This window comes from Acinetobacter sp. ANC 4636, from assembly GCF_054454555.1.
Genome location: NZ_JBTKVD010000008.1, coordinates 1 through 168593, shown reverse-complemented (window position 1 = coordinate 168593; position 168593 = coordinate 1). Strand labels below are relative to the sequence as shown.

138 protein-coding genes, 1 tRNA gene, 5 pseudogenes and 1 riboswitch are annotated in these 168593 nt (G+C 41.4%); of the genes and pseudogenes, 97 read left to right on the top strand and 47 right to left on the bottom strand.

The features are described 5' to 3' along the window. The first annotated feature begins 168 nt into the window (after positions 1-168). From kdpA to ACX1N5_RS10515, 13 genes and pseudogenes are all read left to right on the top strand, one after another. The gene (gene kdpA, locus ACX1N5_RS10575; protein WP_458801811.1) at positions 169-1866 is read left to right on the top strand and encodes a potassium-transporting ATPase subunit KdpA; all 1698 of its coding nucleotides are present in this window, start codon (positions 169-171) and stop codon (positions 1864-1866) included. A 16-nt stretch (positions 1867-1882) separates the two neighbouring features. Beyond that, a complete protein-coding gene (gene kdpB, locus ACX1N5_RS10570) occupies positions 1883-3895 on the top strand; it encodes a potassium-transporting ATPase subunit KdpB (RefSeq protein WP_458801813.1) in 2013 nt (670 codons plus the stop codon). A 9-nt stretch (positions 3896-3904) separates the two neighbouring features. Next, positions 3905-4540, top strand: coding sequence for a potassium-transporting ATPase subunit KdpC (gene kdpC / locus ACX1N5_RS10565; RefSeq protein WP_458801815.1), 636 nt, complete (start codon positions 3905-3907; stop codon positions 4538-4540). Between the two features lie 13 nt (positions 4541-4553). Continuing rightward, complete coding sequence (locus ACX1N5_RS10560; RefSeq protein WP_458801817.1) at positions 4554-7202, top strand: ATP-binding protein; 2649 nt, start codon at positions 4554-4556, stop codon at positions 7200-7202. A 10-nt stretch (positions 7203-7212) separates the two neighbouring features. Next, entirely contained in the window at positions 7213-7911 is a 699-nt protein-coding gene (locus tag ACX1N5_RS10555) for a response regulator (protein WP_458801819.1), read from the top strand. 481 nt (positions 7912-8392) lie between these two features. Beyond that, positions 8393-8659, top strand: a complete 267-nt coding sequence (locus ACX1N5_RS10550; protein WP_458801821.1) for a hypothetical protein — start codon at positions 8393-8395, stop codon at positions 8657-8659. A 240-nt stretch (positions 8660-8899) separates the two neighbouring features. Then, complete coding sequence (locus ACX1N5_RS10545; protein WP_458801823.1) at positions 8900-10657, top strand: ShlB/FhaC/HecB family hemolysin secretion/activation protein; 1758 nt, start codon at positions 8900-8902, stop codon at positions 10655-10657. Between the two features lie 12 nt (positions 10658-10669). After that, positions 10670-11191, top strand: a complete 522-nt coding sequence (locus ACX1N5_RS10540; protein WP_458801825.1) for a toxin-activating lysine-acyltransferase — start codon at positions 10670-10672, stop codon at positions 11189-11191. 56 nt (positions 11192-11247) lie between these two features. After that, positions 11248-15570: pseudogene (locus tag ACX1N5_RS10535) on the top strand (two-partner secretion domain-containing protein); the annotation flags it as partial. Positions 15571-15723: 153 nt separating this feature from the next. After that, positions 15724-17370 (top strand): annotated as a pseudogene (locus ACX1N5_RS10530) (hemagglutinin repeat-containing protein); the annotation flags it as partial. A 923-nt stretch (positions 17371-18293) separates the two neighbouring features. Then, positions 18294-18662, top strand: a complete 369-nt coding sequence (locus tag ACX1N5_RS10525) for a hypothetical protein (RefSeq protein WP_458801827.1) — start codon at positions 18294-18296, stop codon at positions 18660-18662. 20 nt (positions 18663-18682) lie between these two features. Further along, positions 18683-19048 (top strand): hypothetical protein, encoded by a 366-nt coding sequence (locus tag ACX1N5_RS10520; protein ID WP_458801829.1) that lies wholly within the window; start codon positions 18683-18685, stop codon positions 19046-19048. A 212-nt stretch (positions 19049-19260) separates the two neighbouring features. Beyond that, complete coding sequence (locus ACX1N5_RS10515; RefSeq protein ID WP_458801831.1) at positions 19261-19821, top strand: hypothetical protein; 561 nt, start codon at positions 19261-19263, stop codon at positions 19819-19821. A gap of 380 nt (positions 19822-20201) precedes the next feature. Here the strand turns inward: ACX1N5_RS10515 and ACX1N5_RS10510 are convergent. Together ACX1N5_RS10510 and ACX1N5_RS10505 are read right to left on the bottom strand one after the other, a co-directional pair. After that, positions 20202-20601 (bottom strand): annotated as a pseudogene (locus ACX1N5_RS10510) (Fic family protein); the annotation flags it as partial. A 91-nt stretch (positions 20602-20692) separates the two neighbouring features. Beyond that, positions 20693-20967: pseudogene (locus ACX1N5_RS10505) on the bottom strand (transposase); the annotation flags it as partial. 375 nt (positions 20968-21342) lie between these two features. Here ACX1N5_RS10505 and ACX1N5_RS10500 point away from each other — a divergent pair. After that, the gene (locus ACX1N5_RS10500) at positions 21343-22332 is read left to right on the top strand and encodes a Fic family protein (RefSeq protein ID WP_458801833.1); all 990 of its coding nucleotides are present in this window, start codon (positions 21343-21345) and stop codon (positions 22330-22332) included. On the opposite strand, the pseudogene ACX1N5_RS10495 reads toward ACX1N5_RS10500, so the two are convergent. Beyond that, a pseudogene (locus ACX1N5_RS10495) lies at positions 22324-22692 on the bottom strand (site-specific integrase); the annotation flags it as partial. The gene ACX1N5_RS10500 and the pseudogene ACX1N5_RS10495 overlap by 9 nt on opposite strands. Before the next feature lie 169 nt (positions 22693-22861). On the opposite strand from ACX1N5_RS10495, the gene ACX1N5_RS10490 reads away from it, so the two are divergent. Beyond that, on the top strand, positions 22862-23632 hold the full coding sequence (locus tag ACX1N5_RS10490; protein WP_458801835.1) for a methyltransferase domain-containing protein: 771 nt from the start codon (positions 22862-22864) through the stop codon (positions 23630-23632). Between the two features lie 1301 nt (positions 23633-24933). Here the strand turns inward: ACX1N5_RS10490 and ACX1N5_RS10485 are convergent. Then, a complete protein-coding gene (locus ACX1N5_RS10485) occupies positions 24934-26490 on the bottom strand; it encodes a mechanosensitive ion channel (protein ID WP_458801837.1) in 1557 nt (518 codons plus the stop codon). Positions 26491-26931: 441 nt separating this feature from the next. Then, a riboswitch (glycine riboswitch) is annotated at positions 26932-27020 on the top strand. Positions 27021-27394: 374 nt separating this feature from the next. On the opposite strand from ACX1N5_RS10485, the gene gcvH reads away from it, so the two are divergent. From gcvH to ACX1N5_RS10465, 4 genes are all read left to right on the top strand, one after another. Then, positions 27395-27769 (top strand): glycine cleavage system protein GcvH, encoded by a 375-nt coding sequence (gene gcvH, locus ACX1N5_RS10480; RefSeq protein ID WP_004753749.1) that lies wholly within the window; start codon positions 27395-27397, stop codon positions 27767-27769. A 9-nt stretch (positions 27770-27778) separates the two neighbouring features. Beyond that, on the top strand, positions 27779-30631 hold the full coding sequence (gcvP, locus tag ACX1N5_RS10475; protein ID WP_458801839.1) for an aminomethyl-transferring glycine dehydrogenase: 2853 nt from the start codon (positions 27779-27781) through the stop codon (positions 30629-30631). Positions 30632-30633: 2 nt separating this feature from the next. After that, positions 30634-31752, top strand: a complete 1119-nt coding sequence (gene gcvT / locus ACX1N5_RS10470) for a glycine cleavage system aminomethyltransferase GcvT (RefSeq protein WP_458801841.1) — start codon at positions 30634-30636, stop codon at positions 31750-31752. A gap of 198 nt (positions 31753-31950) precedes the next feature. Continuing rightward, entirely contained in the window at positions 31951-32601 is a 651-nt protein-coding gene (locus ACX1N5_RS10465; protein WP_458801842.1) for a hypothetical protein, read from the top strand. Here the strand turns inward: ACX1N5_RS10465 and ACX1N5_RS10460 are convergent. Next, positions 32598-33791 (bottom strand): MFS transporter, encoded by a 1194-nt coding sequence (locus tag ACX1N5_RS10460; RefSeq protein ID WP_458801844.1) that lies wholly within the window; start codon positions 33789-33791, stop codon positions 32598-32600. The genes ACX1N5_RS10465 and ACX1N5_RS10460 overlap by 4 nt on opposite strands. Before the next feature lie 16 nt (positions 33792-33807). Continuing rightward, positions 33808-34236 carry a RidA family protein gene (locus ACX1N5_RS10455; protein WP_458801846.1) on the bottom strand — a complete coding sequence of 143 codons (429 nt, stop codon included), beginning with the start codon at positions 34234-34236 and terminating at the stop codon, positions 33808-33810. A gap of 69 nt (positions 34237-34305) precedes the next feature. Here ACX1N5_RS10455 and soxR point away from each other — a divergent pair, with 69 nt between their 5' ends. Next, positions 34306-34800 carry a redox-sensitive transcriptional activator SoxR gene (soxR, locus tag ACX1N5_RS10450; RefSeq protein WP_458801848.1) on the top strand — a complete coding sequence of 165 codons (495 nt, stop codon included), beginning with the start codon at positions 34306-34308 and terminating at the stop codon, positions 34798-34800. Here the strand turns inward: soxR and ACX1N5_RS10445 are convergent. Next, positions 34769-35695 carry a DMT family transporter gene (locus ACX1N5_RS10445; protein WP_004753735.1) on the bottom strand — a complete coding sequence of 309 codons (927 nt, stop codon included), beginning with the start codon at positions 35693-35695 and terminating at the stop codon, positions 34769-34771. The genes soxR and ACX1N5_RS10445 overlap by 32 nt on opposite strands. 231 nt (positions 35696-35926) lie before the next feature. Here ACX1N5_RS10445 and ACX1N5_RS10440 point away from each other — a divergent pair, with 231 nt between their 5' ends. From ACX1N5_RS10440 to ACX1N5_RS10405, 8 genes are all read left to right on the top strand, one after another. Beyond that, positions 35927-37054 carry a Re/Si-specific NAD(P)(+) transhydrogenase subunit alpha gene (locus ACX1N5_RS10440; RefSeq protein WP_116727498.1) on the top strand — a complete coding sequence of 376 codons (1128 nt, stop codon included), beginning with the start codon at positions 35927-35929 and terminating at the stop codon, positions 37052-37054. Positions 37055-37065: 11 nt separating this feature from the next. Next, positions 37066-37392 (top strand): proton-translocating transhydrogenase family protein, encoded by a 327-nt coding sequence (locus ACX1N5_RS10435; RefSeq protein WP_004753732.1) that lies wholly within the window; start codon positions 37066-37068, stop codon positions 37390-37392. Further along, complete coding sequence (locus ACX1N5_RS10430) at positions 37393-38850, top strand: NAD(P)(+) transhydrogenase (Re/Si-specific) subunit beta (protein WP_458801850.1); 1458 nt, start codon at positions 37393-37395, stop codon at positions 38848-38850. A gap of 324 nt (positions 38851-39174) precedes the next feature. Beyond that, entirely contained in the window at positions 39175-40101 is a 927-nt protein-coding gene (locus tag ACX1N5_RS10425; RefSeq protein WP_458801852.1) for a LysR family transcriptional regulator, read from the top strand. Positions 40102-40415: 314 nt separating this feature from the next. Next, on the top strand, positions 40416-41828 hold the full coding sequence (gene tcuA, locus ACX1N5_RS10420; RefSeq protein ID WP_458801853.1) for an FAD-dependent tricarballylate dehydrogenase TcuA: 1413 nt from the start codon (positions 40416-40418) through the stop codon (positions 41826-41828). After that, positions 41828-42964, top strand: coding sequence for a tricarballylate utilization 4Fe-4S protein TcuB (gene tcuB / locus ACX1N5_RS10415; protein WP_458801855.1), 1137 nt, complete (start codon positions 41828-41830; stop codon positions 42962-42964). Before tcuA ends, tcuB begins: the two co-directional genes overlap by 1 nt. 271 nt (positions 42965-43235) lie before the next feature. Further along, positions 43236-43388, top strand: a complete 153-nt coding sequence (locus ACX1N5_RS10410) for a hypothetical protein (RefSeq protein WP_458803637.1) — start codon at positions 43236-43238, stop codon at positions 43386-43388. A 282-nt stretch (positions 43389-43670) separates the two neighbouring features. Further along, complete coding sequence (locus ACX1N5_RS10405; RefSeq protein ID WP_458801859.1) at positions 43671-45767, top strand: TonB-dependent siderophore receptor; 2097 nt, start codon at positions 43671-43673, stop codon at positions 45765-45767. Between the two features lie 44 nt (positions 45768-45811). Here the strand turns inward: ACX1N5_RS10405 and rsfS are convergent, their stop codons facing one another. The 5 genes from rsfS to ACX1N5_RS10380 all read right to left on the bottom strand — a co-directional run bounded on the left by rsfS (position 45812) and on the right by ACX1N5_RS10380 (position 51658). Further along, complete coding sequence (gene rsfS, locus ACX1N5_RS10400) at positions 45812-46216, bottom strand: ribosome silencing factor (protein WP_116727504.1); 405 nt, start codon at positions 46214-46216, stop codon at positions 45812-45814. An 82-nt stretch (positions 46217-46298) separates the two neighbouring features. After that, the gene (locus ACX1N5_RS10395; RefSeq protein WP_458801861.1) at positions 46299-47087 is read right to left on the bottom strand and encodes a hydroxypyruvate isomerase family protein; all 789 of its coding nucleotides are present in this window, start codon (positions 47085-47087) and stop codon (positions 46299-46301) included. Between the two features lie 3 nt (positions 47088-47090). After that, positions 47091-47972, bottom strand: coding sequence for an NAD(P)-dependent oxidoreductase (locus ACX1N5_RS10390; protein WP_458801863.1), 882 nt, complete (start codon positions 47970-47972; stop codon positions 47091-47093). A gap of 16 nt (positions 47973-47988) precedes the next feature. Beyond that, complete coding sequence (locus tag ACX1N5_RS10385; RefSeq protein ID WP_458801865.1) at positions 47989-48783, bottom strand: crotonase/enoyl-CoA hydratase family protein; 795 nt, start codon at positions 48781-48783, stop codon at positions 47989-47991. A 76-nt stretch (positions 48784-48859) separates the two neighbouring features. Next, a complete protein-coding gene (locus tag ACX1N5_RS10380; protein ID WP_458801867.1) occupies positions 48860-51658 on the bottom strand; it encodes a GacS-like sensor histidine kinase in 2799 nt (932 codons plus the stop codon). Positions 51659-51808: 150 nt separating this feature from the next. Between ACX1N5_RS10380 and cysM the strand changes: the two genes are divergently transcribed. From cysM to yjgA, 13 genes are all read left to right on the top strand, one after another. Then, complete coding sequence (gene cysM / locus ACX1N5_RS10375) at positions 51809-52738, top strand: cysteine synthase CysM (protein ID WP_131379102.1); 930 nt, start codon at positions 51809-51811, stop codon at positions 52736-52738. A gap of 9 nt (positions 52739-52747) precedes the next feature. Then, complete coding sequence (locus ACX1N5_RS10370; RefSeq protein WP_004753704.1) at positions 52748-53566, top strand: 3'-5' exonuclease; 819 nt, start codon at positions 52748-52750, stop codon at positions 53564-53566. A 10-nt stretch (positions 53567-53576) separates the two neighbouring features. Next, positions 53577-54974: a 23S rRNA (uracil(1939)-C(5))-methyltransferase RlmD gene (rlmD, locus tag ACX1N5_RS10365; protein WP_458801869.1), complete on the top strand. Its 1398-nt coding sequence runs from the start codon at positions 53577-53579 to the stop codon at positions 54972-54974. A gap of 20 nt (positions 54975-54994) precedes the next feature. Then, the gene (locus ACX1N5_RS10360) at positions 54995-57295 is read left to right on the top strand and encodes a RelA/SpoT family protein (RefSeq protein WP_458801871.1); all 2301 of its coding nucleotides are present in this window, start codon (positions 54995-54997) and stop codon (positions 57293-57295) included. 82 nt (positions 57296-57377) lie between these two features. Continuing rightward, positions 57378-58142, top strand: a complete 765-nt coding sequence (gene mazG, locus ACX1N5_RS10355) for a nucleoside triphosphate pyrophosphohydrolase (RefSeq protein WP_171458742.1) — start codon at positions 57378-57380, stop codon at positions 58140-58142. Positions 58143-58150: 8 nt separating this feature from the next. Next, positions 58151-58504 carry a ComEA family DNA-binding protein gene (locus ACX1N5_RS10350; RefSeq protein WP_458801873.1) on the top strand — a complete coding sequence of 118 codons (354 nt, stop codon included), beginning with the start codon at positions 58151-58153 and terminating at the stop codon, positions 58502-58504. Between the two features lie 136 nt (positions 58505-58640). Continuing rightward, positions 58641-60101 carry a polynucleotide adenylyltransferase PcnB gene (pcnB, locus tag ACX1N5_RS10345; protein ID WP_458801875.1) on the top strand — a complete coding sequence of 487 codons (1461 nt, stop codon included), beginning with the start codon at positions 58641-58643 and terminating at the stop codon, positions 60099-60101. Next, complete coding sequence (gene folK, locus ACX1N5_RS10340) at positions 60098-60628, top strand: 2-amino-4-hydroxy-6-hydroxymethyldihydropteridine diphosphokinase (RefSeq protein ID WP_131379095.1); 531 nt, start codon at positions 60098-60100, stop codon at positions 60626-60628. Before pcnB ends, folK begins: the two co-directional genes overlap by 4 nt. Then, on the top strand, positions 60625-61434 hold the full coding sequence (panB, locus tag ACX1N5_RS10335; protein WP_116727516.1) for a 3-methyl-2-oxobutanoate hydroxymethyltransferase: 810 nt from the start codon (positions 60625-60627) through the stop codon (positions 61432-61434). The genes folK and panB overlap by 4 nt, the downstream gene beginning before the upstream one ends. A 2-nt stretch (positions 61435-61436) precedes the next feature. Next, a complete protein-coding gene (gene panC, locus ACX1N5_RS10330) occupies positions 61437-62282 on the top strand; it encodes a pantoate--beta-alanine ligase (protein ID WP_458801878.1) in 846 nt (281 codons plus the stop codon). Between the two features lie 32 nt (positions 62283-62314). Next, complete coding sequence (rapZ, locus tag ACX1N5_RS10325; RefSeq protein ID WP_004753687.1) at positions 62315-63166, top strand: RNase adapter RapZ; 852 nt, start codon at positions 62315-62317, stop codon at positions 63164-63166. Continuing rightward, a complete protein-coding gene (locus ACX1N5_RS10320; protein WP_004753685.1) occupies positions 63163-63432 on the top strand; it encodes an HPr family phosphocarrier protein in 270 nt (89 codons plus the stop codon). The genes rapZ and ACX1N5_RS10320 overlap by 4 nt, the downstream gene beginning before the upstream one ends. A 2-nt stretch (positions 63433-63434) precedes the next feature. Further along, positions 63435-63989, top strand: coding sequence for a ribosome biogenesis factor YjgA (gene yjgA, locus ACX1N5_RS10315; RefSeq protein ID WP_004753683.1), 555 nt, complete (start codon positions 63435-63437; stop codon positions 63987-63989). 40 nt (positions 63990-64029) lie between these two features. On the opposite strand, the gene ACX1N5_RS10310 is transcribed toward yjgA, so the two are convergent. After that, entirely contained in the window at positions 64030-65673 is a 1644-nt protein-coding gene (locus ACX1N5_RS10310) for an acyl-CoA synthetase (protein ID WP_458801880.1), read from the bottom strand. Between the two features lie 312 nt (positions 65674-65985). On the opposite strand from ACX1N5_RS10310, the gene thrS reads away from it, so the two are divergent. The 4 genes from thrS (at position 65986) to ACX1N5_RS10290 (ending at position 69847) form a co-directional block, all read left to right on the top strand. Continuing rightward, the gene (gene thrS, locus ACX1N5_RS10305) at positions 65986-67908 is read left to right on the top strand and encodes a threonine--tRNA ligase (protein WP_004753681.1); all 1923 of its coding nucleotides are present in this window, start codon (positions 65986-65988) and stop codon (positions 67906-67908) included. Between the two features lie 5 nt (positions 67909-67913). Next, on the top strand, positions 67914-68465 hold the full coding sequence (gene infC, locus ACX1N5_RS10300; protein WP_081399815.1) for a translation initiation factor IF-3: 552 nt from the start codon (positions 67914-67916) through the stop codon (positions 68463-68465). Positions 68466-68774: 309 nt separating this feature from the next. Further along, on the top strand, positions 68775-69392 hold the full coding sequence (locus tag ACX1N5_RS10295) for a glutathione binding-like protein (RefSeq protein ID WP_045794199.1): 618 nt from the start codon (positions 68775-68777) through the stop codon (positions 69390-69392). 26 nt (positions 69393-69418) lie between these two features. Further along, a complete protein-coding gene (locus ACX1N5_RS10290) occupies positions 69419-69847 on the top strand; it encodes a YqaA family protein (RefSeq protein ID WP_131379090.1) in 429 nt (142 codons plus the stop codon). A 34-nt stretch (positions 69848-69881) separates the two neighbouring features. On the opposite strand, the gene ACX1N5_RS10285 is transcribed toward ACX1N5_RS10290, so the two are convergent. Then, complete coding sequence (locus tag ACX1N5_RS10285; RefSeq protein ID WP_458801882.1) at positions 69882-71135, bottom strand: MFS transporter; 1254 nt, start codon at positions 71133-71135, stop codon at positions 69882-69884. Between the two features lie 482 nt (positions 71136-71617). Here ACX1N5_RS10285 and rpmI point away from each other — a divergent pair, with 482 nt between their 5' ends. Both rpmI and rplT read left to right on the top strand, forming a co-directional pair. Then, a complete protein-coding gene (gene rpmI, locus ACX1N5_RS10280) occupies positions 71618-71812 on the top strand; it encodes a 50S ribosomal protein L35 (RefSeq protein WP_001096359.1) in 195 nt (64 codons plus the stop codon). Between the two features lie 12 nt (positions 71813-71824). Further along, positions 71825-72184: a 50S ribosomal protein L20 gene (rplT, locus tag ACX1N5_RS10275; protein WP_004753667.1), complete on the top strand. Its 360-nt coding sequence runs from the start codon at positions 71825-71827 to the stop codon at positions 72182-72184. 42 nt (positions 72185-72226) lie between these two features. On the opposite strand, the gene ACX1N5_RS10270 is transcribed toward rplT, so the two are convergent. The 4 genes from ACX1N5_RS10270 to ACX1N5_RS10255 all read right to left on the bottom strand — a co-directional run bounded on the left by ACX1N5_RS10270 (position 72227) and on the right by ACX1N5_RS10255 (position 75780). Next, on the bottom strand, positions 72227-73318 hold the full coding sequence (locus ACX1N5_RS10270) for an ImmA/IrrE family metallo-endopeptidase (RefSeq protein WP_458801889.1): 1092 nt from the start codon (positions 73316-73318) through the stop codon (positions 72227-72229). A 20-nt stretch (positions 73319-73338) separates the two neighbouring features. Further along, positions 73339-73953 (bottom strand): hypothetical protein, encoded by a 615-nt coding sequence (locus ACX1N5_RS10265; protein ID WP_458801891.1) that lies wholly within the window; start codon positions 73951-73953, stop codon positions 73339-73341. Positions 73954-74118: 165 nt separating this feature from the next. Continuing rightward, entirely contained in the window at positions 74119-74595 is a 477-nt protein-coding gene (locus ACX1N5_RS10260) for a hypothetical protein (RefSeq protein WP_458801893.1), read from the bottom strand. 132 nt (positions 74596-74727) lie between these two features. Continuing rightward, positions 74728-75780 (bottom strand): hypothetical protein, encoded by a 1053-nt coding sequence (locus ACX1N5_RS10255; RefSeq protein WP_458801894.1) that lies wholly within the window; start codon positions 75778-75780, stop codon positions 74728-74730. A 156-nt stretch (positions 75781-75936) separates the two neighbouring features. Between ACX1N5_RS10255 and pheS the strand changes: the two genes are divergently transcribed. The 3 genes from pheS to ACX1N5_RS10240 all read left to right on the top strand — a co-directional run bounded on the left by pheS (position 75937) and on the right by ACX1N5_RS10240 (position 79735). Beyond that, a complete protein-coding gene (gene pheS, locus ACX1N5_RS10250) occupies positions 75937-76917 on the top strand; it encodes a phenylalanine--tRNA ligase subunit alpha (RefSeq protein ID WP_004753659.1) in 981 nt (326 codons plus the stop codon). Between the two features lie 140 nt (positions 76918-77057). Continuing rightward, complete coding sequence (gene pheT / locus ACX1N5_RS10245) at positions 77058-79439, top strand: phenylalanine--tRNA ligase subunit beta (protein WP_458801896.1); 2382 nt, start codon at positions 77058-77060, stop codon at positions 79437-79439. Next, the gene (locus ACX1N5_RS10240; protein ID WP_004753656.1) at positions 79436-79735 is read left to right on the top strand and encodes an integration host factor subunit alpha; all 300 of its coding nucleotides are present in this window, start codon (positions 79436-79438) and stop codon (positions 79733-79735) included. The genes pheT and ACX1N5_RS10240 overlap by 4 nt, the downstream gene beginning before the upstream one ends. 46 nt (positions 79736-79781) lie before the next feature. On the opposite strand, the gene ACX1N5_RS10235 is transcribed toward ACX1N5_RS10240, so the two are convergent. After that, the gene (locus ACX1N5_RS10235) at positions 79782-80837 is read right to left on the bottom strand and encodes an SDR family oxidoreductase (RefSeq protein WP_458801898.1); all 1056 of its coding nucleotides are present in this window, start codon (positions 80835-80837) and stop codon (positions 79782-79784) included. Between the two features lie 73 nt (positions 80838-80910). On the opposite strand from ACX1N5_RS10235, the gene ACX1N5_RS10230 reads away from it, so the two are divergent. After that, positions 80911-81306 (top strand): MerR family transcriptional regulator, encoded by a 396-nt coding sequence (locus tag ACX1N5_RS10230; protein ID WP_458801900.1) that lies wholly within the window; start codon positions 80911-80913, stop codon positions 81304-81306. A gap of 31 nt (positions 81307-81337) precedes the next feature. Here the strand turns inward: ACX1N5_RS10230 and ACX1N5_RS10225 are convergent, their stop codons facing one another. From ACX1N5_RS10225 to trxA, 3 genes are all read right to left on the bottom strand, one after another. Beyond that, the gene (locus ACX1N5_RS10225) at positions 81338-81574 is read right to left on the bottom strand and encodes a hypothetical protein (protein ID WP_131376573.1); all 237 of its coding nucleotides are present in this window, start codon (positions 81572-81574) and stop codon (positions 81338-81340) included. Positions 81575-81980: 406 nt separating this feature from the next. Beyond that, complete coding sequence (gene rho / locus ACX1N5_RS10220) at positions 81981-83243, bottom strand: transcription termination factor Rho (RefSeq protein ID WP_004753649.1); 1263 nt, start codon at positions 83241-83243, stop codon at positions 81981-81983. Positions 83244-83543: 300 nt separating this feature from the next. Beyond that, positions 83544-83867 carry a thioredoxin gene (gene trxA / locus ACX1N5_RS10215; protein ID WP_004753647.1) on the bottom strand — a complete coding sequence of 108 codons (324 nt, stop codon included), beginning with the start codon at positions 83865-83867 and terminating at the stop codon, positions 83544-83546. A 276-nt stretch (positions 83868-84143) separates the two neighbouring features. Between trxA and ppx the strand changes: the two genes are divergently transcribed. The 5 genes from ppx to ACX1N5_RS10190 are packed head-to-tail and all read left to right on the top strand — an operon-like array spanning position 84144 to position 89258. Beyond that, positions 84144-85664 (top strand): exopolyphosphatase, encoded by a 1521-nt coding sequence (gene ppx, locus ACX1N5_RS10210; protein ID WP_004753645.1) that lies wholly within the window; start codon positions 84144-84146, stop codon positions 85662-85664. 35 nt (positions 85665-85699) lie between these two features. Next, positions 85700-86524, top strand: a complete 825-nt coding sequence (locus ACX1N5_RS10205; RefSeq protein WP_004753643.1) for an acetyl-CoA carboxylase carboxyltransferase subunit alpha — start codon at positions 85700-85702, stop codon at positions 86522-86524. Further along, positions 86461-87813, top strand: coding sequence for a tRNA lysidine(34) synthetase TilS (tilS, locus tag ACX1N5_RS10200; protein WP_458801904.1), 1353 nt, complete (start codon positions 86461-86463; stop codon positions 87811-87813). The genes ACX1N5_RS10205 and tilS overlap by 64 nt, the downstream gene beginning before the upstream one ends. 17 nt (positions 87814-87830) lie before the next feature. Then, a complete protein-coding gene (gene proC, locus ACX1N5_RS10195) occupies positions 87831-88667 on the top strand; it encodes a pyrroline-5-carboxylate reductase (protein ID WP_171458129.1) in 837 nt (278 codons plus the stop codon). Positions 88668-88691: 24 nt separating this feature from the next. Then, the gene (locus ACX1N5_RS10190; RefSeq protein ID WP_004903481.1) at positions 88692-89258 is read left to right on the top strand and encodes a YggT family protein; all 567 of its coding nucleotides are present in this window, start codon (positions 88692-88694) and stop codon (positions 89256-89258) included. A 59-nt stretch (positions 89259-89317) separates the two neighbouring features. Here ACX1N5_RS10190 and ACX1N5_RS10185 read toward each other — a convergent pair whose 3' ends face one another. Together ACX1N5_RS10185 and trhA are read right to left on the bottom strand one after the other, a co-directional pair. Continuing rightward, positions 89318-90634: an MFS transporter gene (locus ACX1N5_RS10185; protein ID WP_458801907.1), complete on the bottom strand. Its 1317-nt coding sequence runs from the start codon at positions 90632-90634 to the stop codon at positions 89318-89320. Positions 90635-90762: 128 nt separating this feature from the next. Then, complete coding sequence (trhA, locus tag ACX1N5_RS10180) at positions 90763-91401, bottom strand: PAQR family membrane homeostasis protein TrhA (RefSeq protein WP_458801909.1); 639 nt, start codon at positions 91399-91401, stop codon at positions 90763-90765. Positions 91402-91507: 106 nt separating this feature from the next. On the opposite strand from trhA, the gene ACX1N5_RS10175 reads away from it, so the two are divergent. Then, complete coding sequence (locus ACX1N5_RS10175) at positions 91508-92722, top strand: class I SAM-dependent methyltransferase (protein WP_458801911.1); 1215 nt, start codon at positions 91508-91510, stop codon at positions 92720-92722. Here ACX1N5_RS10175 and ACX1N5_RS10170 read toward each other — a convergent pair. Beyond that, positions 92719-93579 (bottom strand): patatin-like phospholipase family protein, encoded by an 861-nt coding sequence (locus ACX1N5_RS10170; RefSeq protein WP_458801912.1) that lies wholly within the window; start codon positions 93577-93579, stop codon positions 92719-92721. The two genes, ACX1N5_RS10175 and ACX1N5_RS10170, sit on opposite strands and share 4 nt — an antisense overlap. A gap of 141 nt (positions 93580-93720) precedes the next feature. Continuing rightward, positions 93721-94737, bottom strand: coding sequence for an AraC family transcriptional regulator (locus tag ACX1N5_RS10165; RefSeq protein WP_416201885.1), 1017 nt, complete (start codon positions 94735-94737; stop codon positions 93721-93723). A 483-nt stretch (positions 94738-95220) separates the two neighbouring features. Here ACX1N5_RS10165 and ACX1N5_RS10160 point away from each other — a divergent pair, with 483 nt between their 5' ends. The 5 genes from ACX1N5_RS10160 (at position 95221) to ACX1N5_RS10140 (ending at position 103005) form a co-directional block, all read left to right on the top strand. Next, entirely contained in the window at positions 95221-96468 is a 1248-nt protein-coding gene (locus tag ACX1N5_RS10160) for a carbohydrate porin (RefSeq protein ID WP_458801914.1), read from the top strand. 186 nt (positions 96469-96654) lie between these two features. Next, positions 96655-99063, top strand: coding sequence for a glucose/quinate/shikimate family membrane-bound PQQ-dependent dehydrogenase (locus ACX1N5_RS10155; protein ID WP_458801916.1), 2409 nt, complete (start codon positions 96655-96657; stop codon positions 99061-99063). Between the two features lie 257 nt (positions 99064-99320). Beyond that, positions 99321-100709 (top strand): NAD-dependent succinate-semialdehyde dehydrogenase, encoded by a 1389-nt coding sequence (locus ACX1N5_RS10150; RefSeq protein WP_045794219.1) that lies wholly within the window; start codon positions 99321-99323, stop codon positions 100707-100709. 174 nt (positions 100710-100883) lie between these two features. Continuing rightward, complete coding sequence (locus ACX1N5_RS10145) at positions 100884-102527, top strand: nitrite/sulfite reductase (protein ID WP_458801918.1); 1644 nt, start codon at positions 100884-100886, stop codon at positions 102525-102527. After that, a complete protein-coding gene (locus ACX1N5_RS10140; protein ID WP_131379072.1) occupies positions 102520-103005 on the top strand; it encodes a DUF934 domain-containing protein in 486 nt (161 codons plus the stop codon). The genes ACX1N5_RS10145 and ACX1N5_RS10140 overlap by 8 nt, the downstream gene beginning before the upstream one ends. A 114-nt stretch (positions 103006-103119) precedes the next feature. On the opposite strand, the gene ACX1N5_RS10135 is transcribed toward ACX1N5_RS10140, so the two are convergent. Beyond that, entirely contained in the window at positions 103120-103638 is a 519-nt protein-coding gene (locus ACX1N5_RS10135; RefSeq protein WP_131379071.1) for a GspH/FimT family protein, read from the bottom strand. A 311-nt stretch (positions 103639-103949) separates the two neighbouring features. On the opposite strand from ACX1N5_RS10135, the gene omp38 (ACX1N5_RS10130) reads away from it, so the two are divergent. Both omp38 (ACX1N5_RS10130) and omp38 (ACX1N5_RS10125) read left to right on the top strand, forming a co-directional pair. Further along, a complete protein-coding gene (omp38, locus tag ACX1N5_RS10130; protein ID WP_131379070.1) occupies positions 103950-105029 on the top strand; it encodes an outer membrane protein Omp38 in 1080 nt (359 codons plus the stop codon). A gap of 527 nt (positions 105030-105556) precedes the next feature. Continuing rightward, a complete protein-coding gene (omp38, locus tag ACX1N5_RS10125) occupies positions 105557-106636 on the top strand; it encodes an outer membrane protein Omp38 (RefSeq protein ID WP_131379070.1) in 1080 nt (359 codons plus the stop codon). A 45-nt stretch (positions 106637-106681) separates the two neighbouring features. Here omp38 (ACX1N5_RS10125) and ACX1N5_RS10120 read toward each other — a convergent pair whose 3' ends face one another. The 5 genes from ACX1N5_RS10120 to ACX1N5_RS10100 all read right to left on the bottom strand — a co-directional run bounded on the left by ACX1N5_RS10120 (position 106682) and on the right by ACX1N5_RS10100 (position 112248). Beyond that, the gene (locus ACX1N5_RS10120; RefSeq protein ID WP_458801920.1) at positions 106682-106843 is read right to left on the bottom strand and encodes a hypothetical protein; all 162 of its coding nucleotides are present in this window, start codon (positions 106841-106843) and stop codon (positions 106682-106684) included. A 4-nt stretch (positions 106844-106847) separates the two neighbouring features. Further along, positions 106848-108053, bottom strand: coding sequence for an RtcB family protein (locus tag ACX1N5_RS10115; protein ID WP_458801922.1), 1206 nt, complete (start codon positions 108051-108053; stop codon positions 106848-106850). Positions 108054-108304: 251 nt separating this feature from the next. Next, a complete protein-coding gene (locus ACX1N5_RS10110; protein WP_004753606.1) occupies positions 108305-109774 on the bottom strand; it encodes an amino acid permease in 1470 nt (489 codons plus the stop codon). A gap of 9 nt (positions 109775-109783) precedes the next feature. Continuing rightward, positions 109784-110806, bottom strand: a complete 1023-nt coding sequence (locus tag ACX1N5_RS10105; protein WP_458801923.1) for a methyltransferase — start codon at positions 110804-110806, stop codon at positions 109784-109786. A 68-nt stretch (positions 110807-110874) separates the two neighbouring features. Further along, positions 110875-112248 carry a uracil-xanthine permease family protein gene (locus tag ACX1N5_RS10100; RefSeq protein ID WP_116727547.1) on the bottom strand — a complete coding sequence of 458 codons (1374 nt, stop codon included), beginning with the start codon at positions 112246-112248 and terminating at the stop codon, positions 110875-110877. Positions 112249-112423: 175 nt separating this feature from the next. On the opposite strand from ACX1N5_RS10100, the gene typA reads away from it, so the two are divergent. The 3 genes from typA to ACX1N5_RS10085 all read left to right on the top strand — a co-directional run bounded on the left by typA (position 112424) and on the right by ACX1N5_RS10085 (position 115333). Beyond that, complete coding sequence (gene typA, locus ACX1N5_RS10095; protein WP_004903512.1) at positions 112424-114259, top strand: translational GTPase TypA; 1836 nt, start codon at positions 112424-112426, stop codon at positions 114257-114259. A gap of 169 nt (positions 114260-114428) precedes the next feature. Then, the gene (gene mscL, locus ACX1N5_RS10090; RefSeq protein ID WP_004753598.1) at positions 114429-114866 is read left to right on the top strand and encodes a large conductance mechanosensitive channel protein MscL; all 438 of its coding nucleotides are present in this window, start codon (positions 114429-114431) and stop codon (positions 114864-114866) included. Positions 114867-114985: 119 nt separating this feature from the next. After that, on the top strand, positions 114986-115333 hold the full coding sequence (locus ACX1N5_RS10085; protein ID WP_458801927.1) for a gamma-glutamylcyclotransferase family protein: 348 nt from the start codon (positions 114986-114988) through the stop codon (positions 115331-115333). 50 nt (positions 115334-115383) lie between these two features. Here the strand turns inward: ACX1N5_RS10085 and ACX1N5_RS10080 are convergent, their stop codons facing one another. Continuing rightward, positions 115384-115668 carry a peptidylprolyl isomerase gene (locus ACX1N5_RS10080; RefSeq protein WP_458801929.1) on the bottom strand — a complete coding sequence of 95 codons (285 nt, stop codon included), beginning with the start codon at positions 115666-115668 and terminating at the stop codon, positions 115384-115386. A gap of 20 nt (positions 115669-115688) precedes the next feature. Further along, positions 115689-116513, bottom strand: coding sequence for a bifunctional DNA-formamidopyrimidine glycosylase/DNA-(apurinic or apyrimidinic site) lyase (gene mutM, locus ACX1N5_RS10075; RefSeq protein ID WP_458801931.1), 825 nt, complete (start codon positions 116511-116513; stop codon positions 115689-115691). A 265-nt stretch (positions 116514-116778) separates the two neighbouring features. Between mutM and ACX1N5_RS10070 the strand changes: the two genes are divergently transcribed. The 4 genes from ACX1N5_RS10070 (at position 116779) to ACX1N5_RS10055 (ending at position 122124) form a co-directional block, all read left to right on the top strand. Beyond that, entirely contained in the window at positions 116779-118851 is a 2073-nt protein-coding gene (locus tag ACX1N5_RS10070; protein WP_458801988.1) for a TonB-dependent receptor domain-containing protein, read from the top strand. A 22-nt stretch (positions 118852-118873) separates the two neighbouring features. Next, positions 118874-120004, top strand: a complete 1131-nt coding sequence (locus tag ACX1N5_RS10065; protein WP_131382312.1) for an NADH:flavin oxidoreductase/NADH oxidase — start codon at positions 118874-118876, stop codon at positions 120002-120004. Between the two features lie 17 nt (positions 120005-120021). Continuing rightward, positions 120022-120945, top strand: a complete 924-nt coding sequence (locus ACX1N5_RS10060) for an AEC family transporter (protein ID WP_458801933.1) — start codon at positions 120022-120024, stop codon at positions 120943-120945. Between the two features lie 192 nt (positions 120946-121137). Continuing rightward, positions 121138-122124: a bile acid:sodium symporter family protein gene (locus ACX1N5_RS10055; protein ID WP_458801935.1), complete on the top strand. Its 987-nt coding sequence runs from the start codon at positions 121138-121140 to the stop codon at positions 122122-122124. A 36-nt stretch (positions 122125-122160) separates the two neighbouring features. Here ACX1N5_RS10055 and ACX1N5_RS10050 read toward each other — a convergent pair whose 3' ends face one another. Both ACX1N5_RS10050 and ygfZ read right to left on the bottom strand, forming a co-directional pair. Next, on the bottom strand, positions 122161-122868 hold the full coding sequence (locus tag ACX1N5_RS10050; RefSeq protein ID WP_458801937.1) for a DsbC family protein: 708 nt from the start codon (positions 122866-122868) through the stop codon (positions 122161-122163). 122 nt (positions 122869-122990) lie between these two features. After that, positions 122991-123713 carry a CAF17-like 4Fe-4S cluster assembly/insertion protein YgfZ gene (ygfZ, locus tag ACX1N5_RS10045; protein WP_131382308.1) on the bottom strand — a complete coding sequence of 241 codons (723 nt, stop codon included), beginning with the start codon at positions 123711-123713 and terminating at the stop codon, positions 122991-122993. 258 nt (positions 123714-123971) lie between these two features. Here ygfZ and ACX1N5_RS10040 point away from each other — a divergent pair, with 258 nt between their 5' ends. After that, the gene (locus ACX1N5_RS10040; protein WP_131382307.1) at positions 123972-124571 is read left to right on the top strand and encodes a DUF2939 domain-containing protein; all 600 of its coding nucleotides are present in this window, start codon (positions 123972-123974) and stop codon (positions 124569-124571) included. After that, complete coding sequence (locus ACX1N5_RS10035; protein WP_458801940.1) at positions 124571-124960, top strand: NUDIX hydrolase; 390 nt, start codon at positions 124571-124573, stop codon at positions 124958-124960. The genes ACX1N5_RS10040 and ACX1N5_RS10035 overlap by 1 nt, the downstream gene beginning before the upstream one ends. Positions 124961-125020: 60 nt before the next feature. Here ACX1N5_RS10035 and ACX1N5_RS10030 read toward each other — a convergent pair whose 3' ends face one another. Then, positions 125021-125728 carry a nitroreductase gene (locus tag ACX1N5_RS10030; protein ID WP_131382305.1) on the bottom strand — a complete coding sequence of 236 codons (708 nt, stop codon included), beginning with the start codon at positions 125726-125728 and terminating at the stop codon, positions 125021-125023. A gap of 704 nt (positions 125729-126432) precedes the next feature. On the opposite strand from ACX1N5_RS10030, the gene ACX1N5_RS10025 reads away from it, so the two are divergent. After that, positions 126433-127908 carry an alanine/glycine:cation symporter family protein gene (locus ACX1N5_RS10025; RefSeq protein WP_458801942.1) on the top strand — a complete coding sequence of 492 codons (1476 nt, stop codon included), beginning with the start codon at positions 126433-126435 and terminating at the stop codon, positions 127906-127908. A gap of 42 nt (positions 127909-127950) precedes the next feature. On the opposite strand, the gene ACX1N5_RS10020 is transcribed toward ACX1N5_RS10025, so the two are convergent. Further along, the gene (locus ACX1N5_RS10020; RefSeq protein ID WP_458801944.1) at positions 127951-128760 is read right to left on the bottom strand and encodes an IclR family transcriptional regulator domain-containing protein; all 810 of its coding nucleotides are present in this window, start codon (positions 128758-128760) and stop codon (positions 127951-127953) included. A 141-nt stretch (positions 128761-128901) separates the two neighbouring features. On the opposite strand from ACX1N5_RS10020, the gene pobA reads away from it, so the two are divergent. Together pobA and ACX1N5_RS10010 are read left to right on the top strand one after the other, a co-directional pair. Continuing rightward, positions 128902-130134 (top strand): 4-hydroxybenzoate 3-monooxygenase, encoded by a 1233-nt coding sequence (gene pobA, locus ACX1N5_RS10015; protein ID WP_458801946.1) that lies wholly within the window; start codon positions 128902-128904, stop codon positions 130132-130134. Positions 130135-130493: 359 nt separating this feature from the next. Continuing rightward, positions 130494-130570, top strand: a tRNA-Met gene (locus tag ACX1N5_RS10010). Between the two features lie 105 nt (positions 130571-130675). Here ACX1N5_RS10010 and ACX1N5_RS10005 read toward each other — a convergent pair. After that, positions 130676-132301 carry an NAD+ synthase gene (locus ACX1N5_RS10005; protein WP_458801948.1) on the bottom strand — a complete coding sequence of 542 codons (1626 nt, stop codon included), beginning with the start codon at positions 132299-132301 and terminating at the stop codon, positions 130676-130678. A 414-nt stretch (positions 132302-132715) separates the two neighbouring features. On the opposite strand from ACX1N5_RS10005, the gene ACX1N5_RS10000 reads away from it, so the two are divergent. From ACX1N5_RS10000 to ACX1N5_RS09985, 4 genes are all read left to right on the top strand, one after another. Next, entirely contained in the window at positions 132716-133114 is a 399-nt protein-coding gene (locus tag ACX1N5_RS10000; protein WP_458801950.1) for a DUF2946 family protein, read from the top strand. A gap of 77 nt (positions 133115-133191) precedes the next feature. Then, positions 133192-135231, top strand: coding sequence for a TonB-dependent copper receptor (locus ACX1N5_RS09995; RefSeq protein ID WP_458801952.1), 2040 nt, complete (start codon positions 133192-133194; stop codon positions 135229-135231). A gap of 36 nt (positions 135232-135267) precedes the next feature. Continuing rightward, positions 135268-135552, top strand: coding sequence for a hypothetical protein (locus ACX1N5_RS09990; protein WP_458801954.1), 285 nt, complete (start codon positions 135268-135270; stop codon positions 135550-135552). Positions 135553-135778: 226 nt separating this feature from the next. Beyond that, positions 135779-136018 carry a helix-turn-helix domain-containing protein gene (locus ACX1N5_RS09985; protein WP_131382297.1) on the top strand — a complete coding sequence of 80 codons (240 nt, stop codon included), beginning with the start codon at positions 135779-135781 and terminating at the stop codon, positions 136016-136018. 73 nt (positions 136019-136091) lie between these two features. On the opposite strand, the gene gltA is transcribed toward ACX1N5_RS09985, so the two are convergent. Continuing rightward, positions 136092-137366, bottom strand: a complete 1275-nt coding sequence (gltA, locus tag ACX1N5_RS09980) for a citrate synthase (RefSeq protein ID WP_131314073.1) — start codon at positions 137364-137366, stop codon at positions 136092-136094. Between the two features lie 955 nt (positions 137367-138321). On the opposite strand from gltA, the gene sdhC reads away from it, so the two are divergent. The 9 genes from sdhC to sucD all read left to right on the top strand — a co-directional run bounded on the left by sdhC (position 138322) and on the right by sucD (position 150200). Then, on the top strand, positions 138322-138723 hold the full coding sequence (gene sdhC / locus ACX1N5_RS09975) for a succinate dehydrogenase, cytochrome b556 subunit (RefSeq protein WP_131382296.1): 402 nt from the start codon (positions 138322-138324) through the stop codon (positions 138721-138723). Continuing rightward, the gene (sdhD, locus tag ACX1N5_RS09970) at positions 138723-139088 is read left to right on the top strand and encodes a succinate dehydrogenase, hydrophobic membrane anchor protein (protein ID WP_004753557.1); all 366 of its coding nucleotides are present in this window, start codon (positions 138723-138725) and stop codon (positions 139086-139088) included. The genes sdhC and sdhD overlap by 1 nt, the downstream gene beginning before the upstream one ends. Positions 139089-139100: 12 nt before the next feature. Beyond that, entirely contained in the window at positions 139101-140996 is a 1896-nt protein-coding gene (gene sdhA / locus ACX1N5_RS09965; protein WP_458801957.1) for a succinate dehydrogenase flavoprotein subunit, read from the top strand. Positions 140997-141010: 14 nt separating this feature from the next. Next, the gene (locus ACX1N5_RS09960) at positions 141011-141721 is read left to right on the top strand and encodes a succinate dehydrogenase iron-sulfur subunit (protein ID WP_004753553.1); all 711 of its coding nucleotides are present in this window, start codon (positions 141011-141013) and stop codon (positions 141719-141721) included. Positions 141722-142294: 573 nt separating this feature from the next. Continuing rightward, the gene (locus ACX1N5_RS09955; RefSeq protein ID WP_458801959.1) at positions 142295-145114 is read left to right on the top strand and encodes a 2-oxoglutarate dehydrogenase E1 component; all 2820 of its coding nucleotides are present in this window, start codon (positions 142295-142297) and stop codon (positions 145112-145114) included. A 20-nt stretch (positions 145115-145134) separates the two neighbouring features. Continuing rightward, the gene (gene odhB, locus ACX1N5_RS09950) at positions 145135-146328 is read left to right on the top strand and encodes a 2-oxoglutarate dehydrogenase complex dihydrolipoyllysine-residue succinyltransferase (RefSeq protein ID WP_131382293.1); all 1194 of its coding nucleotides are present in this window, start codon (positions 145135-145137) and stop codon (positions 146326-146328) included. A gap of 62 nt (positions 146329-146390) precedes the next feature. Further along, positions 146391-147824, top strand: coding sequence for a dihydrolipoyl dehydrogenase (gene lpdA / locus ACX1N5_RS09945; RefSeq protein ID WP_458801961.1), 1434 nt, complete (start codon positions 146391-146393; stop codon positions 147822-147824). A 294-nt stretch (positions 147825-148118) separates the two neighbouring features. Further along, positions 148119-149297: an ADP-forming succinate--CoA ligase subunit beta gene (sucC, locus tag ACX1N5_RS09940; RefSeq protein ID WP_458801963.1), complete on the top strand. Its 1179-nt coding sequence runs from the start codon at positions 148119-148121 to the stop codon at positions 149295-149297. Between the two features lie 12 nt (positions 149298-149309). Further along, positions 149310-150200: a succinate--CoA ligase subunit alpha gene (gene sucD, locus ACX1N5_RS09935; protein WP_004903563.1), complete on the top strand. Its 891-nt coding sequence runs from the start codon at positions 149310-149312 to the stop codon at positions 150198-150200. 333 nt (positions 150201-150533) lie between these two features. Here the strand turns inward: sucD and trpS are convergent, their stop codons facing one another. Continuing rightward, positions 150534-151547 carry a tryptophan--tRNA ligase gene (gene trpS / locus ACX1N5_RS09930; protein ID WP_458801965.1) on the bottom strand — a complete coding sequence of 338 codons (1014 nt, stop codon included), beginning with the start codon at positions 151545-151547 and terminating at the stop codon, positions 150534-150536. A 183-nt stretch (positions 151548-151730) separates the two neighbouring features. On the opposite strand from trpS, the gene ACX1N5_RS09925 reads away from it, so the two are divergent. From ACX1N5_RS09925 to ACX1N5_RS09910, 4 genes are all read left to right on the top strand, one after another. After that, positions 151731-152639 carry a DUF808 domain-containing protein gene (locus tag ACX1N5_RS09925; protein WP_458801967.1) on the top strand — a complete coding sequence of 303 codons (909 nt, stop codon included), beginning with the start codon at positions 151731-151733 and terminating at the stop codon, positions 152637-152639. Between the two features lie 100 nt (positions 152640-152739). Beyond that, on the top strand, positions 152740-153585 hold the full coding sequence (locus ACX1N5_RS09920) for a CE1 family esterase (RefSeq protein ID WP_458801969.1): 846 nt from the start codon (positions 152740-152742) through the stop codon (positions 153583-153585). A 244-nt stretch (positions 153586-153829) separates the two neighbouring features. Beyond that, a complete protein-coding gene (locus ACX1N5_RS09915) occupies positions 153830-155329 on the top strand; it encodes a cation:proton antiporter (protein ID WP_131382523.1) in 1500 nt (499 codons plus the stop codon). Positions 155330-155376: 47 nt separating this feature from the next. Then, on the top strand, positions 155377-155688 hold the full coding sequence (locus ACX1N5_RS09910; protein WP_458801972.1) for an MGMT family protein: 312 nt from the start codon (positions 155377-155379) through the stop codon (positions 155686-155688). Between the two features lie 349 nt (positions 155689-156037). Here ACX1N5_RS09910 and greA read toward each other — a convergent pair whose 3' ends face one another. From greA to carA, 3 genes are all read right to left on the bottom strand, one after another. Then, positions 156038-156514, bottom strand: a complete 477-nt coding sequence (gene greA, locus ACX1N5_RS09905; protein WP_004903576.1) for a transcription elongation factor GreA — start codon at positions 156512-156514, stop codon at positions 156038-156040. Between the two features lie 92 nt (positions 156515-156606). Continuing rightward, on the bottom strand, positions 156607-159840 hold the full coding sequence (carB, locus tag ACX1N5_RS09900) for a carbamoyl-phosphate synthase large subunit (protein WP_458801975.1): 3234 nt from the start codon (positions 159838-159840) through the stop codon (positions 156607-156609). A gap of 14 nt (positions 159841-159854) precedes the next feature. Then, entirely contained in the window at positions 159855-160994 is a 1140-nt protein-coding gene (carA, locus tag ACX1N5_RS09895) for a glutamine-hydrolyzing carbamoyl-phosphate synthase small subunit (protein WP_004753524.1), read from the bottom strand. A gap of 320 nt (positions 160995-161314) precedes the next feature. Between carA and ACX1N5_RS09890 the strand changes: the two genes are divergently transcribed. Beyond that, a complete protein-coding gene (locus ACX1N5_RS09890) occupies positions 161315-161932 on the top strand; it encodes a hypothetical protein (protein ID WP_458801978.1) in 618 nt (205 codons plus the stop codon). 41 nt (positions 161933-161973) lie between these two features. On the opposite strand, the gene ACX1N5_RS09885 is transcribed toward ACX1N5_RS09890, so the two are convergent. Both ACX1N5_RS09885 and yhbY read right to left on the bottom strand, forming a co-directional pair. Next, positions 161974-162510 (bottom strand): DOMON-like domain-containing protein, encoded by a 537-nt coding sequence (locus tag ACX1N5_RS09885; protein ID WP_458801980.1) that lies wholly within the window; start codon positions 162508-162510, stop codon positions 161974-161976. A gap of 13 nt (positions 162511-162523) precedes the next feature. Next, positions 162524-162847 (bottom strand): ribosome assembly RNA-binding protein YhbY, encoded by a 324-nt coding sequence (yhbY, locus tag ACX1N5_RS09880; protein ID WP_004903585.1) that lies wholly within the window; start codon positions 162845-162847, stop codon positions 162524-162526. Between the two features lie 334 nt (positions 162848-163181). Here yhbY and rlmE point away from each other — a divergent pair, with 334 nt between their 5' ends. From rlmE to folP, 3 genes are all read left to right on the top strand, one after another. Then, positions 163182-163832: a 23S rRNA (uridine(2552)-2'-O)-methyltransferase RlmE gene (rlmE, locus tag ACX1N5_RS09875; protein ID WP_035365260.1), complete on the top strand. Its 651-nt coding sequence runs from the start codon at positions 163182-163184 to the stop codon at positions 163830-163832. Between the two features lie 142 nt (positions 163833-163974). Continuing rightward, positions 163975-165870 (top strand): ATP-dependent zinc metalloprotease FtsH, encoded by a 1896-nt coding sequence (gene ftsH / locus ACX1N5_RS09870; RefSeq protein WP_034426006.1) that lies wholly within the window; start codon positions 163975-163977, stop codon positions 165868-165870. A gap of 72 nt (positions 165871-165942) precedes the next feature. Next, on the top strand, positions 165943-166806 hold the full coding sequence (gene folP, locus ACX1N5_RS09865) for a dihydropteroate synthase (RefSeq protein WP_458801983.1): 864 nt from the start codon (positions 165943-165945) through the stop codon (positions 166804-166806). A gap of 244 nt (positions 166807-167050) precedes the next feature. Here the strand turns inward: folP and ACX1N5_RS09860 are convergent, their stop codons facing one another. Next, positions 167051-168406, bottom strand: a complete 1356-nt coding sequence (locus tag ACX1N5_RS09860) for an amidohydrolase (RefSeq protein WP_458801985.1) — start codon at positions 168404-168406, stop codon at positions 167051-167053. Positions 168407-168593 lie beyond the last annotated feature (187 nt).

The window sequence follows — 168593 nt, the reverse complement described above, 5'->3', positions numbered from 1 at the left end:
GCTTTTTTGCCTCTTAATTTTTAATTCATGATGGCACAACTCTCTTCTCCTTTTGTAAAGAGGGGAATTTTTTTACGAAAAATTTACGCTTACTGGTTTTTTCAATATAGAAAATTTACGGTCTCACTTCCCATACTAAAGTTGACCTATTTTTAAATGGCATTTGCTATGTGGGAATTTATCTCTGTATTTGTCCTTTCCTTGCTGCTGGCTTATCCGCTAGGTGCTTATCTTGCTGATGTCATGCAAGCAAGGCCAATGAAAAGTGATCGATTATTTAAATGGATTGAGCAGCCGATTTACACTGTGCTTGGCGTGAAACAAGTAGGCATGAACTGGCGGCAATATTTTAGTGCTTTTGTACTAAGTAATGCTTTGTTGTTAGTGGCTAGTGTTGCAGTTTTTATGACTCAAGCATGGTTGCCATTCAATCCTGATCATATTCCAAATATGAAATGGGACTTGGCTATACATACAACGATTTCCTTCTTGACCAATACCGATCAGCAACATTATTCAGGACAAGCACAACTATCTTATTTTGCACAAATGACTGCAATTGTTGGTTTGCAATATTTGTCACCGATTATTGGCTTAGGATTGCTTGCAGCGATGTTGAGAGCTTTATTCCTACAATCAGGGAGAGCAGAAGGTGCGGATAAGAAAGACTGGAGTACGATTAACTTAGGTAATTACTGGATGGATATCATCCGCCCCTTATTTCGGTTTTTCATTCCACTCGGCTTGATTTTTTCTTTGCTTTTGACCTTTCAAGGCGTTCCATCAACCCTGTCTGCGGGTCCAACAGCACAAGTATTGGATCAAACTGTGGAAGTTAAAACTCAACATATTCCACTTGGTCCAGTCGCACCAATGGTTGCGATCAAGCAACTGGGCAGTAACGGTGGGGGGTGGTATGGGCCAAACAGTAGTGTGCCTTTAGAGAATCCAACGCCATTGTCTAATGTGCTTGAAATGATTGCAATATTACTTATTCCACTTTCTGTCGTATTTATGATTGGTCGCTTTATCCAACGTAAAAAATTGATGTGGATGATTTTTAGTAGCATGTTGTTGATGTCACTTTCTTCAACGCTATTGACCTTGTGGGCTGAAAAATCTTCACTAATGCCAAATATGGCATTGATGGAAGGTAAGGAAACTCGCTTTGGTACGGATGCTTCTGCACTGTGGGGAAGTTTAACCACACAAGTCAATAACGGCTCGGTCAATATGATGCATGATTCAGCTTCACCGCTCACAGGCTTGGTTGAACTGTGCAATATGTTGATCAATGCGATCTGGGGCGGGATTGGTTGTGGTCTATTGCAGTTCTTTATTTATCTATTTCTGGCGGTATTTATCGCAGGCTTGATGACAGGACGTACCCCTGAACTGTTTGGACGGAAAATTGAAGTCACAGAAATTAAGTTATTGGCCTTCGTGATTTTATTACAACCTGTGGTGATTCTTGGACTGACTGCGATTGCGATTGCATTTCCATCGATTACAGGTAATTCAAATCCAGCTTTTCATGGCATTAGCCAAGTGTTTTATGAGTATGTCTCTGCTTTTGCTAACAATGGTTCTGGTTTCGAAGGCTTGGCTGATAACACAATATGGTGGAATCTCAGTACCAGCGTAGCTTTGTTGGCAGGTCGTTATAGCGTATTGATGATTCCTGTATTGATTGCAGTCAGTTTGGCAACCAAACCTCAAGCAGCAGAAAGTAAGGGATCTTTACAGATCGAGTCACCAACCTTTGCACTAACCTTAATCGGAATCGTGTTGATTCTCACCTTATTGCAATTTATGCCAGTGTTAGTGATTGGACCAATTGCTGACTATTTATCGATAAAAGTTTAAGCGTGGAGCAAGCACAATGAAACATTCAAATGCGACACAACACATGGATATTTTGAATAAAGAAATTATTCAGCAAACTTTTTATAAATTGCTGCCTCAACATGCTTTTAAAAATCCAGTCATGGCATGCGTATGGATTGGAGCAGTGTTAACCATCATTGCAACGTTGATGGGAAATACCAGCTTAGTTTTTGGCTTAGTCCTAAGCTTGATTTTATTGGTCACGGTATTATTCGCCAATTATGCTGAAGCGGTCGCAGAAGCCAAAGGACGTGGACAAGCTGCATCTTTACGTCAGGCTCGTGAAAACTTAACCGCAAATCATATTCTAGATTTAAATGCTGTGCCGAATACGATTTCTGCAAACCTGCTCAAAAAAGATGATCTAGTCGTCGTCAAAGCAGGTGAAATTGTTCCTGCGGATGGTGAGATTATTCAAGGCTTTGCCACGATCAATGAATCGGCTGTCACAGGTGAGTCTGCACCCGTACTGCGAGAAGCGAATACGGATCGTTCAGGCGTGATTGGGGGCACTAAAGTCTTGTCCGATGAAATTATTATTCGAGTCAGTAATGAAGTGGGGCATAGCTTCTTAGACCGTATGATTGCCTTGGTTGAAGGTGCCAATCGCCAGAAAACACCGAATGAGATTGCACTAAGTATCTTACTGAATATCATGACCATCACATTTATTGTGGTGGTGGCAACCTTACCTTTTATTGGTTCAATGGTAGGGATTAAAATCAGTATGGTTTTGCTGATTGCACTGTTGGTGTGTTTAATTCCAACCACGATTGGCGGTTTGTTGCCTGCGATTGGGATTGCAGGGATGAACCGTGCTTTAAAAGCCAACGTATTAGCTAAATCAGGTAAAGCGGTTGAAGTTGCGGGTGATATTGATGTGCTACTGTTGGATAAAACAGGCACGATCACTTATGGAGACCGCCAAGCCACTGCTTTTTATCCATTGGCAGGTGTGACACCAAGTGAGTTACGTCAAGCAGCAATGCTCACTTCCTTTGCTGATCCAACCCCTGAAGGTAAGTCGGTAATCAGCCTTGGGAAAGAATTAGGTGAAAGCATCCAAGAGCCAAAAGATGCCGAATTCATTCAGTTTAGTGCTTCAACACGGTTATCGGGTGTGGATTTAGTCACAGGACAAAAGATTCGTAAAGGTGCTGTCGATGCCATCCTTAACTTTACCAATCAAGAAATCAAAGACAATGTTGAGCTTAAAACCCGTGTAGAGCAAGTTGCTTCTAAAGGTGCAACGCCATTGGTGGTTTCTTCAAATCACAATATTTTAGGTGTGATTGAACTTTCTGATGTAATCAAGCAAGGGATTAAAGATCGCTTTGCGCTGCTACGTGAAATGGGCATCAAAACCATTATGGTCACAGGAGACAATCCTTTGACTGCGGCTGCGATTGCTGCTGAAGCAGGGGTGGATGATTATATTGCGGAGGCGAGACCTGAGGACAAATTAGCTTGCATTCGTAACGAGCAAGCAGCAGGGAAATTGGTCGCTATGGTGGGTGATGGTACCAACGATGCACCTGCTTTGGCGCAGGCAGATATTGGTTTAGCCATGAATTCAGGTACTCAGGCTGCGAAGGAGGCAGGCAATATGGTGGACTTGGACTCAGATCCAACCAAATTACTGGATGTGGTCGAGATTGGTAAGCAGCAACTCATCACTCGTGGCGCCTTAACCACCTTTTCGTTGGCAAATGACGTATCCAAGTATTTTGTCATCTTACCAGCCTTGTTTGCGGTGGCGATTCCTCAACTTGGGGTATTGAATATTCTACAACTCGGTAGCCCAAGCAGTGCTGTGATTTCAGCATTGATTTTTAATGCCTTAATCATTCCAATGCTGATCCCATTGGCATTAAGAGGGGTACAGTTTAAACCAGCCAGTGCTTTGCAATTGCTACGCCGTAATATGTTGATTTATGGGGTGGGTGGAGTGATCTTTCCGTTTATTGCGATCAAGTTAATTGACCTTGTTGTGTCATTGTGGATTTAGGAGTTAAAGATGAATAATTTATTGAAGCATGAGCAATTCAATCAACAAAATCTTCAATTATCGAATCTCGTTCATTCGGTTTTACGCCCAAGTCTCGGTTTGGTTGCGGTTGGTTTCTTTATTGCAGGCGTGTTGTACGCTACAGCAAGTGTCTCCATTGCACAGTTGATCTTTCCAAAACAAGCCAATGGCAGCTTAATTGAACTGAACGGACAAGTTGTGGGCTCAAGTTTGGTGGGGCAAAATTTTGTCAGTGAACCATATTTCCATGGGCGACCGAGTGCGGTAAGTTACAGTGTAGATGGCATGGCAGGCAGTAATTTGGCAATCTCCAATCCTGATTTGCAAAAACAGATCAAGGAACGAACCGCACAGTTTGCACAGAACAATCAGATTACTGAGCAACAAGTGCCGAACGAGATGGTGACTGCATCGGGAAGCGGAATCGACCCAGATATTTCACCTGAAAGTGCTTTTTTACAGGTGAAACGAATAGCTCAGCAACGCCATTTACCTGAGCAACAAGTTCGTGATTTGGTACAACAACAGATTCAGCCTACACAGTTTGGTTTATATGGGCAAGCGCGAGTGAATGTGTTGCAGTTGAATTTAGCCTTAGATCAATTGTCATCGACCACACTTTGATAGAACAGACCTTATGCAGATTGACCGCAATAACAAAGCAGATGCGTGGTTGGCACATAGTCAACGTGAACAATCTGGACGTTTGACTATTTTTTTGGGTGCAGCCCCCGGGGTTGGGAAAACCTATGCCATGCTAACCCGAGCGCATGAGCTGATGCAACAAGGGCAGCATATGGTAGTCGGGGTCGTAGAAACCCATGGTCGATCTGATACCGAACGTTTGATTCAAGGGCTGAATGTTATTCCAAGAAAGTCCGTGGAATATCAGGGGCGAATGTTGGAAGAGATGGATCTCGACCACATTCTTAAATTAAAGCCTCAAATTGTGCTTGTTGATGAGTTGGCCCATCGTAATGTACCCAATAGTCGGCATGAATATCGTTGGCAAGATGTCAATGAGTTGTTGGATGCAGGCATTGATGTCTATAGCACCTTAAATATTCAGCATTTGGAAAGCCTCAATGATGTGGTTTACCAAATTACGGGGATTCGGGTAACTGAAACTGTACCTGATGCATTACTTAAACGTTTGAAAGATATTCGGCTGGTTGATTTACCTGTTCCTGAATTATTAGAACGAATGAATCATGGCAAGATTTATTTCGCCGATGTTGCACCCCATGCATTGCAAGGTTTTTTTAAAGCTGCAAATTTGACAGCGTTACGCGATCTGGCGATTCAAACTGTTGCAGGGCAGGTCGATATTGATTATCGAGAAAAATTTGTTGCGCAAGGGCAGATTATTCCGATTCAAAATCATGTCCTGTTGGCGATAGATGGCTCTGAATTCTCTGAAGATTTGGTACGCCGTGCCCATCGGATTGCGGAAAGATGCAATGCAACGTGGAGCGTCATTTCGATTCAAAAAAGTAAAGCCGAAACGATACAAATTTTTACGGTGACGAAGGCTTTTAACCTAGCACGTAAGCTTGGTGCAGACACCTATTTACTCTATAGCAATCATATTGCATCAACCATTTTACAAGCGGCTTATGATTATGGTGCATCCAATATTTTACTTGGCAAGAGCCTTCAAAAATCGCTATGGCAACGCTTATTTTCAGATCATATTGCTGACCAACTTTTAGAAAAACAGCACCCTTTTGAAATCACCTTTGTTCAGCCTTTAAAAGCTCAAAATAATCAGACCAGCCCGCAGAACGATACAGCTCATTCATCTTGGCTAGAACAAGGCTTGGCTTTTAATCGATGCGAAGTATTTGAAAGTATCATTATTGTATTGCTAGGACTGATTGTGGCGGCAATCAGTGATCATTTTATTGGGTATAGCGACTTAGCTTTGATTTTTATTGTGACTGTATTATTGGTTGCGATACGTGCCCGCATGTTGATTACAATTATCAGCGTATTCATCTGTTTTTTACTCTATAACTACTTTTTTATTGAACCTCGCTTTACCTTTATGATTAGTGCTGAACGTGGCGTGATTACCATTATCACGTTCATTATTTCAGCCTTACTGGTCGGGCGTTTAGCCAATCAATTACGTGCTCAGGTGTTGAGTTTACGCGCTGCAAATTCAGTGTCGTTACAATTACAAGAATTGGAGCGCAAGCTATCGACATGTGTGGATATTGAACAGGTATTAACCGTCGCCAAACAACATTTGGAAACTTCATTAAATGCGACGATCTGGTTAAAAGTTGAAAATCAGTCTTTAGGCGATGTCTCTGCTTTAAATGAAAAAGATCAAATAGCCGCAGATTGGACACAAAAGAATGCGAAACCCTGTGGACGCTTTACCAATACGCTGACCAATTCTGATTGGTGGTTTATTCCGTTAAATTTGGTGAAAGAATATGGCGTGATTGCAATTCGGTTTAATCAAAACGCTCAAACCATCAGTTTTGAATTGCAACGTTTAACTGAGTTGATGATTGAAGATATTGCGCAAACTGTTTCTCGGGTTCAGCTTTCTTTACAGTTGGAAAATTCTAGAGTGGTGGCTGAAACGGAAAAGCTCCGCTCCGCCTTACTTTCTTCGGTATCACATGATTTACGTTCACCCTTAGCCGCGATGATTGGCTCGGCAGATACGCTTAAATATTATGGCGAACAAATGCCTGAAAGCGATCGGCATGAATTATTAGACACCATTCACATTGAAGGCGAACGACTCGATCGTTATATTCAAAACCTATTGGATATGACTCGATTAGGTCATCAAGGTTTGACTTTGAGTCGTGCTTGGATCGGTGTAGATGAACTGATTGGCTCGGCAATGCAACGGCTTAAACGCTATCAGCCTGAGGTGAAAATCGAAGTTGCTTTGGCGGAAGAACTTCCTCAATTGTATGTGCATCCTGCTTTGATTGAACAAGCCATTTTTAATGTCTTGGAAAATGCCGCAAAGTTCTCACCAGAGAATGTTCCAATTGAAATAAAGATTCAGCAAGAGGAACAATTTCTGCAAATTGACATTATCGATCAGGGGATCGGCATTCCTGAAGATGAACGTGAACAAATTTTTGATATGTTCTATACCATGCAGCGTGGCGATCGAGGGAAAATGGGGACAGGTTTAGGGCTAGCGATTGTCAAAGCAATTATTGGCGCTCATATGGGCAGTATCGAAGCTTTTGGCGGAACAGATGGTCAAGGTACCTTAATTCGCATACGATTACCGTTACATCAGGACTAAAAACATTTTTATGCCGCAAACAATCCATCCCAATTCATCAATTCTGATTATTGATGATGAGCCTCAAATCCGAAAATTTTTGGACATTGCCTTACGAGCGCAAGGCTATCAGGTGCATGTCGCTGAAAATGGCATGAATGGGTTAGAGATTTTGGCTACGCAAGGGGCTGATCTTTTGATTCTGGATCTGGGTTTACCAGATGTGGATGGGCAAGATGTTTTGATTGAGTTAAGACAGTGGTCAGATATCCCTGTCATTGTACTTTCAGCCCGTCCTGATGAAAATCAAAAAATTAAATTATTGGATGCAGGTGCGAATGACTACGTTACTAAACCTTTTAGCATTCAGGAATTATGTGCACGTATTCGGGTAATGTTTCGCAATAAACCACAGCAATCTGAATATAAAATTATATTTGATGATGGTCAATTATCTGTGGATGTAGCTGAACATATGGTGAAGCTCGCTAACGAAGAAATTATTCTCACCAAAAAGGAATTTCAACTGTTAGCACTGCTGATTCGCCATCAGGGTAAGGTTGTCACGCAAAAACAAATTATGACCGACTTATGGGGTATTACTCATGAAGAAGATACCCATTATCTCCGCATTTTGGTGAAAAAACTTAGGACTAAAATTGGGGATTCAGCTTTAAGTCCACGCTATATTTATACTATACCAGGGGTTGGATTACGCTTTTTTGCCTAGTATTTTAAAAAAGAAGCCACCTTACACTAGAACAAAGCTGTATGGTTTTATCAGGAGGTTCTGGACTATAAATGGCGGATAAAAATGAGCTACTTCACGCCAATATTTATTTAAAATGCTGATTAAAACTGAGCCACTGTAACGGCTACACTCTCCTTATTTCGGAAAGGAAGCTTATAGATTTAACATGGTGGCATAATTTTATCGTTATACCTTTGGTGATATTGGTGCACTACGGATTCAGTTAAAAAATTATATTGATTATTTTCGCCCAAATTTCTATCTGTGGGATCATGATAATCGAAAGTGCCTTGAACAGATCAATCAATTATAAAGTGATTATCTATCCAAAACTTTTTTAACTACACCAATTTTACACCATAATTTTTATTTATTGTTGTAAATAATTGATATTTAATGTATAATATTATTTTTATGTCCAATCCATCATGTGGATCTGACTTTAAGGGAGGGAGTCAGTTTGCAACATGCCATCATCGAAGCCAATCAACTACAACAAGAAGCCCAAGCTTGCGGCTTTCAGCAAGAGTTACTTGATCAGGTGGCACGGCAAGGTTATGCCAATGCAGTATTTGATCGGGATGAGGGAGAGGATGGGATAGAGGTTGTAGAGGAGTTTTATCCAGAGCAGTTGAATGAAGCTGCCTCAATCGATCAGAAGCAGAATATCCCTGAAATTCAGCAGATTCAACAGGGTTTGCAGCAGAGTGTTCGAGTGGTGAATTGAGATGGAAGTGAGTGCTTAAAATTAATAGAGCATTTAATTTATCTAGAAAATCATGAATTTTATGAGAGCCTTCAGCTCTCTTTTTTTGATTTTATTTATCATTAAGTAAATAATAAGTTATTATTAATTAGGTGTTTAATTTATGTTGGTGTAATTTTTTTTTAAATAAAAAATTGAATATTTTGTTATATTTTGTTATATTTTGTTATATTTCCCGCAAAATTTATATAGATACTAAAAATGTTAAATAAGAATAAATTGTTAGCGAGCCTATCACTATGTGTTAGTGGTTTGGCAATTGCTCCTATGGGATTTGCAGAGGTATTTGATCCTGCTATTGATGGATTGATACAGAACCAGCAGCGCCAAGCAGAATTAAATAAAATTATTCAACCAGCAAGAGATGTTAATTTAAATACGGCCATAAAAAAACAAATCATAAAACTCACTGATATTGAAGATTCTCCATGTTTTAAGATTCAAAATATTCAAATCAGTGGGCAATACAGTAAAAAATTCAGAGTTTATCTACAACAAGCTGTCGAAGAACTTGGATTTAGGCAAGGTATGTGTATGGGGGAACAGCGGATTAATTTGCTGATGACACGTACCCAAAATATTCTGATTGCGAAAGGCTATACAACGACTCGTATTCTTGCTGCTCCTCAAGACTTAAGTAAAGGTATCTTAAACTTGACGGTGGTTCCGGGTTTGGTGCATATGATCAAGCTTGATTTAAATGATGAAAGCAGCACCCATGCAGATCGTATTCAATATGCAAAAAATATCTTTCCGATCAAAGCGGGAGATATTTTAAATTTAAGAGCGCTAGAGCAAGGACTAGAAAACTTAAAACGTGTACCGACAGTGGAAGCGGATATTCAAATTGTTCCAGCAGATGCACCGAATCAAAGTGATGTCATTGTAAAATGGAAACAACGTACAATTCCTGTACGCCTGACTATGAGTGTAGATGATGCTGGAAGTCGCCAAACAGGAAAGTATCAAGGCAATGTCACTGTTTCCGTAGATAATCCTCTATTCAGAAGTGATCTTTTTTATGTGACATTGGGTCGAAACTTAGCGGATCAAACTGAAATTACTGACCAAAACGATCATCGCGTCAAAGGTCGTACTACGAACTACGCCATTCATTATTCTGTTCCGTATCAAAATTGGCTTATTAGTACCAATGTGAGTCAGTACCAGTATCATCAAGCGGTTGCAGGCACCAATAACGTTTATGACTATAATGGAAAAAGCCAATCTCAAGACATTAGCTTAACCCGCTTACTGTATCGTGACGCAAAGCGTAAAACGTCTGTTACGATCAAAGGTTGGCATACGAAATCCAATAGCTATATTGATGATGCAGAATTGACGGTACAAAGACGTGACGTCGCAGGTTGGCAATTAAATCTTGATCATCGTGAATATATTCAAAATGCCATTCTAGATTTAAGTTTGGGTTATAAACGAGGCACAGGCGCTTTAGATGCTCGTCCTGTTCCTGAAGAGTCGACAGGTGAAGGAACGTCACGGATGAAGATTTGGACTTTAGATGCCAATCTTCAAGTTCCATTTCAATTGGGAACACAAAACTTAAATTATTCCAGTGCATTGCATGGTCAATACAATGATACACCATTAAGCGCACAAGATCGTTTGCCGATTGGCGGGCGTTATACCGTGCGTGGTTTTGATGGTGATTTAACCTTATCTGCTGAGCGTGGACTGTATTGGCGCAATGATTTAGCACTTGCCATTAATCCATCACATCAATTCTATATGGCACTTGATGCAGGACATGTCAGTGGCCCATCGGCACAGTGGCTATTGGGGCAGACGCTCGTTGGTGCTGCAATGGGCGTTCGAGGACAAATAAAAGCAGGTGGTAACCTGTACTATGATGTCTTTGCAGGGAAGCCGTTGAAAAAGCCTGAGTATTTTCAAAACTATGACATGAACTTTGGATTTAGTACCAGCTACTCATTTTAATGTGAATGCAAAATGAAAATAAATAAATTTGGGGTGATTGCACCAACACATTATCCAACTGAGCATTGGAGTGAGGCCGAGGTTTTGGGCTCACTCGTATGGTTGTGGCAATATGTTCCATCGTTAAAAAATGCACCCTTAAGCTACTTCATGGGGCGCATTGTTCCATATTTACAGCATCGACAGTTTGCACTGTTTATTGAAAATGACCGTGTGGTGGGGTATGTCAGTTGGGCATATCTAGATGAGACCACTGAACACAAATATATCCAAAGCCAAGGTCATCCCTTAACACTGGCAGAGAGTAAAAGTGGTGATCGGATGTGGATCATAGATTGGTTTGCACCTTTTGGACATACTCTAGATATCAAAGAGATTCTGAGTAAGGAATTATTTCCATTGTCATTTTTTAGATCGCTTTACCACCGAGGAAAAGAAAAGGGGCTAAAAGTGATGTGCTTCAAGGGTAATCAATTAAGCCGAGAAGATTTTAAGTACTGGCAACACGCTTCACCAATTTCAAAAATAAATTAAGATGAAAACTGCAATTCATGCATTAGATGAATTGTGACATTGTATAGGTCAGTCATATGAACAAGAACTTTTATAAAACCATTTTTAGTAAAACCCGTGGTGAGATGATTGCCGTTGCCGAAAATGTCTCTGTTGCAGGGCAGCACAGCAATCGTTTTAATGGAGATACAAAAATTGAAACCGTCGAGCAGACATGCACAGGTTTAGCTTTAAAAGTTCTTTCGTTCTCGATGTTGTTGATGGCAGGGGCAGCAGTTTTTAGTGGTTCAATGCGTGTACATGCAGGAATTGTTGCCGATTCAAATGCAGCGGCGAATCAGCGTCCGACGATTGTGAATGCGGCCAATGGCACCACACAGGTCAATATTCAGACCCCAACGCAAGCTGGGGTTTCGATGAACCAATACCAACAGTTTGATGTGAATCAAAAAGGTGTGATTTTAAACAACAGTCGCCAAAACACCCAAACCCAATTGGCAGGCTATATTCAAGGCAACCCTTGGCTAGCTGGTGGTGAAGCCAAAGTCATCGTCAATCAGGTTAATAGCAGTAATCCAAGTTATTTGAATGGTTATGTTGAGGTGGGTGGTCGTCGTGCCGATGTGATCATTGCCAATCAAGCTGGGATAAGTGTGGATGGTGGCGGTTTTATCAATGCCAGTCGAGTCACACTTACGACAGGCAACCCATTACTGAATAATGGACAAGTGACAGGTTTTCAAATTCGTGATGGCGTGATTAACATTACAGGAAAAGGCTTAGACACGAGTCAAGCTGATTATACCCAGTTACTCAGTCGTGTTGCCCAAATTAATGCAGGAGTGTGGGCCAAAGATCTACAAGTTGTAACGGGACAAAATGATGTTGATGTCAATCAAAATGTAACCGAAAAATCAAGTACAAGCAGCTCAAACACACCTCAGTTTGCCATTGATACAGGTAGCTTAGGTGGTATGTATTCAGGCAAGATTAGCCTTGTCAGTACAGAAAAGGGCATTGGGATTAACAACGCTGGTCAGGTCTTTGCTTCAGCAGGCAATGTTCATATTAGCGCTGATGGTCAGCTAAGTAATACAGGTGCTATCGTTGCACAGGACAAAACCAATCCGAGCCAAGCGACACTGGATATCCAAGCTCAAGACCTCAAAAACAGTGGTAGTCTTTCGAGTCTTGGTCAACAAAACATACAAAGTAACAGCTTAAGTAATACAGGTTTAATTGCAACTTCAGCAGAACTCAATATTCGTAACCAAGAGACTTTACAAAACCAAGGTGATATCAATGCTGGGCGTTTGGATATTGAAACCCAACAATTACAGAATAAAGGTAGTATCGTTCAAACGGGTTTACAAGGCCTAAGTATTCAAGTAAAAACGTTAAATAATACGGATAAAGGCTTGATCGGTTATACCGAGCTTGACAGTACAGCAGGTTCAGGCGGAACAAGTACAGGCACAGGACAAGCAGGAACGACAGGAAATACATCTGCATCGAGTACGGCTACAGGTGGGGGAAGTACCAGTGAGGCCACTACAGCGATTGCGACCAACTTAGCACAAGGGCGGATTCAAGCGGATAGCATTCAAAATGATGCTGGGAAAATGACAGCTAATGGTGAGGTGGATTTAAATGTAACCCAGAGTTTAGATAATCGCCAAGCCACATTAAACCTCAATATTCTGAGCATGAAGGGCTCTCAGTTTAAAAATATTGAGGGTGATATTCGTGTTCAGGAAGCAGATATCCAAGCCAATACAGTTGAGAATACTCGAGGGAATTTACAAGTTGATCGTTCTTTAAATATCAAAAGTGATCAACTTTTAAATCAAGAAGGGCAAATGGTTGCAGGAAAAACTCTGACCATTGAAACAGGCGATATTCAAAACTTCAAAGGTAAACTTTTATCTTCTGAAGACAACAGCATTAAGGCACAAAATATAAATAATCAAGAAGGACAGATTCTTGCGAACCAAGATGTAATCCTTCAGGCAAAATCAATCACAGCCGATGGTGATCTGGCATCAGGGCGTAATTTAAGTTTGAGCTTACAAGACTCATTCACAACGCAAAATAAAATTGTTGCAGGCAATTTACTTTCGATCAGCACGCTTGGAGATCTGACCAATACGACCGAACTACAAGCTGAAAATGCGATTCAGCTCAATGCCAAGAATATCGATAATCAGGAGAATGGTCGCATTGTTGCTGAAAATGCAATTCATTTACAGAGCGAGAATTTGACCAACCGTGGTGAAATGAATAGTAATGGCCAAACCTTGCTTGAAGTGACTGGAAAAATTAATAACATTGGTACGGGAAAAATTTATGGTAATTATGTTGCGCTTGCAGCCAATGAATTAATTAATCAAGAAGAAACACTTGCGAATGAAAATAAGGCTGCGGTAATTGCGGCACGGCAGCAATTGGATATTGGTGCACAATTGGTAACAAATAAAGAAGGCGCTTTAATTTCAAGTGAGGGTAATCTTGCTATTGCGGGTCAATTGAGCAGTAGTAAAACGGCTGAAGGTCAGGCGACGAACATTAATAATAATAGTGCCAAAATTGAAGCGGGTAATGATTTAACCCTAAATAGTCAAAATATTCGCAACACCAATGAGCATTTTAAAACTGAGCTTAAACAAGTTGATCAGCAACATCTGATTGAATATGAAGCACAGGGACAAAACCAACGCTATGCCGAAGGGAGTCAGGATACACTGGGTTGGTCAATCCAAAATAATGAAAGTGACCATATGGTGACTCCTGATGGGGTGTGGCATGAAAATTGGCATAAATATGATTATGATCGAACCACGCAGCAAACTCAGGTCACCGATTCAGCACCTGGGCAAATTCTTGCAGGTGGTAATCTTAAGATTACGGGTACATCTTTATTAAACTCAGATAGCCAAATTATTGCTGGAAAATCCTTATTCGTTGATGTGAAAGACTTAGTCAATCATGAAACATTAGGGCAAACGATTGTAAGTGATGAAGGTATTATCCATAGTTACTACCGTCACCATAAAAAAGGACGCGATGATACAGGGGAGTCTATTTCATCGTATCAACCTGCACCTATTTTAACAGATTTACATCTAGGTGTCTTTGCTTATCAGGAGCATGCACAACTTACCAATACTCCGAATACAACCGATTCGCTGACGATCAAGTCTGATCAGCAAGATGATATTCGTATTCGAACAATGAATGTGACTACCACTTTACCGAACAGCAGCTTATTTAGTATTAACCCGAATAATACACAGTATTTGATTGAAACAGATCCAAGTTTTACCAATTACAGAAAATGGTTGGGCAGTGATTACATGTTGAATATGTTAAATACAGACCCAGCCAATTTGCATAAACGTTTAGGTGATGGCTACTATGAACAAAAGTTGATTAATCAACAAATTAATCAATTGACAGGTCGTCGTTTCTTAGAGGGTTATAGTAGTGATGAAGAACAATACCAGCAATTGATGCAGAATGGTGTGAGTGCTGCCAAGGCTATGAATCTCACCCTTGGGATTGCATTAAGCGCAGAACAAATTGCACGTTTAACCACAGATATTGTATGGTTAGTTGAAAAACCAGTGAAACTTGCTGATGGTACGACCACCACCGTTTTAGTACCACAGGTCTATGTCCGTGTTCAATCTGGGGATATTAATGGTTCAGGTGCATTATTGGCTGGACAAAATACAGCTTTAGATATTGAAAAAACATTAAACAATAGTGGCACCATTGCTGGACGTCAGGCTTTAGTGATTAATGCGAATCGCATTGATAACTTAGGTGGACGGATGAATGCGAATCAACTTGTAGCGAATGCACAAACTGATATTAACAACCTTGGTGGCGCCATTGATGCCAAGCAACAATTGTTCTTAAAAGCAGGACAAAACATCAATGTGGTGAGTACTACAGCAACATCAGAGAATGCACAAGGTTCAAATACCCATATCAATCGTCAGGCTGGTGTTTATGTGACAGGTAAAACTGAAGATGGTCTTCTGTCATTACAGGCTGGACATGATATTGTGCTTAAAGCAGGCGAAATTTCAAATGCGAGTGTAAATGGTATAACTCAACTTGATGCCAAAAATAACATTGCTATTGGTACTGTCGAGGTGAGCGAAAAACAAGACAATATTAAAGATTCAGAGAACTACATTAAACGAAGTGAGCATGGAGAAATTGGTAGTAAGTTGCAAGCAAGCAACGATATCCAGCTCAAAGCGGGGCAAGACCTGCATGTACGTGGCTCTGAAATTAACAGTGAACAAGGCAATGTGGTTGGGCAAGCGAAGAATATCAATATCGAATCGGGCGAATATACTAAAACAGCGGATGATGCATTAAAAAGCACCAGTAAAGGGGTATTCAGTTCATCGACCTATCGCTTTAAAGACAGCGCATCCAATACCCAAGCCGTTGCAAGTGTCATTGGTGCAAAAAATATTACATTGAATGCCGAACAAGATATTAAGGTCAAAGGCAGTCAAGTCATTGCAGACCAAGACACTAGATTAAGTGCAAAAAACAATATCAACATTGAAGCAGCAACCACTAATTCAAGCGAAGAGCATCTGGCTGCTAAACAAAAATCAGGCCTGTTTAGTAGCGGAGGAATTGGTTTTACCATAGGAACAATTAAAGAAACCACCGATAACCAAACACAAAAGGCCAATAGCACAGCATCTACAGTGGGAAGTTTAAAGGGTAATACCAACATTATTGCTGGTCAAAACTACCAACAAACAGGTAGTACAGTATCGGCGCAGCAAGGTGACGTCAATATACAAGCCCAGCAAGTCAACATTGAAGCTGCAAAAGAACAAAGTGCAAATAACTATCAATATGAGCGTGAACAAAAAGGCTTCACCCTTGCAGTAAACGTTCCAGTGGTCTCAGCCATTCAAACCGCAGCAAATGCCGTCCAACAAGTTGGACAAAGCAAAAATGACCGAGTGAATGCAATGGCGGCTGCGAATGCAGGATTTGATGCTTACCAAGCAGGGCAATCACTTGCTCAACTTAAAGATGCGGCAACCAGTGCTAGTAGTTTAGCGCAAGGTGCTAATGTCAGTGTCAGTATTACCTATGGTCAGCAAAAGGATACCAATTTTAGTAAAACAGCCAGTACAACAGGGGCATCGAGCCAAGTCTATGCTGGGGGTAAAACCAATATTGTAGCGACAGGTGCAGGTGATCAATCCAATATCAATATTATTGGTTCAAATGTATTAGGCAAGCAAGGTACAAATTTAACTGCCGACCATGACATTAACATCAAATCATTTGAACAAAATACCACAGAGCGTTCAGGGAATAAGAGCGAGGGCTTTAATGTCGGAGTTGCTGTGAGCTATGGTAGTAATGGATTAGCCTTTGGTGTAACCGCTGGTGGAAATGTTGGCAAAGGCACAGGCAATGGCGATGAAATTAGCCATCTGAATAGTCATGTTGGTTCACAAGACAGCAAAACCAACATCAATAGTGGCAATGCAACCAATATTCAAGGTGGGCAGGTACAAGGCAAAGGGGTAACAGTAACCGCCAAAGAACTGAATATTGAAAGCTTACAAGACAAAGCAACCTATAAAGCCAAGCAACAGAACATATCAGGTCAAGCCACTGTGGGTTATGGTGCATCGGTTTCAGGTAGTTATAGCCAATCGAATATCAATGCCAATTATGCTTCTGTTACTGAACAATCGGGGATATTTGCAGGGGATGATGGCTATCAGATCAATGTAAAGAACAATACCGATCTTAAAGGTACAATCATCACCTCTAATCAAAAAGCTGAAGATGCAGGTAAAAATAGTTTAAGCACAGGCACATTAACAGCTTCTGATATTCATAATGTTACCGAATACGATGCCAAAGGGATTGGCATCAGTGGCAGTGCGAGCATTAGTGGAAAATCGTTGGGTCAGGATGCCCCTCAAAAAGGAGATGCTGTACAACTTAGAAATGAAGGAAATAAAGGAACAGGTAAATCGGTTGGTTTTGGTTTAGACAGCGAGAAAGACAGCAGTGTGACCCGAAGTGGTATTAACACCAAAAACATTACCATTCAAGAAACGGCACGTCAGGAAGAATTGACAGGGAAAACGGCTGAACAAGCCAAAGCAGATATTCACACCAATGTGAGTACTGAAACTGCTAAAGAAAATAGCGGTGCGTTAAAAAATAATTTTGATAAAGATAAAGTATTAAAGGAAATCAACTTACAGGTCAATGTGACAAAAGAATTTAGAGATAATAGTCAGCAGCTAATAAGTAATTATACAGAATCTAGGCAAGCAGATTTGAGAGATCAAATTAAGGAAGCTAAAACAGAAGATGAAAAAACAGAATTGTATGCTGAAATATATAAATTACAGTATCAAAGACGTTTGTTAGAAACACTGGTCAATATTATTTCGGCTGATCCGACAATAGGAATTACACAGGGTAGTTTGCAATTAGCTGCAACCAGAATGCGAGAAGAAAGCCTGGCCAATTCTCGACAATCGCCAGGAATGGTGATTGATCAAAAAACGGGACAGGTGATTAATAATGTGTCGTATGACAGTGGTTATTTTGATGGGGTTAAGTTAGGTGGCGTACGCTTAGATACGGATACAATTTGTGGTGAAGGTAATCATAGATGTGATAATGATAATGGTAAGTTAATTACTGATACAAAAGGAAATTATACCTACAAAGGAGATGAAAACTATCCAACCTATCAAGATTTTGTCAATAAAAGTCCAGAAGCGAGTAACCTTTACGGTCCCACTGGTGGCTTCCAACCAATAGAAGGTGGATGGTATTTGCCTGGTGGCGTTGTAATTCCATATAAATCAGGGAGTTTATCGGATATGGTGGTTGAGTCTTTTGCAGGAACGCATGATTATATTGGTGGTGAGATCTGGGGGTGGTATGGAAAAGATGGAAATACCTCTACCAATCGTACTACATTTCAAAATACAGCATCTACCGCAACGACAGTAACAGCCATTCCAGTTGCTGCACCTTTTGCGTTAGCAGATTTGTTAGATTCTAATACTGTACAATTTCTTTTTTCACTAGGAAAATAATCATGAACAATCAAATAATATTTATTATAGCAATCGCTTTATTTTTAAATGGTTGTGTTCCTATACGGGTAATTCCTAAATATAGTCCAGATACGTATAATGGTTATAAAGTTATTCAAGGATATCAAAAAAGTGACACTATAGGGCATACCGATGTTGAGCAACGTAAGCAAGATGTTTTTGCTTGTGGAGTAAGAAACTATTTTGATGGAAATCTAGATATAGCTCAATCATATCCAGATCTTACTAATATAGATAAAGCAATTATACGCCGAGATTCTATTTATAAGTGCTTGAAAAACAAAGGCTACGTAATTCACAGTCCTGAAAGATGTACAGTAAATGGAAAACCAACAGGTTTTTGTAATTAAATTATAGGAAATAGATAAAAATGTTTAAATTAATGATGCTATTGCCTGTCTTGCTATTAGTTGCATGTACTACAAATTCGAATTTATCACCTGTAACACCAATTTATAAAGCAGAGAATAGCGATTTAAACAGCATGAATGATTGTAATGCGATTGAAGAGAATATTCAAAAATCTCAAATGATGTTGGCTAATTATAAAAAAAGTAAAAGCTTAAATACATCGGCAAATGTACTTTCTGGAATTGCTTCGGTATTATCATTAGGAACGGATCGCACAGATTATGTTTCGAATGCAGATTTAAATAGTGGGATTTTATCTTATGAAAATAGACTAAAAAAATTAGAAGTTTTGAGACATAAATATTGTGATTTACCTGTACAGTAATAATGATGTGACTTTTAGAAAGCATAGAGAAATTATTGAAAATGATAATGACCTTAGGTAAATAGTGAACTGACATCTCATAAAGTGATTAACCCTTATTATCAAGAATATTTAAAATGTAGTAACTAGACGCTTTTTAAATTAGCTAAAAGTAATTTAAATTTAGATGTTAAATTTTATAACATGCATAGGGAAAACCTCGGAGAGTAATTATGCTAAAATATGTTGTTGTATTAAGTGGTTTGGCTTTGCTAACAGGCTGCCAAACCACAAGTGTTATAGAAAAAAATAGCTATTCAACTGCTAAGGATTCACGTATTCGGCTATACGGACAGAATCAACAACCAACGATCCTCAAATATAAATATAATGGAAAGAGTGAAAAAATAAATGTTGGGGGTGAAGCAGGAGATGCCTTTTCTTCTTTAATTGGAACAGTCAAAAACCAAAGTATTGGAATAGCTCAAACGACAATGAGCGAAAATTTGAAGGCGCATAATGGCATTCTTTCAAAGGCTTTTTTTAAAGAGTTTGTGATTCCAGCAGGAACACCAATCTCTATACATAATTCATTTATAGGTTTGTCCAATGTTTTACCTACGACAAATATGACTTTGGTACAATATGAAGGGTCATGCACATCATCTGGTTTGACCTTTATTGCCAAAGCAGGAAAGGACTACGAAGCAATTCCAAGTCAGAAAAGTTCAGCATGTGGATTAGTTTTACTGGAAATTGATAGTCATGGAAATACGAAACAAGTTAGTTTCTAGGTTTTGATTTTGGTCTAAGGCATGGCATCTTTTGATTAATCAAAAACTTAAGTGATGCCATTTCTTTATAAAGGCAAATGACTGAAATATTTTAGTGTGATTCTACTTTCTAGTTCGATGGCTGTATGTAGTAGTATTCAACCTAGCCATGAAAAAATTGATAATAGTCAGATGCTCACATCATTAAATTGTGACCACTATTATTTAGATCATAGTAGTGAGGTTATTTTGATTTATTCTCATTTAGTAAATAAGTTTGATCGTGAAATTTCCTTTAAATTTAATGTTAATAGTGGTGAAGCAATCTTAAGAGCAATACCATTTAATTTAGATCAACCTGAGAATTTTATTTTTATTGATAAAGGCTGAGTTAAGATATTTTAAATCCCTAAAACCACTTGATAAGGCTTAAACCCTTCTATCACAGCATTTGCAACTAATTGAACAAATTTTTCAGTGTGACCAAAAGCCATCCACTGATCTAATGCTTCATAATAGGCAAGACGATTCTCAACAGTGAACACAAGGTGGATAGCCTGCTTTCATAAGCTCTAAATTCATAAGTAGCCGAGAAGTACGTCCGTTACCATCGATAAAAGGGTGAATTCCCGCAAAATCAGCATGTACTTTAGCAGCTCGTTCAATAGGATGTAATTGATTAGCTTCAGCGTTATACCAGTCTACAAGCTGAGCCACTTTATCATTCAGTAGTGTGTAATCAGGAGGGTTTGATGTTGCACCTGAAATTAGCACATTCTGTTGTCGATAACGTCCAGCATTGAGTACAAGAAATTTTCAAGATTAGGTTAATGAAATTAATATTTACACCACTAATTTTACATATTTAACTAAGTTTAATTTTTTATTTCTGTCCAATCATCATCATCTTGGTTTTACCATTCGCCAATAAGCGTTCATTCATTGCTTTGATGTGAGGGTTATGTTGAGTTGCGAGAATAGCTGCCATTATAAACCAGCACGTATTTTGGAAGCGCCTACTTTGGATAAACGGCTTCTGCCATGAATGGAACTACCCGATTGCTTTTGAATGGGAACCGAACCGATAAAGGTTGCTGCTAGACTGGGTTTTTCAAAAGTATGACTACGCAAGAAACTGAGCATTAATAAACTGGTTCGATCTGCAATCTATTGATGTGCTCTATCGCAACTCGTATCATGCTACATTAAAACAGATTGATTAGGTACCTCGACTCGATAGTGTTTCGAATACAATTATTATAGCAGCACTGAATGATTGCTGAATGCGCCGTACACCGTCTGTGCAAGCATCTTTGTTAAGTAAGTTGCGTCGATTTATGCCAAGTGGTCGGGTTGATAAAAGTATTAGAAAGACTTGTGGTCTGAAAATAAATCAGTGAGTATTTTTATGCTTAGATTTTAATTTGAACAGGAAGAGGGCAAGGTATACTGCCTTTCAAAGTTAATGTAAAGTTGCTGCTTTTTTTAAATAATATATCTTGAAAAATTCCCAATCCGATTAACCTAAACAGTAGAGAAGATATGAAATACCAACCGCCTTATACTATTACCTCAAAAATCATTCATCTGATTGCTCAGATTAGTGAAAATATAGGGCGGTTGACTGTTTTGGAGGAAATACAAGACAGCTTAAAACTAAGAAAAGCCAATCGTATTCGAACTATTCAAGGTTCACTTGCTATAGAAGGAAACACCCTAAGTACCGAGCAAATCACAGCGATACTCAATGGTAAGCCTGTGATTGCGCCTCCAAAAGAAGTTCAGGAAGTAAGAAATGCCATTAAAGCCTATGAAGCCTTTCAGCAGTGGCAGCCAAGTCAAGAAATAGACTTATTACAAGCACACCAAATCTTAATGACAGGCTTGATTGATGAAGTGGGTCAATATCGGCATGGTAGTGTAGGGGTAATGTCGGGTGATCGGGTTGTACACATGGCGCCACCTGCTAATCAGATTAATCGGTTGATGGTCGATTTACTTAACTGGCTGAATGATAGTGAAGAACATCCCTTAATTAAAAGCTCTGTATTTCATTATGAGTTTGAGTTCATCCATCCATTTGCAGATGGTAATGGGCGTATGGGGCGATTATGGCAAACTTTAATTCTCAGTCGATGGAATCCTATCTTTGCTAATATTCCAGTAGAAAGTCTAATTTATCAAAATCAAAAAGCTTACTATGAAGCTTTACAGGCAAGTACGAATCAAGTTGACTCAGCTCCTTTTATTGAATTCATATTGCAAATGATTTTAGATGCAATTCTTAGTTCAAATGAAACCGCTCAAGCTAGCGATCATGCTACCGCTCAAGCTAACGTACAAGTTAAGAGTTTGATTTCAATAATGGAAGATGGTGAATATACTTTGGCAGAGTTGATGCAACTTTTGGGCTTATCTCATCGTGCAACATTTCTGCAGAATTACCTTAACCCTGCAATTGAAGCTGGATTAATTCAACGAACAATTCCTGATAAGCCAAAAAGTCCAAAACAGAAGTACAGATTAAGTTAATAGTGAGAGAACTGTAGATTGTTTTCTATACTCTCGACTTAAGATAATTTGTTTTATATCTTCAGGCAGTAATACATTTTCAATCAAATTCATTGCCTTGCATAAGTCATCAAAAGATACCCGAATATATCCATCGGTCACATCATTGCTATTATCTTCAATGGTGTGATTAATCAATCGCTTAATAGTATAACTACCTATGGCTAAACTATTGGCAATTGAACTGAAAGTACGGCGTAAGTCATGGAGTGTAAAAGTAATTCCTGATTCTTGTGCAACTTTCAATCTCGCAGCTCTTCGGTCACTAATGTGAGATTCTCCACCACGATCAGTAAATACATATAAGTGATGATTTGCTCGTTATTGAATCAACATTTAAAGTTGAATATAGATGCAGTATAACGACATATTGTGTCGCCATTGAGGAATTATATCTTGCTTAAATACTAGAAATTTATAATATATCTTGATTGCTCAATGAATAGAGGCATTAAAAAATATGAAAGCACATCCTATATTTGGAATTCCTATGAATTCGGAACAATATGCTAATGAATGGTCGAAGAATTCCAATTTTTTTGATGCAAATAATCATTATAATTGGATGAATGAGTCTTTAGGTGAGGCTCGACTTGTTTTAGAAATAGGATGTGGTTCTGGTTATAGTACTTTATCGTTACTTAAAACTAATCGAAAAGTATTAGTTATTGAAACAAACCAGAACTGTATAAATGAAGCAATCCAAAAAGTGACGGCTCAAGGAATAAATTTTTTTCATACCTGTAGTATTAATGATGCTTATGATTGTTTGCATGATGAAGCTAAAAAAGTCATATTCTTACAAATGGATTTTTTTGAATTTATTCAACAAATTAATGATGTGGTGAAGTTTAATGCAATTGTTTGTTGGCTTATAGGTGCAGCTCCAGAAGTTATTGCCAAAAACCTTAATAAAGATTTTTCTTCTTTTGAAGGTAACACAATGGCTTTATATCGAATTAAATTACATAAAGCTTGTTATGAATTGGGTACTAGAGTATTAAATACAGGTGGAATTGTTCACATCATTGATAGGAATATTATTCGTTCTTGGAATGATAAAGATTGGGCCCGAAATGAAGCGATAAGAGACTATTCAGAATTATCAGGTGAACATTATGATATTACCCTACCAAATGTTTACCTTAGAAAATCAGGTCAATTTAAGACTTCTCAAATACAATACGTTGCAGTATCAGATCAACCCCCTCCAAGTGAAGGTCTCCAAGTAATTTGTTCTGTCAAATCAGTTAGGCGATAGGTTATATTTCTAAAGGATTTAAGTAACATTAAATTGCTATGTGGAATTATTGAAAATTAGAAAATGAAAATCGAGCTCATGAATATTCAGTATTCATGAGTTAAAAATTAATAACTGGTAACAAAAAAATAATCTGTAGTAAAAAATTAGATATTTTATTTTAAGTGATTTTTAAATTAACATTTTTAATGTGACAATCACCACTTCTGTTAAATATTTAAGTAAGTTATTGTTATTTAAAATATATTATTTTATGTGTATATTTCCCCCAGCTTACCCCACATCAAATGTTGAATTAGACAATATTTTAAAAGACATCTTTTTACTTATTTGGACATCGTATCTGTTGAAATAAAATTTTCAGTAGAATTCCAAACTGATTTTTAGGTAGGGAAGCGGGATCGACTATCCATAATACTGTCTAGAATCAATACTCAGTCAGTGCTTTTCCCAACATCAGAAGGACTCTTGATAAATTAAGAGTTTTTTTGTTTAAAAACTTTGATTAATAAAATTGGTTTGAATAAGTCGGTTTTTTATAAAGTGTTGAGTTCAGGTAGTTAAACTCTACACCAATTTTACACCATTATTATTATTTTTTTAATTAAGTGGTTAATATTTAATAGAAATATTTATTTTGGTTGTCCAATCCATCATCGGGGCGACACTGATGCGGGGGTGTTGCTTAATTTCAGTGCTTTGCGAGATATTCATTTAAAATCAACCTGTTGAATCAATACGACATTAAGAATATGAAGAACCACTATTTTAGCTTATTTTATGTTTGAAAAATGAGTGTGATCTCCCACACCATGCTGTTTTCCAAATGAACTCACGCTTACCTTCTAAAAATGATCAATCACCATGGTTGATAAAAACCAAATTTGAAATGCAAGAAGATGAAAGATGAAGTTGCAAACCACAAGCTAAAATCGTGAAAACTTGAAAAAGGAATAGAAAAATACCGTTACTCAATCTTCAGAAAAATGGGTTTATGTATAAAACAACACTCTGCTGATTTAAGCGTATTCAGGGCTTTTCAATTGCGCGGCATAGTATCACAAAAATTAAATGACTCATATTTTGGGGCATACTGCATTGAGGAAAATGGAATTTACGCATCTTCTTATTTTTCGAGTGAATTTTGGATCTTTTTATAGCATGCCTGTATCAAGGCGATACAAAGTAGTTTGAATTCAGCGTTTCAAAGTTACTAGAAGCTGAGTCGGAGTCTACTTAGACTAAAACAATGACCACAAGTGATGATCATTGTTTTTAGTGAATTTTAGCCTGATTAAAAATCATTTTTTGTCTAGTGACTGAGAGGGAGGATCCTCTTTTGCTGTCGGGTTGGTTGAATCACAAGGTTTATTTGCTTGCTGTTTAGCTTTATCTAACAAGTCGGTTAATAGCCGTTCTGCAGGTTGGCGACCACCCAGACCGAAAGCTAAAGCAAAGGCAACAGCCACCGAACCCAAGGTTAAACCAAAAGCCAGATTTACAATCGAATCGGCAATACCCATCGCGCGTAAACCCATGGCGATAACTAAGCCTAAAATGAGGATGCGGACTAAGCTACCTAGCCAGCGGGAACAGTTATGTTCTCCACGTTGCAGTGCATTGGCAACGATATTGGCTAGCCAGAAACCAATCACCAGAATCACCGCACCCAATAGAATATTGCTACCAAAATGAATAAACATTGAGATCAAACCGCTGACCTGCTCCAAGCCTAAACGGTGCGCTGCTTCAGAGATCGCAAACAACATGGTGAAGAATATAATCAGTGTACCCACCGCGCCTGAAATTTTAGTCGTGCCTAAAAAACGTTGCAGATCCAGTTTGGCAGGAATCTCATCTACGCCAGTCCCAGCGACCAGTTCACTCACTAACTGTGCAACAAAACGTGACACGACATAGGCAATCACCAGAATCAAGCCTGCAGCAATGATTTGTGGAATGGCGTTCATGATTTCAGACAGCATCGCGGTTGCTGGTCGTGAAATGGCTTGAATACCCAAAGCCTCAAAAGCAATAATCAGTGCGGTAATAATAATCAGGGTGAAGACAAAAGAACCGAGTAAATGGGGCAGATTGCCTGTTTTGAACAGCCCAATTTTTTGCGCCTGTGTTTGAATATCCAAACTGCGTAGCAAGCCTTCAACCATGCCGCGCACAATATTTCCCAGAATATAGCCAACAAAGACAATCACACCTGCAATAAAGATATTTGGCAGGAACAAAACGACTTCGTTCACCATATTTTGTACTGGCATGAGTAAACCAGTCAGACCAAGAATCGACAAGACGATTGGAAGAAACAGTAACAACACCAGCCAGTAAACAATATCCGCAATATTTTGGCTGATTGGGCGAACACCGACTTCCTCACTGAGCTTTTCATCAAGTTGAGTATGGCTCAAAATACGCCGTAAGCCCATCCGAATCAGTTGGGCTAAAATCCATGCAATAAAACCGACTGCAATTGCTGCAAGTAGGTTTGGAATAAAATCCAATACTTGGCTCAACATATGACTAAATGGCCCACTGACACTGTTCAGATTGAGCACATTCAATGCAGCAATAACTGCAATGATCATAATGAACCAGAACACGATCTTGGAAATAATCTGTTCAATATCAGGAAAATTGGCTGTATTTTGCGTCGTTGCTGAAGAAAGTCGATGATTGGTGTTGAGCTGATGCAGAAGTTTTTTTACCCCAGCCGCGATCAGTAAAGCGATCACCCAACCGAGAAGTAAAATGACCACAACCGCCAAGATGGGTTGGAACTGATTCCAGTAATATATGGCGTCAGGATGCGATCCCTGAGAGCCTCCAGTGAAAAGATTATTCATGTTATTTAATCCTCTTATGTCGTCATTTATTGCTTATTTCCTATTTGTAGAGATATTGATTTTGCTTTTTGTCAGAATTGAGCACTAACTCACTTTCACCTTAGGATTTGTTGTTTTTTTAAGCAATGTCATTGGTTAAAAATGCAACAAAAGCGCTGTAAACGGATACAAAGGCGAAGCATGTAGATGCTCATCGCTATGTTGCAGGAATCCAAGCCCCAGCGATTTCAAAAAGCATCGGTGGAAATCGCCCAAGAATTCAAGATGGGCTGTTTATGATGAATAAACACATCTAATCAATCTGGTTTGGAATTTTCCTAGCTAAAAATAAGATGGCTTTGGAATATTGATCAATCGTTTAAGTTGCGGCGTGTTGCGTGTAAATAATCGAAAATATAACTTAGGTCTATATAGAAATTTTGGCATTGTTTATGCTTAAATACGCGCATTACAGGAGAGAAGTCACCCATAGGCTCGCCGAAGGAGCAACGACCCCGGAAACTCTCAGGCAAAAGGACTGTAATCTATCTCAAAAATCTGGAGAGAAATCACTCGCATAGTGTGATTCACCGAAGGAGGAAAATTTGTAGCACTGTCTTTTTTGCTACAAGTTGAAGCTCTCAGGTACATATACAGATGGGGCATATTTACTCACTTATGGAATTGGGTGGTCATATGTCGCATCTCGCAACTGACATGTTCAGCGTTCTTAGTTGTTACAACTTCCGTACTTTCCCATTAGGTTTTCAATTACTGCCTTGAATATTAAGGTGGTCTGGTCGCATGCTGCCTTTTATTTTTAGGTATGCCCAGACTGTAAAGCATTGTGCTTTTGTGTATTTGAAAAATGAGTAAATTTTCTGCAATTAATTGCCTTTTAGGGTGAAGGACTGAGGAATTTGTCATGGCGTCAACAATTCGTTTTACCACTGAGCATGAATGGTTACGTTTAGAAGAAGACGGTAGCATTACCGTAGGTATTACTGAGCATGCACAAGATGCTTTGGGTGATGTGGTTTATATTGAACTGCCTGAACTTCAAGCGTACAGCAAAGGTGAAGAAGTTGCTGTGATTGAGTCAGTGAAAGCTGCGAGTAACATTGATATGCCATTATCTGGCGAAGTGTTAGAAATCAATGAAGCATTGGTTAATGCACCAGAAACTGTCAATGAAGATGCCATGGGCGCAGGCTGGTTTTTCCGTATGAAAGCCGACGACAGCGCAGCATTTGCTGAGTTGTTAGATGCAGATGCTTATGACGCGTTTATTCATTCTTAAGGGGTTGGCATGAGCATTAATTTTAACAATACCAACAGTTTCGTTAGCCGCCATATTGGGCCAACGGCAACTGAACAGCAGCACATGCTGAATGCACTGGGTTATAGCGACCTTGAAGCATTGATTGCAGCGGTTATTCCAGATTCAATTAAAAACACCAGCGTGCTTGAAAGCACCGATGGTGTGAGTGAAGAACAGGCTTTGGCAGAACTCAAAGCCATCGCTCAGAAAAACCAGATTTTTCGTAGCCATATTGGTCAGGGTTATTACCCGACTCATACACCTGCGCCAATTTTGCGTAACTTGCTAGAAAACCCAGCATGGTATACGGCATATACACCGTACCAGCCTGAAATTTCTCAAGGTCGTCTTGAAGCGTTGTTAAACTTCCAGACCATGATCGCGGATTTGACAGGTTTGTCGATTTCAAATGCATCTTTGTTAGATGAAGCAACCGCTTGCGCAGAAGCCATGACTTTCTGTAAGCGTGTGTCTAAAAACAAAAAAGCCAACAAATTCTTTGCATCATTGCACTGCCATCCACAAACTTTAGATGTTTTGCGTACCCGTGCTGAGCCACTCGGTATCGAAGTTGTGGTGGGTGATGAGCAACAGGTTGCTGACTTTGCTGAGTTCTTCGGTGTGTTATTACAATACCCTGCAAGCACAGGCGAAGTGTATGACTACGCAGTTTTGGTTGAGCAAGTACACAGTGTAAATGCTTTGGTTGCTGTGTCTGCTGACTTGTTGGCACTGACTGTATTGAAAGCGCCAGGTGAGTGGGGTGCTGATGTTGCAATTGGCACAGCGCAGCGTTTTGGTGTACCAATGGGTTTTGGTGGTCCACACGCAGCTTACTTTGCCACTAAAGATGCCTACAAACGTGATATGCCAGGTCGTGTTGTGGGGATGTCAATTGACCGTTTAGGTAAGCCAGCACTACGTTTGGCATTACAAACGCGTGAACAGCATATCCGCCGTGAAAAAGCGACCAGTAACATCTGTACTGCTCAAGTGTTGCTTGCCAACATTGCCAGCATGTACGCAGTTTATCATGGGCCACAAGGCTTAAAAGAGATTGCTGAACGTACACACGCTTTAACTGCAATCTTGGCACAAGGCTTGAAACAGTTGGGTGTCAATGTTAGCAATAGCGCATTCTTTGATACCTTGACCTTGACTCAGGTTGATGCAGCAGCCGTGCTTGCAGCTGCACGTGCACAAGAAATCAACTTACGTGAAATTGATGCAACTCAAGTGGGTATTTCACTTGATGAAACCACAACACCTGAACACGTTGCTGCACTTTGGGCATTGTTTGCACAAGGTCAAACTGCACCTGAATTTGAAGCTGTTGCGGCAGCTTACACCTCTGCATTGCCAACTGCATTAATTCGTGAAAGCGCGATTTTGCAACACGCAATTTTCAATACGCATCATAGCGAAACTGAGTTAATGCGTTATTTGCGTCGTTTGGCAGATAAAGACTTGGCACTTGACCGCAGCATGATTCCACTCGGTTCTTGTACTATGAAGTTGAATGCAGCCAGCGAAATGCTGCCAATTACATGGCCAGAATTCGGCAATCTGCATCCATTTGCACCACTTGAACAGGCGCAAGGCTATGTAGAAATGGTCAATCAGCTTGAGCAAATGCTATGTGCGGCAACAGGTTATGATGCGATTTCGCTTCAGCCAAATGCAGGTTCACAAGGTGAATATTCAGGCTTGCTTGCAATCCGTGGTTATCATGCGAGTCGTGGTGAAGGTCAGCGTAACATCTGCTTGATTCCACAGTCTGCGCACGGTACTAACCCTGCAACTGCGAGCATGGCGGGCATGAAAGTTGTGGTTGTCGCATGTGATGACAACGGTAACGTTGATGTTGAAGACTTGCGTAGCAAAGCTGAACAACATAGCCAAGACCTTGCAGCGTTAATGATCACTTACCCATCAACACATGGTGTGTTTGAACATGCGGTACGTGAAATCTGTGACATCGTACATGCCAATGGTGGTCAGGTATATATCGATGGCGCGAACATGAACGCAATGGTGGGCTTATGTGCACCAGGTCAGTTCGGTGGTGATGTATCACACTTGAACTTGCACAAAACTTTCTGTATCCCACATGGTGGTGGTGGACCAGGTGTTGGCCCGATTGGTGTGAAAGAGCACTTGAAGCCATTTATGCCAGGTCATAGCTATCATTTAAGCCGTAAAACCAATGCAGTGAGTGCTGCACCGTTTGGTAGTGCGAGCATTTTACCAATCACATGGATGTATATCCGTATGATGGGTGGTCAAGGTTTGCGTCAAGCATCGGCAATGGCAATTTTAAATGCTAACTACGTGGCAAAACGCCTAAACGCAGCTTACCCTGTATTGTACACAGGTAGCCATGATTTGGTTGCACACGAATGTATTCTGGACTTGCGTGGTCTGAAAGAAACCAGTGGTATCACAGTAGATGACGTTGCAAAACGTCTGATCGACTTTGGTTTCCATGCGCCAACCATGTCATTCCCAGTTGCGGGTACGCTTATGGTTGAGCCGACTGAAAGTGAAAGCTTGTACGAGCTTGAGCGCTTCATCAATGCCATGAACAAAATTGCCGAAGAAATTCAGCAAGTGACTGCAGGCGAGTTGGATGCAGAAGATAACCCATTAAAAAATGCGCCACATACGGCACAAGAATTGACTGGCGAATGGGCACATCCATATTCACGTGAACAGGCAGTTTATCCACTACCTGAATTGGTGGAAAGCAAATACTGGTCACCTGTTGGACGTGTCGATAATGTGTATGGCGACCGTAACTTAATCTGTGCTTGCCCAAGCATCAGCAATTATGAGGACTAAGCATGTCTGAATTAAAAAATACGCCATTGGCGGCGCTGCATATTGAGCATGGTGCAAAAATGGTGCCGTTTGCAGGTTACAACATGCCTGTGCAATATACAGCTGGTGTGCTTAAAGAGCATTTACATACCCGTGAACATGCAGGTCTGTTTGATGTATCTCACATGGGACAAGTATTTCTACGTGGCGAAAATGCAGCGCGTGCGCTAGAAAGCCTTGTACCTGTGGATATTGTGGACTTGCCTGAAGGTATGCAGCGTTATGCATTGTTTACCAATCCACAAGGTGGCATTTTAGATGACTTGATGGTGGCACGTCTGTCTCAAGACGAGTTGTATTTTGTGGTCAATGCTGCGTGTAAAGAGCAAGACTTGGCACATATGCGCGCACACTTGTCGGGTCAATGTGAAATTGTCGAGCAATTTGCCGAGCGTGCTTTACTTGCATTGCAAGGTCCAGAAGCTGCAACTGTTTTAGCTCGTTTAAACCCTGAAGTTGCAGAAATGCGTTTTATGCAAATCAAGCGTGTACAGCTCAACGGTGTTGAATGCATCGTGAGCCGTACAGGTTATACAGGCGAAGATGGCTACGAAATTTCAGTCGCGAGCGGTGATGTGGAAGCCTTGGCAAAAGCCTTGATTGCAGAACCTGAAGTGGCGTTGATCGGTTTGGGTGCACGCGACTCACTACGTTTGGAAGCAGGTTTGTGCTTGTATGGTCATGATATGGACCAAACCAAAACTCCTGTTGAAGCAAACCTACTGTGGGCGATCTCTAAAGTTCGCCGCGCGGGTGGTGAGCGTGAGGGTGGTTATGCAGGTGCTGCAACTATTCAAGCGCAAATGCAGCAAGGTGTTGCTCAAAAACGTGTTGGTTTCCAAATTTTAGATCGTATGCCAGTACGTGAAGGTGCGGAAATTGTCGATCAGGACGGACAAGTGCTTGGACAAGTCACCAGTGGTGGTTTTGCTCCAAGTTTGGCAAGCCCGATTGCGATGGGTTATGTTGACATTGCTCATGCCAAAGAAGGTACAGAGCTGTTTGCTAAAGTGCGTAATAAACTCGTAGCAATGAAAGTGGTGAAAATGCCATTTGTTGCACAGCGCTATTACCGTGGTTAATTAAGTGTTAAGAAAAAAGCCTGATACTTGTATCGGGCTTTTTTTTGGCGGTTATTTGAAAAAGAATAAATCTTTTGCCGCAAAAATTGCTGAAAAGTAAGCCTGATTGATAAATGCTGCGACCAGTCATAGTGAAGAATTGATGTGAAAAACGGATTGGCGTATGCTTAAATAAAATACTTAGCCAAGGTTAAAGCGATGTATTTATTAGAAGAAATTTTTAAAAAACATAAGCATCTCTATTCAGCGAATTTTAATTTGAGAATGCAACGGGGATTAAGTTGGTTAAGAAAAGCCAAAGAGCTTGATGATGATGCAGATTTGCGTTTTGTCAGTTTATGGATTGCTTTCAATGCGATTTATGTAGAAAACCTGCAAGATGTTTTTGATGAAGATCAACAACACCTTCGGCAGTTTTTACTCAGATTGTACCAGTTGGATCAAGAGCAGCGTATTGAGCATTGTGTTTGGGAGCGTTGTAGTCAGGCGATTGCGGATTGGTCAAATAATCCGTATGTTTATCAAAAACTCTGGGATTTTCAAAACCAGAATATTGATGAGCAAAGCTGGAAAGTGCATTTTCATGCAGATCAGCAGCGAGTCCAGCATGCCGTTGCACATAGAGATACAGTGGAATTGCTGCTGATTATCTTTGATAGGTTATTTACTTTGCATAACCAAATCATGCTTGGCGGCTCAACCTGCAATAGTGTGCTGATGCGTAAGCATCTAAATACCGCCAGCCAGATTTTAATGACCTTGCTCAGTCGATTTATGTTGGTCTTACTGGAACATGGGCAGGCACTAGATTGGAAAAAACCATTTTATCCCGTGATTCAGGTCTGTTAAGAAGCTTGAGCACGTTTGCCATAACAGACAAAATCAATCAGGGCAAAGCTGCTACAAAACACAGCGAGCCCTAAACCCACCCAACAGGTATAGACCCAACCGCCGTGATTCCATGCATAAGTGCCCAGTGCTGAACCTGTGGCTGCGCCTGAAAAATACAGCGTCATATAAATCGAGTTCAGGCGAGATTTGGCCGTAGGGCGGATGCGGAAAATAATGTTTTGGTTACACGAATGTACAAAAGCAAGTCCTAAGTTTGTCGTTGCAAATCCAAGAATATAGAGCCAAATACTGTGGCTTGAATAATAAAACATGAGCCAGCTACAGAGCAGTAAGATACAGCCCAAACCTGTAAACAGATTGCCATAACCCCGATCGGCATATTTCCCGACATAACGCGCTGAAAATGCCCCAAATACACCGACCAAACTGACCATGCCAATCAGTGAGTCTGCCAGATGAAATGGAGCGGCAGATAAATACATGGCAATGGTGGAATAAATCACACTCATGGAGGCGAACGCACCTGCGCCAATGTAGGCACGAAAGTTTAAGCGGCGTTCTTCGATCATCAGCACAGCCATAGACTTAAAAATTTCCAGATAAGACATTTGCTGGCGCATGACATAAGGCAATTCGCGTTGTAACTGATATGCCAAAATAAAAATTAAAATCGCACTTAAAATATAAATCAGTTTCCAGTGCACCAGATTCGAGAGTAGCCCAGACAAGCTGGTGGACAGTAAAATTCCCACCAGTAACCCACTCATTAGGAAACCAACCACTTCGCCGATTTTTTCAGGTTTGACAGCCATCGTTGCAAAGGGAATGAGCACCTGTGCGGCAACTGAAAACAGCCCTGTCATCATTGTGCCAAGCCAAAGCATGGGAAGGTTGACCGCACAGGCACACAAACATAAGCCGATACCTGCCAGACACATCAGCCCAGGAATGAATTTGCGTTTATTGGCAATATCTCCCAGTGGAACGATCAAGAGCAAACCTAAAGCATAAGAGAGTTGTGCCAGTGTCACAGTCAACTGGGCTTGTGCAGCACTAACTTGAAATGATTGCTGAATGGAGTGAATTAAAGGTTGGCTAAAGTAGTTGGCACCCGCAGTTAAGCCGCAAGCCAGTGCCATCAGCCAGAGCAATTTCTTGTTTTGACTAATATCGAGAGTGTCATGCATAAACGGCCTCGGGGAGTTAAAGAGTATACACAGTTGCTTCAACTTCAAACAACATGGTGGTTAATGCGAGTCCTGAAACAGGAATTAAAGTACACGCAGGAAAAGCCTGATTACGCCATAGTTGCTGCATAATCTCAATCAAAACAGTATGTTTTTCAGCCGAGTGTTCCACAATCAAGACGCGCAGCACCGCAATATCTTGCAGTGTGGCATCAACAGCATGTAAGGCAGATTCAAGATTGTGAAAAGCCTGCCAGACCTGCTCGGAAAAAACGGGGGATAACTCTCCGTGGATGGTCTCTCCACCTTGCCCAGCAATATGTAAAATTCGTCGGAAATTCTGAACTTCAACCACATGGCTGTAAGCAAAGGGTTGTGGGTTATAGAGGGTTTCTGGATTTAAAATGTTTAAACAGGGTGTTTGAGGTGCTGATGTTATTTGCATATGCATGATCCCGTGTAAGATTGAGTCATGCTAGTATCAAAGCTCAAGTTAACTTGAGGTCAAGAACAAATGTCGGAAAATTCGATGCAGGCATTTATTGGTATTGGTGAACTGGCAAAGCGTAGCGGGGTTAGTGTAGCAAGCTTACGTTTTTATGAAGAAAAACAACTGATCTGGAGTGCCCGAACCAATGGTAATCAGCGCCGTTATTTACGTGCCATGCTACGTCGGGTCGCGATTATCAAGGTTGCACAGTCAGTCGGTATTTCTTTGGATGAAATCAAACAGGCTTTTGCAGTCCTGCCAGATCATCAGGTTGCATCCAAGCAGGATTGGCAGCGCATGTCGAGCCTGTGGAAGACTCAACTCGATGAAAAAATTCAAACCTTGTTGCAGTTAAGGCAGCAATTGGACTGGTGTATCGGTTGTGGTTGTTTGTCTTTAGATCAATGTCCGCTACGTAACCCTGATGACTGTTTGGCAGAGCAGTCTGCTGGCGCGCATTTTCAGCAGATTTTGGCACTACTGGACGCTAGTGTTTCAAGCGATGCTTGCTCAGACTAATCAGCATAATTCCAATAATATTTAGCGCACAACCCAGCCATTGCCATGCATTGAGATGTTCATTTAAGAATAAAACAGCCAACAAAATAGTCAGAATTGGGCCAATCGCGGCAATCATGGCGGACTGTGATGCACCAATACGGGCAATACTTTGCATTAATAACATCGTAGGAAGTACCGTAACGAATAAACCCAACCCAATTCCATAAGCCCAAACCCCTACAGGAAGCTGCGCCAAGAGGTGTAAAGGTTGTGGTATTGCCAGTACAAAATGAACCAATGTGCCAATACAGGCAATACTCAGTGCCAGTCCTGTGAAATTTGAAGCGCCAAATTTTTCAATTAAACGAGGGGTGAGTAGTAGATAGCAGGCGAATGCAACAGCACTGGCAAACACTAAACTTGCCCCTAACCAAAAATTGCTCTGCATTGGTGCATGATTTTGCTCTTGGAGCATCACAATGACCGTGCCTCCATAACTTAGCAAAATGGCAATATACGCTTTTAGTCGTAAAGGTTGCTTGTAAATTAGGCTCGATGCCAGCACTGTGAGTGTTGGATACAAAAACAAGATAATCCGCTCTAAAGAGGCACTAATGTACATGAGACCGATAAAGTCTAGCCAACTTGCAAAGTAATACCCTAGCAAGCCTGCAATGACTAAAAGTCCCCAGTCTTTGGGCTGAAGAGCCTGTCTTTGCTTGCGAAAATACCATGCCATAAGTAGAAAAAAAGGCAAAGCACTACTCATGCGAAGCGCCATCAAGACTGTAGCATCAACCTGAGATGACAAGGCATAGGCTTGTTTAATAAAAATGGCTTTTGAGCTAAATAAAAATGCAGCACATAGCGCAAAAACTGAACCGATTTGGTTGCGTGAGAATGAAATAGGCATGGAATAAGATGAAGAACTAATCTTCATTAAAATGAAGCAAAACTTTCCTATTTTATACTCTTGGGTCACGATTAATAAGCATTAAATGGAAATATCGTCATTTATTAAATAAATAATGGGTGGTATTTTCGAAAAGTTTGATTAGAATCCAAACAACATGCAGAAAAAATGGGAGAAACATTGCAGTTTGCGATGTTTTTAACACACAAACTAGCCTGAGGAACATGCTCAATGCAAATCGGAATTCCTATGGAGACAGTTGCTGGAGAAAGTCGAGTCGCAGCGACCCCAGAAACTGTAAAGAAGTTGGTTGGCGCTGGTCATAGCGTTGTCATTCAAAAAGGGGCAGGGCGCAAAGCGGCCTATCTTGATGATGCTTATACGCAGGTCGGCGCAACAATCGCTGAAGATGCTTATCAAGGCAGTCAGATTATTTTGAAGGTTCGTGCACCTCAAGGGGATGAAATTCAGAAAATTTCAGCAAACACAACGGTCATTGCGATGTTCGATCCGTATCGCAATACTGAGCTTGAACAGTTTGCAACCCAACAGATTTCAGCATTTGCATTGGAGTTATTGCCTCGAACATTATCTCGTGCACAAAACATGGATGTTCTCTCTTCTCAGGCGAACTTGTCAGGCTATAAATCGGTACTGCTTGCTGCAAATGAATACCAGCGTATGTTCCCGATGTTGATGACTGCTGCAGGTACAGTGAAGCCTGCACGCGTGGTGGTGATGGGGGTTGGTGTTGCAGGTTTGCAAGCCATTGCAACCGCCAAACGTTTGGGTGCTGTGGTTGAAGCTACGGATTTGCGCCCAACGGCTAAAGATCAGGTTGAGTCTTTGGGTGGCAAGTGGCTCGATGTGCCAATGTCCGAAGAAGAACAACAGCGCGCTGCTGATGCGGCGAAGAATGGTTATGGTTGGATGCCAGGCGAGCAGTACATCAAGGATCAGGCTGCAATTGTCGATAAAGCAGTGGCGAACGCAGACATCGTGATCACCACAGCGCTGTTGCCAGGACGTAATGCACCACGTTTGATCAAGGCGGAAACTGTTGCCAAAATGAAAGCAGGTTCTGTGATTTTGGACATGGCTGTAGAAACTGGCGGTAACGTTGAAGGCTCGAAAGTCGGTGAAACCGTGACCACTGAAAATGACGTGAAAATTCTGGGCGTTCCAAATATTCCAGCTACGGTGGCAACAGAGGCTTCGGCTCTATACGCCCGCAACGTTTTTAATTTCCTTGAAACACTTTTTGATAAAGACAAGAACTTCTTGATCAATCAGGAAGATGAAATTCAAAAAGCCTTATTGGTTACTCATGGCGGCACACTGCTGTTCAAGCGCGGTTAAGGGGAATTCTCATGGTTGAAACCATTACGATTTTTGTGTTGGCGATTTTTGTCGGTTACTACGTGGTTTGGGGTGTAACGCCTGCATTGCATACGCCGTTGATGGCGGTGACCAATGCCTTGTCATCGATCATTGTGGTTGGTGCGATGCTACAAACAGTGGGCATGCCTGCGCTTGGTATTGATGCGAATGTACAATTTCAAAGCATCAATGTGGTCAGTGTGTTGGGTGCGATTGCGGTGTTTCTTGCCAGTATTAATATTTTTGGTGGCTTTGCGGTCACTGCGCGCATGCTGGAAATGTTTAAACCAAAGCAAAAAAATAAAGAGGGCGGCTAAATGGAATTTATTCGAGCGAATGCGGATTGGTTCTACCTGATCGGTGCTGTCCTGTTTATTTTAACGCTACGTGGTTTATCTAGTCCGAAAACTGCAATTACAGGTAACCGCTACGGCATGATCGCCATGGCGATTGCAGTCTTGAGTACCTTCTTTATTGCCGACCATCCTGTGGTCTGGATGATTGGCGGTGCGATGGTGCTTGGTGCGGTGGTCGGGATTGCCCGTGCACGTACCGTTCCCATGACACAAATGCCAGAAACCGTGGCGTTAATGCACTCTTTGGTGGGTTTGTCTGCGGTGCTGATCGCAGTTGCGGCAATCTTGCACAACAACCAAGTCTCTGCATTGTTTGCTCAAAATGAAGCGGCATTAACTGCAGCAGGCGTACAGCATGCACACATGAGCAAAGTTCACTTGTTTGAATTGTTTGTGGGCTGTTTTGTCGGTGCGATTACCTTTACGGCATCCGTGTTTGCTTACGGCAAACTGGCTGCGAAAAAATGGGCAAAGACCATTGCAGGTGCATGGGTAAAACCTGTACAGGCGACCTTATTTGCTGCCATGTTGGTGTGTGGTTTCTACTTCTTTAGTACAGGAAATATGCCTGCATTCTGGGCAATGACTGCACTTGCGCTGGCATTCGGTTGGGTTTGGATTGCACCTGTCGGTGGTGGTGATATGCCAGTGGTGGTCTCGCTTCTTAACTCATTCTCAGGTTGGGCAGCGGCAGGGATTGGTTTTACCCTTGAAAACAACATGCTGATCGTGGCAGGTTCACTGGTCGGTTCTTCAGGTGCGATTCTGTCTTACATCATGTGTAAAGCCATGAACCGTAACATTCTCAATGTCTTGTTTGGCGGGGCAATGGGTGGTGCAGCAGTTGCAAGTGCAAAAGCAACAGGTGAACAGGCACAGCGTAACTACCGTTCAGGTTCGGCAGATGATGCAGGCTTCCTGATGTCAAATGCTGACAGCGTGGTGATTGTACCGGGTTATGGGATGGCGCAAGGGCGTGCACAAAACGCAGTCAAAGAACTGGCGAACTTGTTGAAAGAAGAAGGGGTTAAAGTCCGCTTCGCGATTCACCCTGTGGCAGGTCGTATGCCAGGTCACATGAACGTATTGTTGGCAGAAGCAGATGTTGCGTATGAAGACATCTTGGAAATGGACGAGATTAACTCGGATTTCCCTGCAACAGATGTAGTGTTGGTTATTGGTGCAAATGACGTTGTGAACCCAGCAGCAAAAGATGACCCAGGTTCACCAATCTACGGCATGCCAATTCTGGAAGCGCATAAAGCACGTACCATTATGGTGATCAAGCGCTCTATGGCAACAGGTTATGCAGGTCTGGACAATGACTTGTTCTATAACGAAAAAACCATGATGGTGTTTGGTGATGCCAAAAAAGTGGTGGAAGATATGGCCAAAGCCATTAATGGTACAGGTCACTAATTGAATCTGACCTTATAAAAACCACCTTCGGGTGGTTTTTTTATGCTGTAGAGTCTGAAATATATGAACTGGTTAGGCTTCTTTTATTAGTCTATAGGTTTTTCCTGTCAGAGAAATATAAAGAGGATATAAGCATGGCGAAAAGCGTTTATTGATACGATGAGTCATGATTCAAACCATAAAATTTAGTGGCTATTGATATTATTTAAAATCTGGTTTTGACATGTAAATTCTAGGTTTGATTCCACACATTGATTTGCATTTGTTTTAACATCAACATCTATATAGCATTTCCTTGCAAATTCATAACGGAATGAAGAGTCAATGGAACTTAGACAACTGCAATCATTCGTTACGATTGTTGAACAGGGTAGTATCGGCAAAGCTGCGCAAAAACTCGATGTCGGTACTTCAGCTTTAAGTCAGCAAATTTCAAAATTAGAGTCTGAATTATCGACACGTTTGTTACAGCGTTCGGCATTGGGTGTCACCCCGACGCCTGCAGGACTGGCATTTTTAAAACAGGCACAATTGGTTTTGCGCCATGCTAATCAAGCTGTCGAAGCTGCACAGTCTTCTCGTCTGGTTGGTTATGTCAGTGTTGGTTTTCCACCAAGTACAGCATCAATTCTTGCGGTTCCTTTTATTAAGATAATGGCTGAACGCTATCCCGATATCAAAGTACATCTGGTTGAAAGTTTATCGGGGAATCTGGTGCAATTAATTAACTCCCGACAGCTCGATATCGCCATTATTTTCAGTCAGGATATTGATAAAAACTGGTTTTTACAGCCTTTGGTTTCAGAATCGATGTTTTTGATTGCCAATGATGAATTTTTTAAAATTTATCATTTGGAAGATTATTTAAAATTAGGCAGCATTCCCTTAAAAGCTTTAGCGAAACTACCGTTGGCTTTGCCGAGCACCAATCATGGTTTAAGAAAATTGGTTGAACAGCAACAGATCGAGTTGAATGTAACCTATGAAATTGATGGTTTAAGTCTGCTGATGAATACAGTTTCCAATTTATGCGTGGGAACCATTCAACCAGGCAGTGCTTTTATCAATCATCGCCATCAGCATTTAAATTTTTTAAAAGTGGTCGACCCGTCGATAGACCGAACCAATTATTTAATTAGCTTTCCTGAAGATGAATTATCGCCTGCAAGTTTGGCAGCCAAATCAGTGATTCGTTCATGTATTCATGATTTGATTGAGCAAGGTGTTTGGCCAAGTGCGAAGGAAGTTTAATTGCTTGGTGTATATGATGTTCTATTGATGTTTCACATATGCTTGCGATGATTTTGTGGTGCAAGGTGTTTAAATGTTTTGAAGTAAGCATGAGAAAATTGAGAGCTGCTTAAATGAGTCGTTTGACCAATAATGCCACTTATGCATAAAACCTTAGAGATTCTAAGCTCAATTTGATGCAATAAAAAACGTATTTTATTTTTAAATATAAAAAATTTGGTGTTTAAAGAAATTAAACACCCCATCGCTTTTGCCTCCTTACGGCATGGTACATTTTCGCTTAAATTTGTCCCAAATATAGAGGGATGAATCGCATGTATGATGTGCTTGTAATTGGTGGTGGCAATGCCGCTTTATGTGCAGCAATAACTGCACGTGAAGAAGGTGTGTCAGTATTATTGCTTGAAGCAGCGCCTAAGGAATGGCGCGGCGGTAATTCACAACATACCCGTAATTTACGCTGTATGCATAATGCGCCGCAAGATGTGTTGATTGACGCTTACCCAGAAGAAGAATATTGGCAAGATTTGCTCAAAGTCACAGGTGGAAAAACCAATGAAGAATTGGCGCGCCTCGTCATTCGCAGCACGGAAACTTGCCGCGAATGGATGAAAAAACACGGAGTTAATTTCCAGCCGCCACTCTCTGGTGCACTGCATGTAGCACGTACCAATGCCTTTTTTATGGGAGGCGGTAAGGCTTTGGTCAATGCATATTTTCGAAGTGCGGAAAATCTCGGTGTTGAAGTTCGGTACAACACCAAAATTAAAGAATTAGAGTTGGACGGTAGTCGGTTTATTGCAGCAATCGCTGAGGATGGAACACGATATGAAGCAAAATCTTGTGTACTTGCCGCTGGTGGTTTTGAATCAAATTTAGAATGGCTGCGTGAAGCGTGGGGACAAAATGAAGCGGGCGAATGGCCTGCCGATAATTTTATTATTCGTGGAACACGTTTTAATCAGGGTACTTTACTCAAATTTATGATTGAGCAAGGTGCAGATGTGATTGGTGATCCATCTCAATCACACTGCGTTGCTGTAGATGCCCGTGCACCACTTTATGATGGCGGGATTTGTACACGTATTGACTGTGTATCCCTCGGTATTGTGGTCAATCAAAATGCAGTGCGCTTCTACGATGAAGGTGAGGATTTTTGGCCTAAACGTTATGCCATTTGGGGCCGCTTAGTCGCGAAACAACCGCATCAAATTGGCTTCTCCATTATCGACTCAAAATCAGTTGGGCGCTTTATGCCGCCTGTATTTGAAGGTCGTAAAGCCAATACCATCCGTGAACTTGCAGCGCTGATCAATCTTGATCCAGACGCGCTGGAAAAAACCGTCAACGATTTTAATCAAGCTTGTGTCGTGGGTGAGTTTAATCACACCATTTTAGACGACTGTCATACTGAAAATTTAAGCCCAGCCAAAACGCATTGGGCAGTGCCTTTGGATTCTCCACCCTATTACGCCTATGCCTTGAAACCAGGGATTACGTTTACCTACTTGGGGATGAAAGTCGAAAAAGACGCAGCTGTGCGTTTTAACCAAGTCCCGAGTCCGAATTTATACGTTGCAGGGGAAATGATGGCTGGAAATGTACTTGGACAAGGCTATACCGCAGGTGTAGGCATGTCGATCGGTACGACATTTGGACGTATTGCAGGAAAAAATGCAGCACTTTCTGCTTTGAAAAAACCTGCTTTCAATAAGGAGGTTATTTAATGAATGCTCAATCAAAATCTTTAATTCCTGTTGTACAGCTCACAAGCAATGAAGAGCAGGTTAAACAGGCTTTGCAAATTTGTAATGCTTGCCGTTATTGCGAATCATTTTGTGCTGTATTTCCAGCAATAACAAAACGTTTAGAGTTTAATCAGGCTGATATTCATTACATGGCAAATCTTTGTCATAACTGTGGGGCATGTCTACATGCTTGCCAATACGCTCCGCCGCATGAGTTCGGGGTAAATATTCCTCAGGCAATGGCGCAAGTTCGTTTAGAAACATATCAAAAATTTACGACACCTCATGTCTTTGGTAAATTGTACCAAAAAGCAGGAATCACGATTGTAAGCCTTTTGGTTGTTGCTTTTATCGCCTTTATGTTGCTTGCTTCTACATTGCAGGGCAACGATTTATTTGGTCATTATCAAGGTAATTTTTACGCGATATTTCCACATAATTTCTTGGCGGTAATTTTCGGTTCAGTATTTGTGGTGGCATTTATTTTACTGTACTTTGGCATACGAAAATTTTGGAATCAAACCTCAGAAGTGGTTGCAGGGGGTGTTGAACAACCTGATATTTTACAAGCCACTAAAAATATCTTAACGCTAAAATATCTAGATGGTGGGCATGGTAAAGGCTGTAACGAAGAAGATGATCGTTACACACTTGCTCGTCGTCGATTTCACCATTTCACCATGTATGGTTTCCTGCTGTGTTTTGCAGCCACACTTGTCGCAACGGCCTATCATTTTTTGTTGAATATTCACGCGCCTTATCCATTTTTGAGTGTGCCAGTCATTTTAGGGACTTTGGGTGGGCTTGGTTTAATTATTGGCCCTGCGGGATTGTTATTTCTGAATTTAAAACGTGATCCGAAGCATGGTGATCCAAAACAGAAACCAATGGATCGTGGATTTATTTTTCTTTTACTGCTGATCAGTATCACGGGTTTAGCACTACTTGGATTACGCGATAGTTCGTGGATGGCACTTTTATTGGTTGTGCATTTGGCAACCGTCATGACCCTGTTTTTAACCATTCCTTTTGGCAAGTTCGCACATGGTTTTTATCGTAGTGCAGCCTTGCTTAAATTTGCTGTTGAAGAGCGTAAAAGTAAGAAAGCCAAATAACTCACATCGGTTCACTGAAATTCATTCATAAAAACTCAGTGAACCATCAAATTATTTTACAGATAAATAAAAAACAGGTGAATTGCGAGCAAAAAGAATGTGCAGGGCAAGCTAAAATTGAACTGTATAAAAAAGTCAGCATCAGGTCTTTCAACGCTTTCAATAAATCTTACTCCTCAATACAGCAGTGGTTAGCTTAACAGGTTGTTTTGACAAACCCTCTGATTCAAAAAAGATCCATCCAACTGTGATGATTGGAGATTTGGGAGACGTGCCTGTTAATTTACCAAATCATATTGTTCGTTTGGTTGAATATGACGGAGATCCAAGCTGGGGTGAAAAACGAGTAGGGATATCTCTGAAAGAACTTATCAATCCAAAATTAATAGTTTTTATTTTAACAATAGTAGCCCCTCCTCTATAAAAGCTGAACTTGTGATGAGATGCAAAGCTGTGACTTCTTCTTTGCGCAAGATAGAGATAATAAATTGTTAATTTTTACTAAATGAATGATTTAATTAATCGTATTTATATTTTATAAAAATAAAGATTATGGCTGAGCATGTAGACTTAAATGGTTACTTTTTGCTTTCATTTTTAGATGTTTGTAAGATGTGTAATAAGATCTTTTGATTTTTTATTGAGAATAATTATTAATAAGTTTAATATTTGCAAATATTTTTTACGCTAATACTTTGTAGATTTTATGAAAAAAATCCCTTTGTTTATGCCAACTAGTTTGGCTTTGGCACTTATGGTTGTGATGCAGCCTGTTTTTGCAGATGAAAATGTTCTCCCAACCATCACGTTGAATGTAACGAAAGCCCTAAAAAAAGACAGTTACGTTGCAACCACTACACAAAGTTTGAAGTCTGAGCAGCCACTGTTTAAAACAGCAAAATCGGTGTCTGTGGTGACGCGTGAACAGATTGAAGAAAAGCAGGCTATGAATCTGACCGATGCAATTCAGGGTGTGGCAGGGGTAATCTCGGCTCCATTGGGTCGCCGTGGTTCGGATGATTTTATTATCCGTGGACAATTGTCCTCCGATGCGATTTATGTTGATGGCCTGCGTCATGCACAAGCCTCTGATGTGGCCAGCAATATCACAGGTTTAGAGCGTGTTGAAGTGGTTAAAGGGCCAGATTCGATGGACTTCGGGCAAACTGCACCAGGAGGAATTGTAAATCTGGTGACCAAGCGACCTGTCAAAGATAATTTTGATCAGGTAGATCTGCGCTATGGTAGCAATAATCTGCGTCAAGTTGGTTTTGATACCAATCATACCGTAGAGGGTTCGGACAAGGCAGCATGGCGTTTAAATGCCACGTATTCCGATCAGGATGATCCAACCGATCATGTTTATTTTAAAAATTTCTATATTTCGCCTTCTTACAATTTTGATTTAGGCCCACAAACCAATTTGTCAGTGATCACTAGCTATAGCCATAAAGAATATGTGCGCCAGCAAGGTTTGCCTGTCTATGGCAGCATTTTGCCAAACAGTAATGGTGAGGTCAGCCGCCATCTATTTATTGGTGAACCGAGTATGGATCCCTATATTTCTGATACGTATCGTGTTGGTTATAACTTTAAGCATGTTTTTGATAATGACTGGACATTTAAACAGAACTTTGCCGTCCAAAAATCACGTTTAGATGGTCAGGTGGTCTTTATCAGTAAATCGACTGCAACGAGTAGCAGCATTACCCGTCAAGGGCGTGATCAGCAATATGATGATCTGAATGTGAGTATTGATAACAATATTGCCAAGACTTTCGATATCGCCAACATGCAGCATCATATTATGCTTGGGCTAGATGCCATGCATGACACACGTGATCTCTGGAACTATAACTGTAGCATTACGTCTTTAAATATTTATACACCAAGTTATACCAGTAAAGATTGGTGTGCGACCAAGACATTACGCAGTGACAGTGTTGAGACCACGCTAAAAACTATGGGACTGTATTTTAGAGACCAGATTGATGTGACGGATCAATTTAATGTGAATCTGGGCTTGCGTCATGACTGGGCATCGGTCGATGCAAAAAGTCATTATGATGGCTCAAATGATAGTAAAAACAGTCAGGCATTTTCTGGCAGCATCGCAGGGCTTTATACCTTGAATGACTGGGTTTCTCCATATGTGAGTTATTCGACTTCTTTCTTGCCTGTGACCGATGTAGATGCAAATGGTAATGTCTTTGATCCTGAAAAAGCCAAACAGTATGAAGTCGGCTTTAAATTTCAGGCACTTGATCGGCGCTTGCAAGCCAGTTTGGCATGGTTTGATTTGACTCGCTTTAATGTGGTCTCAAGTGATGCCAATGGCGATAATTACCAGACAGGTGAGGAAAATACTCAAGGGATTGAAACTGAGTTGACTGCACGAGTGTTACCGAACTGGGTGATCAGTGCGAACTATACTTATTTGCCAACAGCCCGTATTGTGGACAGTGAGACGACCAGTTATATTGGTGGGCGCTTAAACAATGTGTCAAAGCAAATGTTTAACCTGTCTACCCGTTATGAATTTAACCAAGGGGCGTTGCAGGGTTGGTTTATTGGTGGTGGTTTGCGTAGCGAGTCGAAGAAAACCAGCTATAAATATAATTACACCATTCCTGGTTATGCATTGTTCGATGCTGAGCTGGGATATAAGGCGCGCAACTGGCAAGCCAGTGTTAATGCAAAAAATATCTTTAACACTGAATACTATGCAGGTGGTGTAAGCAACTATGTCGTGGCTGTAGGAGATGAGCGTCAGGTTAATTTAAATCTGCGCTTTAAATTCTAGAGTGCATAAAAAAGCGACTCAAGTGAGTCGCTTTTTATTTATTTTTATGCTACTGACGCATCGGGCACGCGCCATAAGCTTTCTAAATCATAGAATTTACGTGCTGTTGGAAGCATGACATGTACCACAACATAGCCGAGATCAATTAAGATCCATTCAGCATCGCGTTCGCCTTCGATTCCGATTGGGCGGAAGCCTGCTTTGCGGGCTTCTTCTGCGACATTGTCTGCAAGGGCTTTTACATGGCGAGTTGATGTACCGCTAGCAATCACAATCGCATCTGCGACATTGCTGATGCTGCTGACATCAAGTTCAATAATATCTTTGGCTTTAACATCTTGAAGGGCATTTCGGATGACCTTCAGGCAAGCGCTCACAGTTTGAGTTTGTGTATCTACCACAGAGTGGTTGTGAGAATTAGAAGCGCCGGGCGATGGTTCTAAATTCATAAGAGGTATATTTGTCCTGACAATTACTCACTGTGAACTATAGCCTTTTTACGAGAAAAATTCAAATTTTGTCGCGAAATGCTCAGGATATATTTGCAAAAAATTGTGTTTTCCATGCAAAGCTTTGTTCAGAATGATTGCTCGGTTTATATTCAGCAGCAATGTAACCCTGATACGAGCTGTGTTTCAGCCAGTAAAAGATTTTGTCATAGGCAATTGAGCCTGTATTTGGTTCATGACGGTTTGGGCAGTCTGCAAACTGAATATGTCCGATTTGGGCAATATTTTCCTGTAAGCCTTCAAGCACATCTTCGCCCATCATTGCCATGTGATAACAGTCATACTGCATTTTCAGTGCAGGGTTATTCACTGCATCCAGCATATCCTGAGCCTGAGCAATGTTCTGAATCAGAAAGCGCGGCATATCTGTGCCATTGACCATTTCAAACACAGGTTGCACATGGTAGTCTGTCAAAACGTGACAAGCCAGTTTGAGATTTTTCGATAAAACTTCAAGACAGGGTAACAGGTCGGCATCGTAAGGTTGTTTGCCTGAGAGAATATTGACGCTTGGCACATTAAGTAAGGTGGCATAGCGTGCAGCTTGCTGTATCCCATGAAAAAATTCACGTTCACGACCTGGAATTCCCGCCAGTCCAAGTCCGCCCTGCATGAGGTCTCCAGCAGGAGCATTGATCAGGCATAAAGACAGTTGGTGTTGTTCGAGTTGTGTGCGAATTTGCTCGACACTAAGTTCATAAGGGAATTGAATTTCCACATGATCAAAGCCGTGTTTTCGAGCCAGTGCAAAACGCTCAATCAGAGGGACTTCAGTAAAAATCATGGACAAATTAACAGCCAGTTTACTCATGTTTTAGCCCTCCGTGGTGGCAGGATGTCGCACCTGCTCAATGATGGTTGATAAATCCTGCTCGGCATAACCATGTTGTTGATGGTCTTTGAGTTGCTCTAAGGCACGTTGTGCAACAGGAATATCTAATTGGTATTGGTTTGCTAAAGATACGGCATTTTGCAGATCTTTGCTTAAAGTCTGTACTTTCCATTGTACAGGTTGATACTGCGCTGTTGCCATACGTGGCGCTAAAATTTGAAAGGGTTTGGAGTCGGCAAACCCATTGGTAAGTGCAGGGGCGAGTAAGCGGGCATCGACCCCAGCTTGGGCTGCCAGTGCGACAGCTTCAGCAATCAAGGTACTATTGGCAGCAACAATAAGCTGGTTACAGATTTTGGTGGCTTGTCCAGTTCCTGTGCCGCCCATGCGTGTCACTCGCTGCGAAAGTGGCGCATAAACTGGCTGTAATTGTTGAATTAATTCTGCATCACCACCCGCAAAAATGACCAAACTACCTTGTTCTGCACCCAACGTACCGCCAGAAACTGGGGAATCAATCCAGCTGATTTGTTGCTGTGCGGCAAGTTGTGCCAGTTCAATGGTTTTGTTGACCGATAGGCTGGAGAAATCCACAATAATTTGACCTGCTTGCAAATAGGGCTGCATTTGCTCAAATACATGCTCGACCGCAGTATCATCGGCAAGGCAAAGTAAAATGACAGGGTATTCGGCAATTTGCTTGAGTCTGAGCAAACTTGCACCTTGTTCAAGTAGTTCTGTACAGGCAGCAGGACTACGATTCCAAACTGCGACCTGAAAATTGGCAGAGAGTAATCGGCTTGCCATGCGGCTACCCATCAGTCCCATACCTAGAAATGCAATTTTTTGTGGACATCCAGTCATTGTTTGTTCTCTATATTTAGTCTTGATATTGGCGTTTGAGATACTTGATCTCAGGTGTTTTATCTTTCAGTCTAGCCAGTCGACTATTTTTACCAAGAATGAGCTTGAGTTGCCAAATTTTTTCGAGGCGCAATGCTGTTTTTACAGGTTGATGCAGCATGCTGTTGAGTACAGCTTTGGCTGCCATGACTGCATCTGGAGAGCGCAGGGCAATTTCTTGTGCCAATGCTTCTGCATATTGTAAAGGAGATGTATCCAGATGGCTGACTAACCCAATTTGTTGGGCATAACTGGCATCAAAAGTGCGTGCGGTAAAGGTCAGCTCTTTGGCGAGGTCAATGCCAACCAAGCCTTTTAGAGATTGGCTCAGCCCCATATCAGGCACTAGCCCCCAACGGCTTTCCATAATTGAAAATTGAGTATCAGGATGGCTAATCCGAATATCCGCAGCCAGTGCTAACTGCATGCCAGCGCCAAAACAGTAACCCTCAAGCGCAGCAATCACAGGCACAGGCAACTGTTGCCACACCAAAAAGGCTTTTTGAAACAGGCTTTGTTGGGGTTTTATCAGCTCCCACAAGGCAAAAGCGCGTTGTTGGGGGGAGTTTAAATCGCTCAGGTCAATGCCTGCACTAAATACCTGTGCTTCACCTGTCAAAATCACTGCCCGTATGTTGCGATCTCGACGCAGGCGTTGCCCTGTTTTATAAAGCTCTTTGAGTAAGGCAAAACTCATCGCATTGCGTTTTTCAGGGCGGTTCAAATACACCGTGACAATATTATTGTTGTTTTCTATACGTAGTAGAGACATGTTTGGCTTCATCCTGAGGTCAATTTACGTTGAGTGTAGCAGAGCTGCACACTCGGTAAATTGACAGCCGAGTCATTTATGTATGCAGAATGCTTAGTGCTGCATGTTCAGTCTGACTAATGATCAGGGTAAGCTCATCAAAGTGTTTAATGGTTTCCTGAATAAATGCCTCATCAGCAACGCGGCGCTCTTTACGTAAAATTGAAACAAACTGTTCAAATTCGCCTGAAACCTGCTGAAGTTTTGGGACCCCTACATAGCGAGTCGCACCATACAAACGATGTAATACATGCTCTAATTGTGGAAAGTCTTCCATTTCAATTAGTTGTTGCATTTCATTCAGCTCAGTTTTAAAACTGTCCACCAGCATTTGTAGTAAATCCAGCGCCAGATCTTCTTTGTTGGCTGCCAGTTGTACACTTTGCTGCCAGTCCAGAATCTCAGGATCAAGATGATCAAGCGTGGTATTGTGCGCAGGTTTATTGTTGCCTTCTGCAAAATGCTGACTGGTGTGTTGAGTTAAAATCTGAATCAGTTGCTCGATCTGAATCGGTTTTGACACGTAGTCGTCCATACCGACAGCGAGCAGTTTTTGCTTTTCATCGGCAAGAGCATGAGCAGTCAGGGCAATGATCGGGAAGCGTACATTTTCAAGCGTGGATTCCAGTGAGCGAATTGCCCGCGTGGTATCAATCCCAGACATGACAGGCATTTGAATATCCATGAAGATCAAGTCAAATGGTTTTTGTTTTTTATCCAGACGCTGCTGAATCAGATTGAGCGCATCTTGCCCGCTGAGTGCTTTGGTGGTGGTCACATTAAGTTCACCCAGTAACGCTTCAAGCACAATCAGGTTAGGCAAATGATCATCTACTGCCAAGACATGCAAGCCCTGACCATCGAAAGATTCTTTATCTTCTTCTTCAAAATTGATCTGGTTGTTTAAAAGTTGAAGCAATGCGCTACGACTGAGTGGCTGATACAGTGGTGTAGCGCGGAATTCACTCAGAATGTTCGGTTCTAACGACATCTGATAGCCATAAACCGCTAAATGCCCCTGATAACGGGTACGGATTTCTTTTAGTAATGCATGCGTATCACCACCATGATCGACCACCACCCACGTGTATTCATCCGCAGGCAAATGATGCAGGCGGCTAAACAAATCTAGCAGTGAAAAAGCTTCGGTATGATTAGTGTGATAATTTTCTAAGTAATGACGGAAAATATTGGCAGTGGCTGGGTGCGACAAAAACGACACCACATGCACATGGCTAAAGTCAAAATGAGGTGCTTCCTGTTCATCATCCACTTTAAATTTGGCCGTAAACCAGAAGGTCGAACCTTTTTCAGTAGGCGCGCGCTCTTGGTTATCTTCAAAGCCAATCTGACCGTGCATCAAATGCACCAGTTGTTTGGAAATGGCTAAGCCTAAGCCTGTACCACCAAATTGGCGGGTCACAGATGCATCGCCTTGCGAGAATGATTCAAACAGTTTTTTACGGTCATTGCCACTGACCCCAATACCGCTGTCTTGCACACTAAAATGAATGATGCATTCGCCGAAGTCGTCATGTTCCATCCGCGCACGCACAATAATTTCACCTTCAGGGGTGAACTTGATCGCGTTGGAAATCAGGTTGGTCAGAATTTGCTTAAAGCGCAGCACATCGCCAATGACTTCATCTGGCAAGTCGTTACCGAAATAAAAGGCAATGTTGATATTTTTTTGCGATGCCAAAGGCGAGAGCATGTCCATGACATCAAACATGGCACTTTCAAGTTCAAAAGGTGCCGTTTCTAACTCAAGTTTTCCCGCATCAATTTTAGAAAAATCCAGAACATCGTTAATTAGCGCCAGTAGGTGCGCAGAAGATTTTCGGATGGTTTGCAGATACAGGTTTTGTTCATTGCTGAGGTTATTTTGACGTAACATCAAATGAATAAAACCATCAATACTGTTTAGCGGAGTACGCAATTCATGACTGATATTGGCTAAAAACACCGATTTGGACTGGTTGGCGGAAACGGCTTGGTCGCGTGCTTGGCGATAAGTAATGTTTTGTACTTCGAGCGTGTCGAGCGTGCGACGTAAGTCATCTTCAGTTTGCTCGGTGTGTTCACGCAACTCTAAAAAGCTGTAGTGCAGACGCTTGAGCATGTTGGCAAGGTCTTTTTGCAGTGAACGCAATTCACCACTACTGTTAATGGCAACAGGTTGATCGAGATTGTCCGCATTTAAACGTTGTAGTTGCATCCGTATTTCATACAGTGGCGCAATCCAGCGGCGCGAATAGAAATTTAGACACATCATTAACAATAATAATGTGATAAATACCGTAATTAACAGAACCGTAATCACGCGATAATGTGCGATTTCTAAGGGTTTATTGTCCAGTTCAATCACCAGCCATGCGGGCTGTGCGCCTGCTGGAGAAACTTTGGCAGCATAGATAGTGTTGTGATGGAAATGCACAGGGCCAATGAAACCGCTATTGGTGGTGATTTTCGGCCAGGTCAACTGAGGCTGATAGCCTATGCTGAGTAGCGTTTTACCATCTGCCTGTAACAGGGCTGCACGTTGCAAGTAAGGCTCATTGAGCATGCGCATTAAGATATTGCGCGCTTGTGGTTGTATTTGTGGTTTTTTTTCAACGGCATAGGTGAGTAGTTCGGCAGTTTTTTGGTAGCGTGACAAGATGGCAATCGCAACATGACGCTGTTGACTGCGTGCCGATGCCGATGTTTCTTGAATGACTAAAATACTGCCAACTGCAGCAATAATGGCAATTGGAATAAAAATAAGCGCAACCAATTGCCCGTAAGCATGATTAAGTTGCAGCCGTTGTAATAAAGATTTTTTCAGTTTTGCCATAACCAATGCAATTTATTCCCCAACCTCGGCATATTAACATGCTTTGCCTAAGCTGTTATGGCTTTCATGATTTTCAGAAAAAATGGCGAAATGAGTGCAGTAAGGAGTATTTTTTCATACAATATGCCCACCTCGATCTAGGTACATATTATGAGTAATTACAATCCAGACTTTTTCGCAGATGAATTCTTGTTAGATCATTACGTTGGCAAAACCCCATTGGTTCGTTTACAGCGTTTAGCCTGTCATACCAACGCCACGGTACTTGCGAAACTGGAAGGTAATAATCCCGCTGGTTCAGTGAAGGATCGCCCTGCTTACAATATGATTATGCAGGCAGAAAAACGTGGGCAAATCAAAGCAGGCGATACTTTGATTGAAGCGACCAGTGGCAACACAGGCATTGCGCTTGCTATGGTTGCTGCCATGCGTGGCTATAAAATGAAGCTCATCATGCCAAATAGTATGAGCCAAGAGCGTAAAGATGCGATGCTGGCTTATGGTGCTGAGCTGATTGAAGTGACCCAGCAACAGGGGATGGAAGGCGCGCGTGACCTGGCAATGCAGATGCAGGAACGTGGTGAAGGTCTAGTCTTGAACCAGTTTGGTAACCTTGACAACCCAGAAGCCCATTACCTTACGACTGGCCCTGAAATCTGGCAACAAACTGCTGGAAAAATCACGCATTTTGTCAGTGCAATGGGCACGACTGGCACCATTATGGGTGTGTCAAAATATTTAAAAGAGCAAAACCCTGATATTCAGATTGTCGGTTTACAACCTGAAGAAGGTTCAAGCATTGCAGGGATTCGCCGTTGGCCTAAAGAATACTTACCTACAATTTTCGATCCTTCACGCATTGACCGTATTATTGATATTCCACAAATTGAAGCTGAAAAAACCATGCGTAAACTTGCGCGGGTTGAAGGCATTAGTGCAGGAACATCATCGGGTGGTGCGGTGTGGGCATCATTAAAAATAGCAGCAGAACAACCTGATGCGGTCATTGTGTGCATTATCTGTGATCGCGGCGACCGTTACCTGTCTACAGGGTTGTTTTCTGTAGAAGATCAAGAATAGAGAGTTTGCATGCGCTTACCCGTTTTAGTATTCGATATTGAAACCATTACCGATTTAAATGCGGGAGCGCATTTGTATCAGTTGCATGATTTGTCGCAAGATGATCTGCAACAGGCTTTAAACAAATTGCGCCGCCAAGAACATGGCAGTGATTTTCAGCGGATTCCATTGCATGAAATCGTGTGTATTTCAGGGTTATGGTTCGATGAAAAAGGTTTAAAGCTGTTTTCGTTTAATCGAGAGCATGATTCTGAAGCCAGTATGTTGCAGAAATTCCTGTCGATTTTTGAAAAACGTCACCCTGTTTTGGTGAGTTGGAATGGTTCACAGTTTGATTTACCTGTGATTCTGTTTCGTACCATGTATCATGGCTTGTCGGCGCCTGCGTTGTTTGATCAAGGTGAAATCGACAGTCAAAAGCGCTTTAATAATTACCAAAACCGTTATCATCATCAACATGTCGATTTGATGGATGTGATGGCGATGTTTAATGGTCGTAACTTCCAGAAACTCGACGATATTGCGCAGTTGCTGGGTTTTCCTGGTAAACGTCAAGGTGCGGGTTATTTGGTGCCTGAACAAGTTCGCCAGCAGGCATGGGCAGAGTTGACCCAGTATTGTGAAGGTGATGTGTTAAACACATGGCTGATTTATTTGCGCTGGATGCTGCTCAAAGGGCAGTTATTGGCAGAAGATCATCGCCAGTTAGTGAACGCGACGATTCAGTATTTGGCAACTCAGCCCCAACAGCAGGAATTCTTGGCACAATGGCAGAAAACTGCCCAGCGTACGCCATTTACTTCTGATTTTTTCCCAGTTCAAGATTAGGTTTTTGTTTTTGAAACAGCACACCCAAACTCGCAGCGCTTCTTCGGAAGTCTACACTTTTCAAGTGGAATCTTTATCGCACGAGGGACGAGGGATTGCCCATTATGATGTGCAGTTAGGACATCCAGCACACAAGCATGGCAAGAAAGTATTTATTCAGTTTGCTTTACCTCATGAACAGGTCAAGGCAAAAATTACCCATCAAGCCAAGCGCTTAGAAGAAGCCGATACGCTTGAATTGGTATCTGAGCCTTCTGAACAGCGTATCACACCTATTTGCCCGCATTTTCAGCATTGTGGCGGCTGTAACTTACAGCACATGCATCCTGATGAGCAGATTCGTTTTAAACAACAGGTGCTGGCATCGCATTTACAGCATTTTGCGGGGATTGAACCTGAATCTTGGCTTGAACCCATTCGCTCACAGCGCAGTGACTACCGCCGCCGTGCGCGTATAGGCGTGCGTTATATTCCAAAAACGCAGCAATTGGTGATGGGTTTTCGTGAGCGCCAAAGCAATCGTTTAATTGATATACAACATTGTCCCGTACTTGATCAAAAACTCGACCAGTCTTTGCCTGAACTGAAAAAATTACTCGAAAGTCTAAAAGGCAAAGCCGATATTGGTCATATAGAATTGGCAATGGGAGATGATGAAATTGCATTATTATTACGTCATACCAAAGCTTTAATTCAACCAGATGTTCAAAAACTTCTAGATTTTGTCCAGCAGAAAAATTGGCAACTGTATTTGCAGCCCGAAGGTATTGACAGTATTCATCGGGTCGATGCGGCACAGCCAATGCGTTTGCATTATCGTTTAGACGCTTTTGATGTCGATTTTGCGTTTGCGCCGTCAGATTTTACGCAAGTAAATGCGACAGTGAACGCGCAAATGGTAGAATTGGCATGTGAATTGCTTGAGTTGCAGCAAGGTGAGCGTGTGCTGGATTTATTCTGTGGCTTGGGGAATTTCTCTCTACCACTGGCACGTTGTGTAGGTCAAACTGGTCAGGTGGTCGCTGTGGAAGGCAGTGAGGACATGGTTCAGCGTGGTACAGAAAACGCATTGCATAATGGGTTGATGCAGTTACGTTTTTATTCACATGATTTAACAAAAGACTTTTCACAGCAAGCTTGGGCGAAACAAGGATTTGATGCATTATTAATTGATCCTCCTCGTTCAGGGGCAGAGCAAGTGATGCATTATATTTCCAATTTTAATGCAAAACGAATTGTTTATGTCTCTTGCAATCCTGCCACGCTTGCCCGTGATGCTGGTATCCTTATACAACAGGGATATCAACTGAAAAAAGCAGGCGTCATGGATATGTTTACTCACACAGGTCATGTCGAGTCGATTACCTTGTTTGAGAAAGTAGATTTGATGAACGACGATAATGAATGACACAATAAAAGGAGATAGGTATGGTCACAGTACGTGAGCAGTTACCTGAACGACTCACTCAGTTGTCAGAAGAAACGACTGTCGAACATGCCCAACAAGCGCAAAATGATTTAGCGGACTGGCTAGAGCGCGTACGTCACCATTTGGATGGGGCGAAACTGACCCAATTGGAGCAGGTTGCAAGGCTAACTTTACAAAAAGAACTAGAAACTACGGTAAGTCACCGTAGTAATACCTTTGCCACAGGGATCGGGATGGCAAATATTTTGGCGCATTTGCATGTCGATGAAAATACGCTGATTGCTGCTGTACTCTATCGAAGTGTGCGTGAAGGTGTGACCACGCTTGATGAAGTACTACAGCGCTATGGTGAAGGTGTACTCAGCTTGGTCAAGGGTGCATTGTCCATGGGGAAACTTTCTGAGCTGATCGAAAAAAACAAACGCTTAGAAGACCACTTTAATAATAACCAGCGCGAACATTTGACAGGCATTTATAAAATGCTAATTTCGGTTACCGAAGATGTTCGTGTGGTGCTGATTAAACTTGCCGAACGAACCTACGAGCTGCGTGAGCTGGGTAAATCACCCAAAGAACGTCAGGAACGGGTAGCGCGTGAGATTTTAACCATTTACGCACCACTGGCACACCGTCTCGGGATTGCCCAGTTAAAATGGGAACTCGAAGATTTAGCCTTTCGCTTTTTAGCGCCAGATCGCTATAAAGAAATCGCTACATTGCTCAATGAAAAGCGTTTAGAGCGTGAACAGTATATTCAGTTTGTGATTAATAAACTGAAAACTGAGTTGGCAAGCCATGATATTGAAGCGGAAATTACAGGTCGAGTTAAACATATTTACTCGATTTACCGCAAAATGAAAAGTAAAAACCTCAGCTTTGATCAGCTTTATGATATTCGTGCATTGCGAGTGCTGGTCAAGGATGTGCCTGAATGTTATCACGTTCTGGGAATTGTTCATCAAATCTGGCGGCATATTCCGCATCAGTTTGATGACTATATTACCAATCCTAAAGCCAATGGTTATCGTTCTTTGCACACCGCCGTGATTGCAGAAAATAAATCACTGGAAGTGCAAATCCGTACTTTGGAAATGCATAACGAAGCTGAGCTTGGGGTTTGTTCGCACTTCAACTATAAAGAAGGTGCGAAAAATACCGATTTCTCGTTTAATCACCGTTTGCATTCATTGCGTGCTGTACTCGAGCATTATCAGGAACGCAATGAAACCAGTGCGCATCCTAAAGATGAAGATGATTTTGATAAGTTACAAGATTTTGAAGACTTTGAGAAAATCTATGTCTTTAGCCGTGATGGCGACATTAAAGAGTTGCCGCGTGGTTCGACTGTACTCGACTTTGCTTACCATGTGCATACACAGGTAGGTAACCACTGCTATGCAGCGCGAGTCAATCAGCGTTATGTTCCGTTGACTTATACCCTTAAAACAGGGGAACAGGTTGAAATTCTGACCAAAAAAGACCGTGACCCAAATCGCGATTGGTTGGTCAGTTCTTTAGGATATATTAAGACTGCACGTGCGCGTGACAAGTTGCGCCACTGGTTTAGACAGCAAGACCGCAGCAAAAACTTGGAAGTAGGGCGTGAGCTGCTCACCAAAGAATTGCAGCGTTTGGCAATTCATCCAAAAAGTATTGATTTAAATGAATATTGTGGTCATTTTAATGTCAAAACGGGTGATGATATTCTGATCGGTTTGGTCAGTGGTGACATTAGCCTGCATGCGTTGATGAATCAGGTCAATCGCCACATGAAACTGGATCAGGATGAACCTGAACTGGTGTTAAAACCTGCTCTGAATCCACGCGCCAGCCACACCTTGTCAGCACATGGTATATTGATTGACGGTCTGGATAATGTCGAATTGCATATTGCCCAATGTTGTCAGCCTGTACATGGTGAGCCGATTGGCGGTTACATTACGCTGAATCGCGGTGTTAGCATTCACAAACTACAATGCTTAGACTACGTTCGTATGATTGCTCAGGAACCAGAACGTGCAGTCGATGCCGATTGGGAATTGCAACCAACTCGTGGTCAGAGCGTTCAGATTGTGATCGAAGCTTATGACCGCCGTGGTCTATTGCGTGATTTGACTCAGGTGATTTTTGCTGATCAGATTAACATTCGTCAGGTGAATACTATTTCTGAAGCGGATGGTATTGCCAATATGAAGTTGTTGATTGAAGTGAAAGGTCTGTCGCAGTTATCCCGCTTGTTGGCACGTTTAGAGCAACAGCCAGGTATTATTAGCGCACGTCGTTTGGTACAGGGTAACTAAGATCCAATTCATACAAAAAAGCCAACATGATTGTTGGCTTTTTTCTTGGCAAAATTTTTTATTTTGAGAGGGTAACATGCCAATTGAACAGCTATTGAAGATCATGCAGCAACTACGTGAGCAGTGTCCGTGGGATCGTGCGCAGACGCCGCAAAGCCTGACACGTTATGCGATTGAAGAAGCTTATGAAGTGGAAGATGCAATTCGTCAGGGTTCAATTGATGAGATTCGTAATGAGTTGGGCGATCTGTTGTTGCAAGTCGTGTTTCAGTCGCAAATGTATGCTGAGCAGCAGGCATTTAACTTTGATGATGTCGTACAGGCGATCATCGATAAACTGATTCGTCGCCATCCGCATGTATTTCAGGCAGAACAATATGCCAATTTAAGCCCTGAACAAGTCTCAGAGCTTTGGCAGAAAATTAAACAACAAGAAAAACAGGGACAAACCCAGTCATATTTGAGTGATATTAAGCATGGACCTGCCATTTCTCAGGCAGAGCAGATTCAAAAAAAGGCAGCAAAAATTGGTTTTGATTTTGCGACGACTCAAGATGCGCTAAGTAAAGTCCATGAAGAAATTAGCGAACTGGAACAAGCCATTCAGCAAAATAATCCTGATGAAATACAGGCAGAATTTGGTGATTGTTTATTTTCATTGATTAATGTTGGCCGTAAACTAGAACTCTCGGGAGAAATCGCTTTACTCTCAACGATTCATAAATTTAGAACACGATTTGCTTTTATAGAAGATCAGGCTCGGCAACAAGATCGTTCGGTACACGACATGAGTCTTAGTGAGATGGATCAGCTGTGGGAGCAAGCAAAACAACAAACATCATCATGAGTTAAAATATGAAAAAAACTTTAAGTTCATTAATTTTGAGTTTTGGTTTGGCGTGCTCAGCATGGGCAGATAACAATACACAAAGCTATGACCAGCGTTATATGCAATGGAAACAGCAGCAACAGGTACAATATCAGAGTCAGACTCCGCAGACTGCACGTGGGGCGCATCAGGTGAGTCTCAACCAAGCCTCGGCAGTGGAGTTACAGAATAAACTCACAGGTGTGGGTGCAAAGAAAGCGCAGGCAATTGTTGAATATCGTCAGAAAAATGGCAAATTCAAAAGCATTGATGAACTTAAAAATGTCAAGGGAATCGGGGATAAGCTATTTGAGAAAAACCGTGCATTTTTGCTGTTATAACTGCTGAAAAAAGCCACAGATTCAACGGCAAATTCATGTTTGCCTGAATGAAGAATCAAATTGCCCTTTATTGGTCTATGCTCTATGATTAGCAACGATTGAAAATTTTAACTCCAGACGTAGGAGAAAGCGTCTTTTGCATACCTTACGCGCGTCAAAATATGGTTTATCCATCAAACAATTACCTCCTTCTATATTAGAAGTTATTGATGCTCTCACCAAAGCAGGTTATCAGGCATATATCGTTGGTGGCGGTGTTCGGGACTTGATGCTCGGGCTACATCCGAAAGATTTTGATGCGGTAACGAACGCTACACCAGCGCAAGTCAAAGAAGTGTTTGGGCGTCGTTGCCGAATTATTGGACGACGTTTTGAGTTGGCACATGTCTATGTTGGGCGAGACCTCATAGAAGTTGCAACCTTTCGTGCACCACCGAAAAAAGCAGTCACCAGTGCACTTGGCATGATCCTACGTGATAACAATTGGGGAACCATCGAACAAGATTTTGTTCGTCGTGATTTCTCCATTAATGCGATGTACTATCAGCCACGTCAGGGTGTGATTTTAGATTTTTGCCATGCCATTGAAGATGTAAAAAGTAAAACTTTGCGCTTATTGGGTGAACCAAAGCTACGCTTTGAAGAAGATCCTGTACGAATGTTGCGTACATTACGCTTTGCGGCCAAACTCAATTTTAGCATTGCACCTGAAATCTTGGACGTGTTTACCCCTGAAATGACGCAGTTATTACGCGACATTTCTCCGCACCGTTTATATGATGAATCGCAAAAACTCTTTACCATGGGACATTTGCAACGTGTTTTACCATTACTGATCGAATTTGGTTTATGGAAACAGTTGTTTGCTGAAGTCAGCACAGATGTGACAGAGTTTATTGCCTTAGCCGCAAAAAATACCGATCAGCGTATACAGATTGGCAAAACCATTAACCCTGCATTTTTCTATGCCGTGTTGCTTTGGCGCAACTTTCAGGAACGTACTGAGTTTTATTTGGCAAAAGGTGTAGTTGCAGCTGAGGCCCGCGCACAAGCAGGTTTAGATGTACTTAAACGCCAGTCAACGCGTACCATTATTCCACGTTTTGCTGAAACTTTTATTCGTGAAGTCTGGGAAATGCAAACACGTTTGTTGAGTCCAAAACCACAACAAATTGAAAGTTTAGCAGGGCATGCGCGTTTCCGTGCAGGCTTTGACTTTTTATTGTTGCGTGAAAAATCAGGTGATGATACTACGCAAGGTATGGGGCAGTGGTGGGAAGCCTATCAGGATATGACCACAGACCAAAAAGAAGTGGCTATTTCCCAGTACAATCGCCAACGTGCCAAGACCCGCCGTAAACCGCGTACAGAAGATGTAGAGGTTGTAGAAGTTGATACTGCAATTACACCTTTGGTTGCAGAAGCAGCACCAACGCGCAGTCGCCGTTCACGTAACAAGTCCGCACAAGCGCCAGCCCATTCAGCTGCAAATACAGCCGCAGGTAATGCTAATGGTGTTGATGCGAACCATCCGATTTTAAAACGCAAACGGGTACAGCGTGATTTAAGCCAAGTGATTTTTGGGCCAACACAATGACAGTAACCAGTTATATCGGTTTGGGCAGCAACTTGGGTGATTCCCTGCATATTTTGCAAGAAGCCATCGCAAAACTGCGAACTTTAGGTGATGTTCGAGTCTCGCAGTTGTACAGTAGCCCACCAATGGGGCCACAAGACCAACCCGATTATTTGAATGCAGTTGCTGAGTTGAAAACCGATTTGGCACCACTTGCGTTATTGGATCAATTACAGCAATTTGAACAGGATGCTGGTCGAGTGCGTTTACGTCGCTGGGGTGAGCGTACTTTAGATTTAGATCTACTGTTATATGGTCAAGAGAAAATTCAACATGAACGCCTCACTGTACCGCATGTGGGGCTGTTATTGCGCGATTTTGTGGTGATCCCACTATTAGACTTAGATGTAGAGTTAACTGTTGATTCGCAGTCACTGAAACAGCTCGATATTGTTCAGACATCCATCTTAACCCCGATGCTGAACCGCAATTGGGCTGATGTGTCACAGCAGAATCAACCTCAGGATGAACAAGAGGACGCTGAATGATTAGTCTCCATGATTTAAGACAATTGAAAGCACAAGGTAAAAAGTTTTCTTGCTTGACTTGCTATGACGCCAGTATGGCAAAAGCAATGCAAGTTGCAGGAATTGATAGCATTTTGATTGGAGATTCCTTAGGAATGACCATTCAGGGGCACGATTCGACTTTACCTGTGACAGTTGCAGATATGGCATATCATACAGCAGCAGTGCGCCGTGCTAACCAGCACGCTTTTCTCATGACAGATTTGCCTTTTATGAGTTATGCCACACTGAATGACGCACTGCAAAACTCCAGAATGGTGATGCAGGCTGGCGCACAGATGGTCAAAATTGAAGGTGGTGCGTGGCTTGCAGATACGGTCAAAAACTTAACCCGTAACGGTATTCCAGTGTGTATGCATCTGGGACTCACCCCGCAGTCAGTGCATGTCTTTGGTGGTTATAAACTACAAGCGAAAACTCGTGATGCAGCCGATCAATTGATTGAAGATTGTCGCGCTTTGGTTGAAGCGGGCGCTGCCATGTTGCTCTTAGAATGTGTGCCTGCACAGTTAGGCAAAGAAGTCACTGAACTGTTCCCTCATATTCCTGTGATTGGGATTGGTGCTGGAAAAGACACAGATGGGCAAGTGCTTGTTGTACAAGACATGTTAGGATTAACTTTTGGGAAAGTTGCCAAATTTGTGCGTAACTTTATGGCAGAGCAGTCAGGTGAACATGCTATTGTCAATGCTCTGAAAGCCTATCATCAAGCGGTGCTAGAGCAAAGCTTCCCAAATATTGAACATACTTTCCAAGTTGAGTTGTAATCATGAAAACTGAAACGACCATTCAGGGGTTAAATGCAGCGCTTAGTCCAGCACGTACTGCAAAAAAACGCATTGGATTTGTCCCAACCATGGGGAATTTGCATGAAGGGCATCTCAATTTAGTTCGCGAAGCGAAAAAATTGTGTGATGTTGTTGTGGTCAGTGTTTTTGTGAATCCAATTCAGTTTGGACCGAACGAAGATTTTGATAATTACCCACGAACTTTAGACAAAGACAGCCAGTTAGTTGCTGATGTAGGTTGCGATATTGTTTTTGCACCGAGTGTGGAGCAAATGTATGGCAAGCAGCCATTTTTAACGAACATTAGTGTCTCAGGGATTACTGCTGATTTGTGTGGTGCATCGCGCCCAGGACACTTTGATGGTGTTGCGGTTGTAGTTAGCAAGTTATTTAATATTGTTCAACCCAGCTTGGCATTTTTTGGGCAAAAAGACTTTCAGCAGTTGGCGGTTATTCGTCAGTTGGTGCAAGATTTAAGTTTCCCGATCGAAGTGATTGGCGTGCCTATCACACGTGCTGCTGATGGTTTGGCACTTAGCTCACGTAATGGTTATTTGACCCCTGAGCAACGTGCAATTGCACCAACGATTTATCAAAGTTTGAAACATGCTGAAAAGGCTTTGCTAGAGGGCGTGAGTTTGGATGCCATTTTGGCTGAGATAAAAACACAACTTACGCATGCAGGTTTTGTCGTTGATTATGTTGAGGCGCGTAGCCCAACGTTGCAAATGGTCACAGACTTTAAGCAAGATACTGTGATCTTTGTAGCAGCAAAATTAGGCACAACGCGTTTAATCGATAATTTGATTGTCAAATTTGTTGGATAACATTGTCTAAACGCAATGAGGAAAGCAGTGTCATGAAACGTATTTTAATTGTCACAGGTCAATCAGGTTCAGGAAAATCCTCTGCGCTACAAGTGCTCGAAGATTTGGGCTATTACTGTATTGATAATTTGCCGTTGGCACTGCTTCCCGAAATTGTCGCCAAACTGGATCATGAAAATAATCTTGAGCAATTGGCGCTTGGTGTAGATGTTCGTAGTACACAAGCGGATTTTCAGGAATTTGATCACGTTTTTGAACAATTACAAAAACATGGTATGGTCGATGTAATTTATTTGACCACGCAGGATCAAGGATTGATTTCGCGTTTTAGTGCGTCACGCCGTCCTCATCCACTTGCAACACGTTATAAAACTTTGCTTGAATGTATTGCAATAGAAAAAAGCCTGTTGCTGCCAATGCAGTTTCGTGCAACAGTCAATATTGATACTACAGACAAAAGTGTGCATGATTTAAAGCATACCTTGTTGTCCAAACTTGGACAGTCAGAAGATATGGTTGTGATTTTGCAATCATTTGGTTATAAACATGGCATTCCACTTGATGCTGACTATGTTTTTGATGTCAGACACTTGCCAAATCCGCACTGGGATTTAGAATTACGCAAATTCTCTGGTCTGGATACCCCGATTCAGGAATTTTTGGGGGCAAATGATCAAACCAATGCCATGTTTAGTGATATTTATCAGTTTTTAGCAAAATGGCTTCCTGCCTTTGCAGAAGGGCATAGACATTACATTACCGTCTCCATTGGATGTACGGGTGGGCAGCACCGCTCAGTTTATATGGTGGATAGACTTAGAAAAGCACTGAAGGCGAACTGGTCTATTCAAGTTTTACATAGAGAAATGAAGCATTGGTCATGATTGACACGACAGTAGATGTAATTAATAAACTTGGTTTACATGCACGTGCCTCTGGCAAATTAATTGAAGTGACCACCAAATTCCGCTCTTCGATTCAGGTAGGTAAGGGCGATAAATTGATCGATGCAAAAAACATTATGGCATTGTTAATGCTTGGTGCTGGAAAGGGAACAACATTACGCATTGTTGTAGACGGACCAGATGAAGAGAAAGCCTTAGACGAAGTTCTGGCACTTTTCGCAGCAAAATTTTATGAGGCAGATTAAACGTGGCACGACGACCGCAACCGCAACAACGCTATACCGAAGAAGATTTTGAATCTTTAGATGGTCGTGCAAGCAAAACTGAACAAAAGAAAGCTGTACAGCGCATGGCAGCTTTGGGTGAACGATTGGCCGCACTATCCATTAAGCAAATTCAACAACTCCCTGTTGAAGAACGTTTAATTGAAGCGCTGCTTGATGTACAAACCATTAGCTCATTTGAAGCACGCCGCCGCCAATTTCAGCGGATTGGCAAACTGCTTCGCAATGAAGATGAAAGTCTGATTTTATCGTATCTAACTCCGCAGCAAGGGGTAAAAAAACAGGTACAGTTGCAACGCTGGGTTGATCGTATGATTGAGCAAGGCGATAGTGCGATTCATGAATTTAGTAAGCAGTTCAATGCAACGGATAAACACACTTTGCGTCAGCATGTCTTGCGTATTTACCGCGACAAGCAACTTGAAGCAACGGACGAAGAGCTTGAAGTTTCACGTCAGAAGTTGTTGAACTATGTACAGCAAGTTGGACTGCTCTCTGATCAGGGTAAATCAAGATAAATAAAGCGACCTTTAAGGTCGCTTATTTATTGTGTTGAATTTAGCCTGTTTGCTGTTCTGCACGTTGTTTTGCCCATTCTCGCAAAATAAATTTCTGTAACTTACCTGTCGAGGTTTTTGGGATTTCGGTCATCACAATATCTTTTGGTAATTTATAACGTGCCAGATATTGTTTGCAGTGTTCAATCAGTTGCTCTGCACTGAGTTCATGACCTGTTTTGACTTCAATAAAAGCACAGGGCACTTCCTGCCAATAAGGATCGGGTTTGGCAACCACTGCCGCAGTTAAAACAGCAGGATGCTGATAGAGTACTTCCTCAATTTCAAGAGATGAAATATTTTCTCCACCTGAAATAATCAGGTCTTTAGAACGGTCCATAATTTTGGCATAGCCATCAGGCTGACAAACCGCAAGATCACCCGTGTGAAACCATCCGCCAGCAAAAGCTTCTTCGGTGGCGTGTGGGTTTTTTAGATAACCTTTCATCACAATATTGCCACGGAACATGATTTCACCCATGGTATGTCCATCATGTGGTACGGGCTCCATAGTTTCAGGATCGATCACTTTCATGGCATCTTGTAATGGGTATGGTACACCCTGACGCGAATGCAATTGAGCTTGTTCCTGAATCGATAACTCACTCCAGCCTGCTTGTGAAGCACAGAGTGCAGAAGGGCCATAAGTTTCAGTCAGACCGTAGACATGAGTGACATTAATGCCAATATTGCGCATTCCTTCAATGATCGCTGCGGGTGGTGCTGCACCTGCGACCATGACTTCTACTTGATGGTTAAACGTGATCTGTTTGTCTTTAGGGGTATTAATCAGCATAGACAACACAATCGGTGCGCCACAGAAATAATCAACCTTATGTTGGGCAATCAGCTGAAAAACCTGTTCCGTGTCGACTTTACGCAGGCAAATATTGGTGCCCCCGTTGGCAGCCATTGTCCATGCAAAACACCAGCCATTGCAGTGAAACAGTGGCAGGGTCCATAGATATTTGGCGCGTGGAATCATGCCACTGGCAATGATGTTACTGGCGGCATTAATGTATGCCCCCCGATGATGATAAACCACACCTTTGGGATTGCCTGTTGTGCCTGACGTGTAGTTGAGGCTGATTGCATCCCATTCATCGTTAGGTAAATGCCATTCAAAATCGGCATCTCCCTGTGCGAGCCAAGTTTCATACTCAATAAAACCAATATCCTTTGCAGCACCATCATATTCGGCATCATGCACATCAATCACGAGGACCTGATGTTTAACCAAAGCCAGTGCTTCTTGTGCCAGTGCCGAAAATTCACTATCAACCAGCAATAGTTTGCTTTCAGCATGGTCTAGCATAAATGCCAGTGTTTTGGCATCGAGGCGGGTATTGAGTGTATTGAGTACAGCACCAGCCATGGGAACAGCAAAGTGCGCTTCAATCATTGCGGGAATATTGGGCAATAACACCGAAACGGTATCATTTTTCCCGATACCGAGCTGATTGAGCTGGTGGGCAAACTGGCGACAGCGCATATATTTTTCACGCCAAGTAATCTGCCGTGTCCCATGAATTATGGCGGCTTGATGCGGGTAAATATGAGCCGCTCGTTCTAGATAGCGCAGTGGTGATAGTGCAACAAAATTTGCTGCATTTTTCGGTAACTCATCGTATGCACTGACTGCCATGTCAATTGCTCCTGTCGTGTTGTTGTTATATCGTTTTGACTATTTTGCATACACATTAGATGAATTCTGCGGTAAAAATTAGCCCTGCTTTAGTCTTAAGTGTGCTGGCTGGAGAGGTTTATTTTAGGCCTGAGGATTGATATGGTTTAAAAAAATTATAGATTGAAATACAAAGGTTTCTTAAATAGCACAAGACGTGTAGAATCATAGGGGACTTTTTTAGCCACCGTTTTTATTTTGAGGTTTTCCTCGATTTTAATCTCGCGGTGACATGCTCTATTGTGTGGGGCATCACTCCTTAAGGATTTATTTATGCCAATTATCACATTGCCAAATGGCGATCAAAAAGCTTTTGATCAAGCTGTATCCGTTATGGATGTCGCTCTAAGTATCGGACCTGGACTGGCGAAAAACACTGTTGCAGGCCGTGTGAATGACCGCTTGGTTGATGCATCAGATTTAATTACCGAAGATGCAACGCTGCAAATTATCACGCCTAAAGATGAAGAAGGCGTCGAAATCATTCGTCACTCGTGTGCGCACTTGGTTGGTCACGCAGTTAAGCAGCTTTTTCCAGAGGCAAAGATGGTGATTGGTCCTGTCATTGAAGAAGGTTTCTACTATGACATCTGGATGCCACGTCCATTTACATTAGATGATATGGCTGCCATCGAAGAGCGTATGAAAAAGCTCATCGACCAAGACTATGATGTCATCAAAAAAATGACTCCACGTGATGAAGTGATCGCAGAATTTACTGCACGTGGTGAAGAATACAAATTACGCTTGATTGCGGACATGCCAAACGAAACGCAAATGGGCTTGTACTACCATCAAGACTATTTGGACATGTGCCGTGGTCCACACGTACCAAATACAAAATTCTTAAAATCATTCAAGCTCACTAAAATCTCTGGTGCTTACTGGCGCGGTGATGCGAAGAATGAACAGTTGCAACGTATCTACGGTACAGCTTGGGCGGACAAGAAACAGCTTGCTGCTTATATTAAACGTATTGAAGAAGCGGAAAAGCGTGACCACCGTAAAATCGGTAAGGCACTGGACTTGTTCCACATGCAAGAAGAAGCACCTGGTATGGTGTTCTGGCATCCAAATGGCTGGACTATTTATCAAGTGCTTGAACAATACATGCGTAAAGTTCAGCAGGACAATGGCTACCTTGAAATTAAAACACCACAAATCGTAGATTTCACTTTGTGGGAAAAATCAGGTCATGCAGCAAACTATGCGGACAACATGTTTACGACTCATTCAGAAAGTCGTAACTATGCCGTTAAGCCGATGAACTGCCCATGTCATGTTCAAGTGTTTAATCAAGGTTTGAAATCTTACCGTGATTTACCAATTCGCTTGGCAGAGTTTGGCTCATGTCACCGTAACGAACCATCGGGTTCATTGCACGGTATTATGCGTGTGCGTGGCTTTACTCAAGACGATGCGCATATTTTCTGTACCAAAGAACAAATCGGTCAAGAAGTTGCTGACTTCATTAAACTGACTTTAGATGTATATAAAGACTTTGGCTTTGAAGAAGTGCAAATGAAACTCTCTACTCGCCCAGAAAAGCGTGTGGGTGATGATGCACTTTGGGATATGGCGGAGAAATCTTTGGCAGATGCGTTGGATGCAGCAGGTCTTGATTGGGACTTGCAACCAGGTGAAGGTGCATTCTATGGTCCGAAAATTGAATTCTCATTGAAAGACTGCTTAGGTCGTGTGTGGCAGTGCGGTACAATCCAATGTGACTTTAACTTGCCAGAGCGTTTAGATGCGTCTTTTGTAACTGAAGACAATGAACGTGATCAACCTGTGATGTTGCATCGTGCAATTCTTGGCAGTTTTGAGCGTTTTATTGGTATACTTATTGAACACTATGCCGGTTTCATGCCACCTTGGTTAGCACCCGTGCAGGCTTGTGTCATGAATATTACTGATTCTCAAGCCGAAGCATGCCAACAAGTCGTGGCGAAACTCAAAGAAAATGGTTTACGTGCCATTTCAGACTTGAGAAATGAGAAAATCGGCTTTAAGATTCGTGAACGTACACTGGAGCGTATTCCGTACCTTTTAGTTCTTGGTGACCGAGAAGTTGAAGAGGGTACAGTCAATGTCCGTACGCGCTCAGGAAAAAATTTAGGTACTATGTCAATTGATGCTTTCATTGACTTGGTGAAATCTGCCGTAGCCGAACGTGGCCGGTACATTGTGGAGTAAGAAAGATTAAACAGCCTGATCGTAACCAACAACAAGGTGGTAAAAGCAATCGTCCAGCATTGAACACTGAGATTCGTGCCAAAGAGGTACGGCTTATTGATGCTGAAGGTGAACAAAAAGGGATTGTTTCATTAAATGAAGCATTGCGAGCTGCAGAAGATGCTGATCTTGACCTTGTTGAGATCGTTGCAAATGCAGAGCCACCTGTTTGTAAAATCATGGATTTCAACAAGCACTTGTTTGATCTTAAGCAAAAGCAAAAAGATGCAAAGAAAAAACAACATCAAGTGCAAGTGAAAGAAATCAAGTTGCGCCCTGGAACTGATATTGGGGATTATAACGTTAAGCTACGTGCGATCCTCCGTTTCTTGGAAGAAGGTAACAAGGTTAAAATTACCTTGCGTTTCCGTGGTCGTGAAATGGCACACCAACAACTGGGTCTAGCTCAATTACAAAAAATTGAAACAGACGTGGCTGAATGGGGTGTTGTTGAACAGGCACCAAAAATGGAAGGTCGCCAAATGGGCATGTTACTTGGACCTAAAAAGAAAAAGTAATCGCTTGGTTTGACGTAAAAAAAGCATCGCCAGTTTTGGCGGTGCTTTTTTTATTCATGCGATTTTCACTGAGTTGATATCATGATTCTGTTAAGATGCAATTGAGTATAATAAATGTAATATTTATGACAGTATCAGCTTTTAATTGACTGTAATTATTAATTTAATTCTCATAATATGATTTTAAGAATTATTTTTATCTTGATATATTGATTATTTTTATCAGTTTTATAGTTTTAGACCTTTCATAAAAACATGATATAACAGGCAAACCAAAACAGATGCACTCAAATAAGCAAAGGAATTCGAATGATTGATGTATATTATTGGGGTACACCCAATGGTCATAAAGTAACAATCGCGCTTGAAGAAATGGGACTTGAATATCAAATTTTCCCCATTAATATCTCAGAAAATGATCAGTTTCAACCAGACTTTCTAAAAATCTCTCCCAATAATAAAATTCCTGCAATTGTTGATCAGAATGGTCCGCGTGGTGAACCTATCTCTGTGTTTGAATCTGGTGCTATTTTGCAATATCTTGGACGAAAAACGGGATTGTTTTATCCAACGGATGAGCAGCAGCGCGTTGAAGTAGAACAATGGTTGATGTGGCAAATGGGTGGCTTGGGGCCAATGCTCGGGCAGAATCATCATTTTAACCGTTTTGCCAAAGAAAAAATTCCCTATGCAATTGACCGTTATATCAATGAAACCAAACGCTTATATGGTGTACTTGAAAAGCAGTTAATTGGTCAGAACTATGTGGCAGGGGAATACTCAATTGCAGATATGGCCATTTTCCCGTGGCTATGCCGTTATGAATGGCAAAGTATTGAGTTAGATGAGTTTCCAAATGTAAAAGCTTATATGCAACGTATGAACGCCCGTCCAGCGGTTCAAAAAGCATTGTCGATACACGTATAGTTTTTTACTTATTCGCCTTGGGTCTCATGAGTTATTGGTTGTTGTTTATCTCTGCTTTTGGGGCTGCAACGTTACTTCCTTTACAGTCAGAAGCCGTGTTGATGACTTTACTGGTGCAAGGTCATCACGATCCTGTATTGTTATTGTTCGTTGCCAGTGTTGGTAATGTTTTAGGTTCATGTGTGAATTGGTGGTTAGGGCTTAAAATTGAGCATTTTAAGCATAAAAAATGGTTTCCAGTGTCTGAACCCCGCCTGAAACAAGCACAGCAGATATACCATCAATATGGTTTTTATTCATTATTATTGAGCTGGACCCCAATTATTGGTGATCCGATTACCCTGATTGCAGGCTTGATGCGGGAAAATTTTTGGCGGTTTTTGGGAATAGTGACCATTGCCAAAACTGGGCGCTATATATGTCTGTATATTTTATATTTAGGCATGTTTGGGTGATTTGAGGGAAAAGATATTCCTTTCCCTCATGCAATTAATGCTGAGAGCTTTTATTGACATCCACATCAAACAGTTCAGATGTTTTAATCCAGCTTACAATGACGACAGCGAGAGTCATGCACCCCCCGAAAATGGTTGCGGTGATGGTGCCCATGTATTTGGCAGCCAAACCCGATTCAAACGCGCCAAGTTCATTACTGCTAGAGACAAACATACCGTTGACTGCAGCAACGCGGCCTCGCATATTTTCTGGTGGGTAGAGTTGTAAAATTGTCTGGCGAATAACAACCGAAACGCTGTCACAAGCACCTGTCATGAGCAGTGCAAACAATGAGAGCCACATATGGTTTGAAAAAGCAAACATGAGTGTAAATATGCCAAACCCTGCCACAGCCAAAAGCATATTGCGCCATGCATGTTGAGTTGGAGGAAAACGGGTCAGCAAGAACATGGTGATGAGTGCTCCAATCGAAGGTGCAGCACGTAACAATCCCAAGCCTTCAGGCCCTGTCTTTAGAATATCTGAAGCGAAAATGGGCAGTAATGCGATGACGCCACCAAACAATACTGAAACCAAATCTAGCGAGATTGCCCAGAGTACAATTTTGGTATTCCATATAAAACGGAAGCCTTCTTGCATACTTGACCAAAGGGCGGCTTTCTCCATCGCAGGAAATTGGCGTTTTTGGAGTAAATTCACCAAACAAAAGCAGGTAAACATCAGCGCTGCAACAGTCAGTAAGCTGGTTTCACGCCCTAACCCTGCCAGCATGAAGCCACCAAGCATTGGCCCTAAAATCACGCCACTTTGCCAGCCAATCGTGGTCCATGTTGCACCATTGGTATAGAGTTCACGTGGAATCAGAAAAGGTTTCAGTGAAGTTGCAGCAGGTGAATAAAACCCACGAATAATCCCAAAACCAAAAATAACGCTATAAATTCCCCATTTGAGCATTTCAACTGAAATGAGCTGGGTATCATAACGATGAAATAGTGTCCACAGAATGAGAGGCAATGGGAAAGAGAAAAATAGACAGATTTTCATGATGGTCTGTTTATTGAACTTATCCGCAAAATACCCTCCCCATAAAGACAGGCTAATAAAGGGGATAGCTTCTGCCAGACCAATCATACCGAGGGTTAGCGGGTCTTTGGTAATCTGATAAAGGCTGTATCCGACAATCACTTCCTGAATGAGGATACCGAGAGTTAAACAGAGTTGGTTAATCGTAATAATGGAAAAATCGCGATAGCGAAGTGCAGCAAAAGCATCCTGTTTTGTGTGCATGATATTAGAATATAAGCGATATAAAGAAGTCGATTATAGCGATATTGAACTAAGATTACTCTCATGATTTGAGATTTTAGCTATTGAATATAGTGGGAATGGATATAAATTTTTAAGATAAGTTCATCCATCATATTCACGAAAAATAATGTGGCAGGGTGGTTAGCTTTAGGCTGACTTTGCAGGAGTCGATGAGCGTAACAGCTGAATAATACCGTGTTTATGACTTAGCCTGATTTTTCTCTGTAACAGAGATGCATCTCTAGCATTGGTTGAGCATACCTTGGCAACATGACAGATTTAAAAAATAGCCTCTCAAATCTATGACAAATTTTGTTTGAAGAATGGCTAGGTCATGTAAAAAATTAACAGGAGAAATGCTTTTGTTTTGAGCAAACTTACTATAAAATACTGCCTTCCTTACCTGCAGGTCGTTATTGCAATGGTGCAAACGAGCCGAACAGGTGCTTAAAGAGGTTGTTATGGCTAAGTTAAAAACTCGCCGTGGTGCAGCTAAACGTTTCAAAGCGACTGCTAACGGTTTCAAGCGTAAACAAGCGTTCAAACGCCACATTTTGACCAAAAAATCTGCTAAGCGTATTCGTCAGTTGCGCGGCTGTGTAATGGTTCACGTGAGTGACGTTGCTTCAGTTCGTCGTATGTGCCCATACATCTAAGGAGATTTATAAATGGCTCGTGTAAAACGTGGTGTAGTGGCTCATCGTCGTCACAAAAAAATTCTCGCTCGTGCTAAAGGTTACTATGGTGCTCGTTCACGCGTTTATCGCGTAGCGTTCCAAGCGGTAATCAAAGCTGGTCAATACGCTTACCGTGACCGTCGTCAGAAAAAACGTCAATTCCGTGCTCTATGGATTGCGCGTATCAACGCTGGTGCTCGTCAAAACGGTTTGTCTTACAGCCGTATGATCGATGGCTTGAAAAAAGCTCAAGTGATCATCGACCGTCGCGTATTAGCTGACATCGCTATGCATGATGCAGTTGCTTTCGCTGCTTTAGCTGAAAAAGCTAAATCTGCTTTAGCTGCATAAGCTTAGAGATTCAAAAAAGACCGCATTTTGCGGTCTTTTTTATTAAATAATTTTTAATGTGGTTTCTGTATTGGGAAACTTCATTCTTGTTAGTTTTTCAAGTATTAATGGGGAAATATTTAATTCATCAGAAATATTTTTTGCAGATAATCCATCATCTAGAATACAGTTAATAGCATCTTTAAGAAGGCTTGGCTTTTCTTCTGGCATAATAGTGTCTTCACTTTCTTGCTTTGCTTCACCGTTAACTCTTAGATGTATTACTCCAGTTTTATATTGGTTGTCATCAATTAAATTGAGTTGCTTTGCGCGATATAGAATAGCAGCTTTGCTAATTCCCCATATTTGTTTGAACTCACTCATTTTATTCCAATCAAAACGTCCACCTTTAAATAAAATGGGAAAATTCGTTCTGAGTATAGATTTTGGTAACAAAAGAGAACTAGCAAATCTATGGGCTTGTGATTCAGTTAAATTATCCCCTGTAATCACACCATTATGTAAAACCATATGCCCAACCTCATGAGCAATGTCAAAACGTTGTCGGCAAACGCTTTTTTTACTAGTGTTTCTAACAATAATTGGTCTTTGGCAAATTAAGGATAAAGCATCAACTTCAGTTGAAATTGAGTCAAAATCAGTAATGATTATACCTATGTCTTCACAAAATTCAGTTAAGTTGTAGATAGGTGCTAAACCTAATTCAAATTGCTTTCTAAAGTCGATAGCAATTTTTTCAATTTGATCTCCAGTAAGTATTGTATGATCAATTTCCTCTGCATTAATTGCATAATCAGGCAAATTAACATTTGTCTCAATAAATTTAATAAGACGGTTTAATTGTTCAGCTCTGGCTATAACAACTTGTTTGGCAAATTGTCTTGAGGTTTTTAGGCTCCGAAAATGGATTTGATCTTCCTGCAAAGGTGAGTGAATTTGATAGAAAAATTCTTCTTTGACATTAAATAAGCCGCATAAGCTTTTTAATAGGTCATCAGTTGGATAACTAAGACCAGTTTCAAGCTTATGTATGTACTGCTTTGATTTATCAACTTTTTTTGCCACATCTTCAAGAGAAAACTCATTGAATAGTCTAAGCAGTTTTAATTCTAGACCATTAAAAGAATTGAACATTTTAAAACCTAATTGCTGTTTTAGCTTTCATTCGATTTGTTATCCTTGCGACGCTTACTTGATAAGTTTCGTGGACGCTTATTGCTGTTACCATCAGGAGTATACAAATCATCTGAATGAATCGCAGGAGTGAGACTAGAAGAATTATATTCCCAAAATGAAACTATGTTCTTATTAGTGTCATAACTAACAAAAACAACAGTTGCCATTGGAAGCTCATCTTCATCGAGGGAATACATTAAGTAAAAATTTGAAAATACTGGGATACCTACTTCTTCATTAAATAAACTAGGTTGAGGTTGTATAGTAGATACGAATGCCCCTTTCTTTGTGGGGTGAAAATAGTCTTTTTCTTCAAAAAATCTACAAGATGTTTGTCCAATCTGGAAAATAAATTTATTGGTTTTATCTAGAATTTTTATATTAAAGAGGCATTGGTCACTGCTGAACTCACGAAAAAAGCAATTATGTGTTCGTTTAAAAAACATTGTGCCAAAAGTATAGTTATCATCATCAATGTCTCGAGTATCTTTAAATGTTTTATCAAAGGTTTGAAGCATTAATTTTGAAATATAAGTTAATTTATCATCCGTTAATTCTTTATCAAATGCTGATGGATGAGGATATTTGACCATGTATAACGTTCCTATTATTAATTTGAAGGAAAATCCTAAGTAGCGAAGTTTCAATCTATTTCAATATTTTAAAAACGTCAACCTATTTATTTCATTTTTTTAAATTTGTCACCTTGATTGAAATTTAGTTTATAAGTAATTAATATTTTATTGCACGATTAAACTTTATTTGTTGATGGTAATGACTTTAACTTCAACTTTTTTGCAGTCTTTATCGACACAAAGACCCGAGAACCAGATCTCGCCACTTTCCCCAATCATCACGCCATGCGTGTTTGCAAACAAGTTTTCATATTTTTGTTCCTGAATAATTTTGACCAGCATTGGATCAAAGATTTCATCGTAACGTTTGAGTAAGTCTTGACGTGATTTAAACGTGATTTTCTTGCCATTTAAATTGATTTTGATGGGATAGTTGATCATTGCAACCACTTGGTTTTTATGATGTTCATAGGTTGAAGTTTGAAAATCTTTCAAAAACTTCTGATAAGGTTGATGCTGACCATATAAAAAATCGAGGCGTTGATTGACTTCATGGGTGTTATCTGTAGCTGAGGAAGTGGGTTGTGCCCAAGTAGTAAGAGGTAAACTTAATACAGCAACTAGACTAAAACGGCTTAAACGAGAAAAGTTTATCTGCATAGTTTTATCCTTTTAGTACCCAATAAGACGAATATCATCGATATGGGTTTTTTATAATTGTTGTAGATTAAAACAAGGTTAAGTCAATCAAAAGATTGGCACATCTTTAAGATATACCAATCTGTTATCTCATTAAAAACCAAAATAATATGCCAAAGCACAAATCAACACTGTGATAATCACTAAAGCAATCACATTTTTATTTGAAATCTGATGCTTATGCTGTTCGCTGGTTGCTGCTTTATGCAGATGTAAACCAGAATGGGATGCTGTTTGAGCTTGTGGTGCTGGCGCGTCAAATGGTGTTTCAGGTTCTACGACTTTACGCTGTGCCGTTTGGTAGTGGTTGGCAGTTTTAACAATAAATTTACTGAATAAATCATCAAGTTTTACTGAAAAATGCTTAAAGGCGCGCTGTTCATCGACCGATGTAAAGACCTGATTTTCTTCCTTATGAACTGTCGCTTGCTCAGCCAGATCAAGTTCTAAGGCTTCAAGTTTAATCAGTAACTCATTACTTAAACTCGCCTGATATTGTGCAGGAAGGAGTGCTGATTTTTCTTCCAGGTCAATCGCAATCTTTTGTGGTTGGGTCAGATTAAAGCCTGTGTAGTGCTGTTCAATAAAGCGTTGTTGCTGAACAATTTGGGCATAAGTGGTATTGAAGAGTTCTTGGGTAAGATATTGCTGAATCCTTTCCCAATCAGGGGTTTGAAGGTCTGCCTGAATTTTTTTGTAGAGCTTACTATTTAATTCGAAATTCCAAAATGTTTCTTGGCGAATCGGACTGTGTTGAGCACTTGGAATGAGAAATTCTTGTTCGGCATTGAACCATTCTGCCAGTTCATTACCAAATACCCATGCCATTTTTTTCTTGTCATGATGACTGACAATAAAATGTGAATAGGGGAGTAACTCAATATTTGGATTTGGATTTTTTTCATCATTAAGCATACTTGAAGCATGTAAGCTCAGTCGAGTTGTTCCCTGTTTTTTTAGGTTTTCTAACCAAATTTGAAAATGCTGGGCAAGCAAATGCTGTGACATCAAATCACGAAACACAAAAGTATGTTCATCAAAAATAGGAAGCTCTCGCCACTGTTGCACACTGAGACCATGAGACAAATATTCATTGCCATAAGTCACTAAAGTCAGTTGTTGTTTCCAAATCGGGTCGAGTGCCATAGTGTTTCTCAGTATTACCGTTGCAATATTTTATACTTTTTACAAATCAGGATGGTATTAGAATTTTCATCGTGTACAAAGCTCATCAATATGCTGAAAAGCTGTTAGAATGACAAGTTTAATTTATTTTTTAACATTGATGCTTTGAGAGAAATTATGTCACTGGAAGCCCTGACCACTGAAGCGCTGGATGCAATTGCTGCAGCTCAAGATCTTGCTACACTTGACCAAGTACGGGTGCAGTTTACAGGTAAGAAGAGTCAGCTTGCAGAGCAGTCAAAAGCCTTAGGAAAAATGGATCCTGAACAACGTAAAGTTGAAGGTGCAAAAATTCATGCTGTTCGTGAAGCAATCAATAATGCTTTGACTGAGCGCCAAACTGCATTACAACAACAAGCTTTAGCTGCCAAACTGGCGAGTGAAACCATCGACATTACCTTACCAGGTCGTGGTCAGAGCATGGGTAGTATTCACCCTGTGACGCAAGTACAAGAGCGTATTTGCCAGTTCTTTACCAAGGCAGGTTTTACCGTTGCAACAGGCCCTGAAGTTGAAGACGATTATCATAACTTTGAAGCGCTCAACATCCCAGGACATCACCCTGCACGTGCCATGCACGACACCTTCTATTTCGATGCATCGCATTTGCTACGTACCCATACGTCTGGCGTGCAAATTCGTACCATGGAAACCACACAACCACCGATTCGTATTGTCTGCCCAGGTCGTGTTTACCGTTGTGACTCTGACCAAACACATTCACCGATGTTCCATCAAATTGAAGGGTTGTATGTGGCAGAAAACACGAGCTTTGCTGAATTGAAAGGCTTGTTGGTGAACTTGTTGAATGAATTCTTTGAAAAAGATTTGAAAGTACGTTTCCGTCCATCTTATTTCCCATTTACTGAACCAAGTGCAGAAGTGGATATTATGGATGAGCGTGGTCGCTGGTTAGAAGTTTTGGGTTGTGGCATGGTGCACCCAAATGTTTTACGTTCAGCAGGCATTGACCCTGAAAAATATAAAGGTTTTGCCTTTGGTCTGGGTGTAGAGCGTTTTGCAATGTTGCGTTATGGCATCAATGACTTGCGTATGTTCTACCAAAATGATGTGCGTTTCTTGCGCCAATTTGCTTAAACAGATTTTTTAAAATCCTCTCCTAAGCTCTCCTCTAAAAAAGAGAGGCACGCCACATTAAAGAATGGAATTTTCCGGCAATGTGGAAGTTGGGCTAGAGAGGGGGATTAAAGATTTTAGATATATAGGTTTTTTACGAAATGAAAATTAGCGAAAACTGGCTGCGCACATGGGTTAACCCAGCAATCGATAGCAATACATTATCTGAACAACTGACCATGCTCGGCTTGGAAGTCGATGAGCTTTCGCCTGTAGCCAAAGCATTTACAGGCGTTGTGGTGGGTGAGGTGCTGACAGTAGAGCAACATCCAGATGCAGACCGCTTACGTGTAACTACAGTGAATATCGGTTCAGGTGAGCCATTGCAAATCGTGTGCGGTGCACCAAACGTGCGTGTAGGCATGAAAGCACCTGTTGCAACCATTGGTGCAGTTTTGCCAGGCGATTTCAAAATCAAAAAAGGCAAGCTTCGTGGTATTGAATCACACGGTATGTTGTGTGGTGCTTCAGAGATTGACCTTGAAGATAAAATCGATGGTTTGCTTGAACTGCCTGAAGATGCGCCAATTGGTGTCAACATTCGTGAATACTTGAAACTTGATGATAACGTCATTGATATTTCAATTACACCAAACCGTGGTGACTGCTTTAGTATCCGTGGGATTGCCCGTGAAATTGGGGTAATTAACCAATTGCCCATGAATCAACCTGAGATTCAACCTGTTGCAGCCACTGTTGCCGATGAAAAAGCAGTTGTTGTGACTACACCAGGTGCACCATGTTATTTGGGTCGTGTCATTAAAAATGTCAATGTGAAAGCAGCGACACCAGAATGGATGGAGCAAGCCTTGACCCGTTCAGGTGTGCGCACGCATAGCATTTTGGTGGATATTACCAACTACGTCTTGCTTGAACTTGGTCAGCCAATGCATGCATTTGACTTGGCAAAACTTGAAGGTGCTGTACAGGTTCGTCAAGCAACTGCTCAAGAAAAACTGCAATTGCTCAATGAGCAAGAAGTAGAGCTGAATGAAGATGTCATGGTAATTGCAGATGATGTGAAAACCTTGGCAATCGCAGGCATCATGGGTGGTTTGGCATCAAGCGTGACCGATGACACTCAAGATATTTTCCTTGAAAGTGCATTCTTTAATCCGCTTGCAATTGCAGGACGTGCGCGCCGTTTCGGTTTGCACACTGATTCATCTCAGCGTTTTGAACGTGGCGTAGACTTTGAATTGCCAATCTTGGCAATGAACCGTGCCTCACAGTTGATTCAACAGCTTGCTGGCGGTGAATTTGGTCCAGTGACTGTAGCTGAACAGACAGACCTATTGCCAAAACGTGAAGCGATTGAACTGAATCAGGCACAAGTGGATCAATTGCTGGGTTATACCGTGGCAAGCGACTTTATTACGGATGCTTTAACCCGGTTAGGCTGTGCCGTAACGGTCAAAACACAAGGTGAGTGGTCAGTTGTACCGCCATCACACCGTTATGACATGGCAATCTACCAAGACTTGATTGAAGAAGTGGCACGTATTCACGGCTATGACAACATTCAAATCAGCTTGCCAAAAATTGATGTGCAATTGGCGACATATCAAGACCGTTTTGAATTGACTCAATTACGTCAAACCATCGCAACTTTGGGTTACCAAGAAGCGATCAGTTTTAGTTTTGCTGATTTGAAATTGGAAAAACAGCTCAATCCAAATGTACAGCCATTGGCATTGGCAAACCCGATTTCGAGTGATTTGGCAGTGATGCGTAGCACTTTGCTATCGAGTTTGATTCCTTGTGTGCAGTACAACCTGAACCGTCAGCAAAACCGTGTACGTTTCTTCGAGTTAGGTCTGCGCTTTGATTATCAAAATGCAACCAATATCGATGAGCTTAAACAAATTCCGACGCTTGCGTTAATTGCGGTAGGTTCATCTGCACCAGAACAGTGGCATGTGAAAACTCAGCCAATGGATTTCTTTGACCTGAAAGGTGAAGTTGAGCAAATTCTTGCGGCTGGACGTGTCAATGTTGAGTATCAGCGCTCGACTCGTGAATGGCTACATCCTGGACAGTCGGCTGAAATTGTGGTCGATGGTCAGTCAATTGGTTACTTGGGTCGTTTGCATCCATCATTGGAAAATGAATTGGATTTAGGCACAACTTGGGTGGCTGAACTCGATCAAACGGCTGTTTTGCAATCTTATGTATCTAATTTTACAGAATTATCACGTTTTCCGTCGGTTAGACGTGATATTGCGCTTTTAATTGATGATAAGATTGAGGTAAAAGAGATTCAGCAGTTAATTCAACAAACTGGTGGAGAGCTTCTCGATTCAACGTGGTTGTTCGATGTATACACTGGACAAGGGGTTGAGGCTGGTAAGCGATCGTTGGCATTTGCTTTGTTGTGGCAACATGCTTCGAGAACACTAGAAGATGCTGAAATTAAGTCAGGTATGGATCACATCATTGAAGTGTTGCAAAACACTTATCAAGCAACATTGAGGGCGTCATGACAGCATTAACAAAAGCAGAAATGGCAGACCATTTAAGCGAGCTTACGAATTTAAACCGTCGTGAAGCCAAACAAATGGTTGAGCTATTCTTTGATGAAATTAGCCAAGCATTAATCGCTGGCGAACAGGTTAAACTTTCGGGGTTTGGGAACTTTGAGCTACGTGACAAACGTCAGCGCCCTGGTCGCAACCCGAAAACAGGCGAAGAAATTCCAATTTCTGCACGCCGTGTAGTCACCTTCCGTGCTGGTCAGAAGTTTAGACAGCGCGTGGGTAATGAAATCGAACAAGACTAATTGAGTCTTGGAAAGAGAAGGGGTGATTGATTCACCCCTTATTTTTTTATAAATAATGTTGCTTAACCCAAGCAACACTTTGCATCAGCTGTTCTTCTAAAGGCACTTGAGATGCATGACATACTGTATATGATTTATTTGGTGTTAGTGATTCAGTGCGTAGAAACTCGAGCATTTCCCGAGAGAGGTTGAGGCGCTGTGCAAGTGGTTGCCACCTGAGTAGTGTTGCCAGTATTGGAAGTGGAACACAAAAGCGAGGAGGCTGGATTTTGAGCTGCTTCGCAATCAATCTGACAACGTGATGAAAAGATAAACTTTGCGGATGTACCAGCAGAATTTCCTGTTGATAGCTCGATCTATCCTTTAAGCACTGAGTGATACCTCGAACCACGTGATCTACACCTACCCATGGTAAGGTGTGTTGAGCTGAGCCAGGCAGAGCAAGCATTTTACCTTGATTAATCTGTTTAACAATTTGGGTAAATACTTGATGCTCTGCCACTTCGCCAGTGCCTTGAGCGCCTATTAGCGTTGCTGGATGAATCACTGTCCAGTCGAGTTCAAGCTCTTGAGCCAGTGCTACGCTACGAAAATGTGCTTCAATTTTTGACGCTTCATAGCTACCCAGTTTGCTGTAAAGCTGCTGCCAGTGACTTTGCAGTGGTTGCGCTAGATCAATGCCATATTGTTGCAAGTGTGTTTTTAACGTCAGCATATAGCCTGAAATCAGTATGACTCGCTGTAGTTGTGTCCGTTCTTTTAAGAGCTGGATGAGGGTTAAACAGCCATTCACATTCGTGGTTTGGGCCTGTACTTTGCTTAGGTTCCATGCAAATAAGACACCTGTGTGGATTAATGTATCTACTTGAGCTAAACGCTGCCAATCTGAAGCAGATATAGCTAAATCACTTTGCGCTAAATCTCCTTGAATAAATTGTAAATGTTCAATGTTACAGCCTTTCTCTTTTAACCATTTGCATAGCGTGGGTATTTGCTGTTCAGGATTGCGGAGTAGGGCAATCACGTCTTGTTTTTGCTGTAATAATTCTAATAGTACAAACCGCCCTAAAAAGCCCGTCGCACCTGTGACTAAAATCGCCATAATTTTTCCTGTATGGTTATATTACGATTTAGTCTAAACTGTGGAGTCCACTCTATAGTCAAGAAGAATAATCATGCTTATTCATGCATTAGGAAAACGAGTAGGTTTAAGTCGAGATACGCTACGTTTTTATGAGAAACTGGGATTAATTGAAGCTCAGAGAGCTGAGAATGGCTATCGCCATTATTCTGAGCAAATGGTTTTTCGTTTAGAACTGATTCAGTTAGCAAAGTCGTTGGGGTTTCAACTGAGTGAAATTGTAGACTTAATCAAAATGCTGGCAATGCAAGAACAACTTTCTGCTGAACAGTTACAAGAGTCCTTAAAAGGAAAACTTGTAGAAGTTGAAGAAAAATTACAGCAATTGCATACGCTAAAGGAATTACTAGAAGAGATGTTACAACAGCAGCTTTGTCCTATCCAGCTTAACTGTATCCAAAATTTAGACATAAAAAGAGAGAGTCGTTAGACTCTCTCTTTTTTCACTAGATTCGGATGAATTAGTGAGCAGCTGGAGCAGAAGCTGGAGCAGAAGCTGGAGCAGCATCAGATGCAGCAGCAGTTGCTTCAGAAGCAGCAGTTGTAGCTTCAGAAGCAGCAGTAGTTGCTTCAGAAGCAGCAGCGGCAGCAGAAGCTGGAGCAGAAGCTGGAGCAGCTTCTTGAGTTTTCTTAGCACAACCAACGAAAGCTAAAGTTGTAACAACAGCAGCTGCGATAGCAATTTTCTTGAATAACATGGCATCACTCTCATAAATTAGAGACAAAAAAAACCTAAGCAAACTTGTTTGTGCTTTAATTATCCCTATACGTTCGATAGGTAACAACGCATGGAGCAAGTTTGCTGGCATGACAATATGCTATCACTGCACATATTGAATTACTACTACTGAATGAAAAAAAAACGAAAAAAAACGGGCTTTTTAGGGGGTGTTTTAACAGAAAATAACAATAAAAAAGCAAATTACATTTAGATAAATGATGGAGTAACTATTGAAAAAAGCACAGACTTTTCTTTGAGGCGAAATAAATGAAAAAATGAGTAAAAATAAATTTTAACAAATAAGGAAAGAGATTGTGAAGATATGTAATTGTTGTCAACTTCAAGCCACTAAAAGCGTTAGTGGCTTGAAAATAGCGGATGAATTATTGTTTACGTTTCATTTGTTCAAAGAAATCGTCATTGGTTTTGGTTTCTTTCATACGATCGAGTAAAAATTCCATTGCTGTCAACTCATCCATTGGATGAAGTAGTTTGCGTAGAATCCATACTTTGCGTAGGTTGTCTTCACTCATGAGGCGTTCTTCGCGACGAGTACCTGATTTTTTCAGGTTCATGGCAGGGAAGACACGTTTTTCAGCAATACGACGGTCAAGCGTAATCTCTTGGTTACCCGTACCTTTGAATTCCTCATAAATCACATCATCCATTTTACTGCCTGTTTCAATCAATGCAGTTGAGATGATGGTCAATGATCCGCCTTCTTCAATATTACGTGCTGCACCAAAGAAACGTTTTGGACGTTCAAGTGCATGGGCATCTACACCACCAGTTAAAACTTTACCTGAAGATGGAATAACTGTGTTGTAGGCACGTGCTAAACGAGTAATCGAATCGAGTAGGATGACGACATCTTTTTTATGTTCAACTAAGCGTTTGGCTTTTTCGATGACCATTTCGGCAACTTGTACATGGCGCGCTGGTGATTCGTCAAAGGTTGATGCAACAACTTCACCGCGAACTGTACGTTCCATTTCGGTGACTTCTTCTGGGCGTTCGTCAATGAGTAGAACAATCAAGAAAACTTCTGGGTTATTGCGTACAATTGATTGAGCAATGTTTTGCAACAACATGGTTTTACCCGCTTTTGGCGGTGCAACAATAATTGAACGTTGCCCTTTACCAATCGGTGCGATTAAATCAACAACACGAGCGGTCAAATCTTCTGTTGAACCATTCCCGAGTTCCATGATCAGTTGTTCTGTCGGGAAAAGCGGGGTTAAGTTTTCAAATAAGATCTTGTTACGTGAGTTTTCAGGTGTATCGTAGTTAATTTGGTTAACTTTTAATAATGCAAAATAGCGCTCGCCTTCTTTTGGAGGGCGAATGGTTCCTGCGATGGTGTCACCTGTGCGCAGGTTAAAACGTCGAATTTGAGACGGGCTAACATAGATATCATCAGGTCCAGCGAGGTAAGAGCCCGCTGCTGTACGTAGGAAACCGAAACCATCAGACAAAATTTCTAAAACACCATCGCCAAAGATTTCTTCACCGTTCATGGCATGACGTTTTAAAATCGCGAAAATAATATCCTGTTTACGGTTACGCGCCATCCCCTCAAGGCCCATAAACTCAGCAATTTTAATGAGTTCGCCAATCGGTTTTTTCTTGAGTTCAGTTAAATTCATAGGTGGTCAGTGTGTGTCGATGTAAGAACATCTAGAGTAACGATTTGGAAGTAAATGCAAGAGTCAGCCGCATGCAATGAAAGTTGCACAATAAACGCAGAATCTGGTTAGTTCATTGTTCGAAAATCAAAATAAACAATTGCAGTGCCGAGCGGCGATCTTTTGTTGTGTTGCAAGAAAGGACTTGCTTAAGGCTTTGCCTTCCTTGAGCAATAAGAATATAAGTGACATCTGGAGAATTGTCAATTTACACCAAACAAAATACGCAAAAAATGGCGTATTTTGTCGGATTTTTTAGATTTAGATATTTTCGTCGATAAACGCAACAAGACGCGAACGAGGTACAGCACCGACTTGTTGAGCAACAACTTCACCATTTTTGAACAACAATAATGCAGGAATATTGCGAATGTTGTAGTTCACAGCAGTTGCTTCACAGTTTGTGACGTCAACTTTAACAACTTTCACTTTACCTTCGTACTCGCGAGATAAATCTTCTAAAACAGGAGCAATCGCTTTACAAGGACCACACCAGCCAGCCCAGAAATCTACAAGTACAGGTGTTTCAGAATCCAGAACGTCAGCTTTGAAATCTGCGTCTGTGGTATTAACTAGGTTAGACATACAAATGCTCCAATATGATCAGTTGTCAATAACAGTCTTTATTTATATAGATATATAAGTATTACACAGCTATTTTCAACATCATAGTCTGATGAATAGTTGCATTCTCGGATGCCACTGGTTTTTTGTCTAATGGATCATCACGATTGATTTAATCGACAGTAGCAATAATCATGAAAATCTAGTGAAAAACTGGCAGTTCAGCCCGTAAACTGCTTTTCAATTTGCGGTGAGTGAATTACTCTAAGCAGCAATTAAGTTGATTTGTTATGCACAATGTCTGATTTTCTGATTGATGAAGAATTGCTCGCTGCAATTGATATGGGGTCAAACAGCTTTCACTTGGCAATTGCCCGTGTAGATCACGGAGAAGTTAAGAAAGTTGTTTCAATGTCGGAAAAGGTACAGCTTGCTGCTGGATTAGATGAAAATAAAAATTTAACCGAAGCGGCCCAACAGCGTGGTTTAGCGTGTTTGGCACGTTTTGTCGGACGTTTAAGTTCAGTACAACCGAATCGTTTGCGTATTGTGGCGACCAATGCGTTACGCCAAGCTAAAAATGGACATGAATTTATTCAGCAAGCAGCTGAAATTTTGCCAAAACCAATTGAAATTATTGCTGGGCGTGAAGAAGCACGTCTGATTTATTTGGGTGTCTCACATACCATGGCCAATGGTGGTCGTCGATTGGTGATTGATATTGGTGGGGGATCAACCGAGTTTATTATTGGCGAACGATTCGAACCTTTATGTACCGAATCTTTGCAAATGGGTTGTGTGGCTTTCACCAAAAAATATTTTGAAGATGGTGAAATTAATTATAAAAATTTTAATAAAGCGTTTGTTGCCGCCTGTAAGGAACTTTCTGCGATTGCCAACTATTTTAAAGCAGAGGGTTGGGATACGGTTGTTGGTTCCAGTGGAACAATTAAAGCGTGCCGCCAGATTATGGTCAACATGGGCTGGAGCGACGAACAAGAAAGTGTGACTCGTGAAGGTTTAGAAAAACTCAAAGATAAATTGCTTAAATATAAGCATGTTTCAGAAATGGAATTTTCTGGCTTAAAAGAAGATCGCCGAGCAGTTTTGCCAGCTGGGGTTGCTATTTTATATGCAGCGTTTGAAGTTTTGGATATTGACCATCTGATGTATTCAGATGGTGCATTACGTGAAGGTGTGATGTATGACCTTCTGGGTCGTTTTAAGCATGAAGATATCCGAGATCGTAGTGTGCAGGCACTGATTGGTCGTTATAGTGCTGATCCGAAACAAGCGGAACGTGTCGTAAAAACTGCTCAATTTTTATTTGACTCGGTTGCGAGTAAACTAAAATTAACCAATGAAGACAGTGACTTAATTCGTCGTGCAGCTTATTTGCATGAAATCGGTTTAGCGATTAGTCATGGTGGATATCATCGTCATGGTGCATATTTGTTGCAGCATTCCGATATTCCTGGCTTCTCGCAAATTGATCAAAATCATCTATCACATTTGGTTGGACATCACCGCCGTAAATTGCGTAGTGAAAGCAAAATGGATGTTTTAAAGGTTGGGGGACAGTCTTTAGTTTATCTTTGCTTGCTGCTTAGACTGGCTGTTTTACTCAATCATAGTCGTAGTGATCAGATGCTTCCTGCCATTGAATTAGAGGTCTTGGATGCGCAACAATGGCAATTAACTGTTTCTGGCGATGCGAAACAATGGCCATTACTGGTTGCAGATTTGCACGATGAGCAAGAGCAATTTAAGCATTGGGACATTGATTTGATCATTCAGTCGGAAAAATTTATTGATTAACTCGATTCGGTTAATTTAAGGATAATATTCGACCTATGAAAAATAAATCTGCTCAATCTAAAGCATGGAAAACTGTACAAATCGCACGTCATCCTGACCGCCCACAGTTTTTAGACTATGCAAGTGAACTATTTGATGAGTTTGATACATTGCATGGTGACCGAGTTTTCGGTGATGATGGTGCAATGATTGGTGGTTTAGCACGTTTTAATGGTCAGCCAGTCATGGTGGTTGGTCAGCATCGTGGTCGTACCACTCGCGAGCGTTTAAAACACAACTTTGGTATGTGTAACCCAGAAGGTTATCGTAAATCACAGCGTTTACTTGATCTTGCTGAGCGTTTTAACTTGCCTGTATTTACCTTTATTGACACCATGGGTGCTTATCCTGGTGTGGGTGCAGAAGAACGTGGTCAAGCAGAAGCGATTGCAACGAGTCTTGCCCAGCTTTCTCGCCTAAAAGTGCCAGTGATTGCGACTGTACTTGGTGAAGGCGGTTCAGGTGGTGCTTTAGGAATTGGGGTTGCTGACCGTGTGATCATGTTGTCACATAGTATTTATTCAGTGATTTCACCTGAAGGTTGTGCGTCTATTTTGTGGAAAACTGCTGAGAAAGCTGAACAAGCTAGTGAAGCGTTGGCATTGACTGCTGACAAATTACAAAAAATTGGCATTGTGGAACACATTGTTGATGAAGGCGAGGGCGCGCATTTAAATCCTGACCAAGTCATGGAAAACTTACGTGAAGTGCTCACTCAGACCTTGGCAGAATTACAACCGATGGATGCTGAAGCACGATGCGAAGCACGTTATCAACGTTTAATGAAATTTGGAAGCAGCAACTTAGGTTTAGCATCTTAAGAGATGCTGAGCAGTATTTCTCTCAGCAGAGCTTTCTAATTGGATGTAGCGGCGGCATGGATTCCATGCTGTTGCTATATTTGATGCACTCACTCTTTCCTCAGCGTGTTCGCGCCATTTATATTGATCATCAATTACAAGCACCGAGTCAAACTTGGGGTGTAATGGTCGAAGATTTTTGTCACCAGTTTAATATTCCCTGTCTTGTTCAGGCTGTCGAAGTTGCTTCTGGTAACCTTGAACAGCAAGCACGTCATGCGCGTTATGCTGCCTTTTTACAACATAAACAGACACATGAAATATTGGTTCTGGCACATCATCAGCAAGATCAGGCAGAAACAGTGCTTTTGCGGTTATTGTCGGGAGCAGGTGTGGGTGGTCTGGCAGCGATGCGCGCTATAGATGTGCGTGAAGATTTCACCATATGGCGACCTTTACTGGATATTTCTCGTGAACAGATTGCACAGTGGGTCGGTCAGTTACAGCTTCCTTATATTGATGATCCTACCAATGCTGATCCGCATTATGATCGGGCGTGGTGCCGAACCGAGCTGTGGCAAGTATTACAACAGCGCTTCCCGCAAATGCAGTCGGCTTTGGCTCGTAATGCACAATTAATGCAGGATGCAGAGGATATTTTACAAGAGGTTGTACAGCAAGACTGGCAGCAATGTGGTGATCACACACGTTTAAACTTGGATACCCTGCAACAATTGACACCTGCACGGCAACGACAATTACTGTCTGCATGGATGAAAGGCGAACTGACTTATCGCCCGAGTTTGGATGCTGTACTGCGTTTGCAGCAAGAAGTAATCCAGTCGAGAGCCGATGCGCAAGCTTGCCTGTTTATTAAGCCTTATTATTATGTGCGTTTTCAAAAGCAGATATACCGCTTAACCACGCAGCAGTATTTATGTAAGCAAACCGATGTGATTCCAGCACAGCAATCCATTCGATGGACAAAACAACAGCCTGTTACATTGATTTCAGGTGAATATACTTGTCGTGAGTCGGAGTATGGTCTATCTCCTGAATTGTTAGATACACCGCTTATGCTGTATCCACGTGTAGGGGGAGAAAAGGTTCATTTGTATGGTCGAGTAGGTGCATGGCCACTGAAAAAAGCCTTGCAGGATGCACAAATTTTTCCTTGGTTACGTCATCGGGTGCAAATTTTGGCAAAAGATGATGTTATTCTAGGAGTCTTTACCCCTCAGGGATTTTGGCTTGCACAGTCTTGTTACTGTGAGTATGGTGGATGGCAGCCAAAACTTATCCATGAGTAATAAAAACATTGTCGAGTATGAGCATGAACAGCGCTTTAAATTGCAATATCAGTTTTATCGGTGGCGGAAATATGGCTCAAGCCTTAATTGGCGGGTTAATTTCACGTGGTCTTCCTGAAAATCAGATCCAAGTTGCAGATCCCGTTGAGCAAATTCGTTTAATCCTGCAAGAAAAAAATATTGCGGTATTTACTGATAATGCTAAAGCAATTGAAAATGCAGATGTGGTCGTGCTTGCAGTGAAACCACAGGTTTTAGCAGATGTTTTAAAACCATTAAAGGGTCTGTTTGAAGGTAAGTTAATTATTTCTATTGTTGCAGGCGTGACGATTGAGATCATTGCAGCTTTGACTGGAACGCAGCGTATTGTGCGGGTCATGCCAAATACTCCAGCGCTGGTACAAACAGGCGCGCATGGTATGTATGCTGATGCTTCGGTGAGTCAAGAAGATCGTAATTTGACGGGTAAAATCTTAGCAGCAACAGGACTAGGGCTTTGGGTAAATACTGAAGCACAAATCGATGCTGTAACCGCAGTATCTGGCTCAGGCCCTGCATATTTTTTCTATTTGATGGAAAGTATGATTCGCGCTGGCAAGAATATGGGGCTAGATGAAAAAGTCGCTGCTGCGTTGACTTTACAAACGGCTTTGGGTGCTGCACAAATGGCTATCAGCAGTGATAAGACGCCTGCTGAACTGCGTAAAAATGTGACATCACCAAATGGTACAACCCAAGCTGCTCTTGAAGTGTTTGATCGTGCACAGGTTTCACAAAGTATACAGACAGCATTGGCTGCTGCTCAAAAACGTAGTCAGGAATTGGCTCAAGAATTAAGTGACAGTATCAAATAAATTGAAAGGTAGGAAAAGTAGCCGATGGGAATGACTTCGACGCTATTTGGTATTTTGATGAATGTCGCAATTTTGCTGGTGTTCTTAAGATTCTTAATGCAATTAGCGATGGTAAATCCATATAACCCTGTAGTTTTATCTACCATTAAAGCCACTAAAATTGTAGATATTTTTAGCTCGATTTTTCCGACATTGGCAAAAGGACGGGTCAATCTCGCTGCTTTGGTTTTGTTGGTGATGATTTATTTGTTAAAAATCGTGGGCGTGGCATATTTGTCGGGTGTTATGCCGCATGGCGCAGTTCATCTGATTATTTTAACTTTTGTGACGATGATTCAGGACTTAATTACGTTTTGTCGTTATCTGATTTTTGCTACGATTATATTGGGGTGGGTGGTATTATTTACTCAGTCAAACTCTCCGTATATTGAAGTTGTTCAAGAACTTGCAGAACCTTTGCTTGCGCCGTTTCGCCGCATTTTACCGAATATGGGGATGATTGATTTATCCCCGATTCTGGCATTTTTAGCATTATATATCGCTGAAGCACTTATGAATGAAGTGGCCCGAGTATTGCTCATAGGACTGTAACAACGACATCTAAAATAAAAAACCAGCATGATTGCTGGTTTTTTATTGTGTGTGATACATCAGACTTGATCGTTAACATTCACATCTTTGGTTTCACGAATAAATAAAAATGCCAGTAGAGAGAGGATTGCTGCCGCAGATAAGTAATAACCTACAGTGGCTAAGCCATAATTTTTTGCCAGTTCGGTGGCGATGAGCGGAGCAAAAGAAGCGCCCAAAATACCCGCCAAATTAAAGGTGAGGGCTGAGCCTGTATAGCGCACTGAAATTGGAAATTGTTCAGATAACACTGTTCCAATTGGGCCATAGGTCAGACCCATAATACTTAAGCCGATACATAAGAATATAAACACAGCAAACAGGCTGCCCGAGGCAAGCAGCGGTGCAAAGAAAATTCCAAAAACTGCAGCAATTGCACAAACCAAAATAGACGTGGTTTTACGTCCAAATTTTTCAGCAAGTACCGCAGACAGAGGAATTGTTCCTGCAAAACATAAGGTTGCAACCAACTGGAGTTCAAGGAACTGATTGCGAGTATAACCTAGTTCAGTAGTTCCCCATTGCAATGCAAAAACAGTGGTGAGATAAAACACGACAAAGGTACAAATTGCAGCAACCGTACCTAAGCAGAGTGACTTGAAATGTTTGGTAAACACATCTTTTACAGGAATATTGACTTCTTTTTGCTTGTCTAAAACCTTCTGGAAGGCAGGGGTTTCTTGTAGTTTGAGTCGAATATATAAACCCATAAAAACAAGAACAGCACTAGAAACAAAAGGAATCCGCCAACCCCATTGCATGAACTCCGCATTCGACATGCAGGCACTGAGTAGTAAAAATGCGCCAGTTGCTAAAATAAACCCGACGGGCGCACCAAGTTGAGGAAACATGCCATACCAGGCGCGTTTACCTTCAGGTGCATTTTCAGTGGCAAGTAAAACTGCGCCGCTCCATTCACCGCCTAGTCCTAAGCCTTGCCCTAAACGACACATAGCCAGTAATAGAGGGGCAACTAAGCCAATTTGTGCATAAGTGGGTAATAACCCGATGCTGATGGTGGAGATGCCCATCGTCAGTAAGGCAGCAACCAATGTGGCTTTACGCCCAATACGATCACCCAAATGCCCAAATAATGCTGCACCAATCGGGCGAGCAATAAATGCAATCGCAAAAGTGGCTAAAGATTGAATGCGGGCAACGCTTTCGTCACCACTCGGGAAGAAAAGATGTGGGAAAATAATTACTGCGGCAGTTGCATAGATATAAAAATCAAAAAATTCAATGGTTGTACCCACTAAACTGGCTAACAATACGCGAGTTTTTGAGTTTACGGGTACAGCCTGTGCTTCTGCTGTTGTAGATGTCGATGACGCCATAATTCAACCTTTACTTAAAAACAGACATGGTTAACAGCGTAATCTTTTTAAAAAAATACCTAATTTTTTAAAAAAATACGAAAGACACCACACTTTTAAGCAGGGTTACTACAACTAAAAGATGGGTGTTAAGAAAAAGCGTATAGATAGACTGCCAGGAAATGTGATCCTGCGCCAATCAGTACAAAAATATGCCAAATAACATGGGTATATCTTACCTTTTTTAGGGCATAAAACAATGCACCCACCGTATATGCTAACCCGCCAGTAATCAGGAGCATTAAGCAGCCATGGGGTAAATAACGCTGCATATCATCCATCATCAATACGGCAAACCAGCCCATCAGCAAGTATGCAATCAGTGAAACCTTATTAAAACGATGTGCCATGCAAAGCTTAAATACCGTGCCAATGGCAGCAATTGCCCATAAGGCAATCAATAAATAGTGTGCTTTGGTAGTGGGAATACTTAAATATAAAAAAGGCGTGTATGTCCCTGCGATTAGATAATAAATCGCGGTGTGATCCAGTTTTTTGTACCAGTGACGTTTGGTTTCAGTTTTTGCCCAGTGGTAAAGCGTTGAACATGCCAACATTAAAATCAGGCTGAATGCATAAACCCATAAACTGAACCATTTATCCATACTGAGAAAAGCGCTTTTATAAAGTAATAAAGCACTGGCGAGGATAGCAATCACTACACCAACCCCATGAGTTAAGACATTGAGACGCTCTTCTGAGGGGGCGTAATTGGTGACATTTGACATTATTTTAATAGTAACCTAATTAAAAATACACTTGTATATTAATTCAGTTTTGCATTTAAGGTAAGAACAATTAGAATGGATTTGTAAATTTCTTTAGGTTGTGATTATGTCCACACTGACTCAGCGTTCTGAACAGGAACAACAATGGCTTGCCGAGTTGCAGGCAGCTTTAACCGATCATCATTTTCAGCGTTTAGTATTGAGTCAGTACCAAGGTGAGATCGCGGATCTTGAAAAGATCAGTTTTCGCATCATCGAAATTCAACAGCAGCCTAAACTCTGTGCGGTTTATCAATATAAAACCCAAGACGTCACTAAAAATTATGATTTTACTGAGGCTTATACATGTATCTCTGAATTGCTTAGCAGCTGTAAGCAAGCCAATCTGTTTGTTGAGAGCGAAGAGTTACAACTCAAACGTACCAAGAAAAAAGTGATTTTGACACGTAGTCAAAAGCAAAACACCTCGATCACCCAGCAAGCGCATAATCGTGAAAAACAGCGTTATATTTTACAGGAACAGGCATATTTGCAGGATTTGGGAATTACTGATTATAAAGCCCAACTTGTGCCAAGTATGGCAAGAAAGTGGAAGCAAATTAATAAATTTATTGAAATTTTTTCCAATGCGATTGAGCAGATTACCCCAGAAGATCGGGCATTGCATGTGGTGGATTTTGGTTCGGGGAAAGGTTATCTGACTTTTGCCATGTATGACTATTTGCAGCAGCAAGGTTTACAACCCAAAATTACAGGTGTGGAACTGCGTGATAATTTGGTCGAGTTTTGTCAAAAAGTTGCAGATAAAAACCAATTTAGCCAACTCGAATTTTTTCAGGGCGATGTCCGCAGTTACCAGCCTGAGCATCTCGATGTGATGATTGCATTGCATGCCTGTGATATTGCCACTGATTTTGCTATTCATTGTGGGATTCGTCTGAATGCTTCGGTGATTATGTGCGCGCCATGTTGTCATAAAGAGTTGCGCCCACAACTGAAAAGCCCTGAAGTACTGAAACCGATGTTGCACTATGGTATTCATCAGGCACAGCAGGCAGAAATGCTGACCGATACTATTCGGGCGTTGCTGCTTGAAGCTTATGGTTATGAAACCAAAGTCTTTGAGTTTGTGTCTTTAGAACATACCAGTAAAAATAAAATGATTTTGGCGGTACGCCGTAAATCGGTGAGCGTACCTGATCCTAAAATCATGGCACAGATCGAAGCTTTGAAGCAGATGTACGGCATTGGGCAGCATAGCTTGCAGCGATTACTGGAAAATGAATTGGTTGATCAGGATCGGGCAGGCTGTCGCTGCTAAGCTCGCAGCAGCTGTTGCCAGTCCTGTATGGCGCGATAACCCGCTTCAACACCGACCTGATAGCTATAACGTAAACGCTTCGGGTCTTGGCATAGGCGATTTGCCATGTATTTGTGTTCGGGTGGGTTAATCTCCAGAATTTTAAGCGTTTGTGGTTTGCGTAAAAATTCGACGGACTGATTGTAGTGTTCGCCCCGTTGTTTCAGGCTTTGGGCAAAACCATGATGCTGCACGAAACGAGAAAGTAAAGCATCTGTTTTTCGACCTTGTTTGGCATAGTGTCGAGGTCTGGTGCGAATTACCATCAAGGCATCCATTTGGGGTTGTTGCGCTGCCCACTGCACAGGTAGAGCATCGGCAACACCACCATCAAAAAATGGCTGTTGCTGTACCCAAACGGGTTGTCGTGTAATAAATGGAATAGAACTTGAAGCCCTTAAACTGTCGAGTAGTGTCTCGGGTTGGGCGCGCTGATAATGTGCCTGACCTGTATGGGCATGTGTCAGTACAATATAAAATTCGGGATGATTTTTGAATAATGTAGCAAGATCCAAAGGATTTTCTTGTTCCAGTACATCCCACATCCATTTGACATCCATCAGGTCACCACCTTTGAAAAAGCGTTTAAGCTGAATGAATTCTGGGCGTAAAGTCTGATCCAAAAAGATATCTAAGTTACGTCCTTTTTGCTGAGCGAGATAACTTGCTAGAGTTGTCGAGCCTGATGAAACGCCGACATATAAGTGAAAAGGATTGAATTGTTCTGTCAGAAAGGCATCAACTACACCTGTACTGAAAGCTGCTCGCATCCCGCCACCTTCCACCACCAAGGCGCTAGATTGAATAGCATGATTCATATCGTTTTGATCTGTTTGGTCAAAATCGTATTATGCAATAGATTGGATTTTTATGGTTTTATCGCGTGTGATATGGAGAGTCATTCTTGAAGGTAAAAATAATCTCAGGTATTTAACCTGAGATTATTCAAGTGCTTATATTTATAGTGAGCCGTGTAATTGGCGGTATAGACCTGGGGTAACGCCAGTCCACTTTTTGAAAGCACGGTGGAAGGTACTGGTTTCACTAAAACCGACCTGCTGTGCGACATCTTCCAGAGTGAGATTGGGTTGCAACAGTAAATGAATCGCGGCATCGCGTCGTAAAGCATCTTTAACACCCTGATAGCTTTTACCTTCAGAGGCAAGGCGACGACGTAAGGTTTGTGGTGAAAGGTAAAGCATTGAAGCCACGTCATTTAATGTTGGCATTTCTTCGCCAATATGACTTTTCAGCACATCACGAATACGCGAAGTCAACGAGTTAATATTTTTAAACTTCACTAAAAGCTGTGCAGGGGCAACTTTTAAGAATTCTTCCAGCGTTTCTTCATTTTGGCGAATCGGTAAGTCGAGATAATCGGCGGCAAAAGTGATTTCGGTACGCGGTGTATCAAACTGCATGAGTGGTGCAAAGAATAATGCATCGTATTCATCAGCTTGCTCTGGGCGCGGGTATTCGAAATTGACCCGTTCCAAGGAAATGCGACGATCAATTAACCATGATGCTAAGCCATGCCAAATCATCAGCATGCTTTCCGTCATAAAGTGGTCTGGGTCGAGCTCTCTTGGAATTAGCGGGACTAGGCGCGCTTCGTGTTTATCGCGTTCAATCGCAATAAACCAGTCATCACGAAATAAACGGTAAAACTGTTCTGATAGTTCTAAAGCTTGACCTAAAGTTTTTGCATGAATGATTAACTGACACATCATGGCAAAAGTGCCTAAACGGCGCGGCTCCGTGGAAAAACCAGCGTGTTCGTCTTGGGTCACCATCCATAACATTTGAATAAAACGTGTGTACTGTTCGGGTGAAACACGAGCTTTAGGTTGTTTGAGTAATTCAGCTTCGATGCCGACATGTGAAAGGAGGGTTTCGACATCCATGCCCAGTCTTTTCACACCAGTCAAAGCTGCATTCACGAAATGGATACTAATCGTGTCGCGGCTGACATTGATTCCTTCAATCGCTTTGATATTCACAAATAATTGACCTAAATGAAGATAAAAAATTATTAAGGCAATTTGCATTGTCTGTAAAGGGAAATTTATTTTAATTGCTGCAAACTGGTGCTGACATGGCGGAATATGACATTGTTTTTATCAAAAGTTGCACACTTGGTGATTCGGTTTGAAATAAATGTCCTGTATAAAATATTAAAAACTTGAGTATAAGAATTGGTATTTTTTAAACAAATGGATTTGCACCAAATTTGTGCTTAATTTTAACGCAGACATTTTTTGAAAAAATTTAAAAAATCATAATCAAAAAATAAGCAGTTGATTTTTATTAATCTTTAAAAATAATTAATTTTTTTAAGTATTTAAAAATAAAATATAGTTTTGCCATTCTGGTTGCCTGACTGAGATAACAAAACACTCAACATTTATTACAAAAATAATAGTATCCTACGCGTTTCGATCAACAACATAGAGTTTTCAATGTTGCGTAGATTTGCTTTTATCTCTCAAGTATCCATGTGTTCTGTCATGGTTTCCCTTGCTGCTCAGTCACATGCGGCTGATGCATTTAGTACCGAAAGCCCATATATGTTGGGTGATTGGAACGGGCAACGGGCAGCCTTAAAGGAACAAGGATACGACTTCTCTTTTGGTTATACAGGAGAGTTGGCTAATGTGCTTGATTCAAAAAATACATCAAGCCATGGCACTGAATATTCAGGTCAGGTGAGCTTAGGCGCTCATTTGGATTTGAACAAAGTCTTGGGTTGGCAAGATACAGAAGCTCAAGTGACTGTGACTGAACGTCATGGGCGTAATTTGAGTAATACCTCGGATGCTTTGAATGGGCAGTTAAGCTCGGTTCAGGAAGTTTGGGGACGTGGACAAACTTGGCGTTTAACCGATTTCTGGATCAAACGAAAATTCCTTGATCAAAAGTTAGATGTCAAAGTCGGACGTTTTGGTGAAGCTGAAGAATTTAACAGTTTTAACTGTGATTTCCAGAACCTTGCACTCTGTGGCTCGCAAATGGGTAACTGGGCAGGTGACCAGTGGTATAACTGGCCAGTGAGTCAATGGGCTGTCCGCGTGAAATACCAGTTACAACCCAACCTGTTTGCACAAGTGGGCGCATTTGAAGTGAACCCTGAAAACCTTGAACGGAGTAAGGGTTTTAACCTCAGTACAGATGGTTCAAAAGGCGCATTAATTCCTGTGGAATTGGTTTGGCAGCCAAAATTGACTGCTGCACAGTTACCAGGTGAATACCGTTTGGGCTATTTCTATAGCACAGCAGATGCCAGCAAATTGAATTCACAAGCACAAGACATTGCCAACACTTCAGCACATAAACAGGGTGGTTGGGTGTCTGTGAAGCAGCAATTAACCGCACATCAGGGCGATGTAAACCGTGGTTTGACTGCTTGGGCGAACTTTACCTTCTTTGATGATGCAACCAATGCTGTGACCAACATGCAAAACTTGGCGATCAGTTATAACGGCTTATTCGATGCTCGTCCGCAAGATGAAATTGCAGTGGGCGTTGGACGTATTCATAAAAGTGCCCAAGGTTACAGCAGTGAATATGATGCCGAATTGTACTATGGCATTCATGCAACCAACTGGTTAACTGTGCGACCAAACATCCAATATGTTCGCCATGTGGGTGCTTTGAAAGACGGTAACAATGCTTGGGTTGGTGGTATCAAATTCGTCACAGCCTTCTAATCTGACAGAACGTTCAAATCCTTATTGCACTGCATGTGCCTATTTTTGTGCAAAATATAAACAAAACTGGGCTTTTCTCTCACAATGCAGTGTGTTCTTGTTAAATGAAAATCATTATTTCATATCAAGTAAAAGCCTAGGGCTTTTGCTTTGGTAGTGATTTAACCAAAATATCGAGGTGTGTTTATGACTCAACCCTCACAACGCTCAGGGTTTCAAACTTTGATGGCAATTGCGATTGCGCTGATTGGTTTGATTCTACTGGCTGGCGGTGCTTATGCCGCATTCTTAGGCGCTTCTTTTTATTATGTGATTGCGGGAATTTTATTACTCATTTCTGCAATTTTACTCTTACGTAATTCTGCGGTTTCCTTATTGGTTTATGCAGCGCTTATGCTTTCCACCATTATTTGGGGGCTTTGGGAAGTTGGTTCGGACTTCTGGGCATTAGTTCCTCGTTATGACATCTTGGGTGTAATTGGAATTTTACTGTTGTTACCTGCGGCAACGCGAGGTATTCAACAACCTGTTAAACCAAGCCGTATTGCCTTGGGTTCAACTCTCGTTATTGCCATTTTAGTAATGGTGTATTCGATCTTCAATGATCCGCAAGAAATCAACGGCACGATTACCAACCAACAGCCTGCAAAAGCACAGGCAGTTTCAGGTGTTGCTGAAAGTGACTGGCCAGCTTATGGTCGTACTCAAGGTGGCGTGCGTTATTCTCCACTGACTCAAATCAATGATAAAACCGTCAAAGATTTGAAAGTGGCATGGACATACCGTACTGGTGACTTGAAAACGGGCAATGACTCGGGTGAAACTACCAATCAGGTGACGCCAATCAAGATTGGCGACAACATGTACATGTGTACCACGCACCAGTTCCTGATTGCACTTGATCCAGCAACAGGCAAGCAAAAATGGCGCTTCGATCCGAAACTACAAACCAATCCAAGCTTCCAGCATTTAACTTGTCGTGGCGTGTCATATTTTGATGCCAACAATACCCAAGGTTTTGCAGCAAGTTTGCAGCATAAAACTTCAAGTTCAGCGCAATGTCCACGTAAAGTCTTCTTGCCAGTCAACGATGGTCGTTTGATTGCGATCAATGCGGATAACGGTCAACGCTGTACTGACTTTGGTCAAAATGGTGAAGTCAATCTGCAAGCCAATATGCCATATGCTTATGCAGGTGGTTACAACCCAACTTCTCCACCAGTGGTGACAGGTACAACCGTGATTATTGCGGGTTCTGTAACGGACAACTACTCCAACAAAGAGCCTTCGGGTGTAATTCGTGGTTACGATGTCAACACAGGTAAACTGTTGTGGGCGTTTGATACTGGCGCGCAAGATCCAAATGCTTTACCGGGTCAGAACACAAACTTTGTCAACAACTCGCCAAATGCGTGGGCACCACTGGCATATGATGCCAAACTGGATATTGTCTATATTCCAACAGGTGTAGGTACGCCTGATATTTGGGGTGGTGACCGTAATGAGTTGAAAGAGCGTTATGCCAACTCAATGCTGGCGGTGAATGCAACCACAGGTAAACTGATCTGGCATTTCCAAACCACACATCATGATTTGTGGGATATGGATGTACCATCTCAGCCATCACTTGCCGATGTCAAAACTAAAGATGGTCAGACTGTTCCAGCGATTTATGTATTGACAAAAACAGGTAATGTATTTGTTTTGGATCGCCGTACAGGTCAAGCCATTGTGCCAATTCATGAACGTGCTGTGCCGCAAACGGTTGAGCATGGTCCACAAACTCAAGGTGAACGTTATTCTGCAACCCAACCATTCTCTGATCTGGATTTGGCACCACAAGGCAAATTGACTGATAAAGATATGTGGGGCGCAACCATGTTTGACCAGTTGATGTGTCGTATTGAGTTCAAGAAACTGAATTACAATGGTATTTATACGCCACCGTCAGTCAACGGCACATTGGTATTCCCAGGTAACTTGGGTGTGTTTGAATGGGGTGGCATGTCTGTCAACCAAGACCGTCAGGTTGCAGTCATGAACCCGATCGGGTTGCCATTTATCAGTCGTCTGATTCCTGAAAACCCAAACCGTAAAGAAACTGCTAAAGGTGCAGGGACTGAGCAGGGTATTCAGCCAATGTACGGTGTACCGTATGGTGTGGAAATTAAACCATTCTTGTCACCAGTAGGCTTGCCATGTAAACAGCCTTCATGGGGTTATGTTGCAGGCGTGGATTTAAATACCCATCAAGTGGTTTGGAAAAAACGTATCGGTACGATTCGTGACAGCTTGCCGAAATTATTCCAATTGCCAGCACTCAAAATTGGTGTGCCTGGTTTGGGTGGTTCGATTTCAACTGCGGGTAATGTCATGTTCGTTGCAGCAACTCAAGACAACTATATCCGTGCTTACAATGTCAGTAACGGAGATAAACTTTGGGAAGCGCGTTTGCCAGCAGGTGGACAGGCAACGCCAATGACTTATGAAATCAACGGTAAACAGTATCTTGTGATTATGGCAGGTGGTCATGGTTCATTTGGTACCAAGATGGGCGATTATCTGGTGGCTTATGCCTTGCCAGATGCCAAATAATCTCAGCTATAAATAACTGTAAAAAATGCTCACTTCGGTGGGCATTTTTTATGCATGAATGTATTTCTTAATAAAAGTAGGGGAAAAGTAGGCGAAGTGTGCGAGTTAAATTTGTTAAAAAATAGATGAACTTTAAATAAGTATATTTTTATATTTATCAGAGTCTTATTTAAATTTGATCTTGGTGATCAGATCAAGAGCACTAATTTTACTCTTTAGTCGTATTAGTGCTGGGTCATAACAGAAGGATGTAATAAATGGCTTATGCTACAGTCAATCCATATACGGGTGAAACTTTAAAAACTTTTCCAACTGCAAGCAAGGAAGAAGTGCTTGAAGCGATTGATCAAGCCTACAACACTTTTTTAAGTTGGAAAGAAACCAGTTTTGAACAACGTGCTGCAATCTTAAATAAAGCAGCCAGTATTTTGCGCAATGAAACCGATAAATATGCACAATACTTAACTTTGGAAATGGGTAAGCTATTTACTGAAGCAAAGCTTGAAACCATCTTGTCGGCTGAAATCTTAGAATATTATGCCAAGCATGCTGAAAAACTCTTGGCACCAGAAAAACTCCCAACTGATGCGCAAGGTGTTGAAGCGACACTGTACCATGAACCACAAGGCGTATTGCTTGCAGTGGAGCCTTGGAATTTTCCGTTCTATCAAATTGCACGTATCATTGCGCCACAACTATCGGCAGGCAACACTATCCTGTTAAAACATGCATCAAATGTTCCGCAAAGTGCCAATGTGTTTGAAGAATTGATGCTTGAAGCGGGTCTGCCACAAGGTGCATTTAAAAACTTATATCTTGCACATGAACATACTGCTGTGATTCTCAATGATCGCCGTGTCTGTGGTGTCGCATTGACAGGTTCTGAAGCAGCAGGCGCGATTGTGGCTGCGGAAGCAGGTAAGGCACTGAAAAAATCAACTTTAGAGTTGGGTGGCGCAGATGCTTTTGTGGTACTTGAAGATGCTGATCTACAAAAAACTGTGGACTGGGCAGTGATGGGGCGTCACTGGAATGCAGGTCAGGTCTGTGTTTCATCTAAACGCCTGATTGTGGTTGATGCAATTTATGACCAATTCTTGGCATTGTATAAAGAAGGTGTGGCAAAACTTAAAGCAGGCGATCCGATGGATCCTGAAACCACGCTTGCGCCATTGTCTTCACAAAAAGCAGCAGATGATTTGAAAAAACAAGTCGAAAAAGCTATTGAAGCAGGTGCTGAAGTTGAAGTAATTGGTGCACCAGTGCCAGAGCAGGGTGCTTTCTTTCAGCCACTTCTCATGACCAACTTGCATGAAAATAACGAAGCACGCCATTGGGAGTTCTTTGGTCCAGTAACGCAGCTCTACCGTGCTAAAGATGAAGCCGATGCAATTCGTATCGCGAATGATACGCCATTTGGCTTGGGTGGTTCGGTGTTTACCCAAGATCATGCACGTGGTGTTGAAGTTGCAAAACAAATCTATACGGGCATGGTGTTCATTAACCATCCGACCATGGTGAAAGCGGATTTGCCATTTGGTGGGGTTGCACACTCGGGCTATGGTCGTGAACTGATCGGTTTAGGCATTAAAGAGTTTGTGAATCATAAACTTGTTGGTGTAGCAGATATTGATGCACCATTCTAAACAGCACTGAAATACAGGTTTTAAAAAAAGCTGATCTCGATTGAGGTCAGCTTTTTTATTGCAGAAAGCTCTTTATCAGTAAAACCGTTATTAAATATGTAAAAAAAGCATTTTGTTGATGAATTAAAGCCCTTTATGCTATGGCAGTTAAATTGAACTTACTAGCTGAACGCCATGTATTTATATACTGATTTCGATCAGCAACTGGTGAATGAACGAGTTGCACAATTCCGTGATCAAACAGAACGTTATCTCGCGGGAAAATTGACCGAAGACGAATACCGCCCATTACGTCTACAAAATGGTTTATATGTACAGCGTTATGCGCCAATGTTACGTATTGCCGTGCCATATGGCTTAATGAATTCAAAGCAATTGCGTAAAATTGCAGATATTTCTAAAGAATATGACCGTGGTTATGCTCACGTATCGACACGCCAAAATATTCAGTTGAACTGGCCAGCGCTTGAAGATGTGCCAGATATTTTAACTGAATTGGCAACGGTGCAAATGCATGCCATTCAAACTTCAGGAAACTGTATTCGTAACACAACAACTGACCAATATGCGGGTGTTGTGGCAGGGGAAATCGCTGACCCGCGTCCAACCTGTGAATTGATTCGTCAGTGGAGCACATTCCACCCTGAATTTGCATTCTTGCCACGTAAGTTCAAAATTGCAGTGTCTGCACTTGAAGAAAAAGACCGTGCTGCAACGTCATTCCACGATATTGGTGTCTATATCGTGAAAAATGAAGCAGGTGAAATCGGCTATAAAATCAAAGTCGGTGGTGGTTTAGGTCGTACGCCAGTGATTGGTAGTGTGATTCGTGAATTTTTGCCACGTGAAGATTTGATTGCTTATTTGGATGCCGTGTTACGTGTTTATAACCTGCATGGTCGCCGTGACAACAAATACAAAGCGCGTATCAAAATCTTGGTGAAAGCCATGACGCCTGAAGTCTTCGCTGAAAAAGTTGAAGCTGAATTTGCACATACGCGTGAGCCACTGAAAATTCAACCAGAATTCTTGGCGAAAATGGATGCGGTATTTACTCCATTTGCCTATCAGGATTTGCCTGACGAAGATTTCTCTGAATTGTTTGCGCAATATCCAAAATTCAAACAATGGTTTAATGTCAACACCAACGCACATAAAGTTAAAGGCTATCGCATTGTGACGATTAGCTTAAAACGTGCAGGTATTGCACCTGGGGATATGACTACGGAAGAAATGCATTTTATTGCAGATCTTGCAGACAAATACACCTTTGGTGAGTTGCGTACCACACATGAGCAAAACATTTCTCTAGCTGATGTGCCGCAAAAAGATGTATTTGCATTATGGCAAGCACTGGAAAATGCCAACATGGCACGCGCACATATTGGTTTTATTACCGATATTATCTGCTGTCCAGGCGGTGATTTCTGTTCATTGGCAAATGCGAAATCAATTCCAATTTCTGAAGCGATTACTCGTCGTTTCGAAGACTTAGATACTGTATATAACTTGGGTCATTTAGACTTAAATATCTCAGGTTGTATGAATGCCTGTGGTCATCACCACGTGGGTAACATCGGTATTTTAGGTGTAGATAAAAAAGGCGCAGAGTTCTACCAAATCACTTTAGGCGGTAACTCAGACCACGATGCTTCAATTGGCGACATCTTAGGGCCTTCTTTTGCCGCAGATGTTGTGCCAGATGTTGTTGAAGAAATTCTGAATACTTACCTTGACTTACGTCAAGATGGTGAAGAGTTTATCGAAACTTACCGCCGTGTGGGGATTCAACCGTTTAAGGAGCGTGCATATGCTTAATTTAGCCTTACCTGTGCTATTTAAAGATGGCACGATTCAAGACAATACTTATCAGGCGGTTGCTGAAGATGGCACAGTGCCACAAGGCGATGTGGTTTTGACTACCACTCAGCTTGAACAATTGAGCCAAGTACAAGGTAAAAAAGCTTTGTATATTACAGTCAATGACTCGCCTGAAACACATCACTACCCGTTAGAGCAGCTTGATAGCATTTTTATTGAGTTTGCAGGTTTTAATGATGGTCGTGGTTATTCATTTGCAGCGTTACTACGCCGTCAAGGCTATCAGGGTGAATTACGCGCTGTAGGCGATATCTTCAAAGACGTTTTAAACTACTTAAAACGTTCTGGCTTTGACAGCTTTGTGGTCAAAGAAGGTAAAGATATTCAAGAAGCTGCGGCAGGTTTGCAAGACTTTACCAACCCGTACCAAATTTCAACAGCAGTTCCACAAGCAGGTTATCAAACTGGCGCTTAACTGCTGAAGTAAAAAAAAGCTGGATTCGTTCCAGCTTTTTTTATGTCTAAATTTTCAGATGAAAAAATGGATGGAGTGTTGATCATAAGAAAAACAATTTGTTTGCAACCCAATCTAGCAACTCAGAGGTGTTTCATGCCGAACACTTCCCATCATATTGAGAATGATTTTACGGTGAGGTGCATCATATTGGCTACAGTAATAAAAGCTGCCCATGGAGCCTCTAGGCAAGCCAGTATTTCCTTGAAAGACTACACTAGGTGAACCTAAACTACCTTGCCAGCGCAGATTGCCATAGCGAAGCTGCATCGGGTAAGTATTTAGCAATTTTTCATGAGTTTCTCTGCTACGATTTTGATTTAAATCGAGAAAGGAGATTGATCCAGTTGCCCAAGCATTGTAGCTGCAACTTTTAAAATCTTCACTGGCGCAAACCACAACATTATTATGATATAAAACCGCATGTTGTTTGGCCTGTTGTAAGTGTAGACTTAATTGAACAGGAATAAGTTGGGATTCGTGCTTTGCTTTGGTATGATGATAAAAAGGCATGACTATCATGGATAGGAGAACTAAAATAATGATTGCAATTATTAATTCTAATATGCTAAATCCACCTTTTATAACTTTCATTTGATCGCTTCCATTGTAATTTTTAATAGTAAAAAGTATGTTTTTTATGCATTTATTTTTATTTTTTAATCTAATGTGTAAAAAATTTATGCGCCAATATGAATTAAATTTGATAAAATTTTACTAAATTACAACGGAAATTGTAAGGAAATTTGTCAATAATTCGTTCTTAGATTTGGGTTATTGACTGACAATCAGTCAATAGAAGTACAAGATTGGCTTAAATAATAATCGAGATATTTAAAATCTTGATCAATGAATAAAAATTTTAGGCTGAGCTTAAAATAATTGTTTTTCTCTGGAGGATATCCATGAAATTAAGTCGTATCGCTGTTGCTACATTGCTTGCAGCATCTCCATTTGTTGCAGCAAATGCTGGTGTAACAGTTACTCCATTGTTACTTGGTTATACATTCCAAGGTACTGAACATAATAACGGAAATGATCACCTTCTTGATTCAAAAGCGGGTCAAGGTGAAGCACAAGACGATTTAGCAGTAGGTGCAGCGCTTGGTGTTGAATTAACACCATGGTTAAGCTTCGAAGCTGAATACCTTCAAGTGAAAGGCGATGTGAAGGGTGGTGTAGCCAACGCTCAAGGTGCTGAATACAAGCAAAAACAAATCAACGGTAACTTTATTGCGACCTCTGATTTGATCACTAAAAACTACGACAGCAAAATCAAGCCATACGTATTGTTAGGTGCTGGTCATTATGACTATGATTTTAGTGGTGTAAACCGTGCAAATCGCCATAACTCAGAAGCTGGTACTTTGGGTAACGTGGGTGCGGGTGTATTCTGGCGTTTAAATGATGCATTGTCTCTACGTACAGAAGCACGTGCAACATACAACATTGATGAAGATTTCTGGAACTATACAGCGCTTGCTGGTTTGAACGTAGTGATCGGTGGTCACTTGAAACCTGCTGCACCTGTAACAGAAGTACAACCTGTGACTCCGCCGCCAGTAGTTCAACCACAACCACAGCCACAAGAGTTGACAGAAGACTTGAACATGGAACTTCGCGTGTTCTTTGATACCAACAAGTCAAACATCAAACCACAATACAAACCTGAAATTGCAAAAGTTGCAGAGAAACTTTCTGAGTATCCAAATGCAACAGCGCGTATTGAAGGTCACACAGACAACACAGGTCCACGTAAGTTAAACGAACGTTTATCATTGGCACGTGCGAACTCTGTTAAATCAGCACTTGTACATGAATATAATGTTGATCCATCACGTTTGACTACCCAAGGTTTTGCATGGGATCAACCGATTGCTGACAACAACACGAAAGAAGGTCGTGCAATGAACCGTCGTGTATTTGCTGCGATTACAGGTAGCCGTACAGTGATTGCTCAACCGACAGCACCAGCAGCTCAATAAGTTGAGTTGAGGTGAAAAGAAAGCGGCTCATAAGAGCCGCTTTTTTGTCATTGGTATTTTAATAAGTGAGCCATGATTAATGGACTAAAAAGAATAGCGTAAATAATGATGTTATTAAAAACTAAAATAAACTGATTATTTTTTAAATATAACCAAAAATTATACTTGTTTATATGACTATTACTGTTGAACTATATACTTGTTTATATGCTGGGTTATTTGATTATTAGTATAAATTATTATATTTATTGATATTTTTTTATGAGCGATATTTTTTTGTAACTACATTATATAAATTTCAAAAGTTTAATTTGTAAATTGAATGCAAATCAGAATAAAACAATATTTGAGTAAATTGGCTTAATCTAAAAAAAGATGACCCTAGTCATGCTATTAAAGTTTAAATTTTCTGAATGAGCTTGTATTATACAGACTCGAAACTTTAAAAGACTGAGATGTAAGAATATCTCAGAAAGTAAATAATTTAGGTCATACCTAAAATAATTGTTTTTCTCTGGAGGATATCCATGAAATTAAGTCGTATCGCTGTTGCTACATTGCTTGCAGCATCTCCATTTGTTGCAGCAAATGCTGGTGTAACAGTTACTCCATTGTTACTTGGTTATACATTCCAAGGTACTGAACATAATAACGGAAATGATCACCTTCTTGATTCAAAAGCGGGTCAAGGTGAAGCACAAGACGATTTAGCAGTAGGTGCAGCGCTTGGTGTTGAATTAACACCATGGTTAAGCTTCGAAGCTGAATACCTTCAAGTGAAAGGCGATGTGAAGGGTGGTGTAGCCAACGCTCAAGGTGCTGAATACAAGCAAAAACAAATCAACGGTAACTTTATTGCGACCTCTGATTTGATCACTAAAAACTACGACAGCAAAATCAAGCCATACGTATTGTTAGGTGCTGGTCATTATGACTATGATTTTAGTGGTGTAAACCGTGCAAATCGCCATAACTCAGAAGCTGGTACTTTGGGTAACGTGGGTGCGGGTGTATTCTGGCGTTTAAATGATGCATTGTCTCTACGTACAGAAGCACGTGCAACATACAACATTGATGAAGATTTCTGGAACTATACAGCGCTTGCTGGTTTGAACGTAGTGATCGGTGGTCACTTGAAACCTGCTGCACCTGTAACAGAAGTACAACCTGTGACTCCGCCGCCAGTAGTTCAACCACAACCACAGCCACAAGAGTTGACAGAAGACTTGAACATGGAACTTCGCGTGTTCTTTGATACCAACAAGTCAAACATCAAACCACAATACAAACCTGAAATTGCAAAAGTTGCAGAGAAACTTTCTGAGTATCCAAATGCAACAGCGCGTATTGAAGGTCACACAGACAACACAGGTCCACGTAAGTTAAACGAACGTTTATCATTGGCACGTGCGAACTCTGTTAAATCAGCACTTGTACATGAATACAATGTTGATCCATCACGTTTGACTACTCAAGGTTTTGCGTGGGATCAACCGATTGCTGACAACAACACGAAAGAAGGTCGTGCAATGAACCGTCGTGTATTTGCTGCGATTACAGGTAGCCGTACAGTGATTGCTCAACCGACAGCACCAGCAGCTCAATAATTTGAGTTGAAGTGAAAAGAAAGCGGCTCAAATGAGCCGCTTTTTTTATAGCCAATACTTTGCTTTCAGTTCATACTTCATGGCTTTTCGCATTCGGCGATGCTGTGCTTTGGGCTTTTCACTTTCATGGATTCCACCTTTATGTAAAAGGGGAGAAAGTGCAACAGGGTTACGTGCTTTAATTTTGGGCATGGTTTTCAGTTTCATTGATTTAGCCTTTAATACATAAAATCTGTTTCAAGGTGTGGACAACATCTATCAAATCACTTTGATAAGCAATCACCTGATCAATGTCCTTATAAGCACCTGGAGTTTCATCAATCACGCCGCTGTCTTTACGACATTCGATGCCTTGAGTTTGCTGAATCAAGTCTTGCTGACTAAACAAAAGTTTGGCTTTGCTTCGACTCATTTTACGACCTGCACCATGTGAGCAGGAGCAAAAGGATTCAGGGTTACCTTTGCCTCGGACAATATAAGAACGTGCTCCCATTGAACCTGGAATAATACCAAGCTCATCTTCACCTGCGCGAATGGCACCTTTACGCGTCACAAAGACATTTTCACCAAAGTGGGTTTCTTGACTCACATAATTGTGATGGCAGTTAATCGCTTCTTTGGTCATCTGAAATGATGGCAAAATCGGGCGAATGGCTTCTAAAATCAGCCGCATCATTTCGCGTCGGTTTTCATAGGCATAGTTTTGTGCCCATTCCACCGCTTCCACGTAGTCATTAAAACTATTGGAACCTTGCGCAAAATAGCTCAGATCTTTGTCAGGTACATGCCCAAAGCGCTGTTGAGCTTCTTTCTTTGCCAATTCAATAAAATACGTGCCAATCATATTACCTAAACCACGACTACCCGAATGTAGCATGACCCAGACATCCTGATTTTCGTCTAGACACAGTTCTATAAAATGATTGCCACCACCGAGTGTCCCGAGTTGTTTTTGCCAAGTGGTGTCAAACTGGCGCAGCATGCGAACCAAGCCAGGGTGCTTGGTAATGATTGGCTGTAAGCGTTTTTCCAGTGGCGTTAAACTTGATACTTTGGCCTTGACCTGCTTGTGCATGGCAAAACCTACGGGCACTTTACGTTCAATGGCATGGCGTAAAGGCGACAGATTATCAGGCAGTTGATGTGCTTTTAAACTTAGGCGAATTGCGTTCATGCCACAGCCAATATCCACGCCAACAGCAGCAGGAATAATCGCCTGTTTGGTTGGAATGACGCTACCAACAGTTGCTCCCTTGCCGACATGTACATCGGGCATGACTGCAATATGCGAATGAATAAATTGCAGTTGTGCCATTTTGCTGAGCTGTTCGATACTTTCATCATCGATGTCTTGGGTGAAAATCTTCACAGGCACACCATAGTGCCCCTCAGCATTTAAAATTTTTTGAATGCTCATTTGGTTTTTCTCAAATTATTGTTGTTTTGTCCGAATATCAGGCATAAAAAAACCTAGCGAATGCTAGGTTCTATGCATTCGGGCAGATGAGATTTGTACACCTGTCCGTGAGACGACATCGTGCCAAATCAGTTATGTTGTAAGCTCGCTAGTACTGGCATGATGTCCTCCTCAAAATCTATCCTTAGTGGATAGTGCCGAAATTCAATATCGGCGAAATAATAAACTTAAAAAATCAAACGTCAAGACCATCATAACTCATCATCTCGCATTGGCTTCACATCCATTTCGTTGTAAGGGATGAGCTTGGTCTTATAAATCCACTTATAACTTAGCCATACAGCTAAAAACAGCGGGAGGGTAATATAAGTCGCAAGCAGGCTTAACCAGTCAATTTTTGCACCCAGTAACGCCTGATAATTTTGCCCTAAGATAATGATTGAACACAAAATAAAGGCAAACCATGGTGCAAATGGGAAGAATTTTGCACGATAAGCTAAGTCCTTAATTTTATAACCTTGAGCCACATAACCTTTACGGAAACGATAATGCGAAATTGCAATCCCTAGCCAGACAATAAAGCCACACATCCCCGACATATTGAGTAACCAGTTATAGATTTCCTGTTTACCCATAAAACTCGTGAGGAGTGATAATGCTGCAATCGCAGTGGTTGCATACAATGCGCGCATTGGTACACCACGTTTATCGAGCTTTGCAAACCAGCGTGGAGCACTGCCTTCTTCTGCCATATCCCACAACATACGGGTAGATGAGTACATTCCCGAGTTACCCGCAGATAAAATCGCAGTTAGAATCACTGCATTCATTAGACCTGCAGCAAAAGCAAAACCTGCTTTTTCATACAGTAGGGTAAATGGAGACAGGGCAATATTGTTGCTACTTGCTGCCTGAATCAGGCGTGGATCGTCATAACTGACTAATGTTCCGATAATGAAAATACAGACGATATAAAACAGCAGAATACGCCAGAATATCTGTTTGATTGCCAGTGGAATGGTTTTATGCGGATCTTTAGATTCACCCGCAGCAACCCCAACCATTTCAGTGCCTTGGAATGAAAAACCTGCAATCATGGCAACTCCGACCATGGCTTGAAAACCACCAACAAATGGTGCGTCTTTATGTGTCCAGTTGGCGAAAGGTAGGGCATTCGGGGTCAGCATAATTTTTAAAATGGTCGCGAAACCAATAAAAATAAAAATAATGATGGCAATGACTTTGACCAGAGAAAATACAAATTCACTCTCACCAAAAGTTCTGACCGACATGGCATTAATCGTGAAAATCACAATTAAAAACAGCAAGCTCCACCAGAAACCTGGAATTTCAGGGAACCAGAATGCCATGATCCACTGGGCTGCAACCAGTTCAAATGCGACAGTAATCGCCCAGTTGTACCAGTAGTTCCAGCCCAGTGCAAAACCAAAACCTTCTTCAACATATTTGTTGCCGTAAGTAAAAAATGCACCTGAAGTTGGATTGTGAGTTGCTAGTTCGCCAAGGCTGGTCATTAAGAAATAAATCATAATCCCGATCAGGACATAGGCAAGTAACGCGCCGCCTGGTCCTGCAGTACTGATGGTCGAGCCTGAAGCTAAAAATAGCCCTGTTCCAATAGAACCACCAATTGCAATCATATTCAGATGGCGAGCACTTAACTTACGCTTTAAGTGCGCATGTTCATTCATTTCGCTCATCTAGTTTCCTTATCTGTTTGTTGCACAGGCATATAACACCTTAAAGCCTTGTTGATCAGTTTTCGTGTCGCAATGCCCGAAATACTGCTCAATTAAAATCGGATAATTTAAAAAACGGTTTGCCACAATCCATAATTCACCATGCTCTTGAAGATGACGTTTTGCCTGTTGGCATAAATCTTCACTGACTGCATAGGAGGTGTGAATCCCTTGATGAAAAGGGGGATTGCTAATCAAGGCATCTAGCCCAGTCGGGGCATCTTGAATACCTGTGACGGCATGTAACTGGATCTGGCTGGTAGAAATGGCATTGTACTGACAAGTCAATTCTGTTGATTTCAATGCAAATGCATCGACATCGAGCGCATGAACGACATTGTCAGGGTTCAGCTTTGCCAAATAGCAGCTAATAATGCCTGCACCACAGCCAAAGTCGGCGAGTTTACCCGATTTGACTTGGGTGAGGTATGGTAAAAGCACCGCTGTGCCAACATCTAAATGGTCCTGACTAAACACACCCGGCAAAGCGCAGATTTTCAGTGTTTGATCTGCAACTTGAATCTCATAGGTTTTGAGCCAAGCTTCGAGCGGTTTTTCCTGCTCTTGTTGTTGTAAAATCAGTTGCCACAGCTGGCAGTGACGTGCACTGTCAAGCTTGAGGGTCTTACCATAGGCTTGTAACTGTTTGGCTGCACGTTCCACGCCACCTTTTTTCTCACCCACCAGAAAAATCGATTGCCCAAGCTGCATATGGCTGGCAACCTGATGGATGATATAATTGAGCAGCTCTTTCGATTTTGGAACAAAAATCACGACTTGATCGAAACTCTGCTCAGGAAATGTCACAGCAAAGTGGCTGTCCAAACCTAAAGCCAGATGCGCTTGATGATCAGCAAAATTCCATGTCCAGATACTCCCTTGTACTGTGTCGCGCAGTTCAATCAGGAGTTGATCATTGGGCGCATGAATAAATAAAATGCGACCTTTGAGTTGATCTTGCTGGCGCAAGACGACTTCACTTCGAGGATCCATGATGACACCCTACACAAAATAAAATGTCCAATCCGCATATGACTGGGATTGGACATTGTTTAAAAAAATTACTGTTCTGTTTGGTCAGGTAAAATCAAGTTGAGCAATAATGCTGCGATACCGCCAGTTGCTACGCCAGAACTGAAAATGTTGCGCATAAGTTCAGGCATATGCTTTAGAAAATCAGGAACTTGTGCAATACCAAGCCCAAGCGCTAAAGAAATAGCAATGATCAGTAACGCGCGGCGGTCAAGCTTAATACCTGCCAGAATATTGATGCCTGATGCGGCAACTGCACCAAACATCACCATGACAGCGCCACCTAGAACCGCCTCTGGCACGGCTTGTACCATGCCTGCAATTTTAGGAAATAAACCCAATAAGACCAACATGGCTGCAATCCAGATACCGACATAACGGCTTGCGACACCTGTCAATTGGATCACACCATTATTTTGTGCAAACACAGAGCTAGGGAATGTATTGAAAATCCCTGCGATCAATGAGTTAAAACCGTTGACCAATACGCCACCCTTGATGCGCTGCATCCAGGTTTCACCTGTTACAGGTTGTTTGGAAATCTTACTGGTTGCAGTAATGTCACCAATTGCTTCGAGTGAAGTCACCAAATAAATAAATGCAAACGGTAAAAACAGAGACCAGTTAAAACTGATGCCAAAATGCAATGGTGTTGGTAACTGGAAGGTTGGCGCTTGCTGGAACGCAGTAAAGTTTAGATGCCCCATAAAGCCTGCCAAGATATAACCGATCACCAACGCCAGTAAAATTGCTGAGCTTTTGATCCAGACCACAGGAATACGATTGAGGACAATAATAATCGCGAGCACTACGCTGGACATGATCAGGTTGTCGCTATTGGCAAATGTGCCGTTTGCCATGGCAGCATAACCACCGCCCATGCTGACTAAACCTTCTTTGATCAAGGTAAGTCCAATCAGTAAAACCACAATCCCAGTCACCAGAGGTGTAATTAGTTTTCTGACCCACGGCAAAATGCGCGATACGCCCATTTCAATGAATGCACCCGCGATCACTACACCAAAAATGGCGGCCATCACCTGTTGATACGGTGTACCATTGGCAATCATCATGCTGCCAATCGCCATAATTGGGCCAATAAAGTTAAAACTGGTGCCTTGTACAATCAGCAAGCCTGCGCCCAGAGGGCCAACTTTTTTAGATTGTAGAAAAGTCGCTATGCCTGAAATCACCAAAGACATCGATAAAATCATGGTAGTTTCGTGTGCAGGAACTTTAAGCGCCCCACAGATCAGTAAACCTGGCGTTAAAATCGGAACAAGAATTGCAAGCAGATGTTGCAAGGCTGCGAAGAACGCAATCCATGGTTTTGGCTTGTCATTAAGCCCTAAAAGCAGATCAGGTTGAGGATGGGAATGGGGAGATATATCTAAATCCGACATGGAATTGTAATAAATAATAAGCAAGATATCGCTATTCTAATCGAGTTACATCCCTTTACAAACTAAAAAGCGGCTTGTCTGACGAAAAAAGTGTTGTTGTCAGGCAACTGTCACTACTCAATGCTAGTGTTTTTTTGTATAATTTGCCCTCAAATTTAAAGCGTATCGAATTTACATGTCTGATATTAAAACTCTCCGTAATATTGCCATCATCGCGCACGTCGACCATGGTAAAACTACTCTCGTAGATAAACTTTTACAACAATCAGGTGCACTCGGTGACCGCGCGGGTGAGATTGAGCGTGTTATGGATTCGAATGCGCTTGAATCAGAGCGTGGTATTACTATCTTGGCAAAAAATACGTCGATCACTTGGTTGGACAAGCGTACTGATACGACTTACCGTATCAATATCGTAGACACCCCGGGACATGCTGACTTCGGTGGTGAAGTAGAACGTGTATTGTCAATGGTTGACTGCGTATTACTTCTTGTGGATGCACAAGAAGGTCCAATGCCACAAACTCGTTTCGTAACGCAAAAAGCGTTTGCACGTGGTTTGAAACCAATCGTGATCATTAACAAAGTTGACAAGCCAAGCGCGCGTTGTGACTGGGTTATTGATCAAGTTTTTGATTTGTTTGACAACTTGGGTGCAACTGACGAACAGTTAGACTTCCCGATCGTTTATGCTTCAGGCTTACGTGGTGTTGCAGGTCCAGCACCAGAAGAATTGGCTGAAGACATGACGCCGTTGTTTGAAACGATTGTTGACATCGTTGAACCACCAGCAGTTGATGTTGATGGTCCATTCCAAATGCAGATTTCATCACTTGACTATAACAGCTTCGTAGGTGTTATCGGTGTTGGTCGTATTCAACGTGGTTCAGTAAAAACCAATACCCCTGTGACTGTGATTGACAAAGAAGGCAACACACGTAACGGTCGTATTTTAAAAATCATGGGTTACCATGGTTTAGAGCGTGTTGATGTTGATTCAGCATCAGCGGGCGACATCGTATGTATTACAGGTATTGATGCACTTAACATTTCAGACACTATTTGTGATCCGAAAACTGTTGAAGCATTACCGCCATTGTCTGTAGATGAACCTACAGTATCGATGACATTCCAAGTAAACAATTCACCATTTGCTGGTAAAGAAGGTAAATTCGTAACTTCACGTAATATTCGTGAACGTCTTGACCGTGAATTGATTCATAACGTAGCACTTCGTGTAGAAGATACTGACAGTCCAGACCGTTTCAAAGTTTCTGGTCGTGGTGAACTTCACCTTTCAGTATTGATCGAAAACATGCGTCGTGAAGGCTTTGAAATGGGCGTATCGCGTCCACAAGTAATCATCAAAGAAGTTGATGGTGAAAAACAAGAGCCATATGAAAACGTAACATTTGACGTTGAAGAACAGCATCAAGGTGCTGTAATGGAACAAATGGGTCACCGTAAAGGCGAAATGACCAATATGGAAGTTGACGGTAAAGGCCGTATCCGTATTGAAGCAACTGTTCCTTCACGTGGCTTGATTGGTTTCCGTTCTGAATTCCTAACCATGACTTCTGGTACAGGGATCATGACATCAAGCTTCTCTCACTACGGTCCTGTTAAACAAGGTACTGTTGCGAAGCGTCAAAACGGTGTATTGATTTCTATGGTTCAAGGCACTTGCTTGGGCTATGCGCTATTTGGTTTACAAGACCGTGGTCGTTTATTTGCTAAACCACAGTTGGAAGTTTACGAAGGCATGATCGTAGGGATTAACTCTCGTTCAGACGATATGGTTGTAAACCCGACTAAAGCGAAACAATTAACCAACGTTCGTGCATCTGGTACAGATGATGCTTTAACTTTAGTACCTGCAATTGAATATACGCTTGAACAAGCGCTTGAATTCATTGAAGATGACGAATTAGTTGAAGTAACACCAAAATCAATTCGTATCCGTAAGCGTTATTTGACTGAAAACGAACGTAAGCGTAACCGCGATAAATAAGTTCTCTTAAGTCATAAAAAAAACCGCTAATTAAAATTAGCGGTTTTTTTTGTATAAGATTTTCTACAAAGGATTGGCAATTTTTTAAAACCAAGTAAATTAAATGGAAATACATATACATAATATATATCGCATCATCTAAGTCATATGAAAAGAACTGGAGATTTAAATGAGTATTTTAAAAGAATTTCGTGAATTCGCGGTAAAAGGCAATATGATTGACCTTGCTGTTGGTGTCATCATTGGTGGTGCGTTCGGTAAAATTGTCGATTCCTTAGTTAAAGATATTATTATGCCGATTATCACCCTGATTACAGGAGGTGGCGTCGACTTTACCCAAAAATTTATCATATTGGGCAAAAACCCCAACAATCTACAATCTCTGGCTGAGATGCAAAAGGCAGGAGTTAACGTACTGACTTATGGTAATTTCTTAACCATCCTGATTAACTTTATTATTCTGGCTTGGGTTGTGTTTATTATGGTGAAATTGATTAACAAAATGCGCCGTAAACAAGAAGCGGAAGCTGTGCCTGCACCAGTGGCAACACCTGAAGATATTCAATTACTTCGTGAAATTCGTGATGAGTTAAAAAAGAAAGCATAATCTTTTATAACTAAAAAAGCAGCGATAACCAAGCTGCTTTTTTTATGTATGATGACTCAGTTTTTTGTAAAATGAATCCACGAGAAGATCAATAATTCTGCTGCATCAGGATGGGGAAAATGAACCAACTATTTACTTATGGCACATTGCGTCCAGGGCAAGCCAATGCACATATTTTGGGAAATATGGGTGGAAAATGGCAAATAGGCTATGTACGTGGTGTTGTGCATACTCTGGATTGGGGACCTGATCAGGGTTTGCCTGCGTTAGTGCTTGATCCACAAGCAGAAAAAGTTGAGGGTTTACTTTTCTCTACAGACCAGTTGGCAGATAACTGGGGAATGCTGGATGACTTTGAAGGGTTTCAGTATCAGCGAGTCATGGTGGATGTTGAGCTTGAGTCTGGTGAGATGGTTCAGGCATGGACATACCAAATGCATCCTACAGCCAAATCTGCACACACTTAAATTAAAAAATGATGCTTAAATCTCGCTGTGTATTTAAGCATCATACTGATTTAAAAATTCATACGAAATTTGATTTCCAGTAAATGAAAACCAAACTGGCTTTTTATAGGGCCGTGCAATACTCGTTCAGCCGCAGTAAATACCAGTTTATCAATCACAGGCACCAGTTGCCCTTTTTTGACTTCACCCAGTTCACCGCCACGTTTTGCTGAATTACAAGTTGAGTATTCTTTGGCAATTTTAGAGAAGTCACCCCCTGACTGAATTTTTTTCTTGAGCTGTTCGGCAAACGTTTTATCCTTAACCAAGATATGACGTACGATTGCAGTTTGCATAGATTGAACCTCCTGACAGATTATGACTTTGCTGTTTTTTTAAGGGGTTGGCACTGTGGGCAAAACACACTGGCACGTTGTCCCAGTTTGATATTTTCTAGTGTAGTTTCACAGTTGACACACATTTCACCTGCACGCCCATAAGCCAATAAAGTTTGTTGAAAGTAACCATTTTCACCCATGGCATTGGTGTAGTCGCGTAAGGTGGAACCTCCCAAATCAATGGCAAAGTTTAAAATACGTTTGATTTCCACTACTAAGGCACTGATTTGCTGTTGGCTCAGGCTAGATGCAGGCTGCGCTGGGTGAATCCCCAGATTGAACAGGCTTTCAGTTGCATAGATATTGCCAACGCCCACCACAATATGATTATCCATTAGTGCAACTTTAATACCAACATGCTTGGATTTAAGTTTTTGAATCAAATAATCAGCATTGAAGGCATCAGTCAATGGTTCAGGGCCGAGTGGATCAAGCAGCTTATGCTGGGATTCTTCATTGAGCCACAAGATACAGCCAAAGCGACGTGGGTCGTGATAACGTAGTTGTTGTTCGCCAAAATCCAGAATGAAATGATCATGCTTGCGCAGTTCATCCTGAGCATCACAAATCCGGAAACTGCCTGACATACCCAAATGCCACAGCATGCTATCTTGTTCGAATTCGGCCAGAATATATTTGGAACGCCGTTGTAATCCCAATAGTTTTTGACCACGTAGTTTGTCAACATCTTGTGGAATCGCCCAGCGTAATTGTGGTTGGCGTACTTCTACACGTTGCACGGTTTGCAAAAGCAAAGGTGCTAAACTATTTTTGGTGGTTTCGACTTCGGGTAATTCAGGCATACGGCTACAATAACAACAAGAAAACGCATACTTTAGCATGCACGAAGAAACAGGTATATCCGCAACTTGTGTTCGGGCAGTGGCATTACTACAATACAAGGCAGATTTGCCACTCAAAATATAAACTTGTCAGATCACTGACTTTGGCTGTTCGCAAAGCATTTTGTTTTGCTTGAAATTTTGACTGCCGCCATGATGCTTTCCCCAAAGATTTAGGATGAAAATAATGCGTAATATGCATGCCAGTTTTGCTGTGAAAAGTGCCATGTTGTTGATGACAGTATGTGTATGCCGAAGTTTATATGCTGAAGATGAGGTGGCCATTCAAGAAGATTTGCCAATCATTAAAGTTGAAGCGACACATACTGATACCAGCTATGCGAAAACACCAGCTTCGGTTTTTCGGGTGAATGCGCCAAAGCAACAAGACAATATTGGGGTAAACCTCACGGAAGTGGTCAAGGGAATTCCCAGTTTACAACTGAATAACCGTGAGAATTACGCACAAGATTTGCAGCTTTCCATGCGAGGTTTTGGGGCACGTTCGACGTTTGGAGTGCGTGGTATTCGTTTATATGTCGATGGTATTCCTGCCACTATGCCTGATGGTCAGGGGCAAACCTCGAACATCGACCTGAAAAGTCTGGATCATCTGGAAGTGCTGACAGGACCATTTTCATCTCTGTATGGAAACTCTTCTGGCGGTGCGATTCTGGCAACCACCAAAGAAGGTCAGGGACGTGACTCCGTGACGATGGGCTATTCGGGGGGGAGTGATCAGCGCAGTAACAGCTCGATTGTGTTGCAAGGCGGTGCACATGCTGAAAATGAACCTGCTTATGTGATCAGTTCTTCGTATTTCGATACCGATGGTTACCGTGAGCATAGTGCGGCAGATAAAGTACTGAACAATGCCAAGTTGACTTGGAATTTGAGCGATGGTAGTAAAATCAACTGGGTGACCAACTACGTTAAAATCAATGCCGATGATCCAATGGGGCTGACACGTGCTTTATGGGAGCAAAACCCAAAACAGGCAGTGAGTAGCGCAGAAACTTACAACACCCGTAAGGAAATTGAGCAGACTCAAACTGGCGTAACGTGGACAAAGCCGCTAGATGATCACAATGAGCTGTATGCCATGACTTATGTTGGCAACCGTCATGTGATTCAGTATCAATCCATTCCTAAATCGACCCAAGTCAATATTAATAATGCCGGCGGTGTGATTGATTTTGACCGTAATTATTATGGGGCGGATTTCCGTTGGACAGGTAAGGAACTTCTGCCGAACACTAGCATCAGTGCAGGCGTAGCGCTTGATGCGATGGATGAAGACCGCAAAGGTTATAACAACTATGATGCAGCGGGTAATTACGGGGTGAAAGGTAATTTGCGCCGTAATGAAGACAATACCTTGTGGAATATCGACCCATATCTTCAAGCCTCGTGGCAGTTTTTACCGACTTGGCGCTTAGATACAGGCGTGCGTTATAGCAACGTACATTACAAGTCAGACGACCATTATTTAAGTAATGGCAATGACAGTGGTAAAACTGAATACTCGAAAACTTTACCTTCAGCAGCGCTGAGCTGGCAGATTGTCCCAGAATTACTGGCGTATGTGAGTTATGCCAAAGGCTTTGAAACTCCGACTTTTACCGAAATGGCATATCGTACCGATGGTGCAGCAGGTTTTAACTTTAATCTGAAACCATCGAGCAGCGATAACTATGAAATTGGCTTAAAGTCAAAAAATCCTTTGGGCTATTTCACACTTGCAGCCTTCCAAAGCAAGACTAAAAATGACATTGTATCTTATGCAACAGTCAATGGTCGGGCAACTTATCAGAATGTCGATAAAACCCAGCGCCAAGGTGTAGAGTTTTCTTGGAATAAAAATCTGTGGAAAGACCTGAAAGCGCAGGCAAGCTACAGTTATTTGGATGCCACCTTTGATTCGGATTTCAGCTCAGCATCAGGCACAGTCAAAAAAGGCACGTATATTCCTGGAATTGCAAAAAATCAGGCTTTTGCACGCTTGGCATGGCAGCCACAAACGGGCGCGTTTGCAGGCATTGAAGCGCATTATATGGATAAAATCTATGTCAATGACGCGAACTCCGATGCAGCGCCAAGTTATACCATTACTGCAATAGATGTCGGCTACAAATGGAAAATGCAGGATTGGGCAATCAATACCTATGCCCGAATCGATAATTTGTTTGACCGTAATTATGTTGGTTCAGTGATTGTGAATGATGGTAATGGGCGCTATTTTGAACCTGCACAAGGGCGTAATTGGAGTGCGGGTCTGAGTGTTACCAAACAATTTTAATGAAACAGGGGAACTGTCTTAGATGTCAAAATTATTCGAAAGCATTCAGTTTGCTGATCTGAGCTTAACCAACCGAGTGATCATTGCACCGATGTGTCAATATTCTGCGACTGAAGCAGGCGAAGTCAGCTATTGGCATGAACAGCAGTGGGCAAATTATGCCTTGTCTGGTGCTGGTTTGTGTATTGTTGAAGCGACAGCGGTACAAGCTGAAGGACGAATCAGTTATGCTGATTTAGGCTTGTGGAATGATCAGCAACGTGACCAGATCAAAGCGTTACTGGCTAAGGTCAAAAGCATTTCCCCGATGCCTTTTGCGGTGCAGTTAGCACATGCAGGGCGTAAGGCTTCTACAGATAAGCCGTGGCATGGTCGTGGACAATTTGCACCTGAGCATGTGCATGGCTGGCAAACAGTTGCGCCGAGTGCTGTGCCATTTGCTGAGCAGGATCTTGCACCGCATGCGTTAACGCTTGACGAAATCCAGACTGTAAAACAGGACTTTGCTGCCGCAGCACAGCGCGCTGTCGATGCAGGTTTTGAGTTGATTGAAGTGCATGCTGCACATGGTTATTTATTGCATCAATTTCTGTCGCCGTTGTCGAATCAGCGCCAAGACCAATATGGCGGCAGTCTGGAAAACCGCATGCGTCTAACATTGGAAGTTCTAGAAGCGATTTTACAGGTCGTGCCGCAAGGTTTCCCTGTCGGAGTGCGTATTTCGGCAACTGACTGGATGGAGTCACAAGCAGAAGCGAGCTGGACGCTTGAGTCGAGCGTTGAGTTGGCTCAGCAGCTTGAAAAAATGGGTGCAGCATATGTGCATGTTTCCAGTGCGGGCTTGCATGAAAAACAACAGATTGATATTGAACCTAACTATCAAGTGCCTTTTGCGACCGAAATCAAGCAGCATGTACAGATTCCTGTGATTGCAGTAGGTTTGATTACCGAGGTTCAGCAAGCAGAACTCATTGTGCGTCATCATCAAGCCGATGCAATTGCCTTGGCGCGTGCGATTTTATATGACCCACGTTGGGTTTGGCATGCCGCAGCTTCTTTGGGCGAATCTGTTCAGATTGCACCCCAGTATTTGCGCTGTCAGCCGCATGGTTTTAAAAATCTGTTCCATGCGTTTGCTGAAAGCAACGCGTAAAGCTCAGGTAGAACCGATTGGTTTTTGAAATCTTGTTGCCCATGTCTCTGCTCATGGGCACTGGCTATGCAAGTGTTAAGTTGGGTTTGTTGACTGCCGAGCAGATTAAGGGCTTAGGTGGCTATGTCATCAAGATTGCACTACCCGCGCTAATTTTACATTCCCTTGCTAGCAAAAATCTGCATGAAATCTGGTTGTTGCCCTATTTGCTGGCGTATGCAGGCGGGTCACTGATTTTATATGCACTGGCATACTGGATTTATAAACGACACTTTCACCATTCCCCGACCCAGACCGCAGTTCTGTCCATGGGCGCATCAATGTCCAATACTGGATTAATCGGGAGTGCAATTTTACCGTTAGTGTTACCCAATCATGCTGTGATTTATCTGTCATTGACTTTAATGATCGAAAGCCTGCTGATGATACCCATGGTGTTGTTACTGGCAGAAGCAGGTCTACAGGCGCAGCATCATCCTTCAAGAATGTTGTATCAGGCATTAAGAAATTTACTAAAAAATCCTTTGGTGATTTCGATTATTTTGGCAATGCTCGCAGTTATCTTCGAGTTAAGGCCACCTGAAATACTCGATAATGTGCTAAATGTTTTAGGAAAAACAGCACCTTCTTTGGCGCTTCTGGTGATTGGAGGCAGTTTGGTTGGCATGCAATTGCGAGCGCTCGATACGCAAACGATTATGTTAGTGTTGCTGAAAGTAGTGTTGATGCCGAGTGTCGTTTTCTGTCTATTTTTTCTTTTGCCTCATGCTTCTATAGAAATGCAACATGCCGCGACCTTGATTGCAGCTTTGCCGATGCCAATCGTATTTGGTATTTTAGGGCAAATTTATGGGTTGGAGCAGCGCGCTGTTGCTGCACTCATGCTCAGTACCCTTTTAGGTTTTATCGGGATTAGCTTGCTGATTGCCTGTTGGTGGTAGATGGGTTGACCCGTTAAATTGTCTGCGGTTACTATGCAGCAAGTGATTTTTCGTTCTATTTTTTCAGAAATTTCAATCATGATGATGTGCTTTGCGATCAAAAAGCCATTTTTAAGTATGTGAAAAGTCATTTGAAAATTCTCATGATCTAATCCAAGAGCGCCAGAGACGAATTAACCAAAAGGAAGTGTAATGGCTCGACCACGTTTTTTACCCGATAATTTTAGTCTGATGATCATTGGTATGGTGGTCTTAGCCAGCTTTGCACCGATTCATGGTCATGCTGCCAGTATCTTTGGGCAACTCACCAATTTTGCCATTGCATTATTATTCTTTTTGCATGGGGCAAAACTGTCTCGTCAGGCGGTGATGGATGGTTTGACGCATTGGCGCCTGCATTTGTGTATTTTTACTGCCACTTTTGTCATGTTCCCAATTTTAGGCTTGTTGCTGAAACCTGTGATTGAACCATTACTGGGGCATGAGCTGTATTTGGGTATTTTGTACTTGGCGTTGTTACCATCAACGGTACAGTCATCGATTGCCTTTACTTCAATTGCTAAGGGCAATGTACCTGCTGCATTGTGTAGTGCATCGGCATCCAATATTTTCGGGATGTTTATTACTCCGTTTTTAGTGAGTCTGTTCATTGGTCAGTCCTTGTCACATCATGACACAGGCTCATCCAATGCTGTGCTGAATATTGTGTCGCTGCTATTGGTTCCCTTTGTATTGGGGCAAATTTGCCGCTCAAAACTTTTCCCACTCATTAAGCAACATGGTTCGGTGGTCAAATGTGTTGATCAGGGCTCGATTTTGATGGTGGTCTATGCCGCATTTAGTGAAGCCGTGATTGAAGGGATTTGGCATCAGGTGTCAGCTCAAACGCTGGTGGGCTTGTTTGTGGTGTGTGGTGTGTTGCTGGCAATCGTAATGCTACTCATCCATTTTTCCAGCCGTGCTCTAGGCTTTAATCAAAAAGATCAGATTGCGATTTTATTTTGTGGTTCTAAAAAGACTTTAGCCAGTGGTGTGCCGATGGCGAAGATTATTTTTGCAGGGCAGCCGATTGGTTTAATACTGTTACCGCTGATGCTATTTCATCAGATTCAGTTAATTGTTTGCGGTATTATTGCCAGCCGTTTTGCGCAGCGCGATGAATCTTTGGATGACAAATAAAAAGTACCCCAGCCACGAGAGCTGAGGTTGTTTCAGTTACTGTACTGAATCTAGTAATTTATTAATATCATCGGCACTGCGTGCACCAGAAATACGCTGACCATCTTTTAGGAAGAAGGTTGGTGTACCATCAATACGGAGTTTTTTACCCAATTCTAGGTTTTTCTGTATCGGTGTTGCACAACTCACTTTATCGCCTGGTTGTTTGCGATCCAGAACGTAGCCTTCCCATGCTGCATATTTGTCTTTTGAGCACCAGATTTTCTGTGCCATAGCTTCTGCATTGGGGTGCAAGTTCGTCAATGGATACAAGAATAAATAAACCGTGACGTTATCGACTTGTTTGAGTTCTTCTTCTAGTGCATGGCAGTATGGACAATCAGGGTCGCTGAAAATATACAGTACGCGTTTACCGTTGCCTTTGACATGTTTAATTGCCTGATTGAGCGGTAAAGTTTTTACATCGATTTTGGTTAATTCTTGCTGGCGCTGTTCGGTCAGGCTGACTTGGTTTTTTAGATCAACCAAATTGCCGATAAAGAAATAACGTCCTTCATCATTGGTATAGACGATTTCACCATCCATATAGACTTCATAGATGTCTTTAATTGGTGTCGGTTGAATCGATTCTGGTATAACGTCTGGATAATTTTTTTGCAGGTTGGCTTTTAGTGTCGCAATATCTGCATGTGCCATACCGATTGTCATAAGACTAAGTCCGAGCGCGGCAAGGAGTTTTTTCATAAAGTGACTCTGATGGATGTTTTGAGGAATACGGGCGGAAGAAAACGAATGCAATTTACACAATTTTTGAGTGTTTGGCTTTGGGTAAAAGTTTTTGTTTTACCCAAAGACTAGGGCGTATTCTACTGTGGGCGAGCGACATCGGCACTGAGCTGTGCAGGCAAGTCAAGTACCGTCAAATTCAGTTCGGTCAGAGCAGCAGGTTTAGCAACTACGAGTGCCTGAAAACCTGTTGCAGTTGCAACACTATTGACCACTTCAACATCACTATGTAATTGGCTTGCCATCACGGGAACATCTCCTGTTCCTGCAACTAAGTGTAGCCAGTGTTTAGGTTTGGCTTTAAACCATAAACGTGCCACGATTTCCTGACCTAAATAGCAACCCTTGTCATAATCGACACCTTCACGCTGATGCAAACGTAGCTCTTGTGGTTGAAACTTATGTGCAGTGGCTTGGCGAATATAGGCTTGTCCTTGTGCAATCGCTTGTTGTTGCCATGCTGTGATATCTGTAGGTTGTGCAGCAAAGCTTGTGCTGGTCGCAGTGAGGGTAGGGAAAACCTCGCCTACAGTGCTTAACGTCATTTTAGAAAAAGCACCATATTTTTTAATATGTTTGGCAAATTCTTCACTCTGGTCTTGGGTGACGACAATATCAAAATGTTCAGCGTCAAGTTTAGTGAGCCATAACCCAAACTGAATACGGCCTTTTAAATCACAGATAGCCGTATAGCGAGGTGTTTGTTCTGGGAGGCGTTCAACATGCAACGTGACTTGACCTTGCAGAAATTTTTGCGCATCTACGCCATTGAGTTGATATTGAATAAAAGCTAAATCACTCATCTTGTTCTCAAAATTAGGTTTTGACTATAGGATCTATTGTGGCGGATTTTCTTGGAAAATTCAGCCGTAGATTGTTATGTTTCTGCGCAAAGCCGGAAAATAGACAAAATACATGCTGAGCCGTTTGAATACCGTCATTGTTGTGTCGAGAAATAAAGCAATTACTACATAAATCAGCAAAGCTTTTACAGCATCTAAATGGCGAATCGGTTACATTAACGCACTTTCTTTCGTGGTAAAAAATAGGGCAAAGTTGCGGTGAAAAAGCTCATTGTTACTCTTAGTGTCGCGGTTGCACTGTTCATAGCGGCATGGTTGGCATCGCCTTACTGGATGCTATATCAGCTCAAGCAAGCTTATGAAAACAATCAGCCTGAACGAATTTCTGCATATATTGATTATGAGGCGGTAAAAGAAAGCCTTAAACCACAAATGAATGCACAATGGTTTGCTGCAGATTTAAATCAAGGGCAGCACCCATCCTGGAAGCATTTGGTGGAGCAATATCTGGCTGAACCGATTACCGATGCGGTGCTTGATCGTGTAGTTACGCCGAAGACCCTGATTTTATTATTACAAGGTAAGCAGTTGGCACAATCCCTATCCATTCATCACAAGACTGAAGATAATAGCTCAAATATCATAGAAGCAAATATGAGTCATACAGCGTCTGATCCTGTATCGACAGCGAGCAGCAGCGAGTTGCAATATCATGCAGGCTATCGCGATTTAAACCATTTTGTGATTCATGTGGTGCATTTACAAGGTGCAGACACCCAGTTTATTTTTACCCGTGATGGCTGGCATTGGAAAATGACCGATATTGATCTGGGCTTGGGTACACAGCAGGCATCTTAATGGGTTTTCATGATCTGTACCGTATGAGTTCACATGCGGTGATTACCAATCATCAGCAACAAGTATTACTACTGAAAGCCACTTATGCCAATCAGGCGTGGGGATTACCTGGCGGTGGTCTGGATGTTGGAGAAACCATTCATCAAGCCTTGCTGCGTGAATGTCAGGAAGAGCTGGGCTGTACGGTTGAAATTGCCTATTTGAGTGGCGTGTATTATCACAGTGCGGTCAATTCACACGCTTTTATTTTTCGTTGTTATTTGCCTGAGCAGGCACATATTCAGTTGAGCGATGAACATTCAGCATATCAGTGGTTTAATCTGGATGAATTAAATGCGATGCAACAAAAACGGGTGCGGGATTGTTTGAATTTTCAGGGGATGGTGTAGAGCACAAGTTTTTAAATGAATCATAGCCAGCAGACTGACTATGATTCAGCATTTCAGGGTTTATTCTTCTAGAAAAACGGTAAAGCTTTCGACTGGCTCGCGTGGAGTAATAAAAGTATTCACGATTTCATTTGGGTCGGCGTAGCCAAGCGCAACGGTACAGACCAGCTCTTCATCTTCAGGTGCGCCCAGTTCTTCCAGTACAATCGGGTGAAAGTGGTTCCATGCTGCTTGTGGGCAAGTGTCCAGACCACGGGCTTTCGCTGCGACCATAATATTTTGAATCATCATGGCAATATCCATTTTTGAACCAATACCCATCGCTTTGTTGACGGTAAAATATAAGCCCACGGGTGCATCAAACAATTTAAAGTTTCGTAATTGCTGCGCAGCCATTTTTTCTTTTTCGCCGCGCTGAATGTTAAGCAAACCATATAAGCCCCAGCCATTGGCACGACGGCGGTCAATAAATGGTGAAATCCATTTTTCAGGATAATAAGCGAAAGTTTCTTTATATTTTTCAGCAAGCTCAGGATGCTGGTTCACTTCAATTTGAGCCTGACATACACGCTCAACGATTGCATCACGTTTTTTGCCTGTCACCACATAGACTTTCCATGGTTGAGTATTGGTACCCGATGGTGCGCGGCTTGCAACGGCTAAAATATCTTGAATAAGCTGTGGTTCAACAGGGGTGTTTAAAAAAGCACGTACTGAATGGCGTGAAGTAATGGCATCATCGACGTAGCGAACTTGCTCCAAGTTCATAAGTACTCCTGTAATCTCATGAGTTAATGATTTTTTTAGCACTATAAACGATAGCATTAGGCAGTGGCTAGAGAAACCCGTAAGGAATTATGCGGATGATTGTCGAAAAACTATCATCTGTTTTTTTTGAATAAATGGTCAGGTTTAACTAACTGTTGTTACGAAGGAAATTTTGAGTTAAATTGAAAAAATATAGAATATTTGTTGTTTATTTATACTAAATAATGAGATTGCTTGTATAAATAATAGTAAAAAATAGTTTGAAAAATAATCACTAAAATGGTGCAAAATTCTAAAAATAAGTTGGTTTTAAGTTTCATATCGGTATAATTGCGTCTTTTTTTGGTGCAAGAGATTTTTTTGGTGCAGTTTTTGCAGGGTGGGAAATTCTTCATACTGTTTTATTCTTAATCTTTTCTAAAGATTTTATTGATTTTGACTTGTACCAGTCAAAAATTTTTTGTTGATGGCTAAGCAATTTTATTGTGTAGCACGGCTTAGATGCGGCGCTTTATGATGAGCATATATGGCTCAATAATAATGCTGACTATCACTCAGACTTTTGTAAGGGAAATTAGTAAACTCTTTCATGGACAATACATAATCGCGAGCGAATATCAGTCAATGATATATTGCCAACCTATGCAGAAAGAGTATTGAATTCTCCAACGAGTGATGCCCGTATGATCTAGAAGGACGTCTGAATGAATTCGGAATTAAATGCATTTCTCATGCGTTGGGTTGCATACTTTAATGACCCATTATGGAATTTCTTGGTAATTTTGCTACTTGCAGTTGGCTTAATTTATACCGTTGTAACAGGCGGTGTACAGATTCGAATGTTTTTACAAAGTATTCGGGTCATGAAAGAAAGCCGTCAACCAGGACAGGATGAACATGGGATTACTCCATTTCAGGCTTTTGTTACAGGTTTGGCGAGTCGCGTTGGTGTGGGGAACATCGGTGGGGTTGCTATGGCAATCGCAATTGGTGGGCCTGGTGCGGTATTTTGGATGTGGGTTACTGCATTGGTGGGCATGAGTTCAGCATTTGTTGAGTCCTCTTTGGCACAGTTGTTTAAAATCCGTGATGAACACAATGCACAGTTTCGTGGTGGTCCTGCCTACTACATTACCAAGGGCTTAAAGAGTAAGCCGTTCGGGATTATTTTTGCGCTAGCAATGATTCTGGCATATGGTTTTGTATTTAACTCGGTGCAAGCCAATGCCATGATTGATGCTTCTTCGCATGCTTGGGGTTGGGACAAAGCCAATATTATTCTTCCACTTGGTGGTCTTAACCTGACTATTTCTTGGGTCGGTTTGGCTTTGGTTACGATTACCGCACTGGCTATCTTTGGTGGGATTAAACGGATTGCACATTTCGCTGAAATGTTTGTGCCATTGAAAGCAGGTTTGTATTTGGCGCTGGCTTTTTATATCTGTATTAGCAATTACGACATTATTCCGCACATTTTCTACCTGATTTTTAGTAAAGCATTTCAGTTTGATGCTGCTGCGGGTGGTTTCTTCGGTAGCATGGTGTCTATGGCGATGATGCAAGGCATCAAACGCGGTCTGTTCTCGAATGAAGCGGGTATGGGGTCAGCGCCAAATGCGGCCGCGGCATCGGATGTGAAACATCCAGTCAACCAAGGTTTGGTACAAATGCTCGGTGTGTTTGTAGATACTTTTGTGGTGTGTACCAGTACTGCGTTGATCATTCTGATTTCAGGCGTTTACACCAATTCAGGTTTGCAAGGTGTTGAATTAACTCAGCATGCTTTGGAAACCCAGATTGGGCATTATGGCGGTGACTTTCTTGCCTTTATCCTGTTCCTGTTCTGCTACTCTGCGATTTTAGGCAACTATGCTTATGCAGAAAGTAATGTGCAGTTCATTAATAACAGCCCTGTGGTGATGTTTATTTTCCGCCTGATGGTACTGTTTATGGTGTACTTCGGCGCGATTACCAGCGTACCTTTGGTCTGGTCGATGGCAGATTTGTCGATGGGTATCATGGCAACCATCAACTTGATTGCGATCTTACTCCTCATGCCATTCTTGCGTATGATGCTGAAAGATTATCGTGCACAGCTTGGCCGTGGCGTGAAAGAACCTGTATTTAAATTGGACAACCATCCAGAATATAAGAAAAAGATCGATACCGATATTTGGTAAGATCCAGTCGAAAAAGCCAGTGTTATCACTGGCTTTTTTTGTTTAGAGCATATTGCGAATTTCCTGAGCGCAATGTCTGAGTAATGGCAAAATACTCTTGATCAAATAGTTTTCATCAATCCGCTGTTGTTGCCCAATGCAGTTTAGCGCTGCAATGGCTTGTCCCTGAGCATCAAAAATAGGAACCGCAATTGCAATAATCCCAAGCTCATGCTCCTCCTGTGAAATACAATAATCCTGTTGGGCAATCTTCTCGAGTTCCTGCAAAAATTCACTTTCATTGGTCACGCTAAATGGTGTGAGGCGTTTTAAACCATAGCGCTGTACCCACGCTTGGCGTTCGCTTTGGCTAAGTTGTGCCAAGAGTAATTTACCTGTTGAGGTGGCATGAGCAGGTAGGCGATGTCCCAAATGCATGCCGTAAGGGTTAAGACGCAAGCTGTCAGGTTGTGGTAGAAAGCTGCGGGCAATCGGTACGACTTCATGTTCATCTAGCACTACGACCGAAAAAGTCTGATTGGTCTGTACACTCAGCAAGTTGAGCAAAGGTTGTGCGATTTTGGGTAGGTGTGCAGAACTCAGATAGGCGCTGGAGAAGCGCAGCACACGCGGTGTTAACCAGAAATAATGTTGATCGCTATCTAAAAAACCTAAAAATTTTAAAGTCTTGGCATAACGCCGTGCCGCTGTGCGGCTAATGCCCGTACGCTGGGAAATCTGGGTGATATTCAGGCGTTGTCTTTCTGTACCAAAGGTTTCAAGTACGATCAGCCCTTTAGCCAAGCCTGCAATATAGTCTTCCTGAGCAATCTTTTCTCCATTTGCTGCTTGGAGATATGCCTGTTGTTCCATGGCAAGTATATCCTATTTGAAAATTGTCCGATATTCGGACACTGATATCGTATAGCGGGCATTTTTCTATTCTAGACATAGAGTGATCTGAAAAAACAGCTTAATTTACTTGCAGGATATTAATTTGATAGGGATATCATCATGAAAAATCTCAACACTCAGGTTGTGATTATTGGTTCAGGGCCTGCGGGTTTGTTACTTGGGCAGTTGCTATATAAAGCTGGGATTGAGCATATTTTGCTGGAGCAACGCAGTGCTGAATATGTAGCGGCGCGTATTCGTGCTGGTATTTTAGAACAGGTTTCTGTTGACCTGTTACATTTGGCAGGCGTCGATCAGCATCTCAAACAGCAAGGTTTGCCACATTCAGGTATTGAGATTCTGAGTCATGGTACAAAGTATCGTATTGATCTGTCAGCATTGACACAAGGCAAACAGGTGATGGTATATGGTCAAACAGAAGTGACTAAAGATCTGATGCAAGCGCGCCAACAGGAACAGCTCAGTTCATTTTATGAAGCACAGAATGTACAAATTCATGATTTCGACAATGCACCAAAAGTCACTTTTGACTATCAGGGGGAGCAGTACCAGATTGATTGTGAGTTTATCGCGGGCTGTGATGGTTATCATGGTGTTTCTCGTGCCAGTATCCCACAAGAGCGTATTCAAACCTTTGAAAAGGTTTATCCTTTTGGCTGGTTAGGTTTACTGGCAGATGTGCCACCTGTTGCAGATGAGCTGATTTATGTAAAGTCAGAACGTGGTTTTGCACTATGTAGTATGCGCTCAAATACCCGTAGCCGTTATTACTTGCAAGTACCTTTGACCGATAAAGTGGAAAACTGGTCAGATGAACAATTTTGGGAAGAGTTAAAACGCCGTTTAGACCCTGAAAGCCGAGAAAAACTCGTGACAGGTGCTTCATTGGAAAAAAGTATTGCGCCATTACGGAGTTTTGTCACCGAGCCAATGTGCTTTGGTAAGTTGTTCTTGGCAGGAGATGCTGCACATATTGTGCCGCCAACGGGAGCGAAAGGTCTAAATCTTGCGGCTTCAGATATTGCATATTTGGCCAGTGCCTTAATTGAATATTATCAGCACGGTTCTGAGCAAGGTATTGAGCAGTATTCGGAGAAATGTTTACAGCGCGTATGGAAAGCGGAACGTTTTTCTTGGTGGATGACGAATCTATTGCATGATTTTGAAACGGATACTGCCTTTGAGAAAAAGCTGAAACAGGCTGAATTGAACTATGTCTTAGGCTCTGAAGCAGGGCAGGCAACACTGGCAGAAAACTACGTGGGTTTACCATGCGAAGTTGAGCATTTACAGCAGTTGCTTGCCGAGGGAAATTGCCAGAAAGCTTCATAAGGATTGCATTAAATTGACTAACTTTTCAGAAGCTCTGCCTGTAGCCAATTAAACGGCAATATAACGATATCCTAATGATATCTATCATAAGGTTTCTATAATTGTGCTCAACCTTAAGTTGGACAAAATACGTGATGAGTTAACACGTTAATATATTCTACTTATTGCGCTGATGGCATTTATCATGCGTCAGTATTCACTATGAAAACTTATGCATTGAGCCACTTTTTGAGTTGTAAACTACAGAAAAATAGTTAATTTATAGTCAAAACACTAAATTTTGCATATTTGCTGAACAGATGGTGCTGAAACTTGTTGACGTGATTTAAAGAACTGTAGATAATGCACGCACAGTTTACGGCTATGTAGCTCAGTTGGTTAGAGCACCGCACTCATAATGCGGGGGTCACAAGTTCAAGTCTCGTCATAGCCACCATTTTTATAAACCATGCATCACTGCATGGTTTCTTTTTTTGTGCCTGACGTATGCCTAAGATATAAAAAAGCCCGAACATAAATTCGGGCTTTTGTATTTTTTTAATTAGATACCAGCTTTCCAGCCATTTACAATTGGGTAGCGGCGTTCACGGCTAAACGCGCGTGAGCTAATACGTGGACCAATTGCACCCTGACGGCGTTTGTATTCATTGCGATCAACCAACTGAATGACTTTTTCTACAGTTGCCTGATCAAAACCGCGAGCAATAATGTCCGCTTGGCTGCTGTCTTCTTCAATGTAAGCATATAAAATGGCATCAAGCACATCGTATGCAGGTAATGAGTCTTGATCTTTTTGGTCTGGACGAAGTTCTGCTGAAGGTGGGCGAGTAATGACACGCTCAGGAATCACTGGAGTTTCACTGATACTGTTACGGTATTTTGCCAATTCAAATACAATGGTTTTGTACACATCTTTAAGAACCGCAAAACCACCGACCATATCGCCATACAGTGTGCAGTAACCTACAGCAAGCTCAGATTTATTGCCTGTAGACAGGACTAAATTACCAAACTTGTTCGACAAGCCCATGAGTAAAGTGCCGCGTGCACGTGCCTGAAGATTTTCTTCGGTCGCATCGGCAGGGCGATCACCAAAGAAAGGATACAGGGTTTGCATAAAGCTATTCACAATCGGGTGAATTTCTGCAATCCCAAACGTAATCCCTAAAGTTTTTGCTTGTTCCGCTGCATCTTCAACACTAATTTGCGAGGTATACGTATATGGCATCATCACAGCTTGAACTTTATCTGCGCCTAAAGCATCAACTGCAATCGCTAAGGTTAAAGCAGAGTCAATCCCGCCAGATAGGCCTAAAATAACACCAGGAAAACCTGAACGTTGAACATAGTCACGGGTTGCCATGACTAGGCTTTGATAAATTTCAGCCATGGTGTCGAGTTCAGGAACAAGGGTTTGCTTAGTGTAAGCAGCCTGTTCTGTATCGAAGTCTACATAGTAGAGTTCTTCTTTGAAGCTTGCAGCACGTAAAGCGACATCACCATTGCGGTTAATTGCAAAACTTGAGCCATCAAAAATCAAATCATCCTGACCACCCACTTGGTTGCTATAAATCAGGTTGATATTCAGCTCATTAGCCACTTTAGCCATGGTGGTTAAACGGTGCTGTGGTTTACCCACTTCGTAAGGTGATGAGTTGAGTACAAGTACACTGTCGACATTGAGTTGGCTCAATTGCTGTACGGTGTCAAGACTCCAAATATCTTCACAAATCAGTACACCAAATTTATGTCCTAAATATTCAAAAATCAGGTGTTGCTGACCTACGGCAAAGTAGCGTTTTTCATCAAATACACTGTAGTTCGGCAAATTCTGTTTGTTATAAATCCCCAGAATTTCACCGTCTTTCATCACGGCTGCTGAGTTAAAGCGTTGACCATCTTCAGTATGATGTACAAAGCCAAAGACCATCACGATATCTTTGACTTTGCTCAGTTCAGCCAACGCAGCTTCAGTGCGTTTTTTTAGGCTAGGGCGCAAAAATAAATCTTCTGCAGGGTAACCAATCATGCTGAGCTCAGGAAATAAAATAATGTCAGCATGCTGTTGTTTGGCTTGGTTTGCCTGTTCGATCATTTTCTGGGTGTTGTTTTCAATATTGCCAATATGTGGAGAGAATTGAGCAAGGGCAATTTTAAAATTTTTCATTCAAATAAAATCCTATTCCTATAGGGCTTACATCAGGCTGATTTATAAATTTAATTGTTCAGCGTAATGTAAAGTATAACAGGGATATACAGTGGCGTTCAGGTAGTCATACTATATACGAAACACAGCTTAGATTGATCTTAAATCTAAAAAAATTCTGCTGGAAATACAGAAAAACCAACATTTTTGCTCAGTTTTAATAAAAAATCGACCCTAGTGAATATAGAACAAATTTTTCTATGTCAAAGCTTTATCTTCAAAAAATCCAGGCTTTCAAATTTTTAGCCAAAACAAAATAAATATAGTAGACTGGCGCGAGTTTAAAAGGCTGATCATTTTAACAGCCATATTGGGGTTGCTGAGCAGAGAAGGTTAAGTTTGCTAAGAACTGGATTTGTACTTGCACTGAGTGCAATGTTGCTGCAAATCGCCGTATTTTTACAGGCGCTGCTTCCGGAAAATTTTCAGATTTCTCCGGTATGTGCCACTGTTTCCGATGCATTAGCCCTTACAAATCATAGCAATGCCACCCAAATGGATATGTCGATGGCTGATATGTCACATATGCAGGGTATGCATATGTTGTCCCACGCCTCGGTGCATGACAAGCATCAGCACGACCCAAATCATGAATGTCTTTATTGTAAAGTTTATGGGCACATGGTTGCCTTTCTTGATCTGGAAATTAAAGAAGTTTTCGAACGTCTGCAAGTTCGCCTGATTGCTTTTCAAAAAGCTTTTAAGCATATCTATTTTGTTTTACAACGACTTTTTCTTATTCCACAAGGGCGAGCGCCCCCTCTTTTTGCTTAAACAAAATATTCAATACAAGGTATTTGTTCTTGAGGAAACCCTCAAGGATTTTGTTTATGACATAAAAGAGAAAATTAATGTCACAGCCGAAATTTATTTTACAATCGCTTGCGATTGCAGTCGCACTTGCTTCAAATTTTGCTCAAGCAGAAGAAACTACAGATCAATCATCGATAACGACAGATGAAATTCAACTTGCTCCAATTGTGGTCACAGCAACAAAAGGCAAGAAGGCTAATGGTTTGGTGGTGGTTGCTGATCCTAAACAGCCAATTCAACCTGTTCCAGCGACCGATGGTGCGGATTATCTCAAAAGCATTGTAGGATTTAATGCCATTAGCAGCGGTGGAACCAATGGCGATGTCACATTCCGAGGAATGTTTGGTTCACGCATTAAAATGCTCACCAATGGGACTGAAAAACTTGGTGCGTGCCCTGCACGTATGGATGCGCCAACCTCTTATATTTCGCCTGAAACCTACGATAAAATTACGGTGGTGAAGGGGCCAGAAACGGTACTGTATCCGACCCCAGGTTCAGCCGCAACCGTACTTTTTGAGCGGACTCCACCAAAACTGAATAGTGAAAAGCCATATCAGGGAACGGCCAGTGTGTTAGTCGGTTCCTATGGTCGTTTAGATCAAAATTTTGATGGAACATTAGGTGATGAAACCAAATATTTGCGCCTAACGACCAGTCGTTCAACCTCAAACAGTTATAAAGATGGTAATGGCAATAAAGCCCCATCAGCATGGGAGCGCTGGACAGCAGACATAGCGATGGGATGGACACCCGATGACGATACATGGCTGGAACTCAATGCGGGTACAGGAGATGGTTACTCTGAATATGCAGGGCGTTCCATGGATGGGGTGCAATTCAAGCGCCAAAGTTTAGGTTTCCATGCGGAAAAGAAAAATATCAGCGAACATATTAAAAAAATAGAAGCGCAAATCGACTATACCGACAATGACCATGTCATGGACAACTACAGTTACCGTGCCAATGCAGGGGTGCGAAGTTCAATGGAACTGGCTCGTCAAACACTCAATTCGCGTTTAGCAATGACCACCGAGTGGGGTAAATTGAGCGTCGTGAGCGGTGTGGATTCGCAACATTGGAATCATGGTGGAGATATGAAAAGCACCATGATGATGATGAATAAGCCTTATATGCGTAATATGAAATATCAATCCTATGGCGCATTTAGTGAACTGACCTATCATTTGAACGACAGTAATCAGTTGGTGACAGGGGCACGTCTGGATCGCGTGGCAATGACCACATCAAAAACCAATATCATCACCAATCCAAGTGAACGCACTGAAACCGTTCCAAGTGCTTTTATTCGCTTAGAAAATAGTTTGCCAGATTCTGGCATTAAAAATTATGTTGGTTTAGGTTATGTTGAACGAGTTCCTGATTTTTGGGAATTATTTAGCACTAAACTCTCTTCTGGGGCTTACAGTATTAATAACATGGATGCTGTAAAAACAGAGAAAACGACACAGCTAGATATTGGTTCACAATGGCAGCAAGGAAAATGGAATGCTTGGGCATCAGTATATGCGGGTATTGTGAAAGATTTTATCCTGATCCAGTATGCCAATCCGAGCATTTCACAGTCTTATCCGACTGTGCGTAATGTTGATGCAACGATTGCAGGTGCAGAAACAGGGTTGGGTTATCAATTTACCCCACATATTCAAACTGATTTGAGTGTCATGTATGCATGGGGTGAAAATACTTCCGATCATACGCCGTTACCACAAATTGCACCTCTAGAAGCTCGCCTTAATCTACGCTATGTACAAGACCATTACACATTGGGTTTATTGGTACGTTCGGTTGCCAAGCAGAACCATTATAGTTTGTATCAGGGAAATATTGTTGGTTATGACATGGGGGAAAGTAAAGCCTTTACCACCATTGCGCTCAACGCAACCTATCATTTGACTCAAGGTGTTGACCTGTCTTTGGGTATCGATAATCTCTTGAATAAAGCCTATGCTGAACACTTAAATAAAGCGGGGGCGAGTGCTTTTGGTTATGCCGCAAATACGCAGTTTGACAATATCGGCCGTAATTATTGGGTGCGAATGAGCTTTAAATTTTAACGCAAAATTTTTTCAACTTGTAACAAGGTAAATTGTATGGAAAATTCACAAGGTAAAAGCACTTCAAAGGTTTGGCGTGGTGTCATTATTGCTGTGATTTTAGGTATGACCTTTTTGGGATTTTTATATTATAGCGTTGCATCCGATAGCAATGATATCAATCGCTACTCTCAGCAATGGCGCTCTACGGGTGATGAATCTTCAGCATCTGTACAACATGATATGTCCAATATGAAAGATACGGATATGTCGAAAATGAGCGAGCATGATATGGCAAATATGCAGCATGATGCGCCTGCAAGTTCAGCAAAACAACCTTAAGTCAAAGGTATAGAAACCTGTTTTATGGTGTATTTAGAGCCGTTTGTAGCTTGTATCAAGTCAAATTACAGTCTCTCAACCGATGTTGCCATTCAATAATCTGGTTGATTGAGCTGTTTTATACAGCGGACTTTACTGCCACTAAAGCAGGTTTCTTCTGCAATGTTGAGCTAACTTCGCGCAGCTATGCGCTGTTTGTCACATGATAAAAAATTGGGTGAGGATAATGGACATAAAAAATCAATCCATTCATCAGACACAGGATTTGCGATTGGCACAGCAAATTGTATTGGCGCGTAAGCGTATTCAAATTACTCAGTTACAACTGGCACAAATCTTGGGGGTTTCTGTCAGAACACTGGAGAGTTGGGAGCGTGGAACACGAAAACCATCGAGCGCCGCACAGACATTATTAAAACTCTTTATTCATAATCCGAGTTTTGTGGTCCGTTATTTGATGTATTAATTCAGTATAAATCAGTATAAAAAAGACCGCGAAATGCGGTCTTTTTTGTCGTTTGCTGCTTTCCTTGGGGAAATTAGCGTTTGATGTCGCGTTGAGTTTCGCCAGTGTAAAGCTGACGAGGGCGACCAATTTTGTAAGGTCCGCTGTGCATTTCGATCCAGTGGCTGATCCAGCCTACTGTACGTGCAAGAGCGAAGATTACTGTAAACATTTCTGTTGGGATACCAATCGCTTTAAGGATGATACCTGAGTAGAAGTCTACGTTTGGATACAAGTTACGTTTAATGAAGTATTCGTCAGAAAGCGCAATACGTTCAAGTTCCATCGCAAGTGCAAGTTGTGGATCGTTGATGCCAAGAGCAGCAAGAACTTCGTCACAAGTTTCTTTCATTACTTTCGCGCGAGGGTCGAAGTTTTTGTAAACACGGTGACCGAAGCCCATGAGTTTAACTTCTTTAGTTTTCACTTTTTCCATGAAGCCAGCAACATTTTCTACAGTGCCGATTTCATCAAGCATCTTAAGAACAGCTTCGTTTGCACCACCGTGAGCAGGTCCCCAAAGTGCAGAGATACCAGCAGCGATACATGCATATGGGTTTGCACCAGTAGAACCAGCTAAACGTACTGTAGATGTAGATGCGTTTTGCTCATGGTCAGCATGAAGCGTGAAAATACGATCCATTGCTTTAGCAAGAATAGGGTTTACTTTGTAATCACGGTCTGCAGGAGTGGCAAACATCATGTACAAGAAGTTTTCCGCATAGCTCAAGTCATTGCGAGGGTACATAAATGGTTGACCCACTGTGTACTTGTAGCTCCACGCTGCTAGCGTAGGAATTTTCGCAATTAGGCGAACTGCAGTAATTTCACGATGATTAACATCTTCGATGTTTAAATTATTGTGATAGAACGCAGACAGTGCACCCACTACACCAACCATGATAGCCATAGGGTGAGCATCACGACGGAAACCATTATAGAAACGACTTACTTGGTCATGAACCATAGTGTGGTTGCGAACTTTTGCATCAAATTCTGCTTTTTGTTCTGGCGTTGGTAATTCACCATTTAAAAGCAAGTAGCAAGTTTCTAAATAGTCAGCTTTAGTCGCTAATTGATCGATTGGGTAGCCGCGGTGTAATAAAACGCCTTTGTTACCATCGATGAATGTGATTTTAGATTCACAAGAAGCGGTAGCCATAAAACCAGGATCGAAAGTGAAATGACCTGCGGCTAATACGTCTTTAACGTCAATAACGTCTGGACCTAATGTACCGCTATAAATTGGCAGTTCAATTTCTTTTCCATCAAGTTTTAAAACGGCTTTCTTGCCAGTTGCTTCAGACATTCAATAGATCTCCTGTCCTGGTGAATGTTGATCTGATACGTATTAATTGTATTTTAATGAACGTAATCAGGGGGATAAACACGGACAAAGCTTATGCCTTACTAAAAAATTGTCAATAATACTTTGGATTAACTTTTAACCTCTATGTTAATAGCCTCCATGCTGTATACATCCAAATTTGTAGTAGCATTCTTTTGTCCGACATAAATGTACAGCAAGCAGCGGCGAAAAATACAGTACATATTGCAATTATTATGTGGAAAAAGAGGCAAAAAGGCTTAAAAGTGTCTAAAAAATAATCATGAAAATACCTAAAGTCTATAAAACACGGTTATTTGCTGTCGAAATATTTGGTAAAACATTTATTGGTAAAAAGTCATAATCAATTTTCACGAAGCTATGCGCTAGATCACATATTTAGCTCAATATAGATGAATGTACGTACTCTCATAGAAAAAAACAATGATAAAAAGCGACAACTTAGTAAAGTTTATTCATGAGTAGTATTTATTTTAAAAATGGTTGTTCTTTGGGTGAGTGATCTTCAAATTGGCTAAAAAACTTAAAAAATGGTGAAAAGGTATGCAAAAAGTTGGTTGTGTATCTCCTCAGATAAATGTTCCTTATTCTTTTTTATAATATTGGTCTTTGGTTGTAGGGTGAAATTTGGAAAAATTTTCTGGAAGTGATGCTGAGTTTTAAAATTCACTTATAAAAATAATAACATAGCAAATAAATAATGGAAAAATACAAGGAATTTGTGAAGAATAAACAGTGTAAATGATTCTTATTTATAGAATAAATTGAAATTGTAGGCATTTAGGTTGTTTGAATTTTGTTAGTTTGCGTTCTATAATCAAGTGTCGTTTAAAAGTTTAGGCATTTGCTAGCCTAACGATGCCAGCTTTCCTTCGAATTAATCAAACAAACTCCGGATGGAGTTTCTACTTACAGGATGCCCGCTGTGAAAAGCAACAGACCTGTCAATTTGTCCATGGGGCAGGTGTTAGCGGTTAACTTACGCTCTCCCGTGGCTATTGCATCAATCTTGCACCGTTTATCTGGTGTCATCGTATTTTTGTTGGTTCCAGTACTTTTATGGATATTAGATAAGTCACTGTCTTCGCCAGAAGGCTTTACTTATGTGAAAGAACAAATATTTGGGAATTTCTTAGTACGATTCATTGTTTGGGTTTTTGTAGCAGGTTTAATCTACCATTTTATTGGTGGTGTTAAGCATTTACTCGCAGACCTTGGTTTTAATGAAGAACTACAAAGTGGTCGAGTTGCAGCTACAATTTCATTGGTTCTATCTGTGGTAGCAATTATCGCAGCTTTTATATGGATCGTATTCTAATGAAAAGTGCTACAGGTTTAACAGGTTCAGGTTCTCGTGATTGGTATCTCCAACGTGTGAGCGCAGTTGTTCTAGCAGTTTATACAGTCGTGATCTTTGGATGGATTTTATTCCACGGCGGCTTTGGCTTTGAACAATGGTCTGGCTTTATGATGACTTTGCCAATGAAAATTCTTTCATTGCTGTCAATTTTATCATTGGTTGTACACGCTTGGATTGGTATGTGGCAAGTCTTTACTGACTATGTAACTACTCGTCAAATGGGTCCATCTGCTAAAGGTTTGCGCCTAGTATTAACGACTGCAGTGATTATTGCTGTATTTGTGTATGCGATCTGGGGTATCCAGATTTTCTGGGCGAATTGATAGGAAAAAATCATGGGCGCGATAACCCCTAAAGAAGATTATTCAAATATCCAAAACCTGACTTTCGATACTGTTATCGTTGGTGGTGGTGGTTCTGGTATGCGTGCTGCTTATCAGCTAGCTCAAGCTGGTTTGAAAGTTGCAGTATTGACTAAAGTATTCCCAACACGTTCGCACACTGTTGCAGCGCAAGGTGGTATTGGTGCATCTCTTGGTAACATGCAGGAAGATAACTGGCACTACCACTTTTATGACACTGTAAAAGGTTCAGACTGGTTAGGTGACCAAGACGCAATCGAGTTTATGTGTCGTGAAGCGCCGAAAGTTGTTTATGAACTTGAACACATGGGTATGCCATTTGACCGTAACAAAGATGGTACGATCTATCAGCGTCCATTTGGTGGTCACTCTGCAAACTATGGTGAGAAGCCAGTTCCACGTGCATGTGCAGCAGCTGACCGTACTGGTCACGCGCTTTTGCATACGCTTTATCAAAGCAACGTGAAAATGGGTACTCAATTCTTTGTTGAATGGATTGCACTTGACTTAATCCGCAATGAAGAAGGTGATGTTCTTGGCGTAACAGCAATTGACCAAGAAACAGGTAACATTGCAGTATTCCAAGCAAAAGCAACTTTGTTTGCTACTGGTGGTGCTGGTCGTGTGTATCGTGCATCAACAAATGCATATATCAATACTGGTGACGGTCTTGGTATGGCTGCACGTGCGGGTATTCCATTGCAAGATATGGAATTCTGGCAATTCCACCCAACAGGTGTTGCAGGCGCAGGCGTACTTCTTACTGAAGGTTGCCGTGGTGAAGGTGCAATTCTTCGTAACAAAGATGGCGAACCATTCATGGAACGCTATGCACCAACTTTAAAAGACTTGGCGCCACGTGACTTCGTTTCACGTTCTATGGACCAAGAAATTAAAGAAGGCCGTGGTTGTGGTCCTAAAGGTGACTATATCTTGCTAGATATGACTCACTTGGGTGCTGATACCATCATGAAACGCTTGCCATCTGTATTTGAGATTGGTAAGAAATTCGCGAACGTTGATATCACTAAAGAACCAATTCCAGTAGTACCGACAATCCATTATCAAATGGGTGGTATTCCAACCAATATTCATGGTCAGGTTGTACTTCCTGAAGCAGCAACTGCTGAAGAATTGAATGCTGGATACGACAAGTCTACTGAAACTTATCATGCCAACAATCAGCGTAACTTCGTGAAGCCAGTAAAAGGTTTCTATGCGATCGGTGAGTGTTCTTGTGTGTCTGTACATGGTGCAAACCGTTTAGGTACAAACTCATTGCTTGACTTGGTTGTGTTTGGTAAGGCTGCTGGTGAACATATTATTGATTATGTAACCAAGCATCATGGTGATGAATACGCACCACTTCCAACAGACGTTCTTGTGAGTACTTTGGCTCGCGTCCGTAAATTGGATGAGTCAACCAGCGGTGAAAATGCTCAAGACGTTGCTGATGCAATTCGTGACATCGTTCAAGATCACGCGGGTGTATTCCGTACTCAAGCATTGCTTGATGAAGGTGTAAAACAAATCCTTGCGTTAGAATCACGCGTGCGCAACATTCATTTGAAAGACAAATCAAAAGTATTTAACACAGCACGTGTTGAAGCACTTGAAGTTGAAAACTTGTATGAAGTTGCAAAAGCAACACTGATTTCTGCTGCTGCACGTAAAGAATGTCGTGGTGCGCATACGGTTGTTGATTATGAGTTACCACCAGATCATCCTGAATATCCATATGGTCGCCGTGATGATCACTGGATGAAGCATACTTTGTGGTATTCATCTGACAATCATTTGGAATATAAGCCAGTGCGTTATAAGCCGCTGACTGTTGATGCGATTCCACCAAAACCACGTACATTCTAATCGGGAGTATAAAGATGAGTAGAGGTACTCGTACATTCGAAATCTACCGCTATGATCCTGATAAGGATAAAGCGCCGTACATGCAAACTTTTAAGCTTGAGTTGACAGATAAGCACCGTATGTTGCTTGATGCTTTGCTAGCTTTGAAAGTGCAAGATGAAACACTGACTTTCCGTCGTTCTTGTCGTGAAGGGATTTGTGGTTCAGATGGTGTGAACATCAACGGTAAAAATGGTTTGGCTTGCTTGCAAAACCTGAATGATCTTCCTGAGAAGATTGTGATCCGTCCTTTACCTGGTTTACCAGTAATCAAGGACTTGGTTGTTGATATGAATCAGTTCTATGATCAATACAACAAGATTCAGCCATTCCTGATTAATAACCAGCCAGCACCACCAAAAGAGCGTTTGCAATCTCCTGAAGAGCGTGAACACTTAAATGGTTTGTATGAGTGTATTTTGTGTGCATGTTGTTCAACTTCATGCCCATCATTCTGGTGGAATCCAGATAAATTCTTGGGTCCTTCAGCATTGTTAAATGCATACCGTTTCATTATTGATTCGCGTGATACAGCGACTCAAGATCGTTTGGCTCGTTTAGATGATCCATTCAGTCTATTCCGTTGTAAAGGAATCATGAACTGTGTATCAGTTTGTCCTAAAGGTTTAAACCCAACAAAAGCAATCGGTCATATCCGTAGTATGTTGTTAGACCAAGCGGGCTAATTAGATGTACAAAAAAGCGCACATTGAATGATGTGCGCTTTTTTTTATTTGTAGTGGGAGTGTTAAGTTGAGTTGCCTTGTAATTGCATGTTTTTGATGGATCGATCAACATATATCTCTGTTTTGTATTTATATATTTTGATGCGTGATGAGAGGTATGTGGGAAAAAAATTAAATCAATTGGGATAACATGTTAGCATTTAGCAAGTCACTATATTAAAAAAAATAGTGAAAAAAAAGAGCTATTATTTTCGTAATGTGAGAAAATAGCATTGTTAAAAAGTAACAGGAAAACGTTTTAGAAAAGCTAAATCGTGTATTTATCTTTATCTAAGACGATTTGCAAAAAATTGCTCGGCTTTTGGTCGGGTATAAGATGAGTGATGATGCCAGGTATGGGCGTTATAATTCATTGTGCCTATAAGGTAGGTTATGCTTATTTTATAAGCACGAATATTCCTGATGATGAAAGTCATCGGGCATGGTGTCATGGTTACCAATCTGACATTATCGATCATGGATTGCTTCACTGAGTAATCTGTAATATTTTTGCAATAGGAAATGGGTCCAAAAATGCAAGAAGTTGCTGACGCATTGCGTCTTGATACTGAACTTTCCGCTGATAGTGCAGCGTATATCGAAGAACTATACGAGCAGTACCTAACTTCTCCATCATCTGTCAGTGAAGACTGGCGTCAATATTTCGATAAATTCCCAAAAGGCGACCAACCACACGGAACTGTGCGTGAACAATTTTTATTACTTGGTCGTAATTCAAATCGCGTACAGTCTGTTGTGCAAAGTACCGTAAGCACTGAGCATGAAAAGCGCCAAATTGGTGTTTTACAGCTTATTTCTGCTTATCGCAACCGCGGACACCAAAAAGCGAAGTTGGACCCTCTCGGTTTAGCAAAGCGTGAAGACGTTCCTGATTTAGAATTAAATGCACATGGGTTGACTAAATCTGATCTAGATACCGTATTTAACACCGGTAATCTTGCGATTGGTAAAGATGAGGCAACTCTTGGTGAAATGGTTGAAACCATGCAGGCGATTTACTGTGGGTCTATTGGTGCAGAATATATGCACATCGTAGATACAGTAGAAAAACGCTGGATTCAACAGCGCCTTGAAGGTGCGCGCGGTCAATTTAGCTTTACAGCTGAGCAAAAGAAACATTTCTTGGAGCGTTTGACTGCCGCTGAAGGTTTGGAAAAATATCTCGGTAATAAATTTGTAGGTGCAAAACGCTTTGGTTTGGAAGGTGGTGAAACCTTCATTCCAATGGTCAATGAAATTATTCAACGTGCAGGTACAGTGGGCTGTAAGGAAGTGGTTATTGGTATGCCACACCGCGGTCGCTTGAACTTGCTTGTGAATATTATGGGTAAAAACCCTGCTGACCTATTTGGTGAGTTTGAAGGTAAAGCACTGACCAAGAAAGGCTCTGGTGACGTAAAATATCACCAAGGTTTCTCATCAAATGTGATGACACCAGGTGGCGAAGTTCACTTGGCATTGGCGTTTAACCCATCACACTTAGAAATTGTTGGGCCTGTAGTTGAAGGTTCTGTTCGTGCACGCCAAGTTCGTCGTAAAGACATTGGTGGTGATGATGTGTTACCTGTGATTGTTCACGGTGATGCTGCATTTGCAGGTCAGGGTGTGAACATGGAAACTTTCCAAATGTCACAAACCCGCGGCTATACCGTTGGTGGTACTGTTCATATTGTTGTGAATAACCAAGTTGGTTTTACAACATCTGATCCACGTGATGCACGTTCTACCGAATACTGTACTGACATTGCGAAAATGGTTCAGTCACCAATCTTCCATGTGAATGGTGATGATCCTGAAGCAGTTGTATTTATTGCTCAACTTGCACATGACTTCCGTCATACATTCCGCAAAGATGTTGTAATTGACTTGTTCTGTTACCGTCGTCGTGGTCACAACGAAGCAGATGAGCCATCTGCAACTCAACCTGTGATGTATCAGGTGATTAACAAGAAAGCGACTACACGTACGCTTTATGCTGATCAGCTAGTACAACAAAAAATCTTGGATCGTGCTGAAGCAGACAATATGGTTGAAGACTACCGCGCTGATTTGGAAGCAGGTAAACATGTTGCCAACGCATTGGTACTTGAGCCAAATACCAAAATGTTTGTGGACTGGACACCTTACTTGGGTCATGACTACACAGACAACTGGGATACATCTTTTGATATCGAGCGTCTAAAAGCGATTGGTACAAAAATGCGTCAGCTTCCAGAAGGCTTTGAAATGCAACGTCAAGTTTCAAAAGTAATTGACGAACGCTTGAAAATGCAAACTGGTGAAACGCCTTTAAACTGGGGTGCTGCTGAAACTTTAGCGTATGCGACTTTGCTTGATGAAGGCTATTTGGTTCGTATCAGTGGTGAAGACGTGGGTCGTGGTACATTCTCACACCGTCACGCTAAACTACACAACCAAAAAGATGGTTCAGTTTATATTCCGCTTTGTAATGTTAAAGAAAACCAACCACGCTTTGCGCTTTGGGATTCATTGCTTTCTGAAGAAGCGGTTTTGGCATTTGAATATGGTTATGCAACTACATTGCCAAACAGTTTGATCGTTTGGGAAGCTCAGTTTGGTGACTTCGCCAACTGTGCGCAAGTGGTGATTGACCAGTTTATCGCATCTGGTGAAACCAAGTGGGAACGTGTTTGTGGTTTAACCATGTTGTTACCACACGGCTTTGAAGGTCAAGGTCCTGAGCATTCATCTGCACGTCTAGAGCGTTATTTGCAGCTTTGTGCAGAAGACAACATGCAAGTGATTACACCGACAACACCTGCACAAATTTACCATGCATTGCGTCGTCAGGCTGTTCGTCCAATCCGTAAACCATTGATTGTGATGTCGCCGAAGTCATTGCTTCGTCATAAACTTGCAGTATCTAACCTAGATGAATTGGCAAACGGTCAATTCCAAACTGTGATTGATGAAGTTGATCAAATCAACAAAGCAGACGTAACCCGTATCGTATTCTGTGGCGGTAAAGTGTATTACGACTTGCTTGAAAAACGTCGTGAAGCTGCGCTAGGTAATGTTGCGATTGTTCGTGTAGAACAGTTGTATCCATACCCAGAACAACGTATTGCTGAAGTTCTTAATGCTTATCCAAATGCAACAGAAGTTGTTTGGTGTCAGGAAGAACCGAAGAACCAAGGTGCATGGCACTTTATTGCCCCATTCTTATACGAAACAGTATCAAATGTTGGCAAACAAGCACGCATTAGCTTCGCAGGTCGTGATGCTTCTGCAGCCCCAGCATGTGGTTCACCATATTTACATGCAAAACAACAAGCTAAATTAATTCAAGACGCGCTTGCGATTGAAGCCTAATCATCAGGAGAGACTAAAGAATGGCAACCGAAATTAAGGCACCAGTATTTCCAGAGTCTGTAGCAGACGGAACAATTGCAACTTGGCACAAAAAAGTTGGTGAACCTGTATCACGTGACGAAGTGATCTGTGATATTGAAACTGATAAAGTTGTATTGGAAGTTGTTGCACCTGCTGATGGTAGCTTAGTTGCAATTGTGAAAGGTGAAGGCGATACAGTTCTTTCTAGTGAAGTAATTGCTCAATTTGAAGCAGGCGCAGTTTCTAGCGCTGTAGCTGCAGCACCTGAAGCTGTACAAAGCGAAGAAAAAGCTGCACCAGCAGCTGCTACAAGTGCTGCATCTGTTCAAGACCAAGCACCTGCAGTGCGTAAAGCATTAAATGAAACAGGTATTGCTGCGACTGACGTACAAGGTACAGGTCGCGGTGGTCGCATTACCAAAGAAGATGTTGCAAACCATCAAGCAAAACCAGCTGCTGCTAGCGTAACACCATTAAGCGTTGCAGTGGGTGAGCGTATTGAAAAACGTGTTCCAATGACTCGCTTACGTAAGCGTGTTGCAGAACGCTTGCTTGCAGCAACTCAGCAAACTGCAATGTTGACAACGTTTAACGAAGTGAACATGAAGCCAGTGATGGAAATGCGTAAACAATACAAAGACATCTTTGAAAAACGTCATGGTGCACGTTTAGGCTTTATGTCTTTCTTTGTTAAAGCAGTTACTGAAGCGCTAAAACGTTATCCAGCAGTCAATGCGTCTATTGATGGTGATGATATTGTTTATCATGGTTTCTACGACATTGGTGTTGCTGTATCTTCAGAGCGTGGTCTAGTTGTTCCTGTACTACGTGATACTGATCGCATGAGCTATGCTGAAGTTGAAAATGGCATTCGTGATTTTGCTTACAAGGCACGTGATGGTAAATTGGCAATCGAAGACATGACTGGCGGTACGTTCACCATTACCAATGGTGGTACATTCGGTTCATTGCTTTCAACTCCAATTTTGAACCAACCGCAAACAGGTATCTTGGGTATGCATAAAATCCAAGAACGTCCTATGGCGGTTAATGGTCAAGTTGAAATCTTGCCAATGATGTATTTAGCGCTTTCTTATGACCACCGTATGATCGATGGTAAAGAAGCTGTAGGCTTCTTGGTAACAATCAAAGAATTGTTAGAAGAACCAGCTAAACTTATCCTAGACCTTTAATTTTTTACGAATAATATAAACCAAGGCAGAGCGATCCTTTGTCTTGGTGCATGGAGATAAACATGTCTCAGCAATTTGATCTTGTTGTTATTGGCGGCGGTCCTGGTGGTTATGAAGCTGCAATTCGTGCTGCTCAACTGGGTTTTAAAGTCGCTTGTATCGAAAAACGTATTCATAACGGTAAGCCATCTTTAGGCGGTACTTGCTTGAACGTAGGTTGTATCCCTTCTAAAGCATTACTTGATTCTTCACATCGTTATGAAGATACAGTGCATCATTTGGCTGATCACGGTATTACTACTGGTGAAGTAAATTTTGACCTTGCAAAACTTCTTGCTCGCAAAGACAAAATTGTTGACCAATTGACTGGCGGTATTGATCAATTGCTTAAAGGCAATGGTATTGAGTGGTTAAAAGGTACAGGTAAATTACTTGCTGGTAAAAAAGTTGAGTTTGTTTCACATGAAGGTGAAACTCAACTTTTAGAACCTAAATATGTCATTCTTGCTTCTGGTTCTGTGCCTGTAAATATTCCTGTAGCTCCTGTAGATCAAGACTTGATCGTAGATTCAACAGGTGCACTAAACTTCCCTGAAGTACCTAAACGTTTAGGTGTAATTGGTGCTGGTGTAATCGGTTTAGAACTTGGTTCAGTATGGCGTCGTCTTGGTGCTGAAGTTGTTGTGTTTGAAGCAATGGATGCATTCTTACCAATGGCTGACAAAGCAGTAGCTAAGGAATATCAAAAAATCTTGACTAAACAAGGTTTAGATATCCGTGTTGGCGCTAAAGTTGCTGGTACTGAAATTAACGGTCGTGAAGTGACTGTTAAGTACACCCAAGGTGGCGAAGAGAAAACTGAAACTTTTGACAAATTGATCGTTTGTGTAGGTCGTAAAGCTTATGCAGAAGGTCTGTTGGCTGAAGATTCAGGCATCAAATTAACTGAGCGTGGCTTGGTTGAAGTGAATGACTGGTGTGCAACTTCTGTTGAAGGTGTATACGCGATTGGTGACTTGGTTCGTGGCCCAATGCTTGCACACAAAGCAATGGAAGAAGGTGTAATGGCGGTTGAGCGTATTCACGGCCATGCTGCACAAGTGAACTATGACACAATCATCTCAGTAATCTATACACATCCAGAAGCTGCATGGGTTGGTTTAACTGAAGAACAAGCTAAAGAAAAAGGTCATGAAGTAAAAACTGGTCAATTCGGTTTTGCTGTAAATGGTCGTGCTTTAGCTGCGGGTGAAGGTGCTGGTTTCGTTAAATTCGTTGCTGATGCAAAAACTGACCGTTTATTGGGTATGCATGTTATTGGACCTGCAGCATCTGATATCGTTCACCAAGGTATGATCGCACTTGAGTTTGTGTCTTCTGTTGAAGATCTTCAGTTAATGACATTTGGTCACCCAACATTCTCTGAAGTTGTTCATGAAGCTGCACTTGCTGTAGATGGTCGTGCAATTCACGCGATTCAGCGTAAACGTAAATAATTAGATGAATTAAATAATCTAATTGGAAAATGGCGGTTAATATAACCGCCATTTTTTATTTCAAGGTACTGAAATATATAAATTTAATATAATAAAAATCATTTATTATTTATCAATAAAATACCTAAACTTTATAATATTTTTGAAAATGATGCTTAATTTGTAGTAAAGAGTTGAGTTCCCTGAAAATTTCCACTACAACTAGAATTAGACTTCAGCATGATGCTGTCGTAGCTCGCTTATCGAGATGTATTTTAAAAAAAAGTGCATGCAATAAATATAAAAGGTACACAAATGAATTTACATGAATACCAAGCCAAGGCGTTACTTAAGAAATATGGTCTACCTGTTCAAGAAGGTATCTTAGCAACATCTCCCGATGAAGCGGTTGCAGCCTATAAAAAACTGGCTGGCAAATTTGCAGTCATTAAAGCACAAGTACATGCAGGCGGGCGTGGTAAAGCAGGCGGTGTAAAAGTTGTTAAATCGAAAGATGAAGCTGCCGAATATGCAGGACAAATTTTAGGCACACGTTTAGTCACTTACCAAACTGATGCTTTAGGTCAGCCTGTCAATAGCGTACTGGTTTGTGAAGATGTTTATCCTGTAGAGCGTGAATTGTATTTGGGAGCAGTTGTTGACCGTTCATCACGCCGTGTCACCTTTATGGCATCTACTGAAGGTGGTGTCGAAATTGAGAAAGTGGCTGAAGAAACCCCTGAAAAAATCATTAAAATCAGTATTGATCCTTTAACTGGTTTATTGCCATTTCAAGCACGTCAGGTCGGCTATGCATTACAGTTAAAAGATGAACAGATTGATAGTTTCACTAAACTGATGCAAGGCGCGTATCGTGCATTCGTTGAAAATGATTTTGCATTGTTTGAAATCAACCCACTATCTATACGTGAGAATGGTGAAATTTTATGTGTTGATGCCAAAATTGGCATTGATTCTAATGCTGTATATCGAATCCCTGAAGTTGCTGCACTACGTGATAAAACTCAGGAAAATGAGCGTGAACTCAAAGCATCTGAGCATGATCTGAACTATGTTGCACTTGAAGGCAATATTGGCTGTATGGTTAATGGTGCAGGGTTAGCGATGGCAACCATGGACATTATTCAGCTTTATGGTGGAAAGCCTGCCAACTTTCTAGATGTTGGTGGTGGTGCAACCAAAGAACGCGTGATTGAAGCATTTAAAATTATTTTGGCAGATCATTCTGTTGAGGCTGTATTAATCAATATTTTTGGTGGGATTGTACGTTGTGACATGATTGCCGAAGCGATTATTGCAGCAGTTCAAGAAGTAAATGTCAGTATTCCAGTGGTGGTTCGCCTAGAAGGTAACAATGCTGAGCTTGGTGCAAAAATTTTGGATGAATCAGGACTAACTCTCATTTCAGCCAATGGTTTAGCAGATGCAGCACAGAAAGTGGTTGCAACATTACAACAAGATCAGAATCACTAAAGGAATATTGCTATGAGCGTGTTAATTAATAAAAATACAAAGGTTTTGGTTCAGGGCTTTACAGGTAAAAATGGGACATTTCACTCCGTACAAGCATTAAATTACGGGACAAAAGTTGTGGGTGGGGTAACGCCAGGCAAAGGTGGTCAGACGCATCTGGATTTACCTGTATTTAATACCATGCAAGATGCCATGCGTGAAACACAGGCAGATGCCTCAGTGATTTATGTACCTGCACCCTATGTACTGGATTCAGTTGTAGAAGCAATTGATGCTGGAGTGGGTTTGATTGTTGTTATTACGGAAGGTGTGCCAACTTTAGATATGCTCAAAGCCAAACGTTATTTGGAAACTTGTGGGCAAAATACGCGTCTGATAGGGCCAAACTGCCCAGGTATTATTACACCTGAACAATGTAAGATCGGCATTATGCCAGGGCATATTCATCGGGCGGGACGTATTGGAATTATTTCTCGTTCAGGAACTTTGACTTATGAAGCTGTATCGCAAACCACTAAACTTGGTTTAGGTCAGTCAACCTGTATAGGGATTGGTGGAGACCCGATTCCTGGTATGAATCAGATTGACGCTTTAAAATTGTTTCAGGATGACCCAGATACCGATGCGATCATCATGATTGGTGAGATTGGTGGGACTGCTGAAGAAGAAGCAGCAGAGTATATTCAGTCCAATGTGACTAAACCTGTGGTTGGATATATTGCAGGGGTTACTGCGCCAAAAGGCAAACGTATGGGGCATGCAGGTGCGATTATTTCTGGTGGTAAAGGTACTGCCGAAGAGAAATTTATGGCATTTGAAAAAGCTGGAATCGCTTATACTCGTAGCCCTGCGGAAATTGGTACAACCATGCTCGAAGTTTTAAAAGATCAAAAACTGATTTAAATTAAAATTTTAGACTGATTTTAAAATTCAAGTTTTTACTTGTTAGAAACTTGAATTTTTTATGCAAAATTTAGATAAAAAAATACGCAATGGTTGGGGTGACCACTGCGTAGAACAACGAAAAACTGAAAACAGTTCCGTAAAATGGAGAAATGTCATTTAGCTGTAACAACTAAACGCTATAGGAGCAGTATATAAAAAAGCTGACTAAAATAATAGGCTTTTACGCAATTTAACTGTTAAATAACGTAAAAAAATGACGCTTTTTGTTGCATGTTTTGCACATAATTAACAAAAATGGTCACTTTTGGTCATATTTTTTTGTCGTAATGCTCAAAAACGGAACATTCCAAGCCCATCTTTTACTTCATCTAGTGTCGTTTGAGTAATGACCTGACACTTTTGTGTACCCGCTTTCAAAACATCCATAATATAGTCTGGGTCTTTAGAAAGTTCATTACGACGTTCACGAATTGGTGCAATCAGGTCTTTTAAAATACCTTCAAGGCGTTTTTTCACTGTGCCATCGCCTAAACCACCACGACGGTAGTGAGCTTTCAATTCTTCAAGTTCTTCTTTATTTGTATCGAAGGCATCTAAATAAGTAAACACCACATTGCCTTCAACTTGACCTGGGTCTTCAATGCGCAAGTGATTTGGGTCTGTATACATTGCATTCACTGCTTTTTTGATGTCTTTGTCTGTGGCATTTAACACAATCGTGTTGCCCAAAGACTTGGACATTTTGGCTTTGCCATCGAAGCCAGGCAAGCGTCCTACATTTGATAACAGTGCCTTACATTCTGGTAGTAAATCACGTCCTATCTGGCGGTTAACACGCCGTACAATTTCGTTAGTTTGTTCGATCATTGGAATCTGATCTTCACCAACAGGCACAACAGTTGCTTTAAATGCAGTAATATCAGCAGCTTGAGCAACTGGATAGCATAAGAAACCTGCTGGAATATCGCGCTCGAAACCACGCATTTGAATTTCTGATTTAATTGTTGGGTTACGCTCTAAACGTGCCACAGTCACGAAGTTCAAATACAGCATGGTGAGTTCATTTAATGCGGGCAGATGTGACTGAACGCAAATCGTGGTTTTACTTGGGTCAATACCAACAGCCAAGTAATCTGTAGCAACTTCGATGACATTGCGACGGACTTTTTCAAAGTTATCGGCATTGTCAGTTAGGGCTTGTGCATCGGCAAGTAAAATGTGCTGATGATGCGTGTCTTGTAAACCTACGCGTGAACGTAGTGAACCAACAAAGTGACCTAAATGCAGTTGTCCAGTTGGTCGGTCACCTGTCAAAATAATTGGGCGTTGATCTGCTGTTGTCATGAGATATCCTAAACGCTGTGCTTTGATCGTTTTTTAAAAATGCATTTATTGTAAGGCATAAGCGGAACGATGTCTTATGACAAAACTAAGCAATTGCTTAAGATTGTTGGTTTTCATGCATCAACATGCTGAAAAATACAAAAACACTTTACAATATTGAAAAACCTTCATACTGGATAATATATGGCAAGTAGCCTACTGCTGTTATTAGATGATATTGCAACGTTACTGGATGATGTTGCCTTAATGAGTAAAACTGCAGCACAAAAAACCGCAGGTGTTTTAGGTGATGATCTTGCGCTGAATGCCCAACAGGTTACAGGCGTTAAAGCCGAGCGTGAATTACCTGTGGTTTGGGCTGTAGCGAAAGGCTCATTATTAAATAAATGTATTTTGGTGCCCGCGGCACTGATTGTCAGTATTTTTGCTGCTTGGTTAATTAACCCTTTATTGGTGATAGGTGGGTTGTTTCTGTGTTATGAGGGTATGGAAAAGGTGCTGCATAGCCTACATACCAAGAAACATACCGACGTCAGTGAAATCCCCGAAATACCAGATGACTTGGTGGCCTATGAAAAAGATAAAATTAAAGGAGCAATTCGTACCGATTTTATTTTATCAGCTGAGATTGTGGTGATTACCTTAGGCACAGTGGCAACAGCAACTCTGATGAATAAAGTCGTTGTCATGAGTCTGATTGCGGTGGTGATGACGCTGGGTGTATATGGACTGGTTGGTTTGATTGTCAAAATTGATGATATGGGTTTGTATCTGACTCAGCAAGGTAAGGCATGGCAAACACGTGTTGGCAATTTGCTGTTGGCATTTGCACCTAAACTGATGAAAGCCTTGTCTATTATAGGAACCATAGCAATGTTTTTGGTGGGCGGTGGCATTATTAATCATGCTGTTCCATTTGCACATCATTTGACTGAGCATGTGACCAATCAGACAGAAGTGATTCCAACTGTTGGGCAGATTATGGGAAGCATCACTCCGATGATGTTAAACATGGGGTTGGGCATCATTGCTGGAGCAATCGTTCTTGCTGGAGTCGCCGTATTGAGTAAAATTTTCACAAAAGCCAGTTAATAGGCGGGATGTTGTTATGAAGTGGTTTGATCGTGGTTTCCATGCACAAGATTTGTCAGCCTGCGATACTTTTCAACATGCTTTATAGTGAGTAAATCCTATGCGTTGGCTCAGTTTGTTTGTCGGATGCCTAAGTGGAATGTTGTCAGCTTACGCTGTTGCACAGCAACCGATTAAGCAGCAGATCTTGGTACAAGGTATACAACGCCAGTACCTTGTACTTGATGCACATCGTCAGAAACCTGCACCGCTGGTGATTGTGTTGCATGGTGGCGGTGGCAATGCATCACGAATGTTGCAGCGCTGGCAGGCGGTCACCCAGCGTGAAGGCCTGATTGTGGTTGCACCAAATGCAGAGAAAGCGACATGGAATGCACTAGGTTGTTGTGGTGATGCCCAACAGCAGCAAAGTGCTGATGTGGCATTTATTCATGCAATGCTGAAAGAAGTTGAGCAACGAACTTCGGTTGATCAAAATCGTATTTATCTGGTTGGTTTTTCAAATGGCGGTATGCTGACTTATCAATTGATTGCACAGCAGCGAGCAACTTTTGCAGCTGCAGCTGTAGTTTCTGCAGCAATGTTTGCTCAGCAGCCACAACCTAAGACTCCATTACCGCTATTGATTGTACATGGTATGCAGGATCAAGTTGTTCCCATTATAGGTGGAATGAGTAAAGTCCGTTTTGTGGCACGTGTCCAGACGCAAGCCTTTTTACCACTCAATCAAACCATTGATATCTGGAAGAAGACCAATCAATGTCAGGCAAAAGACCTAAAATCAAATACAGTAGCCTTTGAATTTTGGCAGTACCGTGCTTGTAAAGCAGATTTACAGGTGTATTTACTGAAATCTGAAGGACATACTTGGTCAACATTCGAAGATGCAAATGGCATTGATACGACTCAAGTCATTTGGGATTTTTTAAAGCAGCATCATCACTAATGATTTAATTATTTGAAATATAATAATATTTTATTTATTAAAGATTTTTTTTTTGATTTTGTGGCGTAGTTTTTTTATTTCATTAATAGCCTAAAAAGGTGTATAAATTTCCATTTATATGTGTGATTGTGTGGTATTTTCCCCAAAAATAACGAAAAATATGTAAAATGATTCAGACGTCTTTTTTCGTCGCAGAGCTTTTATTTATGTAAAAACAAAATCAGTCTAGTGATATAGGGGGCTTATGGGTAGTTATTTTATTTTACAGGTCTTTACAGTTATTTTTGCCCTATCTATTGCAACCACAATTTTCAACAAACGTATTTTAGGTTTTCCTCAGGCGATTGGTGTACCCATCGTATCGGCAATTCTTGTCTTTATTTTACAGTGGGGTGCAAGCCTGCTGAGTGGTAATCATTTTATTACCATTAATATTCATAATATTGAAAATGCAGTTCGCCACATCGATTTTTATGATTTTTTAATTAATGGCGTGATTTGTTTTATTTTAACGTCGTCAGCATTAAAGTTTAAAATTTCTGATTTGCGCAATCACTGGAAACCAATCAGCATTTTGGCCAGTATTTCACTGGTCTTATGTGCGGTCTTTTTTGGTGGCATGCTATTTGGTTTTCAGGCGCTGATCGGGCATCCTGTGCCAATTGCCATATTGTTATTGTTAGGCTCAGCTTTGGGGGCAACTGACCCGATCGGGATTAAAAGTGTACTCAGTTCAGTGCGTGCACCGCATCATCTGATTGTAAAACTTGAAGGTGAATCACTGTTTAATGACGCAATGTGTATTGCTGTATTCATGACTTTGTTGAATGTGATTCAGGGTAAAAACTTTACGCTGATTGGTACATTAGAAACCTTGCTGTATGAAATTGTTGTCGCGGTCTTGATCGGTTGGGCATTTGGGCAAGGGATTTTACGTTTACTGCGTGGTAAACATGAACCTGAATCACTCATTTTGACTACGGCACTGTTGGCATGTGGTTCATACTTGGTGGCGTTATTTGCCCATGCTTCAGCGCCGATTGCCTGTGTGATAGGTGGGTTGATTGTTGGTAATCGCTGGCAGGAAATCCTATCTGAAACCGCAACTCGCGAAATTAATCATTTTTGGCATACGGTAGAGGGGATTATTAATTCATTCCTGTTTACTTTAATTGGTCTGGAATTGTTTATTTTAGATTTGAATGCCAGCATGATTTTGGGTGGAATTATTGCATTTATTGTGCTGCATATTTCCCGTTTTGCTGCCAATTTTTTATCTTTTGCCTGCTTTCCAAGTTTTCGTAGGAATAGTTATAACGGCAGTCTGACAATTTTAAGCTGGGGTGGGGTACGTGGTGGTCTATCACTGGCTTTGATTTTGGCAGTGGCAAACCATCCGACCCTTAGTCCGTATAGTAGTATTCTGATTGGCTATACTTTTATTGCAGTGCTACTGTCAGGTGTGGTCTGTGGTTTAGGATTGCCTGCGGTAATGAATGCATTTTATTATAATTCGCATGAAGAAACGGAAGGTTTTAAGGGCTGGTATCAGCGTTTGTGTCATAAAATGAATCGCAAGGGTGTGAAGTATATTGTCGGGGAAGATGCCAATGGCAATGAAACCATTACTGTGTATAACCCTGAACAGATTGCCGATGTGAAAGCGGATGATGGTGTAGCTGCTTTATATGATCCAAGCAAGATGACAGAGCGCAACCTACTAGAAAACCCTCACAATTTCTAAGTGTTAAAGCCATCTTAAAGATGGCTTTTTTATCGGAGAGACTTCTTATGCAAGTCGAGTTGTATCGCCAGATTCTAGAAGTGGTTGCGCGTATTCCACAAGGAAAAGTGGCCAGCTATGGACAGGTGGCCAAAATGGCAGGTTTGCCACGACATGCCCGATTGGTCGGGAAAGTTTTGCAGAGTCTTGAAGAACACAGCGATATTCCTTGGCATCGGGTTGTGAATGCACAAGGTAAAATTAGCCTGAGTCAGACCAATGCTCAAGGAGAAAATCTGCAAGCCATACGCTTGATTGATGAAGGGGTAGTTGTTATGGATGGTCGAATTAAATTAAAGATATATCAGTGGGGACATTGAGATTGAGTGCAATCTAAAATGCTTTTAAGCAATATAAAAATATGGAAAAACAAGAGTCATTTGATCAATATATACATGCCATTCAGCGAGTTTAAGCAGCCGTTAACATACGGGCAGATTTGACTGTTTATCAGGTTGGAAGGGCGGTCATCAAAATAATTGTTTTGATTCAGATGGGTTTACCATAAACCAAGCACAATCATATTTCTTTCGTGTTTATTCTCGCTGGTAGATGCCAACAATTTCCTGACAGGGTTCTTTTGTCTGTCAATATATTTGATGCCACATATGAAGTTTATGCTGAAGTAATAAGTTAAAAAAAGGAAGTACTTTGTACTTCCTTGATTTTTTATAGATATTCTACGCTAACAATTTCGTATTCTACTTCACCCTGAGGTGTAACGATTTTGACTTCATCGCCTTCATTTTTGCCTAGAAGACCACGGGCAATCGGTGAATTCACTGAAATTTTATTGATTTTAAAATCTGCTTCGTCATCACCTACGATTTTATAGGTTTTACGTTCTTCTGTATCTAGGTTTTCAATGGTGACCGTTACCCCAAACACAACGCGACCATTTTGCTCAAGATCATTCACATCAATCACTTGGCATGCGCCGAGTTTACCTTCGATGTCCTGAATACGACCTTCACAGAAACCTTGTTGTTCACGAGCAGCATGATATTCTGCATTTTCTTTTAAATCGCCATGTTCGCGCGCTTCAGCAATTGCTTGAATAATACGTGGACGCTCAACAGTTTTTAAATGCTGTAATTCTTTCTCTAAAGCTGCTTTGCCCTCAGGCGTCATTGGATAACGTTGCATTTTAGTCCCTCTAAATGAAATGGGATAATACCGTTTAAAAAAAAAGAAAAATCCCGCCACCGATTAGGTGACGGGACTTATCGGATCAGGAATTAACTTAACTTTTGTAAATCTTGCAAGCGATATACATCCATTGGTAATTGGATCGCAAAGGCTTGGCAAACTGCTTCTGCACCGCTAATCGTTGTGGTGTAGTACACTTTACCTTGTAATGCCGCACGGCGAATTGCAGCAGAGTCATACTGCGCACGTTTGCCTTCAGTGGTATTGACAATAAGGTGTATTTCACCATTTTTCAAGCGGTCAACAATATGTGGACGACCTTCAGTGACTTTGTTTACACGCTCACACTCAAGACCAGCCTCGCTGAGTACTTTATATGTACCAGAGGTTGCAACCAGTTTGAAGCCATATTCAACAAAGCGTTTTGCAATATCAACCACGTGTTCTTTGTCTGAATCACGAACAGACAAGAATGCATGTTTAACTTCACCTTCTGTTGGTAAGCCTGGTAAGCGTTCATTTGAGCCTAAAACAGCTTTATAGAATGCTTCACCAAAAGATTTACCAACGCCCATCACTTCACCTGTAGATTTCATCTCAGGTCCAAGCATTGGGTCAACACCAGGGAATTTAGCAAATGGGAATACCGCTTCTTTGACAGCAAAGTGAGTCGGAATAATCTCTTTGGTAAAACCTTGAGATTCTAAAGACTGACCAGCCATACAACGAGCAGCAACTTTCGCTAAAGATTCGCTAATACATTTAGATACAAAAGGAACGGTACGTGATGCACGAGGGTTCACTTCAAGGATATAAATGTCGTTGCCTTTGACTGCAAACTGGACGTTCATCAAGCCGATAACACCAAGTTCTTTTGCCATTGCAACAGTTTGGCGGCGCATTTCATCTTGGATTTCTTGAGAAAGCGAGTATGGCGGAATCGAGCATGCAGAGTCACCAGAGTGAATACCTGCTTGTTCGATATGCTGCATGATACCGCCAATCACGACATCTTTACCGTCAGATACGCAGTCAACGTCAACTTCGATTGCTGAATCTAGGAAGTGGTCAAGCAAAACAGGCGCTTCGTTAGAGGCTTGAACTGCTTCACGTAAGTAACGTTTCAACTCATCTTCATTGTATACGATTTCCATCGCACGGCCACCAAGTACATAAGATGGACGAACAACCAGTGGATAACCTACTTTTGCAGCTTCAGAAATACCTTGTTCAGCAGATTTTACAATGCTGTTACTTGGTTGACGAAGTTGTAGACGTTGAATCATTTGTTGGAAACGTTCACGGTCTTCTGCGCGGTCAATTGCGTCAGGAGATGTACCGATAATTGGCGCACCGGCTTCTTCTAAAGCACGAGCCAATTTAAGCGGAGTTTGACCACCGTACTGTACGATAATACCTTTTGGTTTTTCAGTACGTACGATTTCAAGGACATCTTCCAAAGTGATCGGTTCGAAGTACAAGCGATCTGATGTGTCATAGTCGGTAGAAACTGTTTCAGGGTTACAGTTCACCATGATAGTTTCATAACCGTCATCACGCATTGCAAGCGCCGCGTGTACACAACAGTAGTCAAACTCGATACCTTGACCAATACGGTTTGGACCGCCACCAATCACCATGATTTTGTCACGGTTTGATGGGTTGGCTTCACATTCTTCATCGTAAGTTGAATACATGTAAGCTGTGCCTGATTCAAACTCAGCTGCACATGTATCCACACGTTTGTAAACTGGATAAACACCCAGATTCCAACGCTGCTTGCGGAATTGTTTTTGTGAAATACCCATCAAGTTTGCAATACGTAAGTCAGATAAACCTTTACGTTTGAATGAACGGATATTGTCAGTAGTTAAGTCACCAAAGCCTAAAGATTTCACTTGAGCTTCAGTTTTAATGATGTCTTCGATTTGAATCAGGAACCAACGGTCAATCTTGGTTGCTTCAAACACGTCATCAAGAGTAAAACCATGACGGAAGGCATCTGCAATATACCAAATACGCTCAGGACCTGGGACTTTAAGCTCTTTAAGAATTTTATCTTTCGCGCCTTCAGCACCAATAGCAATTTGCTCATCAAAACCACAAACGCCAACTTCAAGACCACGAAGTGCTTTTTGTACTGACTCTTGGAAGTTACGACCAATCGCCATCACTTCGCCCACAGATTTCATCTGTGTCGTCAATACAGGTTCAGCTTGAGGGAATTTCTCAAAGTTGAAACGTGGAATTTTGGTCACGACATAGTCGATCGCAGGTTCAAATGACGCAGGTGTTACACCACCAGTGATGTCATTTTTAAGCTCATCAAGGGTATAACCAACCGCCAATTTCGCAGCAATTTTTGCAATCGGGAAACCAGTTGCTTTAGATGCAAGTGCAGATGAACGAGAAACACGAGGGTTCATCTCGATCACAACCATACGACCATCTTTCGGGTTAATACCGAATTGAACGTTTGAGCCACCTGTTTCAACGCCGATCTCACGAAGAACTGCAATCGATGCGTTACGCATGATTTGATATTCTTTGTCAGTGAGTGTTTGTGCAGGTGCAACGGTGATTGAGTCACCCGTGTGTACGCCCATTGGGTCGAAGTTTTCAATCGCACAGACAATGATACAGTTGTCGTTTTTGTCACGAACAACTTCCATTTCGTACTCTTTCCAACCAATCAAAGATTCATCAATCAATAATTGTTTAGTTGGAGAAAGGTCGAAACCGCGTTCACAAATTTCAATAAATTCATCTTTGTTGTACGCGATACCACCACCTGAACCACCCATCGTGAATGATGGGCGAATGATCACAGGGAAGCCAAAACGTGATTGAATTTCTAAGGCATGTTCCATGCTTTCTGCAACATCGGCACGAGGACATTCAAGTCCGATTTTGCGCATCGCAATATCAAACAATTTGCGGTCTTCGGCTTTTTCAATCGCTTCTTTGCTCGCACCAATTAATTCAACATTGTATTTTTCTAAAATACCATGTTCATCAAGTGCAAGTGCACAGTTCAATGCTGTCTGACCACCCATTGTAGGGAGAACAGCATCTGGGCGCTCTTTCTCAATGATTTGTGCAACAGTTTGCCAAGTGATTGGCTCAATGTAAGTTGCATCTGCCATTGAAGGGTCAGTCATAATGGTGGCTGGGTTAGAGTTCACCAAAATAACGCGGTAGCCTTCTTCACGAAGTGCTTTACAGGCTTGTGCACCAGAGTAGTCAAACTCGCAGGCTTGACCAATCACAATAGGACCAGCACCAATAATTAAGATGCTTTTAATATCCGTACGCTTAGGCATTATTCGCTCCTTAATTACTTCTTAGCGGCTTCGATAAGTTCGATAAAATGATCGAACAGTGGAGCACAGTCATGTGGACCTGGGCTAGCTTCAGGGTGACCCTGGAAGCTGAACGCTGGTTTGTCTGTGCGGTGGATACCTTGCAACGTACCATCAAACAACGATTTATGCGTTGCTCTTAAGTTGGCTGGTAAGGTGTCTGCATCGACTGCGAAACCGTGGTTTTGCGAAGTAATCATCACTGTACCCTTTTCAAGGTTTTGTACAGGATGGTTTGCACCGTGGTGACCATGACCCATTTTGATGGTTTTTGCACCAGAAGCGAGGGCAAGAATTTGATGACCTAAACAAATACCAAATACGGGTAAATTTGTCGTTTCAACAATAGTTTTTACAGCTTCAATTGCGTAATCACATGCCGCTGGGTCGCCAGGGCCATTCGACAAAAATACGCCATCAGGATTTAATGCCAGAACTTTTTCTGCAGGAGTCTGTGCAGGCACAACGGTCAATTTACAACCGCGGTCTGCAAGCATACGTAAGATGTTGGTTTTGACACCGTAGTCATATGCAACGACATGATATTTTAATTCAGGTTGTGAAAAGCCTTGACCCAAAGCCCATGAACCTTCAGTCCATTCAAAGCCAGTTGGATCGCAACATTCTTTGGCAAGGTCTAAACCATTTAAACCGCCAAATTCACGTGCTTTTGCCAAAGCTTGTTCTTCAGTAATATTTTCACCAGCAAGGATGCAACCGTTTTGTGCACCTTTGTCCCTTAAAATACGCGTAAGTTTACGGGTATCAATATCTGCAATTGCAACAACATTGTGCTGTTTTAAGTACTCAGCCAAAGATTGTTCAGCACGGAAATTGCTATGTAATAATGGGAGATCGCGAATAATCAAACCGTTCGCCCATACCTTATGGATACGACCCGATTCAGAATCTTCTGCGTTACAACCCGTGTTTCCGATATGTGGATAAGTTAAAGTCACAAGTTGCTGTGCATAACTCGGGTCAGTAAGAATTTCTTGATAGCCAGTCATGGCTGTATTAAAAACGACTTCACCAGTCGTACATCCCGTAGCGCCGATAGAGGTACCTTTAAAGATAGTTCCATCTGCGAGGGCTAAAATGGCGGGGGTGCTCAAACCAAAGCTCCTGAATTTTAAGCTGTAAAAAAGCGAGTAGACATAAAAAAGATGGCTGCCTAAAAACACGCCCTCCTTTGGTCTGCTCGCTTGTAACTTAAAAACATATTGTACGCATCTAAGTAGATAAAGTCCACGTATTTATAAATAATCAATCAGGCGCAAGCATTGTGCTAAACAATCACATTGTATGGCAAAAAAAGCAATGTCATTATGTGAGAATTCGTGAATTGTTAGACAATTTTGTGGTGAAAAAAACGACAGTTTGTTAGATTGAAAAATATCAACAAATAAATATCTTTGTGAAAAGGAGTTAACTCATGGCGACAAAAACACCGCTACAAGAAAAAACAGAACAGCTGGAACAAGCCGTAACAGATGTCAAAACCAAAGTCGAAGGCAAAGTTCAAGAGGTTAAAGCCAAGGTTGAGGATAAGGTTGAAGACGTTAAAGTCAAGGTTGAGAGTAAGGTTGAAGACGTTAAAGCCAGAGCTGAGAGTAAGGCTGAAGCTGTCGAAGTAAAATTTGAGGCAGTGAAAGAAAAGGCTGCTGAACAGGCTGCCCAGCTTGAAGCAGAAGCTAAAGAGGCTGGAGCATCATTTCAGGAGCAAGTTAAACAATTGAAAGAGGACTTCCTTGTTCGTTTTAATGATTTTCGGGATAAATTCACTTTGTCACAAGACGATCTTATCGAACTAAAAGAAGTGATAAAAATTGAATTTGCATCCATTGTTGAAGAATTTTCTAAACTTTCAAAAGAAGTTAAAGATGATGTTTCACAGTTTTCTACAAAACACAAAGAGCATGTAACTGAAACTTTGCAACGTACAAAAAACAATGCAGTAGAAGCATGGCATAAGGTGAAAGAAGTTGATGAGAAAAAAGAGACTGAAGAAGAGCCAGTAAAAAAAGAGAAAGCAACAGAAGACGTGAAATAAAATCTGAAAGGAACAACGGGTAAAAATGCCCGTTGTTCTATTTAAAAAGTATGAATCCAGTCACGTTTATTGTGAAAGTCAGGCTGCGGACTGCTGTGCTGCATAGCGTAAAAATGCATGCCTTGTTTTGTATCGAGTATCGCAGTTAAACCAATAAATAAGTCATGCCATTTCAGTTGATGTTTTTGCATAAACTGAGTTAAATCAAGTGTGGCGCTGAGCCCATAATGTGTGCGCTGTAACCCGATAAGCTCAATATCGTGTGCCATCTGCGGCGGCATATCTTCTGGATAGCGATATTCTTCAAATTGATAACATTGCCAAGCTTGGGATGGAGATAGGTTTATTTCACGATAATAATCTTCATTTTGAACCCCAATAAACAGCTCAAAACAAGTCTTCTCCCAAAGAAAATCTTGTCGAGGATGTACTGTTTCTAGGCTTGGCCAGTTGATCAGTTGTAAGGGGTCACGTAGCCAAAAGCCAAGATTTAAAGTGTAAGGTGCCTGATACTCAAGTGCACCGACCAAAGAAATCTCATGAAAACGTTGAAAAGCTTGTAGCTCGTAACTGGCCATACCAAACTCTGATTTAGTTAGCTAAATGTGCATGACGAACGAGATTCGACAGCTTTGGATTTTGTTTCGCAGCTTTTTTGTAAAGTAGTACAATTTTACCAATTTTTTGTATCACTTCAGCTTGTGTTGCCTGAGCAAGTGCTTCAGTAACTTCGGCACGTGCATCGCGGTCTTCACCAGCAATTTTTACCTTAATTAATTCATGATCAGTTAATGCACGAACAGTTTCTTCAATAACGCTGTCGGTTAAACCTTGTCCACCAATCATGACCACAGGATTTAAAGCGTGACCAATTTGACGTAAGCGTTTTCGTTCTTGAATGGATAGTGTTGCCATGAAATAAACCTAGTTTTTGAAAAGCGCAGTAGTATAGCAAATTGTAATCCGAACCGTATAAAAAACTTGGCTCTAATCACATAAATAGATATTTTTTGATGATTAATTTCTTGAAAAAGTATGTTAAATTGGCGGGCTTAGTCGCTTAGTCCTCAACCGAGGAACACAAGTGTTTTTTATTAAGACCGAATTTAAAACAGCAAAAAGTTTTAAATTTTTTAAATTAACGATAAACAGCATCAAAAAAAGTCATGTGTTTCGATGCAGATGCATACTGCAAGTAGAACATTTTTTTCGTACAATGCATACTTAATGTTTTTAAATATAGATGATTATGGCAACACGCATTACCAACCAAAAGTTATCTAAAAGTAGTCGTGCGTGGATGAGAGAGCATTTAGACGATCCTTTTGTGAAAAAAGCACAAAAGGAGGGTTATCGCGCACGCGCCGCCTATAAGCTTCTTGAAATCCAAGAGAAATATAAAATCATCAAACCAGGTATGACTGTCGTTGATTTGGGGGCTGCTCCTGGTAGCTGGTCGCAAATTGCTGGCAAACTAGTTGGTAATAAAGGTTTGGTGGTTGCTTCTGATATTTTGGAAATGGATGCACTCCCAGATGTAACTTTCTTGCAAGGTGACTTTCGGGAAGAGGAAGTTTTCGAAAAATTGTTAAATATTTTAAATGGACGTCAAGTTGACGTTGTAATTTCAGATATGGCCCCCAATACATCAGGTAATAGAGCTGTTGATCAACCCCGTCAGATTTATTTGTGTGAGCTTGCACTCGATTTTGCTCAAAAGGTTTTAGGACCGAAAGGGCAATTTGTAGTCAAAGTTTTCCAAGGTACGGGATTTGACGAGTTTCGTAAACAAGTAGTCGATAGCTTTGATGTGTTGAAAACAGCGAAGCCAGAAGCATCCCGCGCACGTTCAAAAGAAGTTTTTCTGATTGGGCAGGGACGCAAAAAAACATCGCAATAAAGTTGACTTGCCAAGTCGATAAAAATTGTGCATGTTGTACAATTCAAGGTAGCTTGAGTGTGTGACTCGCTTATTTGAGAATAAATCACCCTGAATTATATAGGGCATGATTAAATTAGATTGATGATATGGGAATAAAGCTTTGAGCGATCTCTTCAAAAACGCCGTGTTGTGGCTAGTGATACTTGGAGCACTGATATTAATTTTCAGCAATATCAGTGATCACAAGAAACCGTCAGAAATGAACTATTCTGAGTTTGTTGCTGCGGTAAACGCAGGCCAAATTAAACAAGTCACTATAGATGGCGAAAAAATCACTGGCGAAAAAAAGAATGGTTCAGATTTTGAAAGTATTCGCCCTGCGGTTCAAGACCCTGAACTTATGCCAAGTTTGATCAAAAACAATGTTGTGGTTGAAGGTACTGCACCACAGCGTCAAGGTGTTTTGATGCAACTACTCATCGCAAGTTTCCCTGTGCTTTTGATTATTTTGTTATTCATGTTCTTTATGCGTAACATGGGTGGTGGTGCAGGCGGCAAAAATGGTCCAATGAGCTTTGGTAAATCAAAAGCAAAAATGCTTGCCGAAGATCAAATCAAAGTGACTTTTGCTGATGTTGCTGGATGTGATGAAGCGAAGCAGGAAGTTGTTGAGATTGTTGACTTTCTTAAAGACCCTGCAAAATTCAAACGTTTAGGTGCATCTATTCCAAAAGGTGTATTGATGGTAGGCCCCCCAGGTACAGGTAAAACCTTACTTGCGAAGGCGATTGCTGGTGAAGCGAAAGTACCATTCTTTAGCATCTCAGGTTCAGATTTTGTTGAAATGTTTGTGGGTGTAGGCGCATCACGTGTACGTGATATGTTTGAACAGGCAAAACGCCATGCTCCATGTATCATCTTTATTGATGAAATTGATGCAGTCGGTCGTCATCGTGGTTCAGGTACAGGTGGTGGTCATGATGAGCGTGAGCAAACCTTGAACCAGATGCTGGTTGAAATGGATGGTTTTGAAGGCAATGAAGGCATTATTGTCATTGCTGCAACGAACCGTGCAGACGTTCTTGATAAAGCTTTACTGCGTCCAGGACGTTTTGACCGTCAAGTAATGGTTGGTCTGCCTGATATTAAAGGTCGTGAGCAGATTCTGCATGTACATTTAAGAAAGTTACCATCAGTAACAGGTGTGGATGTAAAAATCTTGGCACGTGGTACTCCTGGCTTCTCAGGTGCTCAATTGGCAAATCTTGTAAATGAAGCTGCATTATTTGCTGCGCGCCGCAATAAAAATACGGTCGACATGCATGATTTTGAAGATGCTAAAGACAAGATTTATATGGGGCCTGAGCGTAAATCGATGATTATTCGTGATGAAGAACGTCGTGCAACGGCTTATCATGAATCTGGACATGCGATTGTTGCGGAAGTTCTACCTGGTACAGATCCTGTGCATAAAGTAACCATTATGCCGCGTGGCTGGGCATTAGGTGTTACTTGGCAGTTGCCTGAACAAGACCAAATTAGTAATTATAAAGACAAAATGCTCAATGAGATTTCAATCTTGTTTGGTGGTCGTATTGCTGAGGAAATCTTTATTCATCAACAGTCTACTGGTGCATCAAATGACTTTGAACGTGCAACAAAAATTGCCCGTTCAATGGTGACCAAGTATGGTATGTCTGACAAGATGGGTGTTATGGTCTATGAAGATGATAGCCAGCAGTCTTTCTTTGGTAATATTGGTAGCCGTACAATTTCGGAAGCAACACAGCAACAGGTTGATGCAGAAGTTCGTCGTATTTTAGATGAACAATATAAAGTGGCTTGGGATATTCTTGAGAATAATAAAGATAAAGCCCATACCATGGTGAAAGCATTGATGGAATGGGAAACCATTGATCGTGATCAGGTGCTTGATATTATGGAAGGTCGTGAACCACGACCACCAAAAGTATATGTTGCAGAGAACCCTGTATCAGATCTTGAACCACCAAAAGATGGTCCATCAACTCCACCTCCATTACCTGTGTTGAGTTAATGATTAAAAAGAGTCACTTCGGTGGCTCTTTTTTATTTTAAACTTAGCACGAATTAATTTTGAGTTTGAACTATGCACTATGTACCTTTGTCTCAGCACCAGTTGAGATGTGGCATAAAACTTTTAGATTTATCTCTGCCACATGTTATGGGCATTTTAAATGTTACGCCCGATTCATTTAGCGATGGTGGGTTACATAATTCAAAGCAACAGGCAATTGAACATGCGCTACAAATGATCGCTGATGGTGCAACAGTGATTGATATTGGTGGTGAGTCTACGCGTCCAGGTGCAGCAGTTGTTAGTGTAGAAGAAGAATTGGCACGCGTGATTCCTGTTGTTGAAGTCTTGGCAAAAGAAGATGTGATTTTATCGATTGATACCAGTCAACCAGAGGTCATGCGACAAGCTGTAGAAGCTGGTGCACATATCTGGAATGATGTACGTGCACTTACTCGCCCGAATGCACTAGAAACGGCAGCAGAGCTGAATATTCCTGTGATTTTGATGCATATGCGGGGTGAGCCAACCACCATGAATCAGTTGGCAGATTATCGAGATGTGACAGCAGAAGTGATTGCTGAGCTAAAACAAAAGATTGATTTAGCAATTCAGGTCGGTGTTGCACCTGAAAATATTATGATTGATCCTGGCTTTGGTTTTGCTAAAAATACAGCACATAATTTACAGTTGTTAAATGAGTTATGGAAATTGCATGAACTGGGTTATCCAATTTTATCGGCATTATCCCGAAAACGTTTTATTGGTGCTGTAGTTGAGGAAACTGATGCAAAAGCTCGAGCTGTAGGAAGTGTAGCAGGGCATCTGCTTTCGATTCAGCAAGGTGCTTGCATGGTGCGTGCACATGATGTCAAGGCAACAGCTGATGCGATTAAGGTTTGGCAAGCGATGCAAAACTGGCAAGAATGGGTATAAGTGAATTGGTGGTGAAAATCAAAAGCTGAATGTAGATGAATCTATCAAAATGCCACATGAAGCCCAAACATTCACATTGTGAAGTTTGAAAAAACCTCATAATGTGAATAACCCTAAAATTTTAGATACACATAGCCATCTTTTGGGGCTGCCACCATTCTCAAACTCTAGTTGTTGATGTAGAACAGAAAATGGTGATTGACCTTGATCTAATGAGGATTGTTCACCGCTCGAGAGATAGTTTTCATAAAAGCGGATTGTTTTGGGTATTGGTTTTTAACTGATTTGCACGTCTATCAGGATAATCAAGTATAAATCGCACATGTAATTCAACGCCTGTTTTTAGTGTGGTGTCATCAACAATAAAATTCGGGCTATGATTAGGTGCAGCTTTACTCATATCTTGGTTTGCTGGAGTTGCCCCAATAAATACAAATAAAGAGGGCATCAATTGACCATAATAAGCAAAGTCTTCACTGGCACTTGCATTATTTTTTAAATAATGTGTTTTTTCATCTCCAACAACTTCTTTAAATGTAGGGATCATTAACTCTGTCAGAGCCTTATTATTTGTAGTCACAGGTGCATAAGCTGATATTTTAACATCTGCGTTGACATGATTGGCTAGGGCGGTGTATTTGATCATCTCAGGGAGTTGTTGAATAATATTTTGTCTAATATTTTCATTGTTAGAGCGAATCGTTCCCAGCATATCAACTTTTTCAGGAATAATATTTCCAGCATTTCCAGACTGGATACTACCGATACTAATGACACCCATTCCTTCGGTTAAATTTGTACGGCGACTGATCATCGTCTGTAAGTTATTGATAATTTGGGCGGAGCTTACAATCGGGTCATTACTGAGCCAAGGCATAGAACCATGCGCCTGTTTTCCTATAACTTGAATACTTAAATTATCTGCACTATTCAAGATTGCGCCATCTTTGTAATAAATATGTCCACTTTGCAGACCAGATATCACATGCATTCCAAAAATAACTTCTGGTTTCGGATTGGACAGTGCTCCATCTGAGATCATTTTTCTGGAACCAATTTGATCTCCTTGGCTAAAATTATCAATATCTGCACCGCCTTCCTCAGCAGGTTGAAAAACAAAAACAACGGTTCCTTTAATTTTATCTTTATTCTTCGCTAATATTTTGGCTGCGCCGAGGAGCATTGCAGTGTGTGCATCATGGCCACATGCATGCATGACGGATACTTCTTTTCCTTGATAGATTCCCTTTTGTTTGCTGGCAAATGGCAAGCCTGTTTTTTCTTCAATTGGTAGCGCATCCATATCTGCTCTTAATGCCATCACAGGCCCTGCTTGAGCACCTTTTAAAATTCCAATGACTCCTGTTTTGGCAAAGCCTGTTTTAACTTCAATTCCATAAGATTTGAGTTCTTTTTGTACAAGCGCAGAGGTTTGAAATTCCATATTTCCCAATTCTGGATGCGCATGAATTTGGTGTCTTAATTGAATGGTTTCGGCTTCATTCTTTAAAGATGCATCTTTCACCCAGTCAGCAAATGTATTTGAACTGAGTAAAAGCAGTGGTGTCATGAAACAAATTAATTTTGATTTTAAAAGCATTTTTTTCCTTTTGGTACTTCTGACCTTCCTTAATGCGAAATTATATTATGTCAGGTAAATAGCCAGATAAAACAACCTTATAGGTTGTTTAAAAATACTTAAAAGATATGGATTGAATAGTCATTACTCTCTATTAAATGCAATCATCTTATAAAAAAATTAATTATTTTAAGATGCTTAATCAATG

Coding starts and splice junctions, on each gene's coding strand:
- kdpA (WP_458801811.1), top strand. CDS start 169: ATGTGGGAATTTATCTCTGTATTTGTCCTTTCCTTGCTGCTGGCTTAT.
- kdpB (WP_458801813.1), top strand. CDS start 1,883: ATGAAACATTCAAATGCGACACAACACATGGATATTTTGAATAAAGAA.
- kdpC (WP_458801815.1), top strand. CDS start 3,905: ATGAATAATTTATTGAAGCATGAGCAATTCAATCAACAAAATCTTCAA.
- ACX1N5_RS10560 (WP_458801817.1), top strand. CDS start 4,554: ATGCAGATTGACCGCAATAACAAAGCAGATGCGTGGTTGGCACATAGT.
- ACX1N5_RS10555 (WP_458801819.1), top strand. CDS start 7,213: ATGCCGCAAACAATCCATCCCAATTCATCAATTCTGATTATTGATGAT.
- ACX1N5_RS10545 (WP_458801823.1), top strand. CDS start 8,900: ATGTTAAATAAGAATAAATTGTTAGCGAGCCTATCACTATGTGTTAGT.
- ACX1N5_RS10540 (WP_458801825.1), top strand. CDS start 10,670: ATGAAAATAAATAAATTTGGGGTGATTGCACCAACACATTATCCAACT.
- ACX1N5_RS10525 (WP_458801827.1), top strand. CDS start 18,294: ATGAACAATCAAATAATATTTATTATAGCAATCGCTTTATTTTTAAAT.
- ACX1N5_RS10520 (WP_458801829.1), top strand. CDS start 18,683: ATGTTTAAATTAATGATGCTATTGCCTGTCTTGCTATTAGTTGCATGT.
- ACX1N5_RS10515 (WP_458801831.1), top strand. CDS start 19,261: ATGCTAAAATATGTTGTTGTATTAAGTGGTTTGGCTTTGCTAACAGGC.
- ACX1N5_RS10500 (WP_458801833.1), top strand. CDS start 21,343: ATGAAATACCAACCGCCTTATACTATTACCTCAAAAATCATTCATCTG.
- ACX1N5_RS10490 (WP_458801835.1), top strand. CDS start 22,862: ATGAATTCGGAACAATATGCTAATGAATGGTCGAAGAATTCCAATTTT.
- ACX1N5_RS10485 (WP_458801837.1), bottom strand. CDS start 26,490: ATGAATAATCTTTTCACTGGAGGCTCTCAGGGATCGCATCCTGACGCC.
- gcvH (WP_004753749.1), top strand. CDS start 27,395: ATGGCGTCAACAATTCGTTTTACCACTGAGCATGAATGGTTACGTTTA.
- gcvP (WP_458801839.1), top strand. CDS start 27,779: ATGAGCATTAATTTTAACAATACCAACAGTTTCGTTAGCCGCCATATT.
- gcvT (WP_458801841.1), top strand. CDS start 30,634: ATGTCTGAATTAAAAAATACGCCATTGGCGGCGCTGCATATTGAGCAT.
- ACX1N5_RS10465 (WP_458801842.1), top strand. CDS start 31,951: ATGTATTTATTAGAAGAAATTTTTAAAAAACATAAGCATCTCTATTCA.
- ACX1N5_RS10460 (WP_458801844.1), bottom strand. CDS start 33,791: ATGCATGACACTCTCGATATTAGTCAAAACAAGAAATTGCTCTGGCTG.
- ACX1N5_RS10455 (WP_458801846.1), bottom strand. CDS start 34,236: ATGCAAATAACATCAGCACCTCAAACACCCTGTTTAAACATTTTAAAT.
- soxR (WP_458801848.1), top strand. CDS start 34,306: ATGTCGGAAAATTCGATGCAGGCATTTATTGGTATTGGTGAACTGGCA.
- ACX1N5_RS10445 (WP_004753735.1), bottom strand. CDS start 35,695: ATGCCTATTTCATTCTCACGCAACCAAATCGGTTCAGTTTTTGCGCTA.
- ACX1N5_RS10440 (WP_116727498.1), top strand. CDS start 35,927: ATGCAAATCGGAATTCCTATGGAGACAGTTGCTGGAGAAAGTCGAGTC.
- ACX1N5_RS10435 (WP_004753732.1), top strand. CDS start 37,066: ATGGTTGAAACCATTACGATTTTTGTGTTGGCGATTTTTGTCGGTTAC.
- ACX1N5_RS10430 (WP_458801850.1), top strand. CDS start 37,393: ATGGAATTTATTCGAGCGAATGCGGATTGGTTCTACCTGATCGGTGCT.
- ACX1N5_RS10425 (WP_458801852.1), top strand. CDS start 39,175: ATGGAACTTAGACAACTGCAATCATTCGTTACGATTGTTGAACAGGGT.
- tcuA (WP_458801853.1), top strand. CDS start 40,416: ATGTATGATGTGCTTGTAATTGGTGGTGGCAATGCCGCTTTATGTGCA.
- tcuB (WP_458801855.1), top strand. CDS start 41,828: ATGAATGCTCAATCAAAATCTTTAATTCCTGTTGTACAGCTCACAAGC.
- ACX1N5_RS10405 (WP_458801859.1), top strand. CDS start 43,671: ATGAAAAAAATCCCTTTGTTTATGCCAACTAGTTTGGCTTTGGCACTT.
- rsfS (WP_116727504.1), bottom strand. CDS start 46,216: ATGAATTTAGAACCATCGCCCGGCGCTTCTAATTCTCACAACCACTCT.
- ACX1N5_RS10395 (WP_458801861.1), bottom strand. CDS start 47,087: ATGAGTAAACTGGCTGTTAATTTGTCCATGATTTTTACTGAAGTCCCT.
- ACX1N5_RS10390 (WP_458801863.1), bottom strand. CDS start 47,972: ATGACTGGATGTCCACAAAAAATTGCATTTCTAGGTATGGGACTGATG.
- ACX1N5_RS10385 (WP_458801865.1), bottom strand. CDS start 48,783: ATGTCTCTACTACGTATAGAAAACAACAATAATATTGTCACGGTGTAT.
- ACX1N5_RS10380 (WP_458801867.1), bottom strand. CDS start 51,658: ATGGCAAAACTGAAAAAATCTTTATTACAACGGCTGCAACTTAATCAT.
- cysM (WP_131379102.1), top strand. CDS start 51,809: ATGAGTAATTACAATCCAGACTTTTTCGCAGATGAATTCTTGTTAGAT.
- ACX1N5_RS10370 (WP_004753704.1), top strand. CDS start 52,748: ATGCGCTTACCCGTTTTAGTATTCGATATTGAAACCATTACCGATTTA.
- ACX1N5_RS10360 (WP_458801871.1), top strand. CDS start 54,995: ATGGTCACAGTACGTGAGCAGTTACCTGAACGACTCACTCAGTTGTCA.
- ACX1N5_RS10350 (WP_458801873.1), top strand. CDS start 58,151: ATGAAAAAAACTTTAAGTTCATTAATTTTGAGTTTTGGTTTGGCGTGC.
- folK (WP_131379095.1), top strand. CDS start 60,098: ATGACAGTAACCAGTTATATCGGTTTGGGCAGCAACTTGGGTGATTCC.
- panB (WP_116727516.1), top strand. CDS start 60,625: ATGATTAGTCTCCATGATTTAAGACAATTGAAAGCACAAGGTAAAAAG.
- panC (WP_458801878.1), top strand. CDS start 61,437: ATGAAAACTGAAACGACCATTCAGGGGTTAAATGCAGCGCTTAGTCCA.
- rapZ (WP_004753687.1), top strand. CDS start 62,315: ATGAAACGTATTTTAATTGTCACAGGTCAATCAGGTTCAGGAAAATCC.
- ACX1N5_RS10320 (WP_004753685.1), top strand. CDS start 63,163: ATGATTGACACGACAGTAGATGTAATTAATAAACTTGGTTTACATGCA.
- ACX1N5_RS10310 (WP_458801880.1), bottom strand. CDS start 65,673: ATGGCAGTCAGTGCATACGATGAGTTACCGAAAAATGCAGCAAATTTT.
- thrS (WP_004753681.1), top strand. CDS start 65,986: ATGCCAATTATCACATTGCCAAATGGCGATCAAAAAGCTTTTGATCAA.
- ACX1N5_RS10295 (WP_045794199.1), top strand. CDS start 68,775: ATGATTGATGTATATTATTGGGGTACACCCAATGGTCATAAAGTAACA.
- ACX1N5_RS10290 (WP_131379090.1), top strand. CDS start 69,419: ATGAGTTATTGGTTGTTGTTTATCTCTGCTTTTGGGGCTGCAACGTTA.
- ACX1N5_RS10285 (WP_458801882.1), bottom strand. CDS start 71,135: ATGCACACAAAACAGGATGCTTTTGCTGCACTTCGCTATCGCGATTTT.
- rpmI (WP_001096359.1), top strand. CDS start 71,618: ATGGCTAAGTTAAAAACTCGCCGTGGTGCAGCTAAACGTTTCAAAGCG.
- rplT (WP_004753667.1), top strand. CDS start 71,825: ATGGCTCGTGTAAAACGTGGTGTAGTGGCTCATCGTCGTCACAAAAAA.
- ACX1N5_RS10270 (WP_458801889.1), bottom strand. CDS start 73,318: ATGTTCAATTCTTTTAATGGTCTAGAATTAAAACTGCTTAGACTATTC.
- ACX1N5_RS10265 (WP_458801891.1), bottom strand. CDS start 73,953: ATGGTCAAATATCCTCATCCATCAGCATTTGATAAAGAATTAACGGAT.
- ACX1N5_RS10260 (WP_458801893.1), bottom strand. CDS start 74,595: ATGCAGATAAACTTTTCTCGTTTAAGCCGTTTTAGTCTAGTTGCTGTA.
- ACX1N5_RS10255 (WP_458801894.1), bottom strand. CDS start 75,780: ATGGCACTCGACCCGATTTGGAAACAACAACTGACTTTAGTGACTTAT.
- pheS (WP_004753659.1), top strand. CDS start 75,937: ATGTCACTGGAAGCCCTGACCACTGAAGCGCTGGATGCAATTGCTGCA.
- pheT (WP_458801896.1), top strand. CDS start 77,058: ATGAAAATTAGCGAAAACTGGCTGCGCACATGGGTTAACCCAGCAATC.
- ACX1N5_RS10240 (WP_004753656.1), top strand. CDS start 79,436: ATGACAGCATTAACAAAAGCAGAAATGGCAGACCATTTAAGCGAGCTT.
- ACX1N5_RS10235 (WP_458801898.1), bottom strand. CDS start 80,837: ATGGCGATTTTAGTCACAGGTGCGACGGGCTTTTTAGGGCGGTTTGTA.
- ACX1N5_RS10230 (WP_458801900.1), top strand. CDS start 80,911: ATGCTTATTCATGCATTAGGAAAACGAGTAGGTTTAAGTCGAGATACG.
- ACX1N5_RS10225 (WP_131376573.1), bottom strand. CDS start 81,574: ATGTTATTCAAGAAAATTGCTATCGCAGCTGCTGTTGTTACAACTTTA.
- rho (WP_004753649.1), bottom strand. CDS start 83,243: ATGAATTTAACTGAACTCAAGAAAAAACCGATTGGCGAACTCATTAAA.
- trxA (WP_004753647.1), bottom strand. CDS start 83,867: ATGTCTAACCTAGTTAATACCACAGACGCAGATTTCAAAGCTGACGTT.
- ppx (WP_004753645.1), top strand. CDS start 84,144: ATGTCTGATTTTCTGATTGATGAAGAATTGCTCGCTGCAATTGATATG.
- ACX1N5_RS10205 (WP_004753643.1), top strand. CDS start 85,700: ATGAAAAATAAATCTGCTCAATCTAAAGCATGGAAAACTGTACAAATC.
- tilS (WP_458801904.1), top strand. CDS start 86,461: ATGCGAAGCACGTTATCAACGTTTAATGAAATTTGGAAGCAGCAACTT.
- proC (WP_171458129.1), top strand. CDS start 87,831: ATGAGCATGAACAGCGCTTTAAATTGCAATATCAGTTTTATCGGTGGC.
- ACX1N5_RS10190 (WP_004903481.1), top strand. CDS start 88,692: ATGGGAATGACTTCGACGCTATTTGGTATTTTGATGAATGTCGCAATT.
- ACX1N5_RS10185 (WP_458801907.1), bottom strand. CDS start 90,634: ATGGCGTCATCGACATCTACAACAGCAGAAGCACAGGCTGTACCCGTA.
- trhA (WP_458801909.1), bottom strand. CDS start 91,401: ATGTCAAATGTCACCAATTACGCCCCCTCAGAAGAGCGTCTCAATGTC.
- ACX1N5_RS10175 (WP_458801911.1), top strand. CDS start 91,508: ATGTCCACACTGACTCAGCGTTCTGAACAGGAACAACAATGGCTTGCC.
- ACX1N5_RS10170 (WP_458801912.1), bottom strand. CDS start 93,579: ATGAATCATGCTATTCAATCTAGCGCCTTGGTGGTGGAAGGTGGCGGG.
- ACX1N5_RS10160 (WP_458801914.1), top strand. CDS start 95,221: ATGTTGCGTAGATTTGCTTTTATCTCTCAAGTATCCATGTGTTCTGTC.
- ACX1N5_RS10155 (WP_458801916.1), top strand. CDS start 96,655: ATGACTCAACCCTCACAACGCTCAGGGTTTCAAACTTTGATGGCAATT.
- ACX1N5_RS10150 (WP_045794219.1), top strand. CDS start 99,321: ATGGCTTATGCTACAGTCAATCCATATACGGGTGAAACTTTAAAAACT.
- ACX1N5_RS10145 (WP_458801918.1), top strand. CDS start 100,884: ATGTATTTATATACTGATTTCGATCAGCAACTGGTGAATGAACGAGTT.
- ACX1N5_RS10140 (WP_131379072.1), top strand. CDS start 102,520: ATGCTTAATTTAGCCTTACCTGTGCTATTTAAAGATGGCACGATTCAA.
- ACX1N5_RS10135 (WP_131379071.1), bottom strand. CDS start 103,638: ATGAAAGTTATAAAAGGTGGATTTAGCATATTAGAATTAATAATTGCA.
- omp38 (WP_131379070.1), top strand. CDS start 103,950: ATGAAATTAAGTCGTATCGCTGTTGCTACATTGCTTGCAGCATCTCCA.
- omp38 (WP_131379070.1), top strand. CDS start 105,557: ATGAAATTAAGTCGTATCGCTGTTGCTACATTGCTTGCAGCATCTCCA.
- ACX1N5_RS10120 (WP_458801920.1), bottom strand. CDS start 106,843: ATGAAACTGAAAACCATGCCCAAAATTAAAGCACGTAACCCTGTTGCA.
- ACX1N5_RS10115 (WP_458801922.1), bottom strand. CDS start 108,053: ATGAGCATTCAAAAAATTTTAAATGCTGAGGGGCACTATGGTGTGCCT.
- ACX1N5_RS10110 (WP_004753606.1), bottom strand. CDS start 109,774: ATGAGCGAAATGAATGAACATGCGCACTTAAAGCGTAAGTTAAGTGCT.
- ACX1N5_RS10105 (WP_458801923.1), bottom strand. CDS start 110,806: ATGGATCCTCGAAGTGAAGTCGTCTTGCGCCAGCAAGATCAACTCAAA.
- ACX1N5_RS10100 (WP_116727547.1), bottom strand. CDS start 112,248: ATGTCGGATTTAGATATATCTCCCCATTCCCATCCTCAACCTGATCTG.
- typA (WP_004903512.1), top strand. CDS start 112,424: ATGTCTGATATTAAAACTCTCCGTAATATTGCCATCATCGCGCACGTC.
- mscL (WP_004753598.1), top strand. CDS start 114,429: ATGAGTATTTTAAAAGAATTTCGTGAATTCGCGGTAAAAGGCAATATG.
- ACX1N5_RS10085 (WP_458801927.1), top strand. CDS start 114,986: ATGAACCAACTATTTACTTATGGCACATTGCGTCCAGGGCAAGCCAAT.
- ACX1N5_RS10080 (WP_458801929.1), bottom strand. CDS start 115,668: ATGCAAACTGCAATCGTACGTCATATCTTGGTTAAGGATAAAACGTTT.
- mutM (WP_458801931.1), bottom strand. CDS start 116,513: ATGCCTGAATTACCCGAAGTCGAAACCACCAAAAATAGTTTAGCACCT.
- ACX1N5_RS10070 (WP_458801988.1), top strand. CDS start 116,779: ATGTTGTTGATGACAGTATGTGTATGCCGAAGTTTATATGCTGAAGAT.
- ACX1N5_RS10065 (WP_131382312.1), top strand. CDS start 118,874: ATGTCAAAATTATTCGAAAGCATTCAGTTTGCTGATCTGAGCTTAACC.
- ACX1N5_RS10055 (WP_458801935.1), top strand. CDS start 121,138: ATGGCTCGACCACGTTTTTTACCCGATAATTTTAGTCTGATGATCATT.
- ACX1N5_RS10050 (WP_458801937.1), bottom strand. CDS start 122,868: ATGAAAAAACTCCTTGCCGCGCTCGGACTTAGTCTTATGACAATCGGT.
- ygfZ (WP_131382308.1), bottom strand. CDS start 123,713: ATGAGTGATTTAGCTTTTATTCAATATCAACTCAATGGCGTAGATGCG.
- ACX1N5_RS10035 (WP_458801940.1), top strand. CDS start 124,571: ATGGGTTTTCATGATCTGTACCGTATGAGTTCACATGCGGTGATTACC.
- ACX1N5_RS10030 (WP_131382305.1), bottom strand. CDS start 125,728: ATGAACTTGGAGCAAGTTCGCTACGTCGATGATGCCATTACTTCACGC.
- ACX1N5_RS10025 (WP_458801942.1), top strand. CDS start 126,433: ATGAATTCGGAATTAAATGCATTTCTCATGCGTTGGGTTGCATACTTT.
- ACX1N5_RS10020 (WP_458801944.1), bottom strand. CDS start 128,760: ATGGAACAACAGGCATATCTCCAAGCAGCAAATGGAGAAAAGATTGCT.
- pobA (WP_458801946.1), top strand. CDS start 128,902: ATGAAAAATCTCAACACTCAGGTTGTGATTATTGGTTCAGGGCCTGCG.
- ACX1N5_RS10005 (WP_458801948.1), bottom strand. CDS start 132,301: ATGAAAAATTTTAAAATTGCCCTTGCTCAATTCTCTCCACATATTGGC.
- ACX1N5_RS10000 (WP_458801950.1), top strand. CDS start 132,716: ATGTTGCTGCAAATCGCCGTATTTTTACAGGCGCTGCTTCCGGAAAAT.
- ACX1N5_RS09995 (WP_458801952.1), top strand. CDS start 133,192: ATGTCACAGCCGAAATTTATTTTACAATCGCTTGCGATTGCAGTCGCA.
- ACX1N5_RS09990 (WP_458801954.1), top strand. CDS start 135,268: ATGGAAAATTCACAAGGTAAAAGCACTTCAAAGGTTTGGCGTGGTGTC.
- ACX1N5_RS09985 (WP_131382297.1), top strand. CDS start 135,779: ATGGACATAAAAAATCAATCCATTCATCAGACACAGGATTTGCGATTG.
- gltA (WP_131314073.1), bottom strand. CDS start 137,366: ATGTCTGAAGCAACTGGCAAGAAAGCCGTTTTAAAACTTGATGGAAAA.
- sdhC (WP_131382296.1), top strand. CDS start 138,322: ATGCCCGCTGTGAAAAGCAACAGACCTGTCAATTTGTCCATGGGGCAG.
- sdhD (WP_004753557.1), top strand. CDS start 138,723: ATGAAAAGTGCTACAGGTTTAACAGGTTCAGGTTCTCGTGATTGGTAT.
- sdhA (WP_458801957.1), top strand. CDS start 139,101: ATGGGCGCGATAACCCCTAAAGAAGATTATTCAAATATCCAAAACCTG.
- ACX1N5_RS09960 (WP_004753553.1), top strand. CDS start 141,011: ATGAGTAGAGGTACTCGTACATTCGAAATCTACCGCTATGATCCTGAT.
- ACX1N5_RS09955 (WP_458801959.1), top strand. CDS start 142,295: ATGCAAGAAGTTGCTGACGCATTGCGTCTTGATACTGAACTTTCCGCT.
- odhB (WP_131382293.1), top strand. CDS start 145,135: ATGGCAACCGAAATTAAGGCACCAGTATTTCCAGAGTCTGTAGCAGAC.
- lpdA (WP_458801961.1), top strand. CDS start 146,391: ATGTCTCAGCAATTTGATCTTGTTGTTATTGGCGGCGGTCCTGGTGGT.
- sucC (WP_458801963.1), top strand. CDS start 148,119: ATGAATTTACATGAATACCAAGCCAAGGCGTTACTTAAGAAATATGGT.
- sucD (WP_004903563.1), top strand. CDS start 149,310: ATGAGCGTGTTAATTAATAAAAATACAAAGGTTTTGGTTCAGGGCTTT.
- trpS (WP_458801965.1), bottom strand. CDS start 151,547: ATGACAACAGCAGATCAACGCCCAATTATTTTGACAGGTGACCGACCA.
- ACX1N5_RS09925 (WP_458801967.1), top strand. CDS start 151,731: ATGGCAAGTAGCCTACTGCTGTTATTAGATGATATTGCAACGTTACTG.
- ACX1N5_RS09920 (WP_458801969.1), top strand. CDS start 152,740: ATGCGTTGGCTCAGTTTGTTTGTCGGATGCCTAAGTGGAATGTTGTCA.
- ACX1N5_RS09915 (WP_131382523.1), top strand. CDS start 153,830: ATGGGTAGTTATTTTATTTTACAGGTCTTTACAGTTATTTTTGCCCTA.
- ACX1N5_RS09910 (WP_458801972.1), top strand. CDS start 155,377: ATGCAAGTCGAGTTGTATCGCCAGATTCTAGAAGTGGTTGCGCGTATT.
- greA (WP_004903576.1), bottom strand. CDS start 156,514: ATGCAACGTTATCCAATGACGCCTGAGGGCAAAGCAGCTTTAGAGAAA.
- carB (WP_458801975.1), bottom strand. CDS start 159,840: ATGCCTAAGCGTACGGATATTAAAAGCATCTTAATTATTGGTGCTGGT.
- ACX1N5_RS09890 (WP_458801978.1), top strand. CDS start 161,315: ATGGCGACAAAAACACCGCTACAAGAAAAAACAGAACAGCTGGAACAA.
- ACX1N5_RS09885 (WP_458801980.1), bottom strand. CDS start 162,510: ATGGCCAGTTACGAGCTACAAGCTTTTCAACGTTTTCATGAGATTTCT.
- yhbY (WP_004903585.1), bottom strand. CDS start 162,847: ATGGCAACACTATCCATTCAAGAACGAAAACGCTTACGTCAAATTGGT.
- rlmE (WP_035365260.1), top strand. CDS start 163,182: ATGGCAACACGCATTACCAACCAAAAGTTATCTAAAAGTAGTCGTGCG.
- folP (WP_458801983.1), top strand. CDS start 165,943: ATGCACTATGTACCTTTGTCTCAGCACCAGTTGAGATGTGGCATAAAA.
- ACX1N5_RS09860 (WP_458801985.1), bottom strand. CDS start 168,406: ATGCTTTTAAAATCAAAATTAATTTGTTTCATGACACCACTGCTTTTA.